Here is a 228150-nt window from a genome sequence, read left to right on the forward strand (position 1 = left end):
TGCGCATGTGGTGGGGCCGGAGGTTGTGGGCGGAAGCTGGCGGGAGCAATTGGGTGTCGTCCTGGCTGTGGGCCTGCGGCCCTGTTCGGGTGCACTGGTGGTGCTGGTGTTTGCATTATCGCAGGGCCTGCTGGTGGCGGGGATAAGTGCCGTGCTGCTGATGGGCATTGGCACGGCGATCACCGTTGCGTTTCTCGCGACCATCGCCGTCACGGCCAAGGGGTTGGCGCGGCGCGTGGGGGGCGCCGACAATCCCGTGACCCATGCCGTGGTGTGGTGGCTCGAGCTTTTGGGGGCTGTGGCCGTACTCTGTTTTGGCGTGCTGTTTTTGATCGCGAGCATCTAGATCACCGAAAATAGCGCGGCGCATCGCCGCCTTGCGGATGGTGGGGATGACGCTATGGTGCGGCCAGCCTAGAATCCCTCCAAACTGGCCGCTCCATGACCCTGTCCAAGCCTGCCGATCACCCACAAGTCAAATCGCCCAAGATCGGCGTGGTGCTGCTGAACCTGGGGACGCCCGATGGCACGGACTATTGGAATGTCCGGCGCTATCTGAAGGAATTCCTCAGCGATCCGCGCGTCATCGAGACGCCGAAGTGGCTGTGGTGGCCGATCCTCAACCTGGGCATCTTGACCTTTAGGCCGCAGAAAAGCGGGCATGGTTATGACCAGATCTGGAACCGCGAGAAGAACGAGAGCCCGCTGCGCACGATTACCCGTGATCAGGCCGAGGCGCTGGCGGCCCGTATGGCGGGGCATGACAATGTGATTGTCGAATGGGCCATGCGCTATGGCAATCCGTCGACGCAGAGTGTGCTGGAGCGGTTGCGCGCGGCGGGATGTCAGAAGATTTTGCTGGTGCCGCTCTATCCGCAGTATTCGGCGACGACGACGGCGACGGCCAATGACAAGGCTTTCGATGCGCTCAAGCTGATGCGCTGGCAGCCGGCGATCCGCACGGCACCGGCCTATTTCGATGATCCGAAATATGTCGAGGTGCTGGGCAATTCGATCCGCGATGGCGTGGCGGCGCTGGATTTCGAGCCCGATGTGGTGATCACCAGCTACCATGGCATGCCGGTGAGCTATCTCAAGAAGGGCGATCCCTATTATTGCCAGTGCCTCAAGACGACGCGGCTGGTGAAGGAATATCTGGGCTGGGACGAGGGCAAGCTCGTGGTCAGTTTCCAGAGCCGGTTCGGTCCGACCGAATGGCTGGGGCCGGCGACGGATACGACGCTGAGCGAGCTGCCGGGCAAGGGCCACAAGAAGGTGGCGATCCTGGCGCCGGCGTTTTCGGCCGATTGTATCGAGACGCTGGAAGAGATCGACATGCAGGGTCGCGAGACCTTCATGGCGGCCGGTGGCGAGAAATTCGCCTATATTCCCTGTCTCAATGCCAGTGCTGGCGGCATGGACATGATCGAGAACCTTGTCCGCCGCGAGCTCGGCGGCTGGCTGTAGTCACCAGCCAGGCCCGTCAAAATCGGGTGGCGTCACGTTGACCAGGCCGCGGCCGACGATTTCGTCGCGGCGGACCCAGCCGGTGTCGGGGATGTGGCACCATTGGGTGGCGTTGCGGCCCCAGAGGGGATAGCCGGCGTCCCCGAAACTGCCGAAGCGCCTGTCGCTGTCGACCTGGGTGCATTCGTCGATGGGGATTTCCGTGCCATCGGCGACGCGGCCCAGGATCTCGTAGCGATCATGCGGACCGGCATGGACGGCAATATTGCCGCCCGAGACGCGGGCCGTGATGGTCATGGCGGCGGCGGGCAGCGTGGCGATTGCCAGGATGGCGGCGGCAAGGGCGAGGTGGCGCATGGCGACTCCGGGGTTGGGAGTGTAATGCGCCGGCCCCGCGGCGGTTTCAAGGCTTCTGCGACGCCGCGTATTTGCTGTCCATCTCCCTCAGCTTGCGGTCGGCTGCGATACGCTTGGCGCCCTCCTCGGTGAGATTGGCATAGCGCTCCTCGAAGGCGAGGCCGGCGGCGCTCAGCCGGGCCACATAGATTGCCAGATCATTGTGGCTGATCGGCTCGTTGATGCCGAGCTGAAAGAAATGCGGCAGATCCTTGTGATGCCGGAAGAGCCTGTTCGCCAGGAGGAAGAGTCCGTTTAGCGCAAATAGGGTATGCGTCCCGACAGGGCCGGGCTTGTTGGCGCGCAAGGCATAGTTGAAGGCGGCCAGTTCGCGGCTGAAGCGATTGTAACGGGTGATAGCGCGGGGGCCCAGGTTGGGAAGGGTAGGCATGATCGCATCCTTTGCGTTCGGGGGAGCTGACCCGAGCCGCCGCAGGAGAGTGGCGCGACAGAGCGCCGCCCGGCTTTCGCCTTACGGTGACACGGGTAATGGGCGGCCTTTGGCTCGTCCAGTTTAGACTAAGGGAGCCAAAGGCCGCCCATCACGGTCTGGAGTTTCCTCACCGGGTCCGGAACTCGACCGAGACTATTGTTGCAAGTCCGGTCGCCGACTTTCTGCCCGGCCAAATGGGCGCCCCCATCTCCAGCCTTCCCATCCGACCCTGCGTCGGGGCCGCGTGAATGACGGGAATGGGCGAATTATGCGGCCGGCTGCAGGGGTGTAGGAAAACTATTTTGCGGAATTTTTCCAAGTGGCTGATGCGCAAGGAGAAAAACTGCGTGGGGCAGGATGCATCTGGTGGGACGTGCGGCGATGGGCCCCGACGGGGTTGGGTGACGGGCACGGCAGGCCGCCTGTGTCGGGGTGAGGTCCCCCCGGACGGATCCGGGGGGATTTTCGTCAGAGATTGACCTTGGCATTGTCGCCGAAATCGGGGGCATTGCCGGTGACGGCGGCGACGGCCATCTTGGCGAAGGCCACGGCGCGATTGGGGCTGTCCCAGAGTTCGCCATCCTCGGGCGTCAGGGTGATGACGCGTATGGCGGGGTCGTGCTCATCGTCCCACCAGGCCTTGTCGAAGTCGGTCCAGAGTTCATGGATCAGGGCGCGGTCATTGCTGATTTTTGCCGGGCCGGACATGACGGCATATTTGTGCCCGCCCGAGTTGACCCAGGCGGCGGAGACGAAGGGGAATTTCTCGATCTGGCCGTTCTTTTCGCCCTCGGCATCGACGAGGAAATGGATGGCATGGCGATCGCGATAGACGCGGGCCGACAGCGGCCGCGAGCGCTGGCGCTCACCCCGCCATTCGGCCATAGGCCTCATGGCCTTCTCCGCTTTCGCAGCGCCACTGGCGCTGCTCAACCGCTGGCGCGGCACGCTGCGAAGGTGGTGAACATGCAGATGTCGATATCCTTGGCCAGTTCCCAGATGCGGTCCTGAACTTCGGCGGGGGTTTTATCGGAGTGGTCTTGTTGCTTGGTCATTTTCTGCCATGGCTCCTGCTGGTGGGGCAGGGTGAATGGCTGAGGGGAGTGGAGGTTGCGGGGGATATTTTTGCGGGTGGGGTGATCTAAGGGCGAGGACGGGGGAGCGCGCAGCTACACCTTGCTCCGGCAACTAATCAGGTAATGCGGCATGACCTGCCTTAGGTAATCAGGCGTTGGGCTCCAACGAAAAACCACGCAATGAAACTAAAAAAAGCCCCGAATTTCTCATTCCAATGCGATGTTGACATCGCTCTGCGGAACTCGGCTATTCTAACGCCGTTGCTCCGTAGTTGCGAAACTATGTTGTCGCCATATCCAGGGACTTCCCAGTCATTGTCGGTGTCTAGTGCGAGCGCAATTTTCCCCGTAATCCACTGTCGACACTCATCGTTGGTCTTTAAGATCTGATTACTACTCTGACCTTTCTTCAAGTCGAAGTAATTCCAGTGTCGATCTGCGGAGGTTGTGCCGTTGTTATGTTCCGCATTATCTATATTTATCAGGATCGCATTGGATGCGTGACCTACGCCACATTGTAGCGCCGTTAAAATATCGATAGGGATTAAGTTCTCTATCTCTCGACAGGGTGGTGTCCCGGATTTTGCCAGTACCCATTCGCTGTCGTCACAGATTTTCTCAACCTTTTTAAGCGTTTCTGACTTCGGACCTGTCGGGCAGTCGCGATCAGAATCAACCAGCGTGACTACGATACGTTTTTCACTCAGCGCGTTCGTGAGAACCTTTGGGGTATCCGCACCTCCTCCGTGCAGGAGTTCCACAGAAACATGCCCTCTACCCACTCTTTCTGCAAAGTACTGAATTACAATTGAGTACAGCCATCCGTCGTTGTCGATGTTTTCCGTAATAAGCTTCGCTGGTTCCAGTATATCACTAGTAACAAGCATCTTAAACGGTACCGTGACTGCAGAGCCAGACACGGCTGGTTCAGCCGCCTGGTTGTTGGCAACCTCAATATATGCAGTAGAGAACTGGTGTGCCCGTCCGGTCTGAGTGAATTGTTGTGCCAGCCTCTCAAGAAAGGACCTGTCATGTGGGCTGATATCGAAGTCTAGCAACCTCGCGATTATCAAGCGGTCGATGATAACTAGGTGTCGCCCAAGTCGTCCCGCGCGCAAAAGTTCGCTCACACCCGTGAGAAAATGAGGTGTTTTGGCAAGCTCATCAAAGTCGTTGGTATAGCGCCAGCGTACTATCATGCAAGCATAGATGGCTGAAAAAATCCGTACGGCCAATCCACCAGAATGCCATCCGTATCGAAATTCACAGTTCTAACAAAGGTGTTCTCGCCGTCTGCGCTGTCAAATAGGACAACTTGCACGTCATCAGCGCTGATTTTTCCCGCGCCAATGAACTCTCCAAATCGATTCACCAGCGTTTCGCTGTGTGTCTCTACAAGATAGTGCATCTTTCCTTGCGTCTGCCCATTCTCCAGCGCCTCCCCCACAAGGGCGTCTGCCAGTAGTGCTTGGTGTGCGGGGTGCAAATGCAGCTCAGGCTGCTCAATGGCGAGAAGTGAAAGTCCGACGCGCTCCGGCCTTGGTACGGTCCTGGCTTTCGCCCACCAGATTTGCCCCAGGACTGGAAGGATTTGAGACACTCCATAACCAACGTCAACGATGTTAGTTTCCTTGCCATCGTTGACAAGATTGATACTCAGATGTCCTGATTGCTTCGACACGCGTACGCCGTAGCCAAACAGCGAACGAGTCCACTCTGAAAAATTTTCCATTTGATTTTTGGATAGCGAGTTCAAGAACATGGGAAAATTCTTGCCGTCCGGATCGATCTCCGAAACTGCCAAATCTTGATATCGATAGTAGCGTTCACTCCTCGCTCTGGCCGGGCCAATATATAATGTGCTGCCAAAAATGGACTTGATATTTTGAGCAACTGCCCTCGCTAACGTGGGAAACCACATAGCTAAAAGAGCATTTCGGATATCGTAATATTCTCGGCTACGTTGATTAACCCATTGCTCGAACGCGCGACCCAGTAGTTTGCCTTGATCGTTTGCTGTCTGAACGATCTTTTCATCTGTTGGTGCGCCGGCCATAATCAATCTAGCAGTAAGTTGATCAATAGATTTATTGCTGATTTTCCCCGTAATACTCGATCTTATAATTTTCTGCAGGTGAGAAAACAGAGGTGGTGTGAGGTTATAGGCCGGTGATCTCGTTTGCGAGGCAGGTCGGTCCCGTAGGTACCGAAAGTCGGGCACAAGCGACACACCGCCAGTACTGGTCAATCGGAAGCCGTCGCCCTTTGTTGGGAGCTGTTGCTCGTCAACGACAAGGCTCGAGAAGCCATTCTCGTTGAAATTGGCTTCAAAAGAAATATCTAGCTTAGGCATCAGGTATGAGATGCTTGATAATCGCACTCGATCTGAATGCTTTGCTATCGTTACGTGAACTACGACTTCGCCAACTGCCTGTTGTCGATCGGTAGGGTGGAAGAAATAGTCTTCGTAATATACAGGGTCTGCCTGAACGTGCGTGTCGTCTAGGCAAAAAGTGAACGACATTGTACCGTTTTCGGCATGTCTAGATAGTGATGTGTCGAAGGACCCGAAGTCGACAAGGTCGCCATACCAAAGAATTGGTGAGCTTGTCCGCGTCAGTAGTGACTGTCTGATCAGTGGAAAGCTGCGAAGATAGGTACTTTTTCCGCCACTGTTTCGGCCTACCAACAACGTTATCGGCTTCAGGGAAATTGGCTCTACAGTCTTAAGCCGACGGAGATTGGTCAGTCCAAATTTAATCATGGCGTCCGCCATCTGTTCGACGCTTGGGTTGTATCTCGTATATTTCAACGATGGACGATAAAAAAGGGTTGTTGTGCGGGGATAAAAACAGGTTCAGCTGGGCTCGTCTTTCAGGTTGCTCGGACAACGTGCATCCTATGGACAAGAGATCAGTTGCTCTGGCCGCTCCGCGCAGTAGCGTTAGCCATTATCCAAGAGGCTGGACGCACTCACCTGAGGTCTACTGACGAATCGTGAAGTGTAGAGTCCTCTGGTCGAACCCGAGGGGACGTGCGGTGGGTGGGAAAGTTAGGACACCTCGCCCTCGAGAGTATCGAGCTCCATTTCCCTGAGCCGCTTGACCTCATCACGTAGTCTCGCGGCCTTCTCGAATTCGAGGTTCGTCGCCGCCTCTCGCATCTGGGTTTCGATGTCCTTGATGACAGCGGCGAGGTTGGCGCCGACCTGGACCTGTTCCTTGCCGTCGCGGCCCTTGCCGATGGAAACCGTGACGTGGTCCTGCTCGTAGACCGAGTCCACGATGTCGTGGATGTTGGAGCGGACGGATTGCGGCGTGATGCCGTGTTCCTCGTTATAGGCCATCTGCTTTTCGCGGCGGCGGCTGGTTTCGGCGAGGGCGCGTTCCATGGAGCCGGTGGTCTTGTCGGCATAGAGGACCACCTTGCCGTCGACATTACGGGCGGCGCGGCCGATGGTCTGGATCAGTGAGGTCTCGGAACGCAGGAAGCCTTCCTTGTCGGCGTCGAGAATGGCGACGAGGCCGCATTCGGGAATGTCGAGGCCCTCGCGCAGGAGGTTGATGCCGACGAGGACGTCGAAGGCGCCGAGGCGGAGGTCGCGGATGATCTCGATGCGCTCGATGGTGTCGACATCGGAATGCATGTAGCGGACGCGAATGCCCTGTTCGTGCAGATATTCGGTGAGGTCCTCGGCCATTTTCTTGGTGAGGACGGTGAGCAGGGTCCGGTAGCCCTTCTTGTTGGTCTGGTGGATTTCGTCGACCACGTCATCGACCTGGGCTTTCGCCGGACGGATTTCGACCGGGGGATCGATCAGGCCGGTGGGGCGGATGACCTGTTCGGCGAAGACGCCGCCGGTCTGGTCCATTTCCCAGGAGCCGGGCGTGGCCGAGACATAGACCGATTGCGGGCGCATGGCGTTCCACTCCTCGAAGCGGAGGGGGCGATTGTCCATGCAGGAGGGCAGGCGGAAGCCATATTCGGCCAAGGTCGCCTTGCGGCGCAGGTCGCCGCGATACATGGCGCCGAGCTGGCCGATGGTGACATGGCTTTCGTCGACAAAGACCAGGGCATTGTCGGGGAGATATTCGAACAGGGTCGGTGGTGGCTCGCCCGGCTTGCGGCCGGAGAAGTAGCGCGAATAGTTCTCGATGCCTGCGCAGGAGCCGGTGGCTTCCATCATCTCCAGGTCAAAGAGGCTGCGCTGTTCGAGGCGCTGGGCTTCGAGGAAGCGGCCGGCGCCATTGAGCTCCTGCAGGCGCGCGGCGAGCTCGGCGCGGATCAGCTTGATGGCCTGGTTCATCGTGGTGCGCGGCGTCACGTGGTGGGAATTGGCGAAGACGCGGATGAAGGTGAGGTCGGCGGACTTCTTGCCCGTGAGGGGATCGAATTCGACGATGGACTCGATCTCGTTGCCGAAGAGGGTGACGCGCCAGGCGGCGGCTTCATAGTGGGCCGGGAAAATCTCGACTGTGTCACCGCGTACGCGGAAAGTGCCGCGGACGAAGCCGGTGTCGCCGCGCTTGTATTGCAGGGCGACGAGCTTGGCGAGCAGCTGGCGCTGGTCGATCTTTTCGCCCTTCTGCACGTCGATGGTCATGGCGGTATAGTCTTCCACCGAGCCGATGCCATAGATGCAGGAGACGGAGGCGACGATGATGACGTCGTCGCGTTCGAGGATCGCGCGCGTGGCCGAGTGGCGCATGCGGTCGATCTGCTCGTTGATGGTGGATTCCTTCTCGATATAGGTATCGGTGCGCGGGACATAGGCCTCGGGCTGGTAGTAGTCATAGTAGGAGACGAAATATTCCACCGCATTGTCGGGGAAGAAGGTCTTGAACTCGCCATAGAGCTGGGCGGCGAGGGTCTTGTTGGGGGCAAGGATCAGCGCCGGGCGATTGGTGGCGGCGATGACCTGGGCGGCGGTGAAGGTTTTGCCCGAGCCGGTAACGCCGAGCAGGACCTGGTCGGATTCCCCGTTGTTGACGCCTTCCACCAGCTCGGCAATGGCGGTGGGCTGGTCGCCGGCGGGCTTGTAGTCGGTCTGCATGCGGAAGGGTTTGGCCGGGCCGCGCTTTTCCAGCCGGTTCTGGCCCTTGTGCGGCACCCAGGGGGAAGAGCCTTCCACCTCCTTGCGGCCATGCAGGATGATCTGTTCGAGGGCTTTCACCGTGGCGGTGACGCCGACGGTGGTGGCGTTGGAGACGTCCTCGTTGTTGCGGGCCTTGTTCTTTTTCACCGAGGCATCGAGCGCCTCGCGGAGCTTGGCCTGGGCGTCGGGATCAGCCGCGGCGGCGCGGGCGATTTCGCGCGCCGAGGGCATGTGGCCGAAGCCGGCTTGCGGGGCTTCGCCCATGCCGGAGAAGTCGACGCGTTCCACCGAATTGGCCTTGGATTTCGGGGCCTTTTTCGACATGCCGGTGACGGTGTCGTTGCTGGACTTGGTGGTGCGGCGCTTTTCCAGCGGGGTCTTTTTGGCCTTTTCCTCGGCGGCTGCGGCGTCGGCGGCGGCTTTCTGGTCGGCACGGTCGAGGGCGCGCTTGTTGCGCATGCGCTCGGCATAGAGCGGCTTGCTGGCCTGGAGATCCTCGGCCTTCTCGATCTCGCCGAGGAAATCGTCGATGGAGAATTCGGCTTTGCCGGGGCGTGCGGACTTGTCGGCCATGAGATGTCCTGGGTGTCTGGGGGTGCGACTCAGATGGGGAACGAGGCGCGGGAATGCAATGTTCCGATGAGCTTAACGATTAACGAACGGAGAGGGAACAGGGCCTGCTGACAGGGCGTGGCAGGAGTGGAGCAGGCTGGCCAGAGGCGCGGGCGCGGCATAGTCTCGGGCGTTCAGGCGGGGGACGAGCGGTGCGGGTGGCGATTGCGGCGCTGACGGCGATGGTGGCCTTTGCCGCCAATTCGGTGCTGGCGCGGCTGGCGCTGGGCAGCGGCGAGATAAATGCCATGAGCTATACCGGCTGGCGCCTGCTGGCCGGGGCCGTGGTGCTCGCCGCCTTGCTGGGAATGCCGGGTCAGCGTGGGCCACGGGCGGCAAAAGGCGTGGGCGGAAGCTGGTGGGGCGCAGGCTGCCTGCTGGGCTATGCGCTGGCATTTTCGATTGCCTATGTGATGCTGGGTGCGGCGAGCGGGGCCATCATCCTGTTCGCGTCGGTACAGATCGGCATGCTGGCCTGGGCGGTGTTGCAGGGGGATCGACCGGGATGGCTGGAATGGTCGGGGATCGGCGTGGCATTTGCCGCATTCGTCGGCCTGGTGCTGCCGGGCGCCGTGGCGCCACCTGCGCTGGGCAGCGGGCTGATGCTGCTGGCGGGGCTATGCTGGGCGGGCTATTCGCTGCTGGGCAAGGGATCGCAGGCGCCGCTGCAGGACACGGCGGGCAATTTCATCCGCTGCCTGCCCGCAGCCGTGCTTCTGCTGATCCTGGGCCTGCCACAGGCGGTGACCGCCACGGGTGTGGGCTATGCCGTGGTGTCGGGTGGCCTCGCCTCGGGCCTGGGCTATGCGGTCTGGTATGCGGTGCTGCCCCGATTGCCGGGCAGCTCGCCTGCCTCCATCCAGCTCAGCGTGCCGGCGATCGCTGCGGCGGGTGGCGTGGTGTTTCTGGGAGAGCACATGTCGGGACGGCTGCTGACCTGTTCCGCCGGCATCATCTGTGGGCTGGCGCTTGCCCTTTATGCCAGCAACCGGCGCAAGGCGTGAAGACGCCAACGCGTCCAGGGCAGCAGATCAGGAGGGCAGGGCCGCGCTCGCGGCGTGATTTTTGCGCCAGGCACCAGGTGGCCGGCCGACCAGTTTCTTGAAGGCCCGGTTAAAGGCGGCTTCGGAGCCATAACCGACCTCCGCACCGGCCTGGGCAATGCTGACAGCCGAATTTTCCAGGCGCCGCGCGGCCAGCTGCATGCGCCAGCGGGCGACATATTGCATGGGGGTTTCCTGGGTATAGTGGGCGAAGCGGTTGGCAAAGACGGAGCGCGAAAGCCCGACCGCCCTGGCCAGACCCTCCAGCGTCCAGTTCTCGGCGGGCCGCCCGTGAATGAGTTGCAGGGCGTGGCTGACCTGGGGATCACGCAGGCCGGAGAGCCAGCCGCGCGACCCCGGTGGCAGCGTATCGACATGGTGCCGCAGCAAGTCGACGAACAGCAGTTCGGCGAGCTTTGCCAGCACGGTCTCTCCACCCGGTCGCGGGTTCTGTGACACGGAAAGAGCGTGGCGGATCAGTTGAGCCAGCCACGCCTGACTGGCGAGGCCACGGCCATGCATGACGCGCGGCAGGCTGTTGATGATCGGATTATACGGCAGGACATCGCAGCCCAGATAGCCGCAGATGAAGCGGCAGGTGCAGGCGCCCGAGCCGTCGTTGACAACGTAGGGAAGCTGCCGGTCGACCGGTTGGCGATAGACCGCCAGGTCGGGGCGCGCATGCATGCCCGGCGATGAACTCAGGGAATGAGCGTCATCCATGGGGAAGGCGACAATGTCGCCGGCCTCAAGACGGATCGGCTCGGCCGGCGCATCCGCCAGCTGGGCCCAGCACGAGCCTTCGATGAGCGTGTGGAAGAAGAAGACATATTGAGAGCCGGGCATGACGGCCGCCGCGACAGCGGAGGTCCTGGGCGCCTCGGCGACCCATGGTTCACGGAAACTGGTGTCGAAGAATACCGCGCCGGTCAGTCGCACCGCGGCGAGTACATCGGAGAGAACATCCATGGCCCCGGTCCCGCGTGAGAGATTGTACTTTCCAAGGGTTAGGCTACGCCCGCATGGCTTGCGGGACAAGTCCAACGCCGGTGGCGTGACAGACGTTCGAGCAATGATACGGGACGATCAAGCATGTTCGCGGACAATAGCAAGGCCTAGCATCCGCTGCCGGAAACAACGCCGGTGGAGGAATGCGTCATGAATACCGAAACAATCCATAGTTTTGCTGCTGGGCATCGCGGTGCAATACTCGATGGCAGCCATCCCGACTATGAGGAAGCCCGCAAACTCTATAACGGCATGATCGACAAGCGGCCGTTGATGATAGCGCGGTGCGAAGATGCCGGGGACGTCATCGAGGCGGTCAATTTCGGCCGGGAGAACAAGCTTTCCATCGCTGTCAGGGGCGGGGGGCACAATGGACCCGGTTTTGGCAGTGTCGACGATGGCCTGGTGATCGACTTGTCGATGATGCGGGGCGTGCGGGTCGATCCGGGTACAATGACGGTGCGCGTCGGGCCCGGATGCACGACCGGCGATGTCGACCACGCCACGCATGCCTTCGGTCAGGCGGTGCCATTCGGCATCATCTCGACCACGGGCGTCGCCGGACTGACGCTGAGCGGCGGGCATGGCTATCTGAGCCGGCAGTATGGACTGACCATCGACAGCCTGATCGAGGCCGATGTGGTGCTGGCCGATGGAAGTTTCGTCACGGCGAACGAGACAAAGAACGCTGACCTGCTGTGGGCCCTGCGGGGTGGTGGCGGCAATTTTGGCGTGGTGACCAGCTTCCTGTTCCGCACGCATCCGGCCAAGCATGTGTTTGGCGGACCGATTGTCTTCGATCTGTCCGAAGCGGCGACCGTCATGCGCTGGTATCGGCAATTCCAGGCGACAGCGCCGCGGGACTTCTGCATCTGGCTGGGCCTGCAAACCGTGCCATCCGGAGAGCCCTTTGCCCAGCAGCATTGGGGCAAGCGGATGTGCATCCTGCTGATTGCCCATAATGGAGAAAATGCCAAGGCCGCGGTCGATGCGATCCGCCAGCAATTGCCGACGCCTCTGTTCGACTGGGCCGGGCCAATGCCCTATCCGGCACTGCAGTCCATGTTCGACGCGCTCTATCCCAAGGGCCTGCAATGGTACTGGAAGGGAGACTTCGTGAAGTCACTGCCCGACGCCGCTATTGAAGAACATATCCGGCAGGCGCGGGCTGCGCCGACCGATGAATGCCTGATGCATCTTTATCCGATCGACGGGGCCGTGCACGACAAGGGCGCGGAGGATACTGCCTGGAACTGCCGGGATGCCAACTGGTCGATGGTGATCGCGGCAATCGCCACTGACCCGGGCAAGGCAGGAGCGCTCAAGCAATGGGCCAGGGGATATTGGCAGGGTGTCCATCCCTTTGATCTGGATGGAGGCTATCTCAACTTCATGATGGACGACGAAGGAGAGGGACGGTTGCGCGCGTCCTATGGCGAGAATTACCCCAAGCTGGCGTCGCTGAAGGCCAAGTTCGACCCGAACAACCTGTTCCGCGTCAACCAGAACGTCGCGCCGTCGCACTAGTCAGACCGGTGGGGAGGGGCACGACGCTGTCGTGCCCCCATTGCATCAGGCTGCCACGGCTGCTGTCGGGGCGGCCTTTGCGCCGGTCATGAAGGCCACGGCGTCGGACATCGTATAGTCCTTGGGGTCGATAACGCAGAGACGTTTGCCGAGGCGGTGGACGTGAATGCGGTCGGCGACTTCGAAGACATGCGGCATGTTGTGGCTGATCAGGACGATGGGTATCCCGCGGGCGCGAACGTCCTGGATGAGATCGAGGACGCGGCGGGATTCCTTGACGCCGAGGGCGGCGGTGGGTTCGTCGAGGATGATCACCTTCGAGCCAAAGGCGGCGGCGCGGGCCACGGCGACGCCCTGGCGCTGGCCGCCGGAGAGGGTTTCGACGGTCTGGTTGATGTTCTGGATGGTCATCAGGCCCAGGTCGGTGAGCTTCTCTCTCGCGATGCGTTCCATGGCGTGGCGGTCGAGCTGGCGGAAGACCTGGCCCATGATGCCGGGTTTGCGGAGTTCGCGACCCATGAACATGTTGTCGGCAATCGAGAGGGCCGGGGACATGGCAAGGGTCTGGTAGACGGTTTCGACGCCGGCGTTGCGGGCGGCGATCGGGGAGGCGAACTGCACCGGTTGGCCATCGAGGAAGATATCGCCGGCATCGGGCTTGAGGGCGCCGGATAGGGCCTTGATCAGCGAGGACTTGCCGGCGCCATTGTCACCGATGACGGCGAGAATTTCGCCTGGCATGAGATCGAAGTCGCAATTGTCGAGCGCGGTGACGCGGCCGTAGCGTTTCGAAAGATTGCGGGCTTTGAGAACGGGTTCCATCAGACAGACACCTTTCGGATCCACTGGTCGACAGCGACGGCGGCAATGATCAGCGCGCCGATGAGAAGATAGGTCCATTGCGCATCGGCGCCGAGCAGGCGCAGGCCGAGTGAGAAGACGCCAACGATGAGCGCACCGAACAACATGCCCAGGATGGAGCCGCGGCCGCCAAAGAGCGAGATGCCGCCGATCACCACAGCGGTGATGGATTCGATATTGGCGGACTGGCCGGAGGTGGGCGAGACCGAGCCGATGCGGCCGATGAGGACCCAGCCGGCGAAGGCGCAGATGAGGCCCGAGAGCGCATAGACGGAGATCAGAATGCGGCGGGTATCGACGCCGGAGAGTTTCGCGGCTTCCGGATCATCGCCCACGGCATAAACATGGCGGCCCCAGGCGGTGTGGCGCAGCACATAGGCAAGGAAGACCACGAGGAGGATGAAAAAGATCACGCCATAGGTGAAGACTGCGCCGGCGATGCTGAAGGACTGGCCGAAGAATTGCAGCAGCGGCGCGTTGGTCTCGATTTCCTGGGCGCGGATGGTTTCGTTGCCGGAATAGAGGAAGTTGGAGGCCAGCGCGATCTGCCAGATGCCGAGGGTGACGATGAAGGGCGGCAGCTTGATACGGGCGATGAGCCAGCCGTTGACGAAGCCGATCAGCGTGCCGGCGATGAGGCCGAAGCCGATGGCGACGGCGGGGGGCATGCCGTAGCGGAAGGTGAACTGACCCATGATGACCGAACTCAGCACCATGATGGCGCCGACCGAGAGATCAATGCCGGCGGTGAGGATGACGAGCGATTGCGCCGCGCCGACAATGCCGACGATGGCAACCTGCTGCAGGATCAGGGTGAGGGCGAAGGAGGAGAAGAATTTGGTGCCGAGCAGGGCGCCAAAGACCAGGATCGACACGAGCAGGACGATGAGCGGCACCAGCGCCGGATTGCTGTGCAGCGCATGTTGCAGACGCGATATCAGGGTCACCTGATGCTCGAAGCTGGCGACGCTTTCGCGCTCGGGCACGCTGGCCGGGTCGATGGTGCCGGTCTCGGTGTGGTTGGACATGGGGTTTCCTCCTCCTCATCCGCATACTCGGTGTCATCCCGGCTCAAGGCCGGGGTGACATCGAGTTTTAGGTAACGGCAGTGCGAAATGGGGGCGCCGATGGTCCCCATCTCTGCTCGTGGAATGCACTCAGCCCCAGCAGAGGCTTTCGCCTTCGGTGCTGTCGATGGAGTCGACGCCGTCGACGGGTTCGTCGGTGACGAGGGCTACGCCGGTGTCAAAGAAGTCCTTGCCTTCGGTGGGGGCGGGCTTTTCGCCGGTATCGGCCCAGGCCTTGATGGCCTCGACGCCAAGGGCCGCCATCTGCAGCGGATATTGCTGGGAGGTGGCGCCGATGACGCCATCCTTGACGTTGGCGACGCCGGGGCAGCCGCCGTCGACGGAGACGATCAGCACGTCATTCTCGCGGCCGAAGGATTTCAGCGCTTCATAGGCGCCGGCGGCGGCCGGCTCGTTGATGGTATGGACGACGTTGATGGACGGGTCCTTGGTCAGAAGGTTTTCCATGGCCTTGCGGCCGCCTTCCTCATTGCCGGCCGTGACGTCCTGGCCGACGATGCGCGGATCGCTTTCATCGCCCCATTTGGCCGGGTCGCCCAGGTCGATGCCAAAGCCCTGCAGGAAGCCCTGGTTGCGCAGCACGTCGACGGTGGGCTGGCTGACCGCGAGGTTGAGCATGGCGATCTTGGCATTGGCCGCCTCGGCGCCCAGCTTGCCGGCGGCCCATTTGCCGATCAGTTCGCCAGCGAGGAAGTTGTCGGTGGCAAAGGTCGCGTCGGCTGCGTCGGTCGGGGTGAGGGGGGTGTCCAGCGCGATGACCAGCAGGCCGGCATCGCGCGCCTTCTGCACGGACTGGACGATGGCCGAGGTGTCCGACGCGGTGAGCAGGATGCCCTTGGCGCCATCGGCAATGCAGGTCTCGATGGCGGCAACCTGGGTTTCATGGTCGCCGTCGACCTTGCCGGCATAGGACTTGAGCGTCACGCCCAGTTCCTTGGCCTTGGCCTCGGCGCCTTCGCGCATCTTGACGAAGAAGGGGTTGGTATCGGTCTTGGTGATGAGGCAGGCGGACACGGAATCCTGCGCGAAAGCCGGAGTCGACAGGACGGCAAGGCACAGCGCCGTGCCCATGAGCAGCTTGTTCATTTCTCTCTCCCTTGGCCGGCGTCGGATCGGGCTCCTCCCTGATCCACGCCGTTGGTCCCTTGATCGGACGATGCCATGTTGCGCCAGTTCAAAAGCGCACGTCAATATATAAATCTCATTTATTTATTTATTCGGGATGCGCTATCTTCCGTCTCACACGGGCTGCTCCTATGGTGCGCGCATGACTACGGCAATCATCCGAAAAATCAGCGCTGGCGTTAACCAGAGCGGCGTGCGCGACCACAACGAGCGATTGCTGTTGACCCTGTTGCAGCGCAATGGGCCGACCGCCGGAAGCGATCTCGCGCGGATGGCGAACCTGTCGCCGCAGACGGTGTCGATCATCCTGCGCGAGATGGAGGCCGAGGGCCTGTTGGCGCGGGGCACGCCGATCAAGGGCAAGGTGGGCAAGCCATCGGTGCCGATGGCGCTGGCCGAGGGCGGGGTGCTGAGCTTTGGCTGCAAGGTGGGGCGGCGCAGTGCGGTGCTGCTGCTGGCCGATTTCCGGGGCACGGTGCTGCACCAGATGCAGCTCAACTATACCTATCCACTGCCGGGGCCGCTGCTGGATTTCGTCACTCGGGGGGTGCGGGAAATCCTGGGGCTGTGCAGCGCGGCGGAGCGCAAGCGGATCTGCGGCATCGGCGTCGCCATGCCGTTCGAATTGTGGAAATGGACGGAAATGGTCGGGGCGCCGGCCGAGGAGTTTGTCCAGTGGAAGGACGTCGATCTGGCGGCGGAGCTGGCGGCGGTGACCGACCTGCCGGTGAGCACGGTCAATGATGCAACGGCTGGGTGCCAGGCGGAGCATATTTTCGGGCGCGGCAAGGAGTTCCGCGACTATGCCTATTTCTTCATTGGCGCCTTTATCGGCGGCGGGGTGGTGCTGAACCATTCGGTCTATCCGGGGCACCAGGGCAATGCGGGGGCGCTGGGCTCGCTGCGCAGCGTGGGGCCCCAGGGGGAAAGCCGGCAATTGCTCGATACGGCGTCGATCTATCTGCTCGAGGCGCGGCTAGCCGAATTCGGGCTCGATCCGAAACAGCTCTGGGTGCAGCCGCAGGACTGGAGCGCGCTGGCGCGGTTCGTCGATCCCTGGCTGGGGCAGACGGCGCAGGAGCTGGCCAAGGCGAGCCTGTCGGTCTGTGCGGTGATTGACTTCGAGGCGATCGTCATCGATGGGGCGTTTCCCGATGCGATCAAGCAGGCGCTGGTGGAGCGGACGCGGCGGTATCTGGCCAACCAGGACATGCGCGGGCTGATTTCGCCGCGCATCGAGGCCGGCGTGGTGGGCGGCAATGCGAGGGCGATCGGGGCGGCGGCGAGCCCGCTGTTTGACCGCTATTTCATGAATGGGAACCTGCGGCTGCAGGGCTAGGGCCGGTAGCGGATGCCTTCGACGAAGAGGCGGAAGGCGGCGGAGTGCTGGCGGCTGGGGTAATAGAGGTGGTAGCCGGCGAAGGTGGGCATCCAGTCGGCGAGGACCTGGATCAAGCTGCCAGCGGCGATGTGGGCCTCGGCGGCTTCCTCGGGGACGCAGGCGAGGCCGAGGCCTGCCACGGCGGCTTCGAGGCCGAGCAGGCTCGAGTTGAAGGCGAGCTGGCCTTCGACGCGGACGTTGAGGCGACGGCCGGATTTTTCGAATTCCCATGGATAGAAGCCGCCCGAGGTAATGAGGCGCAGATTGATGCAATTGTGGGCGGTGAGGTCGTCGGGGGTGGCGGGCGCGGGATTGGCTGCGAGATAGGCGGGGGCGGCGACGACGGCCATGCGCCAGTCGGGGGCGATGCGGGTGGCGATCATATCGCGGGCGACCTGTTCGCCGAGGCGCACGCCGGCGTCATAGCCGCGCTCGACGATGTCGATCAGGCCATTGTCGGCGTCGAGCTCGATGCGGATGTCGGGATATTGGCGGGCGAAGCGCGCGACGAAGGGCCAGATGACCGTGCGCAGGGCGTGTTCGCTGGAATTGATGCGAATGGCGCCGGCCGGGCGCGTGCGGAAGGCATTGAGCTCCTGCAAAGCATGCTCGATTTCGCGCAGGTGCGGACCGGCCATGTCGAGCAGGCGCTTTCCGGCTTCGGTCAAGGCGACGCTGCGCGTGGTGCGATCGAGCAGGCGAAGGCCGAGGCGCTGCTCCATGGCTTTCATGCGATGGCTGAGGGCGGACTGTGAGATTCCCATGGCCGCCGCAGCGCGGGTGAAACTGCGTTCACGGGCGACGGTGAGGAAGGCGGGAAGGTCGGCGACGATGGGCTCGATATTCATGAGAGATATTCGTAGGCGTTAGAGTAATTTCGTGTCTAGTCGATTAATCGACCTGTCCGCTAAGCTGGCTGCAACAACGGATGAGGACAGCGATGAAGACGCGTGTATTGGGCCGGAATGGCCTCGAGGTTTCGGCCATCGGACTGGGCTGCATGGGGATCAACTATCATCGCGGCACCGACATGGCGCTGAGCGAGGCGGTGGGCTTCCTGCGGCAGGCGCATGAGAAGGGCATAACCTTCTTTGACAGCGCAGAGGCCTATGGGCCGTTCGGCAATGAGGAAATCCTGGGCGAGGCGCTGGCGCCGATCCGCGACGAGGTGGTGATCGCCACCAAGTTCGGGTTCAAGGACGGCGTGCCGGCCAATGGGTTGGATAGCCGACCCGAGCGCATCCGGCAGGTGGCGGAGGCATCGCTGAGGCGGTTGCGGACAGACCATATCGACCTGTTCTACCAGCACCGGGTGGACCCCAATGTGCCGATGGAAGACGTTGCCGGGACGGTCAAGGAGCTGATCGCCGAGGGCAAGGTGCGCCATTTCGGCGTCTCGGAAGCCAGCGCCGCCTCGATCCGGCAGGCGCATGCGGTGCAACCCGTCACGGCGCTGCAGAGCGAATATTCGCTGTTCTGGCGGTCGGCCGAGGGTGACGTGCTGCCGGTGCTGGAAGAGCTGGGTATCGGTTTTGTGCCGTTCAGCCCGCTGGGGCGCGGGTTTCTTACGGGGACGATTTCGGAGAGCACGCGCTTTGCCGACAGCGATCACCGCAACAGCAATCCCTATCTGAGTGGCGATAATCGTCGGGCCAACATGCCGGTGGTGGATGCGGTGCGCAAGATTGCGGCAGAGAAGCAGGCCACGCCGGCGCAGGTGGCCCTGGCGTGGCTTCTGAACCGCAAGCCATGGATCGTGCCGATTCCGGGAACGACCAAGCTGGACCGCGTCGTCGAAAATATCGGCGCCGCAGCGCTGGACTTCTCGGACGATGACATGGCGACGGTGGATGCGGTGTTTGCTGAAATCACCGTGCATGGTGACCGCTATTCGGCGGCGACACAGGCACAGGTGGACCGAAAATAGCCTAATACCGGCGGCGCAGGATGAGGTCGAGCAGGGCTTCGGTTTCGGCCATGTTCCTGAGCGGAGAAGCCGGGCTGGCGCGCCGCCGCAGCTCGGTCAGGTCCACGAAATCGAGCCCGAGGTCGTAGCGCAATTTCTCGTCAAGCCGGGAAAGTTCGACCCAGGCCCGGGCTGTCTGGCGATGCCGGCGCCAGCGGACAATGAATCTGAACAGACGGCGCCGCAGGCGGGTCGTGAAGGGGTCGTGTAACAACAGGATATCGGTGGCAGTCATGATGATCTCCTTGAGATGACCGGAGCGGGTGCGCCGCCCCGGTCTGCATGGGATTGGACTGTGGATGGTCAGACCTTGCGGACCAGCACTTCGGCATAGGCCGAGGGGATGATCAGCGTGCCGTCGGTGGCGCGGTTGAAGCTCTTGATTAGCTCCAGCAGGTCCGCTTCGAGGGCGGTGCGACCGGCTTCGTCGAGCGCGAGGAAGGCCTTGTGCACCGGGCCGTAGAAGGATCGGAACACATCGACGAAATGGGCCGGCGAGCGGTAGCGGAAGATGAAGTTGCGCTCGGTGACGTCAATCGGGCGGCCGGGGAAGAGCTTGGCCAGATGGGCAACATCACCCCAAAGCGCCGGCGACTGCACGCCGGCCGGAGGCGCTATGTGCTTGCCCAGGGTCTTGAAGACCTGGCCGATGAAGCTGGCGGGTGTCCAATTGGCAAGGCCGATATGGCCGCCGGCGCGGGTGACGCGCAGCATTTCGGCAGCGGACTGATGATGATTGGGCGCGAACATGACGCCGAAGGTCGAGAGCACATAGTCAAAGCTGCCGTCGGCAAAGGGCAGGTCTTCGACATCGGCGACGGCGAAGGTGACCTCCAGGTTTTCTGCCGCGGCCCGAGCGCGGCCCTTGTCGAGCAGGCTTTCGACATAGTCGGTGGAAGTGACCTGGGCAAAGCGGCGCGCCGCGGCGAGCGTGGCATTGCCATTGCCGGCGGCCACATCGAGGACGGCAGCGCCGGGGCGCAGGTCCAAACTCTCGCAAAGCTGTTCGCCGACGATCTGCAGCGTGGTGCCGACCACGGCATAGTCGCCGGATGACCAGGCAGCATTCTGGCGCTGCTTGATGGCGGTATAATCGACTGGCTGTTCGGCCAGGGCGTGAACAGAAGACATGGATCAACTCCGTGATTGGATACGGAGCGGGTTTTTAATAGGGCGGCACGAGCGCCGCGTCATCCGTTCGGATGAGGGAGCGGCCAAGATGCGTTTTTGTTGCGTAGCCCTGCTGGCCTTCCTCTGAGAGGTGAGGACTAGAAAGGTGGTTGTAGCCTCTGCGGTGCGAGCGGGCTGGCAAAGGCGGCGATGAGTTTGACGATATCGGCCTGGCGGCGGGTGTCGGTCTTGCTGAAGATGTGGCTGAGATGGGTTTTTATCGTTGCTTCGGAGAGACCGAGATAGGTGGCGACGTCGGCGACCTTGTCGAAGCGGATGGTGGCCAGCGAGACGCGCAGTTCGGCGGGTGTCAGCTCGAAGGTGTGGGCCAGGCTTTCGGGCACGGAAAGCGGGTCGAAGCTAGCGGGCTGGATGAAGAGGGCGGCGACGGCTTGGCCGACATTGCCCGAGGCGTGCCCGGCGAGGGGCAGGGCGTAGACGACAAAGCGCGCGCCGGAGGTGGTTTCGAGGGTGACGGAATGCGGGGCCAGTTCGCCGGCCTTGGGCAGGAGGTCGCGCATGCCGGAGCGGTCGAGGCGGAGGAAGCCACGCTGGCCGCTCGACAGGCTGCTGCGGCCGAGCAGGTCGTCGGCCGCGTGATTGGCGTGGACCAGACGCCCTTCGGCATCGACGAGAATGACCGCGACGGCGAGGGCATCGATGGTGTCGCGGAAGGTGTCGGCGCGTTGATTGGCAGCGCCGACGGCGTTGCCGATCCGGATGGCGCGGCGGATATGGGGCGCCAGCAGGCCGATGCGCTGGCGCATCTGTTCGTCACCCAGGCCGTCACGCTCGTTGCGGAAGACGCCGAAAATGGTGGACCAGTCGCCGTGGCGCTCCAGCGTGGCCGAGCCGAAATCGACCATGCCGAGGGGGAAGGCCCATTCGCGGGCGAAGCGCGTCTCGGCGAAATCCTGCGGCGCGACATGCTGGCTGATGATGACGCCCTGCTCGACAGGCGAGAAGACGTGGATGGAATTGTTGGGATCGATGGTGGCCCAATGATCGAAATACTCTTTCGTCAACGCGGGATCGAGCCGGCCGTCGTCATACAGCAGTTGGCGGCGCTGGCCGGTGACATTTTTGGAGAAGATGGCTGCGGACGAGCCGCCGACAAACAGGCGGCAGGCATCGAGCACCGTTGGCCAGTTGTCCGGCGCAATGGCAGCGTCGTAAATGGTGGCTATCAAATCCAGCGCATCGCCCTGAGCGACGCCATCTGGCACCGTACCCTCGCGCATCGCGCGCCCCTCGATTTGGGTAGCCGGATCTCCCATCCGTGGGCCTAGAATGGCCGGAAATTAAGCATTTGTCGAATCAGGGCAAGATTTTGTGGAGCATCAACAGGATGGCTGCCGCGAACATTTTTGCCCAGCTGTCGAAATGACAGATGACCATTCGTCGTGAGGGCATGGGGCGATATTGGGGTCGCCGATTGGGAGACTGTGAATGAAGATCGCGGGTTGGATATTGAGCGGGTTGATCGGGCTGTTCCTGGCGGGGGCTTCGGCGTTTCCGAAGTTCGTGACCATGGATGCGGCTGTGGACTCGATGGAGGTGGTCGGCTGGCCGGTGAAATACCTGGTGCTGATCGGGGTGATCGAGGTGGTCTGCGTGGTGCTGTTCCTCATTCCGCGGACGGCGCTGCTCGGTGCGGTGCTGACCACGGGACTGTTGGGTGGATCGCTGGCGGCGAACCTGCGGGTGGATAATCCGCTGTTCAGCCATACCCTGTTCAGCATCTATCTGGGCGTGCTGGTCTGGGCGGCGCTTTGGCTGCGCGAGGAGAAGGTGCGGGCGGTGTTTCCGATCGTTCGGAAGACGGGCGCATGAGCGTCATCGGCTGCCAGTGCGGCAAGGTGCGGATCGAGATCACCGGTGCGCCGATCATCGTGGCGGAATGCCATTGCAATTCCTGCCGCGATGGGGCGGGGCGGATGGAGGGGCTTGAGGGCGCGCCGCGCGTGATCGGGAGCGGCGACGGGTCGCATTATGTGCTCTATCGCAAGGACCGGGTGCAGATCGTTGCGGGGGAAGAATGGCTGCGCAATTTCCGGCTGAGCCCGAAATCGCCGACACGGCGGGTGTTTGCCGCCTGCTGCAACACGCCGGTCTTTACCGAGTTCAAGGGCGGTCACTGGCTGAGCCTTTATGCCAACTTGTGGCAGGGGCATGACGTGCCGGCGCTCGATATCCGTACGCAGACCGGCGATGCGCCGGCGGGAAGCGTGCCCGAGGATGGTGTGCCGACAGGCGGCTGGGAGACGGTCAAGTTTTACGGCAGGCTGCTGGGCGCCTGGATTGCCATGGGGTTCAAACAGCCGCCGGTGGCGCCGGATATGGTCGAGGTTCAGCTCGAACGTCGCTGACGATCTGCGCGGGATGTCCGTCGAAGGTGATGATGCGGGTGGCCAGGCTTTCCGCGTCATGGGCCTGATGGGTGGTGAAGAGCACGGTGGCGCCGGTGCGGGCCATGTGGGCGGCAAGCAGCCGGTGCATGTCGGCGACCAAGGCGGGGTCAAGCGAGACGAAGGGTTCGTCGAGCAGCAGCAGATCGGCATTGGTGCAGAGGGCGCGGGCCAGAGCGACGCGGCGTTGCATGCCGCCGGAGAGGGTTCGGGGCCAGGCGTTGGCCTGGTCGGCGAGGCCGACGCCGGCGAGTGCAGTGTGGGCCGTTTCGGCCGGCAGGTCGGGCGCGGCGAGGCGGATGTTGTCGAGGGCGTTGAGCCAGGGCAGGAGGCGGGCGTCCTGGAAGACCATGCCGGGCGGTGGGGCGTTTTGGGCCGAGGTGTCGCCGATGCGGATGGTGCCGGCATAGTCGGTGTCGATGCCGGCGATGAGGCGGAGCAGGGTGGATTTGCCGACGCCAGAGGGGCCGAGCAGGGCGGTGACGCTGCCGGGTTCAAGGCTGAGTTGAAAGTGTGCGAATACGGGCGTGGTCGCGGCGGGGAAACGCTTCTCGGTGATGTCGATGGTCAGGCCGGGCGCCATTGCAGCAACTTTTTTTCGAGGGGGCGGAGCAGGCCATATTCGAGGGCGACGACGACGAGGATGAAGGCGGCGGCATAGGCGAGAATGCCTGTGATATCAAAGAACTGGAACAGGACGCTGACGCGGTAGCCGACGCCACCATCGCTGCCCAGGACTTCGAAAACGAGGACGATCTTCCAGATCAGCGACAGGCCGGTGCGGGCGGCGGCGAGCACAAAGGGCGTGAGCTGGGGCAGGAAGACGAGCTTGAGCCGGCGCCAGCGGGAGAGGCGGAGGGCGCGGGCGAGTTCGTCATAATCAGCAGAAAAGCTGCGGACGCCTTCGCGGATGGTGGTGATGACCAGCGGCACCTTGTTGACGATGACGGCGAGGACCAGCGCCAGGTCGGTCAGGCCGAGCCAGATATAGAGCACAATGGCGACGACGATGGCGGGGAGGTTGAGGCCGACAATCAGCCAGCCGGAAAAGAGTCGGTCGAGCCAGGACTGGCGGCCAAGGGCGATGCCGAGAGCGGTGCCGATCAGCATGGCGAGGATGAAGGCCAGGCCGGCGCGGAAAAGCGTCTTGCCGAGATCGGTGAGGAGGCGGCCTTGGGTGGCGAGTTGGAAGAATTCCTGCACCACGGCGATCGGCGTCGGAAAGAGGCGATGGGCCAGCAGCATGGCGAGGATCTGCCAGAGCAGCAGGAGAAGCGGCAGCGACAGATATTCGAGCGCTGCCGAGCTGCGCCGGGACGCGGTTATTTTCGGTATCCTTGCCAGAAGGTGCCGGGGGCCAATTCGGTCTGGGTGCCGACAAGGTCGCTGCCGCCATAGCGGGCGAGGAGGGCGAAGGTTTGCGCGGCGGACTGCATGTTGTCGGGATCGTAGCCGGTGACGATGCCGGCGCTGTAGTCGTCGCGCAGCTGGGCCCAGAGGTCGAGATCGTCGCCAGCGCCCATGATGTCGACGAGGTCGAACCAGGGGGTGTCCTCGGTGAGGAGGATGGTCTTGGCCTCGAAGGAGGCGTCGAGGAAGGCGGTCAGCGCTGCGGTCCTGGTTTCGGCGGTGGCGTCGGTGAAGGTCCAGCCGAGAAGGGGCGGCTGGGTGGTGACGCCGAGGTCTTTCAGCATGTCGGCGACGGAGAGAAGCTCGCTCATGCCGGCGACCTTGGCGCGGGCGTTCCACTGCCAGAAGTTGAGCGCCGCATCGACGCCATGGGCGGTCAGCAGTTCGTTGACCAAAGGTGGGGCGCCATAGTTGGCGTCGACGTCGTCGACCAGGGTCTTGCCGGTGACGCTGTTGTAGAAGGCCTGGAGAATGATCCAGCTCTTGTCGACGGGACCGCCACCGACGGCGATGGTCTTGCCGGCGAGGTCGGCGACCGAGGCGATGTCGCTGTCGGGTGCGACCATCAGGCCGCCGACGGCGAGGGAATGGGGCACCATGGTGACCATGTTGCCATCGCCGCGCTGCAGCGAGACCCAGACAAAATCGGAGAGGATGACATCGGCGGCGCCGGTCAGCAGGGCGATCTGGCCGGCGCGGCTATCGGCCAGCGGGCGGATGTCGAGGGTAATGCCGTGCTTCTTGTCGAGGCCGAGCATCTTGATGGTCTCGATCTCCCATTGCACGGTGCCGCTTTCCTGGACGCCGATGGTCAGGGTTTCCTGCGCCGAGGCCAGGGTGGTGGCGCCGGCCAGGAAAAGGCCGGCGACAAGGGTTGTGAGCGGGCGGGACATCAGGCGGCGGTGACGCGCCAGATGACGTCGCCGACGTCGTCGGCCATCAGCACTGCGTTGTCGGCAGCCAGGGCCACACCGACCGGGCGGCCGTAGGAGTATCTCTCATCGGGCGAGAGGAAACCGGTGAGGATGTCCCTGGGCAGGCCGGAGGGCTTGCCCGCTGCGAAGGGCACGAAGGTCAGCTTGTAGCCGCTGAGCTTGCTGCGGTTCCAGGAGCCGTGCTGGCCGATGGCCATGCCGGCGGGAAAGCCGGGCAGGGTGTTTTCGGGCAGGTAGCAAAGGCCGAGCGAGGCGGTGTGACCGCCCAAGGCATAGTCGGGGTGATCCTGGGTGGATGCGGGATGGGCCGGGTCCTGGGTGACGCGGTCATCGACCACGCCCCAATAGGAAAAGGGCCAACCGTAGAAGCCACCGTCGCGGACCGAGGTCAGGTAATCGGGCGGGGTTTCGTCGCCAAGGCCATCGCGCTCGTTGACGACGGTATAGAGCGTCTGGGTGGTGGGCTCGAAGGCCATGCCGACGGGATTGCGCAAGCCGCCGGCGAAGATGCGGGAGGTGCCGGTGGCAATGTCATATTCGTGGATGCAGGCGCGGTTTTTCTCGGCGGCCATGCCGGCATCGCCGATATTGCTCTGCGAGCCGACGGCGACATAGAGCCTGGATCCATCCTTGCTGGCGATAAGATTGCGCGTCCAGTGGCCGCCGGGGACGAGGTCCATCAGCTTCTTGCCGGGCGTGGTGATTTTCGTCGTGCCCAGCTCATAGGGATAGGCCAGCAGAGCATCGCTGGCGCCGACATAGAGCGTGCCATTGAGGTAGACGATGCCGAAGGGCTGGCGGACGTTTTCGATCAGGGCATGGCTGATTTCGGCTATGCCGTCGCCATCGGCATCGCGCAACAGGGTCACGCGGTTGGGGCTGGTGCCGGCGGCGCGGGCGCGCTTCATGGTAACGGCCATGGCATGGTCGAAAATGCCGACGGGCTTGCCGGATTCACCCATGGATTCAGCGACCAGCACATCGCCATTGGGCAGGACATGCATGTTGCGCGGGTGGACAAGGTTGCGGGCAAAGGCATTGACCTTGAGGCCGGGCGCCGCCTTGGGCGTGTTGCTGGCTTCCCAGCCCATGGCGGTGGGCATCTTGAGGGTGGGGATGGCGCCCTGTGCCTTGGGAGCCGGCATCTGTGGATTGGCACCGAAGACGGGCGGGCGCGGGCCGTCGTTGGAATGGCGGATGGCCACCGCAGCGCCACCGATGGCGGCCACGATGCTGGCAAAAATGGAATTGAAGCCGGTATTGGAGCTCATGGCGTCCCCCTAACGCGAGAAAATGCTTCGCCCCTGATGACACTCAACGGGGGCGAAGCACAGATACAATAATGACCGATGGGCCGAACCGAAGGTTCAGTGCACGCGGATCGATGACAGGCTGTGCACCAGATACTGGTTGAGCACGGGCTGCGAGACGCTGATGCGCTCGCAATAGGACTGGAAGAAGCGGTCGCGGCACACCGAGACATTGGTGCCCTCGAGGCGGACGGATGCGAAGGCATTGTCCATGCCATTAAGCGCCAGATCCTTGGTCACGTGGCCGGTGCTGAAGCAGTATTCGGCACCGGTATAATTGGTGCCGGTGTAGAAGCAGGCGGTGCCGCCGCGGTCATAGGTCGCCGGGATGTCGCCGAAATCGATCGGTCCCTTGACCGACCAGCCGCGGCCGGTGTCACCGTCGACCAGGCACCAATTGCGCTGGCACCGCAGCACCTTGATCGTCGAGTCAGCCGCGATGCTCCCCGTGACGGCATAGGCCCGGCTGGGGCCGTTGCGAAGGGTGAGCGTATCGGTGCTCCAGGCGTGGGTGCCAGATTCGGAGGCCGCAAAGGCGGTGGTCGAGGCGGCGGCGAAGAGCATGACGGCTGTCAGCAGGCGGGCGATGCAGTGCATGGCAGAATCCTGTGCGTGTGGCGAGGGAGACTAGCGCGCCCGGACTGAAGCGCCAATAGGTCAAAATCAAAGGGCGCGGCCGAAGCCACGCCCTTTGCGTTCATAGTTGTGCCGGATTTAACGAACCCGGACCGAAACGATGTAGTCGTCGAAGTCGCCAAGCGCCGAGGCGCTGGTGGTGTAGGTGCGGCAGTTGCGATAATTGGCTTCCGAGCAGACCTGGATGTTGAGACCATCAGGATTGTCGATGGACGAGATCATGTCGGACCAGTCGCCGAGGTTGCGCATGTTGTCGCCCTGCTGCAGGCAGAAGCTTGCGCCGCGATAACGCGTGCCGTCGAAGAAGCAGGCTTCGCCGTAAGTGGGCTGTACGACGGGCGGCTGGACTACGGGCGGCTGTACCGGAGGACGAGGCGGACGCGGGGGCTGCTGGCCGTTGCCGATACCGATGCTGATGTTGGGACCACCGGGGCCGGTGGGGAAGTTGAAGGAGAGGCCGGGCTGGGTCGGATTGACCGGGGCACCGCCGCCAGCGCTCAGATAGGATGCCGAGACCCAGCCATCCGGGCCGGGCTTGGCGATGTAGCACCAGGAACCCTGGCACTGCTGCACATCGACCTGGTTGCCGCGACGCACGGTATCGACCACGGCATAATTGGTGCCCGGGCCGGAGCGCACGTTGACGTTGCTGGTGACGGTGCCGGGGGCCGCATTGGCGGCTGGCAGGAAGACGACAAGCGCCGTTGCGGCAACGGCAACGCCGGTGGCAACATTCAGCAGCATCTTGCGGGTATGGCGATTCATATGAGCGGCTCCTCTCGTCTGACCGGTCCGGCCCCAGGATGGGGCGACGCTTCTCGGCGGCCAGCTGTTTTGCTCAAGAAACGGGAGCACGGAGAAAAGAGTTCCGGCGCCCCGGGTCAGTTGTGATGAGGCTGCTGCCCCGGTGTGACGCCGTTACATCACCTTTGCGGTGAACGGGTCAGGCCGGATCGATCTTGCGCTTGCTGCCGTCCTCGTTGAGGGCGACATAGACAAAGCGGCCTTCGGTGACCTTGACGCGATCGGCGAGGCGATTGCGGCGGGCCCAGGCTTCCATGCCCACGGTGATGGAGGTGTTGCCGACGCGCTCGACGGTTGTGTAAATGCAGAGCACGTCGCCCACCTTGACCGGGGCGATGAAGGTCATGGCTTCAACGGCCACGGTGACGGTGCGGCCCTTGACGCGTTCGACGGCGGCAATGGAGCCGGCGATGTCCATCTGGCTCAGCACCCAGCCGCCGAAGATGTCGCCGGCCGGATTGGTATCGGCGGGCATGGCCAGGGTGCGAATGGTCAGGGCGCCATGGGGTTCGGTCGCGTCGGTATTCATGATCAGGGTCCTTTCACGGGCCAGCGCCCAAACGCTTCTTCCCAGTGCTTGCGGCAGAGCGAGATATAGTCGGCTTTTTCCGGCTCGACAGTACTACCTTCGGTCTGTACCCGGCCATGCTGGTCACGGCGGACCACCATGGTGGCCTTGGCGCCGCATTCGCAGATGGTGCGGATTTCGCGCAGGGTATCGGCGATGCCCAGCAGTTCGGCAGAGCCGGTAAAGGGGCGGCCGAGGAAATCGGTGCGCAGGCCATAGCACATGACCGGAATGTTGAGACGATCGGCGACATGGGCGAGCTGCCACACATGCTCGCGCGTCAGGCACTGGACTTCATCGAGAAAGACGCAGTCGACCTTGGCCTCCTCGGTGTGGTCACGAATGCGGATGAAGAGATCGTCCGCATCTTCGTAGAGCTCGGCCGGCTCGGAAATGCCCAGGCGCGAGCTGATGACGCCGGGCTGGCCACCGGCATAGGCGGCGCAGGTATAAAGGAGCGGGCGCATGCCGCGTTCGCGGTAATTGTGCGCGGCCTGCAGCAGCAAGGTGGACTTGCCGGCATTCATCGCCGCGTAGTGAAAATAGAGCTTGGCCATGGTCTGGTTGTGCCGTAGCCGATGGCGGTGCGCGAGCGGAAAGTCGGGTGGCTCCACACAAAAAAAGACCGCCCCGAGGGCGGTCAGAAGAGCCGAGCGTTTCGGCGGGAGAACCGGGGTTGGCGACCGGGTTCTCCAAAGGGCCGGGCGCGACGTGGGGAACGTGGGGCGCGGCGGGGTCCGGTCAATGGGGACTGTCCGGAACAAAATCGACCCTAGTGGGGGCGGATGACAGTGGGGTGACGGTATTGTTCAGCGCGCGTTCAGGCGCATTATCCCATTGTGGATAAACGAGTGGTGCTGACCTGGAGACGAGACGTGATGCGCAAGATTGTAGGCCTATTGGCCACCCTCTCCCTGATGATCGGCAGCGCCGGCGCAGCTTCGGCATCGCCCAATGGCATCTGGGAGCTGGATAGCCGCGATACGCGGGTGCAGCTCGAACTCTGCGGTGACGGCACGCAGATCTGCGGGCAATTGGTGTGGTTGTCGGATGCCGACTACAACCAGCGCTACCAGAAGTATCTCAACGCGCCGATCGCCACTGGCCTGCGCCAGACCTCGGGCAATGAGTGGAAGGGGAAGATCACCTTCATGGGGGTCAATCTCAATGGCGGCGTGATCCAGCACAGCGAGGACCACATGACGCTATCGGGCTGCGCGCTGCTCGTGGTCTGCAAGAGCTACGAGATGTATCGCGTCAGCAACTGACGCTTCTGGACGCTTTAGTTGGTCGTACGCGGTATATGGGCGCGGCGTCGCGCCCATAGCGGGGGCAGGGCCTCGACGGCGAGGATTGCGACAAAGACCAGCGTCGCGCCGGCATAGCCGATGGGCGGCAGGCGATCGCCGAGCAGGAGTGCACCACCCAGGGCGGCGAACAGGGTCTCGGCCGAGAGGATGACGGCGGCATTGGCCGGCGGCACATATTGCTGGCCGATGGCCTGGAAGGTAAAGGCCACGCCGGTGGAAAGCACGGCGGCATAGGCGATTTCCATCCAGCCGCCGGAAATGCCCTCAAGGGTCGGCGTTTCGAGAATGAAGGCGAGGCCCAGCGCCACGGCGCCGGCAAAGAGGAAGCTGAAGGCCGAGACGAAAACCGGCAGGCCGGTGGTGCTGGCAATGCGGCCGAGCAGGATCACATGCAGCGCCCAGAAGACGGCGCCCACGGTGATGAGGCCGTCGCCGGTGTTGAAGCTGTCGAGCCCGCCGCCGTTGAGATAGTAGATGCCGATCAGGGCCAGCGGCACGCAGACATAGATGATCGGATGCGGACGACTGCGGAACAGGATGTAGCCGAGCAGAGGCACGAAGAAGACGTAGAGCCCGGTGAGGAAGCCGCCATTGGTGGCGGTGGTGGTGGCAAGGCCCGCCTGCTGCAGCCAGGAGCCCATGAAGAAGACCGAACTCATGACAAGGATCAGTGCCCAGTTGGCGCCAGTCAGTTGCAACGGACGGCGCTGACGCTCCCACAGGCCGAGCGGCAGGACGAGCAGGCCGCCGATGAGGTAGCGCACGCCGGCAAAGGTAAGCGGGCCCATGGAGTCCATGGCCGACTTCTGTGCTACGAAGGCAAAGCCCCAGAGCATGGTGCAGATGAGGAGCATCAGGGCGGCGACGGGGCGGGACATGTTCTTGGGACTCTTTTTGGGTGCGGGCGCACCGATAGGGCTTTGCATGTTCCCTTATGCGGTCACACCCACGGTGTCACCCCGGCCTTGAGCCGGGATGACATCGAGAGTGCGGGAGCGATTGTGCTTTGGCGAAGCTCCTAACGGAGTTCTCTATCCAGCGCTTCGATCAGCTGCTGGATTTCCCCAGGCGTTGTGTAGTGGACGAAGGAGAGGCGCAGCACGCCGTGGTCGGGGGCGATGCCGACGGCTTCGAGCAGGCGGTAGGCGTAGAAATGCCCGCCGCTGGCCATGATACCGTGGTTGGCAAGGCGGGCCGCGACAGCGGCGCCAGGTTCGCCGAGGCCAAGAGCGATTGTCGGGGCGCGGGTTTGCGGATCATCGGGGCCGATGATGCGGACGGAATTTTTCTGGCGCAGATAGTCGAGCAGGGGTTTTGCCAAAGCGATTTCCTGGGCGCGCATGGCGGCATGGGCGCGACGGAAAGGGTCGGCGCCCTGGATCTCCTCGCCGGCGAGGCTGGCGACGGTTTCGAGATAGTCGACGACGCCAGCCGTGGCGGCGATCTGGGCGTGGTCGGGGCCGGCCGGGGTCAGGCGGTAGCGCGGCTTGCCCTCGTTGAAGTAATGGCCCTGGTTGGGCAGCGACAGCGCCAGTTCGGGGCGTACGGCCATGACGCCCTGATGGGGGCCGTAGACCTTGTATGCCGAGAAGAAATAGATGTCGGCGCCAAGCGCTGCCAGATCGGGCAGGCCGTGCGGAGCGTAACTGACGCCGTCGATGGCGGTGACGGCACCGACAGATCTGGCGCGGGCGGCGATCTCGGCGACAGGATTGATCTCGCCGGAGATATTGGAGCAATGCGGGGCGGCGATCAGCCTGACCTTGCTGTCGAGCAGATTGTCGAGATCGCCGAGGGACAGCCGGCCGGTGTGGGGATCGACCTTCCACTCGCGGATTTCGGCGCCCATCCTGGACAGCCGGCGCCAGGCGCCGCCATTGGCTTCGTGGTCCTGATTGGTGACCACCACCACATCGCCAGGCTTGAGCCAGCCGGCGAAGGCATTGCCGAGCACATAGGTATTGGCGGAGGACGACGGGCCGAAATGGATCCAGTCGGCGGTGACGTTGAGCGCCGCGGCCATGCGCTCGAAGCTCTGATCCATGGCAAGGCCGGCATCGCGCGAGGCGGGATAGACGCCATAGGGCTGGACCTTGGTGGCGCGGAAGAAATGGTCGAGCCGGTCGAGCACATGACGCGATGTGTAGGAACCGCCGGCATTTTCGAAGAAAGCCTGACCCTTGAGCGAAGGTTCGGCGAAAGCGGGGAAGTGTTCGCGCAGGCGCGCGGGGTCGAGAGGCAGGGCGGTCATGGTCGATCCAAATCTGTGCCCGAGATTGGTAGGGGATCGGACCAAAAAAGCAAACCCCGGCCATCATGGCCGGGGCTGCTGCGACAGTCACTGGGGCGGAGACTGCCGCGCGTTTTGCTTCGACAAGGAGGTCAGGGTCGAAGCAAACTGGTGATCGATCAGCCGTTGGCCGGCGGTGCCTCCGGGGCATCGGCCGGAGCCGGGGTGCCTTCCGGGGCAGCTGGCGCTTCCGGGCCACCGGGGTGGCGCGGACCATGCTTGCCGAAGCCGGGGAAGCCGCCTTCGGGGCGCTGCGGCATCAGGCCAGCGGTCTGCTCTTCGGTCAGGCTGTCGAAGAAGGCCTTGGCCGCAGGCTGCACCGACTGCAGGGCCTCGAGACGGGCGGTCTGGAGGGCGATGGCATTGTCGAGGCGATCAGCCAGATTGAGCGCGGCCGGGGCCTCGCCTTCGGCGGGCGGGGTGGGGCGCAGGCCTTCGGTTGCCGTGGCGAAGTCGGCTGCGGCGGCGATGGCTGCGGTCTTGAAGGCGTCGAACAGGGGCTGCTGCTCGCTGGTCAGGTCGACCCGGTGGCTGAGGCGAACCAGAGCAATTTCGATGGCTTCGGCGCCACGTTCGACGCTGAAGAAGCCGCCTTCGCCGCGTGGGCCGCCAGGCGCGCCGGGACCCTGGTTGTGATGGCGGAAGTTGTTTTCCTGCTGGGAGTGCGGAGCCTTGGGCGCAGCCTCCTGCGCGAAGACGGGAACGAGGGCCGTTGTGCCCAGGGTTGCCGTGAGAAGTGCCACGATGGCGGTTTTGGAGATCGTCTTCATGGGTGGTTTTCCTTTGCATGGGAGCCGGATCAATCGGCGAAAACGACACTAGCTGCGTCGACCTGTTCCCGACCTTGCGAGAGCATGAAGAGTTGGTCAGGTTGGTAATGAAGGGGGAATTGCCATGATCGAGATCGTCAGCGATCCGTTTCCGAGCGATACGGCGCTCAGCGTGCTGTGGCTATCGGCCTGGGGCGAGCTGGGGCCGGACAGCTTTGCCGAGATCCTGGCGCGGAGCCTCGCCCATGTCGGCGCCTTCGAGGGGGAGCGGCTGGTGGGTTTCGTCAATGTGGCCTGGGATGGTGGCGTGCATGCCTTTGTGCTCGATACCTGCGTGCATGCCGATTTCCAGCGGCAGGGCATAGCCACGCGCCTGCTGTCCAGGGCGACGGAGCTGGCGCGCGACCGTGGGGCGCATTGGCTGCATGTGGATTTCGAGCTGCAGCTGACGACGCTCTATCGGGCGGCGGGGTTCGGGCCGACGGCGGCGGGGCTGAAGCGGCTGCGCTAGGCGTCAGCCGGCGATATATTCCTTGAGCGCGTCGGCCTCGTGCTCGACCTCCTCGATCTTGCGCTTGACCACGTCGCCGATGGAGATGATGCCGATGAGACGGCCGTCGTCTACGACGGGCATGTGGCGGATGCGCAGGCGGGTCATCTTTTCCATGACATCGGCTACGGGGGTCTGACGGGCGCAGGTGATGACGCGCTGGGTCATCACGTCACCGACGCGCAGGGCCATGGTGCCGACGATATCCTTGCCGAGGCGGCGGATGATGTCGCGTTCGGACAGAATGCCGGTGATGATGCCATTGTTGTCGGTGACGACGAGGGCGCCGATATTGTGGGCGTTGAGCGCGGCCACGGCGTCGGCCAGCGTGGCATTGGCGGCCAGTGTATGCACCGTGCCGCCCTTGGTCTGCAGGATGGTATCGACAAGCATGTTGAAGTCCTCCTGCAAGCGAGTGTGGACCCAAGTCACGCACACAGCAATAAAAAAGGGCCGACGCGCGGTCGGCCCAGAGGGTCAGTCAGGAGAAATGGAGGTCAGGTCTTGCGCTTGCCGGTCACGGCCCAATGGGTGTGGGCGCGGCGACGGGCTGGCGCCTCGACCGGCAGGTTGCCGCGCAGGGCAAAGCGGGTCACTTCAAACAGCACGGCGACAACGAGGATGGTCAGCGGCACCATGAAGACGGCGATCTGTGCGTCGGGCTGGCTGGCCAGATTGGCTGCAGTGGCCGGCGTCACGGTGACCGCCAGGGCAGAGGCTGCGCCGATGCTCACGAGGGCCGTGGAGGCGATGGCGAAGCGCTTGAAACTTTTCCGCTTTGGGGACGTAGATTTGTGCATGGGATCAACGTCGAACCTTGTCGTTGCGATCGGCGTTATTAGCCATGCGAATGCGGTTCGAGTTTGTGTCGATTTTGGTTTGTCACGTACCATTTGAAGGCAAGAATGTGGCCGCGTGATCGCGCGGGCCACCGGCAGGAGGCCAGCCATGCGCATGATCCTTGCAGTCATACTGATGGTGTTGGGCCTCTGTGCGCCGGCCCTGGCGCAGGAGGAAATGCCCTGGCAGGCGAGCGTCAGCGGGCAGATCGAGGCGTTTCGCAGTGGTGACGGGGAGACGGCGCTCAGCTTTGCCGGGCAGGCGTTTCGCAGCCAGTTCGACGGACAGCCCGAGGCTTTCATCGTCGCCATCGGGGCGATTGGCTATACGCCGATCGTCGAGTCGCGGTCGCATGGTTTTGGCTCGTTCAACCGGATCAGCGATACCATGGTGATGCAGGTCGTCAAATTTGTCGGGCGGGACCAGTCGCTATACGAAGCGATCTATCAACTGGCTGATGAGCCGGGCGAGGGCTGGCGGGTGCAGGGCGTGGTGCTGCGCAAGGAAGCCGGCATCGGCATTTAGGGCCGACGCCAGCGGGTGAGGGGATCATTCATAGGCATGTGCGCCAAAGTCGCGGGTCCGGTTCTGCGGGCGGCGCGAGAGCAGCGTCACGACCGCTTTGGTCAGCGGCATGAGCAGGCCGCCGGACAGGTTTTGCCTGGGTTCGGGAAGACTGGAGGCTTCGGGTTCGTTCCAGGCCTGATCATAGGCTTGCTTGAAGAGATAGCTGGCGGGGATCATTTCGTTCTCCTTTGCATTCATTGTGTTGAATCGATTCAATCTGATGCTCCAGATGTGGCTTGAACCGGTTCAAATCTGACTCTTGCGCAGACGGAAGTCAAGCAGAATTTGAACCGATACAAAAACCGTGCTAGAGCATGGATATGCAAACAGAAATCGGCCGGCAATGAGCAAGACTGTCTCGATCAAGCTCAAGGATGTGGCGCAGGCGGCGGGGGTTTCGCAGGGCACGGCGTCCAATGTGTTCAGCAAGCCGGACGTGGTGCGTGACGAGGTGCGCGAGCATGTGCTGGCGGTGGCCAAGAAGCTTGGCTATGCCGGGCCCAGCGTGACCGGGCGGCTGTTGCGGCAGGGCAGGGTCAATGCCGTGGGTGTCGCCGCGATCGAGCCGCTGAGCTATTTCTTCGAAGACCTGTGGGCCCGCCAGCTGATGGCGGAGATTTCCGATATCTGCGATGCGCGCGGGGCCGGGGTAGCGCTGGTGTCGGCGCGCAGCGACGAGCGGTTGGACTGGAATATCCAGTCGGCGCTGGTCGACGGTTTCATCCTGCTTTGCGTGGAAGGTGGCGAGCGCCTGGTCGAGATCACGCGGCAGCGGCAATTGCCCTATGTGGCGCTGGCCATCGGTGCCGACGACCAGTCGGTCCCGGCCATTGGCGTCAACAATTTCGTTGGGGCGAAAGTGGCGGCGGAGCATCTGCTGGGGCTCGGGCACAGGCGGTTCGGCATTCTGTCGACCATGCTGCGGGATGGGCAGTCGGGCCTGGCCGATCAGGCGCTGGTGCGGGCGGCGTGGTATTCCACCTCGCGTGACCGTGCGCTGGGCTATTGGGCAGCGCTGGAGGCCGCGAGCATTGCCATAGACAGCGTGCCGCTGTTCGGCACGCTGGAGAACGAGGCCACCACCCACGCGGCCATGGCGGAAATGTTTGCTGGCAAGACGGTGCCGACGGCGGTACTGGCCATGTCGGACAAGATCGCCATGTGGGCGGTGGACTGGCTGTTCCGTTCGGGCCGCAACGTGCCCGGCGATGTTTCAGTGGTCGGTTTTGACGGCGTGCCGGAGGCGGCGGTGGCGACGCCAAAGCTCACGACCATGGCGCAGCCGATGACCGAGATTGCGCGGCTGGCAGTGGAAGCGGCGCTCGACGGCACGCAGGTGAGCGGTCGCCGCGTGCTCGATACGCAGCTGATCGTCCGCGAAAGCACAGCTGCGCCCAAGACATAGCTTGCCAAGGCGCGGGAAATCCATATCAGTCAGCCTTGGAATTTGCGGGAGGTTGTTATGGGTTTTCTGTCGGAAGCACTGGAGCGCGTGGCGCCATCGGCGACGGTGGCGATTAGCCAGAAGGCACGCGTCATGGCGCAGGGAGGTCGCGACATCATCGCGCTTTCGGCCGGGGAGCCCGATTTCAACACCCCGCTCAATGTGCGTGAGGCCGCCATCAAGGCGATGGGCGAGGGCAAGACGCGCTATACCAATGTCGACGGCATTGCCGAACTCAAGGAAGCGGTGGCGGCAAAATTCCGGCGCGACAATGGGCTCGATGTCACGGCAGCGGATTGCTTTGTCTCCTCGGGCGGCAAGCAGATCATCTTCAATGCGCTGATGGCGACGCTCAATCCGGGCGACGAGGTCGTGGTACCGGTGCCCTATTGGGTGAGCTATCCGGAAGTCGTGCGGCTCTGCGGCGCGACGCCGGTGTTTGCCGTGGCCGATGATACGACCGGCTTCAAGCTGGCGCCCGAGGTGCTCGAAGCGGCGATCACACCCAACACGAAATGGCTGATCCTCAACACGCCAAGCAATCCGACCGGCGCGGCCTATTCGGCCGAGGAATTGCGCGGGCTGGCCGATGTGCTGCTGCGGCATCCGCATGTGCATATTCTCACTGACGATATCTATGAAGTGCTGGTCTATGACGGCGGTACTTTCGCGACGATCGCGCAGGTCGAGCCAAAGCTTATGCCGCGCACGCTGACGATGAATGGCGTTTCCAAGTCGCATGCGATGACCGGCTGGCGCATCGGCTATTGCACGGGACCGCGGGCTCTGCTGGCGGCGATGACCAAGCTGCAGGGGCAGTCGACCACCAATCCGAGTTCGATCTCGCAATGGGCGGCGGTTGAAGCCTTGAACGGGCCGCAGGACTTTCTCGCGGAATGGCGCGAGGTGTTTCAGCAACGACGCGACATGGTGGTCAAGGGGCTCAATGCAAATACCGGGCTCGACTGCCTGACGCCGGCGGGCGCCTTCTACGTCTTCCCGTCGTGCAAGCGACTGCTGGGCAAGACCAGCGCGGGTGGCGCAAAGCTGACCACGGACGAGGATTTCGTCATGGCGCTGCTGGAGGAAACCGGCGTGGCTCTGGTACATGGCGCGGCGTTTGGCCTGCCGGGGCATTTCCGGCTGAGCTATGCGGCGAGCAATGCGGAGCTGGAAGAGGCGGTGAAGCGGATCCAGGGTTTCTGCGCGGGGATTGTTTAGGCCGGATGCCACGCCCTCGTGGTTCGAGGCTCGGCAAGGGCCTCGCACCTCACCATGAGGGCTACTGAGAACGCGATCTAGCAACAGCCCTCATGGTGAGGTGGGCGCGTAGCGACCCTCGAACCACGAGGGCGTGCCCCAAAGCTTATTTCCCCATCCACGACATGAAGCCGGTGCTGTCCCCGCCGGCCTGGGCGAACATCTGGGTGAGCTTGCTGGTCGAGACATAGCTGTCGACGGCGGCCTGGTAGAAGCTGTCGCTCCAGCCGGCGGCCTGGCGTTCTTCGGCGCTCATCGAATTGAAGATCGACATGATGTTCTGGCTGAAGGCGGTCGGGTCGCTGGACTTGGCGGCGTTCTGGAAGCCGGCGACCAGGGCCGCGCCGCTCTTGCTGCGCATGGCGGACTGGGCGGCGCTGATTTCGGGCGCGGTGAACTTGCCCGTTGTGTCGAGCACGATGGAGGACAGGGTGCGGCTATCGAACTTGGACATGTCGATATAGCTGCCGACCGTGGTGGCCTTGTTGAAGGTGGGTGCCTTGCCGCCTGCGACCGCATCGGCATAGAGCGCATCAAGGGTCTTGCGGGCCGTGTTGGCGACCTCGCCAATGGGCAGGGGCTGGACCTGTTCGCCGGCCTCGACCACGGCGAGATAGAGCGCGACGGGATCGTCGTCCACCTCGGGCATGGTCTTGGGATCGGCCTGCAGCTGCTTTTGTGCCTCGGTGATGGCGGCACGGCCGGCGATCCAGTCATCGCCATCCTTTTCCTCGGCGCCGAGGCTATCGAGATATTCGGCGGCAGCCTTGTAGAGGCCGGTGAAATTGCCGGTGACCTTGGCAATGGCAGCGGGGCCGGCAAGGGCGGCTTCGAGGCGACGCTGCATTTCGAGGCCGGCGGCGTCCTGCTCGTCGGCGGCAAAGCTCTCGTCGGTCGCCATGGCATAGAGCTCGCGCGCATCGAGGCTGGAGAGGTCAAGCGCCAGCTTGCCGTCCTTGATGGGCGAGGTGCGGTCGGCTTCCTTGAGCAGGGCATCCAGCTTGGCGCGCGCTTCGGTCAGCACGGTGGCGAAATCCTTGGCGGCAAGAGCGGCCTTGGCCTCGTCGGAGAGCGTGACAGAGGTGGCCGATTGTTCTGCGGCAGCGGCGGCTGCGGTCGTGGTGGCCGGGTTGGCGGCGCTATTGGACGTGCTGGCCGCTATGGAGGCGGCGGTCTTGTAATAAGTGCTGGTCGAATAGGCGGTGCTAACGGCAACCATCGGTCATGCTCCTGCGGTCGGTCATCAAAATCGATGCAAATGCCGTGCCGTAGGGATAAGTCTTGGATTTCAGATAGTTGACTTCAGCGGCCTATTGCCGGGCGGCAGATCTTGCCGGTCCGAGGCGGCAAAAATGGCCGGAAACAAAAGGCCCCGCCCGAGGGGATGGGCGGGGCCAAGGGGTCATCGGCCGAAGCTTCTGACCTTGGAGGAGCGGGCTAGCGGTGGTTGCGCTTTCGAACCGGAAAACCGGTATCCACTTTCCTGAAGCCGCGCCGTTCGCGTCGCTAAACTGTCCATAGGACTATCGGACCGGTGAGAACGCGGCACAATCGCGCAATGGGAAAGGCTGCCATGCAGAATTGCGGAAAGGGGCAAAAAAAGAGGCCCCAACCGAAGTTGGGGCCCGATGATAGGGCCGAAGCCAAATCGAGTGTGGTTCCGCGCAAGGGAGGAGGATATGCGCCGAACCGGTGGACCCAGGCCGAGGGAGGAGGATACGGCCTAAATCCGGTGTCGCAAGAAGCGGGTCCGAGGGAGGAGGATACGGAGCGGCTTCACCAGCGACAAAGCCAATATAGGTTTTGATCGTTTGGTCAGCAATGCATAGGTCAACATGACTGCCATGCATTGGATGCAGCGACATTCTGTCAACCATACAAGGGCTTAGCGACCTTTGCGGAGGGAGAATGCGGGTGCTGACAATTGGTTGCAGGGTGGAAGCGAGACTGTGGGCGGCCTGGGCCATTCGGGCGCGGCCCGTGTGGCATCCTCGGCTTCAAACTCGCCACTAACGCGTTCTTCGGAGGGTTTGCGGAAAAGAAAAAGGCCTCGTCCGAAGACGAGGCCTGAAAAGTGAGGCAGAGAGCAAGGGAGGAGGATATGCGCTCTGCCAGTGAACCTTGATCGAGGGAGGAGGATACGATCTCGGTTCGGTGTCGCGATACGGGGTCCGAGGGAGGAGGATACGGAGCGCGTCTCAGCGACACGACCTATATGTACTCTACCCGCCTGATAGACAATGGGTGGATGTACATGTCAGCCATGCAAATTTGCAGGGCTGAAAAAAGAAGTGGCCTCGCTCGAGGGGAGAGCGAAGCCACAAGGGATTGCGGAAACGAGTCCCGCAAGGAGGGAACGCAGCAGGGCGCAAGGGAGGAGGAGAAGCACCCGCTGTGTAGGGAGGGATATAGGCTGTGAGCTTCTGCCCAACAATTGGGCGTTCAGCATGTTAGTTATGCAGTGCGTGCATGCATTTTAAGCCGAATATGTCTGGACATGTCGTGAGGCTGTCATGGGATTCGACGTGTCAGCGGCGGTCGATCCGGACGCTGTGCGGTCCGGCTCGGTACTATTGCGCTTTCGGGAAGCCGGCGAGGCGTTCGGCGCGGTCGGGGGTGAGGCGCGGCGTGGTCACGATGCCGTACACCAGTCCAATCACACTGCTGGCGGCGATGGCGCCACGCTCCGAATAGCGGCTGTCAACGGAATTGTCGCGATTGTCACTGATGACTAAGATATGGCCCTTGGGCACGGTCACCAGTGGGGTATCGTCGAAAAAGCCGTCGGGCAGGCTGTCGATGACGACATAGCTGGTGCCTTCGGGCGTGGTCTCGCGCAGGAAACGGCATTCCTTGCCCTCCGTCACCAGAGGCGGGCAACCCTCGGCGATCGGCGTGGCGAGGGGTGTGAGGTCCATTGGCACATTGTCGATGAAGACCTGCCCTGACCTGACCTGGACGGTCTCCTTGCCCAGGGCGACAACGCGGCTGAGCTGGGCGCTGCCATCAGCGAAGTAGACGACGAGGTCGCCGCGGCGCAGTGCACCGGTGGGTGGCAGGGCGAGAATGACGTCGCCCTGGCCCAGGGTCGGCATCATGGACGTGGAGGGGACGTTGAAGAGGGGGGCTGCCTGTGGCTGCAGGACAGACGCAACCAAGAAAAGGAAGACCACCGCCATTCGGCCATAGGCCTCGCGGCCTTCTGACCCAAGACCGCGCCGCCGGCGCGTTCTTGCCGCGAAGCGGCCGGTCAGAAGCTCCACTCTCTCGCCTTGGCGACGAGGAAGTCGCGGAACACGCCGACGCGCTTGGAGTTTTTCAGAGCCGGCGGATAGACGAAATAGGCTTCGTAGGCCGGCAGTTCGATCTCGGGCAGGACCTGGATCAGGTTCTTTTCGTCTTCGGTCACATAGTCGGGCAGCATGGCGATGCCGGTGCCGGCCCGGCAGGCCTGCAGCATGCCGTAGATGGAATTGACCTTGAGCGTGGCGCGTCGCGGGCTGGAATCGGTGCGGCCCATGCGCTCGAGATAGTTGATGTCGCCCAGATAGGAGGGGACGGGCTCGCCGAAGCTGACGACGCGATGCTCGTCGAGCTGTTCAGCGCTGGCGGGCATGCCGAATTCGTCGATATATTTGTTGGAGGCGTAGAAGTGGTTGTGCACCGTGAACAGCTTGCGCTGGATCATTTCCGACTGGTTGGGGCGGTGCAGGCGGATGGCCACGTCGGCTTCGCGCATGGCCAGGTCGAGTTCGGCGTCGTTGAGGCGGATTTCGAGTTGGATCAGCGGATAGAGCTTCAAGAACTCGTCGAGGCGCGAACTCAGCCAGGTGGAGCCGATACCGACGGTGGTGGTGACGATCAGCGGCCCGGTCGGAACGTCCTGGGACTCCGACATCTGGGTTTCCACCTGCTGGAGTTCCCAATGCATGCGGTGGGCGGTGCGGAACAGTTGCTCGCCCACCTCGGTCAGCACCAGGCCGCGCGCATGGCGGATGAAGAGTTTGAGGCCCAGGTCATCTTCGAGCGCCGAAATCTGCCGGCTGACGGCCGATTGGCTCATGCCCAGCTTTTCTGCTGCATGGGTGAAGCTGCCCGACTCGGCGGCGGTGTGGAAAATCCGGAGCTTGTCCCAGTCGAGCATTTGTTGACGCTTTCTAGTTGGGGCCTTGGGGTAGTTTACTCCGCCGCTTCGGCGAGTTCGTGTTCAGCCAGGTATCGTTCCGCTTCCAGGGCCGCCATGCAACCCATGCCTGCTGCCGTGATTGCCTGACGGTAAACGTCGTCGGTCACGTCACCGGCGGCAAAGACGCCGGGGATGTTGGTTTCGGTCGTTCCCGGTTTCACCTGGAGGTAGCCGCCGGGCTTCATGTCGAGCTTGCCCGCAAAGATCGAAGTCGAGGGGGCATGGCCGATGGCGATGAAGACGCCGTCGACAGGCTGCTCGTAGGTGCGGTTTGTGGCGATATCGCGAAGGGTCACGGTGTTGACCGAGGGCGGCATGGCCGAGCCGCCGATATCGGCGATCTCGTGGTTCCAGCGCACTTCGATCTTGGGGTTCTTGAACAGGCGCTCCTGCAGGATCCGCTCAGCACGGAATTCATTGCGGCGATGCACAAGGATGACCTTGGAGGCAAAGTTGGTGAGGAAGAGCGCTTCTTCCACGGCAGTATTGCCGCCGCCGACGACGAGCACTTCCTTGTTGCGATAGAAGAAGCCATCGCAGGTGGCGCAGGCGGAAACGCCAAAGCCCTGGAATTTCTGCTCCGAGGGCAGGCCAAGCCATTTGGCCTGGGCGCCGGTGGCGATGATCAGGCTGTCGGCGGTGTAGATCTCGCCGCTGTCGCCGGTCAGAACGAAGGGGCGCTTGTCGAAATCGACATGGGTGATCAGGTCGTTGACGATTTTCGTCCCGACATGCTCGGCCTGCGCCTGCATCTGCTCCATGAGCCAGGGGCCCTGGATGACGTCGGCAAAGCCGGGGTAGTTTTCGACATCGGTGGTGATGGTCAGCTGACCACCGGGCTGCAGGCCCTGGATCATCACGGGTTCCAGCATGGCGCGCGCCGCGTAAATGGCGGCGGTGTAGCCGGCAGGACCGGAACCGATGATGATGACTTTCGCGTGCATCGCAACGCTCTCCGACAAATGCGAGTACTCCCTCTGCCACTAGTTAAGGGGCGAAGGAGCGCTCTTTCAAGGCAAACTGTTCTTTTGTGGAGCACCTGCCTGTGGAACAGGCGGAAATGTCACACGAATTCGGGCAAATGCCCATGGAATAGGCGTCAGACGTACTTGATCTTGAGGATTTCGTAGCTGCGAGCGCCACCTGGGGCGGAAACTTCGAACGAATCGCCCTCTTCCTTGCCGATCATGGCGCGGGCGATGGGCGAGGAAATCGAGATGCGACCGCCCGACGCGTCGGCTTCCGGATCACCGACGACCTGGTAGGTCTTTTCTTCCTCGGTGTCCTCGTCGAGATAGGTGACGGTGGCGCCGAACTTGACGGTCGAGCCGCTCAGCTTGGTGACATCGATAATGTCGGCCAGAGCCAGGATGGTCTCGAGTTCCTTGATGCGGCCCTCGTTGAGGCTCTGCTGTTCCTTGGCGGCCGAATATTCGGCGTTTTCGGACAGATCCCCGTGAGCGCGCGCTTCGGCGATGGCGTCGATGATGCGACGGCGCTCGTTCGCAGTGCGGTGCTCAAATTCAGCGGTCAGGGCCTTGTGGCCACCGATCGTCATCGGGATCTTTTCCATTTAGTCGCCTCCAATCGGGCAGGGCATTCAATAGGCTAACCCTCAGCCAAAATCCGTTCGGCGTGCGCTTCACGATTAGTTTTGAGGGGAGATGACCCAAATTGCCCGGCTGTCGCCTTCCGGTCAAGCCGGTGTCGTGATCAAGATGGCCATGTCCACATGCGTATTCAAGTCAGGCTGCTCTTGCGTCGAAAGGTCCCAGTTCATGAAGTTCACTTTGCGCGCCACAGTATTGAGCGGCGTTGTTGCGCTAATGCTTGGTGTTCCCGCATATTCTCAGACAATCGAAACCAGTGCGGGTCGGCTCAGCGCCACCGTGGTCGCCGAAGGGCTGGAATTTCCCTGGGGACTGGCACTGCTGCCGGACGGGCGCATGCTGGTGACAGAACGGACCGGACAGTTGCGACTCATTGCCGATGGCACGGTGGGCGAGCCCATAGCGGGGGTGCCCGTGGTGCTTGACGAGGGGCAGGCGGGGCTGCTCGACATTGCTATCGCGCGGGATTTTGCAACCAGCGGCATGGTCTACATGACGTTCGTCGAGACCGCCGAGCAGGCGGGCAAGCCCGAGGGCGTCGGCACGGCCGTGGTGGCGGCGCGGCTGGTGCTCGACGGCGCAACCGGCCGGCTCGAAGACAGCAAGGTCATCCTGCGGATGAACAATTACACCTATACTTTCGTGCATTACGGATCGCGGGTGGTGGTCGGGCTGGACGGCAACCTGTTCGTGACGCTGGGTGATCGCGAAAACGGGATGCGGGCGCAGGATGGTTCCGATCTTGCCGGGGCGGTTGCGCGCATCGCGCCGGATGGCAGCATTCCCGGCGACAATCCCAATGTGGATGGCTGGGCACCCGAGCTCTGGAGCAAGGGGCACAGGAACCCGCAGGGTGCGACCTTGCGCGAGGATGGACAATTGTTTCTGGTGGATCACGGTGAGTGGGGTGGGGACGAGGTCAACATGCCGCTGGCCGGCCGCAATTACGGCTGGCCGCTGATCTCCTATGGCAAGAGCTATTCGGGCGGGAGCTTTCCGGCAACAGCGCAGGACGGGCTGGAGCAGCCCTTGCACTATTGGGATCCATCGATCGCGCCGTCGGGCCTCGATTTTTACGAGGGCGATTTGATTCCCGAATGGCAGGGCGATCTTCTGCTCGGCGCCTTGAGTGGCAACAAGCTGGTCCGTCTCGATATGAGCGGCGACACGGTCGTGGGGGAAGAGGCGCTGTTTTCGGGTCAGTTTGGGCGCATCAGGGATGTAAAGGTGAGCCCGAGGGGCGATATCTATCTGCTGACCGACGAAGAGAATGGAAAGCTGATCCGGGTGGCGCCGGAGGGTCGCTAAGGCATTGTCAGCGCGCGGTTGACATAAAACCGTAATGTGGGTGTGAGCATTGGCGAGCTGACACAGGAGCCCCACATGTCCAATTCCCAGCTGCAGGCCGAGCTCGATCGCATCCGTGCGGAAATTACCGACAGTTTCGACGAGGAACTGGAGCTGCAGTTCGAGGACGATCAGCTCGAAATGCTGGCGGGCGGCGAAGAGCGACCGGGTGGCCAGACCATGGACCGCCGGGTTTATTTCCGCGAGCTGTTCCGCCTGCAACACGAGCTGGTGCGGCTGCAGGACTGGATCGCGCATAGCAAGCTCAAGGTGGCGGTGATCTTCGAGGGCCGCGACTCGGCGGGCAAGGGCGGCGCCATCAAGCGCATCACCCAGCGGCTCAATCCGCGCGTCTGCCGCGTGGTGGCCCTGCCTGCGCCATCAGATCGCGAGAAGACGCAGTGGTATTTCCAGCGCTTCGTGCCCCATCTGCCGGCGGCGGGCGAAATGGTGCTGTTTGATCGCTCCTGGTACAATAGGGCCGGTGTCGAGCGGGTCATGGGTTTCTGCACGCCCGACGAGCTGGAGGAATTCTTCCGCTCGGCACCCGAGTTCGAAAAAATGCTGGTGCGCTCGGGCATCATCCTGATCAAATTCTGGTTCTCGATTACCAATGAGGAGCAGGAATTCCGCTTCAAGATGCGCATCGAGGATCCGCTCAAGCAGTGGAAGCTGTCGCCGATGGACCTGGAATCCCGCCGCCATTGGGAAGACTATACCAAGGCCAAGGAAGACATGCTGAACCGCACGCATATTCCGGAATCGCCCTGGTGGGTGGTGGATGCGGACGACAAGAAGCGGGCGCGGCTCAATGTGATCTCGCATCTGCTCGAAGCCATTCCCTATGAAGATGTGCCCAAGCATCAGATCGAACTGCCCGAGCGTATCCGTCACCCTGATTATGCCCGTGGCCCGATCCCGGTGGAAATGAAGGTCAAGCCGATCTACTGACGCCTTCGTAAAGGCTTGTCTCTTGGGCTTGCTGCGCCGACAATGGCTGCGCAGCAAGCCGGAGCATAAAGTTGGCCGATACCAGCCATATCGTGGGCGGGGGACCCAAGAAGGTCCTCTATACCCTGGCGACCATTGCCCGCATGGGGGTGGGCAAGGCCGGCAAGGCGCTGACGGCCAAGAATGCCTGCAAGGCCTGTGCCTATGGCATGGGCGGGCAGCGCGGCGGCATGACCAATGAGCTCGATGAGTTTCCCTCGGTCTGCAACAAGAGCGTGCAGGCGCAGTCGACCGATCTGCAACCGGCCATTCCGCTCGAGATTTTTGAGCATCCGCTGGGCGACCTTCAGGAGCTGACCGGCAAGGAGATAGAGCATCTCGGCCGGCTCGGCACGCCGCTGTTCAAGCGGGCGGGTGCGGATAAGTTCGAGCCGGTGGATTGGGAGTTTGCCATTGACCATGCGGTCGACAGGCTGAAGGCGACCGATCCCCGGCGCAGCTTTTTCTACTCGTCTGGGCGTTCGTCCAACGAGGCCGGCTTCATTTTCCAGCTGCTCGCTCGGGCCTTTGGCACGAACAATGTCAACAACTGCTCCTATTACTGCCACCAGGCGACGAGCGAAGGTCTCGCCACGACGATCGGCAAGGGTACGGCCAGCGTCGAGCTGGAAGACCTGACCGGGGCGGATCTGATCTTCGTGATCGGCGCCAACCCGTCGTCCAACCATCCGCGCTTCATCCATATGCTGAAGAACTGCCGCGAGCGGGGCGGGCAGGTGATCGTGATCAATCCGGCGAAAGAGCCAGGACTGGTGAAGTTCGCCGTGCCGAAGTCGCCGCGCTCCATGCTCAAGGGCGGCAGCGAGATAGCCTCGGATTATGTGCAGCTGCGTATCGGAAGCGATATTGCGCTGATGAAGGGCATTGCGAAAGCGGTGCTGGAGCTGGGGCTCGAAGACGGTGCCTTCATCGCGGCGCATGCTGCCGGATTCGAAGCGTTCCGGACCGATCTCGAAGCCTTGGGCTGGGACGAGATCGTCTCGGCCTGCGGCATTGCCCGTGCCGAGGTGGAGCAAATTGCGAGGCAGTATGGCCGGGCCGAGCATGCGGTCTTTGCCTGGGGCATGGGCATGACCCATCACATTCACGGCGTGGCCAATGTCGAGGCGATCGCCAATCTCGCCATGCTGCGCGGCATGGTGGGCAAGCGCTATGCGGGTCTCTTGCCGCTGCGCGGGCATTCCAATGTGCAGGGGATCGGCACGATCGGGGTCAAGCCGGTGCTGGCCAAGGATGTGCTGGCGAAGATGGAAGCGGCGTTCGGAGTGAAATTCCCCGAAGAGAAAGGCTTCGACACCATGGCCTGCCTCAAGGCGGCCGAGGCGGGCGACGTCGACAGCGCGGTCATCATGGGTGGCAACCTCTGGGGCGCGACGCCGGACCGGGCCTTTGCCAGCCGGGCCATGGCGGCGATCGGTTTCAAGCTCTTCCTCACCACCACGCTCAACATGGGCCATGTGCATGGGTTGGGTGACGGCGAGGTGCTGATCTTGCCGGTCACGGCGCGCGACGAGGAGTGGGAGCCAACGACGCAGGAATCCATGTTCAACTATGTGCGGCTCAGTGACGGCGGCATCTGCCGGCTGGAGAGCGTGCGGCCCGAGAGCTGGATCCTAGGCGAGATCGGGCAGGGGCTGATGCCCAATTCTCCGATTCAATTCAAGGCGTTCAGCGCGCATGCGAAAGTGCGCGATGCGATTGCCGCGGTGGTTCCGGGCATGGAACAGCTGGCCGATATCGACGTGGCCAAGCGCGAGTTCCACATCAAGAGCCGGGTCATGCACACGCCCGAATTCGGCACGCCGGACGGCAAGGCGCATTTTGTGGTGACGCCGCTGCCTCAGCTGCAGCGCGAACGCCTGACTTTGGCGACCATGCGCAGCGAGGGGCAGTTCAACACCATCATCTATGAGGAAAAAGACAGCTATCGCGGTGGCGCGGGACGGCATGCGGTGTTTCTCAACAGCGAGGACATGGCGGCCTTTGGGCTGAGCGAAGGACAGGCAGTGACCCTGGCGTCAGATGTCGGGCGCATGCCAGCGGTGGCGACGGCATTCGACCTGCCGCGTGGCAGTGCCATGGCCTATTACCCCGAAGCCAATGTGCTGGTGGGCACAGCGGTCGATCCGCGCAGCAAGACGCCGGCCTTCAAGTCGGTACCGGTCTGGATCGAGACGCTGCCCGGCTAAATGCTCGGAACCGGAATCTATTAAGGCGTTGGTTACCATGTCCGGGCATGCTGTGGCACGTCTGCAGCAGAGGCCAAGGCCATGACGAACAAGGAACATTCCGCAGTCGCGGCATCGCCGCGGGCCATGCGGGTGGTCATGGACGGGATCAGTGGCGAGCTCAACAGCTATGCCACCAGCAATCTGCAGATCGTCAAGCAGACCAAGCTCCTGGCCATCAATGCCATCATCGAGGCGGCGCGGGCAGGCGATGCCGGCAAGGGCTTTGCCGTGGTCGCCAATGAAGTGCAGCGGCTGGCCGACAGCGCTGCCGATATCGCCATGCGCTTCCAGGACGTGCTGGTGGGGCGGATTTCGCTCAGCCGGGTGATGAGCGAGACGCTGGTCGACGAAATGGAAGGCGTGCGGCTGATCGATCTGGCGCAGTCGCTGGTGCAGCTGATCGTGCGCAATCTCTACGAGCGAACGGCGGACGTGCGCTGGTGGGCGACCGATACGGCCTTCTGGGAAGCTCTGGCCGTCGCCGATGCAGAGCGGGTCGCCTTCGCGGCCGACCGGCTGGCGGTGATCAACAGGTTCTACAGCGTCTATTGTGATCTCGTGCTGACCGATGCCCGTGGGCGAGTGGTGGCCAGTGCCAACGGCGCGCATGCGCGTGCGCTGGCGGGCGCAGACCTTTCGCGCGAAGCCTGGTTCCGGGACGCCATCAAGACCGCGTCCGGCGACGATTATGCCGTGGGCGAAGTCATGGTGAGCCCGCATCATGGGGGGCAGGAGGTGCTGGTCTATAGTACCGCGGTGCGGGCCGGTGGACGGGCCGATGGCGCGGTTCTCGGGACACTTGGCGTCTACTTCGATTGGCAGAAGCAGGGTCGTTCGATCGTCGAGACCGAGGCGGCATTACCGCCCAAGATTGCCGAGCGCACGGAGGTTATGCTGCTCGATGCCAAGCGGCGGGTCATCGCCTCGACCCGGGCCGGCGGCATGTTCACCACCTTCGATCTGCAGCACCAGGAGCGGTCTCGCGGCAGCTATTATGATGGTCGCGGCAATATCGTCGCCTTCGCACAGACGCTGGGCTACCAGGAATATGACGGCCTGGGCTGGTGGGGCGTCGTGGTGCAGGGCACCGAACAGGACGAGGCCATTCGCCAGCGGCTTGGCCTCGTCGCCGGTTGAGCTTTCGGTCGGGATCAGGGTGCCGCGGCCTTGGGGCCGAGCAGCATGATGGCAGGTTTTTCGGTGAGCAGTCTTTTGGCGACGGCCTGGACCTGTTCGGCGGTCACCGCCTTGATCATCTCGGTGCGGCGGGGCAGGTAGTCGATGCCCAGGTCCCAGAGCTGCAGACCCACAAGGGTGCTGGCAATGGCGCTGGAGGAGCTGAATTCCTGCAGAGCTGCCGAGCCGATCATGTATTTCTTGACGGCAGCGAGCTCTTCTTCGGTCGGACCTTCCTCGACCAGCCGTGTGATGACGTCCTCGATCACCGAGAGGGTTTCGGGGGCGCGGTCGGCGCGGGTGGAGGTGGAGACCATCAGGTTGCTGCTGTGGCGCATATTGGCCAGCGAGGCGCTGACGCCATAGGTCAGGCCGCGCTTTTCGCGCACTTCCGCATTGAGGCGGGAGATGACGCTGCCGCCGCCGAGGATTTCGCTCATGACGCGGGCGGCGAAGAAATCGGGATCGTCGAGCCCGACGCCCGGATAGGCCATGAAGATATTGGTCTGGGGCAGGGGATATTCCACCGCCAGATCCTTGCCCAGCGCCGGCGCGATGTCCTCCACCGCGGTGAGGCTGGCTTCGGCAGGCAGATCGCCAAACACCTGATCCAGCACGGCCTCGGCGTCCTCGGCGGTGATGGCGCCGACGATGGCGACATGCAGGTTGCTGCGGGCAAACATGGCGTCATAGCTGGCGCGCAGGTCCTCGGCGGTGATGGATTTCAGCGTTTCCGGCGTGCCTTCGCTGGGGCGGGCGTAGGGATGGCTGCCGAAGAGGGTTTCGTTCCAGAGCTTCTGAGCGGCGGTGGCCGGGTTCTGCGCGTCGGCGGCCAGGCTCGAGAGCAGCTGGGCCCGCATGCGGTTGATCGGGTCCTGGTCGAAGCGCGGCTGCTGCACGGCCAGCGTCAGCAAGTCGAGCGCCGCTTCGCGTTCATCGGCCAGCAGGCGCATGGTGCCAGAAATGGTGTCCTTGTCGCTGCCAAAGCCCATTTCGGCCCCGGCCTCGTCTAGGGCGATCTGGTAGGCCTCGCTGTCGAGGTCGCCGGCGCCCTCGTCAAAAAGAGTCGTCATCAGGCTGGCGAGGCCTTCCTTGCCGGCCGGATCCTGGGCGGCGCCGCCGTCAAAGGCGAAGCGGATGGTGATGATGGGCACGGAATAGTCTTCGACCAGCCAGGCCTCCACCCCGCCGGGCGAGGTGATCTGCTGGAACTGCACCTCGGCATGGGCCGGCAGGATGGAGGCCAGCAGCAGGGCGGGAGCAGCGACAAGGGTGACGCTGCGGCGGAGCGCGGAAAAAAAGGTCATTACTGGGCTCCGTTTTCGCTGGGCAGCAGATAGCCGGTGACCGACACGTCGGGGTCGAGATACTTTTTGGCGACGGCCTGGATCTGTTCGGGGGTGACGGCACGGATGCGGTCAGGCCATTGTTCGACGTCTTCCACCGTGCCGTCATTGGCGAGGCGGCTGCCGTAGATATTGGCCATGTTGGACTGTTCGTCGCGGGCAAAGATCAGGCCGCGGACATAGCGCATCTTGGCGGCGTCCAGCTCTTCGGGCGTAACGCCGTCGTCGATCAGGCGCTGGACCTGGGCAGTGACAGCCGCCTCCACCTCGTCAAGCGTGTGCTCGCCCTGGGGGGCACCATAGACGGTGAAATTGCTGGGGTCGTAGGAGCCGCCGTCATAGCCGGCGCCGGCAGCAGAAGCGAGGCCCTGCTTGACGACGATCTCCTGGTAGAAGCGACTGCGCGAGCCTCCGCCGAGGATTTCCGAAAGCAGATCAAGTGCCTCGGCCTCGCCGTTTTCGGCGGTGCGATAGGTGGGGGTGAGCCAGCCGCGGGTAAAACTTGGGATGCCGACGCGCGGATCGCTCAGGGTCACGGTGCGGGCGGTGTCCTGGTGCGGCTCGGAGGGGCGGATGCGCGGCGGCAGGTCGGGGCCGCGCTCGACCTTGCCATAGGTCGCCTCGGCCATGCTGCGGACTTCGTCGGCATCGACATCGCCGGCCACGACCAGCACGGCATTATTGGGCGCGTAATAGCGGTGGTAGAAATCGAGCGCATCCGCGCGGCTGAGCTGTTCCATCTCGTGCAACCAGCCGATGACCGGCACGCGATAGGGATGGTTCTGGTAAAGCGTGGCGGCGCTTTCTTCGGCCAGCAGGGCCTGGGGGCTGCCTTCGATGCGCTGGTTGCGCTCCTCGAGAATGACGTCGCGCTCGGCGTCGATCACCTCTTCGGGCAGGACGAGGCCGCGCATGCGGTCGGCTTCGAAATCCATCATCGAGCTCAGCATGTCGGGTGGCACGGTCTGGAGATAGACCGTCACATCCTTGGTGGTGAAGGCATTGGTGTAGCCACCGACCTCGGCAATGGTGCGGTCCATCTCGCCGGCCGGGTGCTTTTCGGTGCCCTTGAACATCAGGTGTTCGAGGAAATGGGCAATGCCTGACTTGCCGGCGGGCTCGTCGGCGCTACCGATCTTGTACCAGAGCATATGGGTGACGATGGGCGCGCGGCGGTCGGGGATGACGACGACCTCGAGCCCGTTATCCAGCGTGAAATTGCTGATCTCCGCCTCTGCCGGCGGCTCGGCCGGCGCGCCTTGCGCAAAGGCGCTCAGGGTCATCAGGGCGCCCATGGTCAGGGTCAGCAGGGGTCTGATCGGCATTAAAGGCTCCGAAATTTCTAGGCAGGACAAGGCGATAGATTGCCTCGGTGAGGTTGGCGACAACCCTTTACGGGATAATGGGGCGTAATTCCGACCGCTGCTGCGACCCGTTGCCCCGATGGGCGGCTTGCCCTACATAGGCGGCCAATCCCTGAACTCCCCAAGAGGTTGCCAGAGCATGGCTCGCCAGTTCATCTATCACATGCACGGAATGTCCAAGTCCTATGCCGGCGGCAAGAAGGTGCTGGACAATATCCACCTCAGTTTCTACCCCGACGCCAAGATCGGCATCCTGGGCCCGAATGGCTCGGGTAAATCGACGCTGCTCAAGATCATGGCCGGCATCGATACCGAGTTCCAGGGCGAAGCCTGGGCAGCGGATGGCGCCAAGATCGGCTATCTCAGCCAGGAGCCCGAGCTTGATCCGGCGCTCAACGTGCTGGGCAATGTCATGACCGGCGTCAAGGAAAAGAAGGCCATCGTCGACCGCTACAACGAGTTGATGATGGAATATTCCGACGAGACGGCCGATGAGGCCTCAAAGCTGCAGGACGTCATCGACAGCCAGAACCTGTGGGATCTGGAATCGCAGGTGGAAGTGGCCATGGAGGCGCTCGGCTGCCCGCCGGGCGATGCCGATGTGACCCAGCTGTCGGGTGGCGAACGCCGCCGCGTGGCGCTGTGTGCGCTGCTGCTCAGCAAGCCTGACCTGCTGCTGCTCGACGAACCGACCAACCATCTCGACGCCGAAACCACGTCGTGGCTGGAGCGGCACCTGCGCGAATTCGAAGGCGCGGTGCTGATCATCACCCACGATCGCTACTTCCTCGACAATGTCACGGGCTGGATCCTTGAGCTCGATCGCGGCCGCGGCGTGCCCTATGAGGGCAATTACTCGGCCTATCTCGGCGCCAAGGCCAAGCGCTTTGCGCAGGAAAAGAGCGAAGACGCCGCCCGCGCCAAGGTGCTCGAGCGCGAAAAGGAATGGATGGGTCAGTCTCCTCAGGCGCGTCAGTCCAAGTCCAAGGCCCGCCTCAAGGCCTATGACGAGCTGGTCAAGATCAACGACGCCCGCACGCAGTCCCAGACGGCACAGATCATCATTCCGCCCGGCGAACGCCTCGGCCATAATGTGATCGACGTGGAAGGCCTCTCGAAGAGTTTTGGCGATCGCCTGCTGATCGACAACCTGACCTTCAAGCTGCCCCCGGGCGGCATCGTGGGCATCATCGGTCCGAACGGCGCCGGCAAGACCACGCTGTTCAAGATGCTTACCGGCCAGGAAAAGCCCGATGCGGGCACGGTGACCGTGGCCGAGAATGTGCACCTCGGCTATGTCGACCAGAGCCGCGACAGCCTCAACCCGAACAAGACCGTCTGGGAAGAAATCTCCGAGGGTGACGAAGTGCTGCTGCTCGGCAAGCGCGAGATGAATTCGCGCGCCTATACGTCGACCTTCAACTTCAAGGGCGGCGACCAGCAGCAGAAGGTGGGCAATCTCTCGGGCGGACAGCGCAATCGCGTGCACCTGGCCAAGATGCTCAAGAGCGGTTCGAATGTGTTGCTGCTCGACGAACCGACCAACGACCTCGACACCGAAACCCTTGCAGCACTTGAAGAAGCGCTGGAAGAATTCGCCGGCTGCGCCGTGATCATCAGCCATGATCGCATGTTCCTCGATCGCCTGGCGACGCACATGCTGGCCTTTGAAGGCGACAGCCATGTCGAGTGGTTCGAAGGCAATTTCGCCGACTATGAAGCCGACAAGATCCGCCGGCTGGGTGCAGATGCGGTCAACCCGAAGCGGGCGACATACAAGCCGCTGACGCGCTGATGAGTTCGAGGCGTCCCGGGAGCGGGGCGCCTCACTTGCATTGTGGCCCGGAAACCATTGAAATGGCGGGATGATGCAGTGTCGGCAAATGTGTGCGACACGTGGTTGGTAGAAGCATTGACGACCGGGCGCCTTGGCGCGCCCGTTGCTGTGGGGGCAAGATGAAGTGTGTTGCTGCGACCCTGATCTGGGGCGCGATGGTGATGGCAGTCTCGGCGGCGCCGGGGCAGTGCACCGTGACAGGGTATGGCACGTTCGAGTGTGACGTGGCGCTGGATGGGCAGGGGCTGACCTTCGGTCTGCCCGACGGCGGTCTGTTTGCCTTTGCGCTGACCGGCGAGGATGAAGGCGCGGCCTATCTTGCCGGGGCAGATACGGCGCCGGGAGCGCTGCCGGAAGAATTGCGCGGCCTTGTGGCGGTGGACGGCAAGCCGGGCTGCTGGGCGCGGGATGACGAATTTGAGTTCTGCGTGCTCGTCGAAGAATAGGGAGCGGGCCGGTTCGGGCCTGATCTGGATATGAATGACGAGGCCTTCTCGGTTTCGGTGGGCGGCGCGGTGCTGACTGGTGTCCGGCGCGGCGAGGGACTGCCGGTGGTGTTTCTCCATGCCGGGGTTTGCGACAAGCGCATGTGGCGGTCGCAGATCGAGATGGTGGCCGAAGAGGGTTGGCAGGGCATTGCCTATGACCGGCGTGGCTATGGCGAGGCCGAGAGCCCGGACGAAGAGTTCAATCACGTCGATGACCTCGAAGCCGTGCTCAAGGCGCTCGATATCCATGCGGCGGTGTTTGTCGGCTGTTCGATGGGCGGCGGCCTGGCAGTGGACTTCGCGCTGCGCCATCCCGGGCAGGTGATTGGCCTTGTGCTGATCGGGACCTCGGTAACCGGCGCGCCCTGGAGCGCAACCGATGTCGAGGAGCAGCTCGAAGAGGTCGAGGCAGATGCCTATGACCGGGGCGATCTCGACATGATCAACCGGGTGCAGGCGCATGCCTGGCTCGACGGGCCCCGCACGTCCGGCGGCCGGGTGACCGGCGCGGCGCGCGAGCTGTTCCTCGACATGAATGCCATTGCGCTCTCAAAGCCGCAGCTGACGCTGGAAGAAGAACGGCCGAGCGCCTGGCGGCGGGTTGGCGAGGTCGGTGCGCCGACGCTGCTGCTGGTGGGTGACGAGGATTTTTCCGCGCTGATCGACCGGCACGAGATCCTGTCGGAAGAAATGCCCAATGCCTTTGCCGCAGTGCTCGAAGGGGTGGCGCATATCCCCAGTATCGAGCGGCCGGAACTGGTGAACTCGATGATCCTCGAATTTCTCGATGCGATCGAGGGCGGGGATGATGAGGATGAGGATGAGGATGAGGGCGACGAGGACTAGATCGTCATCCTCAGACATTGATTCAACACATTAAAAGGCCGGTTCAACAGATTGGTCTGTTGAATCGGCCTCTTGTTTCAGCACGCTGAAGTTACAGCGTTTTTTATGCCGCGAGGATGCCGTCGAGGTGCTTGTCCAACTGCGCCGTGGGGGTGTTGGTCAAGTCCTTGTTGAGTTCGGCGACGACGGTTTTCTGTACGGCCGGGGAAATGGCCTTGCGCAGATCCCCCAAGGCGATGGGCGCCGCAGCGATCACCAGACGGTCAAAATCGCCCTTCTGCTGGTGTCGGCCGAGGGTCGCGGCGACTGATTTGACGAATTCGGCCTCGCGGTGCTCGACCGGATCGGTCTTGGGCGCCATGCCGCCGCCAAAGGCGCCGCCGCCGCTCTTGCTGCCCGGACGGTCGGTGACGATATCCTGCGCCTGCAAAGGCTCGATGGCCCAGTCGAGACCTTCGACCTGCTTCAGCCCCTTGCCCGGACCACTGTTCTCAAGCACGCGCGCTTGCGCGCCGTCAGCGATCAAAACCCAGGTGACGGTCTTCTTCATGATGAAACTCCTGCTGGTCGTGGTCATGTGAGGCGCGAAATATGCGCTGGAGATCAACGCGGGTGGCGGAAAAAGGTTGGCTCGATCCATCAGCTTTGGTCCTTGCAGCGATCACAAACTGTCATTGGCGGGCAGGGCGGCAGGCTGGTATCAAGGCGTACCGCCCGGCTCGGGGCGCGGAGAATCTCATGACACTGCCCGAATCTACCCCCGAGGTGATCGCCTCAAGCCAGCCGGGCCGACGCCCCATGTCCGACAGCAGCAAAGGTGTCGTTGCAGCGCTGTTGGCCTATGCTCTCTGGGGATTTCTGCCGCTGCTGTTCAAGCAGGTGGAAAGCGCGGGGTCCGTCCTGATCGTGGCCGAGCGGACGCTGTGGTCGCTCGTGTTGCTGGCATTAATCCTGTCCTTTACGGTCGGGTTCGGAGAGGTGCGGGCGCTGTTTGCGGATCGCAAACGGGCACTGATCACGCTATTTGCGGCCGTGCTGCTCGCGGGCAATTGGCTGCTCTACGTGTGGGCCGTGGAAACAGGCCAGGTGCTGGAAGCCAGCTTTGGCTATTTCATCAATCCGCTGATCAACGTGCTGCTGGGCATGGTGCTGCTGGGCGAGCGACAGAACCGGTTGCAGACAGTCTCGATCGCCATTGCGACGATTGCCATCGCCATCCAGGCGATTGGTCTGGGCGGGGTGCCCTATATCGCGCTGGGTCTTGCCTTCAGCTTTGGCCTTTACGGCTATATCCGCAAGACGGCAAAGATGAGCCCGGCCTCGGGCCTGTTCTCCGAGGCGATCATGCTGGCGCCCGCGGCAATCGCCTATGTCATCTACAATATCGCCACGGTCGGCGTCGGCGTGCACGCCGATCCGCAGATGATGGTGTGGCTGGTCCTGACGGGGCCTGCGACTGCAATCCCGCTGCTGCTGTTTGCCTTCGCCGTCAGACAATTGCGGCTGACGACGATCGGCATGTTCCAGTATATCGCGCCGTCGATCCAGTTCCTGCTCGCCATCACGCTGTTCGGCGAGCATCTCAACGGGCTGCGCCTGATCAGTTTTGCGCTGATCTGGCTGTCACTGATCGTGTTCAGCTATGACAGCTTTGCGCGCCGCAAGCGGGTGCCGGCCGCAGTCTAAAGCTGCGTCGCGCGGATAACCTCGGCCATCTTGTCGAAGGTGGCGGTAAAAGGCGTTGCCTCGCGCCAGACCAGCGACAGCAGGCGCTGCGCCCCGGGAGAGGCGAGGTCGTGGATGGCGATGCGCGGGTCAGTCGCCTCCTTGCGCAGGGCAATGCGCGGCAGCAGTGTCACGCCCTGCCCATTGGCAACAAATTCCACAATGGTCGACAGCGATGTGGCTGCGAAGGTGCGGGCACCGACATCGCCATCGATGCGACAGGCGGCAATGGTCTGATCGCGGAAGCAGTGGCCCTCGTCGAGGAGCAGAATGCGCTCGGGTGCGAGGCTTGAGAGCGCCACGGGTTCGCTGCCACCCTCCTGCCGGCTGGTGGCCAGCACGAAGGGATCGGCAAACAGGGGCCGGCTGGCGAGACGCGGCCCCTGCACCGGCGGGGCGGTGCCGATCAATGCAATATCGAGGCTGCCATCGACGAGGCCGGCCACCAGCGCGTCGGTGCGATTCTCGCTGATGGTAAAGTCGAGACCGGGCAGGTCCCTGGTCAGCGCCGGAAAGACCTGCGGCAGCAGATAGGGCGCAACCGTCGGGATAAGGCCGAAACGGATGGGGCGGTCGGGCGTACCCGCATGACCCTGGGTGAAGGCCGACAGCGCATCCGCGCTTTCGAGCACGAGGCGTGCGCGGGCAACAAATTCACTGCCGAAGGGCGTCAGTCGCACACCTGACTTCAGCCGGTCGAACAGCGCCGTCTTGCAGACATCCTCGACGGCCTGCACCTGCTGGCTCAGCGCTGGCTGGCTGACATTGCAGGTCCCGGCGGCGCGGCCGAAATGGCCGGCTTCGGCCACGGTCACGACATAGCGCATCTGTTTCAGGGAAAGGTGCATGATAGGCTCTGCTTATACATGAACGAAGCATTATCGATTGGCCTGATGGTTGTCACCTTCCTATAACCCCAGCAACAGCAAGCCATCAGGAGACCGTCATGTCCGATCCCAACGCAACCAGTGCGTCCGAAGCCAAGTGCCCCGTCGATCACGGCGGCGGCGCACCCAAGAAGCATGGCGGCAATGCCCAGTGGTGGCCCAAGGCACTCGATGTTTCGATGCTGCACCGCAATTCATCGCTCTCGGATCCGCTGGGTGCGGAATTCGATTACGCCGAAGCCTTCAAGTCGCTCGACCTGGCGGCCGTCAAGGCAGACCTGCGCGCGCTGATGACTGACAGCCAGGAGTGGTGGCCGGCTGACTTCGGTCATTATGGCGGCCTCTTCATCCGCATGGCCTGGCACAGCGCCGGCACCTATCGCATCACCGACGGTCGTGGTGGCGCGGGCCAGGGCCAGCAGCGCTTTGCGCCGCTCAACTCCTGGCCGGACAATGCCAGCCTCGACAAGGCGCGCCGCCTGATCTGGCCGGTCAAGCAGAAGTACGGCAACAAGATCTCCTGGGCCGACCTGATGATCCTGACCGGCAACGTTGCGCTGGAATCGATGGGCTTCAAGACCTTCGGTTTTGCTGGTGGTCGCGCCGACGTCTGGGAACCCGAAGAACTCTATTGGGGTCCGGAAGGCACCTGGCTGGGCGACGAGCGCTATTCGGGCGAGCGGCAGCTCAGCGAGCCGCTGGGCGCCGTGCAGATGGGCCTGATCTATGTCAATCCCGAAGGTCCGAACGGCAACCCGGATCCGCTGGCCTCGGCCCGCGACATTCGCGAAACCTTCAGCCGCATGGCAATGAATGACGAAGAAACCGTGGCGCTGATCGCGGGCGGCCACACCTTCGGCAAGACCCATGGTCGCGGCGACCCGTCGTTGATCGCCGCCGAGCCGGAAGGCGCTGACCTCGAAGATCAGGGCTTGGGCTGGAAGAGCAGCCATGGCACGGGCATTGGCCCCGACGCCATCACCTCGGGTCTTGAAGTCACATGGACCCAGACGCCGACGCGCTGGAGCTATTATTTCTTCTCGAACCTCTTCGATTTCGAGTGGGAGTTGAGCGAAAGCCCGGCTGGCGCCAAGCAGTGGGTGGCCAAGGGCGACCACTATGTCATTCCCGATCCCTTCGATGCGGAAAAGAAGCACCGCCCGACCATGCTGACCTCGGATCTGGCGCTGCGCTTTGATCCGATCTACGGCCCGATCTCGCGCCGCTTTTACGAGAACCCGGACCAGTTTGCCGATGCCTTCGCCCGCGCCTGGTTCAAGCTGACCCATCGCGACATGGGTCCAAAGGTGCGTTATCTCGGAGCCGAAGTGCCGCAGGAAGACCTGATCTGGCAGGACGTCATCCCGGCCGTCGACCACGCGCTGGTCAATGACGCCGACATCACCGCACTCAAGGCCAAGATCGTCGCGTCGGGCCTGCCGGTTTCCGACCTGGTGTCGACCGCCTGGGCGTCGGCAGCGAGCTATCGCGGTTCGGACAAGCGCGGCGGCGCCAATGGTGCCCGCATTCGCCTCGCGCCGCAAAAGGACTGGGAAGTCAACCAGCCGGCCCAGCTCGGCAACGTGCTGGCTCAGCTCGAAACCATCCGCGCGGACTTCGAAGCCTCCGGCAAGAAGATCTCGTTGGCCGACCTGATCGTGCTGGCGGGTGGCGTTGGTGTCGAACAGGCGGCCAAGGCTGCAGGACAGGATGTGTCCGTGCCCTTCACTCCGGGCCGCATGGATGCGTCGCTGGAGCAGACCGATGTGGTGTCCTTCGGAGCGCTGGAGCCGCGCGCCGATGGCTTCCGCAACTACTACAGCAAGCGCAGCTTCCTGCAGCAGGAAGAGGCCCTGATCGACAAGGCACAGCTGCTGCGCCTGACCGGTCCGGAAATGACCGTGCTGGTCGGTGGCTTGCGTGTGCTCGAGGCTGGCGTCAATGCGCATGGTGTCTTCACCGACAAGCCCGGCGCCCTGACCAATGACTTCTTCCTCAACCTGCTCGACATGGCCACGGTGTGGTCGCCAAAGGCCGGCGAGGAGGGCGTCTATGAAGGCCGCGACCGCACGAGCGGCGCGCTGCGCTGGACCGGCACCCGCGTCGACCTGATCTTTGGCAGCCACTCCCAGCTGCGCGCCCTGGCCGAAATCTACGGCCAGTCGGACAGCGGCGCCAAGTTCACCAGGGACTTCGTCGCCGCCTGGGTCAAGGTCATGGAGGCCGACCGCTTCGACCTGCGCTGATCGCGCGTGACGAACAAAAGTAAAGGGCCCCGGGAAACCGGGGCCCTTTCCATTTTAAGAAAACTGTCCGTTTCAGGGGCCAGCGCGGGCTTGGCATCAGCAACTGGCCCGGAACGCGGGCAGTTTCAGGTCGATACAAGTTTAATAAAATTTCCCGAGAGGCTTTCAGGGGCCTGTATCTGTGGGGGTCTAGGGTAACAGTCGAGATTTCCTCTGGCCCCAGGACGGACCATGTCTGAACTCGATCAAGGCGAACGCGCTTTTTCCAGCTTCCGGGTACTCAACGGCGAGCACAACCACAACGAGCGCGAGCAGCTGTTTCGCAATATGGCGCAGCTGTTCAGCTATGTGTCGGATCGCTGCGACGACGATCAGGTGGCCCAGTATGACGAAGTGCTGTGCCAGCTGGCCGAGCTGGTCGAGCTGGAAGCGCGGGTGCATGTGGCCCAGTTGCTGGCGCCGCTCGATCGGGCGCCGGGGTCGGTGGTGGTCAAGCTGGCCCATGACGACATCGAAGTGGCCAAGCCGCTGCTCGAGTTTTCCAATGTGCTGTCCGATGACGACCTGATCGACATTATCTCCAACCTCACCGAAGCGCATCGCGTGGCCATCGCCGGCCGCGCCAATGTGCCCGAGCGGGTGGGCGAGGCGATCGTCGAGCATGGCGAGACGGATTCGGTGGTGCGCCTGGTGCGCAATGCGGCAGCGGAACTGCATCAGTCGACGCTGCACAAGCTGGTCGAGCGTGCTTCGCGCGACAGCGAGATCGCCGCCGACCTGCGCAATCGCTCCGACATCGACTGGAAGTCGTTGCGCAGCGAGATCGAAGAGGCCTCCAGCAGCGTGCTGGAGAACCTCGACACCAGCCAGGGTATCGACCCGGTCGCCGCCGGCAAGGTCAATGCCGTGGTCTATAACCGCATGCGCAATCGCGCCGGCTTTTCGGCCAATGAGTGGAAGGTGGCCTATAACCAGGTCAAGGCGCTCAGCGATCGCAAGCAGCTCGACGAACGTGCGCTGGCCCGCTTTGCCCGCTTCGGCTATGGCCACCATGCCGCGGCGGCACTGACGGTGATCCTCAGCGTCTCGCCGGAAGTCTTCGTCAAGTGGCTGGCCAGCCAGGATTATGTGGCGATCACTGTGGCGCTCAAGGCTGCCGGGCTTTCGTCCGACCTGTTCGAAGCCATCGTCTCCACCTTGCCCTGGCGCGACCTGCCGTCAGACGCCGACAAGAAGATGGTGGTCAGCCGTTTCGACGCGCTGGAACGCGACGAAGCGCTCGGCATCTTCGAACTCTGGCGCGCCCATGCCTTCCGCAAGCGCGCCGTCAGCGAACCCCGCCAGAACGTGGCCTAAGGAACGACGTCCAGGTCGGTCTGACGAAACTCATTGGCGGTCGCCAGGATGGGGACTTTGTAATATTTCGCGCTGGCGTAATGCATGCAGTCAGCGAGGTTGAGGCCACGCCGGCCGGACCTAAAACGCGCGGCCGCGAAGCTGGCGAGGTGGACAACTTCTGAAGGATTGTCCACATCGCGGATGACGATATCGCGCGCTCGCATCAGTTGGACCAAGGACAATGCAGCTTCGTCCACCGGCACGTTCCATTTGTCCGGTCTCGACAATGCCAGGACCGATTCAAGCACGGCTAATGGTGATGTGAAGCTTCCGACCGTTGAACCCAAGATGTCGTCAACTCGCGACTGCTCCTGCTCTTTTGAGAACAGCGCTACGATCGCTGAAGCGTCAACGAACATCGGGCTCGTCCTCGAAGGATTCGCCCGACATCTCGTCAAAAACCGATTTTGGTAAGGGAATATGAGCCGTTGGGCTTGGCACAACTCCGTTCTGCTTCAGAATTCGGTCTATCAGTTCGTTGATCGGCTCTCGCGGCCGGCGCCGCTCCAGCGCCTCTTCCATTGCGATCACAACGGCTTCTAGCGGGCTTACGCCTTCCCGCTCTGCCAGTTGACGGGTCAGTTGATCTGCCTTGCTGTTGAGGTCCATCTACGCCTCCATCGCAACTAGAATACTCCAAGCACCGAGGTCGGTCCATCTGGCATGCGTTACCCCCTAGACCTGCCCACAAACTGAATATAAAGATATCTTTATATCTTGTGAGGGGCGGATGGCGCGTCTGGATGAAATGGTTGGGGTGCTGAAGGCGGCGGGGGAGGATACCCGGCTGCGGCTTCTGGCATTGCTGGCTGATGGCGACCATTCGGTCAAGGACCTGACCGAAATTCTCAAGCAAAGCCAGCCGCGCGTGTCGCGTCACCTCAAGCTTCTGGCTGATGTCGGGCTAATCGAGCGCAATGCCGAGGGCGCCTGGGCCTATTACGGGCTGGCACAGGAGGGCGATGCCTCTGAACTGGCGCAATGGCTGATTTCCCGTGTCGATCCGGCCGATATTGACCGCGCGCGTGATATCGAGCGGCAGCAGAAAGTCCGGTCGGCGCAGCAGTCTCTGGCGCGGGAATATTTCGCCAAGGTGGCCGGCAGCTGGGACCTGCTAAAGACGCTGCATGTGCCGGAAGAGGCGGTGGAAGCGGCAGTGGTCGCTGCGCTCGATGGGCGCAAGGTTGATACGCTGATCGACCTTGGCACCGGCACCGGCCGCATGCTCGAAGTGCTCGAGGACAGCTACAAGCGCGGTATCGGCATCGATTCGAGCCGCGAAATGCTGGCGGTAGCTCGGGCGCGCCTGGCCAGTGCCGGACTTGGTCATGCGCAGGTGCGGCTGGGCGATATCGGCGATGTCGAGCTATCGGCGGGGCCCGCCGATGTCATCGTGGTGCACCAGGTGCTGCACTATTTCGATGATCCGGGCCGCATGCTGGCGCAGGCGAGACGCCTGCTGAAGCCGGGTGGCGAGATGGTGATCGTCGATTTCGCCCCGCATGACCTCGAATTCCTGCGACAGGAGCACGCCCATCGGCGGCTCGGCCTGTCGCAAAGCCAGATGAGCGGCTGGGCCGCGGCGGCAGACCTTTCGGTCGACGACTGTCGCGAATTCCCCAGCCAGGACAATGAACGTGGCCTGACGGTTTGCCTGTGGCGCCTCAGCGACAAGACGAAGACGGACCAGACCCATGCTTGACGACAATCTCCGCGCCAGCCGCCAGACGGCAGACCAGCGCCCGGACCTGCAGATTTCCTTCGAATTCTTCCCGCCCAAGACCGACGTCATGGAGGAAAAATTCTGGGACAGCGTGCATAAGCTCGCCCCGCTCAAGCCGCGCTTCGTCTCGGTTACCTATGGTGCGGGCGGGTCGACGCGCGAGCGTACCTTGCGCATGGTCAGCCGCATCAAGGCGGAGACCGGTGTCGATGCGGCTGCGCATCTGACCTGTGTCGGGGCGACGCGCGACGAGGTCGATGCCGTGGTGCGCGATTTCCAGCAGGTGGGCGTCAACCGCATCGTCGCCCTGCGCGGTGATCCGCCGGAAGGGGTCGGGCAGCCGTTCACCCCGCATCCGCAGGGCTATCAGAATGCGGCTGACCTGGTGGCCGGGCTGCGCCGGATCGGGGATTTCGACATCTCCGTTGCTGCCTATCCGGAAAAGCATCCGCAGAGCCCGGACTGGGCCTTCGAGATCGACAATCTCAAGCGCAAGATCGATGCGGGGGCCAATCGCGCCATTACGCAGATGTTCTTCAGCAATGCGGACTATCTGCGCTACGTCGAGCGCGCCCGCGCGGCCGGCATAACGGCACCGATCGTGCCGGGCATCCAGCCGATCCACAGCTTCAAGCAGATTTCGAGCTTTGCCGCACGCTGCGGCACCTCGATCCCGGCCTGGCTGGCCGAGCGTTTCGAAGGGCTCGATGACGAGCCTGAAACCCACGCGCTTGTGGCTTCGGCGGTTGCGGCAGAGCAGGTGACCGAGTTGCTCGACGAGGGTGTTACCGAATTCCATATCTATACGCATAACCGCTCGCCACTGGCGCTGGCGCTGGCGCGGATCCTGGGACGGCGACCGGCGGCCTGAGCGGCCACATCTCCGTGACTTTAACCTTGCGTTCACCATGATCTGGTGCCATTTGCACGCCACCTGCGGGCACGCGCGCTGACTTGCGTCATTCAGCTTGAGTTCAGCTTGCGGGGTGCATTGCTGGTAGCGTGGCCCGGTTCCATAATACGGCCACGAAAACCGGCTCTTTCGCCCCGATACGGAGGGCGAAGCAATTCGGGACGTCAGCGCATGAAACTTGATCGCCGCATCACCAATGGGCTCGCCTGGGCCGGTGTTCTTCTCGTTGTCGGTATTCCGGCCGCGGATATGCTGTCGGCGCAGTTTTCCGGCGATAGTGCCGAACAGATTGCCGTGGTAGCGCCTGTTGCCCCCACGCCGGCACCATCGGCGCAGCGGCCTGAGCAGCAGGCCGCAGTTGTCGCTCCCAAGCCCGCCGCGGCCCAGAGTGCCAATGCGGTGGACAGTTTCGTGCAGTCTGGCAAGCCGCTGCCGAGCTATATCACCGGCGGTGGCGCTGCGGCGCCCGCTCCAACGCAGGCAGTTGTGCCCGCCAAGCCCACGGCATCACCGACCGTGAATACGCCGGCACCGACGCAGACCACGCCAACCCAGGCAGCAACCACGCAGCCGGTCCGCACGCCCATCGTCACCGATCCTGTGCAGGTGGCGTCCATTCCGCCCAAGGTCGCGCCGGTGCCCATGCCCCTGTCGATGCGGCCCGATCCGATCCGTGTTCCCGTCGCCAACAGCACGCCGCCGGCCGATATCATCCTGCCGCCGGGTCTGGGCAATGTTCCGCGTCCCCCGTCGGGCATGGTGGATTCGGCCGATCTCGAAGATTGGGAAAGCGGTCCGCTGTCCGAATTCCTGGCCCAGCGCGAGGGCAGGGGCAACAGCTCGGCAACGGTGACGTCGGATTACGATCCTAATGGCTTCTTCCTCGATCAAGGCCCGGCACCAGGCCGTGACCGGATTGTCGGTCGGGAAGTGCAGCCGTTCTTTTTCTATTCCGAATAGGCTCAATGCCGCCATGCATTGGCTGCCGGTGGACCTTGTTACCGGCAATGGTTAGTTTGCGCCTCCCTGAGCGGACACAGCGCTGTTCGATTCCCTGCGTTAGAGCGGAACCGGCCCCACATGCCCGATAGCGAAAAGCAGATGGATATGTGGGAAAGGCTGAGCGACTTCGTCGGCTCCTTCAGCCAGCGCACCGGTATCGCCGGATCGCTGGCCAATGCGCTCGATCCCGATACCTGGCTGCCGGGCGGCCGTGATGCGGCCTTTACGCTGGCGCTGATTGCGCTTGCCGCCAAGATGGCGGTGGCCGATGGGGTCGTGACCGCGTCGGAAGAGCGGGCCTTCAAGGCGACTGTCGAGATCGCTGCTGGTCACGAAGCGCAGGTGGCGCGGGTGTTCAACCTCGCCAAGCAGGATGTCGCCGGTTACGACGCCTATGCGCGCAAGGTCAGCCGCTTTTTCCAGGACAGTCCGGAAACGCTCGAGCATGTGCTCGATAGTCTGTTCTACATCGCCACGGCCGATGGCCTGGTGCATGAGGCCGAACTCGACTACCTCCGCTCGGTCAGCGACATCTTCGGCTTCGACGATGTGCGCTTCGAACAGATGGCAAGCCAGCATGTGCAGCTTGAGGCGGGCGTTGATCCCTATGCGATCCTGGGGCTGGCGCCCAATGCCGACGCTGCAGAAATCCGCCGTGTCTATCGCGCCCTAGTGGCCGAACACCATCCCGACCGGCTGATTGCCAAGGGCGTCCCGGAAGACCTGATCGATATCGCCACCGACCGCATGAAAGCGATCAACCTGGCCTATCAGGCGCTGACAAAGCCGGTGCAAAACCCCATGCTGGCGGCGCCCGATCCGGCCAGCGCTTGACGCGGGGTCATTGGACTCTCTACATCACGCCTGCCAGTTGACCGGGTGGCCGCTGGCAGTGGGGTAACCTGCTGCTGGAGGAAAGTCCGGGCTCCTTCGAAACACGGTGCCGGTTAACGGCCGGCGGGGGCGACCCCAGGGAAAGTGCCACAGAAAGCAAACCGCCTGCCTTCGGGTCGGTAAGGGTGAAAGGGTGCGGTAAGAGCGCACCGGGCGACCAGCAATGGAAGCTGCACGGTAAACCCCACCGGGAGCAAGACCAAATAGGGATGACGCGGGGCTTTACGTCCCAGCCAGTTTTGAGGCCAGATCATCCGGGTTGGTTGCACGAGCGTCCTGGTAACAGGCGCCATAGATGAATGGTCACCACGTCTGCCCGCAAGGCGCAGGCCCTACAGAACCCGGCTTATAGGTCAACTGGCGTTTTCCTATCGCCTACGACGCGTCCTTGAGGATTTGGGCCATTCGCGTGCGCCAGTCGTCGCCTTGCGATTTGAACTTTTCGACCACGTCGGGGTCGAGCCTTAGCGTAACGGGCTGTTTGGCATTGGCGAGTCGCGGTCGGCCCCTGCTACGACGAAGCTCTTCAGCAAATTCTGGCATGACTTCGTCGATGGGTCTGAACCGGGCCAGTTCCTCGGAGGTCCGCGGTCGCTCGATTTCGGGATCCGGACCGATAAGTTCGCCGCTCGCGTCATCAACCCACCAGCCGTCCTCGTCCTGATGAACACCGCCCAGAGCAATGAGCGTCTTCATCTCGCGGTCATATACTTCCCAGCGACGCTGCATCTCATCGGAAGCTGCAGCGCTGTTGCCGAGGTCGCGGGTGACAAATTCGGGCCATTTAGCCATCGAAGCGTCTCCTTTCGTTGTCGCTTGCCGGTCGCATGGAAATCAAAGACAGCGCTTCGCTCCCCAAGGGACGAAAGATCACAGCGACCACCAAAATGCCATTGAAGCGGCCGATCGCCAGACTGCGGCCTTTCTTGGCCGGTTCGATCGTGGCGGAGAAAAAGAACTCTTCATCGATGTCAGCCATATCCAGGCCGTGCTTGGCCAGATTGGTTTGACGCTTGATCTCGTCATACACGATCCGCATCGTGATTTACCGTATACGAAAATTATGGTTCGTCAATAAACGTGTACGAAAATATAGTCCGTCAGGCCGAAAACTGCATCACCACCCGTGTGCCGCCGCCGTCGTTGCGGTAGGCGACGGTCGCGCCAAGGCCATTGGCCATGGAGCGGACGATGCGGCTGCCGAGGCCCGTGCCCTGCGCCTTGCCCAGGCCGTCCCAGCCGATGCCGTCGTCCTCGACGGCAAGGTCGATGACCTGGTCTTCGGTGCGCGACATGAAGATGCGCACGTCGCCGCCATTGGCCGTGCCGGAATAGGCATATTTGATGGCGTTGGTGACGAGTTCTGTGACGATGACGCCGACCGTGGCGGCCTTTTCGGTGGGGATGAAGATGTCGTCGGCGGAGACCTTGATATGGGCCACGCTGCCGGTGGCGCGCATGGTGGTCTCGAGCTCGCTGGCCAGGCTGCGCAGGTAGTCGCCGAGCTGAACGGAGCGGACGTCGTCGGTGGTATAGAGATAGCGATGCACGCCGGCGATGGCCTGGATGCGGGCCTGAGTTTCGGCCAGGGCGCGCTTGGCGTCGTCATTGTCCACGGCATTGGCCTGGAGGCCAACGAGCGCTGCAACCATGGCAAGGCTGTTGGCGACGCGGTGGTTCACTTCGCCGAGCAGCACTTCGGCGCGCTCGCGGGCGGCGCGCATGTCGTGCTCGGCCTGGGCCTTGGCGCGGTTGAGGTGCAGCAGGTCCACGGCGTGGCTGACGGCCGTCGCCAGCAGTTCGAGAAAGTCGTCGTCGACGGTCTTGAGCACATAGTCGGATGCGCCGGCCTTGAGGGCGGCGACGGCGACGGCGGTTTCCACGGTTCCGGTGACATAGACCACGGCCGGCTTGTCCTCCAGCCCGGTCATCTGTTCGAGGACGTCGAGGCCGGTGCCGGTGGGCAGGTAGTGATCGAGCGCGACGACGTCGATGCCCCCGGCGATGATGCGCGCGAGGCCTTCCTCGCCGTTGGGGGCTATCTCAACCGCATAGCCGCGCCGTTCCAGGGCCTTCTGCACAAGACGTGCAAGGCCGGGATCGTCGTCGACATAGAGTACGCGCGGCCGGTTGGGCATCTATTCGGCTTCCGGAACCTGCATCACCGAGAAGAAGAGGCCCAGCTGGCGGATCGCATTGGCGAAGCCATCATAGTCCACCGGCTTGGTGATATAGACATTGGCACCCAGATCATAGCAGCGCTGGATCTCGCGCTGGTCATCGGTCGTGGTGAGCACGACGACGGGCGAACGCTTGGTGTGATCGTTGCCCTTGACCTTTTCGAGGATGTCGACGCCGGTCATGTCGGGCAGGTTGAGGTCGAGCAGCACCAAAAGCTGGCGGCCCTTGTTGACGGCGCCGGTGCCGTCCGGCCCCATCAGATATTCGAGCGCCGCCGTGCCATTGGTGAAGGGCACGATCTGGTTGGCGACGCCGGCGCGGCGGATGTTTTTCTCGATGAGACGGGCGTGGCCCTCGTCGTCCTCGATCATGATGATGGTAACTGGCTTGCCGTCATTGCTCATGCGGATTGGCTCCCGAGAAAGCTGCGCAGGTCGCGCGGCAGGGTGATGATGAATGTGGTGCCGACGCCCAGTTCGGAGCGTAGCGTAATATCGCCGCCAAGGCTTCTGACCATGGTGCGGACATGGGCCAGGCCAATGCCTTCGCCCGGCTGGGTCTGCGTGCCAGCCCGACGGAACAGTTCGAAGACGCGCTCGTGGTCATTGGGCGCAATACCCCGGCCATTGTCTTCCACCTCGATCTCGATCCGGTTGCCCGAGGCATATTCGGCACGGATGGCGATCTTGAGCGGGCGGCCGGGCTGCTGGTACTTGACCGCATTGTCGATCAGATTGCCCAGTACCTGCTCGATGGAGAGCTTGTCCGTGACGATACGCGGCACGGTGATGTCGATCCGCGTATCGCCGCCGTTCTCCGTGATCTGGTGCTGCACCGTCGTGATCGTGGTTTCGGCGATCTTGGTGAGGTCCAGCGCTTCCGGCTTGAGCTGGCGGCGGCCTTCGCGCGAGATCTTCAGGATAGCGTTGATCAGGCTGTCCATCTTGCGCGTGGCGGCGCGGATGAAGGTGATGGCCTCGGGCAGGTCTTCCGTGGCGGCCAGCTTTGCATCGGCAAATTTGGCATCGCCGTCGTCGGGGCGGTCGGCCATATAGGTCGAGAGTTCGCCGACGCTGGTTTCGAGTTCGCTGGTGAAACCCATGATATTGACCAGCGGCGCGCGCAGGTCATGCGTCACGATATAGGCGAAGCGCTGGATTTCCTCATTGGCGCGACCCAGTTCGGAGGTGCGCTCGCGCACGCGTTCCTCGAGGCCCGCATTGGCGGCTTCGACTTCGGCGCGGGCGCCGGAGAGTTCGCGATTATAGGTCACCACGGTCCAGGCGGCACCGCCAACGAAGGCAAAGATGACGAAGCCGCCAATGATGGTCACGAGGCGCAGGGCGATGAAGCTGTTGCGCTGGTTTTCGAGGCCTTCCAGCGTGCGGGTATCTGCCGCGTCGATCACGCTGGTGAACAGGGCGCGCGCCTGATCCATGTCCGCCTTGCCGCGGTCGGTGCGGATGATATCGATGGCGTCGACCACCCGGCCGGCGCGAACCAGGTCAATGGTCTGCGCCATTTCGACCAGCTTGTTGTCGATGATGCCCCGCAGGGTCGGGGCGATCGTATTGGCTTCCGGATAGGGCGCCAGAACCTCTTCAAGCCGATCGATATTGCCCGGGATTTCGGGCAGTGCGGCGCTGTAGGGATCGAGATAGCGTTCGTCCTGCGTCAGCAGGAAGCCACGCTGGCCGGTTTCGGCATCCTGCAGCGCATTGCGGGCATTGACCGTCACCGCGCGCGCAATGCGGGCGTTTGTGGTTTCGTTGAACCAGTAATTGTTGTTTTCGACCAGATAGATGGTCGTGCCGACAATGGTGGCCAGAGCCAGGAAGGCGACGATCAGCAGCAGGGACGTCGAACGCACAAAGACATTAGTCGAAATCGGCATTGACGGTTCCCGCCGAGAAGCACCGGCTGTTCATGGCCTAAAGGGGAGGGGGTAGCAATAAAGAAAAGCGGTTCTCCGGGCCTTTCGCGCCGAAACATAGGCGCATGGTCGTGCGCCGCCGATGGAAAATGTTGGCTAAAGGCGCATGGGAAACAGAATCTTAAGCGTCCTTGGTCAAAGTGCGACGATGTTAACAAACCGGCTTCAGGCCGGGAGTGGAGTAGCGGCATCTATGGGCAAGCGTTCCATGCCCGAAAACAGCCAGACCAGTGGCCCGCATGTGCCTGTCCTCCTGGACGAGGTGCTGGCGGCCCTGTCTCCGCTCGACGGCAAGCGCATTGTTGATGGCACGTTCGGGGCAGGCGGCTATTCGCGCGCCCTGCTCGAGGCTGGCGCTATTGTCATCGCCATCGATCGCGACCCGAGCGTTAAGCCCTTTGCCGATGCCCTGATGGCCGAATTCGAAGGTCGTCTGATCTTCGTGCCGGGCACGTTTTCCGAGCTGGATACACTGGCCGCCGAACATGGCCCGATTGATGGCGTGGTGCTCGATATCGGCGTGTCCTCCATGCAGCTCGACCAGGCCGAGCGCGGCTTCTCCTTTATGCGCGAGGGTCCGCTCGACATGCGGATGAGCGGGCAGGGCGAAAGCGCAGCCGATCTGGTGAACACACTCGATGCTGAGCCGCTGGCCAATCTGCTCTATGCCTTTGGTGAAGAGCGCAAGTCGCGGCGCATCGCCCAGTTCATCGTCGCGGCCCGCGAGACCAAGCCGATCGAAACGACGCTGGAACTGGCGAAAATCATCGAGAAGGCGATCGGCCGCAAGCCGGGCGACGCGCATCCGGCGACCCGGAGCTTCCAGGCGCTGCGCATTGCCGTCAATGGCGAGTTCGAGCAATTGGGCGAGGCGCTGTTTGCCGCCGAGCGCCTGCTGGACGAGGACGGTCGGCTGGTCGTCGTCACCTTCCATTCACTCGAAGATCGCATCGTCAAACGCTTCTTTGATCCTGACAAGGGTGGTCCAGCCCAGTCGCGCCACCTGCCGCAGGTGGCAACCGAAGCCAGGCGCTGGGTGCAGGTCGCCAAGGCGGTCAAGGCCGGCGAAGCCGAAGTCAGCGGCAATCCACGGGCCCGCTCGGCCGTGCTGCGGGCGGCCAGCCGCTCGGATGCAGCGGCGCGCCCGGTCAGTTTTGCCGGGCTCAGCGTTCCTCAGGTCAGGGGCGAGCAATGATCCGCAATCTCAATATCATCCTGATCTTCACCAGCGTGCTGATGCTGTCGGGCGTCTATGCGCTGAAATTCTCCATCGAGAACACGGCCAGCGAACGCACGGCGCTGATCTCCCAGATCAGCGATCAGGAAGGCCAGATTTCCCTGCTCAAGGCCGACGAGGCCGTGCTCAGCCAGCCCGGCTATATCGAACCCATCGTGCGCCGCCACGAGCTGGCGCTGGCCATCGCGCCGGTCAAGCAGGAGCAGTTCGGCTCCTTCGCCGAGCTGCCGATGCGCCCGGTGCGCCAGCAGGCGCCCAATTCGGCAGCCATGGACGAACTCTTTCTGGCGCTGGAATCCGGCATCGACCCGATCGACGCCATCCTCGAACTTGAGGGCATTGAATAATGGCCGTCATCGGCGACAATTTCGGGCCGACCATTGCGCTGGAAGGCGCCCGCAAGGCGCGTGGCAACCTGACCCAGGCCCGCATCCGCTGGATGATCCTCGCCATCGTGCTCGGTTTCGGCCTTGTCGGTGGTCGCCTCGTCCAGCTCGGCATGGTCGAGAATGACACCACGATCGAAGGCCAGGCGCGTGACGTCATCACCGCCACCCGTCCGCCGATCCTGGATCGCAACGGGCTGGAAATGGCCGTGGATATCCGCGTGCCGTCGTTGTTTGCTGAGCCCCGCCGCATCATCGATGTGGAAGAGGCGGTGCAGAAGCTGCGCACCGTGCTGCCCGATCTCGATGAAGACTGGCTGCGCAATCGCCTCACCGGCGACAAGGGCTTCGTGTGGGTACAGCGCGAGCTGTCCCCGGCCATCCAGGACAAGATCATGGGCCTGGGCATTCCGGGCATCGACTTCATCACCGAGTCCAAGCGCTTCTATCCCGGCATGACGGAAGCCAGCCATATCCTGGGGTCGACCAATATCGACAACCAGGGCATTGCCGGTATCGAGCGTCATATGGATGGCGAGAATGTCGCGCTGCTGCAGGAACTGGGCCTGGCGCGCGGCAATGCGCTGGCGCCGGTGGAACTGAGCGTCGACATGCGCGTGCAGCATGTGATGCACGAACAACTGGTCGATGCGATGACGCGCTATCAGGCGATTGCCGCCGCCGGCGTCATGGTCGATATCCATACCGGGGAAGTCATCGCGCTGGCCTCGCTGCCCGATTTCAATCCCAACGATCCCAAGAGCGCTCTCGTCAAGGACAGCTTCAACCGCATCACCTCGGGCATTTTCGAGCCAGGCTCGATCTTCAAGACGGTGACCATGGCCGGCGCGCTCGATAGCGGCGCCGTGCGCATCACCGATCAGTTTGACGCGCGTTTCGGCATTCGCTTCGGTCGCTTCACCATCGACGATTTCCACGGCAAGCATCGCATCCTCAGCTTGCCGGAGGTGTTCAAGTTCTCGTCCAACATCGGCACGATCCGCGTCATGCAGGCGATGGGCAAGGACAATTTCCGCACCTTCCTGTCGACCATGGGCTTTGACCAGCGCGTGCCCTTCGAACTGCCGGAAATGCGCGTGCCGACGGTCCCAAAGTCTTTCTCCGAAGTGGGCGCCGCGACCGCATCCTTTGGTCACGGTCTCTCCGTCTCGCCCCTGCACATGGTCACCGCCTATTCGGCCTTCGTGAATGGCGGCAATTACATCCCGCCCACGCTCTACAAGCGCAGCGTCGCCGAGTCCGAACCCCTCTATCGCCAGGTCATCCAGCCCGCGACGAGCGAGGCGATCCGCTACCTGATGCGCCTCAATGCCATCGGTTCTGGCGGTTCGGGCGGTCAGATGAACAAGCTGGCGCTGGGCTTCCGCGTCGGCGGTAAGACCGGCACGGCCGAAAAGGTTGTCGATGGGCGCTACTCGTCGAGCAAGGTGACGAACTTCTTCGGTTCGGCCTTCCCGCTCGACAATCCGCGCTATGCCATGGTGATCATGGTGGACGAACCCAAGGCCGAAAATGCGCAGACGGGCACCACGGCTGGCTGGAATGCCGGCCAGGTCACCGGCCGCATCGTGCAGCGCATCGCGCCGATGCTGGGGATCGCCCCCGATTTCTCGCCGCTTGTTGACGATAGCCTGGTTCCTGCGGCATTGCGTAACGGCCCGCCCGGCTCACAATTCAATTGATCCAGAAGGATTTTCCGACGTGTCCCTGAGTGTAACACAGCTGCTCGAAGGCTCCGGCGCACGGCCCAAGAAGGGTCTCGGCGCGGTTTTCGGCCTTAATTCCGACAGCCGCCGGATCGAGCCGGGCGATATCTTTTTCGCACTGCCGGGCCATAGTGTGCATGGCAATCAATTCGTACCCGACGCGGTCAAGCGTGGGGCGCTTGCGGTGATCACCGATGTGGCGCCGGTTGGTGATCCGGGCGTGCCGGTCATCATCGTGCAGGATGTGCGCGAGGCCTATGCCCGCGCGGCGTCGCGCGTCTTCGAGCCGCAGCCGGAAATCACGGTGGCCGTCACTGGCACCAACGGGAAGACGTCGGTCGCATCCTTCGTGCGTCAGATCTGGAACTATGCCGGCATTGCCGGGGCCAGCATCGGCACGCTGGGCGTGGATACGATGACCCGCCATATCGATGGCAGTCTCACCACGCCGGATTCGCGCACGCTGCATCAGTCGATGCGCGCGCTCAAGGCCCAGGGCATCGACCATGTGGCACTTGAAGCCTCGAGCCATGGGCTCGACCAGCGCCGGCTCGATGGCATTCACTTCGAGGCGGTGGCCTTCACCAATCTCAGCCGCGACCATCTCGACTATCACGCCGATATGGACGAATACCGCAATGCCAAGCTGCGCCTCTTCACCGACCTGCTGGTCGATGGCGGGGCGGCGGTGGTCAATGTCGATGATCCGGAACACGAGCAGTTCATGTATGCAGCGCTCGGTTCGGGCGCGACGCTGCTGACCGTTGGTCGCGAAGGCGCCTATATCGAAGTGCTGTCCGTGACGCCAGAAGGCTATGGCCAGCGCGTCGAAATCCGCCATGTCGGCGAAAAGGTCAGCTTCCATCTGCCACTGACCGGCGAATTTCAGGTGTCCAATGCCATCGTCGCGGCAGCGCTTGCGATGTCGAGCGGCGTCGACAAGGCCGATGCCTTCCCGGCGCTGTCCGATCTGGTCGGGGCCAAGGGCCGGCTGGAACTGGTCGCAGCGCACAATGGCGCAGCCATCTTCATCGACTATTCCCACAAGCCGGTGGCGCTGGAATCGGCGCTTGCCTCGCTTCGGCCATATGCCAAGGGAAAGCTGCGTCTGGTGTTCGGCGCCGGCGGCGATCGCGACAAGGGCAAGCGTCCGATGATGGGCGAAGTGGCCCATCGCATGGCCGACGACGTAATCGTCACCGACGACAATCCGCGTACCGAAGACCCGTCGACCATTCGCAAGGAAATCCTGGCCGAGGCCAAGGGCGCGCGCGAAATCGGCGACCGCAAGAAGGCGATCATCGAGGCCGTGCAGTCTCTTGAGGAAGGTGACGTCCTGCTCATTGCCGGCAAGGGCCATGAGGACTACCAGATCATCGGCACCACCAAGCACCATTTCTCCGACCATGAGGTCGTGGCGGAGGCAATCAAGGGCTAGACATTCCATGACCCAGGCCCTCCACACGATCGAAACCATCCTGGCCGCTACGGGCGGCAGGACTGCGCTGGACCCGGCGACGCCGATCGGCTCCGTCACCATCGACTCGCGCGAGATCGGGCCTGACGCTCTCTTCGTCGCCATCAAGGGCGATCGTTTTGACGGTCATGACTTTGTCGACACGGCGCTGAAAAATGGCGCGGTTGCGGCCCTGGTCAGCCGGGGCGAGGGGCCGGGGCGGATCGTCGTGGACGATGCCCTCGACGGCATGCGCGATATCGCGCGTGCAGCCCGTGAGCGGAGCCGGGCCATTGTCGTCGGCGTCACCGGGAGCGTGGGCAAGACCACGACCAAGGAGGCCATTCGCGTGGTCTTCGAGGCGGCTGGCCAGACCCATGCCTCGATCAAGAGTTTCAACAATCACTGGGGCGTGCCGCTGATGCTGGCGCGCTTGCCGGCGGAGGCGCAGTTCGGCGTCTTCGAAATGGGCATGAGCGGACCCGATGAAATCCGTCCGCTGTCGCAGCTCGTCCGGCCGCATATCGCCGTCATCACCACGATCGCCGCCGCGCATTTCGAGGCCTTCGGCTCGCTCGACGGCATCGCCCGCGCCAAGGCCGAGATCTTTGCGGGGCTTGAGCCGGGCGGAACGGCCGTGCTCAATGGCGATCATCCGCAACTCGACGTGTTGCTCGACGAGGCCAATGCCGCCGGCGTCGGCCGCGTTATCACCTATGGTGAGGCGCGTGGTGTCGACTGGCAGATCCTCTCCATCGAGACCGCCGGCGACAGCAGTTTCGCCACGATCGAGCATGACGGCGAACGCTATTCCCTGGTCGTCAATGTTCCTGGCCGCCACATGGTGGCCAATGCGACCGCTGCCCTGGCCGTTGCGCATCTGGCCGGCATCGAGCCGGCCGTGGCCCTGCTGGCGCTGGCCGGTTTCGGCGCCCAGGCGGGCAGGGGATTGCGCAGCCGGCTCGGGCCAGACGACAAGCCGCTGCTGCTGATCGATGAAAGCTACAATGCCAACACGGCCTCGATGACGGCCGCGCTCGAGACCTTTGCCGGTCAATCCACGCCTGGCGAAAAGGTCGTGATCCTCGGCGACATGCTGGAACTTGGCGAGAAGTCGTCAAGCATGCATGCGAGCCTCTTGCCGGCCGTCAATGCCTCGGGCGCGACGCGTATCTACCTCGTGGGCAAGGATATTGCGGCCCTGGCCGAAGCGCTTGGAAGCGGCCGTGTTGCGGCCCATACACAGACTGCTGGGGAGATGGTCGAGATTGTCCTCAACCACCTTGCCTATGGCGACGCAGTTATGGTCAAAGGGTCCAACGGCGTGGGCCTTGCGGGCGTTGTCGAGAAAATCCGCCAGAAATTCGGCACTTCCTGATCCCAGCCAACAAGGACACCTCGCTTCATGCTGTATTTCCTTGGCCAGTTGGGTGATGCGCTCACGGCCTTCAACGTCTTCCGCTACATCACCTTCCGCACGGCCGGCGCTGTCGTTACCGCGCTGTTCTTCGTGTTCCTGTTCGGGCCCGGCATGATTGCCCTGCTGCGCCTTAAGCAGGGTCGTGGCCAGCCGATCCGCGAAGACGGTCCTGCCGGGCACCTGCTGACCAAGAAGGGCACGCCGACCATGGGCGGGCTGATGATCCTGTCGGGCGCGGTGATCTCCACGCTGATCTGGGCCAACCTCAGCAATGGCTATGTGTGGGTGGTGCTGTTCGTCACCATCGGCTTTGGCGCCATCGGCTTTTACGATGACTATCTCAAGGTCAAGCGCATGAGCCACAAGGGTTTCGGCGGCCGCCAGCGCCTGCTGCTCGAAGCGCTGATCGGCTGTATCGCGGCCTTTTTCATCTCCCAGCTGGCCGCCGGTTCCTATGGCACGTCGATGCTCTTCCCCTTCGTCAAGGACCTGGCGCTTAACCTTGGGATTTTCTACATCCTGTTCGGCGGCTTCGTCGTCGTCGCAGCCGGCAATTCGGTGAACCTCACCGATGGTCTTGATGGTCTTGCCATTGTGCCGGTGATGGTGGCTGCTGCCTGCTTCGGCCTCATCGCCTATCTCGTCGGCAGCCAGAACTATGCCGACTACCTGCTGCTCAATGCCGTGCCCGGCACGGCCGAGCTTTCGGTGGTCTGCGGCGCGCTGATCGGCGCCGGCCTTGGCTTCCTGTGGTTCAACGCCCCGCCGGCACAGATTTTCATGGGTGATACCGGCTCGCTCGCCCTCGGTGGCGCGCTCGGCACCATTGCCGTCGCCACCAAGCATGAGCTGGTGCTGGCCATCATCGGCGGACTCTTCGTGCTCGAAGCCGTATCGGTGATCGTTCAGGTTGCCTCGTTCAAGCTCACCGGCAAGCGCGTGTTCCGCATGGCGCCGATCCACCACCATTTCGAGCATCTGGGCTGGACCGAAAGCCAGGTTGTGATCCGCTTCTGGATCATTTCCTTCGTGCTGGCGCTGATCGGCCTGAGCAGCCTGAAACTCCGTTAAACCGGCGGCTTGGCGAAGCCCTTCACCAGGATCGGACCGGTCGGACGACCGGTCGGCGAGCCTGGTGCCGGCTCCAGCGTGATTTCATAGAGCTGGCCGCTGGCCGGATCGGGGAGAGCCGGACCGGTCAGGCTGATGGTGCGCGGATCGCTGAACGTGCCCAGCGATACCGGGCCAGTGGCCGGATCGGGCAGGGTCCAGACTTCGAGGATGCTGCCCTCTGGCACGGCGAAATCTTCTAGCGGCACCAGCCGGATGCTGTCATCGGCAAAGGCCTCCACGATGGCGCCGGGTTGCGCGTCGCCCTCGTTGAGCAGCACGGCGATCATGATCGGTTCACGCGTCGCCGTGGTCATGCTGCCCGCGAGATAGCCAACACCAAGCGCCACCACGACGCTGGCTGCCATGGCGTACCACTGCCGGTGCGGGCGCGGCTTGCCGGGGAAGGGCACGACGGTGTCACCCGTCGCAGGCTTGCTCAGATTGTCCTCGATGGCGCTCCAGAGTGCCGGATTGACAGCCGCCGGGATCGCGGTGTCGTCGAGATGCTGCAGATGTGCCGTGAGACGATCAACGGCCGATCGAAGCGCCGGATCTACTGCCAAGGCTGCTTCGAAGTCGGCCCGTTCGGCATCTTCCATCAGGCCCAAAACATAGATGCCGACTTTTTCCAGCTGTTCGGGGCTCATGACAGGCACTCCTGCAGCGAGACCACGCTGCGGCGGATCCAGGCCTTGATGGTGCCGAGCGGCGCCTGCATGGTCGCGGCGGCTTCGCCATGGCTCAGGCCCGTGACGTAGCAGAGCAGCACGGCACGCCGGCGTGGTTCATCCAATTGTTCGAGACAGATGCGCAGGGCATCGCGTTCGGCCAGGGCATCGAAAGCCTGTTGCGCATCCATGGCGCGGTCGCCCATTTCGGTCAGTGTTTCGCTGGCGTGGTAGTCCATGCGGCTGCCGTCGCGCAGCATGTTGAGCGCCCGGTTTCGGGTCATGGTGGTCAGCCAGCCGCGGGCCGAGCCGCGGGTGGCGTCGAACTGGCCCGCCCGCTTCCAGACGGCAACGAAGACTTCCTGCACCGCCTCCTCCGCCAGCTCGCGGCGGCGCAGGATGCGCTGTGCGATGGCTACGAGGCGCCCCGATTCATGCTGGAACAGCCCCGCCAGGGCGGTGCGGTCGCCCTTGGCGATGCGCGGCAATAGTGTTTCGGCGTCGTGCGGGTCGGACATAAGGCGCAACATGGCTGCAAACTCTTCTGGTGTCGACTACCCGCCGCCACGACCATTTGGATGCAGAACAATTATTTTCATGTGCTGCATCCAGATGCATGTCCCCGTGGGTAATCCCCTCGTAACCAGCGCAAAAGCGCTCCATTCGAGGAGACGTCTCATGACTGCAACATCCCTTTTCGCCCTCCGTGCCGGCCTTGTCGCATCCACTCTCGTGCTCGGCGCCGCCGCAGCGCATGCCGCCCCCGCAATTGGCCTTGTCGACGGCACAACTCTCGTCATGTTCGATACCGAAACCCGCGCCGTCAGCGGCACGATGGAAGTGTCCGGCGTCGATGGTCTTGCCGGCATCGACGTTCGTCCGGCCGACAAAATGCTCTATGGCGTGTCCCTCAATGGCGAAGTGGTGACCATCGATACGACCAGCGGCGAAGCGACGGTCAAGTCGACGCTGTCGGAAAAGCTCGCCAGCTATGAGGGCGCCAGCATTGACTTCAACCCGATGGCCGACCGCCTGCGCATTGTGGGCACGGATGGCACCAATCATCGCGCCAATGTCGATGATGGCTCGGTGACGGTCGACGGTTCGCTGGCCTATGACGCGGCCGACATGCATGCCGGCGAAGAGCCCGCCATCGTCGCGGTGGCCTATACCAATTCCATCGGCAAGCCCGAAGCGACGGCCATGTATGATATCGACGCGACCATCGTCGCGCTGATCCAGCAGGCTCCGCCCAATGACGGCGTGCTCAAGGCCGTCGGCAAGCTGGGCGTCGAGGGCGGTTCATCCTATGCCTTTGACATTGCTGCGACGGAAGACCTGACCAATACGGCCTATCTGGTCGTGGACAATGCGCTTCACACGGTCGACCTCGAAACCGGCGCGGCAGAAGCCTGGGGCGCAATCGAGGGCGTCGAAGGCTCGATCACGGACATTGCCATCCTGCAATAGGACGGCCTTGGCCGACCTGTGATGAAGCGCGCGGATTCGCCGATCCGCGCGCTTTGTTTTTTCAGGGCAGGACGGCGAGTCCCTCGGCGCGGGCGGCGATGACGAGCTTGTCGTCGATCGTAGCGAGGGTGAGGTGTTTGCGGACCGCCAATTCGAGGTAGGTGGCGTCGTAGACGGTAAGGTTGTGGCGCATCGCCAAAGCAAGCGTGATGCCCCACGCTTTGTCCGAGGTTTCGCTATCGGTCTCGATACCAAGGCGGCTCAGGCCTTCCAGCAAACCCGACACTGTATGCATGGGTATCTTGCCACGCCGTCCCTTCATCAGGAGCACATTGGCCACTTCTACATTCCACAATTGAGGAACATAGGCGCCTCCTTCGGTGACCAGGCTCAGCACATCGAGAATGGCAGGTGTGTGCTCCTCCTCGATGCTCCAAGCAATGGCGACGGAGGCATCGAGGATCAAGATTTCCGCCCCTCGTTGATCAGGTCCATGATCGTCTCGCCAGGCTCGAGCTTGAGGTCGACACTGAGTGCGAGCAGATCGTCCATGGCTTTCCGGGCCTTGGCGACATCCCTTTTCGGCCTTGGGGTCACAGTTGCAATCACCTCACCATTGCGGGTGATGTCAACGGCACCGCCGTCGGCGCTTTCCAGCACGGGCAGCAACTGGTTGCCGCTATCGATTTCCCACTTGTCATCCATGGCAGACGCTCCCGGCGCCGTTTTCCACTGCGCCAGATATAACACTCATCCCCAGACTCGCAAAACGCAACGGGCTTGAGCATTCGGTAACCATCCATGGTTACAGTTCGATGCAATCTGTATCGAGTTGACCGGCTTTCCCATGATGTTCTCCCGTGCCGAAAAGACGCCTCTGGCGGAGTGGTGGTGGTCGATCGACCGGGAATTGCTCGGTGCGCTGATCCTGCTGATGACCTGCGGCATGGTGCTCAGCTTTGCCGCCAGTCCGCCGGTGGCCGAGCGCATCGGGCTTAACGAGTGGTTCTTCGTCATCCGTCACGCCCTGTTCTGCCTTGCTGCCTTGCCGGTGATGCTGATCACTTCGCTGCTCAGCCAGCGGCAGGCGCGGCTGGCGGCGCTTGCCACCTTTGCCGTCAGCGTGCTGCTGCTGTGGCTGACGCTGCGCTTCGGTACGGAAGTCAAGGGCGCCCGGCGCTGGATTTCCTTTGCCGGCCAGTCGATCCAGCCATCCGAATTCATCAAGCCGGCCTTTGCCGTGCTCGGCGCCTGGTTGTTCTCGGAATCCATGATCCACCGCAATGTGCCGGGCCGGATCCTTGCCACCCTGATGATGGGCGCCGTGGTTGGGGCGCTGCTGCTGCAGCCTGATATCGGGCAGACGGCGCTGATCCTGGGTACCTATGCGGCGCTGCTGTTCCTCTCGGGCATTTCCTGGTTCGTGATCTTCGGCCTTGCCGGGGCGGCCGTGGCGCTGCTGTTTGGCGCCTATATGTTTTTCCCGCACGTGTCGCGCCGCATCGATACCTTCCTCAACCCCGAGGGGGGCGGCAATACCTATCAGATCGACCGCGCCCTGCAGTCGCTGCAGGAAGGTGGCTGGTTCGGGCGCGGTCCCGGTGAATCCATTGCCAAGAAGCTCATCCCTGACGCCCATGCCGACTATGTGTTTTCGGCAGCAGCGGGCGAATATGGCATCATCTTCTGCATGGTGCTGGTGTCACTGATCGGCTTCATCGTGATCCGCGCCATGATGGGAGCACAAAGACAGTCGAGCCTCTTCGCACGTCTTGCCGCTTCCACTATTGCCATTCAATTCGCCATGCAGGCGGGGATCAATCTGGCCGTGAATCTCAATCTCATTCCGCCCAAGGGCATGACGCTGCCCTTCGTCTCTTATGGTGGCACGTCCATGATCGCCGTTGCCTTCGGCATGGGGCTGATGCTGGCCTTTACCCGCACCAAGCCGGAAGAGCGCATGGCCACGGGCATTCCGAGCTATCGCAGCGCCGTCGCACCACTGGCGCCTGCCGAATGAGGAAATTCGTCCTTATTGCAGGCGGTACGGGTGGACACCTCTTCCCGGCCATGGCCTTGGCGCAGGAGCTGGGCCGGCGCGGCCATGTGGTCGAGCTGATGACCGATCATCGCGTCGAAAGCTATGGCTCGGATTTTCCGGCCAGCGCCGTCCATATTGTACCTTCGGCGACGCCGTCGCTGCGCAATCCGGTCAAGTTCGTCGCCGGTGGCATCAAGATCCTGCGCGGCATTGCCGTGGCCACGGGCAAGCTGCGCGCCAGCAAGCCGCATTGCGTCGTCGGCTTTGGCGGCTATCCGACTTTTCCGCCGTTTCTGGCGGCCAATTTCCTTGGCATTCCGGGCATATTGCACGAGCAGAACGCCGTGATGGGGCGCGCCAACCGGGCGCTGGGGCGTTTCGCCGATCTTCTGGCCATGAGCTTCAGCCAGACCAGATTTGCCGATACGCTCAGCCTTGAGAAAGTCGTGACGGGCAATCCAGTGCGCGACCGCGTGCGCTCCGTCGCGACCACGCCCTATCCTGAACTAGCATCGGGCGGCCCGATCCGGCTGGTGATCTTTGGTGGCAGCCAGGGCGCCAAGGCGTTGTCCGATGTCGTTCCCGCCGCCATTGCCGGCCTGCCCGATACGCTGCGTCAGCGCCTGCTTATCGTGCAGCAATGCCGCGCCGATGATCTCGATCGCGTGGCCGAGGTCTATCGCCAGGCCAAGGTCAATGTCGAGCTGGCGGCCTTCTTCACGGACCTGCCCGAACGGATCGCCCGAAGCCATCTGGTGATCGGCCGTTCGGGTGCCTCGACCATTGCCGAACTTACCGTGCTCGGACGCCCGGCCATTCTCGTGCCACTGCCCGGCGCGCTCGATGCCGACCAGAAGAACAATGCGCTGGTGATGGAGCAGGCGGGCGCCGGCTGGCTGGCAGAACAAGCCACGCTGTCGCCGCAATCGCTGGGCAATCGCCTCACCAGTCTGCTATCAGACCCTCAAACCCTCATCAAAGCTGCCGCTGCCGCCCGTTCGCTGGGCCAGCCGCGTGCCGTCGAGAAGCTGGCGGATCTCGCCGAAATGCTCTCCGGCCGAAACACAGAAGTGGATACCCGTTCATGAAAATGCCGCGCAATATCGGACCCGTCCACTTCATCGGGATCGGCGGTATCGGCATGAGTGGCATTGCCGAAATCCTGCACAACCAGGGCTATACCGTGCAGGGCTCGGACGCTTCGCTCAATCCCAATGTGCAGCGCCTGCGTGACATGGGCATCAAGGTCGAGATCGGCCAGAGTGGCGACAATCTCGGTCAGGCCGAAGTGGTGGTCGTCTCCTCGGCCATCAAGAAGGACAATCCCGAGCTGGTGGCTGCTCGCGCCAGGGCCCTGCCCATCGTGCGTCGCGCCGAAATGCTGGCCGAAATCATGCGCTTCAAGACCGCCATCGCCATTGGCGGTACGCATGGCAAGACTACGACAACCACGCTGGTCGCGACCCTGCTCGATGCCGGCAATCTTGATCCGACGGTCATCAATGGCGGCATCATCAACGCCTATGGCACCAATGCGCGCCTCGGTGGCGGCGAATGGATGGTGGTCGAAGCCGACGAAAGCGACGGCACTTTCGTCAAGCTCCCGGCGGATGTGGCCGTGGTCACCAATATCGATCCCGAACACCTCGACCACTATGGCGATTTCGAAGGGGTGAAGAAAGCCTTCCACCAGTTCGTGGAGAACGTGCCCTTTTATGGCTTTGCCGTGATGTGCCTCGACCATCCGGAAGTCCAGGCTCTGGTTGGCGAGATCAAGGACCGTCGCGTCATCACCTACGGGCAGAACCCGCAGGCCGATGTGCGGCTGGTCGATCTCGAAAATGTCGATGGCGTATCCAAGTTTGCAGTCGAGATCCGCGACCGTATCCGGCAGACGCAGCTGCGCATCGACGGGCTCGAGCTGCCCATGCCCGGCATTCACAATGCGCTCAATGCCACGGCCGCGATTGCCGTCGCCGACCAGTTGCATGTGCCGGCCGAAGCCATTCGCAAGGGGCTAAAGGGCTTCACCGGGGTCAAGCGTCGCTTCACCAAAACGGGCGTCGTCGGCGGCATCACCGTCATCGACGACTATGGCCATCACCCGGTGGAAATTGCTGCCGTGCTGCGTGCCGCGCGCTCGTCCACCAGGCGCGATGTTATTGCCGTGGTGCAGCCGCATCGCTACAGCCGCCTCAATGACCTGTTCGACGATTTTTCCGCCTGTTTCAACGATGCCGATACGGTCATCGTCGCGCCGGTCTATGCCGCAGGCGAACAGCCCATTCCCGGCGTGACCCATGAAGAGCTGGTCAACCGCATCCGCGCTCGCGGCCATCGCGATGCCCGCGTCATCGATCGTCCCGAAGCCCTGGCGCCGCTGATCGCCAGCCGCGCGGAGGAGGGCGACTATGTCGTCTGTCTGGGCGCCGGCAATATCACGCAATGGGCGGCGGCTTTGCCGGGTGAACTCGGCGCCTTGCTGGGCAAGGATGTGGAGTAGGCCATGACCAAGCATGTTGCCGTGTTGATGGGTGGCTGGAACAACGAGCGCCCGGTATCGCTAATGACGGGTGCGGGCTGTTCGCAGGCCCTGCGCAATGCCGGTTACCAGGTCACCGAAATCGATGTCGGTCGCGATATCGTGGAAGTGCTGACCGCGCTCAAGCCCGACGTGGCCTTCAATGCCCTGCATGGCCTGTTCGGTGAGGGCGGCTATATCCAGGGCGTCCTGGAACTGCTGCAGATCCCCTATACGCATTCGGGCATGCTGGCTTCCGCCCTGGCCATGAACAAGCATCAGGCCAAGATCCTGTTCAAAGCCGCCGGCATTCCGGTGACCGATCACGTGATCGTGTCTCGCGCCGAGGCTGCCCGCGCCCATGTGATGGCGCCGCCCTATGTGATCAAGCCGGTGGCCGACGGGTCAAGCTTTGGCGTCTTCATCGTCAAGGCCGAGACCAGCCATCCGCCGCAGGAACTGCTGCGCGAGGACTGGACGAGCGGCGAAGACATGATGGTGGAGCGCTTCATTCCCGGTCGCGAACTGACCTGCGCAGTGATGGGCGACGTGGCGCTGGGCGTCACCGAGATCGTCACCAACCTGGCCTTTTTCAACTACGAGGCCAAATATAGCGAAGGCGGCGCCGTCCATGTCCTGCCGGCGCAGGTGAAACCGAAAATTTACGACAAAGTGCAAGAATTTAGCCTGGCTGCCCATGCAGCTCTCGGCTGTCGCGGACTGACGCGGTGCGATTTCCGCTACAATGATGCGGCAGGCGAGGATGGTGAGCTTGTACTCCTCGAGATCAATACCCAGCCGGGTATGACCGCGGTTTCCTTGGCGCCAGAGCAGGCTGCCCATGCCGGGCATTCCTATGAAGATCTATGCGCCTGGTTGGTGGAGGACGCGAGTTGCAACAGGTAAAGAGCGAGGCCTTTCTCGCTGGCGCCAGGATCGTCGATCCCCGCGCATTGCCTGTTCCTGTGCGCTCGCCACGGCGTAAATTCCTCGGCAATTTCGGCCGTATCTGGGTGCTGCACAGCCGCAATATCCTGCGCGGCGTTGCCATTGCCGCGGTGCTTGCCGCCGCCACCGTCGTCTATCAGTTGCGCGAACCGATCGCCTATGGCGGCCAGGTGCTGGGCGAGGTGGCGCAGGGCCGTTTTGCCGATGCCGGCTTTGCCATCGGCGAAATCTCCCTTACCGGCCAGACGCTGACCAGCGAGCAGGCCATTTTCGATGCGCTTGGCATCGAGCCGCATACCTCCACCGTATCCTTTGATGTCGAGGCCGCGCGTCAGCGCATTGCCGAACTGCCGGCGGTTGAGACGGTCAATGTGCGCAAGACCTATCCGGGCGATGTCATTGTCGACATCGTCGAAAAGCTGCCGGTGGCGCGCTGGCGCGTCGATGGCATTACCTTTGTCATCGATGGTGCGGGCGAGCAGATCGGCGAAGATCGCGGCGCCTATGGCGAGCTGCCGCTGGTGGTTGGCGATGGCGCCAATGACGATGCCATGGTGATGATCCGGGCGCTCGAGCAGCATGGCGCGCTCAAGGATGGGCTGCTGGCGATTTCGCGCATTGCCGATCGCCGCTGGGACCTGATCTACGATACCGGCCTGCGCGTGCAATTGCCCGAACTGGGTGTCGCCCGGGCGCTGCGCAATCTCGAAAGCTACCAGGCGCAATATCAGCTGCTTGATCGCGACCTCACGGTCATCGACCTGCGCGTTGCCAGCCTCGTGGCCGTGCGGCCGACCAAGACCGACGAGGAAATCGCCGCGGCCGAAGAGGCCAAGCGGCAGGCGATCATCGAGCGCGCCAAGTCGGGACAGCCCTATCCCATGCCGCCGCGCACCCTGCCGTCGCAGACCTTCTCCGAACAGCCACCCTCCGCAACTCCAGCCTTCCCGATTGCCCCGCAATGATGACCGATGCCATGACCTCCCGGCTCCGCCCCGTCCAACCTGGCAAGACCACGCTGGTGGCGGTGCTCGATATCGGTTCGACCAAGATCTGCTGCGTCATCGCGCGTCTCACGCCGCGCGCCGAGGGCAAGGCTTTGCGCGGCCGCACGCATCAGGCCGAGGTCATCGGCTTCGGCTATGGCCCGTCGGCTGGCGTCAAGAGCGGCGTCGTCACCGATATCGAAAAGGCCGAGCATGCCATTCGCTCGGTGGTCGGCATGGCCGAGCGCGCCGCGGGCCTCACGCTTGAATCCGTCATCGTCAATGTCACGGCCGGCCGGCTGGGCTCGGAAACCTTCTCGGCTGCCGTGTCGCTCGACGGCCAGGAAGTCGAAAAGTCCGACATCTACCGCGTGCTGCGCGCCGTCAACGAGCGCTCGGTGCGCCCGGAACGGTCCATTATCCACGCGCTACCGATCGGTTACGCGATCGACGGGCAGAAGGGCATTCGCGATCCCAAAGGCATGGTCGGCGACAAGCTCGGTGTCGATGTCGCCGTGGTCAGCTCGGAAACCCTGGCCATGCGCAATCTCGAACTGGTGCTGCATCGCTGCCACCTGCAGATCGAAGCGCTGATCGCCACGCCCTATGCCTCGGGCCTCGCGACCCTGGTCGATGACGAAGCCCAGCTCGGTGTCGCCTGCATCGACTTCGGTGGCGCGACGACGACAGTCTCGGTCTTCAACGACGGCCACCTGGTCTATGCTGATGCGATCGCCATTGGCGGTCATCACCTGACCCTCGACATAGCGCGTCAGCTCTCGGTCAGCGTGGCCGATGCCGAGCGGCTCAAGACCTTTTATGGCTCGGTGCTGCCGGGCCAGGCCGACGAGCGCGACCTGATCCCGATCAATCCGGTTGGCGCCCAGCATGACGAGGCGCCGGGGCAGGTGGCCCGTTCGGTGCTGACCCGCATCATGCGCCCGCGCATCGAGGAAATCCTCACCGCCATCCGCGACCGCATGCAGGCCACTGGTATGATGGATGTCTGCGGCCGCCGCTTCGTGCTCACCGGCGGCGCCAGCGAAATGACCGGCCTGCCGGAAGTTGCGCGCCGTACGCTGGCCCGCAACGTCCGCAACGGCCGCCCGATGGGCATTGCCGGCCTGCCCGAAATGGCCAAAGGCGCCGCCTTTGCCTCGGTCGCCGGCATGCTGATTTATCCCCAGGTCTGCGCCCAGGAATATCAGGAACCCCGCGGTTCCCGCCGCCTCACCGGCACCGACGGCTACTTCGCCCGCGTCGGCAACTGGCTGCGCCACAGCTTCTGAGGGCTGGCAACAGCTTAGGCGATCTTGGTGTTTTCCCTGTTCCGGCCTATGTTATGCGGGCAGGAGCAAGCCATGGCAAAACGGGCTTTCAAGCGGGAATTCGCGGAGCTGGCGGCAAAGATGCCGCCCGTGCCGGATTTGCGCGCGGCCAATGATGCCCGTGATATGTCTCCACAAGCGGCTCGACGCATCGTTGAGGCAAGGCTGCAAACCTGGTTGGCCGATAGCGCTTCGTGGGTAGAAGCCAGTCGCAATGCCCTCTCTGTTGCCACGACGAGCGGCCTCGATGAAGAGATTTGGCGCTCGTGTGAGGCCAGCCTCCAGACGGTGGTCGATACGCTGTCGGACCTGCTCAAGACGGTGTGGAATGACGGCAAGCCCGTTGTGACGAAGGCGATGATCGCAGCGCTTGATGACCGTCGCGATCAGGTGCTCGCCCTGATCCTCGACTTCGATCCGGACGCTTACGACACGGACCGTGTCGCGACGACACCGGACGAGATTGAGGCGTGGTTCAAGGATCTGCCGCTGAGTAAATGATCGAACTTGTCCGGCGAAAGCGCTTCATCAAGAAGTTTGCAGCGCTTGCCCCGGATGTGCGCGCTCGGGCCATCAAGTCGCTCCGGCAATTTGTCGAGGACCCACGACACCCGTCGCTGCATTTCGAGAAGCTCAGCACTGGCTACCATACCATCCGCGTAGACCTCAATTTCCGCATCTTGCTTCGCCATCTTGGCGAAGGGCGCTATGAACTGGCCGATGTGGATAGCCATACTGCGATCTACCGTCTTCACGGTCGCGTCCGATGACCCCTGTCCGCCCCGATAGGCCGCTTCGAGATCCGCCACGATCAGCTCGCACAAGGCATAAAGAGCCGCATGTGGGCACTAACAGCAAACTGCACCACAGCTTCCAGGATCGATTTGATCGCGCAGCCGTTGCCAGAGGATATCAATCCTGGAGACGGTTCAATGCTTCGGTCCCTTCTCATCGGTCTTGTTGCCGGGCAGCGCGGCATTGCGCCTCTTGCGGCGATCGCCATAGCCACGCAGCGGCGCGAAATTCCCGCTGACCTGCCGTTCCAGAAACTGCTGCTCAATCCCCTGGTGGCGATCGGGGCCAATGCGCTGGCGGCAGCGGAAATGGGTGGCGACAAGATGAAGTCGGCGCCAGACCGCACCGTGCCCATTGGCCTTCTGGTGCGTGCTGTTACGTCGGCCTATGCCGGCGCGGCGCTGGCTCCGAAAAACGAGCGCGCCCTCGGGGCGGCATTGGCGCTCGGTTCGGCGCTGCTGTCCTCCTATGTCGGTCTGCGCCTCCGCAAGGAGGGGATGCGCCGCTATGGCCAGACCAAAACCGGGCTTGTCGAGGACGCGCTCGTTGCCGGCGCGGGCCTCGCCATTGCCAATCCCCGGCTGGTCGGCAGCAAGAGCACGGCGCGGGGCCGATAGCCAATTCGGCATCCGCAACCGTCAGTCCCCGCGATAAGCTGCTTGCAGATCCGCCACGATCAGCTTGCCCATCTTCATCATGGCGTCGGTGGCGCGCCTGGCGCCGGCAGGGTCGGGGCCCATGACGGTTTCGTAGATCTGCTTTGGCACGACCTGCCAGGAGAGGCCGAACTTGTCCTCGCACCAGCCACACATGCTGGGTTTGCCGCCATTGTCGACGAAGCTGTTCCAGAAATAGTCGACCTCGTCCTGCCCGCTGCATTCCACCATGAAGCTGACAGCCCAGGTGAACGGGTTGCTGCTCGGCTCACTGCCACTGCCATTGAGCAGGAAAAATTTGTGGCCTGCCAGTTCAATGACTGCAGTAAAGCGCGGTCCGTTGGGATCGTGCCTTACCTCCTCGAGCAGTTTCGCCTCGGGAAAGGTGGTGGTGTAAAATTCCACGGCTTCGTCGATGCGGTTGTTGAACCACAGGCAGGGCATGATGGATGTCATCGGCTTTCTCCTCGTTTTGCAGCATCTGACAGGACGACGAACGGAGCGTGGCGTTTCCGACACAGCGGAAAATTATGGTTACCGAAAGCTGAAACGGTAACCGCAGGGCGTCGCATTTTGCGATCACGTTAACACCGGTGGGACAATTGTTAGGACGTGGTTAACGTTTGGCAGGGTAAACCTTAACCAAACACGCCACTATGAGGCCATTCATGACCATCAACCTCACTATCCCGGACATCCAGGAACTGAAGCCTCGCATTACCGTCTTCGGTACGGGTGGTGCTGGCGGTAACGCCGTCAACAACATGATCGAGTCCGGTCTCGATGGCGTCGACTTTGTCGTCGCCAATACCGATGCCCAGGCTCTGGCTCTCAGCAAGGCGCAGCGCATCATTCAGCTCGGCGTTGGTGTCACCGAGGGTCTCGGTGCCGGCTCGCATCCTGAAGTTGGTCGTGCGGCGGCCGAGGAAAGCTGGGACGAGATCAATGATCACCTCTCGGGCTCGCACATGGTCTTCATCACCGCCGGCATGGGCGGTGGCACGGGTACCGGCGCGGCGCCGGTCATTGCCCGTGCAGCCCGCGAGCAGGGCATTCTGACGGTTGGCGTCGTCACCAAGCCCTTCAACTTCGAAGGCAATCGTCGTGCGCGTCTGGCTGAGGACGGCATCGACGAGCTGCATCGCCATGTCGATACGCTGATCGTTATTCCGAACCAGAACCTGTTCCGCGTCGCCAATGAGAAGACCACCTTCGCCGATGCCTTTGGCATGGCCGATCAGGTGCTGTTCTCCGGCGTTGCCTGCATCACCGACCTGATGGTCAAGGAAGGCCTGATCAACCTCGACTTCGCCGACGTGCGCGCCGTGATGCGCGGCATGGGCAAGGCGATGATGGGTACGGGCGAAGCATCGGGCGAAGATCGTGCCCGCCATGCCGCCGAGGCTGCCATTGCCAATCCGCTGCTCGACGACGTGTCGATGCATGGTGCCCGTGGCCTGCTGATCTCGATCACCGGCGGCCCGGACCTCACGCTTTATGAAGTCGATGAAGCCGCTTCCCGCATCCGCGAAGAAGTCGATCCCGATTGCAATATCATCCTGGGTGCGACCTACGATCCGAGCCTCACCGGCACGCTGCGCGTGTCCGTCGTTGCCACCGGTACCGATGCGACCATGGTGCAGGCTCTCGAGCCGGCCAAGCCGCATGCCTCGCGCACCCCGCTTGAAGTGCGTCGTCATGTGCCGGTCGAGCCGACCCGCGTCCAGATGGAACGTGCCGCCATTGCCACGCCAGCGCCCCAGCCAGCGCCGGTTGCCCAGCAGCAGGCGATCGAGCATGACGTCGAAACGGCCATGGCTCAGGCGTTCAACTTCGAAACGCCGGCGCCGACCTACCAGCACCAGGAAGACGACGGCGTTTTCGTCGAGCCCTATATCCCGGCTGCCGAGAGCATCCAGGAAGCTGACGAGCCCGTCGCTGTCGATGATTCGCCGGTTCCCAGCGTTTACGTGCCGTCCCATGCCGCTCGCCCCGAGGGCCAGCGCCGCATGCCGCGCACCGAGGAACTGCCGGTTGTTGCGCGCCGGACACAGGAAGCACAGGAACGTCACGAGCCGGAGCCGCGCAATGCACGCGCCCTGTTCAAGAAACTGGCGTCCAACGTTGGCCTGAACCTGGGCCAGCAGGCACCGGTTGCCAAGGACGAGCCGTCCTATTCGGACGCCGATGACAATGCAGCGCGCAGCGCGATTGAAGCAGGCGGCGCAAGGGCTTCGCGGGTGTCGCCGCAGCTCGACGGTGCTCGTGGCAACCTCGACCAGCATGGGCGTCAGCCGGCCTCGGCACCGCAGAAGGAAAGCCTCGAGATCCCCGCTTTCCTGCGCAAACACGGTTAACACATCTGGTGTAAAGTTTGAGATGCGAACTCGGCGCGACTTTCGCGCCGGGTTTTTTTTAGCTAACAGATGCGCTGCGTCAGACCCTGGGGTCGGAGTATTTCGAGTATGAAGAAACTGTCCACGCGTCAGCGCACTCTTGCTGCCGCGATTAGCTTTGCCGGTTACGGTGTTCATAGCGGCCAGTCGGTTACCATGACACTCAGCCCCGGTGCCCCTGACAGTGGCCTGACGATCAATCGCATTCGTCCCGATGGCACGCCATCCGAAGCGGTTCCCGTGCATTTCTCGCGCGTGGCGCGCACGACCCTGTGCACCACGCTTGACCTGGGTGACAGCCTTTCCGTCGCGACCATCGAGCATGTCACCTCGGCCCTTACCGGCATGGGCGTCGACAATGCCCTGATCACACTCGACGGCACCGAATGCCCTATTCTTGATGGCAGCGCGCGGCCCTTTGCCGAGGCGATCCTGGCTGTTGGTCTCGAAATCCAGCCGGCGCAGCGCAAGTTCCTCAAGATCCTGCGCGCCGTCACGGTGCGCAACAATGACGCCTTCGCCGTGCTCGAGCCCTATAATGGTCGTTGCCTCGACCTCGAGATCGACTTCGACAGCAAGGTCATCGGCCGCCAGCGCATGATCTTCGACTGGACGCCGCGCCGCTATTACGAAGACGTGTCGCGCGCCCGCACCTTCGGCTTCCAGCGTGACGCCAAGGCGCTGCGCCAGGCCGGCTATGCGCTGGGCTCCAGCCTCGACAATTCCATTACCCTGCACGACGATCGCATCCTCAACCCTGGCGGTTTGCGCTTCGAGGACGAGTTCGTGCGCCACAAGCTGCTCGACGCGATTGGCGACCTGTCCCTGGGCGGCCTGCCGATCTGGGGGCGTTTCCGCTCCTACAAGGGTGGCCACGCGCTTAATGCGCATGTACTGGCCGGTCTCTTTTCGAGCGAAGCCAACTATGAGATAGTTCTGGCCGAAGACCTGCCGCTCGAGTTCGAGGCTTTCGAAGAACAGCCCGAAGGGCTGGCGGTCAATCACTATCTGCGCTCCGTGCGTTGACCTGACTGGTTAACGCACGCCACAGTTTTGATCCATTTGCTCACTACGCCGCCTTCAAGCGGTATCTATAAGGACGGGGCACTTCGTGACAGTTGACGCTATTGGTGGTTTCACCAGCCGGGCAGCCCGGTTCCTGACGGTTGCGGCTTTTGCTGCGGTCCTGGCTGGTTGCAGCCTGTTCGGATCGCCCAAGACCCGCGAAGAGCCGATCATCCCGGCAGCGACCCTCTACCAGAAGGCGCTGGACGACATGGATCGCCAGTATTACGCCACGGCGCTGAAGTCGCTGGAGCAGCTGGATCGCCAGCATCCGCGCGACCCGATGGTCGAAAAGTCCAAGCTGATGCAGGTCTATGCCAACTATCGCAGTGGCAAGCTGCAGGAAGCGATCCTGGCGGCCGACCGCTTCATGGCGCTCTATCCCGGCGGCAAGGATGCGGCCTATGTGCTCTATCTCAAGGGCAATGCCTATTTCGCCCAGATCAAGGACATCACCCGCGACCAGCAGCTTTCGGCTGATGCGATCGAGACCTACAATCTGGTTATCTCGAACTATCCGCAGTCCGAATATGCAGAGGACGCCAAGGAGAAGCTCCTGGTCGCCTATGATCAGCTGGCGGGCAAGGAAATGTCGGTTGGCCGCTACTATCTCGGCCAGGGCCAATACACAGCCGCTATCAACCGCTTCCGCGTGGTGGTGGAAACCTGGCAGACTTCGACTCACATCGAGGAAGCCCTGTTCCGCCTGACCGAATCCTATCTGGCGCTCGGTCTGACCAACGAGGCTTCGACTGCTGCTGCCGTGCTCGGCCACAACTACCCGTCGAGCAGCTGGTACAAGGAAGCCTATGCGCTGCTCGCCAAGCAGGGCCTAGCCCCAGCGGTCAACAGCGGCAGTTGGATGGCTGGCCTGCGGAACTAGGGTTTCGAAACAATTTGTTGCTAGTTTGTTCCGGGGCGCTACAATGCGCCCCGGTTTCGTTTGTGGCACTGAAACCTGTTGCCTCGTCCCATTCCCGCCTTCGCGCGAGGGGTTTGAGGGTGATAGGCTAGGGTCAGGCACCAGTCCGGGAAGAATACGCGCATGCTGAACGCGCTTTCGGTTCGCAATATCGTCCTCATCGATCAGCTCGATCTGGCGCTCGATGAAGGCATGACCGTACTCACCGGCGAGACCGGCGCGGGCAAGTCGATCCTGCTCGATGCGCTGACGCTGGCGCTGGGGGGCAGGGGTGATGCCTCTCTGGTGCGCAGCGGGCAGGACAGCGGTCAGGTTGTTGCCGTGCTGCAATTGCCGGCCGATCATCCGGCCCGCGCCGCGCTGCGCGACAATGCCATTGCCGACGACGAGGACGTTATCTTGCGCCGCGTGCAATTTGCCGATGGCAAGACGCGCGCCTTTATCAATGATCAACCGGTCTCGGCTGCCCTGCTGCAGCGTATCGGCAGCCAGATCGTCGAAATCCATGGGCAGCACGATGATCGTGCCCTGGTCGATGTCGCCACCCATCGCGCCGCGCTCGATGCCTTTGGCGAACTGGACAAGCTCGTCGCCAAGGTTCGCGACCTTTGGCAGGAGCTGTCCGACGCACAGGATGCCGTCGCTGCGCAAAAGGCGCTGGTGGCCGAAGCGCTGGCTGCGGAAGACTATGCTCGCCACACGGTCGAAGAGCTGGGCAAGCTCAAGCCGGTGGCTGGCGAGGAAGAGGAACTGGCCGAACGTCGTCAGCACCTGCAGCAGGCCGAGCGCTCGGCCAGCGATGTGGTCGAGATCGACGAGATGCTCAACGGCCCTGCCGCGACGGGCCCGGCCCTTGCCGGCCTGATGCGCCGGCTGATGCGAAAGATCGATGGCGGGCAGACCGTGTTCCAGCCGCTGGTCGATACGATCGACGCCTCCCTCACCACGCTGGACCGCACCGGCGACGCACTCGAAGAGCTCAAGCGCGAACTGGATTATGACCCGGCCGAACTCGAAGCGGTCGAGGAGCGCCTGTTCGCCCTGCGTGGTGCGGCTCGCAAACATCAGACAACCTGCGATGGCTTGTATGATGTGTTGGCAAAATACAGCGCCGATCTCGAAACACTGCAAAGTGGCGAGACAAAATTGCTCGCTTTGGAGGAGGCGCGGGCCAGGGCGCAGGAGATCTACAAGAAGTCGTCCAGCATGCTGAGCGCCGGACGCACCAAGGCTGCAGGTGCCCTGAGCAAGGCCGTCGGCGCCGAACTGCCGGACCTCAAACTGGGTTCGGCCAAGTTCATCGTCGATCACCAGGTCGATGAAAACCGCGTCGCGGCCTCGGGCTATGACCAGATCCAGTTCCATGTGCAGACCAATCCGGGCACCGCTGCCGGACCCCTGCTCAAAGTCGCAAGTGGCGGTGAGCTCAGCAGATTCCTGCTGGCGCTCAAGGTGGTGCTGGCCGATCGCGGCTCGGCTCCGGTGCTGATCTTCGACGAAATCGACACCGGCGTCGGTGGTGCCGTGGCCGATGCGATCGGGCGTCGCCTGTCGCGGCTGGCGGGCAAGGTGCAGGTCCTCGCCGTCACCCACGCCCCCCAGGTCGCCGCCCGCGCCCAGCGCCATCTTCTCATTGAAAAACAAGCGGTTAAAGAGGGCGCCTTCATGCGAACTCATGTCAAACCGCTCGATACCGGCGCGCGGCAGGAAGAAGTGGCCCGCATGCTGGCTGGCGCCAAGGTCACCGACGAAGCCCGCGCTGCGGCAAGCAAGTTGCTGAGCGAAGTGGGGTAGGGTAACCGCCTGCTACAAAACATAATTGGCGGAGATTCTTATGACCGACCTGTCCCAAAAGCCCGTCTCCGAGCTGACCGTCGAGGAGGCCGAGGCAGAGCTGGCGCGCCTCGCCGAAGCCATTGCCGCTGCCAATATCGACTACCATCAGAAGGACGCGCCGGCGCTGACCGACGCGGATTTCGACGCGCTGCGACAGCGCAATGACGCGATCGAGCTGGCCTTTCCCGATCTCGTCCGCACCGATAGCCCCGGCCTGTCGGTCGGTGCGCCGCCCGCCGAAGGCATCTCAATCAGCAAAAAAAGGAAATTGGTTAGCGAGATCGCTGACGACTGGCTGCTTGTTTACCCGAACAATTATAAATCCGACTTTGTTGCTCTTCTGGAGAAGTTGTCACAATCAAGTATCGACAAGATATACATGGATGCACACAGGGATTTGTCCGACCTGAAATCTGAAGAGAAGCGCCATAGATTGCGCGCTCTGCAAAGGACCGCTGTTCGTCGCAAAACATCTATTGCTGATGACATATTTCGAGTTTTGGAACAGGCGTCTCGCGCTTATTATGTTGAGGATAGCCCTATATTTACAGACTCTCAGTATGATTCACTACGGAATCTTCTAGAGTACATTCTAAAGAACGAAAAATCGCATGCCTATAAGCCATATCTTCGCAGATTGGACAAAGTAGGTGCAAAGCCGGACTCTAACTTCAAAAAGGTTAGGCATGGCGTCGCAATGCTTAGTCTTGGAAACGTCTATGTCGATGAAGAGGTACGAGATTTTGTTGCGCGCGCTCATGCATACTTCAAACAGGATCGCCTAGGCGAGGATCTCGCTTTTGTAGCTGAGCCTAAGATTGACGGTCTATCCGCCTCGCTTAGGTATGAGAACGGAGTATTTGTGAGAGGTGCCACCCGTGGTGATGGGGTCGAGGGAGAAGATGTAACTGAAAACCTTCGGACAATATCTGACATACCGCACCGACTTAAGACTAACGACTACCCAGACGTTATTGAAATAAGAGGCGAAGTGTACATGCCTCATGAAGAGTTCTTCCGACTCAGGGACTGGTCTCGGTCTGCAGGAAGGCAAGAATATGTGAATCCTCGCAATACCGCGGCTGGTTCGTTAAGGCAGAAAGATCCAAGCGTTACAGCATCGCGGAACTTGCGGTTCTTTGCATATGGATGGGGTGAAGCTAGTCATCCTCCCGCGGACACGCAGTTTGAGGCGGTTAATGCACTAGGGCGTTGGGGATTCACGATTAATTCCCTTATGATGCGCTGCCTAAATGCATCGGACATGCTGAGGCACTATCGCTTTATTGAAGGGCAACGATCGAGACTGGGGTACGACATTGACGGTGTTGTATACAAGATTGACCGTCTTGATCTCCAAGAGCGTTGGGGGTTCGTGGCGCGAGCGCCGCGCTGGGCCGTAGCGCACAAATTTCCCGCCGAACGAGCCATGACTGTGGTGCGTGACATCGAAATCCAAGTCGGTCGCACTGGCACATTGGCGCCAGTGGCACGGTTGGAACCTGTGACCGTTGGCGGTGTGGTGGTCGAGAATGTGACCCTCCACAACGAGGATTATATCGCGGGCAAGGACAGCAATGGCCTGCCGATCCGCGAGGGCAAGGATATCCGCATCGGCGATACGGTCATCATCCAGCGCGCGGGCGACGTTATTCCGCAGATTGTCGATGTGGTGCTGGACAAGCGTCCGGCTGACGCGATGCCCTATGAAATGCCGCATGTCTGCCCGGTCTGCGGCTCTCCGGCAACGCGCGAGATCAACGAGAAGACCGGCAAGGAAGATTCGCGCCGCCGCTGCACCGGTGAGATGATCTGCCCGGCCCAGGCCGTGGAGGGCCTGCGCCATTTCGTGTCGCGCGGGGCGCTGGATATCGAAGGCCTTGGCGCCGAGAATATCGACACCTTCTTCAATGCAGGCCTGATCAAGACGGCCGCCGATATCTTTACCCTCAAGGACCGCCGGCCCGAAGTGCAGAAGGCCTTGGCCGAGCGGCGCGAGGAACAGGCGAAGGTTCGCGAAGCAGCGTCGGGCAAGACGCGCAAGAATGTGCGGAGCGTCGAGGATCGCAACTACGAGGGGCTCGACAAGCTGTTTGCCGCCGTGGATGCGCGGCGCGAACCCGAACTGGACCGTTTCATCTTCGCCCTGGGCATCCGCCATATCGGCGAGACGACTGGTGCCGTGCTGGCCCGCACTTTTGGCTCGATGGAAAAGCTTGAGGAGGCTGGCAAGGAACTGGCGGCGGCCGAGGACCCGATGGCCGTTTTTCCATCGGTGGACGGTATCGGCTCCACCGTAGTCGAAGCCCTGGTCGATTTCTTCCGCAATGAGCGCAATGTCGCTGCTTTGGATCGCCTGCTGGAGCAGGTGCATCCGAAGGACTACGTGGTCGAAATCGCCGCCGACAGTCAGGTCGCTGGAAAGACAGTGGTTTTTACCGGCACGCTCGAAAAAATGTCACGATCGGAGGCCAAGGCTATGGCTGAAAGACTGGGTGCCAAGGTGGCGGGATCGGTATCGGCCAAGACCGATATCCTGATCGCCGGGCCGGGCGCCGGGTCCAAGCTCAAGTCTGCCGAGGCGCTGGGCGTCGAGGTGATCAGCGAAGACGAGTGGTTTGTCCGCGTCGGAAAGTAGGGCGCGACCGATATTTTTGGGAGTTTCAGCATGCGCCGATTGATGATTGCGACGGGGCTACTGACAGCTCTCTCCCTGCCGGCTGCGGCGGGGCAAATCGGCGACCAGCTGGCGCAGCGGCTCTATGACGGCACCCTCGATGAGATCGCCGAAGAGACGCACGAGCTATGCTATCAGTTCGACACCGAAGCTTGCTTTGCGCGCGGGCTGCATGAGTTGATCACGAGCTACGAGGGCCTGTCGCAGGCCATGTATCGGCATGGGGCGACCGATCCGTCAATGCCCGTCATGGGGATGCTGCTCGGCATGGGCGGGTTCGAGGATGAAGCCGCGCCGGCTAATCCAAACCCGGAGCCGCTGACCTATGAGAGCCTGCGCGATATCCTCGACGCCTTCGCGCGCGGGATGAGTGGCGCCAGCATCTACTTCCAGATGGCTGACATGGAGGGCGACTTCGTTATCCCGATCGACCCGTTCAAGGTGCGCGTCGACCTTGATGGCAATGGCACCGCAGGGGAAGCCGAGACGCTGGCGTTCTTCCTGACCAGCCTGCGCAATCGCGACGAGGCAATCCTTTTCGAACAGCCCGCGCCGAGCGGCAAGGTCAAGACCAAGCCGGACGCAGCCGTAGAGGATACCACCATCGGCTTCGACAATGCCGATGCCGTGTGGCTGGCGGGCTATTCCACCGTGGCCGCCGTGCCGGTGGAACTCATTCTGGCGCATGATTTTTCCGATTTCTTCAACGCCTATCTGCATCTGGTCTTCCCCAAGGCCGGCCTGCCGATGGAGGGTCATAACCCGCGTGGCGACTCTTTCCTGGGCGAGGGGAGCGACGCCTTCTTCGCAGACCTGATCGCGGGCATTCACACCATGAATTTCCCAGTGGAGGATCCAGACCGTCTGGCCGGCGTGCTGGAAAAGCTCAAGCTGATCACGTCCCTGTCGCGCCGGAACTGGGAGATGATCCTGGCCGAAACCGACGATGACCGCGAACTGGTGCCGTCGCCGACACAGACGTCGATGATTCCCGGCATGACAGTGACGCAGGATACGGTCGATGCCTGGCTGGCGACGCTGGATATTGTAGACCAGGTGCTTAATGGGGAGCTGCTGGTGCCGCATTGGCGTTTCGAGCAGGGCTTTGACCTCAAGGCCTGGTTTACCACGGCGACCCGCACAGATCTCGTCCTGCTGATTTCCGGCTCGGCCGCGCTGCCCTATATCAAGCCGGGCCCGATCGCCGATGTGCAGAGCTTTGCCGAGGCCAATGAGGCGTTCGGCGCCGAGTGGCTCAACTATGCTTTCTGGTTCAACTAAGCGTCCCCTTGGTGGAGAATTCAACATGCGCCTTGCTGCCCTTGCCGGCGTTTTCATGCTCGCCGCGACGAGCTTTGCCGCTGCCCAGCCCTATGAAACGCCAGAGGCGCTGCTGGAGGCCTTTTACGAGCCCTATTTCACCGGCGACTTCCCGGCGGACGAGAGCCAGTTCCGCTCGGAAAACCTGCAGGCGCTCTATGATGCCGATGCCGAGAGCACGCCGGAAGGCGAAATGGGCGCGCTGAGCTTTGATCCCTATGTCGATGGCCAAGACTATGAAATCACCGATCTCGAAATCGGTGAGCCGGTGCCCGAGGAGGATGTCGTGCTGGTGGAGGTGAGTTTCAGCAATTTCAACGAGCCGCGCAGCCTCACCTATGAGCTGGTCGAAGAGGATGGCTGGAAGATCAATGACGTGGTCTCGACCAATCCGGACAATGAATATCGTCTGAGCGAGATTTTCGACGACGGTTCCGAATAGGCCAGCCTTACCGCGAATTAAGCTTGCAGCCGCAAATCCGCCACGGGTCGATCACGATCGCGCCGTGGCGTTTTTCTAACCCTTGCGCATGATGATGCGAGGGCGCGATGAAGTCTCTGTTTGTTGGTTTTCTGGTCATGCTGGCTATGATGGGGCATGCCAGCGCCGAGGAATTCGGCGATCCCAAGGCTTTGGTCAGCGGCATCTACGACGACTACAATGTCGGTCGCACGGTGGCCGATCCGACCGTCTACTATTCGAAACGCCTCAAGGCGATCTATGACCAGGCGATCGAGAACCAGGTGTTTGCCAGCGACGCGGCGATGAACGGCTCCGAATATACGCTCAACGCCGTGTTCAACCCCTTCCTGCCCGATCTCAATGCCCTGCTGTTCGACGTCGCCATCGGCGAGCCAGCCGTTGTTGGAGAACGGGCCGTGGTCACCGTCAGCTATCACAACTTCGACCAGCCGCGGCTGCTCGCCATTGCCATGGTCAAGGAAGGTGACAGCTGGAAGGTGGATGATGTCAGTTCCATGGGCAACGAGGAACACTGGCTGCTGAGCTGGGCGCTGACCTATGATCCGCTTGGGTTTTAAGAGTCCCGAAAGGCAGCAGCAGCGGTTGCGGTGACATCGGAGTACCCCCACCTATCCTCCCCCTGATAGGGGGAGGGACCGCCCGGTGGTTGTGGAGAGAGCGTGCCCAAAACTCGATCCAGTCCCTCCCCCTTTTCAGGGGGAGGTTAGGAGGGGGTACCGCAAAGAGACCCTTCCGCTACAGCTTCTCGGTCGCCTCTTTCAGCCAATCCCTGACCTTGCCCTTTACCCGTGGGCCGATCTGCTTCCAGACTCGGTAATGATAGTCATCGAGCCAGGCGCGTTCGGCATCGGTCAGCAGAGACTTGCGGATCAGGCGCTTGTCGATGGGGGCCAGGGTCAGGGTCTCGAATTCGAGGAAGCCGGGGAAGTCGGCGCTTTCCACCACGGTGATCAGGTTCTCGATGCGGATGCCATATTCGCCGGTCTTGTAATAGCCGGGCTCATTGGAGATCACATTGCCCACTTCGAGCGGCAGTGTGTAGCGCGAGGAAATGCCCACCGGGCCCTCGTGCACGCCCAGATAAGCGCCGACGCCGTGGCCGGTACCGTGGTTATAGGTGATGCCATCCTGCCAGAGGAACTGGCGCGCCAATACGTCGATCTGCGCGCCGCTGGTGCCCTTGGGGAAGCGAGCCATGGAAATGGCGATCATGCCCTTGAGCACGCGGGTATAGCGGTCGCGCTGCTCGTCGCTCGGCTTGCCGGTCGAGAGCGTGCGGGTGATGTCGGTGGTGCCCGATAGATATTGCGCGCCGCTGTCGACGAGCATGATTTCGCCGGGGTTGAGCCTGCGGTCGGTCTTGTCGCTGACGCGGTAGTGCACGATGGCGCCATTGGGGCCGGCGCCAGAGATCGTATCGAAGCTGGCGTCGACGCAAGTCTCGTCCTCGCGGCGGAAGGCCTCCAGCGCGGTGACGATGGCAATTTCGGTCAGCTCGCCCTTGGGCGCCGTTTCATCGAACCATGACAGGAATTTGGCCAGGGCCACGCCGTCGAGGCCATGGGCTTCGTGCATCCCGGCGAGCTCAGCCTCGTTCTTGCGGGACTTGGGCAGGAGCACCGGGTCGCGCTTTTCGATCAGCGTGGCACCGGCGTCCTTCAGAGCCGTCGCAACGGCTTCGGGAGCAGAGGTCGGGTCGATGAGGACCGATTTTCCTGCGGCGCCGAGAGCCTTTAGCGCCTCCTCGAAGCGCGTGCTGCTGTCGACAGTGGCAATGCCGTCGAGCGCCCTGGTCAGCTCGTCGGTGATCTTGGCCGGGTCGAGATAAAGCGTGGGGGTGCCCACCTGCGGGACGATGGCAAAGCCGAGGACGAAGGGCGTGTTGGGGACATCGCGGCCGCGCATGTTGAACAGCCAGCAGATGGATTCGGGCAGGGTCAACACGGCCGCATCGGCAAGATCGCTCGCAAGCTGCTTGCGGACTTCTTCAATCTTGCTGGACGATTGCTGGCCGGCGCGGTTGTGGCCGAGAAATTCGATCGTCGAGACCGGTGCCGAAGGGCGGTCCGACCAGATCGCATCCACAAGGTTTGCATGCGGCACCAGCGTGGCATGGCCATGAAACAGCCTCGCCAGTTCGCGCACTTCGCCGGGTGTATGGAGCCAGGGATCATAGGCCAGTTTGCCGCCGGCGGGGACGAGCTTTATGGATTCGTCGTTGGGGCCGCCGCGGTCGGTCTGGATCACGGTCACAAGATCGGTGTCGGTCTGGGCCGGGGCCTGCAATGTGTAGCGGCTGTCGACGTAAAGGCCGGCCTGCTCGGGGCCGACCAGGGCCATGCCGGCCGAACCGGTGAAGCCGGTGATATAGGCGAGGCGTGCTTCGCTGGCCGGTACAGATTCGCCGCGATGGGCATCGGCACGCGGAATCAGAAAACCCTGGATGTCCGCCGCCGCCATCGCGTCCCGCAGGGCCTTGAGGCGGGGCGCGACATTGGTCTTGTCGGACTTTTCCTCAAAGCTCTGGAACACGGCAGGCGGAAAACTCTGGGCGGTCATGGCGAAATTCCTGTTGCCGGAGTGCACTCCGGTCATATCTGGGCTGTTCTGGTGGGCCCTTACAAATCGCGGCCCGCGCTCTAACTTAGTGGCAGATGACAGGAGAGCGAAGATGGCAGAACACAAGAATTTCCTGATCCGGGCCTTCGAAGCGGTGATTGCCGGGCGCGAGCGCGAGGCGCAGCGCTATGTGGCGCGCTTCGAGCGCGAACATGGCCCGATGAACGCCAGATTAACGAAGCGGTAAGGGGACTTGCGAGTCTTGCAGGGCTGGTGTGACAGAATACCATCTGCACGGCGTCTCAAACTGGGACTATCTAAACACTCGACGGCGGCAATAGACCAACGTCGAAGTGCATGGAGACTGAGATGACCGAAAGCAAGAACGATTTCCGCAAGGCCCTGGGTTCCGTCCTGGAAGCACGCGGTCGTGAATCGAGCCGCCAGGTCAGCTATCGCATGCAGCATCAGCTGATCGGCGCATTCACAAAGCGCCCGTAACGGCCGCTGCAGTTTACTGCTGACGATCTGACGATCCCCGGAGCCTGCTTCGGGGATTTTGCTTTTCTTGGAACCGGCCGAAGGCAAAATCGCGCCAGTGGCGCGATTTTAGGTGACAAGGCCATGAGGGCTGCGCCCGAATGGCCAAGGCCGCTCACACTGGACGCCCAAACGCGACACTCGATGCTAACAGTCTGCTAGCCAATTCCCGCCGAATGCTACAACGGATCGAGGCATGCGCTACGGCATGGTCAGGATCAGTGTGGTCCAGTCCTTGCGCTGCAGCTTCTGGCTGAGGATCATGCCCTGGCGGGCATAGGCGTTGATGACGCCGCGAGCCTGGTGCTGCAAAATGCCCGAGAGGATGACGGTAGCGCCCTTGTCCGCGATGCGGCCGATATCGGGGGCCAGCGCCATCAGCGGACCGGCCAGGATATTGGCGACGATCAGGTCATAGGGCGCATTCTGCTTGATGGCAGGGTGGGTTACGCCGGTGGCTTCGAGCGCGACGATATGCTTGCCGACGCCATTCTGGGCGGCATTGTCCACCGTGGTGGTCACCGAGATCGGGTCGATATCGCTGGCGATGACCGTGCGGTTGGTGCGCTTGGCGAGGGCAATGGCCAACACGCCGGTGCCGGTGCCGACGTCGATCATGTGGCGCGGCTTCTTGCGCTTGAGCGTGATGTTGATGGCTTCCAGGCACCCCGTGGTGGTCTCGTGGTGACCGGTGCCAAAGGCCTGGGCCGCATCGATTTTCATCGCCGTCAGCCCTCCGGGGACGGGGCCGTCCTCGTGGCTGCCATAGACATAGAAGCCGCCGGCAATCACCGGGGCCAGGCCTTCCAGCGACTTGGCGACCCAGTTGAAATCCGGATCGATCGGCGCGACCGAGAATTCGACCGCGCCGCCAAGGGTTTGGCGCGCCAGTTCAACAAATGAATCAACGTCGGGCGGGCTGTCGCAGGTGGCTTCGAAGATCCACTCGCCGGTCTCTTCATTCTCATGCGCCGAGGCAGTCAGCGCCAGGTCGTCGCGTTCCATCACCGCATCGACCAGGGCATAGGCCTGGTCCTTTGTGAGCGGAATGGATGAGAGCTGATCGACGGCCATGGCGAAACTTCCTGTGTTCGCCGCCTAGTTGCGCCATCGCACGCACAAAATCAATCTGACTTATCCCCGCTGTCGCCAGCGGGTGTAGATTCAGAGCCGTACAGCGGTGCCGGAGATCGAGACCATCAGCATGGAGCCATTTTGACCGACCACTTCATAGTCGAGATCGACACCCACCACGGCATCGGCGCCCATGCGTTCGGCTTCATAGGCCAGTTCGTCATAGGCCTGGCGGCGCGCGTCGCGCAGGGCGCCTTCATAGGCACCGGCGCGGCCACCGACGATGTCGCGAATGCCGGCGAAGAGATCCTTGAAGATATTGGCGCCGACGATCACCTCGCCGGTGACAATGCCGAGATAGTCCTTGATCGGGCGGCCTTCGAGCGTGGGCGTGGTCGAAATGATCATTGTCTTGGTCTCCTCACTGGATGACAGAAAGATAGGGCCAGGATGAGACGCGCAAAAGGCCGCGCGCAAAAAAGCATCGCGAAAATGTCGAAGTGGACGCAGATTGGCCGACATGGAGCATAGCGCGTTGCAAGGGAGGTCCAGATGCTCGCCATGACCAGCTATCCAGAAGTCTATGTCCAACTCACTGCGGCCAAGGTGGAGGAGCAGCATGCCGCCTATGCGGCACTCGCCAAGTCTGCCCAGGGCACGGCCGCCGAACAGGCGCTGACGGCTTTTGCGTCAGAGTATTTCGCCACGGCGCTGCTGGCGCTCGACCACCATTTCATGCACCGGATGCGCGGAATGGAGGGCAAGGACGGCAATGCGCTCAACGAAGTGCGCATGCTCAGCGACTCGATCATGGAACACGGCGGCGTGCTGCAAGAGAACAAGACGATGAAATATAGGTCTGACAAGGCGATAGCCGGAATTGCCATCGGGCAGAAGATCGTGCTGGATGCAGCCACTTTCGAGCGGCTGGCGAAGGCCTATCTCGAGGAGATCGGGAAGCGGTTTCCCTAGGCCTTCTTCACAAAGCTCTCCAACACCTTCTTGGGGCCGGCCTTTTCGAACTCGATGCTCAGCTTGTTGCCTTCGATCTGGGTGATGCTGCCGTAGCCGAACTTGAGGTGGAAGACGCGTTCGCCCATGGAGAAGGCCGAGCGGTCGTTGCCGAGGTCGACGGAGCGGGCGACGAGGTCGCCGTCGATGGTCAGGGGACCGCCGCCCTTGCGGGAGGACTGGTTGGCACGGGCGCGCTGCCAGCCGGGGGTCTCATAGACGCTTTCGAAGGGGTCGGCCCTGTTGAAGCGCGAGCTGGCGCCGCCGCCCCCACCATAGCCGTAACCGCCATAGGATGAGCCGGTATCGGTGACTTCAACGGCGTCGGGCGGCAGCTCATCGAGGAAGCGAGAGGGAATGGCGGACTGCCAGAGGCCGTGGATGCGGCGGTTCTGGGCGGCGGAGATGCGCACGCGCTTGCGACCGCGGGTGATGCCGACATAGGCGAGGCGTCGTTCCTCTTCGAGGCCGGCGCGACCGCTCTCATCCATGCTGCGCTGGCTAGGGAAGGTGCCTTCCTCCCAGCCGGGCAGGAAGACGGTGTTGAACTCAAGCCCCTTGGCGCCATGCAGGGTCATGATGGTGACGGCGTCGGAGGCTTCCGTGCTGTCGCGATCCATGACCAGCGATATGTGTTCGAGGAAGCCACCGAGGGTGTCGAATTCCTCCATGGAACGGCTGAGTTCCTTGAGGTTTTCCTTGCGGCCTTGCGATTCCACCGACTTGTCGGCGCTCAGCATGTCGGTATAGCCGCTCTCCTCGAGGATGCGCTCCACCAGCTCGAACGGTTTCATGGACTGGGCGTGAAAGGCCCAGTCGTCGAACTGCGACACAAGGCTCAGCAGCGTGCTGCGTTGCTTGGGCTTGAGCTCCTCGGTTTCCACCAGCATGCGGATGGCAGACAGCAGCGGGACATTGGCGGCCCGGGCGGCGTTGTGCAGCAGCTGGACCGTTGAGTCGCCGAGGCCGCGCTTTGGCACATTGATGATGCGGTCGAGGGCCAGATCGTCGGCCGGCTGGGCGACCAAGCGCAGATAGGCAATGGCGTCGCGGATTTCCTTGCGCTCATAGAACCTGGGGCCGCCGATGACCCGGTAGTTGAGCCCCAGGGTGATGAAGCGTTCTTCGAATTCACGCATCTGGAATGAGGCGCGGACGAGAATGGCCATGGAGTTCAGCGTTTCGCCAGCGCGCTGATACTGCTCGATTTCCTCGCCGACTGTGCGCGCTTCTTCCTCGCTGTCCCAGACCTGGGTGACCGCGACCGGCTCGCCGGTTTCCCCGACATCGGTCTGCAGCGTCTTGCCGAGGCGGCTCTCGTTGAAGGCGATGATGTTGGAGGCGGCCTTGAGGATATTGGAGGTCGAGCGGTAATTGCGCTCAAGCTTGATCACCTTGGCGCCCGGAAAATCCTTTTCGAAGCGCAGGATGTTGTCGACCTCGGCGCCGCGCCAGCCATAAATGGACTGGTCGTCGTCGCCGACGACGCAGATATTGGCTTCGCTGGCAGGCTTGCCCTGCGCGAGCAGACGCAGCCAGAGATATTGAGCGACGTTACTGTCCTGATATTCATCCACCAGCATGTATTTGAACTTGCGGTGATATTCCGCCAGAACGTCGGGGTTTTCCTTGAACAGCCGGATGCATTCGAGCAGCAGGTCGCCGAAATCGACGGCGTTGAGCGATTTCAGCCGGGCCTGATAGGCCGCATAGAGTTGGGCGCCGCGGCCATTGGCATAGGAGCCGCTATCGGCCGGCGAGACATCCTTGGGCAGCAGGCCCTTGTTCTTCCAGCCGTCCATCATCGAGGCAAAGAGCTTTGCCGGCCAGCGCTTCTCGTCAATGTTGTCGGCCTCGAGCAATTGCTTGATCAGGCGGATCTGATCGTCGGTATCGAGGATGGTGAAGGTGCTGGTGAGGCCGACCAGACCGGCATGCTGGCGCAAAATACGGGCGCCGATCGAGTGGAACGTCCCGGACCACGGCATTGCCTCGAGCCGGGGGACGAGCTTTTCAATACGCTCTTTCATTTCCCGTGCAGCCTTGTTGGTGAAGGTCACCGACAGGATCTGCGAAGGCCAGGCGCGATTGGTATTGATGATATGGGCAATGCGGGTGGTCAGCACGCGGGTCTTGCCGGTGCCGGCGCCAGCGAGGACGAGCAGGGGCCCGTCAACGCTCTCCACGGCGTCGCGCTGTTCTTGGTTCAAACCACTCAAATAGTCCGGCGCCTGGTTGCGCTTGAACTGGCTGGTAATCGCACCGGCCTGGGGGCGGTCGAACTGAGGGGCTTCACCGGGCATTGAGGGCCTTTTCATCGCAATGGCGCCAGTTTAACGCATATGCCGCGCCATTGCAGAATCTTATTTTGTTCTCATTGGCAATATAGGCAGCCATGGTGGCAATGTATAGGCGAAGAGCCTGTCATCTGTCCGTCATCTATCCGTCATCGGAGAGTCGCGGCGCCAGCCTATCGGAGGCCCCATTCATTCCAGGGGGACTTCAATGAATTCGCCAAAACTGCTGACGGCTCTGACCGCAGCCCTGCTGGCCACGACCGTTTCGGTCAATGCCGCCGAATATTTTAATCGCGTATCGAGCTTTCCGGTTGGCCAGAACAATGAAGAAGCTGAAGCCAGCTCGTCGGAAATCATTACGGCAACCGATGACGGCATGACGCTGATCTATTCGGACAGCCCGGCCGGCGGCGTCGGCTTCGTCGACATCTCCGACGTCAGCGCACCCAAGGCTGGCGGCTTCATCCAGCTTGAAGGCGAGCCGACTTCGGTCACCGTGATCGGCGAAAAGGCCTATGTGGCTGCCGATACGTCGGAAAGCTTCGCCGAGCCCTCCGGCAAGCTCTATGTCATCGATATCGCCAGCCAGGCAATCGACGGCGAATTCGAACTGGGCGGCCAGCCCGACTCGATCGCCCATAACAAGGACAACACGATCCTTGCAATCGCCATCGAAAACCAGCGCGACGAGGACGTCAACGACGGCGCGATCCCGCAAGCTCCTGCCGGTTTCCTGACCGTCATCACGCTGGACAATGGTGCCGTCACCGAAGCCGGCATCAAGAAGGTCGAGCTGACCGGCCAGTCGATCGCGCCAGACGACGCCGAAGCCGAATTCGTCGATTTCAACGACAATGACGAGATCGCGGTAACCCTCCAGGAAAACAACTACGTCGCCATCATCGACGCCAAGACGGCAACGGTCATCGGTGGTTTCGAGGCTGGCGAGACCGGCGTTTCCGGGGTCGACACCAAGAACGACGGCAAGATCGATTTCTCGGCCGACAAGGACGCCGTTCCGCGTGAGCCGGATGCCGTCAAGTGGCTCGACAACGAGCGCCTCGCCATCGCCAATGAAGGCGACTGGAACGGCGGCTCGCGCGGTTGGACCATCTTCAGCCGCGAGGGCGAAGTGCTGTTCGATTCGGGCAATGCGCTCGATGTCAATGCGGCCCAGCTTGGTCACTATCCCGACTATCGCAACAAGAAGGGCGTCGAGCCCGAGGGCATGGAAGTCGCAACATTTGGCGACACCCAGTATATCTTCATCGCCGAAGAGCGTTCCTCGCTGATCGCCGTCTACAAGGACAATGGCGCCGAGCCCGAGTTCGTCCAGACGCTGCCGTCGGGCATTTCGCCGGAAGGCGTGGTTGCCATTCCTTCGCGCAACCTGATCGCCACGGCCAATGAAGTTGACCTGCGCGAAGATGGCGGCGTGGGCAGCCACGTCATGGTCTATGAACTGACCGAAGCCGACGCACCGGCCTATCCGACCATCATGAGCGATCTCGATGCCGATGGTCACCCGATCGGTTGGTCGGCCATTTCGGGCGCCGTTGGCGATGCAGAAAAGCCCGCAACGCTCTATGCCGTATCGGACAATGCGCTCTATGCCGCGCCGGCCATCTATACGATCGACGCTTCGGCCGTGCCGGCCAAGATCACGGGCAAGACCATCATCACCCGCAATGGTGACGTTGCCCAGATGATGGATATGGAAGGCATCACGCTGGATGGCGAAGGCGGCTTCTGGCTGGCCAATGAAGGCGACAGCGACAGGCTGACCCCGCATGCGCTGATCCATGTGAATGCCGACGGCGAAATCGAAGAAGAGATCGGTTTCCCGGTCGAATTGCTGGCTGGCCAGAAGCGCTTCGGCGCGGAAGGCATTGCCAAGGTTGACGATGTGCTGTGGGTCGCGATGCAGCGCGAATGGGGTGATGACGAGAAGGGCTTCGTGAAGCTCCTCGCCTATAACCTCGAAACCGAAGAATGGGGCGCTGTCAGCTACCCGCTGGAAGCTGCACCTGAAGGCGGCTGGGTCGGTCTCAGCGAAATCACCGTGCACGGCGACTATGCCTATATCGTCGAGCGCGACAACCAGATCGCAGACAAGGCCGGCCTCAAGTCGATCTACCGCGTCGCCCTCAGCGAGATGGTGCCGGCTGCCGTCGACGGGGAACTGCCGGTCGTCAGCAAGGAACTGGTGCGTGACCTGATCCCCGACCTCAAGACGCAGAACAGCTATGTGGTCGACAAGGTCGAGAGCTTTGCCATCGACAGCGAAGGCAATGGCTTTGTCATCACCGACAATGACGGTGTCGACGACAGCTCGGGCGAGACCCATTTCTGGAGCATCGGCGCTCTCTGAGCCATGTTCTGACGCTTCTGGAACGGCCGGGCAGCTTGCCCGGCCGTTTGTTTTGGCCCTGATGAAGCGAGTTTGATCGAAAGGGCCAAATCTGGCCGTGTATTCAAGGCAATGGCGGGGTTGCGCCAAAACCGCTCTTGCCTACTATTCCCGAAGCTCAAAGGGGTGAACAACGGGCCGTGCTCAACCGCATCTACATTGTCGTCGGCCTGCTGGCGATCATCGTGCTGGGCGGTGCATTCATTGCGCCCCATTTCATCCGCTGGAGCGATTATCGCCTGCGGATGGAGGAACTGGCCACGGCCATGCTGGGTACGCCGGTGACGGTGCGCGGCGATATCCAGTTCACGCTATTGCCGCAGCCGCGGCTCCATTTCGACGACGTGCTGGTGGGGTCCACCGAAGCGCCGGCGGCAACGGTCGATAGTGTCGAAGCCGATTTTTCGCTGATGGATTTCCTGCGCGACAATTACAATATCACTCGGCTGGTGCTCAGCCAGCCGGTGATCGACTTCACTGTCGACGAAAGCGGGTTGTTCGGCAGCGGCGTGTCGCTGGAAACCGGCAACGGCGGGGTTGGGCTGAGCCAGGCGACGGTGGTCGGCGCCACGGTGCGGCTGATCGACGAACGCTCGGGCGAGCAGTTTTCGGCGGAGAATGTCAGCGGCGAATTCCGCCTGAGTGATTTCAGCGGACCAATCTCCTTTGTCGGCAGCGGCGACTATCGCGGCGCCAGTTACAGCGTGCGCCTGAATTCCAGCGCGGTGGATGGCAATGGCCGGGCGCGGCTCACCACTTTCCTGCAGCCGCAGTCGGCGGCTTTCACGCTCTCGACCGAGGGCATGCTCGAGCCAGGCATGGCGCCCAGGTTCAATGGCAAACTGGTCTATCGGCAGAAACCGCCGGCCAGCGACGTGGCCGGGGAGATCCGCGGCGATCTGGTGTTTGAAAGTGAAATGACGGCGTCCAGCGATCGCGTGGTGCTGTCGGGCTATACGCTGCGGCCGGACGAGAACCGGGCCGGTACGCGTCTGACGGGTGCGGCCAGCATTCAGCTCGGCGACGAGCGGAGTTTCGATGCGGTGATTTCGGGCGGCGTCTTCTCGCTGCCGCCGCGCGATGCGCAGGAAGAGACGGCGGGCCAACCCTATGAACTGGTGCGGTTGCTGTCGGAATTGCCGGCGCCGACATTGCCACCCATGCCGGGACGGATCGGCGTGGACCTGGCCGAGATGGGCCTGCGCGGCTTCTCGCTGCGCAATGTGCGGGTCGATGCCGTCAGTGATGGTGCGGGCTGGACGGTGGAACAGTTTGCCGGTCAGTTGCCGGGGGACACCTCCTTGCAGGCCAGCGGGCAGCTGGGGGTGGATGGTGTGCATCCGACCTTCAGGGGTGATCTGTCGCTAACCAGCACGCGGCTCGACGGCTTTGCTGCGCTATGGCGCAAGCCCGATGAGGACAATGTGCTGTTCAATGTCCCGGCGTCGCTGGCCGGCCGCGCCATCCTCGGCGGTGACGCGCTGGGGCTCAACAATGGCGTGCTGACGATCGAGGGGCAAAGCCACGCGGTGGAACTGCGCCTGGGTTTTGGCGAGGAGAAGCGCCTCGATCTGGTCGGGCATTTCGATGCGCTGAGTGCCGCTGACAGTGAGATCGTCAGTGCCTTGCTGCCCAATGCGACAAGTGATGCGGCTTTCGGCACCAGTTTCCCTGAGGGCAGTTTTTCGCTGACGGCCAAGTCTGCGCGAGTGTTGGGACTCGATGGCACGACGCTGGTGGCTGAAGGGCAGTGGCGCGCCGGGCAAATCAATCTGTCGCGGCTATCGGCGGCGGACTTGGGTGGTGTTGGCTTCGACACGACGCTCAATGCGTCCGGTACCCTGGCGGAGCCGGTGCTTTCCGGGTCGGGCCTGTTGCGCGTCGTGGGCGGTTCGGCGCCGGCGATGACGCGGATCTATGACCTGTTCGACATGCCGCATCCGTGGCGCGATTTTCTTGCGCGATCCGCGCCGGCCGACCTGATGATCGATGTCAGCGAGCCGGTCGAAGGGGCGCAGACGGTGACCATGGGCGGTGCCCTCGGTTTTGGCGAACTCAATCTGCGGGCCGAACTCGATGGCGGATTACGGGGCTTCTCGACGGCGCCGCTGCGTGTGACCGGGGGGCTGGAAAGTACCGATATTGCCGGGCTGACGCAGCAGATCGGCTTTGGCAATGCCGACCTGTTCGATAGCGAGGGTTCGATGCTGCTCAGCTTCGGGGTCGAGGGGGTGCCCAGCGAAGGTCTCACGAGCAGTCTCACCGCCAGCCTCGGCGAAGAAAATATAGGTTTTTCCGGCAGCTTGCTGGCGAAAGATGGCGGCGAGATTCAAGGCACGGGCACGCTTGATGCCCGATTGGCGGATGCCGGGGCACTGGCACGGGTCGTGGGTGTGCGCGGGCTCAGCCTGCCGCTGGCCAGCGGCAGCGCGCAGCTGCATTTTGAGGGCGATCGTCTGGCCCGGCTGACAGAAATTGCCGGAACCTCGGGCGAGACTGGCTTTTCAGGTGAACTGGCGCTTTCGCGCACCGGCACAACGACGGCGGTGAGCGGGACGATCGCGGTGGATATGGTTTCGGCGGAAGGGCTGGCGGTGACGCTGTTTGGTCCCGCAGCACTGGTGGCGGGTGATGGCGTCTGGCCGGAGGGTCCTCTGGCCACCGATAGCGAGACGCGGCAAACGCGGGGCACGGTGACGGTCAGCGCTGGCGGCATGGCGGTTGGCGGTGCCCAGCGCTTTGGTGCCACCAGTTTCGAGTTGAGCTGGGACGAGACGCGAATGCGTCTGGCGCGGTTCGAGGCCAATATGGATTCTGGCACTCTGGGGCTCGATATCGCGGTGTGCTGCTCGGGTCCCTTGAGCGACCGGACCGTCAGCGGGCGCATGACCCTGACCGGCATGCCGATCGACACGGTCATGCCGCCGGCTGTTGCGGAAGCGCTGGGCGGCGTGGCCGAGGGCGGATTGCGTTTCGAGGGCACGGGCGCAAGCCTTGCCGATGTGCTGGCGACGGCATCCGGTGAAGGCAATTTCACCCTGACCGACTTCACGGCAGACGGCCTGACGCCCGAGGTGTTCACGACCATTGCTGGGCTCGAAGACGTGCTCGACATGGAGCCGGACGACATGGGTACGATCATGGACATGGCGCTGGGGCAGGGGGCGTTTGCCGCGCCGTCGGCCACGGGCGCCTTCACCATTGCCGGCGGCGTGCTTCGGCTGGCCAATCTGATCGTAGAGGGAGAGGACGCGGGTCTCGCTGGCAGCCTCAACCTGACGCTGGGCAGTCTCGGGCTCGGCGGTAGCTTTGCCCTGACGCCACGGAACCTTGTTGACGACAGTGGTCTCGTCAGCCCCGAGACGGCGCGGATCATCGCGCGCGTGGCCGGAACGCTGGTGGCGCCGCAGGTGACTGTCGACCTTGAGGAAATGATTGCGGCCGTGATGGTGCGGGCCAATGAGATCGAGGTGGACCGGCTTGAACAGCTGCAGGCCGAGGATGCCGAGCGGCAGCGGGCGGCGGCCGAGGAGCGGAATCGGCTGATTGCGGAACAGCAGCGCCGCGCAGCAGAAGAAGCAGCGCGCCTTGCTGCGCAAGAAGAAGCGCAACGCATGCTCGACCTGGCAGCTGCCGCCGAGCAGGAACGGGTTCGGCTGGAGAATTTGCGTCAACAGCAATTGCAGACGCCGATTACCGTGCCCCCGGTTCAGATGCTCCCACCCATCGACGGGCCGATTGAACTTGGACTTCCGGCCAACCAATTCGATGGATCGACCGTGAACCGGCCCCTCTAGGCGTTCCTGTCCTGATACCAGCGCAATACGGCGAGCCGGGCGGCCGAGGAGAGATTGGCAGTCGAGCGGGTTTCGTCGATGTCGCGGATCAGCGCGGCCATGGGCTGGTTTTTCTCGGCGGCCATGGCTTCAAGGCCGGCCCAGAACTCGGGCTCCAGCGCGATGGATGTGCGATGGCCGGCGATGGACAGGGAACGCTTGTCCATCGGGACGTACTAAGGCTTTTTGCGGAAGGCGTCGAGGCTGACGACCTTTTCACCAGGCTGCTCTTCGCCAGCGGGGGCGGCAGCCGTGGTTTCGACCTCATCATCGGCATCAGCCTCGACAGCAGCGGCGCCAGGCGCGGTAGCCGGATCGAACTGCAGGCCGAACTGCACGGACGGGTCAAAGAAGCCCTTGATGGCAGCAAAGGGGATGACCAGCGTCTCGGGAATGCCGTCGAATGACAGACCGACCTCGAAACCAATCTCGGTGACCTTGAGGTCCCAATACTGGTTCTGGATGACGATGGTCATTTCCTTGTCGTACTGGCCGAGCAGCTTTTCGCTCAGGCGCACGCCGGGCGCGCGGGTCAGGAAGGAAATGAAGAAGTGATGCTCGCCGGGCAGGCCGGTGCGGGCGACCTCGGACAGCACCTTACGCACGACGCCGCGCAGAGCTTCCTGGGCGAGAATGTCGTATCGCATGTGATCTTCGGCCATTTTTACCTTCCAGCGTCGCCACGGCAATCCGCGGCAGCAGTTATTCGAATCCAGAATGGTCCATATCAGCCTCACGTTCCGTGAGAATTCAAGGATAAAGGCGCGATTGTCGGAAACAGGGAAAAGTGCAGGCTTCTGTTGCCAGGTGCCTGCGGACCCCGCCTGTCACCCGGCTAGGGGTGGAGGACTTAATTTCCCAATGCTAGCACTGCTTACGCAGCGAGAGCGACTGGAGCCTTATTGTTGTCATTTGCAACTATAAGTTTCGGACCGATAACGGTGGTACCTCACCGAGCAAAAGCACACCCTTTACGCCCTCGTCGATCCTGTTTCGCCCCCATTGGCTACTCTCAGAGAGGGTAGATGGTGGAGGCGCCGGGTACTGCCCCCGGGTCCGAAAGGTTTATTATGATGACAGTTTATCGCCATAGCTCTTGCGAGCAGCTCCTATATAGGCGCCCGTGAGCGCGGATGCAAATGGCGGCTGTGACAAAACGGTAAAGCTGCGCGTCAGTCCGCTGCCGGCAGATGCTCCAGAGTGAGGCCTCGGGTGGCCCGTTCGCCGAAGCCAGGCCAGATTGCGTCATGGGTGATGGCGAAATAGCTGGCGCTGTCAGACTGGCCCTTGAGATGGAGGTCGAGGAAGGCGGTGGCGAAATGCTGGGCCACATTGTTCATGCGCTCGTTGGACCAGACGAAATCGGCATAGTGCTCGAAGGTGCCGCTGTCGGCGAGGCCGTAGGTTTCGTGCGGCGCCGGGATGGGGGCGGCGGCATTGTGGCCGGCGCCGGCGAAGGTCAGCAGATGGCGGTCGGCATTGGTGGTTTCCTCGAACAGCACGCGGATGCCGTTCCGGTAGTCGGAAACCTCGTCCTGGTCACCGGCCATGAAGAGCACGGGCATGGTGATGCCGGCGAGACCATCGGCATCCCAGAAGTCGTTCTGGCGGCCCCAGGGGCCGATGGCGATGATGGCCTTAAGGCGGGGATCGGCAAGGTCGGCATAGGCCGGGCTGCCGGCGGTGACACCGGCCAGGGCCTGGGCGGGGGCAAAGCCTGATCCAGCAGCAGCCGGGGCAAGGCCGGCACCGGCGCTGACGAGGGCGCCATAGCCGCCCATGGAATAGCCGATGATGGCGCTGTTCTCGGCATCGACCAGTCCGGCCAGTTCGCCATCGAGCCTGCTCATGGTATCGAGGACGAAGAGCTGGTCGGGCGCGCGGTTGGCGAGGGTCGAGGCAAAGCCGAGCTGGTTGTCATAGGTGCTTTCGAAGTGATCGACGGCGGCCACGACGTAACCCTTGCTGGCAAGGTTCTCGCCGAAATGGCTGAGCAGGAATCGATTTCCGGGAAAGCCATGGGAGACGACGACGAGCGGGTAGGGGCCGGATTGCGCATCGGGCGCGGCGTCTCTGGTGGCGGTGCCGGTCAGGGACACGAGCGTTACGCCATCGCGCAGGACCACGTCTTCATAGGTAGTCCGGGCCGAAGGATCGGCTTTGGCGGGGTACCAGAGTTCGACGGTCAGCGGGCGATCCTGCGTCGCATCGCCGCCAGCGAGGATGTCGGGGCGGCCGGCGTCGACCAGGTTCAACGTGCGGACGCCGACGGCGAGGTCTCCGCGCTGCGCCAGTACGGGTGCGTCGGGGCGCAGCGAATCGATGCGATTGTCCTGCGCCAGCGTCGCGCCTGCCGATATCGCCCAAACCATTGCCACCGCCAGAAATCTCATATCCGCTCTCCTGTTGCGGAAAAAGATTGGCACATCCGCACGACAGTTTTGCAAGTGGACGGGTTCAGCCCCTCCAGACCATGCCCATGTAGACGCCGCCGGCTTCGAGTTCATCCAGCATCTGGGCGAGATGTTTTTGCCTGGTCTCGTCGCGCTTTACCTTGTTGATCCAGAGCAGGTAGTCATTGCGCTGATAGGGTGGGCGGGCGTCGTATTTTTCGCGCAAGCCGCGCTCCTCCAATGCCGCGCGGACAAAGTCAGGCATGTCTTCGCGCTTGCGCAGCGGGCGAAGGGCCGGGCTCATGGCAGGACGACTTGCGCTTCGATCTCGATCAGGAAGTCAGGATTGGCGAGGCCGGCAACCATCATCGCCGTAACGAGAGGCGGATTGGGGCGCTGGCCCCAGACCTTCATCCATTCGGCAAAGCCGGGATGGAGATCCACCCCTTGCTGGATGATCAGCGTGACCTTGACCAGATTGTCGAGCGAGCCGCCCGCCGCGTCGATCACCTTGAGCATATTGGCCAAGGCCTGTTCCGTCTGCCTTCCGATATCCCCCTTGCCGACAATCTCGCCGGCCATGTTGACAGCATTCTGGCCGCCGACAAGCAGGATACGGGCGCCGGCGGGGATGACGATGCCCTGCGAAAAGGCGGGATTGTGGTGCATGCCTTCGGGTTTGATGTAGTCGATGGTCATGTTGCTGCTCCTCGGTTGCTGGGGAGAGCTTAGCGCAAAGCTGCTGACATCCAATGGCAGGGCGTGGTGTGGTATTAGGTTACTCGCCGGTGATTGGGCTGTGGGCTGTGGTGCACCGAACATGCCCAAGTTGCAGAATCGGAGTAGTGATTAGCGCATGCAGCCCTATCTCAAACTTATCTCAGATATTCTCGAACACGGCGCCGACAAATCGGACCGCACCGGCACCGGTACGCGGAGCCTGTTTGGCTATCAGATGCGGTTCGATCTCAATGCCGGGTTTCCGCTGGTGACCACCAAGAAACTGCATCTGAAATCCATCATCTATGAGCTGCTGTGGTTCATTCGCGGCGAGACCAATGTGCATTGGCTGCAGGAGCACGGCGTTTCGATCTGGGACGAGTGGGCCGACGAGAATGGTGATCTTGGCCCGGTCTATGGCTCGCAGTGGCGCAGCTGGCCGGCGCCGGATGGGCGGCATATCGATCAGCTGAAAAATGTCATCGAGCAGATCAAGGCTAAGCCGGATAGCCGGCGCCATATCGTTTCGGCCTGGAATCCGGCTGAGGTCGACAATATGGCGCTGCCGCCGTGCCATGCGCTGTTCCAGTTCTATGTTGCCGACGGAAAGCTGAGCTGCCAGCTCTACCAGCGCTCGGCCGATACGTTCCTCGGCGTGCCCTTCAATATCGCTTCCTACGCGCTGCTGACGCATATGGTGGCGCAGGTCTGCGACCTGGGCGTCGGCGATTTCGTGCATACGCTGGGCGATGCGCATATCTACAACAACCACTTCGAGCAGGCGCGGCTGCAGCTTAGCCGTAAACCACGGGCGCTGCCCAAGCTGGTGATGAACCCCGAGCGCAAGCAGATCGAGGATTTCGTCTTCGAGGATTTTGCCTTCGAGGGTTATGATCCGCATCCGCGCATTGCGGCGCCGATCGCCGTATGAGCCGCTCGCTGGGCGAATTGAGCGATCTGGTCGCCCGGATTTCGGATATCTATGCCGAGCGCTTTGCCGTCACGCGGACGGACGACTGGTATCTGCTCAAACTGCAGGAAGAGTTTGGCGAGCTGGTCGCGGAGCATCTGAAAGGGTCGGGGCGCGGGCGGCTCAAGGGCGCCGATGCCGACGAAATCCGGCAGGCGCTGGAGGACGAGGCGGCGGATGTCCTGGCCATGTTCCTGCTGTTTGCCCGCAGCCAGGGGATCGACCTGGAGGCGGCGCTGACCCGCAAGTGGTTCAAATACCTTCCGCCTGATGTCTAGACGTGGCTAGATAGGTCTCAAGCTCTGCTGCAGAGTCCGCTGGGCGGACCAAGCATCTGCGTCATCAAGGCTTTCGGGAGGAATTGCATGCGGGGGAAACTTGTTGTGGGCGCGCTGGCGTTGAGCGCCATGCCGGCCCTTGCCAATGACACGTCGGCGGTGCTGACCACGGGCGGGCTCGAGTTCATCTCCAATCCGGATATCGTGATGGAGAGCGAAGAGCTGTTCATCTCGGCTGCGGAAATCCGGGTGGTCTATCAGTTCCGCAATACCAGCGACGTGGACCAGAATGTCCTCGTCGCCTTTCCCATGCCCGATATCGTGCCGGATTTCTTCTCGCCGGTGTCCTTTCCGACCGGGCCGGACGACAACCTCTTTGCCTTCCAGACCACGTTCAATGGCGAGCCGGTGGCGGCGGAGCTGCATGAATATGCCTATGCCTATGGCGTCGACCGCACCAAGCTGCTGAAGCAGCTCGGCATTCCGCTGGTGCCGATTTCCGGCCCGGCATCGGAAGCCACCGATGCGCTGAACGAGGAGACGCGCGCGGAGCTGATGCATCTGGGGATGATCACGCCAGACGAGTATGACGCGGGCGAGGGCTGGGAAAAGCACTATTATCCCGCCTGGACCTACAAGGCGACCTATACCTGGGAGGGTGATTTCCCGGCCGGGGAGGTGGTGACGGTCGAACATGCCTATACGCCGAGCGTTGGTGGAACCGTGGGGGTGAGTTTCCTCGATGGTCCGCATGAAGGCTATGATCCAGGCAAGGATTATGCGGAGCGCTATTGCACCGACGAGCCGTTCCTCGCCGCCGTCCGCAAGACGCTGACCAGTCCCGCCGAGCCCTGGTCGGCGCCGTTCACCGAGAGCTGGATTTCCTACATTCTCACCACGGGCGGCAATTGGAGCGGTGGTTCCATTGGCAAATTCCGTCTCGTCGTCGACAAAGGCAGCGCAGATAATCTGGTGTCCTTCTGCGGCGAGAATATCAAGAAGATCGGGCCGACCACATTCGAGATGGTGGCGGAGGATTTCTGGCCCCAACGCGAGCTGGACGTGCTGATCCTCAACCGCAACCCGGCAGACTGAAAGAGACGATGACCAGTGACCTGACGATACGATCCGCCACGGCCGAAGATGCCGGGCTGATCGTCCACTTCATTGCGGCCTTGGCCGAATACGAGAAGCTGAGCCACGAGGCCAAGGCGACCGAGGCCGACATTGTTCGCGATCTGTTTGGCGTTTCGCCGAAGGTCTTTTGCGAAATTGCCGAGTGGGAGGGCAGGCCGGTCGGCTTTGCGCTGTGGTTTTATACCTATTCGACCTTCCAGGGTCGGCATGGCATCTGGCTGGAGGATCTCTATGTCGATCCGGAAATTCGCGGCAAGGGGATCGGCAAGGCGCTGCTGGTCAATCTGGCGCAGCGCTGCCTGGCCGAAGAGCTGGGCCGGTTCGAGTGGTGGGTGCTCGACTGGAACGAGCCCAGCATAAAATTCTACAAGTCGCAGGGCGGGGTCATGCAGGACGAGTGGACCAAGGTGCGCGTCGATGGCGATGCGCTCAAGAAACTGGGGGCGTCATGAGCATTCGTATCGCGATGATTGCCGGTGTGGCCGAGAACGGCGTGATCGGCAGCGAGCAGACCATTCCCTGGCGCGTGCCGTCGGACATGGCCTATTTCAAGGCCACGACTATGGGCAAGCCCGTGGTGATGGGGCGCAAGCAATATGAGACGGTCGGGCGGCCGCTGCCGGGGCGCACCAATATCGTCATCACCCGCCAGGAGGGCTATCAGCCCGAGGGCGTGCTGGTTTTCCACACCATTGAGGCGGCTCTGGAAAAGGCGCGTGAAGTGGCCAGTCATGACGGGGCTGACGAAATAATGATCATCGGTGGGGGAGAGCTTTATGCCCAGCTTATGGCCAGGGCTGACCGGCTTTACATCAGCCATATCGATCTTTCGCCTGCGGGCGATGTGATGTTCCCGGCGGTAACGCCGGAAGACTGGGCGGTTGTCGATCTGCCCGAAGTACAACCCAATCCAAAGGATGAAGCGAGCTACCGCGTCAAAGTGTACGAGCGCCGTAAGGGCTCTGCGCATTGATCGCGTGAGACGCTTGCCTATATAAAGTCCCACGAACACATATATTGGGCGAAAGGAACGCAATGCCTTGGGAGAATAACGGAGGCGGGGGTGGCCGCGGAAATAATGGCGGCCCCTGGGGGCAGGCCCCCGGCGGCGGTGGGAGCGGCGGTGGTCCGCGCCGGCCAGGTGGCGGTAATACGCCCAACCTCGAGGATATTCTCAATCGTGGCCGCGATCAGTTCAAGGGCGGCGTTCCGGGTGGCCGCTGGGCCATCGTCGGCGGCCTTCTGGCGCTGGTCGCCTTCTGGGGCATCAATTCGGTCTATACGATCAACTCCAGTGAAGTGGGCGTGGAATCGCGTTTCGGCGCGCCCAAGCCCGAGCTCTCCGGTGAAGGCCTGCATTTCCTGATCTGGCCGATCGAGACGGTGGAGCGCGTGCCGCTCACCCTCAACCAGACGCAGATCGGCACGGCATCGACCGCCGCGGGCCAGACCCGCACCTCGGGTGGTGGCGATGGCATGATGCTGTCGGGTGACCAGAATATCGTTTCGGTGCAGTTCTCGGTGTTCTGGGCCATCAACGCGCCCATCGACTACCTGTTCAACGTGCGCGACCAGGAAGCCATGATCCGCTACGCAGCGGAAAGCGCGATGCGCGAAGTGGTCGGTCGCCGTCCGGCGCAGGAAGTCTATTCTGACGACCGTGCCGGCATTCAGTCCGAAGTGCTCGAGATCATCCGCGGCGTGCTGGACAGCTATGGCCTTGGCGTCAACGTCACCCAGGTGCTGATCGAAAACGCCGGTCCGCCGGCTGAAGTCATCGATGCCTTCAATGAAGTGCAGCGTGCCCGTCAGGATGAAACGCGTCTGCAGGAAGAAGCTCGGTCCTACGCCAATACCCTTTTGGGTGATGCGCGTGGTCGTGCGGCAGCCCTGCGTGAAGACGCAGCCGCCTATACCAACCGCGTGGTGCAGGAAGCAACCGGTGAGGCCGAGCGCTTCAACGCCATCTATGCCGAATATGTCAACGCTCCCGACGTGACGCGCAAGCGCCTGTTCCTTGAAACCATGGAAGAAGTGCTGGGCGGTTCGGAGAAGGTGCTGGTCGAAACCGGAGCCGGTGGCCAGGGGGTGATCCCCTATCTGCCGCTGCCTGAGCTGCGCTCGGGCTCCACGACCACGACGCCGGCGGGGAACTAAGCCATGAACAATCGTCTCATTATCATTGGCGTTGTCGTTCTCGCCGCTCTCTATGTGTTCTTCTCGTCGATCTACATCGTCAACGAGCGTGAACAGGCCATCGTCACACGCTTTGGCCAGATTACCGACGTGCGCACCGAGCCGGGCGTCTATTTCAAGATCCCGACAGACTTTGTCGATCGCGTGCAGCTGATCGAAGATCGCCTGCTGCGCTATGACATTGCCAATATGCGCGTGCAGGTTTCGGGCAACGCCTTTTACCAGGTCGATGCCTTCCTGACCTACCGCATCGGTGATGCCCGCCTGTTCCGTCAGCTCGCTACCGGCCAGTTGTCGGTTGCCGAAGACCGCATTGGCGCGAGCCTCGACTCGGCCCTGCGCCAGGTCTATGCGGCCCGCGAGTTCAATGCGGCTCTTTCGGACCAGCGCGCCCAGATGATGCAGGAAACGCGTGACCTGATCCGTCCGGATCTGGCCCAGATCGGTATCGACATCGTCGACGTCCGTATCCTGCGTACCGATCTCGACCAGGACGTTTCGGCCACGACTTTCGAACGCATGCGTGCCGAACGTCTTGCCGAGGCTGCACTTTTGCGGGCTCGTGGCCAAGAGCAGGCGCAGAGCCTGCGCGCTATCGCCGATCGTCAGGCGGTGGAAATCGTGGCAGCGGCAACACGTGACTCGGAAATCATCCGTGGTACGGGCGACGCCGAGCGCAACCGTCTGTTCGCTGCAGCCTACGGTCAGGACCAGGAATTCTTCGAGTTCTTCCGCTCGATGGAAGCCTATCGTTCGTCGCTGGCCAATACCGGCACGACCATGGTGCTGTCGCCGGAGAGCGAGTTCTTCCGCTACTTCGGCTCCAATGGCAGCATCCCGGCCGGCAATCCAAATCCCGCGCCGCCGATCCAGCCCGCCGCACCGCCGATCACCATGCCGGCGACCGACGAGCCGGCCCTTGATGGGCTTGGCATCGAGGACTCGGCTGCGCCGACGATGACGCTGGAAGATGGCTCGGAACTGGCTCCAACGGTTGGCACGGAAGTGCCGGCCCCGGCGGAGGCACCGGCTCCGGCCGAGGCACCGGCGCCGTAAGGCGCCGTGCAACGCACATGAAAAAGCCGGCGCTGAGCGCCGGCTTTTTTGTTTTCTAAGAAGCTTTTAGCGGACGATTTCTTCGTCGCTATAGCCCTGCAGGTAGAGCAGGGCGGTGAGGTCGCCGTGGTCGATGCGGATGCCGGCTTCGGCAGCGACGGCCGGCTTGGCATGGAGGGCGACGCCGAAGCCGGCGATGCGGATCATGTCGAGATCATTGGCGCCATCGCCGACTGCAAGTGTCTGGCTCAATGGAATATTGCGCTCGGCGGCAAGAGCGGTGAGGCGCTCACGCTTGGTGTCTTTATCGACGATAGGTTTGGTGACTGTGCCGGTGAGTGCGTCGCCGTCAAATTCGAGAACATTGGCAATGGCTTCGTGGAAGCCGATGCGCTTGGCGAAATAGTCGGCGAAGAAAGTGAAGCCACCCGAGACCAGCGAGGTATAGGCGCCATATTCCTTCATGGTCTGGACCAGGGCGCGGCCGCCAGGAGCGAGGGTGATGTTCTCGCGGCGGATTTCCTCAATAGTCTTGCGCTCCAGACCTTTAAGCAGGGCGACACGGGTGTCGAGGGCTTGGCCAAAATCGAGTTCGCCACGCATGGCGCGGTCGGTGATCTCGGCGACGCGGTCCTTGATGCCCAGCGCTGCAGCGAGTTCGTCGATGCATTCCTCGTTGATCATGGTGGAGTCCATGTCAGCGACAAGGATCTGCTTGCGGCGATTTTCTTTAGGTACGACAGCAGCATCGACCTTGCGGCTGCCGATGACCTGGCGGGCGATGTCGAGCGCGTCGGTTGACTTCGGCTCGATGATCTCGCAGGCAATGGCGTGGTTCAGCCAATTGAGTTCGCCGCCTGTCTGCTGGACGACAGCGGCCGCCAAGGCCGGGTCGAGTTCGGAATCGGTCGGATTGGCGATGAGGCAAAGGACTGACATGATTAGTTATTTTCCGAGGAGAACTGCGTGACAGGCCGAGGTCGTGCGGTGCTGATAGCGGGTCCGACTGCCAGCGGCAAGTCGGCGCTGGCGCTCGAGATGGCGCGGGAGCGCGGTGGCATCATCATCAATGCCGACTCGATGCAAATCTACGATACGCTGCAGGTGGTTACGGCGCGGCCGAGTGATGCGGAGATGGCTGAGGCCGAGCATCGACTCTATGGGACGGTGCCGGCGGGGCAAAGGTTCTCGACGGGGGAGTGGCTGCGGGCCGTCGAGGGTGTCATGCATGGTCCGGAACTGATTTTTGTTGGTGGGACAGGGCTTTACTTCGATGCGCTGTTGAATGGATTCGCCGATGTGCCGGAAATACCGGCAGAAATCGTCATACAAATCCAGGAAGAGATAAGACATCTTACAAGTGAAAAGCGCCTGGAACTGCTGGAAAAGGAGGACCCGGAAACTGCGGCGCGGCTGAAAATTGCGGACCCTCAGAGGGTTACGCGGGCGCTGGCGGTGAAGCGGTTTACGGGCCAAAGGCTCTCCAGCTTCCAGGGCAAGCATGCTGGACGACTTCTTACGGAGTTCTCGGTGGAGCGCGTGGTGCTGGACCCAGAGCGCGATGTGTTGCGCGATCGGATCACAAAACGCTTCGCCAAGATCTTTGAATCGGGAGCGGTGGAGGAGGTCGAGGCGCTGCTCGCGATGCGGCTCGGTCCGTCGCTGCCGGTGATGAAGGCGATCGGAGTGCGCGAGATCGGCGACTGGCTCGATGGCAGGATATCGCGCGAGGAGGCGATAAGCCTCGCGACGATCGCGACGCATCAATATGCCAAGCGACAGCGGACATGGTTCCGCAACCGCTTCGCCGACTGGCCGCGCACCGCTCCTAGATACTAGCGGGGCGGAGCAGGCCCAGCCGTTCGCGCAGGGCGAAGCGGGTGACGAGGACGACGGCGACGAAGGCCAGACCGACCGCGAGGCCAATCCAGATGCCGAGGCCGCGCCAGTTGACGACGAAGCCCAGGACCCAGGCGGTGGGCAGGCCAACCGCCCAGTAGCCGAGGATGGCCAGCAGCATTGGCACCTTGGTGTCGCTGAGGCCACGCAGGGCATGGGCGGCGACGACCTGGGCGCCATCGACGAGCTGGAAGACGCCGGCCACCATAAGGAAGGTGGCGGCGAGGGCCAGGGCGTTGGCGTTTTCGGGCCGGTGTGGATCGAGGAAGAGCGCGACGATGAAGGGCCCGGCCGTCAGGAAGAGAATGCAGGACAGCGCCATGAAGGCGGTGCCCAGGATGAAGGCGGTCCAGCCGGCCTTGCGGATGGCTTCATTGTCCCCGCGACCATAGGCGAGGCCGACGCGAACGGTGGCGGCAATGCCGAGGCCCAGCGGCACCATGAAGGCCATGGAGGCGCATTGCAGCGCGACCGCATGGGCGGCGACTTCGTCGGTGCCAAGGCGCCCCATCAGCAAGGCAGCAGCGGTGAACAAGCCGACTTCCGACAGAACGGTCAGGCCGATCGGCAGGCCGATGCGGAAAATCTCGCGGAAGCGCGGCCAGTCCGGCTTCCAGAAGCGGGCCAGGACATGGAAGCGCTTGAAGCGACGGTGACGCAGGACGTAGGTCACCATCATCAGGAACATGGCGATATTGGTGAGCAAGGTGGCAATGGCGGCGCCGCGCAGTTCAAGGCGCGGAAAGCCAAAGTGCCCGAAGATCAGCACATAGGCGAGAGCGGCGTTGAGGAGGACGCCGGCCACGGTGATCAGCAGGATGATGCGGGTGGCGTCAAAGGCCGAGAGCATGGAGCGGAAGGCGATGATGCCCATGGCCGGGAACAGCATCCAGGCGCTGATCTGGATGAATTGCGCGGCCATGTCTGTGGCGACGGGATCCTGGCCGAGCAAAGCAAAGATCGGCCTGATCTGGAGCACGATCGGCACCAGCAGGATGCCCAGCCCGATGGCGGCCCAGCAGCCCTGGCGGACGATGCGACGGACAGCCTTGATGTCGCGCGCGCCGCGCGCCTGGGCGACGAGCGGGGCGACGGCGCCAACCACGCCAATGCCACCCACGAGGAAGGGCATGACGAAGGTCGTTGCGAGGGTTCCAGCCGCCAGATAGGCCGGACCAAGCCAGCCGAGCAGGATGACGTCGGTGGTATGGAGGGCGTTCTGCGCCAGCTGGGCAATCACCAGTGGCCAGGCCAGGGCAAAAGTGGCGCGCAACTCAGCGGCCCAGCCAAGGGCATGGGTTTGAGTCTCGGCAGCGCCGGGCGCCGCCGTTATCTGATCGGTCATTTCTGTGTCCTACTCGCGCCCATTGCTCTAGATGAAAGCGGACATATCGGAAAGAGGGCAGGGCGATGGGTCAGACGGACGGATGGGGCCGGCGGGTATTGCTCGCCGCGGCAGGGCTGGTTGGTGCGGTAGGGGTCGCCAGTGCTGCGGCGTCGTCGCATGGGGACTCGCGCAACCTGGGCTCCATCGCCATGATCTGCCTCGCGCATGGGCCGGCGCTGCTGGCTCTGGCGCTTGCCGGGCGGGGGCGCCTGCTCCGTTTTGCGGGCTGGATATTGCTCGTCGGCACTGCACTGTTCGCGGGAGACCTGGCCGTGCGCGAGTGGCTTGGGCATGGGTTGTTTCCCGGCGCCGCACCGATTGGTGGAATAGGCTTGATCGGGGGTTGGGCGACCATAATTCTGGCCGGATTGACCGGACGAATGCGTTAGGTTGCATTTTCGTTAATTTGATACGGCTTCGGCCGGAACCAATCCCGCGACCGCGCATTTTTGATTTCGATAGTCCTGGAGGGTTTCCAATGCATAAGATTCTGATCATCGCCGCGACCTGTCTCTCGCTGGCCGCTTGCACCACCACGCAGCAGGGCGCCACTGTCGGCGCTGTTGGCGGCGGCCTCATCGGCGCTGCTGCTGGTGGTAGCGTGCTGAGCACGGCTGTTGGCGCAGGTGTCGGTGCCGTGGTCGGCGCTGCTGCCGGTGAAGTTGTTGGCCGTTCGAGCAGCGGTTCCAACATCTGTATCTACCAGCGCCCCGATGGCAGCCGCTACCGCGACACCTGCCCGCGCGGCTAAAAGAAGTTGCAGCATCGCCCCATGCTGCACGCGCCAACGAGCTTTCAGTGGTCGCGGTTTCGAACCGCAAAAGTGGAATCCACTTTCTGCTGAAAGCGCTCCGAAGGCGCCAGAGCACCCGGACAGGATTTCCTGGACGGGTGTTTCTCTTTGATTGTGCCTTGAACTTCCACGGAAGCGACGGCATATTCCGTTTTTACGAAACACACTGTCTTGCGTTATCTGACGACCGGCTCGCTGGGAAATTGGCTAAATCCTGATTGGTGAATCGTAAGCCGGGCACTGCATGAGGTGTCCGTTTTTCATGCTTGCCGCTGTTGCGGTACGTTCTACGAGGGACCTAATTCCATGGCTGCCATTACCGGTACCGTCAAATTCTTCAACACCACCAAGGGCTTCGGCTTCATTTCGCCGGAAAACGGTGAGAAGGACGCATTCGTGCACATTTCTGCCGTGCAGCGTTCGGGCCTGCAGGGCCTGTATGAAGGCGACAAGGTGACCTATGAGCTCGAAACCGGCCGCGACGGCAAGGTTTCCGCCACCAACATCACGCTGCTCAGCTAATAGCTGCAGCCGCTGTGCGCTTAAGGGCCCCATCGGGGCCCTTTTTTATTGCCCTGACGCGACAGCCTGAAAGGCGGTCAGCGGCTCACTCTGGTTCATGAGCTGGAGCAGGGTGGCGGCCAGATGGCTATCGGGGAATGGCTTGGCCAGCAAGACGCTGTCCTTGACACCTTCGCTGCTCCATTGGGGTGCCGCATGTCCGGTCATGTAGACAACGGCGATGCGCGGATGCCTGGAGCGGGCATGACGCGCCACCTGCCAGCCGTCGATGTCGCCACCCAGCCGGATGTCGGTGACGAGACAGGCGAATTTTTCCGGATCGCTGTCGATCTCTGCCATCGCCGCCTGCGCATTGAGCGCGGAGAAGACTTCAAACCCCGCACTGATCAAGGCGTCCTCGACGCCGATCACGAGTATGGCCTCGTCATCGACCAAGAGGACGACAGGCTTCTTGAGCATTTGGATGCGCCTCCAGCGCAACAGCGTCGCGGCGACGTCGTCGCGACTTTAATGTCTAGATATAATCGACGAATATTACAACAAGTTCAGTCGAACCAAATTGGCGACAGTATGTACGCGATTGCGCGTGCCAAACTTTGCTGCAACGTTGTCAGTATGCTGGTTCACAGTTCTTTCCGACATGCCGAGCATGGCGGCGATCTCGGTGGTGGTGTGGCCCAGCGCCGCCTTCTCCATGACCTGCATTTCGCGCGGCGTAAGATGGGCTTCGCCCTTTTGCGCCTTGCGGGTCGACTGCAGGGCCGTGAACATCAGATAGGCTGCCGTGTGAAGGCTCGCCAATTCGGTGTGGCGCAGGGTTGGCGCGCCACCGAACTTGACGACACCAGACAGGCCGGAGCGTTGCAGGATGGGAACGACCACCCCTTCGAGCAGGTCGAATTCTGCGGCGATCTCGAGACAGATCTTGTCGTCGCCGAAATGAGTCGCATCGAACCGGCTGACGGCCGACATCTGCGCCAATGCCCTGGTGAGGGCCACGCAGCGGCCGACCACATGACGATCGAGGACGGAAGGCCAGCGGGTCCGGCGATCCGGGTCGCTGTCAATCAGGTCCGATATGGTGGAGAGGCCAGGTCCATATTCGAAGGCCACAGCGGAAGTGAAGCCATAGTGATCGCAGATTGTCGCCAGCGCGTCTTCCGCTGCTCCGCGAGACGATGGCCGCTGCGCGCCATCGACAAGACCTCGGACGAGTTCAAGCATCACACCCCCTAGTGGCCTGTCCCGCGTCCATCAGGACGGCCATGATCGTTCGTACCCTGTCTTAGTTAGGGTTAAATTTGGGTAACTGACAATAGGATGACGCGGGCTTTGAACCGTTTGGATGCCGGGCCTCCAGCGTCGCGCTGCGGCAGTTTGCTCAATGCCCAGGACGCGGGGGCAAGCCTATGGTTATACACAGCCGAACGGGCGCAGATTCGACACGGACAGGCCGATCGGGCAGGCTGTCAGCCGAGAAAGACAGATGGAGGCGGGATCCATGCTGCTGGACTTTTTGAGGACCCTGGGCGGGCGTGCCGCGCCCGGGTCGGGCCTGCGCCAGTCGGGCGCCTTGCCCTATACGATCCTCAAGGGTCGCGTCGTTTTCCTGCTCGTGACATCGCGCAAGACGGGGCGCTGGATCTTTCCCAAGGGGTCGATCAGCGCCGGGCTGACGCCGTGGGACAGCGCGGCCAAGGAAGCGATGGAAGAGGCTGGGGTGACCGGCGAGGTCAGCAGCACGCCAATCGGCAGCTACCAGAACATGGACAAGGGCGTGCCGGTCGACGTCGACCTCTATCCGCTCAAGGTCGAGCATCAGATGGACAATTGGGACGAGATGGACCAGCGGCTACGCCATTGGGCACTGCTGAGCGAAACGCGGCGGCTGCTGGCCGATCGATCGCTGTCGCGCCTCGCCGATGCGCTGCACCGCCAGGTTGGCGGCGGGACTATCCAGTAGCCAGCTGCAGCAGCCAGTAAGCAAGGACGGCCAGGACTGCCGAGGCGGGCAGGGTGACGAGCCAGGCTGCGCCGATGCGTGCGAGCTTGAGGCGACGGACGAGGAAGCGGCGCTCATAGCGCCGTTCGCGTCGCAGGGCGATTTCTGGCCGGTCGTTGAGCCGCGAGGCATCAAGGAAATGGGTGTCTACCGGCACGGCGGCACCATGCATGTTCCTTATCGCCAGATATTCGCGCAGGAAGCCGACACCAAAGACAGCGCCGACCGCAACATGGGTGGTTGAGATCGGCAGGCCGAAGGCTGCGGCGGTCAAAACGGTGACGCCAGCGGAGAGGGCGACGCAGAAGGCGCGGATTTCATTGAGCTTGGTGATCTGCTCGCCGACGGTGTGAATGACGCGCGGACCGAATAGCAGGATGCCCAGGCCAATGCCGACGGCGCCCAGCAGCAGGGTCCAGTAGGGGAGGATGAGGCCGGCGGAGTCCGGGGTGGCATGAAGGGCGTGCAGAATGGCGGCCAGAGGACCAATGGTATTGGAGACGTCATTGGCGCCATGGGCGAAGGAGAGCAGCGCGGCGGCGACGATCAGCGGCGGGCGGAAGAGGGTGGCGACCTGCTTCTTGCGGTTGCCGAGACCGAGCGAGCGCAGTTCCACCCAGGGCTTGGAGACCAGCCAGCCAGCCGCGGCACTGCAGAGGCCGAGCAGCAACGTCTGGCCAAGGCTGGGCTGCCACCAGTGGCCGAGCGCCTTGTTGGCCAGATACATGGCAAAGACGCCGGCCATGGTGGCCACGAGCAGGGGCACCCAATGGCGGGCGGCAGCGAGCTTGTCGGCGCGGCGGGTGATGAGACGGCGGATGACGGCGTGGAGGGCTGCGGCGAAGATGGCGCCAAGCAGGGGCGAGAAGACCCAGCTGACGGCGATCATGCCGATGGTCGGCCAACGGACCGTGCCCAGGCCTGCGGCGGCGATGGCGGCGCCAACGATGGCGCCGATGATGGCATGGGTGGTGGAGACGGGCGTGCCGACAAAGGTCGAGGCATTGATCCACAAGGCGGCGGCGAGCAGGGCCGATATCATCACCATGGCCATGGTGGTGGGCGGCAGGCTGGAGCCCGAGATCAGCAGGTCGGTCGAGACGGTGCGCACCACGTCGCCGCCGGCGATCAGGGCGCCGGCCAGGTCGCAGGCGGCGGCGATGGCGAGGGCGGCACCCATCCTGATGGCCCGGGCGCCGACGGCGGGGCCCATGTTGTTGGCCACGTCATTGGCGCCGATATTGAGCGCCATATAGGCCGCGGCAGCCGCGGCCAGGATCACCAGCGGATGCACGGCGGTGCCGGCCATGACCTGGCTGGCATAGGCCGCGACGGCAAGCAGGAACAGCAGCGCGATGCCGAGGGGCAGAACTATCCGTTGCATTTTGCGCGCTGTGGGGCCCTGGAGAGGATGATGGTTCCTTGGACTATGCTTTGGAGGGCTTGTCGACAGAAATGGCGGGGCTTTGCACTCAACTCTTGGGCAGGTGTTCCGGTTGGCGGGCGGGCGCTATTGACAGGCTGACGGCAATGCACCTATCAATGCCGCCGTAATTCTTATGGAGAGGTCCCGTGCGGGCACTCATTCTCGTAGTAGGCAGGCGCATCGGCACCGTGGGGTAAAACCCCGCGCGATAGCTGGTGCGCCGAAAACAGGTCCCGAACGGGGCCTTTTTTATTGCCCGGTTTTTGCCGCTACGAGAACGGGCTTCTGGATTGGATCGAGGAAGGAAGAGACGATGGCCGAAAAGATGACAGGCGCCGAAATGGTGATCCAGGCGCTGACCGATCAGGGGGTCGAGCATATTTTCGGCTATCCGGGCGGCGCGGCCCTGCCGATCTATGACGCCATGTTCCAGCAGGATTTCGTGCAGCATATCCTGGTGCGGCACGAGCAGGGCGCGACGCATATGGCCGAGGGCTATGCGCGTTCGACGGGCAAATGCGGCGTGGTGCTGGTGACCTCGGGGCCGGGCGCGACCAATGCGGTGACGGGGCTGACCGATGCGCTGATGGATTCCATTCCGATGGTGTGCATCACGGCGCAGGTGCCGACGACGCTGATCGGTTCGGACGCCTTCCAGGAATGCGACACCGTGGGCATTACCCGCAGCTGCACCAAGTACAATTATCTGGTGAAACGCGTGGAAGACCTGCCGCGCATCATGCATGAGGCGTTTCTCATCGCGACGACCGGGCGGCCGGGGCCTGTTGTGGTCGATATCCCGAAAGACGTGCAGTTTGCGCTGGGCGACTATTACAAGCCCGATCTCGAGAGCCTGCGTCACCAGAGCTATCGTCCGCAGGTGGATGGCGATGCGGCGGCGATCGAGGCGGCGGTCGAAATGATGCTCAAGGCCGAGCGGCCGATCTTTTATACTGGCGGCGGCGTGATCAATGCCGGGCCCAAGGCGAGCGAGCATCTGCGCGAGCTGGCAGAGCTGACGGGTTTTCCGGTGACCTCGACGCTGATGGGCCTCGGTGCCTTCCCGGCGAGCAATCCGCAGTGGATGGGCATGCTGGGCATGCACGGCACCTACGAAGCCAATTGGGCCATGCATGACTGCGACGTCATGATCAATATCGGCGCGCGGTTCGACGACCGCATCACCGGGCGGATCGATGCGTTCTCGCCCAATAGCGCCAAGATCCATGTCGATATCGATCCGAGCTCGATCAACAAGGTCGTGCGGGTGGATATTCCAATCATCGGCGATTGCGAGCGGGTGCTGGCGGAAATGGTGCGCGTGTGGCGCAGCAAGACCAACCAGCCGCGCAGCGAAGCCATTGCCGGCTGGTGGAAGCAGATCGAGAAGTGGCGGGCGGTGGATTCGCTCGGCTACAAGAATTCCGACACCACCATCAAGCCGCAATATGCGATCGAGCGGCTGTACGAGATGAGCCGCAAGCAGGGCAAGGAGGTGTTCATCACCACCGAAGTCGGCCAGCACCAGATGTGGGCCGCCCAGCATTTCCATTTCGACAAGCCCAACCACTGGATGACTTCGGGTGGCCTCGGGACGATGGGCTATGGCCTGCCGGCTGCGGTGGGCGTGCAGGTGGCCCATCCCGATGCGCTGGTGATCGACATTGCCGGCGAAGCCTCGGTGCAGATGACCATGCAGGAGATTTCGACGGCGGTGCAATATCGCCTGCCGATCAAGGTCTTCATCCTCAACAACGAGCGCATGGGCATGGTGCGGCAGTGGCAGGACCTGCTGCATGGCTCGCGCTATGCACATAGCTATTCGGAGTCGCTGCCGGACTTCGTGAAGCTGGCGGAAGCCTATGGCGGCAAGGGGATCCGTTGCGAGAACCCGGCCGAGCTCGATGCGGCGATTGCCGAGATGTTCGATTATGACGGCCCGGTGCTGTTCGACGTGATTGTCGAGAAGGACGAGAACTGCCTGCCGATGATCCCGTCGGGCAAGCCGCATAACGAGATCATCCTGCCCGATACAGCCAATATCGGCGACATCATCGACGAGAAGGGACGGCAGCTCGTCTAGGGCGCTGCAGAGGAGAAAAGCAATGAACGCACATCTGCAGCCCACGGGCTCCGCCTATTTCATCACCAAGGAAACCCAGGAGATCGAGCGGCATACGCTGTCGGTGCTGGTGGACAATGAGCCGGGAATTCTGGCCCGGGTCGTGGGCCTGTTTTCGGCACGCGGCTATAATATCGAAAGCCTCACCGTCAGCGAGACGGAACACGGGCGGCGACTTAGTCGCATCACCGTTGTCGTGACGGCCACGCCAAAAGTGCTGGTGCAGATCAAGCTGCAGCTCGAGCGCCTGGTGCCGGTGCACAAGGTGCATGACCTAACGAGCGAAGGCGCTTCGCTGGAGCGCGAGCTGGCGCTGATCAAGGTGGCGGGTTCGGGCGATCATCGCGCCGAGACGCTGCGGCTGGCTGATGCCTTCCGGGCGCAGATCGTCGATGCGACGGTCGAAAGCTTTGTGTTCGAGGTGACCGGCAAGCCGGCCAAGATCGACAGCTTCATCGCGCTGATGCAGCCGCTGGGGCTGGTCGAGGTCGTGCGCACGGGTCTGGCCGCGATTTCGCGTGGTCCGCAGAGCATGTAGGCTGCTATAGGGCAGGGGCCGCTAAACACGAGTCCCCTGCCATGACCCTGCTTTCCGTCAATCTCAATGCCGTTGCCCAGTTGCGCAACCGTCGCAATCTGCCGTGGCCGAGTGTGGTCGGGCTGGCGCGGGTGGTGCTGGATGCGGGGGCGAGTGGGGTGACGGTGCACCCGCGGCCCGATGAGCGGCATATCCGGCGGACGGATGTGTTTGATCTGGCAGAGCTGCTGGCGAGCGAATATCCGCAGGCCGAGTTCAATATCGAAGGCTATCCGAGCGAGGATTTCTTTGACCTGATCGACCAGGTCAATCCGGCGCAGGTGACGCTGGTCCCCGATGATCCGGCACAGGCGACGTCGGACCATGGCTGGGATTTTCTCGGCAAGGGCAACTTCCTGACTGACGTGGTGGGGCGGCTGAAGAAGGACGGGCGGCGGATCTCGCTGTTCTGCGATCCAGATGCGGGTGTCGCGGGGGTGGCCGCGGCCAAGGCGACCGGTGCCGACCGGATCGAGCTTTACACCGGTCCTTATGGCGGCTGCTATGACGATGCGGAACGCGCAGTGCGCGAGTTGGCAGCGCTGGCGCATACAGCGCAGGCGGCGCATGCGGCGGGCATGGGGGTCAATGCGGGGCATGACCTGACGCTGGCCAATCTGCCCGCGTTCCAGTCCGCGGTGCTGCATGTCGACGAGGCGTCGATTGGCCATGGCATTACTGCCGACGCGCTGCTGATGGGTTTTGCCGAGGCGGTGCGGCAGTATCGTGCCGTTCTGGGCAGCTAGACCAGCTGCATTGGCATATCTGCATTGAACAGTTCGTCAGCGCCGCGCCTACAGTGACCCCGAGATAGGCCAGTTTTGCTGACTAATGAGCAAAATCTTCAGGCTACGCCGATACTTACACCAGTGTAACCTAGGGTCAGTCCTGACCCTGTGTCACACGCAGGTGCCCACTTGCGATGATCGAGCCTAGGCACATATATCGCCTCAGTTACGATTTGTTACCAAGGAGGGCACGTCGATGTCCAAACTCAAGATTGCCGTCATCATCTCTTCGACCCGCCCGACCCGCTTCGGCGAGATCCCTGCAAAGTGGATCCTCGAAAAGGCTAACGAACGTCCTGAAATCCAGGCCGAGATCGTCGACCTGCGCGACTTCGACCTGCCGTTCTTTGACGAAGCTGCGTCCAATGCCTGGATGCCTTCGCAGAATGCGGAAGCCGTTCGCTGGCAGAACAAGATCAGCGAATTCGACGGCTATATCTTCGTGACCGCCGAGTACAACCGCTCGATCACCGGCGCCCTCAAGAACGCTCTCGACCAGGCCTATGTGAACTGGAACAAGAAGGCCTTCACCGCCGTGGGTTACGGCACGCTGGGTGGCGCACGCGCTGTCGAGCACCTGCGCACGATCGGTATCGAGCTGCAGATGGCCCCGACCCGTTCGGCCGTTCACATTGCCGGCGCCGACTTTGCTGCCGTGCACCCCGGTTTTGGTGGCACCAAGTCCCTCAACGACCTTGAAGCCTCGATCGGCAATTCCACCAAGGACAGCCTCGACCAGCTGATCTGGTGGAGCCAGGCCACCAAGGCTGCCCGCGCCAATGAAGCTGTCGCCCAGGCAGCCGAATAAGCCTTACGAAGACCTCCAAAATCTTCGTTTACCGGCAGGGGCCACTCGGCAACGAGTGGCCCCTGTTGGTTTGGTGGTATTCAATATGGGCGCCACACACTCGATGTCATCCCGGCCTTGAGCCAGGATGACACCGCGTTGCGAAACCCAGGTGCAAAACAGGGACCCGCAATATTGGCTCGTTCATAAGGGCTTAGCCGTGGTTGGTTTGAACCATTGTACGCCTGTGGTGTTGTGTGTGACGATTGGCGGGTGTATAGCGGCGCGCCTTCGACCGAGAGAGCAACAGGTTCATGACGCAGACGAGTGCGACCGGCAACAAGAGTGCCGGTGTCGATGCGGGCCACACTTCCAACGATTCCCATTCCAAACACCTGCCTATGCTGCTGCTCGGCGCGTTGGGCGTGGTTTTTGGCGATATCGGCACGAGCCCGATCTATGCTTTCCGCGAAGCCATGCATATCCGCCCCGGTGCCTCGACCAGTGATAGCGAGATACTGGGCCTGCTGTCGCTGATCGTCTGGGCCCTGACGCTGACCGTCTCAGTCAAATATGTGTTCTTCGTCACCCGTGCCGACAATAATGGCGAGGGCGGCACGCTGTCGCTGATGGCCCTGGCGCGCAAGACTTTCGCCAATCCGCCGGTGTGGATCACCATCCTGGGCGTTATGGGCGCAGCCATGTTCTTTGGCGACGCGATCATTACGCCGGCCATGTCGGTGCTCTCGGCCGTGGAAGGCGTCAAGCTCGTGGCGCCAGGCATGGAGCGCTGGATCGTGCCGATCACACTGGTGATCATCGTCGGCATCTTTGCCGTGCAAAGGTTCGGCACGGCCAAGGTTTCCATCATTTTCGGGCCGGTGACGGGCCTGTGGTTCCTGGTGCTGGGCTTTTCGGGCCTGGTGCATATCATCCAGTATCCGGCTGTGCTGTTCGCGCTCAATCCGCTGCTCGGCCTCGAATTCCTGGTCACCCATCTGGGGCTGGCCTTTGTCGTGGTCGGCGCGATCTTTCTCGCCGTGACGGGCGCCGAGGCGCTTTACGTCGACCTTGGCCATTTCGGCCGCAAGCCGATCGTTCTGGTCTGGTTCGCGCTGGTGTTTCCCTGCCTGCTGCTCAACTATTTCGGGCAGGGCGCCTTCGTGCTGCAGGTGGGGCCGGAAAATGTCGAAAGCCCGTTCTTCGAAATGCAGCCCGACTGGGCGCTATTGCCCTTCGTGGGGCTGGCGACTCTTGCAACGATCATCGCCAGCCAGGCGGTGATTTCGGGCACCTATAGCCTTACCCAGCAGGCGATCGCGCTCAATATGCTGCCGCGCATGGTGGTGACACATACGTCGGAAACCCAGAGCGGGCAGATCTACATGCCGCAGATCAACACCATGCTGATGGTGGGCGTGCTGATCCTGGTGCTGATGTTCCGCAGCTCGAGCGCGCTGAGCCATGCCTATGGCATTGCCGTGAGCGGCGTGATGATCATGACGCTGACGCTGCTGGTGGTCGTCATGTGGCGCAACTGGAAGTGGCATCCGGCGGCGGTCATCGGGTTTGGCGTGGTGTTTGCGGCGATCGATGGCGGCTTTTTTGCCGCCAATGCGGCCAAGTTGTTCCAGGGTGGCTGGGTGCCGGCGGCGGTGGCGATCCTTGTGGCCGTGATCATGTGGAGCTGGATGGCCGGCCGCAAGCGGCTGGCGGAAAAGACCCGTCGCGACGAGGTGCCGCTGCAGTTCCTGGTCGATAATCTGGCCAAGAAGAAGCCGACGCTGGTGCCGGGCACGGCGGTGTTTCTGACCAGCGATATCGAAGGCGCGCCGACGGCGCTGCTGCATAGTCTCAAGCACTATAAGGTGCTGCACGAGCAGAATGTGATCCTGACGGTGCGCACATCGGTATCGCCCCGCGTGCCGGACGACGAGAAGGTGACGATCGACGCCTATAACGAGCTGTTCAGCCGCGTGGTGGTGACCTTCGGCTATATGGAAAGCCCCAATATTCCCAAGGCACTGGTGCTGGCGCGCAAGCTGGGCTGGAAGTTCGACATCATGTCGACGTCGTTCTTCCTGTCGCGGCGTTCGCTCAAGGCTGGGCCCAAGACCAGCGGGCCGCTGCGCTACTGGCAGGATCGGCTGTTCACCCGGCTGGCCAAGAATGCCAGCGACGCGACGGAATATTTCCATATTCCGACGGGGCGCGTGGTGGAGATTGGCACGCAGGTGGTGCTTTAGGTTATGTGCGGGTAGATCGGAGTACCCCCACCTAACCTCCCCCTGATAGGGGGAGGGACAGATCGAGTATTCGGTACAATCTTGCCAAGCCCACCGGCCGGATCCCTCCCTATCAGGGGGAGGTTAGGTGGGGGTATCCCCCTACTTCACCATGTCCGGGCAGACATACGGCACCGTAGCCGTCGTAAACCGCTGTTCCTGCACGTCGCTGCCCAGCTTGAGATTGAGCACCAGGTCGGTCTCGGTCAGTTCGGCGATGTCGGCATTGATGGTCATGCCGTCTTCGTCCCAGGAGATTTCGGTGTCAGAGACCTGCTGCCATTTGGAGAGGCGGTAGGTTTCCCAGCAGCTGTCGGTGACCAATGTGCCGTCGCCGAGGAAGATCTGCATCGGGCCGGGCAGGCTTTCGTCGGCGTCGGCGCGGACCCAGACCTTGTTGAGCAGGGGATTTGAGGTGTCGCCGGCCTCATCGCTGGCGTCTTCGGCCGGATCGGCCGTGTCCTGCGCAGTGGCGGGCAAAGCACAGATACCGACGCCCCAGACAGACATGAGGGCAAGAATTGCGGCTTTGGTATCCATGGTCGTTCTCCCTTGTGTGGCTGATCTGGTGATCACGCTTCGACCGCGCAAGAGTGGCCGACCAATCGCGGCAAATTTGCGTTGCCGCGAGGGTCGTTTAGCGGATTTAATTCAATGGCAAGTCAAGCCTCGCATCAGGCCCAGGCGCGCTTGCCCAGGGAACGATCATATTCGCGGACGCGCTTGGTCTGGTTGGGCCAGAGGTCGTAGTCTTCGGCACCCAGTTCGTGGCGGGCGTGCAGCGGCCAGTTGGGATTGTCCATGGCGCCGCGGGCCAGGGCGACGAAATCGGCCTCGCCATTGGCGATGATGGCTTCGGCACGTTGGACGTCACCCAGGAGGCCGACGGCCATGGCGGGGAGGCCACCCTCCCGGCGCACGGCAGTGGCGAAGGGGACTTGGTAGTCGGCGCCGACCTGCATCTGGGCGCCTTCGAAGCCGCCGCTGGAGGCATCGATGGCGTCGACGCCGAGGGCCTTCAGCGCTTTGGTCAGAACAATGCTGTCTTCGACCTGCCAGCCGTCAGGGTGCCAGTCGCTGACGGAGAGGCGGACCAGCAGGGGCTTGTGGGCCGGCCAGACGGCGCGGACGGCTTCGGACACTTCGAGCAGCAGTCGCATGCGGTTTTCGCGGCTGCCGCCGTAAGTGTCGGTGCGCTTGTTGGCGAGGGGCGAGAGGAACTGGTCGAGCAGATAGCCGTGAGCGGCGTGGATTTCGACGGTGTCGAAGCCGGCCCGGTCAGCGCGCCTGGCGGCGGCGACGAAGCTGTCGATGACGTGGCGGATGCCTGCTGCATCAAGGGCTTCGGGTGTGGTGAAGTTCTTGTTTTCGGCGTGGATTTCGGCGCTGGGGGCGACAGGCGTCCAGCTTTCGAAATGGAGGGCGGTCTTTTCCGCGTCGGTCTCGTCAAAGCCCTTGCGCCACGGCACGGGGGTCGAGGCCTTGCGGCCGGCATGGGCAAGCTGGATGCCGGCGGCCGTGCCCTGGCTGTGCAGGAAATCAACGATGCGGGCGAGGGGGGCGATCTGCTCGTCCTTCCAGAGGCCGAGGTCCGCATAGGTGATGCGGCCCTCGGGGACGACGCCGGTGGCTTCCACGATCACGAGGCCAAAGCCGCCGATGGCGAAGCGCCCGAGATGGGCAAAATGCCAGTCATTGGCAAAGCCGTCCTGTGCCGAATACTGGCACATGGGGGCGACGACGGTCCGGTTGCGGATCGTCAGGTCGCGCAGGGTGATGGGGGAAAACAGTTCGGACATGGGGAGGCACCTCGTTCTTGTGGCGCATAGATGGACCCGCAAGGCTTCATCGGCAAGTGCCGATGGAAGAAGTTTGCCCTGCTTGTGGTGCATGGACGCGATTGTTATCGGCTCCGGCCTTTCCTGCGGGGGAGGCGGGGGCTAAGAGTGGCCACGGGATGGAGACACAGCATGAAGATCACGCTCGACCTCGATGTGCTTGTCGCCGAGGGCAAGATCAGTCCGGCTGAAGCCGAGCGGCTGAAGGGCTTTGCCGCGGCCGATACCGGGCAGTTGGGCATCAATGTGCTGTTCGCGCTGGGCGCGGCTGCGGTGGCGGTCGGCGTCGGCATTCTGGTGCCAAGCATCGAGACGGCGATTGCGCTGGGCGGCGTGCTGTTCGTGGCGGGCTATCTGCTGCGCATGCTGCGGGTGGAGCGCTGGTCGGTGTTTGCGCAGATCATCATGGTGATTGGGGCGCTGGCGCTGGCGGGCGGGCTGTTCGCGCTGTTCGGCGAGCATCTGTGGGTGCGTGTGGCGCTGACACTGGGGTTGACGATTGCCGGGGTGGCGGCGCTGTCGGGACTGCTGGTGGCGCTGGCAGTATTGGCCTTTGCGGCCACGATCATGATCAGCACGGATCTGTGGGCGCCGATGCAATATCTGGCACTGGCGATCGGCTCGCTGTCGCTTTTGACGCTGGCGCTGTTCCCGATCTCGCTGCGCCTGCCGCCGCGCTACGAGCGGCTGGCAATCATTGCGATGCGGACGGCGATCCTTTTGGTCAATGGCGCCTTCTTCATCGGTTCGATGTTCGGGGATACGTTGCTGGGCTGGCCGGCGTGGCAGTTTTCCATTGCCTGGGCGCTGGCATTGCTGATCTTCGGGGGCTGGGCAGTGTTCGCCAATAGGCGCTGGGTGGTCAATACGGTGGCGGTATTCGGGGCGCTGCATTTCTTCACGCAATGGTTCATGGCGCTGGGGGCACAACCCGTTTCGATCCTCGGAGGTGGGCTGCTGCTGATCGGCTTTGGCGTGGCGCTGGCACGGTTCAATCGCTGGGTCGGCGGACGAAAGCGGGTGGATTCGCCGCTGGCGGCAAAATAGGGGCTTGTCTGCAACCGTACCCTGCGGTACGGCTGACGAAATTCGCCGAAACCGTTCGGCGCGTCAGTTGAGGACCGCCCCGTGCCCGTGACCATCAAGGTCAATGAAGAGACGTTTACGCCGCGCCAGCAGGCTGTGCTGACGGCTGCGCTGGACCTGCTGGTCGAGAATGGCGATGGGCTGACGATGACGGCGGTGGCGCGGCGCGCTTCGTGCTCCAAGGAAACGCTCTACAAGTGGTTCGGCGATCGCGACGGACTGCTGACCGCGACGGTGCAGTGGCAGGCGGCCAAGGTGCGCATGCCGGTGGTGGATCGCAGCCATCTCGATGCCAAGGCCCTGCGCGTCAGCATCGAACAGTTTGCCCGTGACCTGCTGACCGTGATCGTGGGGGATGTGTCGGTGACGCTCAACCGTACCGCGGTCACGCATGCGGCGCAGGAGAAGGACGACCTGGGCAAGATCGTGCTGGAAAACGGCCCGCTGGCCATTCGTCGCCGGCTCAAGCCAATTCTCGAGGCCGGTCGCGATGCGCGGCTGCTGCGCTTTGACAATAGCGAAGACGCCTATCGCACCTTCTTCGGGCTCGTCGTGCGCGACGTGCAGATCCGGCTGCTGTTGGGCGACAAGGCGCTGACCCAGAGCAATGTCGAAGCCAATATCGAGGCCGATGTGAAGGCCGCGACCGACCAGTTCTTTGCCCTCTACGGGGCGAAAGCATTCAACGCATAAAGCTGCATACCAAGGGAGATACCCATGCGCGTCTATTACGATCGGGATGCCGATCTGAACATCATCAAGTCCAAGAAGGTCGCCATCGTCGGCTACGGTTCGCAGGGTCATGCCCATGTGCTGAACCTGCGCGACTCGGGCGTGACCGATGTGGTCGTGGCGCTGCGTCCCGGTTCCCCGTCGGCCAAGAAGGCCGAGGGCGAAGGCCTCAAGGTCATGTCGGTTGCCGATGCTTCCAAGTGGGCAGACGTCATCATGATGCTGACCCCCGACGAGTTGCAGGCCGATATCTACAAGCAGCATATCGAGCCCAATATCCGTGACGGCGCGGCGCTGGCATTTGCCCATGGCCTCAACGTCCACTTCAACCTGATCGAGCCCAAGTCGACCGTCGACGTGATCATGATCGCGCCCAAAGGCCCGGGCCATACCGTGCGTGGCGAATATCAGAAGGGTGGCGGCGTGCCGTGCCTGATCGCCGTGCATCAGGACGCTTCGGGCAATGCCCATGACATCGCGCTGGCCTATGCCTCGGGCGTTGGCGGCGGCCGTTCGGGCGTCATCGAGACCAATTTCCGCGAGGAATGCGAAACCGACCTCTTCGGCGAGCAGGCCGTGCTCTGCGGCGGTCTCGTGGAACTGATCCGCGCCGGTTTCGAAACGCTGGTGGAAGCCGGCTATGCTCCGGAAATGGCCTATTTCGAGTGCCTGCACGAAGTGAAGCTGATCGTCGACCTGATCTACCAGGGCGGCATTGCCAACATGAACTACTCGATCTCCAACACGGCCGAGTGGGGCGAATATGTCACCGGTCCGCGCATCATCACCTCGGAAACCAAGGCCGAGATGAAGCGCGTGCTGCACGACATCCAGTCGGGCAAGTTCACCTCGCGACTGGATGCAGGAAATCAAGGCCGGCGGTTCGCGCTTCAAGGCGACCCGTCGCCTGCATGACGAGCACCAGATCGAGGAAGTCGGTTCCAAGCTGCGCGACATGATGCCCTGGATCAAGGCCGGCGCCCTGGTCGACAAGGCAAAGAACTAATCTGCCTTGCTCCTGGTCTGTTCGCTGCGCGCTGCCGCGTCGCTGTGATAAAGACCGGCGCGCTGGTCGACAAGGCGAAGAACCAAGGTTCAAGGACGGGGGCTTCGGCCCCCGTTTTCTTGTTCAACTGCGCGCAACTCCGCTACAGGTTTCGCTGAACTTTCCCCTCTTCGCGGATCCAGAACTGCTCAGCGCTCTTGCCGTCGGAGCTCAAGTAGTCATCAACGACATTGATGGCGGTCTTGAAAAACTCGTTTGACCGACGGGGATACGCGCGCGCGCGCGTCCGGCGCCAAAGACGCATTAACTGCTCATCTTCATAGCGACCGCTGGCCAGGGCGATGAATATATCGCGTAGTTCAATAAGTTCTGCCTTTGATCCGCTTTCCGGCAAATTGCCTATGCCGAGGAGGATAAGATACTCATGGGTCGCATCATAGTCGCGGGTGATATCGACGACACCTGCGGCCCATTCGAAAAACAAGGGCGGTGGATTTGGTTGGGACATTATCGTTGTTCCAATGTTGCAAACACCGAGGCTTTCGTCGTCTCGTTGGGTGTATCGTTCATCGGGTAGGCTGTTATCACGCGATACCCACGACTGTTGGGATTGGGGTCGTGCGTGATCCATACTTCGACCCAGTAGGTCGTTCTGATGACTGGCAGGATTTGTTGGTTCGGTTGGTACGCCTCATAGCCCGTGTTGTAGCCAAATCTGTAAAGTATGCTTTGTGGTCTGCGCTGGCCGTTGATTGCCGCTTGCACCAAGTCTGGACGACTTCGTAGCACGGCAGCAACAAGTATGTTGGCCTCGCCCAGCGAGTGGAATGATCCCTCTGCTGGATGATGTTCATGTGCGGGATTCATGTTCCAGGCAATCACGTATGCCTTCAAATAGCCTGGTGGCTTTCGGATTTCAGATCGGCCATGGCGTTTTGGGCTCCGTGCGATGGACTATTGTCCTGCCATTTGGTGGAGCGGGGATAAGTTGGTTGGTGGTTTGTCGCCAAGAGGCGGAGGCGCACCGATAATTGTGGGCGTGAAGCGTCGACGGAAGGGCGAGGGCGGCAGCAATCGGTGTGCCGTTTTCTTTTGACGCGATGCGGGAATTCGCTAGCAGACTGTTAGCGTTGAGTGCAGCATTCGGGCGCTATTGGTTGGGGATTCGCGGGAGGAGTGCGGCATGGGCGTGGAAGGCGATATTGCGCTGGTCAAGAAGCAGGAGCTCGAGCTCGTGCTGGAGGCGTTTGACGAGGCCACGGCGTTTTCGCTCGGCAGTGCCATCTATCAGCGGGCGATTGCGGAGGGGCTGGGGCTCGTCGTCGATATCAGGACGTGGGACCGGCAGGTGTTCTTTGCGGCGACCCCAGGTACGAGCGCCGACAATGCCGAATGGGTGCGGCGCAAGATCAATACTGTCCGACGTTTTCAGCGGGCCAGCTATCGCATGGTGCTGGAGCGTGGCGAGGTGGCGTTTTCGCCGCAATCGGGTTGTGACCCGGCCGACTATGTCATTGCCGGCGGCGGGTTTCCGTTGCGGGTCAAGGGGGCGGGCGTGATCGGGTGCCTCACCATTTCTGGCTTGCCGGGACGGAGCGATCATGGCGTGGTCGTCGACGCGCTGTGCGACCATCTTGGGCTCGATCGCGCTACCTATGCATTGCCCACGGACTAGGCCATGAAACTCAACTATCTGCTGCTCGATGTTTTCACCCGCGAGCGCCTCAAGGGCAATCAGCTGGCCGTGGTGTGCAAGGCCGATGGGCTGCTCGATGACGAAATGCAGGCCATCGCGCGGGAGTTCAACCTCAGCGAGACGGTGTTCATCCTCAAGCCGCAAGCCGAGCGGAACATTGCTTCGGTGCGCATTTTCACCCCGCATACCGAGCTGCCCTTTGCCGGCCATCCGACGGTGGGTGCGGCGGTGGTGCTGGGGCTGCAGAACAAGGTCAGCGCCGTCCGGCTCGAAGAAAAGATCGGGCTGATCACGGCACTGTTCGAGCGGCATGACAAGAAGTCGGGCGAGGCGCGTTTTGCACTGCCGCGGTTGCCGTCGCGGATTGCCTCGCTCACCGACAAGCTGGGCATGGCGCAGGCGCTGGGCATCGACGTGGACGAGATCGGCTGCGACGTCTACCAGCCGGCAGTGTTTTCGGCAGGCGTCACCTTCCATCTGGTGCCGGTGCGCAATGCCGCGGTCCTGCGGCGCATCCAGGTCAACCAGGCCATGTTCAAGGACGTTTTCAGCCATGACCACAACTCGGCCTATGTGTTTACGCTGACGCCGGACGAGACGGATAATGACATCGCCGCGCGCATGTTCGGCATGGATATTGGCGAGGATCCCGGCACGGGTTCGGCTGCGGCAGCGCTGATCGGACTGTTGGCAGAGCATGAGAACCTGGGCACGGGGCAGAAGGATTTCGTGCTGCGGCAGGGGCTCGAAATGGGTCGGCCGTGCCAGATCCGCATCCAGCTGCGCAAGGAGAACGACGTGCTTGTTCACGGCGGGATCGGCGGCGACGCCGTGATCGTTGGTGAGGGCGTTCTGGATCTCGACGACTAGGACCATTCGATATGCAACTGCTGCTGGCCTGCAAATGCCGGTTTCTGCGCTTGCGGTGCTCATGTACCCAAACGTACGCTCCGGTCCGGGTCTCGAAAACCACCATTTTCGGCTCAGCCTGAGTTGAATCTCGACCGGTCCTTGGCGCCCGCTTGGGCTTTCCGAACGGATTCTGCGGAAACTGGTCTTGCAGCCTTGTCGAGATTCGCGCATTGTCCATGCAACACACGGGACTAATCGCATGCAGCGCAAGCGCGCCATTGCCATCGCAATCTCCAAGACTCAGGACCGCAATCGCGTCCTGACGATTGCTGCTGGCCTGCTGCTGCTTCCAGCTGCCCTGCTCCTCCTTCTTATCAGCCCCTGATCACCGGCAGCTCAAACGAGCGGGTCGTCAGGGGATAGTGCCATAAGCCGAACAGAAAATGTCCGGCCTGCAGAGCCTTGAGCTTTGGGCCGATGGATAGGAAATAAGTGATGTCCGTGACCACTGATACCAATAAAGACCGCGTTTTCATCTTCGACACCACGCTGCGCGACGGCGAGCAGTCGCCTGGCGCGACGATGACGCTGGAAGAAAAGCTGCAGGTTGCGGAGACGCTCGACGAAATGGGTGTCGATGTCATCGAGGCCGGTTTCCCGATCGCCTCCAATGGCGACTTCGAAGCCGTGGTGGCCGTGGCCAAGCAGGTCAAACGGTCGACGGTCGCCGGCCTCGCCCGCGCCATTACCGCCGATATCGACCGCGCTGGTGAAGCCGTGCGCCATGCGCAGCGCGGCCGTATCCATACGTTTGTGTCGACGTCGCCGATCCATCTGGCGCATCAGATGAAAAAGACCGAGGACGAGGTCATCGAGATCATCGCTCGCACGGTGGCGCAGGCGCGCAACCTGATCGACGATGTGGAATGGTCGGCGATGGACGCGACCCGCACGCCGCTGGAATTCCTGAAGCGCTGCGTCGAGACCGCGATCAAGGCCGGGGCGACGACGATCAACCTGCCCGATACGGTGGGTTATGCCGTGCCGGACGAGCATGAAAAGATGTTCCGCGACGTGATCACGCAGGTGCCGGGCGCCGACAAGGCGATCTTTTCAGCGCATTGCCACAATGACCTGGGTCTGGCCGTGGCCAATTCGCTAGCCGCGGTGCGCGGTGGCGCGCGGCAGGTGGAATGCACGATCAACGGGTTGGGCGAGCGGGCTGGCAATGCGGCGCTGGAAGAGATCGTCATGGCGCTGCGCACGCGCGGCGATGCCATGCCCTATCATACCGAAATCGAGACGACCCATCTGGCTCGCGCCAGCCGGATCGTCTCCGCGGCTGCCAATTTCCCAGTGCAGTATAACAAGGCCATCGTGGGCAAGAATGCCTTTGCCCATGAAAGCGGCATTCATCAGGACGGCATGCTGAAGAATGCCGAGACCTATGAGATCATGACCCCGGCCAGCGTCGGCATCAAGGAAACGACGCTGGTGATGGGCAAGCATTCGGGCCGCGCCGCCTTCAAGGACAAGCTGCGCGAGTTGGGCTATGAACTGGGCGACAATGCTTTCCAGGAAGCCTTCCAGCGCTTCAAGGACCTGGCCGACCGCAAGAAGCATGTCTATGACGCCGATATCGTGGCGCTGGTGGATGACGAAGTCGGCTCGGTCGGCGATCGCATCAAGCTGGTGGACATGGAAGTCGTCAGCAAGACCGGCGGCGTGCACAAGGCGACGATGACGCTCAGCATCGACGGCGAAGAGACGTCGGTGACCTTCGAGGGAACTGGCTCGGTCGACGCGATCTTCAATGCGATCAAGCAGGGTGTCGGCCAGGAGCCGCATCTGGTGCTCTATGCGGTGGATGGCGTGACCGGTGGCACCGATGCGCAGGCTTCGGCACATGTGCGTCTCGAGATGAATGGCAAGATCGTTTCGGGCAATGCGGCGGAGCCCGATACGCTGGTGGCCTCGGCCCGCGCCTATCTCAATGCCTATAACCGGTTGCTGATCGATCGCGGTGCTGCGGCGCAGGGGGCGATGGCGGGATAGTTCAGCGTTATCGAACTGTCTTGAAGCCCGACTAGTTTCGCCTGACCCAAATCGCTCCTTCTGGAGCGATTTGTTTTTTGCGGGCCACGATTGAGCGGGTGGGTAACGGTAGGTCCCCATTTCGCCGAATGGCAGCTGCCCGCCTGTGGGTCTTGTGCGTGACGGCTGGCTGGGTCACCACTGCAAAGGCAGCCAAGGGGGGCCGAGCTGATTTTTCTGTCTGAAGTGCGTGGTCTCCTCACTGGTCTGGCGCTGTTCGCCGCGCTGGCGCTGTTTGCGGTGAGTGTCAATTTCGGGGTGCCCGGGCAGGAGCTGCTGGGGACACTGCGGTTTCACATCGGCTTTGCGGCCCTGGTGCTGCCGGTGCTGCTGGCGGTGTTTGGGGCACGGCTGCGGGCGACCGTGATGCTGGTGATCACGCTGGCGAGCCTGGGCCATAGCGTCGCCATCGTGCTGGGCCAGCAGGAGCGCCGCGCCGCCTTCGAGGGCAGGGAAGCGGTGGCGAGCCTCGACGTGCTGAGCTTCAACGTGCTGGGCGAGAACGCACGCGGACAGGATGCGGCGCGCTATATCGCTGAGAGCGGCGCCGATGTCGTGGTGCTGATGGAGGCGAGGGGTGTGCAGCCCTTCATGGGCGAGCTCGACGCGGTCTATCCCTATCGCGTCGGGTGCGAGACGGCGGCCTGCGATCTGGCGATCCTCTCGAAATTTCCCATCGCCGACAGCCATCGTTTTACCTTTGATGTCATTGCGCGGCAGCGGCTGACGCAAGTCAGTCTGACCCTCGCTGATGGCCGCATGCTGACCGTGGTTGGCGCGCATGTGACCAAGCCCTATTTCGATGACATCGCCGAGGCCGACCTCATGGAAGTGGCGAGCCTGCTGGAGGGGATCGAGGGGCCGCTGGTGCTGGCGGGCGACTTCAATGCGGCGGCATGGTCCTATCGCATGGCGTTTTTCGTGGCGGAAACGGGCCTGGTGCCGCCGCCGCATTATCCCGGGACGTGGCCGGTCGAGCTTGGCCCGCTCGCCGCGCCGATCGACAATATCTTCACCCGCGGCGACGCGATGGTCGATTATATCCTGGCGACGCCCGAGGCCTATGGCTCCAACCATCTTGGCCTGATGGCGAAGATCAACCTCTATTAGGCGTTCAGCCCGGCCAGCACTTCGCCCAGCGCCTGATCGAGCAGGGCGCGGTCATCTGCGGTGCCGGCGCTGACGCGGATGCAGCGGTTGAGGCCGGCGACGCCGGGCATGCGGATGAAGACGCCGCGCTGCGCCAGTCCGTCTACAATGGCGCGGGCATGGGCGCCGTCGTGGCCGCAATCGAGCGCGATGAAATTGGTGGCGGTGGGCAGGGGGAGCAGGCCATGGCGGCGGGCGATGGCGGCGGTGTCTTCGAGCGACTTGCGGACTTCGTCGATCGACCAGCGCAAATGCGCCTGATCGGCAAGCGCGGCGATGGCGCCGGCCTGGGCGACATTGGAAATGCCGAAGTGGTTGCGAATGCGGTTGAAGGCCGAAATGCTCTGCGCCTCGCCGATGACATAGCCGACACGGGCGCCGGCCATGCCATAGGCTTTCGAGAAGGTGCGCATGCGCAGGATATTGGAGCGGGTGATGTCGATCGGGGGCAGGGTGCCTTGGGGCGCGAATTCGCCATAGGCTTCATCGAGCACGATCATGGTGGTTTCGGGCACGGCGGCGATGAAGCGTTCCACCGCTGCCGCGTCCCACCAACTGCCCATAGGATTGTCGGGATTGGCGAGATAGACCATGGCCGCGCGGGTCTCGGTGGCGGCGCGGGCGAGGCCGTCAATATCCTCGCGATCCCCGATGTAGGGCATGGTGTGCATCAGCGTGCCATAGCCGGCGAGGTGGTAGTTGAAGGTGGGATAGCCGCCCAGCGAGGTGACGACCTTGCTGCCGGGGGCAGCATAGAGGCGGACGGCCATGCCCAGAATGGCATCGACGCCTTCGCCGGGCATGACATTGGCGAAGGGAATGCCGAGGTGGTCGGCTATGGCCTGGCGGAGGTCGTGGTTTTCGGGATCGCCATAGTGCCAGCTGTCGCGGGCGGCGCGGGCCATGGCGTCCACCACCGAGGGGGCGGGGCCGAAGGGGCTTTCATTGGCGCCGATGCGGGCGCGCAGCGGTATGCCGGAGCGCCGGGCGATAGCCTCGGGGCCGACGAAGGGCACGGTCTCAGGCAAATGGGCGGCGATGGGGGAGAGGTCTGGACGGGGCACGGGCGACTCGCTTGGTTGCCCGATAGTAGTTTGACTGGTGACGGGCTAGCCAGCCGTCGTCAACGCCAACTGGTACAGGCAATAAAGACCAAGCCAGGGCAGCACGGTCATGGCCAGATAGATCATTTCACGACGAAAGCACATGGTTCACTCCACTCGCCGCAAGCAACGGAAGGTTGCTCGCGGAAGTTTCAGCGTGGATTTGCCCGGATTTTGGGGGTAAAATGAAAAAATAATTTATTGCCATCAATATTTTAGCCGACCAAGCCGAGCATATTGCCTTTGTACGAATTGCCAGCGATGCTGGTATCGCCGTGGAAAGCATGCGGGCTGATGTTTTATCCTTGTCCGTACCATGGCGTATTCCAGACAAGCCATTTCGAAGGATCCGCCATGAAGCCTAGCTATGTGCTCGCCAAAGATCACCTGCAGCGCGCCGCTTCTATTCTCCAGGGATCGGACAGTCGAACGCGCCAGCTGCGCTATATCATCGAGCGCACCATCGTTTTGATCAACGAGGCGGAGGATGACGATGCGCCGGCCCAGGTGATCAACAATGTTCTGGAAATTTCCAGGTTTCGCGATCACCGGGCAGGCATGGACTAGGCGCGGTCGTCAGGCAGGCTGGGCGAAGCCGTTGGCGTCGTCGATCACCTTGCGCAGACGCTCCTGCAGGTCCGAGCGGGCCTGGATCCAGTCCTGGCTGCGGACGGGGACGCGAGCCGCGAGGGTGATGTTGCTGTCGCCCAGCGTATCGACCAGCACTTCGGGCTTGCCATTGGTCGGAATGTCGGAAGAGACGAGACCTTCGCTGAGGGCGGCGCGGACGCGGGCCAGGTCGGCATTGCGCGGCACGGTGAATTTCATTTCGACGATGCGCGACGGCTCGCGAGTGTAGTTGATTATGCGGGCGTTCGACAGTTTCGAATTGGGCGCGAAAAGGAAGACGCCTTCCTGCGTGCGCAGCAGGGTGGCAAAGAGCCCGACTTCGACCACGGTTCCGATGGTGCCTTCGGCGTCGATATAGTCGCCGACGTTGAAGGGGCGCAGGAAGAGCAGCATGATGCCGGCAGCAATGTTGGACAGCGTGCCCTGCAGGGCCAGGGCGACGGCAAGACCGGCGGCGCCGAGCACGGCAAGGATCGAGGCGGTTTCAACGCCGAATTGGCCGAGCACCACGATGATGGTGACAAAGAGGATGGCGTAGCGCACGACCTGGCCGACAAGCGGGCCCACGGTTACATCGCGCTTTAGGCGCTGCGACAGCAGGGACGCGACATAGCCCGAAACGATCTTGGCGATGATCCAGCCCGCGACGAGGACGACCAGGGCGACCAGTAACGACCAGACGTTGGCGATGATCCATGCGGTGGAAATGCCGAACAGGGCGGTGTCGTTCATGGGGAGGCTCCTGGGAATTGTAACCAAGGCAAAAAGCCAGTGGCGGCAAAAGGTTGCCTCGTGGTCTTCAACATCCGTCCGATCAGCGGGATTCATCCACAGGCATGAAGGGCCGATAAAACGCGGTTTTTCGGGCCTGCGACGGTTTGTCGGCAGCAATATGAAAGAAAAGTGTCACGAGGCGCTAGACAGGGCGAAAACCGCTGGCTATAGAGGCGCCACTTTGGAAGCCCAAGCAGATGGGCGAGTAGCTCAGCTGGTAGAGCAGATGACTCTTAATCATCGGGTCCACGGTTCGAACCCGTGCTCGCCCACCAAAGTCTCCCGATCGGGATGATAAAAGGCGACCTTCGGGTCGCCTTTGTCGTTTCCGGAAAACGCTCCCAATTGCGCGCAAAGAAAAGCCCCGCCGGAGCGGGGCTTTTGTATTTTATCGCTGCAAGGTTTTAGCTGCGACCGGCGGTGTGCTGGCCGCACCAGTCGTCGGTCTTGACCAGCGGCCAGACGGCGGCGGGCTTGTTCGACTCGGTGGAGGAGGGGACCGGAGGATGGGCGCGGCAGACGCCGGCCGATGCATCGGAATGGTCTTCGAAGAAGACGCAGGAATTGCAGGTCGAAGCAGTGGAAGCGGCCATCTCGCTCTATCCTTATGGTGATAATGGTATTCATGAAATCTTCTGATTTCAATCAGTTAGCTTTTCTAGTCTGGAATGAATCCAGACTGCAAGCGAATAGTTTGGAATGAATCTAAACTGTGGCTGTCAGCTTTTCCGCGGATCGGTCCGCGGCGGTGCGGTGCCGGTCAGTCTGTCGCCAAGCTGTCGGGAAGGGGGCGAAACCCCAACAAATCTAACACTTTTGTCGATAACGGGCCTGTGAGCGCTTTCCAGCCCGGGCATGGAGGCGTATAGCGCCTGCGACAATCTGTTCCCGCCTTTCCCCCAAGGACCCCTTCATGTTCGACCCGAGTTTCCTGAGTTCACTGCTGCAGGTCATCCTGATTGACCTTGTGCTAGCCGGCGACAATGCAGTGGTTATTGGCCTGGCCGCCGCGGGTCTGGCTTCGGATGTGCGCCGCAAGGCCATTCTGATCGGTATTCTTGCAGCGACCGTGCTGCGCATTTTCTTTGCGCTGATCACCACGCAATTGCTGGCGCTCGGGCCCGCGCTCTTCATCGCGGGCGGCATTCTGCTGCTCTATGTCTGCTGGAAGATGTATCGCGAACTGACCACCAGTCAGGAAGACGAACACGAGGCGCAGGAAGCGCTCGAAAACGCCGACAAGAATGCCGATGGTACCGTGGCCGGCAAGGCGCCCAGGAAGACGCTGCGCCAGGCCGTCATCCAGATCATCATTGCCGACGTCTCGATGTCCCTCGACAACGTGCTGGCCGTGGCGGGCGCCGCCGCTCACCACTTCGAGGCGCTGATTATCGGTCTGGGTCTGTCCGTGGTGATGATGGGTGTCGGTGCCACATTCATCGCCGGCCTGCTGCATCGCTTCCGCTGGATTGCCTGGGTTGGCCTGCTGATCATCCTGCTGGTGGCGATCCGTATGACGCTTGAAGGCCTGGGCGGGTTCGTTGCGCTTCCGGAAATTCCGCTGCTCTATACGCCGCATGAAGCCGGTGCTGCTGCGGCTGCTGCTGCAGCGCATTGATCCGGCTATAGAATTGGGTAACCAGAGGCCGCGAGCCTTTGGTAACCACTGGTCCCGATTTGCGGCATTTGCCGTGACGGAATAGGGATTTGCTCACTTTGAGCCTCTAGCTTCCCGTTCAACTCACGAGCGGGAAGCTTTTTCATGTCCGTTGTCGCCAATCGCATTGCCCCTGCCGACATTGCCCCGGCCTCTGCACGGGCCAAGGGCACCGTTGCGACGCGGCTGGAGACCCGTATCGTCTCGGGTGCGGAATGGGACCGCACGATCGCTGGCTTCGATGAGGTTTGCCAGGAGCAGATGCATATCTTTGCCGCGACGCGCTGGCCGTCGGTGACGCAGGAGCCGATGCTGTTCCTCGCCAATGGCGAGGTGGTGGGCGGGGCGCTGGTGATGGTGCAGGGCCTTCCGCTGGGACTGGGCAAGATTGCCGTGGCAAAGTGGGCGCCAATGCTGAAGGACGCCGGCCGAGCCGATGCCGAGGCCGTTCGCGCCGGCATGGTCGAGGCGATGATATCAGACTATGCCGACAGCCGAGGACAGATGCTGTCGGTGCTGCCGCGCGCCTCGATCACCGAGACCAATCATGAATATGACAGCCTCATCGCGCGGGGCTTCAAGCGCGGCTCGGTGCTGGGCTTTCCCAATCGCTATATCGTCAACCTGCGGCTGACCGATGAAGAGCAGCGCAAGAGCTTTAGCCAGACGTGGCGCCGCCAGCTCAACAAGTCGGAAAAGGTTGGGTTGACATTCGAGCATGTTCCCGCCGAGCAGGTCGGGGATTTCGAGGCGCTCTACAATGCGATGACCGATCGCAAGCAGTTTTCCGATCATTCGGCCTATGAGACCGTGCCGGCGCTGATGGCGATCGAGGTCGACAACCTGCGGCCGGAAGTCTTCTATGTGCGCCACGAGGGCGTGCTGGTGGCCGGGGCGCTGATCTTCAAGGCCGGCGACCGGGCGGTCTACCTCTATGGTGCGACGACTGATGCGGCGCTGCCGCTGCGTGCGGGCTATTTCCTGCATTGGCATGTGATCCGCTGGCTGCGCGATAACACGCCGGCGACCTGGTATGACCTCGGCGGTACCGATGGTTTCCAGGGGCTGCACCAGTTCAAGAAGGGCATGGTGGGGGATCGCGGCGTGATCCAGCCCGTGCCGCCGGTGGCCAATTATGCCAGCAAGCCGCTGGCCTATGTGATGGGGGCGGGCGCCTTCTGGGCGCGCGACAGCCTGCATGCGCTCAAGCGCAAGTTCGATGGCTGGCGCAATCCCAAAACCCTGCCGACGCAGAAGCGCGACGGCGAAGAGAGTGCCGAATGAGCCTGCATCGGCGGCTGGCCTCGCAATCGACCGTCATCTTCGGGGCACGGCTGGGCGGCGCGGGCCTGATCTTTCTGGTCCAGGCGCTGATTGCGCGGCTTTGGGGGCCGGAGCTGCTGGGCGAATATCTGGTCGTCATCGCGACTGTGAACCTGATCGCGGTGGTGATGCCGCTGGGATTTCATACGGTCGGGACATATTTTGCGGCCGAGTATCGGGCGCGGGGCGAGCGCAAGCAGTTCGTCGTTTTCCTGACGCGCAGCTATGGCCATGTCGTGGGTTCGCTGGTGCTGATCCTTTTGGCGGGGCCATGGGTGTTGGATCTGATCGGGCAGGGCGATAGCGTGCTCGCGCATCACTTCGTGCCGGTGGCACTGCTCGCCTTCAGCACGGCCATGGTCTATGTCAACGGCGCCCTGCTGGTGGGGCTGAAACGCCCCTTTGCCGGCTTTTTTGCCGACACGATGTTCCGGCCAATGATCGTGGTGGCGTCCTTCCTCGTCTGTCTCGGCTTTGCCGTGCCGGCGGATGGCTTTTCATTCATGCTGTGGCTGATCGCCTTTGGCTATCTGGGTATTTCGCTGGTGCATTTCGGCTTTGTCGTCACCTCCATAAAGCGCCTGCCGGACACACTGCCGCTGCGCCTGACCGAGGCGAAGCGCTGGTGGCGCTTTGCCCTGCCGTGGGTGCTGATCTCGCTGGCGACGGACTTCTTTTTCGATATCGACCTGCTGCTGCTCAGCCATTCGCTGACACGAGAGGAGCTGGCGATCTTTGGCGTCTGCACACGATTGTTCTCGCTGATCTCGTTTGGCGTCGCGGCGGTCTATGCCGTGACCATGCCGGACATGTTCGAGAGCGAGGCCAATGCCGATCGCGCGGCTTTCAAGCGCAAGGTGGGCGATGCCAATTTTGTCGCCAGCGCGATTTCGGTGGCGCTGTTCTTTGCCATGCTGCTGGCGGCACCGATCCTGATGATGATCTTCGGGCCGAGCTTTGCTGCCGGCGCCGGCCCGCTGGCGGTGCTCAGCTTGGCGCTGGTGATCCGTTCGATGATGGGCCCGGCCTCGCTGGTGCTGTCGATCCATGACCGGCCCTATGCCAGCCTGCCTTTCGTGGCGCTGGGTATCGGAACGCTGGTGATTGCCAATTTCATCCTGGTGCCGGCCTATGGGCTGATGGGGGCGGCGCTGGCCGCGATCATCTCCATCACCGTGTGGTCGGTGGGCCAATGGTGGGTCGCGCTGCGGACGGCGCATATGGATGTGTCGATCATGGCCTGGGTGCGCAGCCGTCGGGATGTAGTGGTCGCGGCGGAGTAGCGGTCCCTAGCCAAAAGGGCGGTCTGCGGTCAGTTGCTGAAGTCGTTGAATTCCCAGCGCGCGAAGAACAGCTTGACCATCCGCACGAGGCGATGCTTCAGCCCGCCCTTGGTGCCGCGATCGTAGCCTGGCTCCACCTTGTTGAGCGGGCGCTCGTAGAGCAGGTAGTCCTCGCCGAAGATGTGCTGTTTCAGCGTGGCAACATGGTCAAAACCCATGCGACCCACAATCGCCTCGGCGGCTTCATTCCCCGTCTTGGTATAGGTGGCGATCTTGTGGAAGCGTCCGTTTTCCCAGTGACTGATGAAGGCCCGCATGGAGGATAGCGCCAGGCTCGAGCGGCGGTTTTCGGGAAAGACATAGCTCCAATAGAGCCAGAGCGTGCCCAGTTCGGGGCCCGAAATCATGAAGCCGCCCGGCTTGCCGTCGCGCTGCATCACCATGACATGGTGGGGATCGGCGTCGATCAGGCCGGCGAGATAGGTTTTGGTCAGGCGCGCCTTTTCGTAGGCCTTGAAGGCGTCGCTGTAGAAGGGCGAGGTCTCGATGGCTTCCATGAGCTTGTCATGGATCAGGGCAATATCGGCATAGGTGCCGGGGCGCATCGGCGAGCGGGGCGCGGCCGACGGGGCCTGGTCGCTACTGGCGGAAATCTCGCTCATTGCCGGTTCTCCCGATCCGATGCGGGCACACTCTATCATTGTGGTCAAATCCGCCGAAGACTCTAGCCGCCGGGCAGTTAATGGCGAGTAGCGAAGCGATCACCGGGACTTAGAGCACGAACAGCGCCGTCAGGCCCTTGCCCGGATCAGGGTCGGTCATTAGAACGGATGCTGGGAGAGACAAGGGAGGATCAGTATGAGCGAGCCGCTCGTATTCCAGCCAGGTGCGGCTGCGATCGCACGCACCCACACGACCGCAGAGCAGTATGATGCGCTCTATCAGCAGTCGGTCAGTGACCCGGACGGCTTCTGGGCCGAGCAGGCCAGGCGCCTCGACTGGGTGCGGTTTCCGACGAAGATCAAGAACACGAGCTTTGCCTATCCGGACGTCTCGATCAAATGGTTCGAGGATGGCGTGCTCAATGTGGCGGCCAATTGCATTGACCGGCATCTGCTCGATCATGGCGACGATATCGCCATCATCTGGGAGCCGGATGACCCGAACGCACCGAGCGAGCATATCAGCTATCGCACGCTGCATGAAAAGGTCTGCCGCTGCGCCAATGTGCTGAAGTCGCTGGGCGTGCGGAAGGGCGATCGCGTCACCATCTACCTGCCGATGATCCCGCAGGCGGCCTATGCCATGCTGGCCTGTGCGCGGATCGGGGCGGTGCATTCGGTGGTGTTCGGCGGGTTTTCGCCCGACGCGCTGGCTGGCCGCATCAATGACTGCGATTCTGCCGTGGTGATCACGGCGGACGAGGGGCGTCGCGGTGGCAAGACCATTCCGCTCAAGGCCAATGTGGACAAGGCGCTGGACGATTGTCCGGGCGTCTCCAAGGTGCTGGTGGTGCACAATACCGGCGCCGATGTGCCGATGAAGGGCAGTCGCGACGTGTGGTGGCATGAGGCGGCTGCAGGCGTCGAGCCATTCAACGATCCCGAGCCGATGGGCGCGGAAGATCCGCTGTTCATCCTTTATACGTCGGGTTCGACGGGCAAGCCCAAGGGTGTGCTGCATACGACGGGTGGGTACCTGACCTATGCGGCGATGACGCAGGAACTGAGCTTTGACTACAAGCGCGGCGAGATCTTCTGGTGCACGGCCGACGTCGGCTGGGTGACGGGGCACAGCTATATCGTCTATGGGCCGCTGGCCAATGGCGCGACCACGGTGATGTTCGAGGGCATTCCGAGTTATCCGGACCCGAGCCGCTTCTGGCAGGTGGTGGAAAAGCACAAGGTGAACGTGTTCCACACGGCGCCGACCGCTATCCGCGCGCTGATGGGCGCGGGCAGCGACTATGCCGACAAATATGACATGCCGAGCCTGCGCCTGCTTGGCACGGTGGGCGAGCCGATCAATCCGGAAGCCTGGCTGTGGTATCACAAGCATGTCGGCAAGGAGCGCTGCGGCATTGTCGATGCCTGGTGGCAGACTGAAACAGGCGGGCACATGATCGCGCCATTCCCCGGGGCCATCCCGACCAAGCCGGGTTCGGCGACAAAACCCTTTTATGGCGTGCAGCCGGTGATGCTGTCACCGGAGGGAAAGCTTCAGGAGCAGGTCAAGGCTGAGGGCGTGCTGGCGATCAAGGACAGCTGGCCGGGGCAGGCGCGCACCATCTGGGGTGACCATGGCCGGTTCGTCTCGACCTATTTCGAGACCTACAAGGGCTATTACTTCACCGGCGACGGCGCCCGTCGCGACGAGGATGGCTATTACTGGATCACCGGCCGCGTCGACGACGTGCTGAATGTTTCGGGCCATCGCCTGGGGACGGCGGAAGTCGAAAGCGCATTGGTGGCGCATCCGAAAGTTTCGGAAGCGGCGGTGGTGGGCTATCCGCACAATCTCAAGGGCCAAGGCATTTACTGCTATGTGACCCTGATGGCGGGCGAGAGCGGCGATGACGGGCTCAAGAGCGAGTTGCGCAACTGGGTACGCAAGGAGATCGGGCCGATTGCCTCGCCGGACCTGATCCAATGGGCGCCGGGATTGCCCAAGACGCGGTCTGGCAAGATCATGCGCCGGATTTTGCGCAAGGTGGCGGAGAATGATTTCGGATCACTGGGGGATACGTCGACGCTGGCGGATCCGGCTGTGGTTACGGATCTGATCGAGAACCGGCAGAATCGTTAAGGGGATACCCCCTCCTAACCTCCCCCTGAAAAGGGGGAGGGACTGATCCAGTGCGTGGCTCTATCTTGCCAAATTCACCAGCCGTGTCCCTCCCCCTTTTCAGGGGGAGGCTAGGAGGGGGGACCCCCTCAAAATTTCTTCTTCGACATTGTTTCGGCGGCTTTAGCCGGTCATCGTCCCTTGGTGATTCCTTCCCTCCGGACGTGCCCGTGACCTTTCATCGCTCTCTTGCCATCCTGCCGCTGCTGCTGATGACCGGTTCTGCCCATGCGCAAAGCCTTGAGCAGATGGCGGGGCAGATGATTGTCGTGGGTTTCCAGGGCGATGACGCGGAAGATGCGTCGGTCGTGGCGCTGCGCGAGGAGCTGGCTGCCGGCAAGATCGGCGGGGTCATGTATCTCAAGACCAATGTGAAATCACTCGATGCGGTGCGCGAGATGAATGCGGCGTTCCGTTCGGCGTCGCCCGAACTCTTGCCCTTCATCACGCTGGACCAGGAGGGCGGGTCGGTGGAGCGGCTGACGGCGGATGTGGGCTTTGCCGAGATCCCCAGTGCCGCCAGCATTGCGTCCGCCAATACGCCGGAGCAGGCCGAGACGATCTATGGCAGCATGGCCAAATTGATTGCCGAATTGGGCTTTTCCGTCAATTTCGGGCCGGTGGCTGACGTCAATCTCAATCCGAACAACCAGGTGATCGCCAAGTTCGGCCGCGCCTATAGCGCCGATCCGGCGACTGTGGCCGCCTATGACGAGGCCTTCGTCAGGGCGCATCACGCGGCGGGGCTCCTCACCGCGCCCAAGCATTTTCCGGGGCATGGCTCGTCGACGGCCGACAGCCACGAGGGTTTTGTCGATATCACCCAGTCGTGGAAGCCCGAGGAACTCGTCCCCTACAAGACACTGATGGCGGATGGTCTCGTCGACATGATCATGGTTGGCCATCTCTATCATGCCGCCCATTCAGAATCAGATGCACAGAATCCGGCGTCGCTGTCGAAGCGCTGGATCAGCGGCATTCTGCGCGGCGACATGAAATACAATGGCGTCGTGATCAGCGACGACCTCGAAATGGGCGCCATTCGCGATCATTTCACGCTGGAGGAGACCGTCACCAAGGCGGTTCGCGCTGGTATGGATATATTGTTGTTCTCCAATACGGCGCAGTATCGCGCGGGGCTGGGGCAGGAGATCCTCGACATTCTTCTTGCCGAGGCGCAAGCAGATCCCGAATTCAAGGCTTTGATCGAGACAAGCTACCAGCGGATCGTGGCGCTCAAGGCGCGGATCGGCTGAGCATTTCCCCACCAAAAGTGACCGCAAACTTGGCGTATGCGCCAAGCGCAGATAAGGTGCGCGCCAGGAAGCAGGAGTCGTTGCTTAATGGCGGATGACCGCGAAGTCCGGCGCGTTCGGGCTATATTCATCTCGGACGTTCACCTGGGCATGAAGCCGATCAGGGTTGGGCAGCTGATCGAATTCCTGCGCGCGCATGATGCCGAGACCATCTATCTGGTCGGCGACATTCTCGATGGCTGGCGCCTGGCCAAAAGCTGGCACTGGCCCAGCGAGTACAACGTGCTGGTGCAGATCCTGCTCGACAAGGCCAATGCCGGCACGCGCGTGGTCTATCTGCCGGGCAATCACGACGAATTCCTGCGCGAGTATCTGGGCACCTATTTCGGTGAGGTCGAATTCGTCGATCGCACCGTGCATACCTCGGCAACCGGCAAGACCTATCTCGTCATCCACGGCGACCAGTTCGACGTGGTGGTGATGAATGCCAAGTGGCTCGCCCATGTCGGTGACTGGGCCTATAATGCGGCGTTGCGCATCAACCTGGCGCTGAACTGGGTGCGCCGGCGGCTGGGGTTGCAATATTGGTCGCTGTCGGCCTGGGCCAAGCAGAAGGTCAAGAATGCGGTTTCGGTCATCGGGCGCTTCGAGGAGGCGCTGGTGCATGAGGCCAAGGAATCGGGCGTCGATGGCGTGATCTGCGGTCACATCCATTTCGCCGATATCCACGACCGGCTGGGCATCCACTATATCAATACCGGCGACTGGGTCGAAAGCTGCACGGCGATCGTCGAAACGCCTGAGGGCGAATTCGAGCTGGTGAAGTGGACCGAAATGGTGGCCGGCGAGCCGCGCAAGTTCCGCCTGCGCCGCGCCAGCTAGGTTTTTCAGAGGTTTAGCGCGTCACCGCGCCGTCACCCGGCCTTCATGCCAGTGACGCGGATTCGGGTGACACTGTGTGGGAACTCGAACCCACGGTGTCGCCATGCTGACCGAAGCGTTCAAATCGACTTCCCCCCGCCGCATCCTGATCGTCACCGATGCGTGGCGCCCGCAGATCAATGGCGTGGTGCGCACGCTGGAGAGCGTCGGCAAGGTGCTGACCGCGGCGGGGCACGAGGTGCATTACCTTACGCCGGAAAAGTTCTGGACGCTGCCCGTGCCGACCTATCCGGAGATCCGGCTGTCACTGGCGACGGGCAGCGCGGTGGCCCGACACATTCGCGCTGTCGAGGCGGATCACATCCATATCGCCACTGAAGGCCCGCTGGGCCTGTTGGCGCGGCAATACTGCCTCGACCGGAACCTGGGCTTCACCACCAGCTTTCACACGCGCTTTGCCGAATATCTGGCGATGCGCATGCCCGTTCCGCAGGATTGGACCTATGGCTATCTGCGCTGGTTCCACAGTGCCGCCGCCCGCACCATGGTGCCGACGCCATCGCTGCGCGACGACCTCGTGGCGCGAGGCTTTGCCAATCTGGTGCTGTGGAGCCGCGGCGTCGATGGCCAGCGCTTCCGACCCGGCCCCAAGACACAGTTTGCCGAATTTGCCGGCCCACACCTGCTGCATGTGGGGCGGGTGGCCGCCGAGAAGAATATCGAGGCCTTCCTCAAGCTCGAGGTGGCCGGCACCAAGATCGTCGTTGGCGATGGGCCCGATTGCCAGCGGTTGATGCGCGACTATCCCGAGGCTGTTTTTCTCGGCTATCGCCATGGCGAAGAACTGGGCGAGTGCTATCGGAGCGCCGATGTGCTGGTGTTTCCGAGCCTCACCGATACATTCGGCAATGTCATCACAGAGGCGCTGGCCTCGGGCACGCCGGTCGCCGCCTATCCGGTGACCGGGCCGCTGGATGTGCTGAGCGACAGGCGGGCCGGGGCGCTGGATGAGGACCTCAACCAGGCGGTGAGCAGAGCGCTGACCCTGCGTCGCGAAGATGCGCGGGCGCATGGCGAAAAGTTCACCTGGGAGGCCAGCGCCGGGCAGTTCTTCAATGCGCTTGAGCCGCTGTTGGGGCGTGCACAGCCACTGTCGGCGACGGCGTGATGATGCGTTGCTGCCACCATTTGGCAACCACTGCCATACAACTGCAATAACGTTGCAAAATCCGCCTTGAATTGGCCGTCGATTCGATTCACGAAGGACACCGGGCCCTCCTTGGCCCGGAGTTGACCTTCCATGCCACCGGCCTTTGCGCGCTTGGATACGCCCGAGCTGCGCGCTTCCATCTATCAATTCACGGTCTATGTCCCAGGCGGCGTGGCCTCGGTTTTTCTCGGCATCTGGCTGAGCGAGCATGGCCTGCCGGCCGACCAGATCGGCATGATCAACGCGCTGCCGACGCTGTGCCTGCTGCTGCTCAATCTCGTCGTCGGGCGGATCGCCGACAAGGCCGATGACTGGCGCTCGGCGCTGATCGGGCTGTCGCTCCTGTCGGCACTGGCGCCGCTGCCGCTGTATTTCGTCTCCGAATTCTGGGGGATCCTGCTGGTCTGGGCGCTCTGTGCCACCAGCAATGGATTGATCGCGCCGGTGATCGATGCTGCCACGGTGCGCATGACGCGGCGCAATGGCACCGACTTCGGCGCCGTGCGGGCCTGGGCGACGATCGGGTATGTGTTTGCCGCGGCGGGGCTGGGGCTGTTTCTCAATGTGCTGGGGTCGGGCGCCTTCATCACGCTTTATGTGCTGACGGTCGTGGTGCGGGTGGCACTGGCCTTCCTGTTGCCGCGCTTCCGTTCGCCGTCGCCCAAGGTGACGCTGGCCAATGTGCCAGGGGTGGAAGCACCCCGAAGCCGGCTCAAGGATTCGCTGCAACTTTGGTTCGTGCTGCCCCTCATTGCCTTTGCGCTGGTCAATTCCAGCAATGCGCTGATCGGCAGTTTCGGTGCGTTGCTCTGGCATGAGAACGGCATTCCCAACTATTTCCTGGGCCCGCTACTGGGGATAGCGGCGACGGGCGAGGCGGCGCTGATGTTCGCCTGGCGACGCTTTGGCGGGCGGGTGACGGCGCGCAACATGATCCTTGCTGCGGCCATGGCGAGCCTTGTGCGCTTTACCATCATGGCCTTCAATCCGCCGGTGGAAGTGTTGTTCTTCACCCAGTTGCTGCATGCCTTCACGTTTGGCATGGGGTATTTCGGCGTAGTGCATTTCATCGCCAACTGGACAAACGAGGCCAATGCTGCCGAGGCGCAGGGCTTTGCCAATATGCTGAGCATGGGCGCGTCGATGACGGCGCTGATCTTTTTTGGCGTCCTGGTCGAGCATTTCGGCAGCCACGCGTTTTTCTATTCGACGGTGACGGCGCTGCTGGCGATCGGATGCGTGCTGTGGTCGCTGAAGCTGCGACCGCCCAAGGATGCGCAGTAGGGGGATGGCGCGATTGACCCAAACCTATGCGCTCAAGCCTCAAGGTCCTGCTACTGCAACAAGGAAGCAAGAATACCCCCTCCTATCCTCCCCCTGAAAAGGGGGAGGGACAAATCCTGCTTGGGGCACGATCTCTCCAATTACGCTGAGCGGTCCCTCCCCCTATCAGGGGAGGATAGGAGGGGTACCCGCAAAACTCTTCTTCGCCACGCCCCGCAAAACAAAACGGCCCCGAAATCCCGGGGCCGTTTTTCATTCTGATCTGGGTCTCAGCTCAACCGGCCGCTGGCGTGGGCCAGGGTGGTGTAGACCTTGCCGCGGTCGCTCAGCAGGTAGTCGCGGGTTTCGGCAGCAGGGTTAGCGCCGGCGGCGGCGCGCTTCAGGAGCTGTTCGAATTCGCTCATATAGGCCTGGGCGGTGCGGGCGAAGTCGGGTTCGCGCTGCAGCTTCTTGCGGACGTCGTCATAGGTGCCCTGGCCGCTGAGGGTGTAGATGCGGCGGGAGAACACATTGGACTCGCCGGCCTGGTAGCGAGCCCAGGCATCGGCCAGGGCGCGGTCGTCGATCGAGCGGGCGATCTCTTCGGTCAGACCGGAGAGACCAGCCTGTTGCTGGGGCTGGGCACCCTGCTGCTGGGCCGTGGCATTGCGCAGCACGTCGCGCAGCCAGCCGCCGCCATTGGCCTGGGGAGCTGCTTCGGCTTCGGGAACCGGTGCCGGCTCCTGCTGGCGGGCGGGTTCGGGCTGACGCGCGGGTTCTGGCTGGCGAACGGGAGCGGCCTGACGGACCGGCTCGGGCTGACGCACGGGCTCGGGCGCACGTTCCATGGTGCGGATCGGATCGACCAGGGTCTGGCGGGCGGGCTCGCGGTAGGTTTCGCGCACGGGCTCGGCCTGACGAGGCTGCTCAATGCGGCTCTCGATTCTTGGGGCAGGGCGGCTCGGCGGGCGGCGATCGTTGAGATCATTGGTGGCCGGCTGGCTGCGCACGATAGCGTTGAGCTCGCTGAGGGCTTCGATCTGCTCGGCGACGACGCGGCGCATGGCAGCGGCGCTGGCGCGAGTTTCCTCGGGCAGCTCGTTGACGCCGCGGGCCAGTTCGGCGCGGGTCGCTTCGAGTTCGCTGCCCACTTCGCGGGCCGTCTCGCGCATGGCGCGGGCGGTGTCGTTGAAGCGCTGGGTGGCTTCCTCGATGGCGCGCTGCATTTCGGCGGCCATGAGCTGCTGGGCCTGCTGCAGGGCTGCACCGGCGCGGCGGCTTTCGGCATCGGCGGCGGTGCGGAAGTCGCCCATCTTCTCGCCGACTTCGCCCGTGGCCTCGTCCATGGCACGGCGGAAGGTGCCGGCGTTGGAGGCGATGGCATTGCGCACCGACGAGGTGCTGTCGTTGATCGAGTCGGCCAGGGTGCTGGTGGTCGAGGTGAGCACGTCGGTGACGCTTCCGGCGGTGGACGCCAGGATGTCGCTGACGCGGTTGGCGTTTTCTTCCAGCGCCGAATTGACCTGGTTGGTCTGGTCGCCCAGGGCCAGGCGGACCGAGGAGGCGGTCTGGCTGAGGGCGGCAGCGGCGGCATCGGCAGCGCGCTGCACCGCATTGTCGACCTGGTCGGCATTGCCCTGGATGGCATTGGCGACGGTGGCCGTGGACGCCTCGATGGTTTCGACGATCGAGCCCGTAGTTGCCGTCAGGGCCTCGTCCATGGCGCGGCGGGCGCCGATCAGGCGGCGTTCGGTATCGTTGACCGTATCGGCGATCGACTGGGCGAACATGCGCATGCGGCCATCGATATCGTCGGCGCGGGTGGCAAAGCTCTGGGCCAGGGCATCCATGGCGCCGCGGCGATCTTCCAGCGTCTGCAGGGCATCGTCGCTGGTGATGGTGAGCGCGTTGGTGGCCTGGGACATGTTGGCGGCTTCGGAATCGAGCTTGCCGAGGACCGAGGAGAATTCGTCGACCATGCCGCGGATCGTGGTCTGCAGGGCCTGAACGTGCTGGCTGACCATGGTGCCGGCCTGTTCGGTCTGGCCGATGGCGTCGCGCACGGTGGTCGAGTAGGTCGCGGTCTGCTGGGCGACGCTGGTTTCGAGATTGGCCAGGTTGGCCGTCGAGGCGTCGAGCACGCGCTGCAGCAGCAGGTTGCTGTCGTTGAGCTTGCCAAGCGCCGAGGTGACGTCGGTGAGGATGCGCGAGGTGGAGACGGCCATGATGGCCTCGGCCTCGCGGGCATTGTCGCCCAGGGCATCGCGCAGCAGGTTGCCGTGGCTGTTGAGCGCGGACTGCAGCTGCTCGGACTTTTCGGTGACGAGACGCGAGAAGGTCGTGGTGTGCTGTTCGACCGACTGGTTGATGTCGGTGAGGCGGGTCTCGATATTGTCAACCGCGCCGACAGCCTTGACCGTCAGCAGGTGATCGACTTCGCCAGCGGCGACGCGGATCTGTTCCAGAGCCGTGCGGACCGCACCATCCATGCGGTTGGCCGTGGTGGTGATATCGGAGACGATGTTCTGGCTGGCCGCGGTGATGCGGGTGGCGATGGTTTCCTCGATGCGGTCGGCGCCGGCTTCGAGATCGGTCATCGACTGTGTGATCGAGGTGTTGATGGTGGCGTTGAGCGCAGCCAGGCGTTCGGCCGTGATGTCGGCACGGGCGGTGATGGCCTCGGGCAGGGTGCCCAGGCGGCTGTCGACCATGTCGGTAATGGCATTGCGCGCCGAATTGACGCCGGTCTCGATGAGTTCGGCAGCCTGGCGGGCGCTTTCGCTGACCGTGGAGGACACCGAGTCAATGCGGGCGGTGATGCCGGTTTCGGCATCGTTGAGGCGCGAGATGGCGCTGTCGAGGCCGGTGCCGAGGTTGGTGTTGAGCTCGACCACCTTCTCGGCGATCAGCGTCGACATGGAATTGACGCGGTTGCCCATGTTGTCGGTGGCTTCGCGCAATGCGCCATCGATCTTGGCACGGGCGTCCTCACCCTGCTGGGAAATGGTCTCGGCCAGTTCGCTGGTGCGCAGGCCGATGGTTTCGCCAATGGACGAAGTGTGCGTGGCCAGCGTGTCGCTGAGCGACTGGGTGCGCTGGTTGAGCGCATCGGAAAGCTGCTGGGTGCGGGTGTTGACCGCCTGGGCGAGCTGGGCCGTGCCACCATCGAGGGCGGTGCGGAATTCGCTGGTGCGGACTTCGAGTTCGCCGGTCAGAGTGCCGGCGCGCTCGTCGAGCTGGGAGACGAGGGCACCGATACGATCATCGAGGCCAGAGTTGAGCGAGCCGGTGCGGTCATCGAGCTGGGAGACCAGGTTGGTGGTCCGATCCTCGAGCTGAGCCGACAGGGTTCCGGTGCGGTCGTCGAGCTTGGTGACGAGGATGTCGGTGCGCTCTTCGAGCTGGCTGGAGAGCGAGCCGGTGCGGGTCTCGATTTCGAGCGACAGGGCGGCGGTCTTTTCCGACAGGGTGTCGGCGAGGCGCTGGGTGCGGCCGGAAATAGCCTGGTCGAAGGCCGAGGTCGAGCCGGACAGCGTGTCGCCCAGTTCCTGGCTGCGCAGGCGGATGGCTTCGCTCATGTCGCGGCTGTGGCTGCCCAGGGTTTCGTCCAGTTCGAGCGCACGGGTCTCGATGGCGCTGGACAATTCGCTGGTGCGGGTGGTGAGGGCGTCCTCGATGGCCTTGGTGCGCGCGCCGATGGTCTCGTCGATGACGCCGACATGGGTGTCGAGCGAATCCGAGATTTCGCGGCTGCGGTTGGTGAGGCTTTCATTGATCGCCTTGGTGCGCGCGCCGAGCACTTCGCCCAGTTCGCGGGTGCGTTCCGAGACCACGTCGTTGAAGCGTCCGGATTCCTCGTTGAGCGCCATTTCGAGCACATTGGCGCGGGCGGCAAAGCTCGTGCCCTGGGCTTCGAGGCGCTCGATCAGGCTGTCGCCCTTATCACCGATAACGCCATCAAGCGTATGCAGGCGGGTGTCGAGGATGGAGGCGATTTCGGTAAGGCGGGCGTCGAACTGGCCGAGCGAATCCTGGCCGGCCGAAGCCAGCGTGATGCGGGCACGTTCGGAAGTGTCGTCCAGCGCGCCATTGATCTCGATCATGGCCGACTGCAGGCGGCTATCCATGGCGTTGAGCTGGATGGAAACCGATTCATCGAGCTGGCGGGTAAGGGCGTTCAGCATGACTTCGGCTTCGTGCGAACGGGCCGAAATGTCCTCGATAATGCGCTGGCCGATCATGTCGAGGCCACCGGTGACTTCGTGGCCGCGGTTGCGCAACTGGTCGAGCAGGGAGGCGCCGCCTTCGGTCAGAAGATTAGACAGGCTCTGCGTGCGCTCGTCGAGCGCCGAGGTCAGGTCATCGGTGCGCTGTTCGAGGAGGCCCGTGATGGCCGAGGTGCGTTCCTCGAAGCTGCCGGTGAGGGCCGAGGTGCGCTGTTCGATGCCCTGGGTGCGCGAGTCGATGGCATTGGCGATCTGGATCGAATGCTGGTCGAGTGCGTCGGTGAGCGAGGAGATACGGTTTTCGACGCCAGCATTGAGCTCGGCAGCGCGTTCGTCGAGCGCGCTGGCCATGGTGGCAGTCTTGTCGTCGAAGGTGATCGACAGGCGGCTGGCGCTTTCATCGAGCGCGCCGAGGAAGTCATTGGTGCGGTTGTCGACGAGGGAGACGAAGCCGTCGGTGCGTTCGCCGAAGCTGTTGGTCAGCGTGTTGCCGGCGGTTTCGAGCGCGCGGGTCAGGTTGCCGCCGCTTTCGACAATGGTGCCGGCGATGCGCTGGCTGATCATGTCGAGATCAAAGACCAGGCCGGTGTGGCTTTCGGTGATGGCTTCGCGGACGCGCTCGGTATTGGTCAGGACGCTTTCGCGCTGGCTGGCCAGTTCGGCGATCAGCGCACGCATGCGCGATTCATTGTCCGAATAGGTGCGTTCGAGCGCGGTGACCTCGTTGTGGATCATCACTTCGAGTTCGCCGGCGCGGGAGAGGGCGCGTTCGAGGCCATCGCCCAGGGCATTGACTTCGCGGCGCACGGCCTGGCCAACCGAGGCGACCTTGTCGGCAGCGGTGACTTCGGGCTCGGCCAGGCGCATGGCGGCCTGGGTGATCGAAGAGGCTGCATTGCGCAGGTCCTGCGCGCGACGGAAGAGGGTGGCGACGGCAAAGAAGCCGACGACGGGCAGGAAAAGGATGGCGAGCAGGCCAACGAAATCGATGGTGCCGACGAACTGGCCGAAATTGGCCATCTGCGGGCCATAGCGCAGCCAGGCGACGGCGCTGGCGACGGCCAGCCAGACCAGCGACAGCACAAGGGCGATCCAGGTCGGGGTGGCCGAGGAACGGCTGTTGAGATTGTAGAGGATCTTGGCCGGGAAGCGGTCGTCATTGGCAACGGGACCGGCCTGCTGGGCGATCTTGTCGGCGGCGCGCAGGCGCTCGGAGCGGGCAGCGTCGCTGGTGCGGCGCTCTGGCGCCTTCTCAGGCGTGCTGTCGAGGTTGAACACCGAATCCTTCAGCGCGTCTTCGACGGCCGAAAAGGCCAGTGCGGCAGGATCGTTACTCGGGGTCGGGTTCTTCGCCATACTCTATACAACTCTCGCGTCGGCTTCGCAGCGCTCAGGCGGACATATAGACGTTGTCATGACTCCGCAGCCGTTTCCGGTCGCATCGTCAAATGGAAACAATTCGATGCAAAAGCCCCGCATCGTTCCCCAACCCCCGCCGCCGCGCGCTGGTTTAAAGCTCATTAATACATTCAATTTTACGCAATCCGAGCGCTATCTTACCCAAAGGTTAATTTTTTGGGGAAGACATGTCGCCACCTCAATCGGCCAACCAAGGCGAAGATGTGGCTTAATCGACTGTTCACCCAGTCAATCTAGGCTTGTTGCGTGGCATTGTCGGTTTATCCCCTGACGCGTCGCCACGCGAGTTGAGTGGAGTTGGTTCAATGGCGACGTCAGCAGCAGCGGCGCTCGATAGCGGCAGTCAGCGATCGCAGGCGCGATCCATGCGCCCGATCGATCTGGTTCACCTGGCCAAACAGTGCCTGGGCGACGAGAATCTGGAACTGGAAATCCTGCGAATGTTCGATGCGACGGTCCGCACCTATTTTGGTCGGCTGCAGCAGGCCCAGAGCTTTGATGATCTGGCGCTGAACCTGCACTCGATCAAGGGCGCTTCCAGCGGCGTCGGCGCCTGGGCGATCGCCGACCAGGCCAAGGCCTGCGAAGTGGAACTCCAGGCCGGCCGGCCCCTCACCCCAGAACGCATCGCCGACCTGGGCATCGCGGTGGAGGAAGTCCGCAGCTTCATCACGGGGCTGCTGGGTAAGGAAGCGGCGGTCTAGGCCGCCAGAACATCGATCCTGTCGAGTTCCTCGGCGAGGGCCCCGGCCTCCTGGTCGAGGTCATATGCCACCTGCATGTTCAGCCAAAAATGCGGCGTGGTGTCGAAAAACTTAGCCAGACGCAGCGCCGTGTCAGCCGTGACGGGATGAGTCTGTTTCACCAGTCGCTCAATACGGGTCCTCGGCACGTTCAGCCGCTTGGCCAGGGCGCCTGCCGACAGCCCGAGTGGCACAAGATATTCTTCCTGCAGGATTTCGCCGGGGTGGAAGACCGGCACCGTGATGGTCATTTCTCGCTCCATTTTCGTGCGATAGCGCTTGTTAAGCGTATGCTCCGTGGAAGCCGGCAGCCAACCATATACTGCCTATCAAAAAGGCTAGCATTGATCCCAGGATAAGTAGCACCCCTGCATACTGTGCGTTGTTGGACGTCACGCGGTGCTTGTCCTCGTTTTCGTCCAACCACTTATCAACGTAGCGTGTTGATAAGAAAGCGGCGACCCACGCCAACGCAGCGCATGATAAGCCGACGGACCACCAAAGCATTGACGACAGCACAGCGCCCGCGATGACATGTGGAATATTGGATATTTGTGTGAGTAGTGCCACGGCCGCTCCTCCATTTAGGAGGAAAGCTGCCTTTATCGCACCCCTAGCATTCTCAATTGCTTCTTGCCGGTAATCGACCAACAGCATCTGCTCCCCTAAACGTAAGGCAATTTTGTATACTGCTATTGGCTTCTAGCCAATTTGACCCTCTTCCTCCCATCACCTATATAGCGCGCAATCCTGCCGCGCTTTGCTGCGGCCCGAAGAGTCCAGCAACGCCCATGTCTTTATCCAGTGCCGCCGAGGCTTCGCCCCGGCTTTCTGCCGAGCCGTTCCGTACCCGCCGTACCTTTGCGATCATCTCGCATCCGGACGCTGGCAAGACGACGCTGACCGAACGCTTGCTGGCGGCTGCCGGCGCGATCCAGTCGGCCGGCGCCGTGCGCGGCAAATCGGGTACGCGGTCGACGCGGTCGGACTGGATGGAGATGGAGCAGCAGCGCGGCATTTCCATCACCTCCTCGGTAATGACCTTCGATTATGACGGGCTGACGCTGAACCTGCTCGATACGCCGGGCCACTCGGACTTTTCGGAAGATACCTATCGCACGCTGACGGCCGTGGACGCAGCCATCATGGTGATCGACGCCGCCAAGGGCATTGAGAGCCAGACGCTGAAACTGTTCGAAGTCTGCCGTCTGCGCGACATTCCGATCATCACCTTCATCAACAAGGTGGACCGCGAGGGCCTTTCCCCGCTGGACCTGATCGACGAAATCCAGGGCAAGCTGGCGCTGGACCTGACGCCTGTGCTGTGGCCGATCGGGCAGGGCGTCGATTTCCACGGCTATCTCGATCTCTTCGAAAAGCGCGTGGTGTCGCCGCAGGGCAAGCCGATTGCCGAATACGAGGCGATCGAGGACCTGCTCGACAACGAGACGCTGGTGGACGACGCGGTCTTTATGAGTGCGCTGGAGACGCTTGAGATGGCGACCTCCATGCTGCCGCCCTTCGATCTCGAAACTTTCCATGCCGGGCATCTGAGCCCGGTGCTGTTCGGCTCGGCGCTCAAGGGTATTGGCGTGGCCGAACTGCTGCGCACGCTGGGCGAGTGGGGCCCGGAGCCGCGGCCGCAGCCGGCCATTCCGGCGCCGATTTCCCCGGACGAGAAGAAGGTCACCGGCTTCGTCTTCAAGGTGCAGGCGAATATGGACGCCAATCACCGCGACCGTATCGCCTTCGTGCGCCTGTGCTCGGGGACGTTCAGCCGCGGCATGCGGCTCAAGAATGTGCGCTCGGGCAAGGATATGGCCGTGTCCAATCCGATGTTCTTTTTCGGCAATGATCGCGAACTGGCCGAGCAGGCCGTGGCGGGCGATATCGTCGGCATTCCCAACCACGGCACGCTGTCGGTCGGCGATACGCTGACCGAGGGCGCGACGATCAATGTGACGGGGATTCCGAACTTCGCTCCTGAGATCATCCGCCGTGTGCGCCTGACCGATCATATGAAGACCAAGCAGATGGCCAAGGCCCTGTCGGACCTTTCGGAAGAGGGCGTTACCCAGGTGTTCCGCCGCATGGTGGGCGCCGACTGGATCGTGGGCGTGGTGGGTCAGTTGCAGCTCGAAGTGCTGAGCGCGCGCGTCGCCAAGGAATATGGCGTGCCGATCACCTTCGAGAGCCTCAACTATGAGGTCGCGCGCTGGATCGAGAGCGAGGATCCCAAGGAGCTCGATCGGTTCATCACGGCGCAGAAGATGAACATGGCCGAGGATCGCAATGGCGCGCCGGTATTCCTGGCGCAGAACGCCTGGTGGGCCGATCGCGCCAAGCAGGACTTTCCCAAGATCGCCTTCCTGACGACGAAGGAACGGCATTGAGCGCGGAACGCATCGAGGAATTTCTCTCGGCCGTGAAGACAGCCTTCGCGGGCAATACGCTCGTGCGGTTGCGGCTGGCCGGTTATCACGGCCAGGAAGCCGATCTCAAGAATGTGGATGTGAAGAAGATCGTCGCCAAGGGCGCCGAAAAGTTCAGCTTCACCTTCCACTACAAGACGCGCGACATCATCAAGAATTTCATCCAGCCCGAAGCTCTGGCCTCCCTGCGCAACGGGCTCAGGGATGAATATCGTTCGGCGCAGTTGTCGACGACCGAATTCGACATGAGTTTCGAGCGCAATGGCGATAAGGTGCGGTTGAAGCGAACCGAAGTATCGGGTCGTGACGCGCCATCGACCGGGCATGATCGGGCCAAGAACCGTCCGCTGACCGAGACGCAAAAGCCCTGGCTGCATGCGCTGGGTATTACTGGCAAGGACGGTCAGGTGCGCAATGATGCGCAGGACAAGTTCCGGCAAATCAACAAGATGGTCGAGATCTTTTCGCCGTTGATTCAGGCGATCAAGGCGGAGAAGCCGCGCATTCTGGATATGGGTGCGGGCAAAGGCTATCTCGATTTCGCGCTCTATGACCACCTCGCGGCCACGCGGCCGCTGGAGGTGATCGGTGTCGAGCTGCGCGACGCTCTCGTTAGGGATGGCAATGCGACGGCGGCGGCTTCGGGCTTTGCCGATCTGCGCTTCGAGGCCGGTACAATCATCGATTATGACGCGGGCGGTGCCGATGCGGTGATTGCGCTGCATGCCTGCGACACGGCGACGGACGATGCGATCTATCAGGGCATCAAGGCTGGCGCGTCGCTGATTGCGGTTGCGCCATGCTGCCACAAGCAGGTGCGGCGGCAGATGGAGGCGGGCAAGCCGGCGGGTGAGCTGAAGGTCCTGCTGCGGCACGGGATTTTCCTTGAGCGGCAGGCGGAAATGGTCACCGATACGCTGCGGGCGCTGCTGCTGGAGCTCAATGGCTACAAAACGAAGGTGTTCGAGTTCGTTTCCGACGCGCATACGCCCAAGAATAACCTGATCGTCGCCGAAAAGGATGGTCGCATGGGGCGGGACCGCGAGGCCGTGCTCAAGCAGATCGCCGATGTGAAGGCGATGTTCGGGGTGGAGCGGCATTATCTGGAGGGGTTGCTGGGGCTTTAGCTCCGGAACATTCCCACACTCGATGTCACCCCGGCCTTGAGCCGGGGCCCATCCCGAGATCATTCCACCGCCGCAAGGTCGATCGTTCGAACCACCTTGCGGCTGTTGCGCCATCTCAAGATGGGTCCCGGCTCAAGGCCGGGATGACACCGTGGGTGTGGCGGTATGGGTGGTTACAAAAATCGCCTGAATCCCCTATATCCGTCTCACACAGCAAGCCCACCGAGACCCATGACCAAGATCACTTTCGTCCAGCAGGACGGCGAACGCATCGAGACTGAGGCACAGAATGGCGCGACCGTGATGGAAACCGCCATCATGAATGCCGTCCCCGGCATTATTGCCGAATGTGGCGGTGCCTGCACCTGCGCCACCTGCCATGTCTATGTTGATGACGCCTGGACCGAGGTGGTCGGCGGCCCATCCAACATGGAAGAGGACATGCTAGACTTTGCCTTCGACGTGACGGCCAAGAGCCGGCTGAGCTGCCAGATCAAGGTCAGGGACGCACTGGACGGCCTCGTCGTGCATGTGCCGAGCCGACAGGGCTAGGATCGCTTCAAAGCAAAATTTTCTCCTCACGGGCCGCCGAAAGATTCTTTTGGCGGCTTTATTGTGTGGGCACGGGGCCCATTCCAAGCGCTGCCTGCCAAGGGAAATATAAAAGCGATTGGATTTCAACGCCTTGTTTGGGTGGGCCGGAATAGATTATTTTGCCAGCGTTCACCAACAGGGTTCCGATGGGTTACCTCAACACATTTCCGTTGAGCTACAAGGTACAGGGTCTGCGCATCGTCATCATCGGCGGTGGTGAAGAAGCCCTCAACAAGGTCCGGTTGATCACTAAGACTACTGCATCAGTAGTGATTATCTCCCGGCACATCGAACCCATCTTCGGCAGTTTCCACGTCACGCTCGCGGAGCGCGCCTTTGCCGCTTCCGACCTCGACGGCGCTGCCCTGGTTTTCGTTGCCGAGGAGAGTGACGATGCCGAGCTGGCCAAGGCCGAGGCGCGTGCGCGCGGCATTCCGCTCAATGTCGTGGACGTGCCCGCCGAGTGCGATTTCTACACGCCATCCATCGTTGATCGTGCGCCACTGACCATTGCCATTTCGACCGAGGGCGATGCACCCGTGCTGGCGCGGCTGGTGCGGGCGCGGATTGAAGCCATGCTGTCGCCGGGTCTGGGCAAAATAGCGCGCCTGGCCGGGCAGTTACGTAAAACTACTGAGGCCTTGATTCACGATGGTGCTAGCCGCCGGCGCTTCTATGAGAAGCTGGTAACCTCGCCAGAGATCGAGGCGGCCGAACAGGCGGGGCAGGGGTTTGAGGCTGCTTCAGCGTTGCTGAGCCAACATGTGTCGGGCACGGCTGAAGGCGTGGTCTGGCTGATCGGCGCGGGGCCGGGCTCGGAAGACCTTCTTACACTCCGCGCGCAGCGGCTGCTGCAGGAGGCCGATGTCATCGTGCATGACCAGCTGGTTCCCACGGTCGTGGTCGACATGGGCCGGCGCGATGCCGAGCGGATCGACGTGGGCAAGGCCAAGGGCCATCACAGTTTTAGCCAGGCGCAGATCAATACGCTGATCGTGCGGCTGGCCAGCGAGGGCAAGCGGGTGGCGCGGCTCAAGTCGGGCGATCCGATGATCTTCGGGCGTGCCGGCGAGGAAGTCGCGGCGCTGCGCAAGGCGGGGATTGGCTATCAGATCGTGCCGGGCATCAGCGCGGCGCTGGCGGCCGCTGCCGATACGGCGACGCCGGTGACGCTGCGCAAGGTATCGAGCGGCTTCATCATGGCGACGGCGCATGGGGCCGATGAAGGCGAGCTCAGCCACTGGGCGCAGTTGGCCCAGTCTGGCCTGACGCTGGCGCTCTATATGGGCAAGTCCATTGCCTCCGATGTCGCGGCGCGGCTGATCGCGCATGGCGCGCGGGCAGACTTGCCGGTCGGCATCGTGGTCAATGCGGGCCGGGCCGACAAATCCACCTATTCGGGCACGCTGAGCGCTCTGGCCATGGGCCAGGTCGAATTCAGCGATGGGCCCGCAATCATCTTCGTAGGCGAAGCCGTTGAGGCCGGTGACTGGGCGAATGCCGCCCAGCTTGCCGGCATGAGCTTCAAGGTAGCGTAGCAGCATGGAAATTCTGACTGGCAATGAATTGATATCGGGGGGGACGGTCTACCTCGATGCGCAGAACAGGTGGGTCGAAGACCTGCAGACCGCCCGGGTCTTTTCCAAGGAAGAGACGGCCGAGCGCGACGCCGCCATAGCCGCCACCAAGGCGACGGGCCGGATCGTCAGCGTCGAGATCGAGGAGGTTACCGCCGAGGCCGGTGTGCTGACGCCCAAGCGGCTGCGCGAGCGTATTCGCGCGGCGGGCCCGACGGCGCCGCTGACCCTCAACGGCCAGATTTACGACCGCCAGCACCTCGGGGAGGACGGCCATGTATCGATATGACGAATTCGACGCGGCCTTCGTCGCAGGTCGCACGGCGCAGTTTTCCGACCAGGTGAAGCGTCGCCTGTCGGGCGAGCTCAGCGAAGACCAGTTCCGCCCGCTGCGGCTGATGAACGGGCTCTACCTGCAGCTGCACGCCTATATGCTGCGCATTGCCGTGCCCTATGGCACGCTGTCATCGAAGCAGATGCGCATGTTTGCCCATATCGCGCGGACCTATGACCGCGGCTATGGCCATTTCACCACGCGGCAGAATATCCAGTTCAACTGGCCGCGGCTCAAGGATATTCCGGCGATCCTCGAAGAGCTGGCATCGGTGGAAATGCACGCCATCCAGACCTCGGGCAACTGCATCCGCAATGTCACGGCCGATCATTTTGCCGGCGCCGCCGCCGACGAGATCATCGACCCGCGCCCGATCGCCGAGATCCTGCGGCAATGGTCGAGCCTGCACCCCGAATTTTCCTACCTGCCGCGCAAGTTCAAGATCGCCGTGACCGGTGCGCCGAACGATCGTGCTGCCATCCGCTTCCACGATATCGGCTTGCAGGCGGCGACCAATGCGGCGGGCGATATTGGCTGGGAAGTCTGGGTCGGCGGTGGTCTGGGCCGTACGCCGATGATCGGCAAGCTGATCAACAGCTTCGTGCCCAATGCGCATCTGCTGGCCTATCTCGAAAGCATCATGCGCGTTTACAACCGCTATGGTCGTCGGGACAACAAGTACAAGGCCCGCATCAAGATCCTGGTGCATGAGGAGGGCCTCGAGACCATCAAGGGCCAGGTCGAGGCCGAGTTTGCCGAAGTGCGCGGTGGCGTGCTGACGCTGCCGGAAGCCGAGGTCGATCGCATCACGGCCTATTTCGCGCCGCCGGTATTCAAGGCGCAGGGCGCGGCAAAGGTGGATGTGGCCTACGAGTCCATCATCGATCCGGCCTATGGCCGCTGGCTCGACAACAATATCAATTCCCATCGCGAGCCGGGCTATGCCTCGGTGACGATTTCGCTGAAGCCCGTCGGCGGTGCGCCGGGCGATGCGACCGACAAGCAGATGGACGATATTGCCGACATAGCCGAGCGCTATGGCCATGACGAGCTGCGGGTGACGCATGAGCAAAACCTGGTGCTGCCCCATGTCGCCATTGCCGATCTGCGGGCCGTCTATGACGGGCTGGTGGCGACGGGTGTGGCTGAGGGCAACAATGGGCTGATCACCGACATGATCTGCTGCCCGGGGCTCGATTTCTGCGCCTTGGCCAATGCCCGCTCGATCCCGATCGCGCAGGAAATCTCCAAGAAGTTCGCCGAGCCGGTGCGGCAGGCGGAAATCGGCGATCTCAAGATCAAGATTTCCGGCTGCATCAATGCCTGCGGGCATCACCATGTCGGCCATATCGGCATTCTTGGCGTCGAGAAGAAGGGCGGCGAGCTCTATCAGATCACGCTGGGTGGGGACGCCACCGAGAGTGCATCGGTGGGCAAGATCATCGGACCCGGCTTTGAAGCCAAGAATGTGCCCGGCGCCATTGAGACGCTGGTTGATACCTATATCGCCCGCCGCGAAAGCAAGGACGAGACCTTCATCCAAGCCTATCGGCGTCTGGGGGAAGCGCCGTTCAAGGAGGCCCTCTATGGCAATGCCTAAACTGGCGCCCGTCCCCGCAGCCCACGAAAAGCTGCGTGCGCTGGGCATTCTCGCGCTGAATGGCATGTTCGACGAAATGGATGCCGTCGGCGTGCTGCGCTACGCAGTCAGCGACGTGCTGCCGGGTGATCTGGCGATCGTCTCGTCCTTCGGCGCGGACTCGGCCGTGCTGCTGCATATCGTGGCGCAGGTCGACCCCAGCATGCCGGTCTATTTCCTCGAAACGGGCAAGCATTTTGCCGAGACGCTGGCCTATGTCGAGACGCTGAGGAAGCATCTCGGCCTGATCAATGTCCATGCCATCCACCCCAATCCGGATGACGTGAAGCGCTTCGATCCCAATGGCAATTTGTGGGAAACGGACCCGGACAGCTGCTGCCATATCCGCAAGACCGAGCCGCTGGAGCCGATCACCGAGCAGTATGGTGGCTGGGTCACGGGGCGGAAGCGCTTCCAGACCAAGGAACGCGGCGTGCTGCCGCATTTCGAGCTGACGAGCGATGATCGCATCAAGGTCAATCCCCTTGCCTATTTCAACGACGCCGATGTCAACGCCTACAAGGTCGAGCACGGCTTGCCCGAGCATCCGCTGTTCGCTAAGGGCTACAAGTCGATTGGCTGCGCGCCCTGCACCTCGGTGGTTGCCGAGGGCGAGGATCCGCGCGCCGGACGGTGGCGCGGCCTCAACAAGAAGGAATGCGGCATCCATTACGATTTCAGTGGAGCGATCGCCTCGCCTATGCAAGCTGCAAACAGACACAAGCTCTGGAAGGATGGCGGTTTCATCGCCGACCCATTCCACGAATGGACCGAAGAGAGCACGGTGGAGACGGCTGCATACAAACATGTGCCGTTGCCGGTGTTCCTCGAGCATCGCGACGAATTTCTCGCAAGCCAGCATCCGCTGGGCCTGCTGGTCGTGCCGGGCGACAATATCGAACAGGTCGAGGGCGATCTGGCGCGCTTTGCTTCGGTTGCCATCAAGTTCCCGGCCTTTTCGGACGGGCGCGGCTATTCGACGGCTCGCCTTTTGGGTGAGCGCTATAAATATGCCGGTGAAATCAGGGCGGTAGGCGATGTCCTGCAGGATCAGATTCCGCTGATGCGGCGCTGCGGCTTCAATGCATTCGTGGTGACGCATGAGCCGACCCGCGAGGCGCTGATCGAAAATCGCCTGCCGGAAGTGGCGCTGTTTTACCAGCCGGTCGGGGTCACCGAAGTGCCCGTCGGCACGCGCCCCTTCCTTCGCCGCGTCCACTGATGTAAGTGGACCGGACTAGTCAGGATTTCTGATCCATCCAGCTTGATCTGTGTCATGTCCGTTTCGGCGAGGATGGCGCAGGGAGACGTAATGGCCTTGGCGGCCCAAAGCAGAGTTTGAAATGAGCACTGAGATCACCACCGATGTTGTCGTTATTGGCGCCGGCCCCTGCGGGCTGTTTGCCGCCTTCGAACTCGGGCTGCTCGATCTCAAATGCCATTTCATCGACATTCTGGATCGCCCCGGCGGCCAGTGCGCCGAACTCTATCCGGAAAAGCCGATCTATGACATTCCGGGCTTCCCCATCGTCACCGGCCAGCAATTGACCGACAACCTGATGGCGCAGATTGCGCCGTTTGCGCCCGAGTTCCACTTCAACCGCATGGTCAATACCATCGAGAAGCAGGAAGACGGCTCGTTCCGCCTGGAAACCGATGCCGACGAGATTTTCCACACCAAGGTGGTGGTGATCGCGGCCGGCGGTGGCTCGTTCCAGCCCAAGCGCCCGCCGGTGGATGCCATCGAGCAGTTCGAGAACAAGTCGGTCTTTTATGCCGTGCGCAAGATGGACGACTTCCGCGATCAGGACGTGGTCATCGTCGGCGGTGGCGACTCGGCGCTCGACTGGACGCTCAACCTGCAGCCCATCGTGCGCACGCTGACGCTGGTGCACCGCCGCGATGCCTTCAAGGCAGCGCCGGCTTCGGTCAACAAGATGAAGGAGCTGGTCGGCGATGGGAAGATCAACTTCCAGCTCGGCCAGATTGCCAAGCTCGACGGCGAGAATGGCCAGATCAACCATGTGCACCTGACCACCGATGCCGGCGATCTCTCCATCCCGGCCACGCGCCTGCTGCCCTTTTTTGGTCTCACCATGAAGCTGGGTCCGGTGGCCGACTGGGGCCTCGAGCTCAATGACAATACGATCAAGGTCGACACGGAAAAGTTCGAGACCTCGGTGCCCGGCATTTTCGCCATTGGCGACATCAACTGGTATCCGGGCAAGCTCAAGCTGATCCTCTCCGGCTTCCACGAAGCCGCGCTGATGGCCCAGGCCGCCAAGGCGATTGTCTCCCCTGGAGAGCGGGTGGTGTTCCAGTACACGACCAGCTCCACCAAGCTGCAGAAGAAGCTGGGCGTCGCCTAAGCCTTATTGACTGGGGCTCTTCCCTTGCGGGAAGGGCCCGTGGCGCGGTAGGACAGCCGCGTTGTTGAGGAATACTGCCCATGATGATCCACGTCACCGACCAGACCGGCCAGGAGCACGCTCTCGAGGGCCTTGAGGGCTGGCGCGTGATGGAAGTGATCCGCGACTGGGGCCTCGACATCAAGGCCGAATGCGGTGGCGCGATGAGCTGTGCCACCTGCCATGTCTATGTCGATCCGGCCTGGACCGACGCCGTCGGCGCGCCGAGCGACGAGGAAGAGGACATGCTCGACAGCGTCGGCGACGTGAAGTCCAATTCGCGCCTTTCCTGCCAGATTCTCTGCAGCGACGCGCTGGATGGGCTCAAGCTCACCCTTGCAGCAAGTGCGTCCAAGGACGCCTAGCTCGCCTTTCCCGCATCTGCGGTGACATTGACCAGTTCGGGGATGAAATCCCGGACCGTGGGCTGGTTGAGCACGGCAAAGGGCAGGGGGCGGGTGACGCGCATGGCGGCGATGCCGACGCGGACCGTCATCAAACCATTGACCACGCCTTCGCCCAGCCGGGCTGACAGCTTTGCAGCAAGGCCCTGGCCGACCAGTTGCTCGACAATGCCATCGGTCAGCACCAGGCCGCCGGTGACGGCGAGATGGGCGAGCACTGCGCCAGTGAGCCGGAAGAAGCCGAAGAGGCCCGGGCGAGCGCCGTAGAGCGCGGCAATGGCTCCGGCGAGGCGGATGCTCTCGTAAATGACGAAGGCGACATCCACCAGCGCACGGGGCGAAACGGCGGTGACCAGTGCTACGCGGCGGGCCGAGGCGGCGGTCAGGATCTTGGCGCGGGCGTCAAGTGAGGCCATCAGGCTGCGTTCGGAGAGGGCGATGATTTCATTGCCGTCGAAGAGATGGGGCAGGTTTTCTGCCATCTGCTGGCGCGCGCGGGCCAGGTCGGGCCGGCTGGCATAGATGCCGGCGAGACTATCAGCGACCTTCCGTGCCCCATGCGCATCATTGCCGGCATGGGCCAGTTCGGCGTCGCGACGCAGCGCGTCAAGCACGCGCAGGCGGCGCAGGGCGAAGGCTTCGCGTGTGGCGATGGCGATCATGGCCAGGATAAAAAGCGCGAGGACGCCAAGGCCGAGATAGCCGAGCCATGCATTGGTGGCGAAAAGATCGCGGATCAGCCGGTCGGCCGCAAGGCCCAAGCCTGCAGAGACGAGAATGCCGCCCGTGGTCCAGGCGAGCCGGCCAATCCAGCCGAGGCGGCGGGGTGGTGACACGACGAGGCTCTCGTCCATGGCAGCCTCGAAGCGGGCCTCCTCGATCTCGACCTTGGCCGGCGCGAAGGCGCGGGGGACACGGAAGGTTTCCTCGGCTTCGCTCATCGTAGCGGTCGGGCGGGCGATGGGGCGTTTCATGCGAGCCAGTCTCCGATCAGATAGTCGAGAGCGCGGTCGAAGCGGATATGGGGCAGGACGACATCGCCATTGGCATTGCGGTCGAGCTTTTGCGGCGGGGTGAAGCGCAGGAAATTGAGCGCGACGGGATTGCCGTCTTCGAACAGGGAATCTGGCCGCTCCGGCAAGTCACCGGGAAACAGAGCGATTTCGGTCTTGCCGTCATAGGTGACCTTGTCCAGCACTTCGCCGGCGATGGGCGTGCCTATCAGGGTCGGCAGGCTCTCGCCGCCCTCACTGATACTGCCCTCGCGGGTGGCGCGGATGCCGGCTATGGCCATGGAGCGGGCTTCGGCGCCGGCGAAGCGGGCGCGCTTGCCGGCATTGGCGACAAGGCGGTTGAGAATGGCCTCCAGCCGGTCATGGCTGGTATGATGCACATGATCGGCCTTGGTGGCGGCAAAGAGGATCCGGTCGATCTTGCGCACGAAGGGACGGAGCAGGGGATTGGTCTCGCCCTGACGGAAGCAGGCGAGCACGGCGGTGAGGGCCGTTTCGAGATCGGCCACGGCGGCCGGTCCGGCATTGAGCGCGCGCAGCGTATCGACCAGCACGATCTGGCGGTCAAGGCGGGCGAAGTGCTCGCGGAAGAAGGGGCGGACCACCTGGTCCTTGTAAGCCTCATAGCGCCCTTCCAGCATGGCATAGAGGCTGGTGTTGCGCACGGCCTGCCGCTGATCAGGCAGGGGCGCGAAGGTCAGGGCTGGCGAGCCTTCGAGATCACCGGGCAGCAGGAAGCGTCCCGGCGGAAGCGTCGACATGGCGCCGTGCTCGCGGCTTCGGCGCAGATAGTCGGTGAAGGCCGTGGCCAGCCGCTCGGCATCGAGGTCATTGGCGTCCTTGAGCGGATCCACGGTTTCGAGGAGCTTGAGGAAGGGCGCGGCATCCTGGTGCGAACCGGGCCGGTCGGCACGGTCCAGTGCCTCGGCGCTCCATTCGGCAAAACTCAGGCCCAGCAGGGGCAGGTCGAGCAGCCATTCGCCGGGATAGTCGACGATGTCGAGGTTGAGCGTCGACGGTCCGGTCATGCCGGAATACCAGTGTTTGGACTGGTATTTCAGCACGACGCGGAGTTGCGAGATGCGCCGCGTGCTTTCCGGCCAGGTCGGGGTCTTGCCGGTGAGCGCCGCCAGATGCTGTTCATAGGCAAAGCGGGGAATGGTGGCATCGGGATATTCGGCGAGCTTTGCGCCGATAAATCGCCCTTCGGCGAGGGGCGCAAAGCCGGGCATGCGGCCGCCGGTGAGAAGGTTATGCACGAGGGCGGTGATGAAAATGGTCTTGCCGGCACGGCTGAGGCCGGTGACGCCGAGCCGCAGGGTGGGCGTAAAGGCGCCCGTGGCAGCGTCGGCCAGATTGCTGAGGGCTATGCCCAGTTCGTCGACAATGGTCGTGGGAGGATTGGGCACGCGTCACTCTCTTGCTTTGCCTCGCAAGATAGGGATTTGCGGGGAGGGTTCAATGGCCAAGCGGGTTGATCGAAACTCGGTGGTCCCACACCCACGGTGTCATCCCGGCCGTGAGCCGGGACCCATCCCGAGATCTATGTCTTGCCGCAAGGTGGTTCGTTCGAGCGACCTGGCGGCTGCGGCGCCCTCTCGGGATGGGCCCCGGCTCAAGGCCGGGGTGACACCGCGTTTGGGGAGGCATTGTGCAAACCCTGAGAGGGGAGCCCCTAGTCTTCCCTCGTGCCGATCTTGGCCGTGTCATAGGGCGTGGTCTGGTAGATTTCGTTGATCCAGTTCTGGAACAGCAGGTGCGCATGGCTGCGCCAGCGGTTTTCCGGCGTGGCGCTGGTGTCGCCATTGGGGAAGAGGTTGGCGGGCGGGGCGGTGTCGAGGCCGGCGTTGACGTCGCGCTCGTATTCATCGGCCAGCGAGCGGTTGTCATATTCGAGGTGATTGAGGAAATGCACCGCGCGGTGCTTTTCGTCGCCCAGCATGGAGACGCCGATCTCGGCATTGTCGATCAGCACTTCGAGGTCGGCACCGAGCGTCGTGCGGTCGATGTCATTGTAGCGCGACACCGGGATCATCGGGCTGTCGGAGAAGCCGCGGAGGAAGGGCGAGCGCGGGTTGACCACATTGTGGCGGAAGACGCCGAAGGCCTTTTCGCCCATGCGATAGCGCTGCGCGCCGTGGAAATGGTGCAACGCTGCCTGGGCGCCCCAGCAGATGAACATGGTGTGGTGAACGTTGGTCTGCGTCCAGTTCATGATTTCCACCATCTCATTCCAATAGCGCACCTCTTCGAAGGGGATATTGGCGATCGGCGCACCGGTGACGATGAAGCCGTCGAACTTTTGTTCGCGGACGTCCTCCCAGGTCTTGTAGAAGGTGTTGAGGTATTCTTCGGACGTGTTCTTGGACTGGTGCTCGGTGACGCGCACCAGCGTCAGTTCGACCTGCAGCGGCGTCGAGCCGATCAGGCGGGTGAACTGGGTTTCGGTGCGCTCCTTGTTGGGCATCAGGTTCAGCAGGCCGATGGAGAGCGGGCGGATGTCCTGCCGCGCGGCGCGCGTTGAATCCATCACATAGACGCCCTCGTCTTCGAGGGTCTTGCGGGCGGGCAGGTTGTCTGGAATTCGGATAGGCATATCAGCCTCTTGAGAGGTTTTGATTGAGAAGTGATTCAGGCTGCGCGTCCCTCGTGAGGGCGCGCTAGCGCATTCGCTTCTCGATCGCGGCGGCCATGAGATCGATGAACTCGTCGCCGTCGCGGACGGTCGCCAGGTCCGAGGCTTCCACCACATAGCCGAAATTGTCGGCCAGTTGCTGGTAGCGGGGCAGGCGGTCATGCAGCAGGGCCTCAAAGCCCCAGGCGCCGAAGCCGGCCGGGTCGACATCCTTGTCGTCCAGCGTGCCGTGGATCAATTTGTACTCGGCCCATTTCTCGACGAGGAAGGGTGGACGGTAATACATGGGTTTGGGCGACTTCCGGAAGCGCTTGACCAGCTCCACGGCGTCCTTTTCCGTGCCGCGGATATAGAGCAGCATGGTGGAGGCGGCGAGCGTCTTGATCACCGGATCGTCCGGGTCGGTCGGGTCGATGACCTCGATCAGCGAACCGCCGGTGTCGGCGATGAAATCGTCATAGCCATAGAGCGCCTTGGCGCGCTCGATGAAATGGGGCACGTCCTTGAGTGCGGCGATCTCGGCGATGCGGTGCTGCTCCTGACGGCGCTGATATTCGACGAGCGGCAGGCCGCCCTTGTCGGGATTGCCCGGCGTGCCGAGATAGGTCGAGAGCGGATCGAGATTGTCGAAGGTGATGTTGGACGAGATGTAGATCGAGTCCGAGCGCAGCAGTTCCGCGAGGAACGGCAGCTTCATCGCTTCGCGCTTGAAATTGTCGACGATCGCTTCGCCCATGTAGCGCGTGCCGATGCGATAATCGGCCGAATAGTGAAACCACTTGCTGGCGCGCAGCATGTTAGAGAGGCGCGTCTTGCCGACGCCGGCCATGCCGAAGACGGTCACAGCGCGGCGCGGCGCTTTCACGAACTCATCGGCACTCGAAAACAGCATGGAAGGCCCCGGTCTTGCGGCTTCTGCATTACCGGAAGCGCCTGCTGATCACAAGCGCCCGGCAGAATCTGCCGCAGGCCCGGACTCAATTGCCGATCTCTCGCCACATTTGCCCGTGTGGCAGGGGAATAACTAAACAAATTCAACGGTTAGCCGACTTGGCATTGCGTTTGCATTGATCTGGGCGAACGCGTCCAGGACGCAAGTGAGTTTTACGGAGTATCAGATGGGCATTTATGGTGCGCTTTCCAGTGCGGTGACCGGTCTTCGGGCCCAGTCGCATGCGCTGGAGAATATCTCGGGTAACATCGCCAATTCCCAGACCACGGGTTACAAGCGCATCGAGACCGATTTTCTCGATCTCATCCCCGATGCTCCTGTCCGCCGTCAGGTGCCCGGCGCCGTGCTGGCGCAGTCGCGTGGCACCAATGGTGAAGCGGGCGATATCAAGACGGTTTCCAACGAGACCTATATCGCGCTGAACTCGAACGGCTTCTTCGTGGTCGAGCCCAAGGTCGGCCAGTCGGACGGCAATTCGGTTTTCGCCGGCACCAATTTCTATACCCGCCGCGGCGACTTCGAAATTGACAAGGACGGCTACCTGGTCAATGGCGCGGGCTATTACCTCAAGGGCCTGCCGATTGATCCGGGCACGGGCAATATTTCGGGTTCGGTGCCTGAAGTCATCAAGCTGTCGAACGCCTTCCTGCCGGCGCAGCAGACCAATCGCATCAACTACCAGGCCAACCTGCCGCAGCTTCCCAAGCCGAGCAATTACAAGGCGACAGTGCCCAATAGCGAACTGTTCCGCGCGGCTGACTATGATCCGGCCGCGACCTTCACCCCGGCGCAGTCCGTGTCGAATGCCGCATGGCCGACCGATGTCGATGATCTTGCCGGCGATACGCTGACCGTCACCATGGGCGGTGCGCCCTTCACCTATCATTTCGTTGATGGCGGCACGATCCCGACGGACAATGCCACCAACCGCTACATCAATATCGCTGTTGCGCCCAATGACTCGATTGGCGGCGTGCTGACCAATATCCAGAGCCACATGAATGGCCGTACCAATGGTTCGGGCTCGACGGTTGCGCTGGACGGCACGGGTCGCCTGGTTGTGACCATGCCCGCAAATTCGGGTGTCGCGCTGGCGGTTTCGGGAACGGACGGGGCGACGGCGACGCCGACAGCCGTGGCCTTCACCGACTCCGCGCCGGTCAGCTCGGTACCCTATGGTTCGCCGATCGAGACGATCTCGGCCAACCAGAACACCCAGTTCCTGTCCAACTCGATCTCGGGCGGCGCCATCACGGTCTATGCCGAGAACGGCGCTCCGGCGAACGTGCAGATGCGCTGGGCCAAGGTTTCCAGCACCGCCACCGGTGGCGCCGACGTCTGGCACCTCTACTACATGTCCAACAGCAATGCCGCCAACGGCGATCCGATGTGGACGCGCGTTCCGGAGAACTTCCAGTTTGCTCCGAACGGCTCGCTGGCTTCGCCCACCAATGGCGCGACGACGCTGTCGAACCTGACCGTCAATGGCGTGTCGATCGGCGACGTCGAATTCCGCTATGACACCAATGGCCTCAGCCAGTTCGCTGACGTCAACGGCACGGCCAATGTGTCGACGCTCAACCAGAATGGTTATGGCGCCGGTGAATTCGTTTCGGTTGCCATCAATGACAATGGCCGCGTCGTCGCCACCTATTCGAACGGCGAGCGCATCGACATGGCCCAGGTGGTGACGGCGGAATTCAACGCCATCAACCAGCTCAAGCGTCTCGATGGCGGCGTGTTCACCTCGACCTCGGAGTCGGGCGAGGCCATCCTCGACCTGTCCGGCTCGGGCATCCTGGGTGGATCGCTGGAAGCTTCCAATACCGATATCTCTGATGAGTTCACCAAGCTCATCGTCACCCAGCAGGCCTATGCCGCGGGCACCCGCATCGTCTCGACAGCCGACGAGATGCTGCAGGAAGCCCTCAACATGATCCGCTGAGGTCTTAGCCAAGTCAGTAGGCTCGGCGCCGCGGGCGCCGGGCAGAGTGAGAAAGGGCGTATCAAATGGGTTTGACAGCTTCGCTGAATAACGCGGTGAGCGGCTTGCGCATCAACCAGGATGGCCTGTCCATCCTGTCGCGCAACGTCGCCAATGCCGGTACGCCCGGCTACCACAAACAGTCGCTCAACGTCGTCGACTACAATTCCCAGACCGGCAGCTATGCCCGCACCATGGGCGCCAACCGCGCCTTCAATGCGAGCCTGCAGGCCTATTACAATCGTCAGGTCTCGGACACCGCCAGCTCGTCGGTGCAGGCGAGCTTCCTCGACCGGCTACAGGGCTTCATGGGCAAACCCGGCTCGGCCGGCTCGCTCGATACGCTCTACGGCAATCTCAAGACGTCGATGCAGACGCTGGCGACGAGCCCTGACGACTATACCGCCCGCGCCGGTGCCCTGGGCTCGGCGCAGACCATGGCGGAAACGCTCAATCGCCTGTCGTCCAATATCCAGACCATGCGTCAGGAAACCGAGAGCCAGATGGCCTCGAGCGTCAACGAGCTCAATGGCATGGTGACTTCGCTCAGCGAGGTCAATGCGCGCATGCTCGATCTCGGCATGACCGACAGTGCCCGCGCGGCCTTGCAGGACCAGCGCGACCGCCTGGTTGCCGGCATCGGCGAAAAGATCGACATCCAGGCTGACTATCGCGCCAATGGCACGGTGGCGCTGATGACCCGTTCGGGCGTCGGCATTCTCGACAATGGCGCCTCGATGTTCAGCTTCGAAAGTGCGGGCACGCTTGATGCGACGTCCACTTTCGATGCCGATCCGAGCAAGACGCGCGTCGGCAAGCTGATGATGACCACGCCGTCCGGCCTGACGCTGGACCTGATCCAGCAGGGTGTGCTGCAGGGCGGTGAACTGGCCGGGCTGGTGACGCTGCGCGACAAGACGCTGGTCGAGGCGCAGGAACAGCTCGACGAGATTGCTTCGGGCCTGGCGCTGGCCTTTTCAACCGTGCAGACCGCGGGCACGCCGATCACCGGTGGCTATGAGGCCAATGCCGGTGGCATGTCGCCGGGCAATTCCATGGAACTCAAGGTCAAGGTCAACGGGGTCGAGCAGACCATCAAGCTGGTCAACACGACCCAGACCGACCTCGACTATCGCGATGCCAGCGGCGCGCGCGTGCTGGGCATCAACTTCAACAACGGTGCTACCGATGCTGACCGGGCGGCCAATGCCTCGGCGCAGTTGCAGACCCTGTTTGCGACCTCGACCAATACCGAGCCGGCGCTCAATGTCTCGGTCAATGCCTCGGGCGGCGTGCTGCAGTTCACCGGCAATGGCACGACCGATGTTTCGGGCCTCACCAAGCTGGCCTCGGCCACAGGCGTGCAGGGCGAACTGGCCGTTCCGCTGTTCGTCGACAACGGCAGCCAGATCTATACCAACAATCTCGACGGCACCCCGCCGCAGAAGCTCGGCTTTGCGGCGCGTATCAGCATCAATGGTGCGGTGGTCGCCGACAACCGGCTGCTGGTGCAGTCGCAGCCGGGTCAGACGCTGGGCGATTCATCGCGCGCCGACTATCTGATCAAGCAGCTCGACAGCCTGCAGTTCGTGTCCGGCGATGGCCCCGTGGGGGCCAGCGACAAGTTTCCGCTGACGGGGAACCTCGGCAATATCATCTCGCAGGTGATCAATTTCCAGGGCAGCACGGTCAATACCGCGCTGACCAAGCTCAGCGACCGACAGTTGACCCTTGATACGCTGACCGACCAGATGAGCAGCGAATACGGCGTCAATGTCGACGAGGAGATGGCACGGCTGCTGGAACTTCAGAATGCCTATGCCGCCAATGCCCGTGTCGTGTCGATCGTCAAGGAATTGATCGACACCCTGTTTGCCTCGACTTGAGGGGAGTGAACTGAAATGATCGTCAACAAGTCCATGTACCCCCTGCAGACCAGCTTCGGTGTCATCTCGAAGATGCAGGACAAGTTCGCGCAGCTGCAGATGCAGCTTGGCACGGGCGAGAAGGCCTCAAAACTCTCCGAGATGGGCCGCGATCTGCCTCTGTCGCTGTCGGTGCGCCAGCGCCTCAACACGATCGATGGCTATTCGAGCAATATCGACACGGTCAACCTGCGCCTGACCTTCCTCGACAATTCGCTGACCCGCTTCGACAAGATCGAGGGCGAGGCGCGCAATGCCTCGGTCCCCGGCCAGTATGGCACCGGCGGCATCAACATGGCGACTTCGCCCGGCCTGTCGCATGCCCGGTTCGACGAAATCGTCACCATGCTCAACGAGGATGTGGCGGGGCGCTATCTCTTTGGCGGCAAGATCACCGACAAGGCGCCGCTGCCCACCACCGACGTGCTGCTCAAGGGCGCCAATGGCAAGGGTGGCTATGAAAGCGCGGTTGACGTGCGCCGTGGCGCCGATGGCGTCAACGATGCCTATACCGCAGCGACCGGCGAAGCACCCGGCCGCCTGACCCTCAACGGCGCCGCCGATACGGTGACCCTGGGCGAAGACGGCACGACGGCCCATCCGTTCGGCTTCAAGCTTTCCACCTATTCCACCACGGCCGCCAATACCGCCGTCGTCTTCACGCCGTCACCGACGACAGATGCCACCAAGTCAGTCGCCATCCAGTTCACCGCCCAGCCCGAGAGCGGCAATAGCATCAGCATCGGCCTGACCATGCCTGACGGCACGGAGACCCAGGTCAAGCTGACGGCGACGACGGAGAGCCCGGCGCCCAACGGCTCCTTCACCATCGGCGCGACGCCGGAAGAGACCGCCACCAATTTCCAGGCGGCGCTCGGCGCCTCGCTCGAACGCACCGCCAAGACCGACCTCAAGGCCGCTTCGGTCTTTGCTGCCGCCAATGACTTCTTCCACGAAAGCGGCGTGCCGCGCATTGCCGAGGCCGGCGCCAAGCCGCAGGCCCTGGTCGATGCGTCGGACACCTATGTGCAGTGGTATTCGGGTTCGGTGACCGCCACGGGCGAAAATCCGCGCCAGTCGATCTCCACCGCCATCGATGATGCCTCGCGCGTCAACTATGGCATGCAGGCCAATGAAAGCGGCTTCCTGCGTCTGGTTCGCTCGCAGGCTGCCATGGCCGTCTCTTCCTACAAGTCGGAAGAGCAGGTCCGGGCCGACCTCGACGGCGTGCGTGTCGCTGCCATGGCGCAGCCGGAAGGCGCGGCACGCGACAGCGCCCTTGCCGCCTATGAGACGCAGGTTCAGGACGCCTATCGGCTCTCCACCGGCTTTTTCGACGGCATGGCCACGCGCCAGCAGGCCGAACTGTCGGAGGCGCACAATTCGGAAGCTGGCTCGATCGAAATCATCACCATGGATGTCGGCATTGCCCGCAAGTCGCTGGAAAATGCAACCGAGCGCCACACGTCCTACCAGTCGCAACTGCTCGATTTGCTGAGCGACGTGGAAACCATCGACAAGGAGCAGGTCGCCATGGAGATCCTGGCGCTGCAGACGCGTCTCACGGCCAGCTATCAGACGACATCCATGGTCAGCCAGCTAAGCCTCGTGAACTTCATCTAGCTCGTCCGAGCCTCACGAAAACAAAATCCCCGCGCAAGCGGGGATTTTTGTTTTGGGGCAGGGGCCATTCGGCTCCAGCCGTCATGGCATTCTCACATAATTCGGCGCCACTGCCGGATTGCCTTCGGCAGCCCAAAAACGACAAAGGCCCCTTCTGGGGCCCGTTGCGTGCAGTGCTGCAGGCCTGTTCTCAGGCCGCGCTACGAAGACCAATCGCCAGCTGGCGGTTGATGTTGATCAGCGTGTCGAGCCGCGTCGGAGCGTTGGGCTCGTCAAGGATCTCGCGCGTCTCGTTGAGGATATAGATGCCGAGATTGGCGATGTTCTGGCGGAGGTTCGCCGGCATCGGGTTCTCTTCGCGGGTCGCGGAGGTCACGAAGATGGTCCAGAGTTTACGGTTGAACGTCAGGGTCTCGCGGAGGACGTCGAAATCGACCGGCCAGGTGTCGCGAACGGCCTGAAGCGATGCTGCCGATTTCATCAGGAGAGCCGCTTCACGCTCCCGCGGGGTTTCAACCGTCTTGGTGGTCCGCTGGTATGCTGCTGCGCCGTGTTGATGCATGTTCAAACAGGTCCTGCTCGTGCTGGATCAGCTCTTTGGCTGCCTTCAAAGCCTTATAGAGATCGCCTGTTAAGATGTAGTTATTGATCCGGTCAGCAATTGATAAAGTGCTGGGGGCAGCCGCGACGAAGTCATTGACAAGGCTGAAATATTCTTCCCGCAGCGTCGAGATGTCGTTGTCGATGTACATCAGTTGCACCGCCAGGTAGACGCGCTTGCCGGGCGTGTCCGCTTTCTCGGGCGTGAGGATGTCCTTTTCACGCAAAACGGGGGCCGTGCCTTCGATGAAAAGGCGCGAGCGCTGGTCCGAATTGGTGATGATGCACTGGCCCACCAGAAGCTTTTCGCCGGGCTTGAGTTCGACCTTCAGCGCCAATCGCATCTCCTCGAATCTATGAGTTATTCAGAATAGCGCCTTTTGTGGCGCTTTGTCGTCGGGGTGGGGACAAAGAAAAAGGCGGGCCCGAGAGCCCGCCTTGCTATTCTTGTAGAACCGGTCCGATTAACGGAGCAGCTGCAGCACGTTCTGGTCGGCCGTGTTGGCCATCGACAGGGTCGAGGAGGCCAGCGACTGACGGGTCTGGAGAGCCATCATGTTGGCAGCTTCCTGGTTCATGTCGGCCAGGGTGAGGTTGCCAGCACCGGTTTCCAGCGTGTTGATCATCTTCTGCGTGAAGTCCTGGCGGTTCTGAACAGCCGACAGGTTCGAGCCGAAGGCGGACGACTGGTCACGGACCGAACCCAGAGCGGATTTGATCTGGGAGATAAAGCCGTCGATGCCAGCGTCGCTGTCCAGGTCAGCAGCGTTCAGCGAGGTCTCAACACCGAGGTTAGCGGAGTTGATGGTCTTGCCTTCCTTGGCCTGAACGTCGATCGAGGACGTGCCGGTTTCGTTGAAGGTGATCGACAGGTTGTCGCCACGCAGCAGGTTGATACCGTTGAACGAAGCGTCATCCGACAGCTTGTCCAGCTGGTCACGCAGCTCGTTGTACTGAGCGGCGAGGTCGGCGCGGACGGTGTTGCCATCGATCGAGCCGGCGGTAACAGACGTCGCACCTGCAACGTTGAGGTCACCGGTCGACAGGTTTTCGATACGCAGCTTGCCGTTATCGTTCGAGGCGCGAACTGCACCTTCGAGCGTGCCACCGTCTGCAGCAGCCGTGTTGATGGCTTCAACAGCTTCGTCCAGGTTCATGCCGGCAACGTCGATAGCGATCGGCGTACCGCCAGTGATGGCCTGGCCGGTTGCACCACCAACAAACGACACGGTCGAACCGGCCGCAAATTCATTGTCGGTGTTGAGGGTAACGGCAAAGGATTCAGTCTGGAACGACTTGTCCTGGCGAGCCTGACGCAGGGTCGACTGCATGGACTCGAGGTTCTTGGTGATTGCAGTCAGACCATTGTCAGCGGCTTCGATCGTCTTGATGCCGTTGTTCATCGAGTCCATCAACTGGTTCAGATCGCCGGCGCGGCTGTTAAGCGAGCTGGCGGTGAAGAAGTTGGTCGGGTTGTCGAGTGCCGAGTTGACCTTGTTACCGGTCGACAGGCGGTTCGACGTATTGGACATCAGGTTCGCGGTGTTTTGCAGCGAGCTGAGGTTCGAGCGGACCGACTTGGAGAGATTGATATCTACCATTTTCAAGTTCCCTTTCTAGGATACCCGTGTGTGACGCCTCTTTCTGAGACTGGCCGCAGATTGCTCGATGCCTTATAAAAGTTCTTAAATCCGATCTCGCAGTTTGTTCGAAAATTCGACTAATATTGCGATGCTAAAATACGGTCGTGTAACAAGAAAAAGCGCAAATAAAAACGCCCGCAACCTGGGCTGCGGGCGTCAGTACATTGGGCTCATGGTGCAATCACACCTGAAGATCTTTAAGTCGCATTTGCATCGACTCCGGAATATCGCTGGCGCCAATCCGGGCGTAGAGTTCGCCCAGGGATTGTGGAGTAGGGGTGAGCGCGCCGGACAGGACGGCGGCGGCGAATGTCGTGCCACTGCTGGGCGGCTCGTATTCGGCCTTGGCCTGTTCCTTGACCTCGGGCTGGGTCTGCGGCTGAGGCTGAGGGGGGCGCTGATACTGGATCTGGGCGGCTGCAGCTTCGACCGGCTTCGGCGGGGCGACGGGAGCAGCTTCCACCGGGCGGTTTTGCGGCCGCACGGATTCATTCAGACTTGTTGACCCGATCGGGTTCGGCATCATTGATGTCAACATGGCGGTCGTGTCCTTCTGTACACGCTTTGACCAAGGACACTACAGTAATACTCGTTGTCTGGAGCTTTCTTCTTTGAGTCGCAGTTAATTCAAAATAATTACAAGTTTTTACAAAGCTCTATTAACCGCCAGACCGCGGGCGGAAGCCGCCGGATCGCTGACCATGGCCCCGGAACGCCCATAGGCCTTGGCCTTGTTCTGCTGGCCCACCGTCTTGGCGACATCTGTAAGTAGATCTTCGGTCACCATGCGGGCCGTGGCCAGAACGCGGAGGTTCTCGGCCATCTGCGTTGCCAGGCGGTCGTGGCCTCGGCGAAGGCGTTCAATGGCCGCTGGTGCCTGGGTTTTGAGCCGCTCGCCCTGGCGCTGGACCGAGCGGGCAAAGCCTACGTAGTCTTGCGCAAGTCTTGTCTTGTCCGGCGTCAGAATACTTGCCTGACGAAGATGACCGGCGCGCAATAGTGTTGTTTCTTCGTTCATCACGTTGACGAGGGCTGCGAGGGCGACTTCGGCCATCTGGCACAGCTCGTCGGCGGGCAGGTTGTCGAGGGCGGCGAGGCGAGCGGCTGCGGTCATTTGAAGGCTCCCGGCATTTTGTTCTGGTTGTTGGCTGCCTCCTGCATGGCCAGCAGGTCGGGCAGCAATTGTTCGGCAATGCCGAGGCCGCCGTTTTGGGCCATGTTGGCGGCGATCTGTTCGGATTGCATGGAGCGCCAGGTCTCTTCGCCGAAGCCGCCGCCCATGACGCTCTCATCGGTCTTGATCGAGGAGAAGAGTTCCTTGGTCAGCGTGTTGAGAAAGACGCCTTCCAGTTCTTCGGCCTGCGAGCGCACCTTTTCGTACTGGGCGGTGGTCAGGGTCGATCCGGGCTTTCGCATGGGTGTCTGGATATCCATCACAGCACCTCGATCTCGGCCTGGAGGGCGCCGGTGGCCTTGATCGCCTGGAGGATGGAGATCAGGTCACGCGGCGAGATGCCTAGGGCGTTGAGGCCATCGACCAGTTCCTGAAGAGTCACCGTCTCCTTGACCACGGCGAGGGCGGTCTCTGAGAGATTGGCATTGAGTGTGGTGTTTGCCTCTGCGGCGGTCACGCCATTGCTGAGCGGCGCCGGTTGCACGATGGTCGGATCCTCGGCAATGGTGACCGTCAGGTTGGACTGGGCGACGGCAACGCTCGAGACGCGCACATCCTTGCCCATGACGATGATGCCGGAGTTTTCGTCGATGACGATCTTGGCCGGCTGGTCGGTTTCGATCATCAACTGTTCGATGTCGGTCAGCAGGTCGACGATATTGCCATTAAAGCCCGGGGGCAGGGTGACGCGCACAGTTGCCGGGTCTTCCGGCGTCGCGGTCGGGGCGCCGATGAAGTCGTTGACGGCCAGAGCGATGCGGCGCGAGGTGGTGAGGTCGGGATTGCGCAGGGCAAGGCGCAGCGAGGTCTGTGCGCCCAGATGGAATTCGATCTCGCGCTCGATCAGCGCGCCCGAGGAAATGCGGCCGGTGGTCGGCACGCCCGAGATGATGCTGGCTGCGTCGCCCTCGGCCTTGAAGCCGTTGATATTCACTGGGCCCTGGGCAATGGCATAGACTTCGCCATCGGCGCCGAGCAAGGGAGTGACCAGCAGCGTGCCGCCCTGGAGACTATCGCTGTCGCCCATGGCGGCCACCGAAACGTCGATGCGCGAACCCTGTACGCCGAAGGGCGGCAAGTTGGCGGTGACCATGACGGCGGCAACATTTGCCGTGCGGACATTCTCGCCGGCGGTGTTGACGCCAAGGCGTTCCAGCATCGACTGCAGCGACTGGCGGGTGAAAGGAGAATTGTTGAGACTATCGCCCGTGCCATTGAGACCGACCACCAAGCCATAGCCCACCAGCTGGTTCTCGCGGATACCTTCGAAGTCGACGATGTCCTTGATGCGCGCGGCAGCGGCATTGGCTTCCGCAATCGGCAGCAGCGCCATGGTCATGGCGAAACTGGCGGCAATCAGCTTGCGCAGCGTTGATCTGATCATCAGGCATCCCCGTCGTCTGGTCCCGCCATCCCCATGGCGCGACAATCGTGAAGGGTACTGCGAAAACCGTGCCAGTTCGGTCTTTTGGAATTAGTGCGCTGATTTCAAAGGAGAATTTCTAACCGGCGGTGAAGGTGGCAATCCGACTGGATCGCTGCTAAGCAATTCTTGCCGGGCATGTTAATGCCTTGTTAAGGGCTGGCGGCAGATTTTGCCGCATACGCCTTGCAAATGATTTGAGTCTCAGCTTGCGCATCGACACCACAAATCGCACTTCTGGCACCGGCCGCAGTTCTGCTGCGGGTCGCTCCGGCTCGGGCGCAGATTTCGTGCCGGCCGGTGGCGCAGCTCCGTCCAGGGTTGCGACGGCCATGCCGATGCAGGCGATGACCGGCATTGACTCCATCCTGGCGCTGCAGGCGGTCGACGAGCCGCTCACTGCCAAGAAGAAGGCGGTCAAGCGCGGCGTGAGCCTGCTCGACATGTTGGAAGACATGCGCGCCGATCTGCTGATCGGACAGGTCAGCGTTAGCCGGCTTGATGGCATGGCGACGATGCTTTCCCAGTTGCGGGAAACGTCGGTTCCCGGTCTCGACAGCTTGCTCGATGACATCGAACTGCGCGTTCGAGTTGAACTGGCCAAGTTCGGGCGTTTTCCGGCCATCTGACTGTCGGTCATCAAATTGTTGTCAAACATCAGCTATGCGCCTGACGCGTTGGGGCTTTTCCACATTAAGCAGGCTGCATCTGTTTGCTTGCGGGGGGATGGCTAGACGCTTATATAGGCGCCCTTAGGGGCGCATGGGAGATGAGTCTGCTGATGTCTTCGGTTGCAGAAGTGATTGAATACCGGCCCAGTGACGACGAGCCGTTCATGAATCCGCGGCAGCGGGAATATTTCCGGGGCAAGCTCAACGCGTGGAAGGATGACATCCTCCGTGAGAGCCGCGAGACCCTCGAGAACCTTCAGGAAGAAAGCCAGAACCATCCGGACATGGCCGATCGCGCCAGCTCGGAAAGCGATCGGTCGCTGGAACTGCGCACGCGGGATCGTCAGCGCAAGCTGATTTCCAAGATCGACGCAGCCCTGAAGCGGATCGATGACGGGACCTACGGCTATTGCGAGGAGACCGGCGATCCGATCGGCCTGGCGCGACTCGATGCCCGCCCGATCGCCACGCTGAGCCTCGAGGCGCAGGAAATGCACGAGCGCCGCGAAAAGGTATACCGGGACGAATAGTCCCGCAGAATTCAAAAGGCCCGCAGCGATGCGGGCCTTTTTGTTTGGGGAGGGATGATGTGAACAAAGCTGCGCGCAATGAGCGTCGCAAGATCACCGCGACTTATACCAATGCTGTCGCCTCAGCGACTATTGCGGTTGGTATTCAGGCTCCTCTAGCCGCAATGTTTTACGGGGCGCATCTTCCACGGTGGGCGGCCTGAACTTTGTGTCGGGGTTCGTGGTTTGCATTGTGGCGAGCCTGGGCTTACATTGGCTGGCAAGGCGGTTTTAGAAAGGGGTCGAAGAATGATGGACCTGAACTTTCTTGTGGCCTTGGCAATCATTCCTGTCGGGTCACTTATCGTAGGTATCGCGGCCTATTTGATGGCCCGTGGCGACGAAGCGCAGGCGAAGGCCGAGCGGCTTCGGCAGAACCATTCCTGATCTTGAGTGAACAGAATTCCAAGGGCCCGCAGCGATGCGGGCTTTTTTGTTTTGTCTGAAGGCTCAGCGGGATAACCTGCGTTAATATTCCGGTAACCCCACACTTCTTGTCTTGCTTCCGTCAAACTCGGCCATCCATATGGTGGCCGGGCATAAAAGGGAGGGCGATATGAAGCTGGTGGTCGCGATGCTGCGCCGGGTGGGTCTGGCGCTGGTTCTTGCTGCGGGCGTGACAAGCGCCATGGCGCAGGATCACAAGATCACCCTGCTGGAAAATACCGACCTTCCTGGCGCCGATTATTCCATCCTCAAAGATAGTGACCTCGACGCCTGCACGGCCGCCTGTGTCGAAGACAATATCTGCCGCGCCTTCACCTTCAATCCTCAGGCCAACTGGTGTTTCCTCAAGGGTGCGGCCGGAGAGGAGGCGCAGTTCGATGGCGCAACATCCGGCCGCGTGAGCCGCGCGCCGTCCGCCGCTGTGATCGACGCCACGCGTCAGGCCGAGCTGCCTTTCCCGGCGCAAGACATCATCGATTCCGCCAAGCGCTTCGTTACCGATCTGCCGCTGACCGATGCGCCGCCGCCCAAGGTGACCTATGCGGGTCTGGTCGAATCGGCCGACGAGGCCATGGCCGAGGACAATGTCGTCTCCGCCATGGTCGCCTGGCGCCAGGCGCTGGCCATCAATCCCAATGATCGTGCCGTCTGGCAGGCGCTGGCCCAGGCTGCGCTCAGCCGCGCCGAAGTGGTGCAGGGGCAGTCCGAAGGCGACAATAGCTATGATCTCGCCCTGACCGCACAATCGTCGGCGATGAATGCCTTCCTGCGCTCCACCGAGCGCGCTGACCGTGCCGATGCTTTGGCGGCGCTGGCCAATGCGCTGGAATTCCGCGAGATGTGGCGCGAGTCGATCGCGACCTACCGGCTCAGCCTTGATCTGGCGCCCAATGACTATGTCGAAGACCATCTGGCAGAGGTCGTCGCCCAGCATGGCTTCCGCATCACCGAACATGTGGTGGACGCCGATGCGGCTTCGCCGCGCATCTGCGCTGTCTTCTCCGATCCGCTGCCGCTGGGCAGCAATGATATTTCCGCCTTCGTGGTGGTGGCCGATACGCCGCAGGCCTCGGTCGAGGCTGAGCAGCAGCAGATTTGCGTGGAAGGCCTGGCCCACGGCAGCCGCTATGACATCCGCTTCCGCGCCGGCCTCAAGTCCGCCGATGGCGAAAGCCTTTCCAAGGATGTGGTGCTCGACGTCTATGTGCCTGATCGCGCGCCCTTCGTCGGCTTTGCCAACAATGCCTATGTCATGCCAGCCGGTCTCGGCGGCGGGCTGCCGATCACTTCAGTCAATGCCGAAACCGCCGATGTCATGATCTATCGCATTGGTGACCGGTCGATTGCGACCGCCGTGCGCGATGGCATTTTCCAGGGCAATCTTTCCCAGTATGGCGCCGAAGACATTGCCGACCGCGTCGGCGAAGAGGTGTGGACCGGCGAAGTGGATCTGGCCCGTGGCGATGCCAATGCGCTGACCACGACCGCCGTCCCGGTGGCTGACGCCATCGGCCAGTTGCAGCCGGGTGCCTATGTCATCACCGCCCGCATTTCCGAGAGCGACGATGAATATTGGTCTGATCTCGCCACCCAATGGTTCATCGTCACCGATCTGGGCCTGACCACCATTGAGGGCGACGATGGCGTGCATGTCTTCGTGCGCAGCCTGACCGATGCGCAGCCGATTGCCGATACGACCGTGCGCCTCGTTGCCAAGAACAATGAAATCCTCGGCGAAGCCGTGACCGATGCCGATGGCCGTGCCGTGTTTGCGCCGGGTCTGGCGCGCGGTACCGGGGGCAGGGCGCCGCAATTGCTGGTCGCTGAGACCGATGATGGCGACTATGCCTTTCTCGATCTATCCCGTCCCGCCTTTGATCTGACCGATCGCGGCGTCGAGGGTCGCCCGTCGCCGGGACCGCTCGATGTGTTTGCCACCACCGAACGCGGTGTCTATCGCCCGGGCGAGACGGTCTATCTCACCGCCATGCTGCGCGACGAGCGCGCCAATGCGGTCAAGGGGCTGAAACTCACCCTTGAAGTCGAACGCCCGGATGGCGTGGTCGCCACCCGACAGGTGCTGGATGACGAAGGCGCCGGCGGCTATTTCGCCGCCCTGCCCATGGTCAGCGAGGCCATGCGCGGCTCCTGGACGGCGCGGCTTTATGCCGATCCCAAGGCCGAGGCCCTGTCGAGCACGAGTTTCCTCGTGGAAGATTTCGAGCCCGAGCGCCTGGCCTTCGAGGTCAGTGCCGCCGAAGGTCCGATCGAGACCGGTGTCGCGACCGAAGTCGATGTCGCGGCGAAATATCTCTATGGCGCCACAGCGCCGGGCCTTGCCGTGGAGGCCGATGCCATCGTCCGTCCCTCGTCCAGCCTTGCCGATTTCCCCGGCTACAGCTTCGGCCGGCTGGATGACTCCGTCGAAACCACCCGCGAGCCTTTGGGCGTCGTCGGCACGACCGATGACGCGGGCAATGCCGTGGCCGAAGTCGTGGTGCCCGAGCCCTATGTGACGACCAGGCCGCTCGAGGCGCAGCTGCTGCTGCGTCTCGTCGACAGCAACGGCCGCAGCATCGAGCGCAGCATCAGCCGTCCGGTCCTGGCCAGCACCGACCGCCTCGGCATCAAGCCGGTGTTTGCCGATGCCATGGGCCTCAGCGAAGGCAGCGAGGCGCAGTTCGATATCGTCGCCGTCTCGCCCGAGGGCGAAGCCGTGGCCAAGTCCGGCATCGACTGGACCATTTCCCGCGTCGAGACCAATTACCAGTGGTATCGCAGCGGCTCGACCTGGCAGTGGGAAGGCATCACCACCACCCGCGAAGTGGCGACCGGTACGGCGGAAACGCCCGAGGGTGGTCCAGTCCAGATCGGCGCCAATGTTGATTGGGGCCTGTATCGCGTCGAGGTGTCGAGCGGCGACACCTCATCGAGCTATGAATTCTATGCCGGCTATTATTATGCCGATGCCGGATCGGACACGCCCGATACATTGCAGGTTGCGCTGGACAAGCCGGCCTACAAGGTCGGTGACACCGCCAATCTCAAGCTCGATCCGCAGTTTGCTGGCACGGCGCTGGTCATGGTGATCGACAATCGCGTCATCGCCATGCAGGCGGTGGACGTGCCCGAAGGCGGCACCACCGTGCCGCTGGAGGTGACCGAGGAATGGGGCCCCGGCGCCTATGTGACGGCGGTGCTCTATCGACCATCCGATGCCGGCGAAAAGCGCATGCCGTCGCGGGCACTTGGCCTGGCCTTTGCCGATGTCGATCCGGGCGATCGCCAGCTCGATGTGAACATGGATCTGCCCAAGGAGACGCTGCCGCGCCAGAGCTTTACCACCACGGTCAAGCTGGGCAATGTCGCTGCCGGCGAAAAGGCCTATGTGGCCGTCGCCGCGGTTGACCTTGGCATTCTCAATCTCACCAATTTCAAGGTGCCGGATCCGGACAGCTGGTATTTTGGCCAGCGTCAGCTCGGCATGGATATCCGCGATCTTTATGGCTCGCTGATCGATCCGACCCAGGGCATGGCCGGCGCCATGCGCTCGGGCGGCGATGGCGGAAGCTCGCGCACCGGCACGCCACCGGCGACCTCGGTGCTGGTCGCGCTCCATTCCGGCATTGTCGAAGTGGATGCGGACGGTGAGGCCACGGTCACCTTCGACATGCCCGATTTCTCCGGCACGGTCCGCGTCATGACCATGGCCTGGACGGAGTCTGCCGTGGGCCATGCCTCGGCCGACGTGATCGTGCGCGATCCGGTCGTGGTCACGCTCAGCCCGCCGCGCTTCCTGCGTGTGGGTGACGAGTCGCGGCTGCTGGTCGAGATCAACAATGTCGCCGGCGCTGCCGGCAGCTATGGCATCACGCTCAATACCGGCGAGGGCATTGCGACGCCCGAGGAGAGCGGCGATGTCGAGCTGGGCGAGGGCGATCGAACCACGCTCAATCTGGCGCTCAATGGCATGCAGATCGGCGACTGGCCGGTGGTGCTGACCATCCGGGCACCCGATGGCACCGAACAGAAGAAGGAACTGCTGCTCGGCGTCCGGCCGATCAGCGCGCCCGTCACCACGGCGCGCCTGCTGCCGATCAAGGCCGGCGAAAGCGTCACCGTTGGCGGTGAGTTCTTCGAGAGCTACATAGCCAATACCGGCCAGATGACCCTGGCCATTGGTCCGCTGGCGCGGCTCGACGTGCCGGGGCTGCTGCTCTCGCTCGATCGCTACCCTTATGGTTGTGCCGAGCAGACCTCCAGCCGTGCCCTGCCGCTGCTCTATCTCAACGACGTGGCCAAGATGATTGGCCTCGGCGGGGACGAAGAGCTCAACGACACGGTGACCAAGGCCATTGCCACGACCTTGTCCAAGCAGACTTCGGGTGGCGGTTTCGGTCTCTGGGGACCGTTCGATGGCGGCGATCTGTGGCTCGACGGCTTCGTCACCGACTTCCTGCTGCGCGCCAAGGCAGCCGGCTACACGGTGCCCGAACAGGCCATGACCATGGCGCTCGACAACCTCTCCAACCAGTTGTCCTATGCGTCGGACTTCGACAATGGCGGGGAAGACGTGGCCTATGCGCTCTATGACCTGGCCCGTGCCGGCCGCGTCTCGATGGGCGACCTGCGCTACTATCACGAGGCGCGCCTCTCGGCCTTCGGCTCGCCGCTGGCCCAGGCCCAGCTTGGTGCAGCCCTCTCGCTCTATGGCGATCCGGGTCGGGCCAAGTCGGCCTTCGAAGCGGCCGTTGCCGGTCTATCCGAGCCCGAAAAACGCAATCGTAGCGACTATGGTACGAAGCTGCGCGATACGGCGGGTGTGCTGGCGCTGGCGGCCGAGTTCAAGCCAGACGGCGTAAACCTGACTGCCTTGACCACCCAACTGGCCAAGCTGCGCGATCGCAAGACCTATACGTCGACGCAGGAAGACAGCTGGACGCTGCTGGCTGCGGCGGCGCTCGGCCAGGCGTCGACCGATGGTTCGATCACGCTCAATGGCGAGGCCCTGTCGGGTCAGGTCTATCAGAGCTACGAGCAGACGGACTTTGCCCCTGTCGAGATCGCCAATACCGGCGCAAGCGATACCGAGGCCAAGGTGACGGTCTCGGGCTATCCATCCGTGGCGCCGGACGAGACCAGCAATGGCTTCACCCTGATCCGAGAGTTTTTCAAGCCTGACGGCACGCCGGTCGATATCGAGATCGATCCGATTGCGCAGAACGATCGCTTCGTCGTGGTCCTGACGGTGCGCCCGGGGCAGATGGGCTCGGGTCAATATGTGGTGGCCGATCCGCTGCCGGCGGGCTTCGAGATCGAAAATCCCGATCTGTCGGCCGGCGGTGGCGTGGCGGACTTCAGCTGGCTGCAGCTCGATAGCGCCAACCATGTGGAATCGCGCACCGATCAATATGTCGCGGCCTTCCGCTACTATTCGGACGAGGGCAGCTTCCAGACCGCCTATCTGGTTCGCGCCGTAACGCCTGGCACATTCGTGCTGCCGGGTACTACGGTTGAGGACATGTACCGGCCGGAATACCGGGCCAATACGGCGGCGGGCACGATCGTGGTTTCTTCGACTGGACCATGAGTGCAGCGCAGAACGGCCCGCAAATTCGGTGTCACCCCGGCCTTGAGCCGGGGCCCATCCTGAGATCGCAGGATGGATCCCGGCTCAAGGCCGGGATGACATCGTGGGTGGGGCACCATGCGGGCTGAGCCGACCGAAAGCATGGACAAGGGCGGGCGATGGACACGCTGGCTGACCATCACCGGCTTCAGCCTGTTCGTTCTGACCTGCGCCGGCGCCATCCAGCTCAATTCCATGCTGATCGGCATGGCGCAGAGCCTGCCGCCGACGCCCGATGTGGCGACGCTGCCGGTCTCGGTGGCCGTGTCCGACCGCAACGGGCAATTGCTGCGGCCGTTCACGACCAGAGATGGACGCTGGCGGCTACCGGTCGAGCAGAGCGCGGTCGATCCGCGTTTCATCGACATGCTCATCGCCTATGAGGATCGCAATTTCGCAACGCATGACGGCATCGCCTGGTCGTCGATGGCGCGTGCGGCAGGCCAGTTCGTCGGAGCAGGGGGACGGGTCGTTTCGGGTGGATCCACCCTCACGATGCAGGTGGCCCGGCTCATCGAAGGCGAGCCGACGCGGAACCTCTGGGGCAAGGTTCGGCAGATGGTCCATGCGGACCGGCTGGACCATGAGTTCAGCAAGGACCAGATCCTCGACCTCTACCTGACTCTCGCCCCCTATGGCGGCAATATCGAAGGGGTTCGTGCGGCAAGCCTTGCCTATTTCGGCAAGGAGCCTGCGCGATTGACCACGGCCGAGGCGGCGCTGCTTGTGGCCCTGCCGCAGAGTCCCGAGGCGCGGCGACCCGATCGTGATCCGCAGGCGGCCCAGCGCAGCCGCGACATGGTGCTCGACCGCCTCGTCGCCCTGGGCGCGCTGCCCGAGGAAGAGGCCGCTGCTGCCAAGCATGAGCCGGTGCCGCAGGCGCGTCGCGCCTTTCCGATGCTGGCCCCGCATATGGCGCAGCAGGCGGTCAAGGCGCAGCCCGAGGCGCGGAGCGTCGAGCTCACGATCGACCGGCGGTTGCAGGAGGCGCTGGAGCGCCTTGCCACCGGTCGGGCGCGCATACTCGATCCAAAAGTTTCCGTCGCCATCGTCGCCGCCGATATCCATACCGGCGAAGTGCTGGCCTCCATCGGTTCGGCCGGGCTTTTTGCCACCCAGAGCGCCGGCTTTGTCGACATGACCTCGGCGATCCGTTCTCCGGGGTCCACGCTCAAGCCGCTGATCTATGGCCTTGCCTTCGAACAGGGGCTCGCCCATCCGCAGAGCCTGATCGAGGATCGGCCGACCGCCTTCGGTGCCTATGTGCCGGTCAATTTCGACGGCTTCAATCGCGGCACGGTCACCATTCACGACGCGCTGACGGAGTCGCTCAACATTCCCGCCGTGGTCGTGCTCGATGCCGTGGGGCCGGCCAAGCTGGTGTCGCGCATCCGACGCGCCCATGCCGACCCGCGGCTGCCGGTGAATACGGCGCCAAGTCTGGCGGTCGGTCTGGGGGGCGTCGGGATCACTCTGCGCGATCTGGTGTCGGTCTATGCCGCCATCGGCAATGGCGGGGTGCCGGTCAATCTGCATGACGGGATCAGACCGCAAGAAGTCGTCCAGCATGCTGCGCCGGTGCTGGATCCGGTGGCGGCCTGGTATGTTTCCGACATTCTCGCCGACGTCCCGCCGCCCCTGAACGGTTCGCCCGGTCGTGTGGCCTACAAGACCGGCACGTCCTATGGCTATCGCGACGCCTGGGCCATTGGATTTGACGGCAATACCGTCATCGGCGTCTGGGTGGGGCGGCCCGATGGCGCCCCGGTTCCGGGCCTTGCCGGTATTACTGGCGCCGCGCCCATTCTGTTCGAAGCCTTTGACCGCCTCGGCAATCGCAAGGCGCCACTGCCGCGTGCGCCAAGCGGCGTGGTCTTTGCGTCCAACGCCGAATTGCCCAGTCCGCTCAAGCGTTTCCGCCATCCTGACGAAGATCTCGTCGCCCGCGATGCCGCGCCGGAAATCGCCTTTCCGGGTGATGGCGTCGATGTTGACCTGGGGCTCGGCACCGGCTCGTTGTCGCCGCTGATGGTCAAAGTCCGCAACGGTGTGCCGCCCTTCACCTATTTCGCCAATGGCGCACCGATCGGTCGTCCCGAATTTGCCCGTCAGAGCAGCTGGAATCCTGACGGGCCGGGCTATGTGACGCTGTCGGTGGTCGATGCGGCAGGGCGGGGCGATACGGTCACGGTGTTTCTCAATTAGGTCGCGTTTTCGAACCGCAAAACCGGTTCCCACTTTTGCTGAAAACGCTTTGGCTAGAAGCCGAAGACCGTGGTGATGCTGGACTGGCCGTTGCCATACTGGGCGCATTGGCCCTGGCTGTTCTTGCCGAACTGGAACAGGCCGCAGTTGTTGCCATTGCCATATTGCTGGACCTGACCCTGGTGGCCATTGCCCTCCTGGACGATCAGGCCATTGTTGCCATAGCCGTTCTGGTTGAAGCCGGCGGCATTGTTGTTGCCGTTCTGGCTGACATTGGCGCCTTTGGACGACAGGCCCTTGACCAGCGAATAGATCTGGAGACCCGCGCCTAGCGCCTGCTGATGCTCGGCCTTGCTCGGCAAATAGCTGAAGCTGAACTGGCCGCCGGCCATGGCAGGGGCAGACAGGGTTGCGGTGGCGATCAGGGCTGCGGTGATAGTCTTGGCGAATTTCATGGCGGGTCTCCCTTGGGGAATTGATTCAAAGCTGGCGGACAAGGTCCTGGCTGCAATCGTATTTCTTGCCGTTTGCCGTGAGTTCGAAGGTCACGGTGCTGCGGGCGCCGGCAGTGACGGTGACGCTGGCGAGCGTGGTCTGTTCATTGGCCCTGGCGACGAATTCGCCGCTCTGGCTGATGTTGGATGAGCCGCCATTGCTGGCGCTCTGGATGGTCAGGCGATATTCGCCGCTGACCGCCTTGGGGCTCAGGATCGTTGCCTGCAGCTGCTGCATGCCGCCCTGGCTGGTCCGGACAATGCCGCATTCGACACCGCTGCTCGCGGTGCCCGAATTGGCCATGCCGGCGGTGGCGGCGATTGCGGCGAGGATGAGGCCCAGTGCGACGGTGCCGGTGCGGGTCGAGATGCTCATGGGAGGCTCCTCTTGGGTTCGGCTTCAGGGGCAGGCCTGGACGAAGGCAGTGACATTGCCCGAGCCGCCCTGGATGACATTGGCGCTGCAGCCATTGCCGGTATGGACGCCGGCGGTGATGTTGCCATTGCCGTCCTGGGTAATGATGGCGTTGTGGTTGTTGCCGAACTGACCGACGCCGGCGGCATTGTTCCAGCCGTTCTGGTTGGTCTGGGCATTGTTCCACTTGCCCTGCTGGCCGACGGCACCGACGTTATTGCCGCCATTCTGCTTGCCGGTGGCGCTGTTCCACTTGCCGGTCTGGTGCACGCCGAACTTGTTGTACCAGCCGTTCTGCTGGCCGCCGGCCTGGTTGCCCCAGCCATACTGGTTGACGAAGACATCGTTGGACAGAACCGGGGCTGCCATGGCGCTGATGGCGAGAGCGGCGACGGCGGTGATGATGAGCGGGCGGATCATTTGTGTCTCTCCTGTCTCGGCGGCGCCTCCCTCTGGAACGCTTCTTGCCGATGACACGAGAATTAGCCCCCCGATTTGGAACGGCGCCTGAAATGGCGGTTCAGTTTGCGTTCATCGAGAGAGTAATGGTCCGGGTGATGCCGATGGCCTCCAGAAAATCGGCATCGTGGCTCACCACCAGCAGGGCGCCATCGTAGCTGCGCAGACCCGTCTCGACCTGTTCCACGGCGTGGATGTCGAGGTGATTGGTCGGCTCGTCGAGGATGAGCAGTTGCGGCGGGTGATTGCCGCCGATGGTGCAGGCAAGGCCGGCGCGCAGCATTTCGCCGCCGCTCAAGGTGCCCGCCAATTGCAGGGCCGCATCGGCGCGGAACATGAAGCGGGCAGCGCCGCGCGACCGGTGTTCTCGTCGGCATCGGGATTGAGTGCGCGGAAATTGTCGCGGATGGAGAGGGTTGGATCGAGCAGGCTAACGCTCTGGTCGAGCATGGCGTGGGGCACGAGGATTTTCGCCGCACCATGGGTCGGGGCAAGCTCGCCGATCAGCAGGCGGAGCAGGGTGGTCTTGCCCGAGCCGTTGGGTCCGGTGATGGCGACGCGTTCGGGGCCGGTGATCTGCAGCGAGAGGTTGGGGATGATGGGATTGGCCTCGTCGGGGCCACCGGTTAGGCCATCGGCCTGCAGCACGGTGCGGCCTGCGGGGAGACTGGTCGGCGTTAGCGTGACCGACAGGGGCGTCAGAATTTCGATCTTTGCCCGGGCCTCGCTGGCGACCTCCGCGGCGTCGCTGCGCAGGCGGTTGGCGAGGCGGGTGTTGCCGGCGCTGGTGTTTTCGGCGTTTTCCTTCATGCCGCCGAGCATGATCTTGGGAATGTCACCCCTCTGCGCCTTGCGCTTGCCGGCGCCGTCCTTGCGCGCCTTCTTTTCGGCGACAGCCTGGATCTTGCGGTCGATTTCGGCGACCTTGCGGGTCGCGGTGGTCAGGTCGTGTTCGGCCGAGGCGAGTTCGAGGGCCTTGCGCTCGGCATAGACATCCCAATTGCCGCCATAGGTTTTGGCGCCCAGCGTGGTCAGCTCGACGATGGCGTCCATTTCGCGCAGCAGGGCGCGGTCGTGGCTGACGACGATTGCCGCACCGCGCCAGGAATGCAGCAGATCGACCACGGCCTGGCGGCCGTCGGCGTCGAGATTGTTGGTCGGCTCGTCGAGGAGGATGATGTCGGGTTCGGCGAGGATCAGCCGGGCGAGGGCGAGCCGGGTGCGCTGGCCGCCGCTGAGGGCGGTGAGGGGTCGGCTGGTCTCGTAAACCGGCAGGCCGACCTGTTTCAGCGCGGTCTCAATGCGGCCGGGCAGGGTCCAGTCGGCCTCGCCGGCGTCGTCGAGTGAGCCGGTGCCCTGTTCGAGCCGGTCAAGGCGGGCAAGCTGTTCGGTGATGCCGAGATGGTCGGCAATCGTGTCATGCGCCTGCACCTGCACGGACTGCTCCAGCCTGCCGATGGAACCGGTGATGGTAACCGATCCGTAGGCAGGGGGCACAAGCCCGGCGATGATGTTGAGCAGGGTGGATTTTCCCGTGCCGTTGCGACCGATCAGGCCCGTTCGGCTGGGGCCGAAGGACAGGTCGAGGTCGGTGAAAAGCGGGTGGTTATCGGGCGTCGAATGGGAAAGCTGGTGCAGCGTGATGGAGGCAGGCATGGGGGGATTCCGGATGAGCGATGCGGGTGATGGCGTCGATCACGTTGGAATCCATTGAGTACCGTCCGGTCTGTGCTGCGGATGCGCCTGAAAATAGGCGCATCCGCCGATGTGTCAACCCGGCTAGGCCAAGTAGCGGTTTTTGAGATGGCTCTTGAAGAAGTCGGCGTTGAGGGGTTCGCCGGTGGCGCGGGTAATCAGATCCGGCGTCGACCAGCGCGAGGCCTGGCTCCAGATATTGTCGGCACGCCACTGGTTGATGCCGGTGAAGTCGCCCTTGCGGATATCGTCGCGCAGGCCCGGCTGCGCCTTTTCCAGGGCAGCCCATTGCTGGGCGGCGATCATGGCGCCGAGGGTATAGCTGGGGAAATAGCCGAAGGCGCCGCCGGGCCAGTGGACGTCCTGCATCGGGCCGTCCTTGGGGTCGTTGATGGTGGAAATGCCCAGATATTCGGTCATCCTGGCGTCCCAGGCCTCGGGGATCTGGCTGGCTTCGAGCTTGCCATTGACCAGATCCTGTTCGAGCTCGTAGCGCAGGATGACATGGAGCGGATAGGTGACCTCGTCAGCATCGACGCGGATATAGCCGCGTTGCACGAAGTTCACTTCGTTGAGGATGTCATGGATGTCCCAGCCGGGAATGGCGTCTTCGCCGAGATGCTGATGCACCAGCGGCAGGGCGAATTCCCAGAATTCAGGGCTGCGCGAGAGCTGCATCTCGACGAAAAGGCTCTGGCTTTCGTGAATGCCCATGCCGCGCGCCTTGCCCAGCGGCCAGTGCGACCAGTCCTTGGGCAGGCCCTGTTCGTAGAGCGCGTGGCCGGTTTCATGCAGCACGCCCATGAGAGACGACAGGAATTCATCGGTGCGATAACGCGTCGTCATGCGCACATCGGTGGGCACGCCGCCGCAGAAGGGGTGATGCGAGACCGCCAGCGAGCCATGGGTGAAATCGAAGCCGACGGCGCGCATGGCGGCAAGGCCCAGCTCGCGCTGCTTTTCGATCGGATAGGGGCCGTTGAGCGTCTTGCGCGGGCGTTTGGCCAAGCGGCGGTCCTGGGCGTCTAGTGCCTCGGGGACGAAGCCCTTGAGGAAACTCTTGAGATCATCGAAGACCACGTCGAGTTCGGCCGTGCGATTGCCGGGATCGTATTGATCCATCAGCGCGTCATAGGGCGCGAGCTTGAGCGCATCGGCGCGGAGCTGGGCCTCCTCGCGGACGAGTGACACGACGCCTTCGAGGGCGGGCAGGAAGCTGTCCCAGTCGCCCTTGGCGCGCAGGTCGCGCCAGAGCTGTTCGGAGCGCATGGTGGCGGCGGTGCGGCGCTGCACGAATTCGGTCGGCAGGCAGGTGGCGTTGATATACTGGCGCTTGAACTCGGCCAGGGCGAGTTGCTGGTCCTCGCTCTCGGGCTGCGCCGCCTCGAGCCAATCGGCGATTTCGGGGGCGGTGGCCTGCTCGTGATACATGCCGGCGAGGTTGGACATGGCCTCGGCCCGCTTGTCGCCACCGCCAACTGCCATATGGGTCGCCTCGTCGGCACCCAGGATGGACAACGCATGTTCCAGCGCTTCAAGTTTGCGGCCAAGGGCGTCGAGTTTTTCGAATGACATGCAGGAGCTCCGGAATAGGTGGGAGATGTGTTCCACAGCGGGGCGGCGGGAGCAAGGTGCGGCGCCGGCGCAAAAGGGAAGAGGCGCAGCCGGGGGACTGCGCCTCTGGAAGGCCGTTTCTTTCTGGAGCCGGCCGGGCGAAAGCCTTCTGGCTTGCCGGGCCTCGCCACACCATTGGGGGAATGTGTGGCGAGGAAACTGGTGGGTGGACGTCGCTCTAGAACGGCAGGATCGCGTCCATGGCCTGCTGGCCGTAGCGGGGCTGCTGGACGTCGGTGATCTGGCCGCGGCCGCCGTAGGAGATGCGTGCTTCGGCGATCTTGGAGGAGAGGACCGTGTTGTTGGCCTGGATGTCGGAGGGGCGCACGATGCCGGCGACGATCATGTCGCGGACCTCGAAATTGACGCGTACTTCCTGGCGGCCCTCGATGACCAGGTTGCCATTGGGCAGGACCTGGGTGACGACGGCGCCGATCGAGGTTTCGAGGCTTTCCGAGCGGTTGACCGAGCCATTGCCGCTGTTGCTGGTCGAGGACGAGATTTCGAGGGCGGTTTCCGGGTCGATGGCGCCCTGGCTCACGCCTTCCACGACCGAGCCGAAAATGCCGCCCAGGCCACCGGCATTGGAGGCGCTGCGGCCCGACTGGGTGGTGTTGGCAATCTTGGCGCTGTCGTTGATGGTCACCAGAATGGTGACGATGTCGCCGATGCGGTGGGCGCGCTCATCCTTGAAGAAGCCGCGCGCGGAGGTCCGATACAAGGAATTGGGCTGGTAGGTGTCCGCGATGGCTGCCGGCATGGGCATGTTGATGGGCTGGTAGCCCGCCGTGGTGGTGGGATCGGTGATGGCAGTCAGCGGCGGGGCCGTGCCGATACTGGCCAGCTTGTCCGTGGTGGCGCAGCCGGTCATGGCGGCGGCGAGGGTCAGGAGGGTTGCGAGCTTGACGAGGTTCATTGTGTTCTCCTGAACGTTCAGAGGCCGGCCAGGGCGAGTGGGTCGTTGCCGACTTCCACTGCGCCGGGGGCGATTGCGGTGGCGCTGATGACGCGCTTGGACATAAGGTTGAGCACCTGGACCGGTGCGCCCTGGGCGGCACTGGTCACGGCCTGGCCTTTGACGCTGAGTGTCATCAGGCCCTTGCGGAAATAGATGGTGACGGCATCGTTTTTGGCGATGGTGGCCGGGACGGAAACATCGCTGGGGCGCAGCATCATGCCCTGGCGGCTCTGGCGGGTCAGCGTCTTGCCGATCACGTCCTCGAAGCGGACGGTGCCTTGGTTCTCGACATATTTGAGCGGCACGGGGCGCATCTCGATATTGTCGGCGGCGAGCAGGGCGCCGGCGGGCAGGGTGGTGGTGATATGGGGGGCCTCGACCATCAGCTCGATCGTGCCCGAGACATCGACCGGCTCCGCCTTGCCGGCGATCGAGAAGCGGGCGGTGAAGGCGCCATTGCCGGGCAGGTAGCGCAGCGAGATGACGCTGACCGGATTGGCCACGTCCTCGGCATTGACCGGAGTGAAGGCAGGGGTGAAGAGCGTATCGAGGCTCATGTCGCCGGTGACGATGCCGCGGGCGGTGAGATCCTGGGTGATCAGGTCGTTGAGGGCGGCCTCATCGACCACGGCTGCCGTGCGGGTGACGCGGATGGCGGTGACGCCGGCAGCGTCGAACTGGGCGAGGCCGATGCGGGTCATGGCGGCGGTGACATCGGCCAGGGGAACCTGGCCGCTGGTGCCGGGCTGGGGCGAGCGGAAGAGGGCTGTCTCGGCCTGGGTGCCGGCGTCTTCGAACATGTCGCCGACGGTGACGAGCGGCGCGGATACCATGATGTCGCTGCGCAGCACAGGGGCGGCAAAGGCGGTGTTGGCCAGGAGCAGCGTCGAGAGGGTTGCGAGGGCGGAACGAAGTTTCATCTATCGGGCTCCTATCAGCGCAGCTGGCTCGTGGCCTGCATCATCTCGTCGGCGCCCGAGATGACGCGAGCGTTCATCTCGTAGGCGCGCTGGGCGGCGATGAGGTCGGCGATTTCGGTGACGGAATTGACGTTGGAAAGTTCGAGGTAGCCCTGCAGCAGGTTGCCGATGCCATCGGCAGTGGGAACGCCGACCTGGGCAGGACCCGAGGCGGCAGTTTCGAGGAAGAGGTTGTCGCCCAGCGATTCCAGGCCCGACTTGTTGACGAAACGCGCCATCTGCAGCTGGCCTAGGACGGTCGAGGCCGCATCGCCATCGAGGGTGGCGCTGACCGTGCCATCGGGGCCGATGGAGACTTCGGACGCCGTGCCGGGAATGGTGATGCCCGGGTCGATCTGGTAGCCGGTCGAGGTGACGATCTCGCCTTCTGCCGAGCGCTCGAAAGAGCCGTCGCGGGTATAGGCGGTGCGGCCGTCGGGCATCTGCACCATGAAGAAGCCTTCGCCGCGGATGGCCACGTCGAGCTCGCGCTCGGTCATGTTGACGCCGCCCTGGCTCATCACGCGCGGGGTGGAGACGGTGCGCACACCGGCGCCGATCTCGAGGCCGGCGGGAACCATGGTGCCCTGGTCGGAGGTCGAGGCGCCGGCGCGGGTCACCTGCTGGTAGAGCAGGTCTTCAAATTCCGCACGCTGGCGCTTGAAGCCGGTGGTGCGCATGTTGGCGATATTGTTGGAAATGACTTCGACGTTGCGTTCCTGCGCGCTCATGCCGGTCGATGCGATGTAGAGGGCTTTCATGGCATGTACTCCGGATTACACGTTGGCCTGGCCGAGCGTCTGGATGGCGCTGCGGCGCAGCTCATCCTGCTTCTGGGCGAGGTTGGCAGCGGACTCGTAGGCACGGGTCACGCGGATCATTTCGGCCATCTCGGCGACACCCGAGACGTTGGACTTTTCGATGAATCCCTGCATGGTGCGGCTGTTGACCGCGACCTGAGGCTCGCCACCGGCCCAGAGGTTGCTGCCCTCGCGGGTCAGGGTCTCGGGATTGGCGAATTCGACCACGCGCAGGCGACCCTTCTGGCCGGCGCTGGAGCTGATCGAGCCATCGGTGCCGATCAGGATGCCGGTTTCGTCGGGGCCGAACTGGATCGGGCCGCCGTCGCCGAGCACGGGATTGCCGGATGCGTCGACCAGGGTGCCGGTGGCGCTGAGCTGGAAATTGCCGGCCTTGGTCCAGCGTTCGCCGGCGGGGGTCTCCACGGCAAAGAAGCCGTCGCCATTGAGGGCGACGTCGAGGTCGCTGCCGGTCTGCACCATGGCGCCGCCGGAAAGATCGTGGATGGTCGCCCAGTCCTGCACATAGGAAAGCGGCTGGTCCATGCGGGGGAAGTCCTGGTCGCGGGCGACCGGCATGACATATTCTTCAAACAGGATCTGCTCGCTCTTGAAGCCGGATGTGTTGATGTTGGCCATGTTGTTGGCCAGCACGTCCATCTGCCTCTGGAGTCCCATCTGACGGCTGAGGCCGATCAGTTGTGCATTTTCGATCATTGCTGATCCCCGGAAAGTTAACATCCCCGAGACCCTTGCGTCCCCACGCCCTGGCCTCGCCCTTAACATTGCGAAAACCATGCCAATTCGGATTTTTGAATAAAATCATATGGATAGCATTTTACGAGGGTTAGGCCTGCCGGGTTATAGTTTCCGCATCCGGCAAAACCTGCCCGGCAAAAATTGCCGGTTGAAGTGGTTTTGTAACCATTCGTTAACCATCAGCGCCTTAGCTGGTGTGACAGCCGGAATCGTCCGGAAAAGCCCGAATTTGGCAGGTTTGCATGGCCGCGGAAGCAGAAGTCGAAGAGGGCGCGCCCGTCAAGAAGGGCATTCCCAAGCTCTTCATCATCATCGGTGCCGCCGCCATTGTCGTGCTGCTGGGCGGGGCGGGGCTGTTCTTTTTCCTGTCGTCGGGTTCGTCGTCCTCGGCCGATGCTGCCGGTGAACATGGCGCTGCGGCGGCCGATGGCCATGGTGCGCCCGGCGCTGCTGCCCATACTTTCATCTTCAATCTGCCGCCGATGGTGGTCAATCTCAGCGGTGAAAACTCCCAGGGCGCTTTCATGAAGCTGACCGTGGCGCTCGAAGTGGCGAGCCAGGAAGTGATGACGGAAATCCAGCCGAGCATGGCCAAGGTGGTCGATGCCTTCCAGGTCTATCTGCGCGAGCTGCGCCGCTCCGATCTCGAAGGCTCGGCGGGGGTCTATCGCCTCAAGGAAGAGCTGCTGCGCCGCGTCAATGTCGCCATCTATCCCCAGAAGGTGGAATCCATCCTCTTCAAGGAAATCCTGGTGCAGTGATGGCCGGACCCACGGATCAAGACAAGCTTTCGGAAGACTGGGGACTCGATGATCTGGGCGGGCCTGGCGACGGGCTGAGTGAAGATCAGCGCGCTGCCGCGGCTGCGGCCGAATGGGCTGCCATGATCGAAAGCGCCGCCGAGACCGAGGGTGGTCCGGATCGCGTGCTCAACCAAGACGAGATCGACAGCCTGCTCGGCTTTGACGCCAGCATCGGCAGCAATGTCGAGCTGACCGGCGTGCAGGCGCTGATCAATTCGGCGCTGGTGAGCTACGAGCGCCTGCCGATGCTCGAAATCGTCTTCGACCGCCTGGTGCGGCTGGCGACGACCTCGCTGCGCAATTTCACTAGTGACAATGTCGAAGTCACCATGGATTCGATTTCCTCGGTGCGCTTCGGCGACTATCTCAACTCCATTCCCCTGCCGGCCATTCTTTCGGTGATCAAGGCCGAGGAGTGGGAGAACTATGGCCTGCTTACCGTCGACTCGAGCCTCATCTACTCGATGATTGACGTGCTGCTGGGCGGCCGTCGCGTCGGTGGCACGATCCGCGTCGAGGGTCGGCCCTATACGACGATCGAAATGGCGCTGGCCCGCAAGATGATCGAGATCATCCTCGAAGACACCCATCGTGCCTTCGAGCCGGTGACCGATGTCAATTTCCGGCTCGAGCGCATGGAAACCAATCCGCGCTTCGCCGCGATTTCGCGCCCGGGCAATGCCGCCATCCTGATCGAGCTGCGCATCGAGATGGACGATCGCGGCGGCAAGATCGAAATCCTTCTGCCCTACGCCACGATCGAGCCGATCCGCGAACAGCTGCTGCAGATGTTCATGGGTGAAAAATTCGGCCGCGACCCGATCTGGGAAGGCCATCTCGCCACCGAAATCTATGCCGCCAATGTCGAGATCGAGGCCGTGTTGCACGAGCAGGACCTGCCGCTGTCGCAGGTGCTGGGCATGAAGACGGGCGATCTCATCATGTTCGAGCGCGCGCCGACCGATCCGGTGCGGCTGCGCTGCGGCGATGTCGAGCTCACCGAGGCCATCATGGGCCATATCGGCAATCATGTATCGGTGCGCGTCGCGCGCCCGCTGAACCCGCCCAAGGTGACCATGGCGGTCTTTGAAGCGATCGACGAAAAAATGGAGGGACGCTGATGTTCGGTTTGCCGTTGGGCTTTTTGGTAGAGGGCGCCGTTGCCGTTCTTCTCGCGCTCACAATCGGTTACTGCGTGGTGCTGAATGGACGCCTGAAGCGGCTGCATGCCGACAAGGACGTGCTGCGGCAGATGGTGGCGGACCTGGTCGGCGCGACCAACCTCGCCAACCAGGCGATCCGCGAGCTCAAGCAGACGGCCGTAGAAGCCGATCTGGCGCTCAATTCCCGCCTCGAGGAAGCCGAGCGCTTCGGCATCGAGCTGGCCAATCACGTCAATGCCGGCACTGTCTTGATGGAGCGTATCGTCAAGATCACCAGCGTTGCCCGCCACAGTCAGGCCATCGAGCCCGTCGAGGCGCCCAACAAGATGCAGTCGGCGCTTGAGGCCCTGTCGAGCCGCGTCCGTACCCGTGGAGTTGCCGCGTGAACAGGATCCGCCTTCTGCCCGTCGTCGTGATGGCGGTAGCTGCGCTGCTGGTGCTCAAGACCATGGGTCTTGTCACCAATGGCGGCTATCTGCTGACGGGCGTGACCATGGCCCGCGCTGCGGGCGGTGGTTCTGAAGGCGGTGAAGGCGGCGCGGCGGTGGGTGGCGATGGCACGGCTACGCCCGCCGATGCGCCGACGCTTGAAGATTCGAGCCCGACGCTCGATGATGGCGCGCCAACGCTTGGCGCTGCGGCCGAGGCGGCCGGGAGTGGTCATGGTGCGGCCCCCGCTGCAGCCGGAGGCGGCGATCATGGTGCGGCTCCGGCCGAGGCTGGCGGCGATCACGCCGCGGCGGTTGGTGCCTCGACACCGGGCCTGCATTGCGTCGAGCCCAATGCAACGATCACCGACAGCGGCGAAGTCATCATGAACGACGGCGGCGCCAGCGCCGGCGGCGGGCATGGCGAGGCGCCGTCCACTGGCCAGCCCGAAACCGCAGCCGAAGCCCCGACCACCGAGGCCGAAGGCGTCCAGGTGCCCGAGGGCAGCTTTGCCGCCACGGTCATCGATTGCCTGCCCTCGGGCGATGCCATTCCGATGGAGCTGGGCCCCGATGGTCAGGCCGTGGCGATCGGCACCGCCTCGGACACCGCCTCCGGCACTGACCAACAGCTGCTGGAGCGCCTGACCACGCGTCGCAACGAGCTGCAGCAGTATGAGGAAGACCTGACCCTGCGCGCCTCCATCGTCGATGCCGCCGAAAAGCGCATCGAGGAGCGCACGGCAACGCTGCAGGCCCTCGAAACCCAGATCTCCACCCTGGTCGATCAGCGCCAGCAGATGGAAACCGGCCAGTTCGCCAGCATCGTTGCCATGTATGAGACCATGCGCCCCAAGGATGCGGCCAATATCTTCAACAATCTGGACATGGCGGTGCTGCTGCAGGTGTCCAAGACGATGAACCCGCGCAAGATGGCTCCGATCCTTGCGGCGATGGATCCGACCCGCGCCCAGGAGCTGACGGTGGCGATGGCAGACCTCTCGGAGCAGCCTGTCGACCAGATGACTCCAGACGATCTGGCCGCAGCACTTCCCCAAATCGTTGGTCAATAAGACTTTCCCTTTCAGCGTAAGGCGACGTTAAGTACAGGGCGCTAGGGTCACGATGTTGAGTATCGTGTAACCCTTGCGTGCGTCATTTCGGAGCCGAAAGCTCCGCTGCGTGCGCAATAGTGTGCGTCGGGCGGGCAGAAGCCGGTGAAGACCGCGTTGAAGGCAAGTGTAAGGCAGGTCCGCTGGGCCGCCCTGATCGGCATGGCGGTGCTGGTCATGGCGATGCTTGCGCCTGCCCATGCCCAGGAACGCGGCCAGCTCTTTGCCACTCAAGAGCAGGGCTTTGCCCGCCTGATCCTCAGCTTCCCCAGCCGCGACAGCCTCCCAGAATACCGCCTGCGCATCGAAAACGGGGTCATCTCGATGACGTTCGAGGAGCCGATCTCGGTCGTGCTGCCCGATGTCAGCGTTACCATGCCGGATTACCTGTCGGTGGCCCGTGTCGATCCCGACGGGCGGGGCTTGCGCATCGGTCTCCGCGCGGCCTTCAACTACAATACGACCGAAGCGGGCGAAAAGCTCTTCATCGACCTGATGCCCGCCGACTGGCAGGGCCTGCCGCCGGCCCTGCCGCAGGAAATCATCGACGAGCTGGCCGAACGGGCGCGACTGGCGGCCATCGAGGCCGAGCGGGCGCGCAAGGCCAGTCAGGTCGAAGAGCTCGATCCCCGCGCCACGGTGCGCGTCGGTCGCAATCCGACCTTCCTGCGCCTGCAGTTCGACTGGACCGTGCCGACCACGGCCGAATATGTGCAGGAAGAGCAGACCTCGCACCTCGCCTTTGAATGGCCGGTCGAGATCGACCTGCGCGAGCTCAGCCTCGATCTGCCACCCGAAGTGGCATCGGTTGAATCGCTGGCCACCCCGGACGGGGCGCTGGTGACCCTGCAGATGGCCGAAGGCATCACGCCGCGCTTCTACCAGAATTCACCCACGCAATATGTGCTCGATATCGATGTTGCGGGGCAGGGCCTGCCCAGCATCACGCCGGCAAGCCTCGCCGATGGCGTGGCTTCCGAGGCGCAGGCCGAAACTGCCGCTGCCGCCGAGGCACCGCGCGTCGACATGCTGTTCCCCGAGACCGCCGGCGAGAACGTCACGCCATTCGTCAGCGTGCTCGGTTCGACCGTGCGCGTCGTCTTCCCCTTCGAGCAGGATACGCCGGCCGCCGTGTTCCGCCGTGGCGACACGGTCTGGCTGGTGTTCGATACGGTTTCGGGCATCGAGGCGCCGAGCCAGTCGGCGGAGCTCAGTGCGCTCGCCAAGGAATTTACCGTTGTGCCCTCCAGCGATACGCAGGTGGTGCGGGTCGAGTTGTCGCAGGATCGCCTCGCGACGCTGGGTTCGGAAGGCATGGCCTGGGTGCTGTCGCTGGGCGACATCATGCTCACCCCCACCGAGCCGATCAATCTCAGCCGCCGTCGTGACCTTGAAGGCGCCTTCGAAGTGGTGGCCGATGTTGCCCGGCCGGGCCGTATCCATGACTTCAGCGATCCGCTGATCGGCGACCAGCTCAAGGTGGTCACGGCCTATCCGCCGGCGCGCGGCGTGACGCGTACGCTGGACTATGTCGAGTTTTCCGCGCTGCGCAGCGTGCATGGGCTGGTAATCAAGCCCAAGACGCCGGAATTGGAAGTGTCCGTCGACAATACGCTGGCTGTGCTGTCGACGCCGGGCGGGTTGACGGTTTCGGCCAGCGACATGCCGCGCACCCTCGGTGCTGCCGTGGCGGAAAGCCTGCGGGGCAGCTTTGTCGATATCGAAGCGCTGGAAGAGCGCGACTATGGTGCGCTCACCGGCCACGTCGAAGAGCTTTCGGCCAAGGCTGCGAGTGCCGAAGGCCGCGCGCGCGACACGGCCCGGCTGGACCTGGCGCAATATTATGTCGCCAACCGTTTTGCCCATGAGGCTCTGGGCGTGCTTTCCGTCATGGAGGCCGACCTCAAGTCGGAAGATCTGACGCGCAAAATGCGTTTGACGCGGGCCATTGCCGATACGCTGGCATCCCGTCCCAGGGATGCGCTGGCCATCCTCAATGGCGATGCAATGGGGCAGGAGGTCGATGCGCTGGTGTGGCGAACGATCGCCCGCGCCGATGCCTATGATTTTCCCGGTGCGCGCACCGATGCGCTGGGCGCCAATACCATCGTCGAATCCTATCCGGTCTGGGTGCGCAACAGGTTCTATTTCGCCGCGGCGCGCGCTGCGGTTGAAACCAATGATCCGGCCATGGCCGAGCGTTTCCTTGATCTGATCGATTTCGCCAGCCTCAGCCCGGAGGATGCGAGCCTATTCCATCTGCTGAACGGGCGCACCGACGAGGCGCGCGGCCGCACGCAGGAGGCGATTGACACCTATGGGCAGGTGATTGCCGCCGATATCCGTCCGACCCGCGCCGAGGCGATCTACCGGACGCTCAAGATGCTCGACGAGCGGGGTACGCTTGATCTGGCCAAGGCGGCCGAGACGCTATCGGCCGAAGCGCTGCTGTGGCGCGGCAATCCGCTCGAGGCAGACATGCAAGCCATGCTGGCTGATTTCTACTTCCGCGATGGCAGCTATCGGCTGGGTTTTGAAACCGTGCGCCAGGCCGTGGGCAGCTATCCCGAAAGCCCGCCGATCAATGCGCTGCGCGACGAGGCGCAGGCCAAGTTCAGCGAACTCTTCCTCGATGGCGCAGCGGATTCGCTGGGTCCCGTCGAAGCGCTCAGCATCTACTACGATTTCCGCCAGCTCACCCCACCGGGCGCGCGCGGCGACGAGATGATCCGCAACCTGGCGCGGCGCCTGGTGCGCGTTGACCTGCTCGACCAGGCCGCGGACCTTTTGGAATACCAGCTCGACAACCGTCTGCGCGGCGTGGCCAAGACGCAGATCGCGGCTGACCTGGCCGTCATCTACCTCGCCGACCGCCGGCCGCAGGATGCCATTCGCGTGCTCAACGCAACGCGCCTGCCGGAGATTCCGGAATCGCTGGCGCGGCAACGCCGGATTCTCGAAGCCCGGGCGATGATCGATGGCGGTCGCGACCAGCTGGCGCTCGACCTGCTGCGCGATGTGACCGGCGAGGATGCGGCCCTGCTGCGCATCGACGCCCATTGGAAGGCGCGGCGCTACTCCGAGGCGAGCGGCGATATCGAGGCGCTTTATGCCAGCTCGCCGACGCCACTGCAGCCGCCGGTGCGCATGGGCCTGATCAAGGCTGCGGTCGGCTATGTGCTGGCCGGCGACCAGTTCGGCCTGTCGCGCCTGCGCGCCAAGTTCGGCGACGGCATGGTGACTAGCCCGGAATGGCCGATGTTCGACCTGGTGACCGGGCAGATCTCGGTCGACAGTCTCGAATTCAAGGCTGTCGCCGCGCAGGTCTCAGGCGTGGATGGCATCAATGCCTTCCTCGCCTCCTATCGCGATACCTATTCGGGCGAAGGCGCGCTGGCGCCGCTCAACGCCACCCAGCCGAGCGCGGGGATGGCTTCGAACTGATATCTGCCGGGGGCTGACCCGCGTCGTCAGCCGCTGACGAAACTTCTCACCAGCGAGCCGGCCACCAGATACCAGCCATCGACAAGCACGAAGAAGATCAGCTTGAAGGGCAGCGAGATGACCACCGGGGGCAGCATCATCATGCCCATGCTCATCAGCACCGAGGCCACGACCATGTCGATGACCACGAAGGGCAGGAACAGCAGGAAGCCGATTTCGAAGGCGCGGCGGAGTTCCGAGATCATGAAGGCCGGAATCAGCAGCTGCAGCGGAATGGCTTCGGGCTCGTCGGGGACCGGGGCGTCGGTCAGGTCGTAGAAAAGGCTCAGATCCTGTTCGCGGACATTGGCGCGCATGAATTCATGCAGCGGCGCGGACCCCAGCTCGAAGGCTTCGGTAATCTCGATCTCGCCGGCAAGGAGCGGAGCGATGCCCTGGTCGTAGCTCTGCTGCAGCGTCGGCTGCATGACGAAGAGGGTAAGGAAGAGCGCGAGCGATACCATCACCGAGTTGGGCGGCGCGGTCTGCAGGCCAATGGCGGTGCGGAGCAGGGAGAGCACCACGACGATGCGCGTGAAGCTCGTCACCATGACCAGCATGGAGGGCGCCAGCGAGAGCAGGGTGATGAGCCCGATGATCTGGATGGCGCGTTCGGTGATGGTGGTGTCGTCGCCGAAGTCGATCGACACATCCTGGCCAAAGGCCAGGCTCGGCGTCAGCGCCAGAAGGAGCAGCGCCGCAATGCCGGCAAGGGGTGCGAGCCGCCGCAGGCGCGACGGCGCAGCCTTACTTGCGGTTAGCCTCGTTGTCATTGTCGACAAAGTCGGAGCTTTCTACGTCACGCCGTGCCCTGTCCTCTTTAGCTGAGTCGGCGACGGAGACGACGGGAGCCGTGGAGTTTTCGGGGGAAATCGAAGCATCTGCGTCCTTTACCGGGCGCAGCAGGCCGGTGTGACGCAGCGAGAGGTGCTGCTTCTTGCCGGTGTTCTGGCCCAGCTGCTGGAGCTGTTCGATGGCGGTCGCCGGCGGCGCCTTGGGCTGTGCAGACGGCTGTGGTGCGATCGGCGCCATGGGCGGCTTGCGGCTCGGAACCGTCGGGATGGGGCGGCGGCTGGGCTGGGCGGCGGGCGCTGCCTCGACCTCGATGCCGCCTTCGATCAGCAGGTCCTGCGCGCCACCGACCAGGATCAGGTGCTCGACATTGTCGCGGCGGATGATCAGCAGCTGCCGCTTGGGATCGAGCGCCAGGGAGTCGATGACGGCGAGGCGCCGGTTGCGGCCGCGCGTGACATTACCGGTGGCGTTGAACAGCAGCTTGAGGAGCCAGAGCACCAGCAATATGGCGGCGATGACGGCCACGAGGGCGAAAACCGCGGTGAGCACGGTATTGTTCGAACCGCCAAAAAGGCTGGTGAGGAAGTTCATTTCTGCTCCAAACAGTCGTCAGCCCGAATCCGGGCGGCACATACTGCCTACCACATCCGCAGAAATGTGCAGAATGCGAGGCAGGCATGGCCCTAAACCGCATCGGTTAACGGTTGATTAACCATAGGGCGGCAAGATTTGCCTATCGCGGTCATTTCCGAGACTCGCGGGAGGCGTCGCCCAATGGGCCTTATCAATATGCCGGTGTTTTCGGCACTCACAGACAAGATGCGCTGGCATCAGGCCCGTCAAGGCCTGCTGGCCGAGAACGTGGCCAATGCCGAGACCCCCGGGTTCAAGGGGCGGGATCTGGCGCAATATGACTATGGCGACCGCAAGACGGCAATGTCCTCGGCGACGGTGACGACCACGGCGACGCAGCCGATGCATTTTTCGGTCGGCAGTGCGGAAGGCAGCGCCTTTGGCGCGCAGCGCATGGCCAATTTCGAAATCACGCCGGAAGGCAATGGGGTGACGCTCGAAGACGAGATGATGAAGGTCACCACCAATATGATGGACTACCAGGCGGCGACCGGCCTCTACCAGAAATCCATCAGCATTATCAAAACCGCCCTCGGGCGTCAGGCATAGGCGGTAGGCGCAGATGGACTTTAACTCGTCGATGAAGATTGCCGCCACGGGCCTGCATGCCCAGACGGCGCGCATGCGGGTGCTGGCGGAAAACCTCGCCAATGCCGACTCGGCCGGCAAGGCGCCGGGCGAAGAGCCCTATCGCCGCCGCATCCCGACCTTTCAGACGGTCTTTGACGCCGAAGTGGGCGGCAAGATCGTCGAAGTGGGCAAGCTCGCCTATGACATGAGCGACTTTTCCACGCGCTACGAACCGGGCCATCCGGCCGCCGACGAGCGGGGCTATGTGCAATATCCCAACGTCAATTCCCTCGTTGAATCGATGGACATGCGCGAGGCGCAGCGCACCTACGAGGCCAATCTCAACGTCGTCACCGTGACGCGGCAGATGCTCGGGCGCACGCTCGACATTTTGCGCGGTTAAGGAGCCATAAATGGCCATCTCCACTCCCTTCAATGCCGCGACCGCTGCCTATGGCAATGCCAGCCGGCTGATCAACCAGGCCGCCAAGCCCAGTACCGACCTGATGGCGCTGGCCAACCAGGGCAATGGCAACAGCTTTGCCGACATGCTGGCCAGCCAGGTGCAGGGCGTGGTCGAGCAGGGCGCCGCGACCAACCAGATGTCGCTCGACATGGTCAATGGCAAGGCCAATGTGGTCGACATGGTCACCGCGCTCAGCGAGACCGAAATCGCCATCCAGAGCATGGTCACCGTCCGCGACCGGGTGATCTCGGCCTATGAAGAAATCATGCGCATGCCGATTTGATCGGCACATGCATCGCTCATCGGGCGCGTTAGGATTATCTTAACCCCGCGCGATTCGTGCGCAGGAAGGCCAAGATGACCGGCGCCGAAGTTCTCGACATTTCCAGTGACGGCATCTGGGTGCTGATCATCGTCTCGGCGCCGATGATGATTGTCGGCCTCGTGGTCGGCGTGATCATCGCGCTGTTCCAGGCGCTGACGCAGATCCAGGAACAGACCCTGGTCTTCGTGCCCAAGATCATCGCCATCTTCGTCACCATGCTGCTGACCCTGCCATTCGTCGGCGCCACCATGGGCGGCTATATGAACCGCGTGGTCGACATGATCATCGTGGGCGGCTGAGCGTGACCGTCGGGCTCGACTGGCTGCCCAGCACCGCCTTCATCTATCTGCTGCTGTTTGCGCGGATCGGTTCGATCCTGATGCTGATGCCGGCGCTGGGCGAGGACATGATCCCGGTCCGCATGCGCCTCAGCTTTGCCCTGGCCTTCACGCTGGTGGTCTATCCGCTGCTGGCCGACAGCATGCCGGCCATGCCGGACAATTTCATGGTGATCCTGACGCTGCTGCTGCACGAGATCGCCATCGGGCTGATCCTGGGCGCCATCGTGCGCATCACCGTCATGGCGACGCAGGTGGCCGGCGCCATCATCGCCTTCCAGACAGGCCTGTCGGCCGCCATGGCCGCCGATCCGACGCAGGTGGGCGTGCAGGGCGCGGTGTTCGGCAGCTTCCTGAGCTTTCTGGGCATGGTGCTGATCTTTGCCACGGACCTGCATCACGTGGCGCTCGCGGCGACCTATGACAGCTACATGGTGTTTCCGCTCGATGCGCCGCTGATGTTCGACGATGCCGCGCAGCTCGCGATCCGCACCGTCGCCTCGGCCTTTACCATTGGCGTACAGATGTCGGCGCCCTTCATCGTCTTCGGGCTGGTGTTCAACCTGGGCGCGGGAATCCTGGCCAAGCTGATGCCGGCGCTGCAGGTCTATTTCGTGCTGATGCCGGCCAATATCGCGCTCGGGCTCATCCTCTTTGCCCTGGTGCTGACCTCGATGATGGGCTGGTATCTGACCGCTTTTGAAAATCACCTCGCGATGTGGAGGGGCTAATGTCTGACGAAGCCCCCGAGAACGACTCAAAAACAGAAGACCCTTCCCAAAAGAAGCTGCAGGACGCGCGCGAGAAGGGCGACGTGGCAAAGAGCCAGGAGGTCGTCACCTGGTTCATGCTGCTGGGGTCTGCCGCGATCTTTGCCGGCATGGGGCCGGGGGCGGCGGCAAGTCTGGCCGAAGCGCTCAAGGTGCTGATGATGAATGCCGACCGCTTCGATCTCAGCGGCGCCGGCTTTTCCGCCTTCGTCACCAGCCTCACCTATACGCTGCTGGGCATTGTGCTGATCCCGCTGATCATCCTCTCGGTCTGCGCGATCCTTGCCAATCTGATCCAGCACCAGCCGCTGTTTTCCGGCGAGCCGGTGAAACCAAAATTCTCCAAGGTTTCCCCGCTGGCCGGGTTCAAGCGCCTGTTCTCGGGCGAGTCGCTGGTCAATTTCGGCAAGGGGCTGCTCAAGATCTCGGTGGTCGGCGCCGTGGTGATCATGGTGGTGTGGCCCGAGCGCGACCGGCTCGACACGATGATGACGGCCGATCCGCTGATTATCCTGGCCGATTTCCAGGAGCTCGGCGTCAAGATCTTCATGGCCGTGCTGATCGTGGTCACCGCGATTGCCGGTGCCGACTATTTCTACGTCCGCCAGAAGTGGTGGAAGAAGCAGATGATGACGCTGCAGGAGACGCGCGACGAATACAAGCAGATGGAAGGCGACCCGCACGTCAAGGGCAAGCTGCGCCAGCTGCGCCACGAGAAGTCGCGCAAGCGCATGATGGCCGCCGTGCCCGATGCCACCGTGGTCATCACCAACCCGACCCACTTTGCCGTGGCGCTCAAATACGACAAGGGCATGAAGGCCCCGCAATGCGTGGCCAAGGGCGCTGATGCCGTGGCCTTCCGCATTCGCGAGCTGGCCAAGGAAAATGACGTGCCGATCGTCGAAAACCCGCCCCTGGCGCGTGCGCTCTTCGCCACGGTCGAGGTCGACGACGTCATCCCCGGCGAGCATTTCCAGGCGGTGGCCGAAGTCATCGGCTTCGTGATGCGGCTCAAGCGCGGGGCGGGGTGGAAGGCGGGGTAGGGAGAATACCCCCACCTATCCTTCCCCTGTCAGGGGGAGGTTAGGAGGGGTATCCTCTTACCTGCAACCCAAAAGCCGCACCGTGCGCCGTGGCGATGTGAATAAGCGTCAGACGTCTCCCGTAGAGTCAGCCCATTTGCTAGACCAGTGTAGAGGGCCTGATTCGGGCCGAATCATCGGTTATGGAGCATCCTGAACCCATGGCAGCACGGCCGCTCGGCGAGGACACATATCCCGATCCCCTGATGGCAACGGGGCGCGGCAGCAGCGGGCTGTGGCGCGTGGTGCTGCTGGGACTGGTGCTGATTGCCATTGCGGTCGGCTTTACGCTGTTCAGCAACGAGATCCCAACCGACCTGGTGCTGACATTTGTCGGCATCCTGGCGGTGATCGGCGTCTTCTGCCTGTTTGGCCTTGCCGCTGGCCTGTTCCGCTTCGCCAATGGCGAGGAGCGCCGCACGGTCTCCAACGCCGTGGTCGACAGCCTGCCGTTTGGCGCCGTGGTGGCCGATCGCGACGGCAAGATCTCCTATGTGAATTCCCATTACGGCAGCTTCACCGGCGCGGTGACCAATGGCGTGCCGGTGGGCGTGCCGCGCCTGTTTGCCGGGCAATCCGATGCCAGCGAAGCCATCTATCGCCTGTCGCGGGCCGGTAAGGATGGTCGCGCAGCCGTGGAAGATATCCGCATCGTCGGGGGCTTGGGCGGCTCGATCAGCGACACGACCAAGGCCTTCTGGTACCGCGTTTCGGTGCGGCCGCTGCCCAATTCGGACGAGACGCACAAGCCGCTGGTGATCTGGTCGGTGGAAGACATTACCCGCGACAAGGACAGCAACGAGAGCGCCTTCCGCGACCTGCAGCGGGCTATCGATTATCTCGACCATTCGCCGGCCGGTTTTTTCTCCGCCGATGCGCATGGCGCAATCCAGTATCTCAATTCCACGCTGACCGACTGGCTGGGCTATGACCTGGCCGAGTTCAATGCCGGCCATCTGCGCCTCAGCGATCTGGTGCGCGGCGATGGGGCGACGCTGTTGATGCGCGGCCGCGGCGATGGCGAAATCCGTACCGAAATCATCGATATCGACCTGGTGCGCCGCAATGGCACGAGCTTTCCGGTGCGTCTGCTGCATCGCGCGGCGCGGCTGGCCGATGGCGAGCTGGGCGAGACGCGTACCCTCGTGCTCGACAAGTCCAATGCACCGGACAATGAAGAAGAGCTGCGGGCCGCCGAAGTGCGCTTTTCGCGCTTTTTCAACGACACGCCTTTCGCCATTGCCACGCTCGACCGGGAAGGGCGGATCATCCGCACCAATGCCCCGTTCGGGCGGATATTCAAATGGTCGGGCGAGGAAAAGAGCCTCGAGCAGCAGCCGCTGAGCGAGCTGATCGGCGAGCAGAGCCGCGAAAAGTTCGCCCGCGCCGTCAGCGATGCGCTGGCGCTGCGCTCGGAAGTCGAGCCGGTCGATGCCCTGCTCAGCGTCGAGGGCGATCACGCCGTGCGGCTTTATCTTTCCTCCTCGGAAATCAGCGCCGGCTCGCCCGAGCAGGTCAATGTCTATGCGCTCGACATGACCGACCAGCGCAAGCTCGAGGCCCAGTTCGCCCAGAGCCAGAAGATGCAGGCCGTGGGCCAGCTGGCCGGTGGCGTGGCGCATGATTTCAACAACCTGCTCACCGCCATCATCGGCTTCTCGGACCTCTTGCTGCTCAAGCACAAGCCAGGCGACCCTTCGTTCAGCGAGCTGATGCAGATCAAGCAGAATGCCAATCGTGCCGCGGGGCTGACCCGCCAGCTGCTGGCGTTTTCTCGTCGCCAGACTCTTAGGCCCCAGGTGCTGGAGCTGCCGCTGATCGTCGACGACCTGACCGTGTTGCTCAAGCGCATGATCGGCGAGAAGAACCATCTGTCGGTCGATCATGGCCGCAATATCTGGCCGGTGCGCGCCGACGTGGTGCAGCTCGAACAGGTGATCATCAACCTCGTGGTCAATGCGCGCGATGCGATGCCCGACGGCGGCTCGATCACGCTGCGCACCTCCAATGTCGAGAAGTCCGAAGCCGAGCGCATGAGCTTCGAGGGCATGATCCCGGCTGACTATGTTCTCATCGATGTGCAGGACACCGGCACGGGCATGAGCCAGGAGATCATCGAAAAGATCTTCGAGCCCTTCTTTACCACCAAGGAGCTGGGCAAGGGCACAGGCCTGGGCCTCTCGACAGTCTATGGCATCGTCAAGCAGACCGAGGGCTATATCTATCCGGTCTCGGTGGTCGGCGTCGGTACGACCTTCAAGATCTTCCTGCCGCGCCATGTGCCGGCGGCCAGCGAAGTCGCGGCCAAGGTTGCCGCAGCGGCCGCCCCGGTGCGCGATCTCACCGGTCACGAGCGCATCCTTCTGGTCGATGACGAGGAGAGCGTGCGCGCCTTCTCGGCCCAGGCGCTGCGCGCCACAGGCTACGAAGTGTTCGAGGCTGATGGCGGCGAAGAGGCGCTGGAAGTGCTGGAAGACGAAGACTTCAAGATCGACCTGATGATTTCCGACGTCGCCATGCCGGAAATGGACGGGCCGACGCTGCTCAAGCATGTGCGCGAGACCATGCCGGACCTCAAGGTGATCTTCGTCTCCGGCTATGCCGAGGAAAGCGTGCGCCGTGATATCGAGGACGACCAGAGCGTCGAATTCCTGCCCAAGCCTTATTCGCTCGACCAGATCAATACCAAGGTCAAGGAAGTGCTGCAGATGCTGGGCAAGGGTGACCTCAATTGAGCGACCGCAATTGAACGAGATGGGGCGCTACGAGGGTTCTACCGAGTTCAACGTGCTCGACGAAGCCCTGCAGCCCTGTTCGAGCAATCCGCTGACCGGCTTCTTTCGCACCGGCTATTGTGCGGCGGGGCCGGACAGCGCGGCGGTGCATCTGGTGTGTATCCAGGCGAGTGACGAGTTCCTCGCCTATTCGAAGTCGGTCGGCAACGATCTGACGACCCCCATGCCGCAGTTCGCTTTTCCCGGCCTTGTGGCGGGCGACCGCTGGTGCCTCATCGCCCAGCGCTGGGCGCAAGCGCATGAAGCGGGCAAGGCGCCGCGGGTGTTCCTGCGCGCGACCAACCGCGAAGTGCTGGGCCGCATTCCGCTCGGGATTTTAAGAGCTTACGCGCTGGATCTGAATTAGGGATTCATTCTGCTACTGCGACCAACATCGCTCCACATACTCGGTGTCACCCCGGCCTTGAGCCGGGGCCTATCTTGAGATGGAGCCACAGCCGCCAGCTCGTAGTGACCGGTATAGCGACCTGGCGGCAATACAGAAATCGCGGGATGGGTCCCGGCTCAAGGCCGGGATGACACCGTGGGTGGGTGATATCTGTGAAAGCCGATAGTTTCTCGGGCGGCTAAGCCACCCCACCCGGAACCGGCGTGCCCCTGGCCAGCAGGCCTTGTTCCGCCAGCCGGTGCCACAGGGCCTGCGGAATTTTGATGTCCCACCAGTCAAGGATCCCATCCAGCTCCTGCGGTGACCGTGGCCCCGGCAGGACATTGCAGACCGCTGGATGGGTCAGCGGGAATTGCAGCGCTGCGGCGGGCAGGGGGACATCGAACTCGTCGCAGACCGCCTGGATGGCGCGGACCTTGGCCACCACCTCGGCGGGCGCCTTGCCATAGTTGAAGGTGTCGCGACCGACAAGAATGCCCGAATTGAAGGGGCCGCCGACGACGACCGAGGCGCCGCGGGCGACACAGGTGCTCATAAAGGGCTCAAGCGATGTCTGCTCCAGCAGGGTGTAGCGGCCGGCCAGCAGGAAGACGTCCCAGTCGCCCAGTGCAAAGGCGTCCATCAGCACCTGCCACTCGTTGACGCCCAGGCCGATGGCCTTGACCGCGCCGCTGTCCTTCAACTCGCGCAGTGCCCGGTAGCCGCCATTGGCGAGCTGTGCCCAGAAGGGCTTGTTGCCCTCGACGCCGTGGGTGGAGGTACCGATGTCGTGGACATAGATGATGTCGATCTCGCCGAGGCCGAGCCGCTGCTGGCTGTCCTCATAGGAGCGCATCACGCCGTCATAGGAATAGTCATAGACCTGTTCGAAGGGCAGGGGATCGATCCAGTTGCCCTTGTCCTGTCTGGCAGGATCAACCGGGCGCAGCAGGCGGCCGACCTTGCTGGAGAGGATCACGCCATCGCGGCGCTCGCGCAGCACGTCGCCGACCAGATGCTCGGAACGGCCAAGGCCATATTGGGGCGAGGTGTCGATATAGTTAAGGCCCCTATCGAGGGCATGTCGGATGGTGGCGCGGCCCTGTTCGGCGGGCACGGCGTTGAAAATGCCGGCCAGCGAGGCAGCGCCCAGGCCCAGCGTCGTCACCTCGAGTTCGGTGCAGCCGATGCGGCGTTTTTCGAAGGCACGAGCCGTCATGTTATCCCTCCCAAGATGGAGGGATAACTGACATGTTAGCGGGTTGCGCTCAATAGAGATTGCCGATCACGACGGGCTTGTCGGCCTCGCCCTGCACCGGATTGCGCAATGCGGCGCCGAACTGGGCTTCCTCGATCTCGAAGACGTCGCCGTCCTGCGTCTTGATGCCATCGGCAAAGCTCAGCGTCGCCGTGCCGAACATATGCACATGGACGTCGCCGGGCTGGCGGAACAGGTCGTATTTGAAGTGGTGATATTCGAGGTTGGCGATGGTGTGGGACATGTTGTCCTCGCCGGAGAGGAATGGCTTCTCCCACAGCACCTTGCCATCGCGCCAGATGCGCGACTTGCCCTCGATATGGGCCGGCAGGTCGCCAAGGCGAAGCTCTGGACCAAAGGCGCAGGCGCGCAGCTTGGAATGGGCGAGGTAGAGATAGTTGACGCGTTCGGTGACGTGGTCGGAAAATTCATTGGCGAGGGTAAAGCCGAGGCGGCGCGGCTGGCCCTCGTGGTCAATGAGATAAATGCCGGCCATTTCCGGCTCTTCACCGGCATCGAGCGCAAAGCTGGGCGAGGGGATGGACTGGCCGGGATTGATGACCGTGTAGCCATTGCCCTTGTAAAACCATTCCGGCTGCACGCCCGTCTGACCCTCGGCCGGCTTGCCGCCTTCGAGGCCCATGCGGAACATTTTCATCGTGTCGGTGAGGCCGACTTCGCTCTGGCCGCTGTTGGCGGTGTGCATGGCGTCGCGCGTCGCAGCCGAGCCCAGATGGGTGAGGCCGGTGCCGGTGACGTAGAGATGGGCCGGATCGGGATGATCGATCGGCGCCAGCAGGCGCCCGTCGGCGAGAATGGCGTCGCGATCCACGGTTTCGCCGAGGCCCAGTTCGGCGACCAGCGCGCCGAGGCCCTTGCCGCTGTCCAGGGCGACCATGGCCAGGGCATAGGTGCTGGCGGCGCCGTTGACGACACGGGTCACCCCATTGTCGACGGCGCCGACCGCGCGCTCACCCTTATCGTCGATAAACTGGATCAGATTCATGGGCACTCCTCAACTGCGCTCCGCGCGCCTTGGCTGGCATAAAGCAAAACTGGCCAGCGGCTGGCAAGTCAAAAATCATACTTATTGCCTTGACCGCGAGTCACGCATGCCATGCGTCAATGCTAAACAGTCTGCTGACATATTCGGGTCGAATGCTGTGATGAATCACATGCGCTGCGACTGAATGTTCTCATTTTGTCCCTTGACAGAATGGGAACAATTTGAGAACAAATAGCGCACATTCAATGCATGACCACCAGAGGCGACAGCGCGTTGCGCAGCACTCCCGAGCGTGGAATAAGGAGATAGAAATGGCAA

217 protein-coding genes, 1 tRNA gene, 2 other RNA genes and 3 pseudogenes (2 of these 223 cut by a window edge) are annotated in these 228150 nt (G+C 62.6%); 124 read left to right on the top strand and 99 right to left on the bottom strand.

The window, feature by feature from the left end; all coding sequences use genetic code 11:
• Window positions 1–346, top strand: the final stretch of a protein-coding gene (locus P0Y65_03625; GenBank protein WEK05358.1) for a DUF1007 family protein. 1313 nt of this gene lie to the left of the window's left edge; 346 of the gene's 1659 nt are visible here — the last part of the coding sequence; its start codon lies off the left edge, out of view; its stop codon occupies window positions 344–346.
• A gap of 95 nt (window positions 347–441) precedes the next feature.
• Window positions 442–1467: a ferrochelatase gene (gene hemH, locus P0Y65_03630; protein WEK05359.1), complete on the top strand. Its 1026-nt coding sequence runs from the start codon at window positions 442–444 to the stop codon at window positions 1465–1467.
• Here hemH and P0Y65_03635 read toward each other — a convergent pair whose 3' ends face one another.
• The 7 genes and pseudogenes from P0Y65_03635 to uvrB form a co-directional block, all read right to left on the bottom strand.
• The gene (locus tag P0Y65_03635) at window positions 1468–1824 is read right to left on the bottom strand and encodes a hypothetical protein (protein WEK05360.1); all 357 of its coding nucleotides are present in this window, start codon (window positions 1822–1824) and stop codon (window positions 1468–1470) included.
• A 46-nt stretch (window positions 1825–1870) separates the two neighbouring features.
• On the bottom strand, window positions 1871–2254 hold the full coding sequence (locus P0Y65_03640) for a hypothetical protein (GenBank protein ID WEK05361.1): 384 nt from the start codon (window positions 2252–2254) through the stop codon (window positions 1871–1873).
• Between the two features lie 510 nt (window positions 2255–2764).
• Complete coding sequence (locus tag P0Y65_03645; protein ID WEK05362.1) at window positions 2765–3190, bottom strand: pyridoxamine 5'-phosphate oxidase family protein; 426 nt, start codon at window positions 3188–3190, stop codon at window positions 2765–2767.
• A 35-nt stretch (window positions 3191–3225) separates the two neighbouring features.
• Window positions 3226–3351, bottom strand: coding sequence for a hypothetical protein (locus P0Y65_03650; protein WEK05363.1), 126 nt, complete (start codon window positions 3349–3351; stop codon window positions 3226–3228).
• Between the two features lie 161 nt (window positions 3352–3512).
• Window positions 3513–4571 (bottom strand): hypothetical protein, encoded by a 1059-nt coding sequence (locus tag P0Y65_03655; GenBank protein ID WEK05364.1) that lies wholly within the window; start codon window positions 4569–4571, stop codon window positions 3513–3515.
• Window positions 4568–6148 carry an AAA family ATPase gene (locus tag P0Y65_03660; protein WEK05365.1) on the bottom strand — a complete coding sequence of 527 codons (1581 nt, stop codon included), beginning with the start codon at window positions 6146–6148 and terminating at the stop codon, window positions 4568–4570. The genes P0Y65_03655 and P0Y65_03660 overlap by 4 nt, the downstream gene beginning before the upstream one ends.
• Before the next feature lie 279 nt (window positions 6149–6427).
• Window positions 6428–8926: pseudogene (gene uvrB, locus P0Y65_03665) on the bottom strand (excinuclease ABC subunit UvrB).
• A gap of 305 nt (window positions 8927–9231) precedes the next feature.
• Between uvrB and P0Y65_03670 the strand changes: the two are divergent.
• Window positions 9232–10083 (top strand): DMT family transporter, encoded by an 852-nt coding sequence (locus P0Y65_03670; GenBank protein ID WEK05366.1) that lies wholly within the window; start codon window positions 9232–9234, stop codon window positions 10081–10083.
• Between the two features lie 27 nt (window positions 10084–10110).
• Here the strand turns inward: P0Y65_03670 and P0Y65_03675 are convergent, their stop codons facing one another.
• Entirely contained in the window at window positions 10111–11091 is a 981-nt protein-coding gene (locus tag P0Y65_03675) for an AraC family transcriptional regulator (protein WEK05367.1), read from the bottom strand.
• 189 nt (window positions 11092–11280) lie between these two features.
• Here P0Y65_03675 and P0Y65_03680 point away from each other — a divergent pair, with 189 nt between their 5' ends.
• Window positions 11281–12657 (top strand): FAD-binding oxidoreductase, encoded by a 1377-nt coding sequence (locus P0Y65_03680; protein WEK05368.1) that lies wholly within the window; start codon window positions 11281–11283, stop codon window positions 12655–12657.
• A 45-nt stretch (window positions 12658–12702) separates the two neighbouring features.
• Here the strand turns inward: P0Y65_03680 and P0Y65_03685 are convergent, their stop codons facing one another.
• The 3 genes from P0Y65_03685 to P0Y65_03695 form a co-directional block, all read right to left on the bottom strand.
• On the bottom strand, window positions 12703–13479 hold the full coding sequence (locus tag P0Y65_03685) for an ATP-binding cassette domain-containing protein (protein WEK05369.1): 777 nt from the start codon (window positions 13477–13479) through the stop codon (window positions 12703–12705).
• The gene (locus P0Y65_03690) at window positions 13479–14546 is read right to left on the bottom strand and encodes an ABC transporter permease (GenBank protein ID WEK05370.1); all 1068 of its coding nucleotides are present in this window, start codon (window positions 14544–14546) and stop codon (window positions 13479–13481) included. The genes P0Y65_03685 and P0Y65_03690 overlap by 1 nt, the downstream gene beginning before the upstream one ends.
• A gap of 129 nt (window positions 14547–14675) precedes the next feature.
• Window positions 14676–15677, bottom strand: coding sequence for a sugar ABC transporter substrate-binding protein (locus P0Y65_03695; protein ID WEK06723.1), 1002 nt, complete (start codon window positions 15675–15677; stop codon window positions 14676–14678).
• 196 nt (window positions 15678–15873) lie between these two features.
• On the opposite strand from P0Y65_03695, the gene P0Y65_03700 reads away from it, so the two are divergent.
• Window positions 15874–17070 (top strand): ROK family transcriptional regulator, encoded by a 1197-nt coding sequence (locus P0Y65_03700; protein WEK05371.1) that lies wholly within the window; start codon window positions 15874–15876, stop codon window positions 17068–17070.
• On the opposite strand, the gene P0Y65_03705 is transcribed toward P0Y65_03700, so the two are convergent.
• Window positions 17067–17960, bottom strand: a complete 894-nt coding sequence (locus P0Y65_03705; protein WEK05372.1) for a LysR family transcriptional regulator — start codon at window positions 17958–17960, stop codon at window positions 17067–17069. The two genes, P0Y65_03700 and P0Y65_03705, sit on opposite strands and share 4 nt — an antisense overlap.
• Before the next feature lie 92 nt (window positions 17961–18052).
• Here P0Y65_03705 and P0Y65_03710 point away from each other — a divergent pair, with 92 nt between their 5' ends.
• On the top strand, window positions 18053–19039 hold the full coding sequence (locus P0Y65_03710) for an aldo/keto reductase (GenBank protein ID WEK05373.1): 987 nt from the start codon (window positions 18053–18055) through the stop codon (window positions 19037–19039).
• Window position 19040: 1 nt separating this feature from the next.
• Here the strand turns inward: P0Y65_03710 and P0Y65_03715 are convergent, their stop codons facing one another.
• The 3 genes from P0Y65_03715 to P0Y65_03725 all read right to left on the bottom strand — a co-directional run bounded on the left by P0Y65_03715 (window position 19041) and on the right by P0Y65_03725 (window position 21489).
• Window positions 19041–19313, bottom strand: coding sequence for a hypothetical protein (locus tag P0Y65_03715; GenBank protein WEK05374.1), 273 nt, complete (start codon window positions 19311–19313; stop codon window positions 19041–19043).
• Window positions 19314–19381: 68 nt separating this feature from the next.
• The gene (locus P0Y65_03720) at window positions 19382–20209 is read right to left on the bottom strand and encodes a class I SAM-dependent methyltransferase (GenBank protein WEK05375.1); all 828 of its coding nucleotides are present in this window, start codon (window positions 20207–20209) and stop codon (window positions 19382–19384) included.
• A gap of 137 nt (window positions 20210–20346) precedes the next feature.
• Window positions 20347–21489 (bottom strand): LuxR family transcriptional regulator, encoded by a 1143-nt coding sequence (locus P0Y65_03725; GenBank protein ID WEK05376.1) that lies wholly within the window; start codon window positions 21487–21489, stop codon window positions 20347–20349.
• Window positions 21490–21697: 208 nt separating this feature from the next.
• On the opposite strand from P0Y65_03725, the gene P0Y65_03730 reads away from it, so the two are divergent.
• Window positions 21698–22081 carry a DoxX family protein gene (locus P0Y65_03730; protein ID WEK05377.1) on the top strand — a complete coding sequence of 128 codons (384 nt, stop codon included), beginning with the start codon at window positions 21698–21700 and terminating at the stop codon, window positions 22079–22081.
• Window positions 22078–22617, top strand: a complete 540-nt coding sequence (locus tag P0Y65_03735; protein WEK05378.1) for a DUF6151 family protein — start codon at window positions 22078–22080, stop codon at window positions 22615–22617. The genes P0Y65_03730 and P0Y65_03735 overlap by 4 nt, the downstream gene beginning before the upstream one ends.
• On the opposite strand, the gene P0Y65_03740 is transcribed toward P0Y65_03735, so the two are convergent.
• The 8 genes from P0Y65_03740 to P0Y65_03775 form a co-directional block, all read right to left on the bottom strand.
• Window positions 22562–23239 (bottom strand): ATP-binding cassette domain-containing protein, encoded by a 678-nt coding sequence (locus P0Y65_03740; GenBank protein ID WEK05379.1) that lies wholly within the window; start codon window positions 23237–23239, stop codon window positions 22562–22564. The two genes, P0Y65_03735 and P0Y65_03740, sit on opposite strands and share 56 nt — an antisense overlap.
• Window positions 23224–23901 (bottom strand): ABC transporter permease subunit, encoded by a 678-nt coding sequence (locus P0Y65_03745; GenBank protein ID WEK05380.1) that lies wholly within the window; start codon window positions 23899–23901, stop codon window positions 23224–23226. Before P0Y65_03745 ends, P0Y65_03740 begins: the two co-directional genes overlap by 16 nt.
• 77 nt (window positions 23902–23978) lie before the next feature.
• The gene (locus P0Y65_03750; protein WEK05381.1) at window positions 23979–24959 is read right to left on the bottom strand and encodes an ABC transporter substrate-binding protein; all 981 of its coding nucleotides are present in this window, start codon (window positions 24957–24959) and stop codon (window positions 23979–23981) included.
• Window positions 24959–26272: a sorbosone dehydrogenase family protein gene (locus P0Y65_03755; protein WEK05382.1), complete on the bottom strand. Its 1314-nt coding sequence runs from the start codon at window positions 26270–26272 to the stop codon at window positions 24959–24961. Before P0Y65_03755 ends, P0Y65_03750 begins: the two co-directional genes overlap by 1 nt.
• A gap of 96 nt (window positions 26273–26368) precedes the next feature.
• Window positions 26369–26908: an SH3 domain-containing protein gene (locus P0Y65_03760; GenBank protein ID WEK05383.1), complete on the bottom strand. Its 540-nt coding sequence runs from the start codon at window positions 26906–26908 to the stop codon at window positions 26369–26371.
• Between the two features lie 117 nt (window positions 26909–27025).
• Window positions 27026–27712 (bottom strand): SH3 domain-containing protein, encoded by a 687-nt coding sequence (locus tag P0Y65_03765; GenBank protein WEK05384.1) that lies wholly within the window; start codon window positions 27710–27712, stop codon window positions 27026–27028.
• 178 nt (window positions 27713–27890) lie between these two features.
• Entirely contained in the window at window positions 27891–28280 is a 390-nt protein-coding gene (locus P0Y65_03770) for an acyl-CoA thioesterase (protein WEK05385.1), read from the bottom strand.
• A 2-nt stretch (window positions 28281–28282) separates the two neighbouring features.
• Window positions 28283–28876 carry a thymidine kinase gene (locus P0Y65_03775; GenBank protein WEK05386.1) on the bottom strand — a complete coding sequence of 198 codons (594 nt, stop codon included), beginning with the start codon at window positions 28874–28876 and terminating at the stop codon, window positions 28283–28285.
• A 321-nt stretch (window positions 28877–29197) separates the two neighbouring features.
• Between P0Y65_03775 and P0Y65_03780 the strand changes: the two genes are divergently transcribed.
• Window positions 29198–29587 (top strand): DUF2147 domain-containing protein, encoded by a 390-nt coding sequence (locus P0Y65_03780; GenBank protein WEK05387.1) that lies wholly within the window; start codon window positions 29198–29200, stop codon window positions 29585–29587.
• A gap of 14 nt (window positions 29588–29601) precedes the next feature.
• On the opposite strand, the gene P0Y65_03785 is transcribed toward P0Y65_03780, so the two are convergent.
• The 3 genes from P0Y65_03785 to P0Y65_03795 all read right to left on the bottom strand — a co-directional run bounded on the left by P0Y65_03785 (window position 29602) and on the right by P0Y65_03795 (window position 32689).
• A complete protein-coding gene (locus tag P0Y65_03785; protein WEK05388.1) occupies window positions 29602–30507 on the bottom strand; it encodes a DMT family transporter in 906 nt (301 codons plus the stop codon).
• A 140-nt stretch (window positions 30508–30647) separates the two neighbouring features.
• Window positions 30648–31880, bottom strand: coding sequence for an aminotransferase class V-fold PLP-dependent enzyme (locus P0Y65_03790; GenBank protein WEK05389.1), 1233 nt, complete (start codon window positions 31878–31880; stop codon window positions 30648–30650).
• A gap of 158 nt (window positions 31881–32038) precedes the next feature.
• A complete protein-coding gene (locus P0Y65_03795) occupies window positions 32039–32689 on the bottom strand; it encodes a Spy/CpxP family protein refolding chaperone (protein WEK05390.1) in 651 nt (216 codons plus the stop codon).
• A 124-nt stretch (window positions 32690–32813) separates the two neighbouring features.
• On the opposite strand from P0Y65_03795, the gene P0Y65_03800 reads away from it, so the two are divergent.
• Window positions 32814–33200 carry a GNAT family N-acetyltransferase gene (locus P0Y65_03800; protein WEK05391.1) on the top strand — a complete coding sequence of 129 codons (387 nt, stop codon included), beginning with the start codon at window positions 32814–32816 and terminating at the stop codon, window positions 33198–33200.
• A 3-nt stretch (window positions 33201–33203) separates the two neighbouring features.
• Here the strand turns inward: P0Y65_03800 and P0Y65_03805 are convergent, their stop codons facing one another.
• Window positions 33204–33632 carry a CBS domain-containing protein gene (locus P0Y65_03805; GenBank protein WEK05392.1) on the bottom strand — a complete coding sequence of 143 codons (429 nt, stop codon included), beginning with the start codon at window positions 33630–33632 and terminating at the stop codon, window positions 33204–33206.
• A 104-nt stretch (window positions 33633–33736) separates the two neighbouring features.
• Entirely contained in the window at window positions 33737–34039 is a 303-nt protein-coding gene (locus P0Y65_03810; GenBank protein ID WEK05393.1) for a hypothetical protein, read from the bottom strand.
• Between the two features lie 148 nt (window positions 34040–34187).
• On the opposite strand from P0Y65_03810, the gene P0Y65_03815 reads away from it, so the two are divergent.
• Window positions 34188–34604, top strand: a complete 417-nt coding sequence (locus P0Y65_03815; protein ID WEK05394.1) for a DUF4864 domain-containing protein — start codon at window positions 34188–34190, stop codon at window positions 34602–34604.
• 24 nt (window positions 34605–34628) lie between these two features.
• Here the strand turns inward: P0Y65_03815 and P0Y65_03820 are convergent, their stop codons facing one another.
• The gene (locus P0Y65_03820) at window positions 34629–34823 is read right to left on the bottom strand and encodes a hypothetical protein (GenBank protein ID WEK05395.1); all 195 of its coding nucleotides are present in this window, start codon (window positions 34821–34823) and stop codon (window positions 34629–34631) included.
• Between the two features lie 166 nt (window positions 34824–34989).
• Between P0Y65_03820 and P0Y65_03825 the strand changes: the two genes are divergently transcribed.
• Window positions 34990–36051: a LacI family DNA-binding transcriptional regulator gene (locus P0Y65_03825; GenBank protein WEK05396.1), complete on the top strand. Its 1062-nt coding sequence runs from the start codon at window positions 34990–34992 to the stop codon at window positions 36049–36051.
• Between the two features lie 57 nt (window positions 36052–36108).
• Window positions 36109–37311 carry a pyridoxal phosphate-dependent aminotransferase gene (locus tag P0Y65_03830; GenBank protein WEK05397.1) on the top strand — a complete coding sequence of 401 codons (1203 nt, stop codon included), beginning with the start codon at window positions 36109–36111 and terminating at the stop codon, window positions 37309–37311.
• 145 nt (window positions 37312–37456) lie between these two features.
• On the opposite strand, the gene P0Y65_03835 is transcribed toward P0Y65_03830, so the two are convergent.
• From P0Y65_03835 to greA, 5 genes are all read right to left on the bottom strand, one after another.
• Window positions 37457–38569, bottom strand: coding sequence for a hypothetical protein (locus tag P0Y65_03835; protein ID WEK05398.1), 1113 nt, complete (start codon window positions 38567–38569; stop codon window positions 37457–37459).
• Window positions 38570–39920: 1351 nt separating this feature from the next.
• On the bottom strand, window positions 39921–40613 hold the full coding sequence (gene lepB / locus P0Y65_03840) for a signal peptidase I (GenBank protein WEK05399.1): 693 nt from the start codon (window positions 40611–40613) through the stop codon (window positions 39921–39923).
• Window positions 40601–41494, bottom strand: coding sequence for a LysR family transcriptional regulator (locus tag P0Y65_03845; protein WEK05400.1), 894 nt, complete (start codon window positions 41492–41494; stop codon window positions 40601–40603). The genes lepB and P0Y65_03845 overlap by 13 nt, the downstream gene beginning before the upstream one ends.
• A gap of 35 nt (window positions 41495–41529) precedes the next feature.
• Window positions 41530–42480, bottom strand: a complete 951-nt coding sequence (gene trxB / locus P0Y65_03850; GenBank protein ID WEK05401.1) for a thioredoxin-disulfide reductase — start codon at window positions 42478–42480, stop codon at window positions 41530–41532.
• A 155-nt stretch (window positions 42481–42635) separates the two neighbouring features.
• A complete protein-coding gene (gene greA, locus P0Y65_03855; protein WEK05402.1) occupies window positions 42636–43109 on the bottom strand; it encodes a transcription elongation factor GreA in 474 nt (157 codons plus the stop codon).
• Between the two features lie 205 nt (window positions 43110–43314).
• Here greA and P0Y65_03860 point away from each other — a divergent pair, with 205 nt between their 5' ends.
• The 4 genes from P0Y65_03860 (at window position 43315) to P0Y65_03875 (ending at window position 48872) form a co-directional block, all read left to right on the top strand.
• Window positions 43315–44454, top strand: coding sequence for a PQQ-dependent sugar dehydrogenase (locus P0Y65_03860; GenBank protein WEK05403.1), 1140 nt, complete (start codon window positions 43315–43317; stop codon window positions 44452–44454).
• A 75-nt stretch (window positions 44455–44529) separates the two neighbouring features.
• On the top strand, window positions 44530–45444 hold the full coding sequence (ppk2, locus tag P0Y65_03865) for a polyphosphate kinase 2 (protein WEK05404.1): 915 nt from the start codon (window positions 44530–44532) through the stop codon (window positions 45442–45444).
• Between the two features lie 71 nt (window positions 45445–45515).
• Window positions 45516–47693 carry an FdhF/YdeP family oxidoreductase gene (locus P0Y65_03870; protein ID WEK05405.1) on the top strand — a complete coding sequence of 726 codons (2178 nt, stop codon included), beginning with the start codon at window positions 45516–45518 and terminating at the stop codon, window positions 47691–47693.
• A gap of 81 nt (window positions 47694–47774) precedes the next feature.
• Window positions 47775–48872, top strand: coding sequence for a methyl-accepting chemotaxis protein (locus P0Y65_03875; GenBank protein ID WEK05406.1), 1098 nt, complete (start codon window positions 47775–47777; stop codon window positions 48870–48872).
• A gap of 14 nt (window positions 48873–48886) precedes the next feature.
• Here the strand turns inward: P0Y65_03875 and P0Y65_03880 are convergent, their stop codons facing one another.
• Together P0Y65_03880 and P0Y65_03885 are read right to left on the bottom strand one after the other, a co-directional pair.
• Window positions 48887–50218 (bottom strand): pitrilysin family protein, encoded by a 1332-nt coding sequence (locus tag P0Y65_03880; GenBank protein ID WEK05407.1) that lies wholly within the window; start codon window positions 50216–50218, stop codon window positions 48887–48889.
• Window positions 50218–51540: a pitrilysin family protein gene (locus P0Y65_03885; protein WEK06724.1), complete on the bottom strand. Its 1323-nt coding sequence runs from the start codon at window positions 51538–51540 to the stop codon at window positions 50218–50220. Before P0Y65_03885 ends, P0Y65_03880 begins: the two co-directional genes overlap by 1 nt.
• A gap of 220 nt (window positions 51541–51760) precedes the next feature.
• On the opposite strand from P0Y65_03885, the gene ettA reads away from it, so the two are divergent.
• From ettA to P0Y65_03900, 3 genes are all read left to right on the top strand, one after another.
• Window positions 51761–53416, top strand: a complete 1656-nt coding sequence (gene ettA, locus P0Y65_03890; protein ID WEK05408.1) for an energy-dependent translational throttle protein EttA — start codon at window positions 51761–51763, stop codon at window positions 53414–53416.
• A 161-nt stretch (window positions 53417–53577) separates the two neighbouring features.
• Window positions 53578–53904 (top strand): hypothetical protein, encoded by a 327-nt coding sequence (locus P0Y65_03895; GenBank protein WEK05409.1) that lies wholly within the window; start codon window positions 53578–53580, stop codon window positions 53902–53904.
• A 30-nt stretch (window positions 53905–53934) separates the two neighbouring features.
• On the top strand, window positions 53935–54792 hold the full coding sequence (locus P0Y65_03900; GenBank protein ID WEK05410.1) for an alpha/beta hydrolase: 858 nt from the start codon (window positions 53935–53937) through the stop codon (window positions 54790–54792).
• Window positions 54793–54895: 103 nt separating this feature from the next.
• On the opposite strand, the gene P0Y65_03905 is transcribed toward P0Y65_03900, so the two are convergent.
• Window positions 54896–55342, bottom strand: a complete 447-nt coding sequence (locus tag P0Y65_03905) for a host attachment protein (GenBank protein ID WEK05411.1) — start codon at window positions 55340–55342, stop codon at window positions 54896–54898.
• Between the two features lie 188 nt (window positions 55343–55530).
• Here P0Y65_03905 and rarD point away from each other — a divergent pair, with 188 nt between their 5' ends.
• A complete protein-coding gene (rarD, locus tag P0Y65_03910) occupies window positions 55531–56478 on the top strand; it encodes an EamA family transporter RarD (protein WEK05412.1) in 948 nt (315 codons plus the stop codon).
• Here rarD and P0Y65_03915 read toward each other — a convergent pair.
• Complete coding sequence (locus P0Y65_03915; GenBank protein ID WEK05413.1) at window positions 56475–57365, bottom strand: LysR substrate-binding domain-containing protein; 891 nt, start codon at window positions 57363–57365, stop codon at window positions 56475–56477. The two genes, rarD and P0Y65_03915, sit on opposite strands and share 4 nt — an antisense overlap.
• A 98-nt stretch (window positions 57366–57463) precedes the next feature.
• On the opposite strand from P0Y65_03915, the gene katG reads away from it, so the two are divergent.
• Entirely contained in the window at window positions 57464–59650 is a 2187-nt protein-coding gene (katG, locus tag P0Y65_03920; protein WEK05414.1) for a catalase/peroxidase HPI, read from the top strand.
• A gap of 231 nt (window positions 59651–59881) precedes the next feature.
• Entirely contained in the window at window positions 59882–61006 is a 1125-nt protein-coding gene (locus P0Y65_03925; protein ID WEK05415.1) for a DUF2336 domain-containing protein, read from the top strand.
• Here P0Y65_03925 and P0Y65_03930 read toward each other — a convergent pair.
• Complete coding sequence (locus P0Y65_03930; protein WEK05416.1) at window positions 61003–61407, bottom strand: type II toxin-antitoxin system VapC family toxin; 405 nt, start codon at window positions 61405–61407, stop codon at window positions 61003–61005. The genes P0Y65_03925 and P0Y65_03930 overlap by 4 nt on opposite strands.
• Window positions 61397–61657: a type II toxin-antitoxin system VapB family antitoxin gene (locus tag P0Y65_03935; protein WEK05417.1), complete on the bottom strand. Its 261-nt coding sequence runs from the start codon at window positions 61655–61657 to the stop codon at window positions 61397–61399. The genes P0Y65_03930 and P0Y65_03935 overlap by 11 nt, the downstream gene beginning before the upstream one ends.
• A gap of 121 nt (window positions 61658–61778) precedes the next feature.
• On the opposite strand from P0Y65_03935, the gene P0Y65_03940 reads away from it, so the two are divergent.
• The 5 genes from P0Y65_03940 (at window position 61779) to rnpB (ending at window position 65945) form a co-directional block, all read left to right on the top strand.
• A complete protein-coding gene (locus P0Y65_03940) occupies window positions 61779–62750 on the top strand; it encodes a metalloregulator ArsR/SmtB family transcription factor (protein WEK05418.1) in 972 nt (323 codons plus the stop codon).
• Window positions 62743–63642 carry a methylenetetrahydrofolate reductase [NAD(P)H] gene (gene metF, locus P0Y65_03945; GenBank protein WEK05419.1) on the top strand — a complete coding sequence of 300 codons (900 nt, stop codon included), beginning with the start codon at window positions 62743–62745 and terminating at the stop codon, window positions 63640–63642. Before P0Y65_03940 ends, metF begins: the two co-directional genes overlap by 8 nt.
• A gap of 213 nt (window positions 63643–63855) precedes the next feature.
• Window positions 63856–64644 (top strand): hypothetical protein, encoded by a 789-nt coding sequence (locus tag P0Y65_03950; protein WEK05420.1) that lies wholly within the window; start codon window positions 63856–63858, stop codon window positions 64642–64644.
• Between the two features lie 120 nt (window positions 64645–64764).
• The gene (locus tag P0Y65_03955; GenBank protein ID WEK05421.1) at window positions 64765–65520 is read left to right on the top strand and encodes a DnaJ family molecular chaperone; all 756 of its coding nucleotides are present in this window, start codon (window positions 64765–64767) and stop codon (window positions 65518–65520) included.
• 33 nt (window positions 65521–65553) lie between these two features.
• Window positions 65554–65945, top strand: an RNA gene (gene rnpB / locus P0Y65_03960) — RNase P RNA component class A.
• A gap of 10 nt (window positions 65946–65955) precedes the next feature.
• On the opposite strand, the gene P0Y65_03965 is transcribed toward rnpB, so the two are convergent.
• The 5 genes from P0Y65_03965 to P0Y65_03985 all read right to left on the bottom strand — a co-directional run bounded on the left by P0Y65_03965 (window position 65956) and on the right by P0Y65_03985 (window position 69655).
• A complete protein-coding gene (locus P0Y65_03965; protein WEK05422.1) occupies window positions 65956–66372 on the bottom strand; it encodes a BrnA antitoxin family protein in 417 nt (138 codons plus the stop codon).
• On the bottom strand, window positions 66365–66619 hold the full coding sequence (locus P0Y65_03970) for a BrnT family toxin (GenBank protein ID WEK05423.1): 255 nt from the start codon (window positions 66617–66619) through the stop codon (window positions 66365–66367). The genes P0Y65_03965 and P0Y65_03970 overlap by 8 nt, the downstream gene beginning before the upstream one ends.
• Before the next feature lie 61 nt (window positions 66620–66680).
• Complete coding sequence (locus P0Y65_03975; protein WEK05424.1) at window positions 66681–67718, bottom strand: histidine kinase dimerization/phosphoacceptor domain -containing protein; 1038 nt, start codon at window positions 67716–67718, stop codon at window positions 66681–66683.
• Complete coding sequence (locus P0Y65_03980; protein ID WEK05425.1) at window positions 67719–68165, bottom strand: response regulator; 447 nt, start codon at window positions 68163–68165, stop codon at window positions 67719–67721.
• On the bottom strand, window positions 68162–69655 hold the full coding sequence (locus tag P0Y65_03985) for a CHASE3 domain-containing protein (protein WEK05426.1): 1494 nt from the start codon (window positions 69653–69655) through the stop codon (window positions 68162–68164). Before P0Y65_03985 ends, P0Y65_03980 begins: the two co-directional genes overlap by 4 nt.
• Before the next feature lie 232 nt (window positions 69656–69887).
• On the opposite strand from P0Y65_03985, the gene rsmH reads away from it, so the two are divergent.
• Genes rsmH through mraY form a run of 6 tightly spaced genes read left to right on the top strand, consistent with a single transcriptional unit; the run spans window position 69888 to window position 76991 of the window.
• The gene (gene rsmH, locus P0Y65_03990) at window positions 69888–70889 is read left to right on the top strand and encodes a 16S rRNA (cytosine(1402)-N(4))-methyltransferase RsmH (GenBank protein WEK05427.1); all 1002 of its coding nucleotides are present in this window, start codon (window positions 69888–69890) and stop codon (window positions 70887–70889) included.
• On the top strand, window positions 70886–71278 hold the full coding sequence (locus tag P0Y65_03995) for a hypothetical protein (protein ID WEK05428.1): 393 nt from the start codon (window positions 70886–70888) through the stop codon (window positions 71276–71278). The genes rsmH and P0Y65_03995 overlap by 4 nt, the downstream gene beginning before the upstream one ends.
• Window positions 71278–73020 carry a penicillin-binding protein 2 gene (locus P0Y65_04000; protein WEK05429.1) on the top strand — a complete coding sequence of 581 codons (1743 nt, stop codon included), beginning with the start codon at window positions 71278–71280 and terminating at the stop codon, window positions 73018–73020. Before P0Y65_03995 ends, P0Y65_04000 begins: the two co-directional genes overlap by 1 nt.
• A 19-nt stretch (window positions 73021–73039) precedes the next feature.
• Window positions 73040–74482 carry a UDP-N-acetylmuramoyl-L-alanyl-D-glutamate--2,6-diaminopimelate ligase gene (locus tag P0Y65_04005; GenBank protein WEK05430.1) on the top strand — a complete coding sequence of 481 codons (1443 nt, stop codon included), beginning with the start codon at window positions 73040–73042 and terminating at the stop codon, window positions 74480–74482.
• Window positions 74483–74489: 7 nt separating this feature from the next.
• Window positions 74490–75878, top strand: a complete 1389-nt coding sequence (locus P0Y65_04010; GenBank protein ID WEK05431.1) for a UDP-N-acetylmuramoyl-tripeptide--D-alanyl-D-alanine ligase — start codon at window positions 74490–74492, stop codon at window positions 75876–75878.
• Between the two features lie 27 nt (window positions 75879–75905).
• Window positions 75906–76991 carry a phospho-N-acetylmuramoyl-pentapeptide-transferase gene (mraY, locus tag P0Y65_04015; protein ID WEK05432.1) on the top strand — a complete coding sequence of 362 codons (1086 nt, stop codon included), beginning with the start codon at window positions 75906–75908 and terminating at the stop codon, window positions 76989–76991.
• Here mraY and P0Y65_04020 read toward each other — a convergent pair.
• Window positions 76988–77680 carry an anti-sigma factor gene (locus tag P0Y65_04020; protein WEK05433.1) on the bottom strand — a complete coding sequence of 231 codons (693 nt, stop codon included), beginning with the start codon at window positions 77678–77680 and terminating at the stop codon, window positions 76988–76990. The two genes, mraY and P0Y65_04020, sit on opposite strands and share 4 nt — an antisense overlap.
• On the bottom strand, window positions 77677–78231 hold the full coding sequence (locus P0Y65_04025; protein ID WEK05434.1) for a sigma-70 family RNA polymerase sigma factor: 555 nt from the start codon (window positions 78229–78231) through the stop codon (window positions 77677–77679). The genes P0Y65_04020 and P0Y65_04025 overlap by 4 nt, the downstream gene beginning before the upstream one ends.
• Before the next feature lie 148 nt (window positions 78232–78379).
• Here P0Y65_04025 and P0Y65_04030 point away from each other — a divergent pair, with 148 nt between their 5' ends.
• Window positions 78380–79171, top strand: coding sequence for a DUF4394 domain-containing protein (locus P0Y65_04030; GenBank protein WEK05435.1), 792 nt, complete (start codon window positions 78380–78382; stop codon window positions 79169–79171).
• 61 nt (window positions 79172–79232) lie between these two features.
• Here the strand turns inward: P0Y65_04030 and P0Y65_04035 are convergent, their stop codons facing one another.
• The gene (locus tag P0Y65_04035) at window positions 79233–79637 is read right to left on the bottom strand and encodes a type II toxin-antitoxin system VapC family toxin (GenBank protein ID WEK05436.1); all 405 of its coding nucleotides are present in this window, start codon (window positions 79635–79637) and stop codon (window positions 79233–79235) included.
• Window positions 79634–79876 carry a hypothetical protein gene (locus P0Y65_04040; GenBank protein WEK05437.1) on the bottom strand — a complete coding sequence of 81 codons (243 nt, stop codon included), beginning with the start codon at window positions 79874–79876 and terminating at the stop codon, window positions 79634–79636. Before P0Y65_04040 ends, P0Y65_04035 begins: the two co-directional genes overlap by 4 nt.
• Before the next feature lie 145 nt (window positions 79877–80021).
• Between P0Y65_04040 and P0Y65_04045 the strand changes: the two genes are divergently transcribed.
• The 9 genes from P0Y65_04045 (at window position 80022) to P0Y65_04085 (ending at window position 88407) form a co-directional block, all read left to right on the top strand.
• Window positions 80022–81191 carry a putative peptidoglycan glycosyltransferase FtsW gene (locus P0Y65_04045; protein WEK06725.1) on the top strand — a complete coding sequence of 390 codons (1170 nt, stop codon included), beginning with the start codon at window positions 80022–80024 and terminating at the stop codon, window positions 81189–81191.
• Window positions 81188–82300 carry an undecaprenyldiphospho-muramoylpentapeptide beta-N-acetylglucosaminyltransferase gene (gene murG / locus P0Y65_04050; GenBank protein ID WEK05438.1) on the top strand — a complete coding sequence of 371 codons (1113 nt, stop codon included), beginning with the start codon at window positions 81188–81190 and terminating at the stop codon, window positions 82298–82300. The genes P0Y65_04045 and murG overlap by 4 nt, the downstream gene beginning before the upstream one ends.
• The gene (gene murC, locus P0Y65_04055; GenBank protein WEK05439.1) at window positions 82297–83715 is read left to right on the top strand and encodes a UDP-N-acetylmuramate--L-alanine ligase; all 1419 of its coding nucleotides are present in this window, start codon (window positions 82297–82299) and stop codon (window positions 83713–83715) included. The genes murG and murC overlap by 4 nt, the downstream gene beginning before the upstream one ends.
• A 3-nt stretch (window positions 83716–83718) precedes the next feature.
• A complete protein-coding gene (locus P0Y65_04060; GenBank protein WEK05440.1) occupies window positions 83719–84639 on the top strand; it encodes a D-alanine--D-alanine ligase in 921 nt (306 codons plus the stop codon).
• Entirely contained in the window at window positions 84627–85646 is a 1020-nt protein-coding gene (locus tag P0Y65_04065; GenBank protein WEK05441.1) for an FtsQ-type POTRA domain-containing protein, read from the top strand. Before P0Y65_04060 ends, P0Y65_04065 begins: the two co-directional genes overlap by 13 nt.
• An 11-nt stretch (window positions 85647–85657) precedes the next feature.
• Window positions 85658–86956: a cell division protein FtsA gene (gene ftsA, locus P0Y65_04070; GenBank protein WEK05442.1), complete on the top strand. Its 1299-nt coding sequence runs from the start codon at window positions 85658–85660 to the stop codon at window positions 86954–86956.
• Window positions 86957–87028: 72 nt separating this feature from the next.
• Complete coding sequence (locus P0Y65_04075) at window positions 87029–87496, top strand: hypothetical protein (GenBank protein ID WEK05443.1); 468 nt, start codon at window positions 87029–87031, stop codon at window positions 87494–87496.
• A complete protein-coding gene (locus P0Y65_04080) occupies window positions 87493–87765 on the top strand; it encodes a hypothetical protein (GenBank protein WEK05444.1) in 273 nt (90 codons plus the stop codon). Before P0Y65_04075 ends, P0Y65_04080 begins: the two co-directional genes overlap by 4 nt.
• Before the next feature lie 162 nt (window positions 87766–87927).
• Entirely contained in the window at window positions 87928–88407 is a 480-nt protein-coding gene (locus P0Y65_04085; protein ID WEK05445.1) for a DUF4126 domain-containing protein, read from the top strand.
• 21 nt (window positions 88408–88428) lie between these two features.
• Here P0Y65_04085 and P0Y65_04090 read toward each other — a convergent pair whose 3' ends face one another.
• Window positions 88429–88902: a VOC family protein gene (locus P0Y65_04090; GenBank protein ID WEK05446.1), complete on the bottom strand. Its 474-nt coding sequence runs from the start codon at window positions 88900–88902 to the stop codon at window positions 88429–88431.
• A 212-nt stretch (window positions 88903–89114) separates the two neighbouring features.
• Between P0Y65_04090 and ftsZ the strand changes: the two genes are divergently transcribed.
• The 8 genes from ftsZ to P0Y65_04130 all read left to right on the top strand — a co-directional run bounded on the left by ftsZ (window position 89115) and on the right by P0Y65_04130 (window position 99703).
• Window positions 89115–90803 (top strand): cell division protein FtsZ, encoded by a 1689-nt coding sequence (gene ftsZ, locus P0Y65_04095; GenBank protein WEK05447.1) that lies wholly within the window; start codon window positions 89115–89117, stop codon window positions 90801–90803.
• Between the two features lie 108 nt (window positions 90804–90911).
• Window positions 90912–91868: a UDP-3-O-acyl-N-acetylglucosamine deacetylase gene (gene lpxC / locus P0Y65_04100; GenBank protein ID WEK05448.1), complete on the top strand. Its 957-nt coding sequence runs from the start codon at window positions 90912–90914 to the stop codon at window positions 91866–91868.
• An 85-nt stretch (window positions 91869–91953) separates the two neighbouring features.
• Window positions 91954–92790, top strand: a complete 837-nt coding sequence (locus P0Y65_04105) for an outer membrane protein assembly factor BamD (protein WEK05449.1) — start codon at window positions 91954–91956, stop codon at window positions 92788–92790.
• A gap of 162 nt (window positions 92791–92952) precedes the next feature.
• On the top strand, window positions 92953–94623 hold the full coding sequence (recN, locus tag P0Y65_04110; protein WEK05450.1) for a DNA repair protein RecN: 1671 nt from the start codon (window positions 92953–92955) through the stop codon (window positions 94621–94623).
• A 49-nt stretch (window positions 94624–94672) separates the two neighbouring features.
• Window positions 94673–97303, top strand: coding sequence for an NAD-dependent DNA ligase LigA (gene ligA / locus P0Y65_04115; GenBank protein WEK06726.1), 2631 nt, complete (start codon window positions 94673–94675; stop codon window positions 97301–97303).
• A gap of 30 nt (window positions 97304–97333) precedes the next feature.
• On the top strand, window positions 97334–98623 hold the full coding sequence (locus P0Y65_04120) for a hypothetical protein (protein WEK05451.1): 1290 nt from the start codon (window positions 97334–97336) through the stop codon (window positions 98621–98623).
• A gap of 25 nt (window positions 98624–98648) precedes the next feature.
• Entirely contained in the window at window positions 98649–99104 is a 456-nt protein-coding gene (locus P0Y65_04125; protein ID WEK05452.1) for a DUF3828 domain-containing protein, read from the top strand.
• 107 nt (window positions 99105–99211) lie between these two features.
• Window positions 99212–99703 carry a hypothetical protein gene (locus tag P0Y65_04130; GenBank protein ID WEK05453.1) on the top strand — a complete coding sequence of 164 codons (492 nt, stop codon included), beginning with the start codon at window positions 99212–99214 and terminating at the stop codon, window positions 99701–99703.
• A 178-nt stretch (window positions 99704–99881) separates the two neighbouring features.
• Here P0Y65_04130 and P0Y65_04135 read toward each other — a convergent pair whose 3' ends face one another.
• Window positions 99882–101705, bottom strand: coding sequence for an aminopeptidase P family protein (locus P0Y65_04135; GenBank protein ID WEK05454.1), 1824 nt, complete (start codon window positions 101703–101705; stop codon window positions 99882–99884).
• A 112-nt stretch (window positions 101706–101817) separates the two neighbouring features.
• Here P0Y65_04135 and P0Y65_04140 point away from each other — a divergent pair, with 112 nt between their 5' ends.
• The gene (locus P0Y65_04140; GenBank protein WEK05455.1) at window positions 101818–101952 is read left to right on the top strand and encodes a hypothetical protein; all 135 of its coding nucleotides are present in this window, start codon (window positions 101818–101820) and stop codon (window positions 101950–101952) included.
• 122 nt (window positions 101953–102074) lie between these two features.
• Window positions 102075–102206, top strand: coding sequence for a hypothetical protein (locus tag P0Y65_04145; protein ID WEK05456.1), 132 nt, complete (start codon window positions 102075–102077; stop codon window positions 102204–102206).
• A gap of 240 nt (window positions 102207–102446) precedes the next feature.
• Here P0Y65_04145 and P0Y65_04150 read toward each other — a convergent pair whose 3' ends face one another.
• Entirely contained in the window at window positions 102447–103319 is an 873-nt protein-coding gene (locus tag P0Y65_04150) for a 50S ribosomal protein L11 methyltransferase (protein ID WEK05457.1), read from the bottom strand.
• Window positions 103320–103409: 90 nt separating this feature from the next.
• Window positions 103410–103727: a heavy metal-binding domain-containing protein gene (locus P0Y65_04155; protein ID WEK05458.1), complete on the bottom strand. Its 318-nt coding sequence runs from the start codon at window positions 103725–103727 to the stop codon at window positions 103410–103412.
• 144 nt (window positions 103728–103871) lie between these two features.
• Here P0Y65_04155 and P0Y65_04160 point away from each other — a divergent pair, with 144 nt between their 5' ends.
• Window positions 103872–104291 carry a hypothetical protein gene (locus P0Y65_04160; GenBank protein ID WEK05459.1) on the top strand — a complete coding sequence of 140 codons (420 nt, stop codon included), beginning with the start codon at window positions 103872–103874 and terminating at the stop codon, window positions 104289–104291.
• On the opposite strand, the gene P0Y65_04165 is transcribed toward P0Y65_04160, so the two are convergent.
• Window positions 104288–106633 carry a UvrD-helicase domain-containing protein gene (locus P0Y65_04165; GenBank protein ID WEK05460.1) on the bottom strand — a complete coding sequence of 782 codons (2346 nt, stop codon included), beginning with the start codon at window positions 106631–106633 and terminating at the stop codon, window positions 104288–104290. The two genes, P0Y65_04160 and P0Y65_04165, sit on opposite strands and share 4 nt — an antisense overlap.
• 202 nt (window positions 106634–106835) lie before the next feature.
• Between P0Y65_04165 and P0Y65_04170 the strand changes: the two genes are divergently transcribed.
• Window positions 106836–108998, top strand: a complete 2163-nt coding sequence (locus P0Y65_04170) for an esterase-like activity of phytase family protein (protein ID WEK05461.1) — start codon at window positions 106836–106838, stop codon at window positions 108996–108998.
• A 179-nt stretch (window positions 108999–109177) separates the two neighbouring features.
• Complete coding sequence (locus P0Y65_04175) at window positions 109178–112834, top strand: AsmA family protein (GenBank protein WEK05462.1); 3657 nt, start codon at window positions 109178–109180, stop codon at window positions 112832–112834.
• Here P0Y65_04175 and P0Y65_04180 read toward each other — a convergent pair.
• The 6 genes from P0Y65_04180 to P0Y65_04205 form a co-directional block, all read right to left on the bottom strand.
• The gene (locus P0Y65_04180; GenBank protein ID WEK05463.1) at window positions 112831–113040 is read right to left on the bottom strand and encodes a ribbon-helix-helix domain-containing protein; all 210 of its coding nucleotides are present in this window, start codon (window positions 113038–113040) and stop codon (window positions 112831–112833) included. The two genes, P0Y65_04175 and P0Y65_04180, sit on opposite strands and share 4 nt — an antisense overlap.
• Window positions 113041–113049: 9 nt before the next feature.
• Window positions 113050–113535: an SspB family protein gene (locus tag P0Y65_04185; GenBank protein WEK05464.1), complete on the bottom strand. Its 486-nt coding sequence runs from the start codon at window positions 113533–113535 to the stop codon at window positions 113050–113052.
• Window positions 113536–113659: 124 nt separating this feature from the next.
• Window positions 113660–114016, bottom strand: a transfer-messenger RNA (tmRNA) gene (ssrA, locus tag P0Y65_04190).
• A gap of 29 nt (window positions 114017–114045) precedes the next feature.
• Complete coding sequence (locus P0Y65_04195) at window positions 114046–115266, bottom strand: dienelactone hydrolase (GenBank protein WEK05465.1); 1221 nt, start codon at window positions 115264–115266, stop codon at window positions 114046–114048.
• Between the two features lie 64 nt (window positions 115267–115330).
• Window positions 115331–115570 (bottom strand): YdeI/OmpD-associated family protein, encoded by a 240-nt coding sequence (locus P0Y65_04200; protein ID WEK05466.1) that lies wholly within the window; start codon window positions 115568–115570, stop codon window positions 115331–115333.
• Entirely contained in the window at window positions 115567–115965 is a 399-nt protein-coding gene (locus tag P0Y65_04205) for a RidA family protein (GenBank protein WEK05467.1), read from the bottom strand. Before P0Y65_04205 ends, P0Y65_04200 begins: the two co-directional genes overlap by 4 nt.
• A 157-nt stretch (window positions 115966–116122) precedes the next feature.
• On the opposite strand from P0Y65_04205, the gene P0Y65_04210 reads away from it, so the two are divergent.
• The 7 genes from P0Y65_04210 to P0Y65_04240 all read left to right on the top strand — a co-directional run bounded on the left by P0Y65_04210 (window position 116123) and on the right by P0Y65_04240 (window position 121623).
• Complete coding sequence (locus tag P0Y65_04210) at window positions 116123–116917, top strand: thymidylate synthase (protein WEK05468.1); 795 nt, start codon at window positions 116123–116125, stop codon at window positions 116915–116917.
• Window positions 116914–117234, top strand: a complete 321-nt coding sequence (locus P0Y65_04215; GenBank protein WEK05469.1) for a MazG nucleotide pyrophosphohydrolase domain-containing protein — start codon at window positions 116914–116916, stop codon at window positions 117232–117234. Before P0Y65_04210 ends, P0Y65_04215 begins: the two co-directional genes overlap by 4 nt.
• Window positions 117235–117321: 87 nt before the next feature.
• Window positions 117322–118329 (top strand): DUF4424 domain-containing protein, encoded by a 1008-nt coding sequence (locus P0Y65_04220; protein WEK05470.1) that lies wholly within the window; start codon window positions 117322–117324, stop codon window positions 118327–118329.
• 8 nt (window positions 118330–118337) lie between these two features.
• Complete coding sequence (locus P0Y65_04225) at window positions 118338–118823, top strand: GNAT family N-acetyltransferase (protein ID WEK05471.1); 486 nt, start codon at window positions 118338–118340, stop codon at window positions 118821–118823.
• Window positions 118820–119344 carry a dihydrofolate reductase gene (locus tag P0Y65_04230; GenBank protein WEK05472.1) on the top strand — a complete coding sequence of 175 codons (525 nt, stop codon included), beginning with the start codon at window positions 118820–118822 and terminating at the stop codon, window positions 119342–119344. The genes P0Y65_04225 and P0Y65_04230 overlap by 4 nt, the downstream gene beginning before the upstream one ends.
• A 62-nt stretch (window positions 119345–119406) precedes the next feature.
• Window positions 119407–120528: an FtsH protease activity modulator HflK gene (gene hflK / locus P0Y65_04235; protein WEK05473.1), complete on the top strand. Its 1122-nt coding sequence runs from the start codon at window positions 119407–119409 to the stop codon at window positions 120526–120528.
• Between the two features lie 3 nt (window positions 120529–120531).
• Complete coding sequence (locus tag P0Y65_04240) at window positions 120532–121623, top strand: protease modulator HflC (protein ID WEK05474.1); 1092 nt, start codon at window positions 120532–120534, stop codon at window positions 121621–121623.
• Window positions 121624–121689: 66 nt separating this feature from the next.
• Here the strand turns inward: P0Y65_04240 and serB are convergent, their stop codons facing one another.
• Window positions 121690–122562, bottom strand: coding sequence for a phosphoserine phosphatase SerB (gene serB, locus P0Y65_04245; protein WEK05475.1), 873 nt, complete (start codon window positions 122560–122562; stop codon window positions 121690–121692).
• Window positions 122563–122589: 27 nt separating this feature from the next.
• Between serB and miaA the strand changes: the two genes are divergently transcribed.
• A complete protein-coding gene (gene miaA / locus P0Y65_04250; GenBank protein ID WEK05476.1) occupies window positions 122590–123462 on the top strand; it encodes a tRNA (adenosine(37)-N6)-dimethylallyltransferase MiaA in 873 nt (290 codons plus the stop codon).
• Here the strand turns inward: miaA and P0Y65_04255 are convergent.
• On the bottom strand, window positions 123452–124867 hold the full coding sequence (locus P0Y65_04255) for an MATE family efflux transporter (protein ID WEK05477.1): 1416 nt from the start codon (window positions 124865–124867) through the stop codon (window positions 123452–123454). The two genes, miaA and P0Y65_04255, sit on opposite strands and share 11 nt — an antisense overlap.
• 65 nt (window positions 124868–124932) lie before the next feature.
• Here P0Y65_04255 and P0Y65_04260 point away from each other — a divergent pair, with 65 nt between their 5' ends.
• The 3 genes from P0Y65_04260 (at window position 124933) to P0Y65_04270 (ending at window position 126224) form a co-directional block, all read left to right on the top strand.
• The gene (locus tag P0Y65_04260) at window positions 124933–125298 is read left to right on the top strand and encodes a DUF423 domain-containing protein (GenBank protein WEK05478.1); all 366 of its coding nucleotides are present in this window, start codon (window positions 124933–124935) and stop codon (window positions 125296–125298) included.
• 89 nt (window positions 125299–125387) lie between these two features.
• On the top strand, window positions 125388–125660 hold the full coding sequence (locus P0Y65_04265) for a hypothetical protein (protein WEK05479.1): 273 nt from the start codon (window positions 125388–125390) through the stop codon (window positions 125658–125660).
• Between the two features lie 348 nt (window positions 125661–126008).
• A complete protein-coding gene (locus P0Y65_04270; protein WEK05480.1) occupies window positions 126009–126224 on the top strand; it encodes a cold-shock protein in 216 nt (71 codons plus the stop codon).
• A gap of 45 nt (window positions 126225–126269) precedes the next feature.
• Here the strand turns inward: P0Y65_04270 and P0Y65_04275 are convergent, their stop codons facing one another.
• Both P0Y65_04275 and P0Y65_04280 read right to left on the bottom strand, forming a co-directional pair.
• Window positions 126270–126683: a response regulator gene (locus tag P0Y65_04275; GenBank protein WEK05481.1), complete on the bottom strand. Its 414-nt coding sequence runs from the start codon at window positions 126681–126683 to the stop codon at window positions 126270–126272.
• Between the two features lie 75 nt (window positions 126684–126758).
• A complete protein-coding gene (locus tag P0Y65_04280; protein ID WEK05482.1) occupies window positions 126759–127448 on the bottom strand; it encodes a helix-turn-helix transcriptional regulator in 690 nt (229 codons plus the stop codon).
• A 277-nt stretch (window positions 127449–127725) separates the two neighbouring features.
• Between P0Y65_04280 and P0Y65_04285 the strand changes: the two genes are divergently transcribed.
• Entirely contained in the window at window positions 127726–128187 is a 462-nt protein-coding gene (locus P0Y65_04285) for an NUDIX hydrolase (GenBank protein WEK05483.1), read from the top strand.
• Here P0Y65_04285 and P0Y65_04290 read toward each other — a convergent pair.
• Window positions 128177–129610 (bottom strand): inorganic phosphate transporter, encoded by a 1434-nt coding sequence (locus P0Y65_04290; GenBank protein ID WEK05484.1) that lies wholly within the window; start codon window positions 129608–129610, stop codon window positions 128177–128179. The two genes, P0Y65_04285 and P0Y65_04290, sit on opposite strands and share 11 nt — an antisense overlap.
• Before the next feature lie 355 nt (window positions 129611–129965).
• Here P0Y65_04290 and P0Y65_04295 point away from each other — a divergent pair, with 355 nt between their 5' ends.
• The 5 genes from P0Y65_04295 to P0Y65_04315 all read left to right on the top strand — a co-directional run bounded on the left by P0Y65_04295 (window position 129966) and on the right by P0Y65_04315 (window position 136172).
• Window positions 129966–131735 (top strand): acetolactate synthase 3 large subunit, encoded by a 1770-nt coding sequence (locus P0Y65_04295; GenBank protein ID WEK05485.1) that lies wholly within the window; start codon window positions 129966–129968, stop codon window positions 131733–131735.
• A gap of 22 nt (window positions 131736–131757) precedes the next feature.
• The gene (gene ilvN, locus P0Y65_04300) at window positions 131758–132312 is read left to right on the top strand and encodes an acetolactate synthase small subunit (protein WEK05486.1); all 555 of its coding nucleotides are present in this window, start codon (window positions 131758–131760) and stop codon (window positions 132310–132312) included.
• A 41-nt stretch (window positions 132313–132353) separates the two neighbouring features.
• Window positions 132354–133097, top strand: a complete 744-nt coding sequence (locus P0Y65_04305) for a pyridoxine 5'-phosphate synthase (protein ID WEK05487.1) — start codon at window positions 132354–132356, stop codon at window positions 133095–133097.
• Between the two features lie 238 nt (window positions 133098–133335).
• Window positions 133336–133947 carry an NAD(P)H-dependent oxidoreductase gene (locus P0Y65_04310; GenBank protein WEK05488.1) on the top strand — a complete coding sequence of 204 codons (612 nt, stop codon included), beginning with the start codon at window positions 133336–133338 and terminating at the stop codon, window positions 133945–133947.
• 380 nt (window positions 133948–134327) lie between these two features.
• A complete protein-coding gene (locus P0Y65_04315) occupies window positions 134328–136172 on the top strand; it encodes a potassium transporter Kup (GenBank protein WEK06727.1) in 1845 nt (614 codons plus the stop codon).
• A gap of 141 nt (window positions 136173–136313) precedes the next feature.
• On the opposite strand, the gene P0Y65_04320 is transcribed toward P0Y65_04315, so the two are convergent.
• Both P0Y65_04320 and P0Y65_04325 read right to left on the bottom strand, forming a co-directional pair.
• Window positions 136314–136751: a hypothetical protein gene (locus P0Y65_04320; GenBank protein WEK05489.1), complete on the bottom strand. Its 438-nt coding sequence runs from the start codon at window positions 136749–136751 to the stop codon at window positions 136314–136316.
• A gap of 134 nt (window positions 136752–136885) precedes the next feature.
• Window positions 136886–138010, bottom strand: coding sequence for an NADH:flavin oxidoreductase/NADH oxidase (locus P0Y65_04325; protein WEK05490.1), 1125 nt, complete (start codon window positions 138008–138010; stop codon window positions 136886–136888).
• 171 nt (window positions 138011–138181) lie between these two features.
• Between P0Y65_04325 and P0Y65_04330 the strand changes: the two genes are divergently transcribed.
• The 3 genes and pseudogenes from P0Y65_04330 to ilvC all read left to right on the top strand — a co-directional run bounded on the left by P0Y65_04330 (window position 138182) and on the right by ilvC (window position 140873).
• On the top strand, window positions 138182–139096 hold the full coding sequence (locus tag P0Y65_04330) for a hypothetical protein (GenBank protein ID WEK05491.1): 915 nt from the start codon (window positions 138182–138184) through the stop codon (window positions 139094–139096).
• An 81-nt stretch (window positions 139097–139177) separates the two neighbouring features.
• Window positions 139178–139828 carry a TetR/AcrR family transcriptional regulator gene (locus tag P0Y65_04335; GenBank protein ID WEK05492.1) on the top strand — a complete coding sequence of 217 codons (651 nt, stop codon included), beginning with the start codon at window positions 139178–139180 and terminating at the stop codon, window positions 139826–139828.
• Window positions 139829–139852: 24 nt separating this feature from the next.
• A pseudogene (ilvC, locus tag P0Y65_04340) lies at window positions 139853–140873 on the top strand (ketol-acid reductoisomerase).
• A gap of 142 nt (window positions 140874–141015) precedes the next feature.
• Here ilvC and P0Y65_04345 read toward each other — a convergent pair.
• Both P0Y65_04345 and P0Y65_04350 read right to left on the bottom strand, forming a co-directional pair.
• Window positions 141016–141381 (bottom strand): hypothetical protein, encoded by a 366-nt coding sequence (locus tag P0Y65_04345; GenBank protein WEK05493.1) that lies wholly within the window; start codon window positions 141379–141381, stop codon window positions 141016–141018.
• On the bottom strand, window positions 141381–141755 hold the full coding sequence (locus tag P0Y65_04350) for a hypothetical protein (protein ID WEK05494.1): 375 nt from the start codon (window positions 141753–141755) through the stop codon (window positions 141381–141383). Before P0Y65_04350 ends, P0Y65_04345 begins: the two co-directional genes overlap by 1 nt.
• A 301-nt stretch (window positions 141756–142056) precedes the next feature.
• Here P0Y65_04350 and P0Y65_04355 point away from each other — a divergent pair, with 301 nt between their 5' ends.
• The 5 genes from P0Y65_04355 (at window position 142057) to P0Y65_04375 (ending at window position 146625) form a co-directional block, all read left to right on the top strand.
• Complete coding sequence (locus P0Y65_04355; protein WEK05495.1) at window positions 142057–142548, top strand: heme-degrading domain-containing protein; 492 nt, start codon at window positions 142057–142059, stop codon at window positions 142546–142548.
• Window positions 142549–142551: 3 nt separating this feature from the next.
• Window positions 142552–143439 (top strand): PhzF family phenazine biosynthesis protein, encoded by an 888-nt coding sequence (locus tag P0Y65_04360; GenBank protein ID WEK05496.1) that lies wholly within the window; start codon window positions 142552–142554, stop codon window positions 143437–143439.
• A 241-nt stretch (window positions 143440–143680) separates the two neighbouring features.
• Window positions 143681–143806 carry a hypothetical protein gene (locus tag P0Y65_04365; protein ID WEK05497.1) on the top strand — a complete coding sequence of 42 codons (126 nt, stop codon included), beginning with the start codon at window positions 143681–143683 and terminating at the stop codon, window positions 143804–143806.
• A 110-nt stretch (window positions 143807–143916) separates the two neighbouring features.
• Window positions 143917–145476, top strand: a complete 1560-nt coding sequence (locus tag P0Y65_04370; GenBank protein WEK05498.1) for a 2-isopropylmalate synthase — start codon at window positions 143917–143919, stop codon at window positions 145474–145476.
• A gap of 225 nt (window positions 145477–145701) precedes the next feature.
• The gene (locus P0Y65_04375; protein ID WEK05499.1) at window positions 145702–146625 is read left to right on the top strand and encodes an endonuclease/exonuclease/phosphatase family protein; all 924 of its coding nucleotides are present in this window, start codon (window positions 145702–145704) and stop codon (window positions 146623–146625) included.
• Here P0Y65_04375 and P0Y65_04380 read toward each other — a convergent pair.
• Window positions 146622–147728 carry a pyridoxal phosphate-dependent aminotransferase gene (locus tag P0Y65_04380; protein ID WEK05500.1) on the bottom strand — a complete coding sequence of 369 codons (1107 nt, stop codon included), beginning with the start codon at window positions 147726–147728 and terminating at the stop codon, window positions 146622–146624. The two genes, P0Y65_04375 and P0Y65_04380, sit on opposite strands and share 4 nt — an antisense overlap.
• Before the next feature lie 393 nt (window positions 147729–148121).
• On the opposite strand from P0Y65_04380, the gene P0Y65_04385 reads away from it, so the two are divergent.
• Window positions 148122–148334, top strand: a complete 213-nt coding sequence (locus P0Y65_04385) for a hypothetical protein (GenBank protein ID WEK05501.1) — start codon at window positions 148122–148124, stop codon at window positions 148332–148334.
• 9 nt (window positions 148335–148343) lie between these two features.
• Here P0Y65_04385 and P0Y65_04390 read toward each other — a convergent pair whose 3' ends face one another.
• Window positions 148344–149129: a mechanosensitive ion channel gene (locus tag P0Y65_04390; protein WEK05502.1), complete on the bottom strand. Its 786-nt coding sequence runs from the start codon at window positions 149127–149129 to the stop codon at window positions 148344–148346.
• 241 nt (window positions 149130–149370) lie between these two features.
• Here P0Y65_04390 and P0Y65_04395 point away from each other — a divergent pair.
• A tRNA-Lys gene (locus tag P0Y65_04395) sits at window positions 149371–149446 on the top strand.
• Between the two features lie 129 nt (window positions 149447–149575).
• On the opposite strand, the gene P0Y65_04400 is transcribed toward P0Y65_04395, so the two are convergent.
• A complete protein-coding gene (locus P0Y65_04400) occupies window positions 149576–149764 on the bottom strand; it encodes a hypothetical protein (GenBank protein WEK05503.1) in 189 nt (62 codons plus the stop codon).
• Window positions 149765–150084: 320 nt separating this feature from the next.
• Between P0Y65_04400 and P0Y65_04405 the strand changes: the two genes are divergently transcribed.
• The 3 genes from P0Y65_04405 (at window position 150085) to P0Y65_04415 (ending at window position 153434) form a co-directional block, all read left to right on the top strand.
• On the top strand, window positions 150085–150789 hold the full coding sequence (locus P0Y65_04405) for a TerC family protein (protein ID WEK05504.1): 705 nt from the start codon (window positions 150085–150087) through the stop codon (window positions 150787–150789).
• A gap of 144 nt (window positions 150790–150933) precedes the next feature.
• Complete coding sequence (locus P0Y65_04410; GenBank protein WEK05505.1) at window positions 150934–152112, top strand: GNAT family N-acetyltransferase; 1179 nt, start codon at window positions 150934–150936, stop codon at window positions 152110–152112.
• Window positions 152109–153434: a polysaccharide biosynthesis C-terminal domain-containing protein gene (locus P0Y65_04415; GenBank protein WEK05506.1), complete on the top strand. Its 1326-nt coding sequence runs from the start codon at window positions 152109–152111 to the stop codon at window positions 153432–153434. The genes P0Y65_04410 and P0Y65_04415 overlap by 4 nt, the downstream gene beginning before the upstream one ends.
• 29 nt (window positions 153435–153463) lie before the next feature.
• On the opposite strand, the gene P0Y65_04420 is transcribed toward P0Y65_04415, so the two are convergent.
• The gene (locus P0Y65_04420) at window positions 153464–154096 is read right to left on the bottom strand and encodes a GNAT family protein (GenBank protein WEK05507.1); all 633 of its coding nucleotides are present in this window, start codon (window positions 154094–154096) and stop codon (window positions 153464–153466) included.
• Window positions 154097–154292: 196 nt separating this feature from the next.
• Here P0Y65_04420 and acs point away from each other — a divergent pair, with 196 nt between their 5' ends.
• The 5 genes from acs (at window position 154293) to P0Y65_04445 (ending at window position 160910) form a co-directional block, all read left to right on the top strand.
• Window positions 154293–156239 carry an acetate--CoA ligase gene (acs, locus tag P0Y65_04425; GenBank protein ID WEK05508.1) on the top strand — a complete coding sequence of 649 codons (1947 nt, stop codon included), beginning with the start codon at window positions 154293–154295 and terminating at the stop codon, window positions 156237–156239.
• 209 nt (window positions 156240–156448) lie between these two features.
• Window positions 156449–157534, top strand: a complete 1086-nt coding sequence (locus P0Y65_04430; protein WEK05509.1) for a glycoside hydrolase family 3 N-terminal domain-containing protein — start codon at window positions 156449–156451, stop codon at window positions 157532–157534.
• Window positions 157535–157621: 87 nt separating this feature from the next.
• Window positions 157622–158416: a UDP-2,3-diacylglucosamine diphosphatase gene (locus tag P0Y65_04435; protein ID WEK05510.1), complete on the top strand. Its 795-nt coding sequence runs from the start codon at window positions 157622–157624 to the stop codon at window positions 158414–158416.
• A gap of 103 nt (window positions 158417–158519) precedes the next feature.
• Window positions 158520–159584, top strand: a complete 1065-nt coding sequence (locus tag P0Y65_04440) for a glycosyltransferase family 1 protein (protein WEK05511.1) — start codon at window positions 158520–158522, stop codon at window positions 159582–159584.
• A gap of 132 nt (window positions 159585–159716) precedes the next feature.
• The gene (locus tag P0Y65_04445) at window positions 159717–160910 is read left to right on the top strand and encodes an MFS transporter (GenBank protein WEK05512.1); all 1194 of its coding nucleotides are present in this window, start codon (window positions 159717–159719) and stop codon (window positions 160908–160910) included.
• 269 nt (window positions 160911–161179) lie between these two features.
• Here the strand turns inward: P0Y65_04445 and P0Y65_04450 are convergent, their stop codons facing one another.
• On the bottom strand, window positions 161180–166471 hold the full coding sequence (locus P0Y65_04450; GenBank protein ID WEK05513.1) for a hypothetical protein: 5292 nt from the start codon (window positions 166469–166471) through the stop codon (window positions 161180–161182).
• Window positions 166472–166839: 368 nt separating this feature from the next.
• Between P0Y65_04450 and P0Y65_04455 the strand changes: the two genes are divergently transcribed.
• The gene (locus tag P0Y65_04455) at window positions 166840–167238 is read left to right on the top strand and encodes an Hpt domain-containing protein (GenBank protein ID WEK05514.1); all 399 of its coding nucleotides are present in this window, start codon (window positions 166840–166842) and stop codon (window positions 167236–167238) included.
• On the opposite strand, the gene P0Y65_04460 is transcribed toward P0Y65_04455, so the two are convergent.
• Window positions 167235–167528: a HigA family addiction module antitoxin gene (locus tag P0Y65_04460; GenBank protein WEK05515.1), complete on the bottom strand. Its 294-nt coding sequence runs from the start codon at window positions 167526–167528 to the stop codon at window positions 167235–167237. The two genes, P0Y65_04455 and P0Y65_04460, sit on opposite strands and share 4 nt — an antisense overlap.
• 540 nt (window positions 167529–168068) lie before the next feature.
• Between P0Y65_04460 and P0Y65_04465 the strand changes: the two genes are divergently transcribed.
• From P0Y65_04465 to P0Y65_04505, 9 genes are all read left to right on the top strand, one after another.
• Entirely contained in the window at window positions 168069–169670 is a 1602-nt protein-coding gene (locus P0Y65_04465; protein ID WEK05516.1) for a peptide chain release factor 3, read from the top strand.
• Window positions 169667–170836: an SAM-dependent methyltransferase gene (locus P0Y65_04470; protein ID WEK05517.1), complete on the top strand. Its 1170-nt coding sequence runs from the start codon at window positions 169667–169669 to the stop codon at window positions 170834–170836. The genes P0Y65_04465 and P0Y65_04470 overlap by 4 nt, the downstream gene beginning before the upstream one ends.
• A 231-nt stretch (window positions 170837–171067) precedes the next feature.
• Window positions 171068–171388 (top strand): 2Fe-2S iron-sulfur cluster-binding protein, encoded by a 321-nt coding sequence (locus tag P0Y65_04475; GenBank protein WEK05518.1) that lies wholly within the window; start codon window positions 171068–171070, stop codon window positions 171386–171388.
• Window positions 171389–171576: 188 nt separating this feature from the next.
• Window positions 171577–172968, top strand: coding sequence for a siroheme synthase CysG (gene cysG, locus P0Y65_04480; GenBank protein ID WEK05519.1), 1392 nt, complete (start codon window positions 171577–171579; stop codon window positions 172966–172968).
• A 4-nt stretch (window positions 172969–172972) separates the two neighbouring features.
• On the top strand, window positions 172973–173296 hold the full coding sequence (locus P0Y65_04485) for a DUF2849 domain-containing protein (GenBank protein WEK05520.1): 324 nt from the start codon (window positions 172973–172975) through the stop codon (window positions 173294–173296).
• Entirely contained in the window at window positions 173283–174941 is a 1659-nt protein-coding gene (locus P0Y65_04490; protein WEK05521.1) for a nitrite/sulfite reductase, read from the top strand. Before P0Y65_04485 ends, P0Y65_04490 begins: the two co-directional genes overlap by 14 nt.
• Complete coding sequence (locus P0Y65_04495; protein ID WEK05522.1) at window positions 174928–176202, top strand: phosphoadenylyl-sulfate reductase; 1275 nt, start codon at window positions 174928–174930, stop codon at window positions 176200–176202. The genes P0Y65_04490 and P0Y65_04495 overlap by 14 nt, the downstream gene beginning before the upstream one ends.
• Window positions 176203–176323: 121 nt before the next feature.
• Window positions 176324–177349 (top strand): NAD(P)/FAD-dependent oxidoreductase, encoded by a 1026-nt coding sequence (locus P0Y65_04500; GenBank protein WEK05523.1) that lies wholly within the window; start codon window positions 176324–176326, stop codon window positions 177347–177349.
• 80 nt (window positions 177350–177429) lie between these two features.
• Window positions 177430–177753, top strand: coding sequence for a 2Fe-2S iron-sulfur cluster-binding protein (locus P0Y65_04505; protein WEK05524.1), 324 nt, complete (start codon window positions 177430–177432; stop codon window positions 177751–177753).
• Here the strand turns inward: P0Y65_04505 and P0Y65_04510 are convergent.
• From P0Y65_04510 to P0Y65_04525, 4 genes are all read right to left on the bottom strand, one after another.
• Window positions 177750–178766 carry a TIGR01620 family protein gene (locus P0Y65_04510; GenBank protein WEK05525.1) on the bottom strand — a complete coding sequence of 339 codons (1017 nt, stop codon included), beginning with the start codon at window positions 178764–178766 and terminating at the stop codon, window positions 177750–177752. The two genes, P0Y65_04505 and P0Y65_04510, sit on opposite strands and share 4 nt — an antisense overlap.
• Window positions 178763–180214 carry a YcjX family protein gene (locus tag P0Y65_04515; protein WEK05526.1) on the bottom strand — a complete coding sequence of 484 codons (1452 nt, stop codon included), beginning with the start codon at window positions 180212–180214 and terminating at the stop codon, window positions 178763–178765. Before P0Y65_04515 ends, P0Y65_04510 begins: the two co-directional genes overlap by 4 nt.
• Before the next feature lie 266 nt (window positions 180215–180480).
• Complete coding sequence (metA, locus tag P0Y65_04520) at window positions 180481–181401, bottom strand: homoserine O-succinyltransferase (protein WEK05527.1); 921 nt, start codon at window positions 181399–181401, stop codon at window positions 180481–180483.
• Window positions 181402–181465: 64 nt separating this feature from the next.
• Window positions 181466–182332, bottom strand: coding sequence for an ATPase (locus P0Y65_04525; protein ID WEK05528.1), 867 nt, complete (start codon window positions 182330–182332; stop codon window positions 181466–181468).
• Window positions 182333–182558: 226 nt separating this feature from the next.
• Here P0Y65_04525 and P0Y65_04530 point away from each other — a divergent pair, with 226 nt between their 5' ends.
• The 3 genes from P0Y65_04530 (at window position 182559) to P0Y65_04540 (ending at window position 187924) form a co-directional block, all read left to right on the top strand.
• A complete protein-coding gene (locus tag P0Y65_04530) occupies window positions 182559–184337 on the top strand; it encodes a flagellar hook-basal body complex protein (GenBank protein ID WEK05529.1) in 1779 nt (592 codons plus the stop codon).
• Window positions 184338–184402: 65 nt separating this feature from the next.
• The gene (flgK, locus tag P0Y65_04535) at window positions 184403–186262 is read left to right on the top strand and encodes a flagellar hook-associated protein FlgK (protein WEK05530.1); all 1860 of its coding nucleotides are present in this window, start codon (window positions 184403–184405) and stop codon (window positions 186260–186262) included.
• Between the two features lie 15 nt (window positions 186263–186277).
• The gene (locus P0Y65_04540; GenBank protein ID WEK05531.1) at window positions 186278–187924 is read left to right on the top strand and encodes a hypothetical protein; all 1647 of its coding nucleotides are present in this window, start codon (window positions 186278–186280) and stop codon (window positions 187922–187924) included.
• Between the two features lie 190 nt (window positions 187925–188114).
• On the opposite strand, the gene flaF is transcribed toward P0Y65_04540, so the two are convergent.
• The 7 genes from flaF to P0Y65_04575 all read right to left on the bottom strand — a co-directional run bounded on the left by flaF (window position 188115) and on the right by P0Y65_04575 (window position 192680).
• The gene (flaF, locus tag P0Y65_04545) at window positions 188115–188486 is read right to left on the bottom strand and encodes a flagellar biosynthesis regulator FlaF (protein ID WEK05532.1); all 372 of its coding nucleotides are present in this window, start codon (window positions 188484–188486) and stop codon (window positions 188115–188117) included.
• Window positions 188437–188862, bottom strand: coding sequence for a flagellar biosynthesis repressor FlbT (gene flbT, locus P0Y65_04550; GenBank protein WEK05533.1), 426 nt, complete (start codon window positions 188860–188862; stop codon window positions 188437–188439). Before flbT ends, flaF begins: the two co-directional genes overlap by 50 nt.
• A gap of 126 nt (window positions 188863–188988) precedes the next feature.
• On the bottom strand, window positions 188989–190125 hold the full coding sequence (locus P0Y65_04555) for a flagellin (GenBank protein ID WEK05534.1): 1137 nt from the start codon (window positions 190123–190125) through the stop codon (window positions 188989–188991).
• 223 nt (window positions 190126–190348) lie between these two features.
• Window positions 190349–190651, bottom strand: a complete 303-nt coding sequence (locus tag P0Y65_04560; protein WEK05535.1) for a hypothetical protein — start codon at window positions 190649–190651, stop codon at window positions 190349–190351.
• A gap of 162 nt (window positions 190652–190813) precedes the next feature.
• A complete protein-coding gene (locus tag P0Y65_04565; GenBank protein WEK05536.1) occupies window positions 190814–191281 on the bottom strand; it encodes a flagellar protein FlgN in 468 nt (155 codons plus the stop codon).
• Window positions 191278–191601 (bottom strand): rod-binding protein, encoded by a 324-nt coding sequence (locus P0Y65_04570; GenBank protein WEK05537.1) that lies wholly within the window; start codon window positions 191599–191601, stop codon window positions 191278–191280. Before P0Y65_04570 ends, P0Y65_04565 begins: the two co-directional genes overlap by 4 nt.
• Complete coding sequence (locus P0Y65_04575) at window positions 191601–192680, bottom strand: flagellar basal body P-ring protein FlgI (GenBank protein WEK06728.1); 1080 nt, start codon at window positions 192678–192680, stop codon at window positions 191601–191603. Before P0Y65_04575 ends, P0Y65_04570 begins: the two co-directional genes overlap by 1 nt.
• 293 nt (window positions 192681–192973) lie before the next feature.
• Here P0Y65_04575 and P0Y65_04580 point away from each other — a divergent pair, with 293 nt between their 5' ends.
• The 5 genes from P0Y65_04580 (at window position 192974) to pbpC (ending at window position 202285) form a co-directional block, all read left to right on the top strand.
• Window positions 192974–193393 carry a flagellar assembly protein FliX gene (locus P0Y65_04580; GenBank protein ID WEK05538.1) on the top strand — a complete coding sequence of 140 codons (420 nt, stop codon included), beginning with the start codon at window positions 192974–192976 and terminating at the stop codon, window positions 193391–193393.
• A gap of 152 nt (window positions 193394–193545) precedes the next feature.
• Complete coding sequence (gene dksA / locus P0Y65_04585; protein WEK05539.1) at window positions 193546–193965, top strand: RNA polymerase-binding protein DksA; 420 nt, start codon at window positions 193546–193548, stop codon at window positions 193963–193965.
• Between the two features lie 288 nt (window positions 193966–194253).
• On the top strand, window positions 194254–194391 hold the full coding sequence (locus P0Y65_04590) for a hypothetical protein (GenBank protein ID WEK05540.1): 138 nt from the start codon (window positions 194254–194256) through the stop codon (window positions 194389–194391).
• A gap of 169 nt (window positions 194392–194560) precedes the next feature.
• Window positions 194561–200041, top strand: coding sequence for an alpha-2-macroglobulin family protein (locus P0Y65_04595; GenBank protein WEK05541.1), 5481 nt, complete (start codon window positions 194561–194563; stop codon window positions 200039–200041).
• A gap of 117 nt (window positions 200042–200158) precedes the next feature.
• Window positions 200159–202285, top strand: a complete 2127-nt coding sequence (gene pbpC / locus P0Y65_04600; protein ID WEK05542.1) for a penicillin-binding protein 1C — start codon at window positions 200159–200161, stop codon at window positions 202283–202285.
• Window positions 202286–202338: 53 nt separating this feature from the next.
• Here the strand turns inward: pbpC and P0Y65_04605 are convergent, their stop codons facing one another.
• The 9 genes and pseudogenes from P0Y65_04605 to flgF all read right to left on the bottom strand — a co-directional run bounded on the left by P0Y65_04605 (window position 202339) and on the right by flgF (window position 210393).
• Window positions 202339–202740 (bottom strand): curlin, encoded by a 402-nt coding sequence (locus tag P0Y65_04605; protein ID WEK05543.1) that lies wholly within the window; start codon window positions 202738–202740, stop codon window positions 202339–202341.
• Between the two features lie 25 nt (window positions 202741–202765).
• On the bottom strand, window positions 202766–203155 hold the full coding sequence (gene csgH, locus P0Y65_04610) for a curli-like amyloid fiber formation chaperone CsgH (GenBank protein ID WEK05544.1): 390 nt from the start codon (window positions 203153–203155) through the stop codon (window positions 202766–202768).
• A 24-nt stretch (window positions 203156–203179) separates the two neighbouring features.
• Entirely contained in the window at window positions 203180–203614 is a 435-nt protein-coding gene (locus P0Y65_04615; protein ID WEK05545.1) for a curlin, read from the bottom strand.
• A 100-nt stretch (window positions 203615–203714) separates the two neighbouring features.
• A pseudogene (locus P0Y65_04620) lies at window positions 203715–205309 on the bottom strand (ABC-F family ATP-binding cassette domain-containing protein).
• A 123-nt stretch (window positions 205310–205432) separates the two neighbouring features.
• A complete protein-coding gene (locus P0Y65_04625; protein WEK05546.1) occupies window positions 205433–206923 on the bottom strand; it encodes a carboxypeptidase M32 in 1491 nt (496 codons plus the stop codon).
• Between the two features lie 217 nt (window positions 206924–207140).
• A complete protein-coding gene (flgH, locus tag P0Y65_04630) occupies window positions 207141–207878 on the bottom strand; it encodes a flagellar basal body L-ring protein FlgH (protein WEK05547.1) in 738 nt (245 codons plus the stop codon).
• Window positions 207879–207895: 17 nt separating this feature from the next.
• Window positions 207896–208840, bottom strand: coding sequence for a flagellar basal body P-ring formation chaperone FlgA (gene flgA, locus P0Y65_04635; protein WEK05548.1), 945 nt, complete (start codon window positions 208838–208840; stop codon window positions 207896–207898).
• A 14-nt stretch (window positions 208841–208854) separates the two neighbouring features.
• Window positions 208855–209640, bottom strand: a complete 786-nt coding sequence (flgG, locus tag P0Y65_04640; protein WEK05549.1) for a flagellar basal-body rod protein FlgG — start codon at window positions 209638–209640, stop codon at window positions 208855–208857.
• 15 nt (window positions 209641–209655) lie between these two features.
• Window positions 209656–210393: a flagellar basal-body rod protein FlgF gene (gene flgF / locus P0Y65_04645; protein ID WEK06729.1), complete on the bottom strand. Its 738-nt coding sequence runs from the start codon at window positions 210391–210393 to the stop codon at window positions 209656–209658.
• A gap of 287 nt (window positions 210394–210680) precedes the next feature.
• Here flgF and P0Y65_04650 point away from each other — a divergent pair, with 287 nt between their 5' ends.
• The 5 genes from P0Y65_04650 (at window position 210681) to P0Y65_04670 (ending at window position 217388) form a co-directional block, all read left to right on the top strand.
• Window positions 210681–211199, top strand: coding sequence for a flagellar basal body-associated FliL family protein (locus tag P0Y65_04650; GenBank protein ID WEK05550.1), 519 nt, complete (start codon window positions 210681–210683; stop codon window positions 211197–211199).
• Window positions 211199–212362, top strand: coding sequence for a flagellar motor switch protein FliM (gene fliM / locus P0Y65_04655; GenBank protein WEK05551.1), 1164 nt, complete (start codon window positions 211199–211201; stop codon window positions 212360–212362). Before P0Y65_04650 ends, fliM begins: the two co-directional genes overlap by 1 nt.
• Window positions 212362–212790, top strand: coding sequence for a DUF6468 domain-containing protein (locus P0Y65_04660; protein WEK05552.1), 429 nt, complete (start codon window positions 212362–212364; stop codon window positions 212788–212790). The genes fliM and P0Y65_04660 overlap by 1 nt, the downstream gene beginning before the upstream one ends.
• On the top strand, window positions 212787–213905 hold the full coding sequence (locus tag P0Y65_04665; GenBank protein WEK05553.1) for a hypothetical protein: 1119 nt from the start codon (window positions 212787–212789) through the stop codon (window positions 213903–213905). The genes P0Y65_04660 and P0Y65_04665 overlap by 4 nt, the downstream gene beginning before the upstream one ends.
• A gap of 144 nt (window positions 213906–214049) precedes the next feature.
• On the top strand, window positions 214050–217388 hold the full coding sequence (locus P0Y65_04670) for a hypothetical protein (GenBank protein ID WEK05554.1): 3339 nt from the start codon (window positions 214050–214052) through the stop codon (window positions 217386–217388).
• 26 nt (window positions 217389–217414) lie between these two features.
• On the opposite strand, the gene fliP is transcribed toward P0Y65_04670, so the two are convergent.
• Together fliP and P0Y65_04680 are read right to left on the bottom strand one after the other, a co-directional pair.
• Window positions 217415–218200: a flagellar type III secretion system pore protein FliP gene (gene fliP / locus P0Y65_04675; protein ID WEK05555.1), complete on the bottom strand. Its 786-nt coding sequence runs from the start codon at window positions 218198–218200 to the stop codon at window positions 217415–217417.
• A complete protein-coding gene (locus P0Y65_04680; protein ID WEK05556.1) occupies window positions 218175–218813 on the bottom strand; it encodes a flagellar biosynthetic protein FliO in 639 nt (212 codons plus the stop codon). Before P0Y65_04680 ends, fliP begins: the two co-directional genes overlap by 26 nt.
• Before the next feature lie 183 nt (window positions 218814–218996).
• Here P0Y65_04680 and flgB point away from each other — a divergent pair, with 183 nt between their 5' ends.
• The 8 genes from flgB to P0Y65_04720 all read left to right on the top strand — a co-directional run bounded on the left by flgB (window position 218997) and on the right by P0Y65_04720 (window position 225547).
• The gene (flgB, locus tag P0Y65_04685) at window positions 218997–219404 is read left to right on the top strand and encodes a flagellar basal body rod protein FlgB (GenBank protein WEK05557.1); all 408 of its coding nucleotides are present in this window, start codon (window positions 218997–218999) and stop codon (window positions 219402–219404) included.
• Between the two features lie 13 nt (window positions 219405–219417).
• Window positions 219418–219828: a flagellar basal body rod protein FlgC gene (flgC, locus tag P0Y65_04690; protein ID WEK05558.1), complete on the top strand. Its 411-nt coding sequence runs from the start codon at window positions 219418–219420 to the stop codon at window positions 219826–219828.
• A gap of 10 nt (window positions 219829–219838) precedes the next feature.
• On the top strand, window positions 219839–220174 hold the full coding sequence (locus P0Y65_04695) for a flagellar hook-basal body complex protein FliE (protein WEK05559.1): 336 nt from the start codon (window positions 219839–219841) through the stop codon (window positions 220172–220174).
• Between the two features lie 74 nt (window positions 220175–220248).
• A complete protein-coding gene (gene fliQ / locus P0Y65_04700; GenBank protein ID WEK05560.1) occupies window positions 220249–220515 on the top strand; it encodes a flagellar biosynthesis protein FliQ in 267 nt (88 codons plus the stop codon).
• A gap of 2 nt (window positions 220516–220517) precedes the next feature.
• Window positions 220518–221285: a flagellar biosynthetic protein FliR gene (gene fliR / locus P0Y65_04705; GenBank protein WEK05561.1), complete on the top strand. Its 768-nt coding sequence runs from the start codon at window positions 220518–220520 to the stop codon at window positions 221283–221285.
• Complete coding sequence (gene flhB / locus P0Y65_04710; GenBank protein WEK05562.1) at window positions 221285–222367, top strand: flagellar biosynthesis protein FlhB; 1083 nt, start codon at window positions 221285–221287, stop codon at window positions 222365–222367. The genes fliR and flhB overlap by 1 nt, the downstream gene beginning before the upstream one ends.
• 200 nt (window positions 222368–222567) lie before the next feature.
• Window positions 222568–225141 (top strand): response regulator, encoded by a 2574-nt coding sequence (locus P0Y65_04715; GenBank protein ID WEK05563.1) that lies wholly within the window; start codon window positions 222568–222570, stop codon window positions 225139–225141.
• Window positions 225142–225160: 19 nt separating this feature from the next.
• Complete coding sequence (locus tag P0Y65_04720) at window positions 225161–225547, top strand: DUF2237 domain-containing protein (protein ID WEK06730.1); 387 nt, start codon at window positions 225161–225163, stop codon at window positions 225545–225547.
• Window positions 225548–225767: 220 nt separating this feature from the next.
• Here the strand turns inward: P0Y65_04720 and P0Y65_04725 are convergent, their stop codons facing one another.
• Both P0Y65_04725 and gguC read right to left on the bottom strand, forming a co-directional pair.
• Window positions 225768–226787 carry an aldo/keto reductase gene (locus P0Y65_04725; GenBank protein ID WEK05564.1) on the bottom strand — a complete coding sequence of 340 codons (1020 nt, stop codon included), beginning with the start codon at window positions 226785–226787 and terminating at the stop codon, window positions 225768–225770.
• A gap of 49 nt (window positions 226788–226836) precedes the next feature.
• The gene (gene gguC / locus P0Y65_04730; protein WEK05565.1) at window positions 226837–227832 is read right to left on the bottom strand and encodes a GguC family protein; all 996 of its coding nucleotides are present in this window, start codon (window positions 227830–227832) and stop codon (window positions 226837–226839) included.
• Window positions 227833–228143: 311 nt separating this feature from the next.
• On the opposite strand from gguC, the gene recA reads away from it, so the two are divergent.
• Window positions 228144–228150 carry the 5' portion of a recombinase RecA gene (gene recA, locus P0Y65_04735; GenBank protein ID WEK05566.1) on the top strand. 1070 nt of this gene lie beyond the right edge of the window, so only the first 7 of its 1077 coding nucleotides appear in the window; its start codon is at window positions 228144–228146; its stop codon lies off the right edge, out of view.

Source organism: Candidatus Devosia phytovorans (assembly GCA_029202405.1).
Classification (GTDB): domain Bacteria; phylum Pseudomonadota; class Alphaproteobacteria; order Rhizobiales; family Devosiaceae; genus Devosia; species Devosia phytovorans.

Coding starts and splice junctions, on each gene's coding strand:
- hemH (WEK05359.1), top strand. CDS start 442: ATGACCCTGTCCAAGCCTGCCGATCACCCACAAGTCAAATCGCCCAAG.
- P0Y65_03635 (WEK05360.1), bottom strand. CDS start 1,824: ATGCGCCACCTCGCCCTTGCCGCCGCCATCCTGGCAATCGCCACGCTG.
- P0Y65_03640 (WEK05361.1), bottom strand. CDS start 2,254: ATGCCTACCCTTCCCAACCTGGGCCCCCGCGCTATCACCCGTTACAAT.
- P0Y65_03645 (WEK05362.1), bottom strand. CDS start 3,190: ATGAGGCCTATGGCCGAATGGCGGGGTGAGCGCCAGCGCTCGCGGCCG.
- P0Y65_03650 (WEK05363.1), bottom strand. CDS start 3,351: ATGACCAAGCAACAAGACCACTCCGATAAAACCCCCGCCGAAGTTCAG.
- P0Y65_03655 (WEK05364.1), bottom strand. CDS start 4,571: ATGATAGTACGCTGGCGCTATACCAACGACTTTGATGAGCTTGCCAAA.
- P0Y65_03660 (WEK05365.1), bottom strand. CDS start 6,148: ATGGCGGACGCCATGATTAAATTTGGACTGACCAATCTCCGTCGGCTT.
- P0Y65_03675 (WEK05367.1), bottom strand. CDS start 11,091: ATGGATGTTCTCTCCGATGTACTCGCCGCGGTGCGACTGACCGGCGCG.
- P0Y65_03680 (WEK05368.1), top strand. CDS start 11,281: ATGAATACCGAAACAATCCATAGTTTTGCTGCTGGGCATCGCGGTGCA.
- P0Y65_03685 (WEK05369.1), bottom strand. CDS start 13,479: ATGGAACCCGTTCTCAAAGCCCGCAATCTTTCGAAACGCTACGGCCGC.
- P0Y65_03690 (WEK05370.1), bottom strand. CDS start 14,546: ATGTCCAACCACACCGAGACCGGCACCATCGACCCGGCCAGCGTGCCC.
- P0Y65_03695 (WEK06723.1), bottom strand. CDS start 15,677: ATGGGCACGGCGCTGTGCCTTGCCGTCCTGTCGACTCCGGCTTTCGCG.
- P0Y65_03700 (WEK05371.1), top strand. CDS start 15,874: ATGACTACGGCAATCATCCGAAAAATCAGCGCTGGCGTTAACCAGAGC.
- P0Y65_03705 (WEK05372.1), bottom strand. CDS start 17,960: ATGAATATCGAGCCCATCGTCGCCGACCTTCCCGCCTTCCTCACCGTC.
- P0Y65_03710 (WEK05373.1), top strand. CDS start 18,053: ATGAAGACGCGTGTATTGGGCCGGAATGGCCTCGAGGTTTCGGCCATC.
- P0Y65_03715 (WEK05374.1), bottom strand. CDS start 19,313: ATGACTGCCACCGATATCCTGTTGTTACACGACCCCTTCACGACCCGC.
- P0Y65_03720 (WEK05375.1), bottom strand. CDS start 20,209: ATGTCTTCTGTTCACGCCCTGGCCGAACAGCCAGTCGATTATACCGCC.
- P0Y65_03725 (WEK05376.1), bottom strand. CDS start 21,489: ATGCGCGAGGGTACGGTGCCAGATGGCGTCGCTCAGGGCGATGCGCTG.
- P0Y65_03730 (WEK05377.1), top strand. CDS start 21,698: ATGAAGATCGCGGGTTGGATATTGAGCGGGTTGATCGGGCTGTTCCTG.
- P0Y65_03735 (WEK05378.1), top strand. CDS start 22,078: ATGAGCGTCATCGGCTGCCAGTGCGGCAAGGTGCGGATCGAGATCACC.
- P0Y65_03740 (WEK05379.1), bottom strand. CDS start 23,239: ATGGCGCCCGGCCTGACCATCGACATCACCGAGAAGCGTTTCCCCGCC.
- P0Y65_03745 (WEK05380.1), bottom strand. CDS start 23,901: ATGCTGCTGGCCCATCGCCTCTTTCCGACGCCGATCGCCGTGGTGCAG.
- P0Y65_03750 (WEK05381.1), bottom strand. CDS start 24,959: ATGTCCCGCCCGCTCACAACCCTTGTCGCCGGCCTTTTCCTGGCCGGC.
- P0Y65_03755 (WEK05382.1), bottom strand. CDS start 26,272: ATGAGCTCCAATACCGGCTTCAATTCCATTTTTGCCAGCATCGTGGCC.
- P0Y65_03760 (WEK05383.1), bottom strand. CDS start 26,908: ATGCACTGCATCGCCCGCCTGCTGACAGCCGTCATGCTCTTCGCCGCC.
- P0Y65_03765 (WEK05384.1), bottom strand. CDS start 27,712: ATGAATCGCCATACCCGCAAGATGCTGCTGAATGTTGCCACCGGCGTT.
- P0Y65_03770 (WEK05385.1), bottom strand. CDS start 28,280: ATGAATACCGACGCGACCGAACCCCATGGCGCCCTGACCATTCGCACC.
- P0Y65_03775 (WEK05386.1), bottom strand. CDS start 28,876: ATGGCCAAGCTCTATTTTCACTACGCGGCGATGAATGCCGGCAAGTCC.
- P0Y65_03780 (WEK05387.1), top strand. CDS start 29,198: ATGCGCAAGATTGTAGGCCTATTGGCCACCCTCTCCCTGATGATCGGC.
- P0Y65_03785 (WEK05388.1), bottom strand. CDS start 30,507: ATGTCCCGCCCCGTCGCCGCCCTGATGCTCCTCATCTGCACCATGCTC.
- P0Y65_03790 (WEK05389.1), bottom strand. CDS start 31,880: ATGACCGCCCTGCCTCTCGACCCCGCGCGCCTGCGCGAACACTTCCCC.
- P0Y65_03795 (WEK05390.1), bottom strand. CDS start 32,689: ATGAAGACGATCTCCAAAACCGCCATCGTGGCACTTCTCACGGCAACC.
- P0Y65_03800 (WEK05391.1), top strand. CDS start 32,814: ATGATCGAGATCGTCAGCGATCCGTTTCCGAGCGATACGGCGCTCAGC.
- P0Y65_03805 (WEK05392.1), bottom strand. CDS start 33,632: ATGCTTGTCGATACCATCCTGCAGACCAAGGGCGGCACGGTGCATACA.
- P0Y65_03810 (WEK05393.1), bottom strand. CDS start 34,039: ATGCACAAATCTACGTCCCCAAAGCGGAAAAGTTTCAAGCGCTTCGCC.
- P0Y65_03815 (WEK05394.1), top strand. CDS start 34,188: ATGCGCATGATCCTTGCAGTCATACTGATGGTGTTGGGCCTCTGTGCG.
- P0Y65_03820 (WEK05395.1), bottom strand. CDS start 34,823: ATGATCCCCGCCAGCTATCTCTTCAAGCAAGCCTATGATCAGGCCTGG.
- P0Y65_03825 (WEK05396.1), top strand. CDS start 34,990: ATGAGCAAGACTGTCTCGATCAAGCTCAAGGATGTGGCGCAGGCGGCG.
- P0Y65_03830 (WEK05397.1), top strand. CDS start 36,109: ATGGGTTTTCTGTCGGAAGCACTGGAGCGCGTGGCGCCATCGGCGACG.
- P0Y65_03835 (WEK05398.1), bottom strand. CDS start 38,569: ATGGTTGCCGTTAGCACCGCCTATTCGACCAGCACTTATTACAAGACC.
- P0Y65_03845 (WEK05400.1), bottom strand. CDS start 41,494: ATGCTCGACTGGGACAAGCTCCGGATTTTCCACACCGCCGCCGAGTCG.
- trxB (WEK05401.1), bottom strand. CDS start 42,480: ATGCACGCGAAAGTCATCATCATCGGTTCCGGTCCTGCCGGCTACACC.
- greA (WEK05402.1), bottom strand. CDS start 43,109: ATGGAAAAGATCCCGATGACGATCGGTGGCCACAAGGCCCTGACCGCT.
- P0Y65_03860 (WEK05403.1), top strand. CDS start 43,315: ATGAAGTTCACTTTGCGCGCCACAGTATTGAGCGGCGTTGTTGCGCTA.
- ppk2 (WEK05404.1), top strand. CDS start 44,530: ATGTCCAATTCCCAGCTGCAGGCCGAGCTCGATCGCATCCGTGCGGAA.
- P0Y65_03875 (WEK05406.1), top strand. CDS start 47,775: ATGACGAACAAGGAACATTCCGCAGTCGCGGCATCGCCGCGGGCCATG.
- P0Y65_03880 (WEK05407.1), bottom strand. CDS start 50,218: ATGACCTTTTTTTCCGCGCTCCGCCGCAGCGTCACCCTTGTCGCTGCT.
- P0Y65_03885 (WEK06724.1), bottom strand. CDS start 51,540: ATGACCCTGAGCGCCTTTGCGCAAGGCGCGCCGGCCGAGCCGCCGGCA.
- ettA (WEK05408.1), top strand. CDS start 51,761: ATGGCTCGCCAGTTCATCTATCACATGCACGGAATGTCCAAGTCCTAT.
- P0Y65_03895 (WEK05409.1), top strand. CDS start 53,578: ATGAAGTGTGTTGCTGCGACCCTGATCTGGGGCGCGATGGTGATGGCA.
- P0Y65_03900 (WEK05410.1), top strand. CDS start 53,935: ATGAATGACGAGGCCTTCTCGGTTTCGGTGGGCGGCGCGGTGCTGACT.
- P0Y65_03905 (WEK05411.1), bottom strand. CDS start 55,342: ATGAAGAAGACCGTCACCTGGGTTTTGATCGCTGACGGCGCGCAAGCG.
- rarD (WEK05412.1), top strand. CDS start 55,531: ATGACACTGCCCGAATCTACCCCCGAGGTGATCGCCTCAAGCCAGCCG.
- P0Y65_03915 (WEK05413.1), bottom strand. CDS start 57,365: ATGCACCTTTCCCTGAAACAGATGCGCTATGTCGTGACCGTGGCCGAA.
- katG (WEK05414.1), top strand. CDS start 57,464: ATGTCCGATCCCAACGCAACCAGTGCGTCCGAAGCCAAGTGCCCCGTC.
- P0Y65_03925 (WEK05415.1), top strand. CDS start 59,882: ATGTCTGAACTCGATCAAGGCGAACGCGCTTTTTCCAGCTTCCGGGTA.
- P0Y65_03930 (WEK05416.1), bottom strand. CDS start 61,407: ATGTTCGTTGACGCTTCAGCGATCGTAGCGCTGTTCTCAAAAGAGCAG.
- P0Y65_03935 (WEK05417.1), bottom strand. CDS start 61,657: ATGGACCTCAACAGCAAGGCAGATCAACTGACCCGTCAACTGGCAGAG.
- P0Y65_03940 (WEK05418.1), top strand. CDS start 61,779: ATGGCGCGTCTGGATGAAATGGTTGGGGTGCTGAAGGCGGCGGGGGAG.
- metF (WEK05419.1), top strand. CDS start 62,743: ATGCTTGACGACAATCTCCGCGCCAGCCGCCAGACGGCAGACCAGCGC.
- P0Y65_03950 (WEK05420.1), top strand. CDS start 63,856: ATGAAACTTGATCGCCGCATCACCAATGGGCTCGCCTGGGCCGGTGTT.
- P0Y65_03955 (WEK05421.1), top strand. CDS start 64,765: ATGCCCGATAGCGAAAAGCAGATGGATATGTGGGAAAGGCTGAGCGAC.
- P0Y65_03965 (WEK05422.1), bottom strand. CDS start 66,372: ATGGCTAAATGGCCCGAATTTGTCACCCGCGACCTCGGCAACAGCGCT.
- P0Y65_03970 (WEK05423.1), bottom strand. CDS start 66,619: ATGCGGATCGTGTATGACGAGATCAAGCGTCAAACCAATCTGGCCAAG.
- P0Y65_03975 (WEK05424.1), bottom strand. CDS start 67,718: ATGCCCAACCGGCCGCGCGTACTCTATGTCGACGACGATCCCGGCCTT.
- P0Y65_03980 (WEK05425.1), bottom strand. CDS start 68,165: ATGAGCAATGACGGCAAGCCAGTTACCATCATCATGATCGAGGACGAC.
- P0Y65_03985 (WEK05426.1), bottom strand. CDS start 69,655: ATGCCGATTTCGACTAATGTCTTTGTGCGTTCGACGTCCCTGCTGCTG.
- rsmH (WEK05427.1), top strand. CDS start 69,888: ATGGGCAAGCGTTCCATGCCCGAAAACAGCCAGACCAGTGGCCCGCAT.
- P0Y65_03995 (WEK05428.1), top strand. CDS start 70,886: ATGATCCGCAATCTCAATATCATCCTGATCTTCACCAGCGTGCTGATG.
- P0Y65_04000 (WEK05429.1), top strand. CDS start 71,278: ATGGCCGTCATCGGCGACAATTTCGGGCCGACCATTGCGCTGGAAGGC.
- P0Y65_04010 (WEK05431.1), top strand. CDS start 74,490: ATGACCCAGGCCCTCCACACGATCGAAACCATCCTGGCCGCTACGGGC.
- mraY (WEK05432.1), top strand. CDS start 75,906: ATGCTGTATTTCCTTGGCCAGTTGGGTGATGCGCTCACGGCCTTCAAC.
- P0Y65_04020 (WEK05433.1), bottom strand. CDS start 77,680: ATGAGCCCCGAACAGCTGGAAAAAGTCGGCATCTATGTTTTGGGCCTG.
- P0Y65_04025 (WEK05434.1), bottom strand. CDS start 78,231: ATGTTGCGCCTTATGTCCGACCCGCACGACGCCGAAACACTATTGCCG.
- P0Y65_04030 (WEK05435.1), top strand. CDS start 78,380: ATGACTGCAACATCCCTTTTCGCCCTCCGTGCCGGCCTTGTCGCATCC.
- P0Y65_04040 (WEK05437.1), bottom strand. CDS start 79,876: ATGGATGACAAGTGGGAAATCGATAGCGGCAACCAGTTGCTGCCCGTG.
- P0Y65_04045 (WEK06725.1), top strand. CDS start 80,022: ATGTTCTCCCGTGCCGAAAAGACGCCTCTGGCGGAGTGGTGGTGGTCG.
- murG (WEK05438.1), top strand. CDS start 81,188: ATGAGGAAATTCGTCCTTATTGCAGGCGGTACGGGTGGACACCTCTTC.
- murC (WEK05439.1), top strand. CDS start 82,297: ATGAAAATGCCGCGCAATATCGGACCCGTCCACTTCATCGGGATCGGC.
- P0Y65_04060 (WEK05440.1), top strand. CDS start 83,719: ATGACCAAGCATGTTGCCGTGTTGATGGGTGGCTGGAACAACGAGCGC.
- ftsA (WEK05442.1), top strand. CDS start 85,658: ATGACCTCCCGGCTCCGCCCCGTCCAACCTGGCAAGACCACGCTGGTG.
- P0Y65_04075 (WEK05443.1), top strand. CDS start 87,029: ATGGCAAAACGGGCTTTCAAGCGGGAATTCGCGGAGCTGGCGGCAAAG.
- P0Y65_04080 (WEK05444.1), top strand. CDS start 87,493: ATGATCGAACTTGTCCGGCGAAAGCGCTTCATCAAGAAGTTTGCAGCG.
- P0Y65_04085 (WEK05445.1), top strand. CDS start 87,928: ATGCTTCGGTCCCTTCTCATCGGTCTTGTTGCCGGGCAGCGCGGCATT.
- P0Y65_04090 (WEK05446.1), bottom strand. CDS start 88,902: ATGACATCCATCATGCCCTGCCTGTGGTTCAACAACCGCATCGACGAA.
- ftsZ (WEK05447.1), top strand. CDS start 89,115: ATGACCATCAACCTCACTATCCCGGACATCCAGGAACTGAAGCCTCGC.
- lpxC (WEK05448.1), top strand. CDS start 90,912: ATGAAGAAACTGTCCACGCGTCAGCGCACTCTTGCTGCCGCGATTAGC.
- recN (WEK05450.1), top strand. CDS start 92,953: ATGCTGAACGCGCTTTCGGTTCGCAATATCGTCCTCATCGATCAGCTC.
- P0Y65_04120 (WEK05451.1), top strand. CDS start 97,334: ATGCGCCGATTGATGATTGCGACGGGGCTACTGACAGCTCTCTCCCTG.
- P0Y65_04125 (WEK05452.1), top strand. CDS start 98,649: ATGCGCCTTGCTGCCCTTGCCGGCGTTTTCATGCTCGCCGCGACGAGC.
- P0Y65_04130 (WEK05453.1), top strand. CDS start 99,212: ATGAAGTCTCTGTTTGTTGGTTTTCTGGTCATGCTGGCTATGATGGGG.
- P0Y65_04135 (WEK05454.1), bottom strand. CDS start 101,705: ATGACCGCCCAGAGTTTTCCGCCTGCCGTGTTCCAGAGCTTTGAGGAA.
- P0Y65_04140 (WEK05455.1), top strand. CDS start 101,818: ATGGCAGAACACAAGAATTTCCTGATCCGGGCCTTCGAAGCGGTGATT.
- P0Y65_04145 (WEK05456.1), top strand. CDS start 102,075: ATGACCGAAAGCAAGAACGATTTCCGCAAGGCCCTGGGTTCCGTCCTG.
- P0Y65_04150 (WEK05457.1), bottom strand. CDS start 103,319: ATGGCCGTCGATCAGCTCTCATCCATTCCGCTCACAAAGGACCAGGCC.
- P0Y65_04155 (WEK05458.1), bottom strand. CDS start 103,727: ATGATCATTTCGACCACGCCCACGCTCGAAGGCCGCCCGATCAAGGAC.
- P0Y65_04160 (WEK05459.1), top strand. CDS start 103,872: ATGCTCGCCATGACCAGCTATCCAGAAGTCTATGTCCAACTCACTGCG.
- P0Y65_04165 (WEK05460.1), bottom strand. CDS start 106,633: ATGCCCGGTGAAGCCCCTCAGTTCGACCGCCCCCAGGCCGGTGCGATT.
- P0Y65_04170 (WEK05461.1), top strand. CDS start 106,836: ATGAATTCGCCAAAACTGCTGACGGCTCTGACCGCAGCCCTGCTGGCC.
- P0Y65_04180 (WEK05463.1), bottom strand. CDS start 113,040: ATGGACAAGCGTTCCCTGTCCATCGCCGGCCATCGCACATCCATCGCG.
- P0Y65_04185 (WEK05464.1), bottom strand. CDS start 113,535: ATGGCCGAAGATCACATGCGATACGACATTCTCGCCCAGGAAGCTCTG.
- P0Y65_04195 (WEK05465.1), bottom strand. CDS start 115,266: ATGAGATTTCTGGCGGTGGCAATGGTTTGGGCGATATCGGCAGGCGCG.
- P0Y65_04200 (WEK05466.1), bottom strand. CDS start 115,570: ATGAGCCCGGCCCTTCGCCCGCTGCGCAAGCGCGAAGACATGCCTGAC.
- P0Y65_04205 (WEK05467.1), bottom strand. CDS start 115,965: ATGACCATCGACTACATCAAACCCGAAGGCATGCACCACAATCCCGCC.
- P0Y65_04210 (WEK05468.1), top strand. CDS start 116,123: ATGCAGCCCTATCTCAAACTTATCTCAGATATTCTCGAACACGGCGCC.
- P0Y65_04215 (WEK05469.1), top strand. CDS start 116,914: ATGAGCCGCTCGCTGGGCGAATTGAGCGATCTGGTCGCCCGGATTTCG.
- P0Y65_04220 (WEK05470.1), top strand. CDS start 117,322: ATGCGGGGGAAACTTGTTGTGGGCGCGCTGGCGTTGAGCGCCATGCCG.
- P0Y65_04225 (WEK05471.1), top strand. CDS start 118,338: ATGACCAGTGACCTGACGATACGATCCGCCACGGCCGAAGATGCCGGG.
- P0Y65_04230 (WEK05472.1), top strand. CDS start 118,820: ATGAGCATTCGTATCGCGATGATTGCCGGTGTGGCCGAGAACGGCGTG.
- hflK (WEK05473.1), top strand. CDS start 119,407: ATGCCTTGGGAGAATAACGGAGGCGGGGGTGGCCGCGGAAATAATGGC.
- P0Y65_04240 (WEK05474.1), top strand. CDS start 120,532: ATGAACAATCGTCTCATTATCATTGGCGTTGTCGTTCTCGCCGCTCTC.
- serB (WEK05475.1), bottom strand. CDS start 122,562: ATGTCAGTCCTTTGCCTCATCGCCAATCCGACCGATTCCGAACTCGAC.
- P0Y65_04255 (WEK05477.1), bottom strand. CDS start 124,867: ATGACCGATCAGATAACGGCGGCGCCCGGCGCTGCCGAGACTCAAACC.
- P0Y65_04260 (WEK05478.1), top strand. CDS start 124,933: ATGGGTCAGACGGACGGATGGGGCCGGCGGGTATTGCTCGCCGCGGCA.
- P0Y65_04265 (WEK05479.1), top strand. CDS start 125,388: ATGCATAAGATTCTGATCATCGCCGCGACCTGTCTCTCGCTGGCCGCT.
- P0Y65_04270 (WEK05480.1), top strand. CDS start 126,009: ATGGCTGCCATTACCGGTACCGTCAAATTCTTCAACACCACCAAGGGC.
- P0Y65_04275 (WEK05481.1), bottom strand. CDS start 126,683: ATGCTCAAGAAGCCTGTCGTCCTCTTGGTCGATGACGAGGCCATACTC.
- P0Y65_04280 (WEK05482.1), bottom strand. CDS start 127,448: ATGCTTGAACTCGTCCGAGGTCTTGTCGATGGCGCGCAGCGGCCATCG.
- P0Y65_04285 (WEK05483.1), top strand. CDS start 127,726: ATGCTGCTGGACTTTTTGAGGACCCTGGGCGGGCGTGCCGCGCCCGGG.
- P0Y65_04290 (WEK05484.1), bottom strand. CDS start 129,610: ATGCAACGGATAGTTCTGCCCCTCGGCATCGCGCTGCTGTTCCTGCTT.
- P0Y65_04295 (WEK05485.1), top strand. CDS start 129,966: ATGGCCGAAAAGATGACAGGCGCCGAAATGGTGATCCAGGCGCTGACC.
- ilvN (WEK05486.1), top strand. CDS start 131,758: ATGAACGCACATCTGCAGCCCACGGGCTCCGCCTATTTCATCACCAAG.
- P0Y65_04305 (WEK05487.1), top strand. CDS start 132,354: ATGACCCTGCTTTCCGTCAATCTCAATGCCGTTGCCCAGTTGCGCAAC.
- P0Y65_04310 (WEK05488.1), top strand. CDS start 133,336: ATGTCCAAACTCAAGATTGCCGTCATCATCTCTTCGACCCGCCCGACC.
- P0Y65_04315 (WEK06727.1), top strand. CDS start 134,328: ATGCTGCTGCTCGGCGCGTTGGGCGTGGTTTTTGGCGATATCGGCACG.
- P0Y65_04320 (WEK05489.1), bottom strand. CDS start 136,751: ATGGATACCAAAGCCGCAATTCTTGCCCTCATGTCTGTCTGGGGCGTC.
- P0Y65_04325 (WEK05490.1), bottom strand. CDS start 138,010: ATGTCCGAACTGTTTTCCCCCATCACCCTGCGCGACCTGACGATCCGC.
- P0Y65_04330 (WEK05491.1), top strand. CDS start 138,182: ATGAAGATCACGCTCGACCTCGATGTGCTTGTCGCCGAGGGCAAGATC.
- P0Y65_04345 (WEK05493.1), bottom strand. CDS start 141,381: ATGTCCCAACCAAATCCACCGCCCTTGTTTTTCGAATGGGCCGCAGGT.
- P0Y65_04355 (WEK05495.1), top strand. CDS start 142,057: ATGGGCGTGGAAGGCGATATTGCGCTGGTCAAGAAGCAGGAGCTCGAG.
- P0Y65_04360 (WEK05496.1), top strand. CDS start 142,552: ATGAAACTCAACTATCTGCTGCTCGATGTTTTCACCCGCGAGCGCCTC.
- P0Y65_04365 (WEK05497.1), top strand. CDS start 143,681: ATGCAGCGCAAGCGCGCCATTGCCATCGCAATCTCCAAGACTCAGGAC.
- P0Y65_04370 (WEK05498.1), top strand. CDS start 143,917: ATGTCCGTGACCACTGATACCAATAAAGACCGCGTTTTCATCTTCGAC.
- P0Y65_04385 (WEK05501.1), top strand. CDS start 148,122: ATGAAGCCTAGCTATGTGCTCGCCAAAGATCACCTGCAGCGCGCCGCT.
- P0Y65_04390 (WEK05502.1), bottom strand. CDS start 149,129: ATGAACGACACCGCCCTGTTCGGCATTTCCACCGCATGGATCATCGCC.
- P0Y65_04400 (WEK05503.1), bottom strand. CDS start 149,764: ATGGCCGCTTCCACTGCTTCGACCTGCAATTCCTGCGTCTTCTTCGAA.
- P0Y65_04405 (WEK05504.1), top strand. CDS start 150,085: ATGTTCGACCCGAGTTTCCTGAGTTCACTGCTGCAGGTCATCCTGATT.
- P0Y65_04410 (WEK05505.1), top strand. CDS start 150,934: ATGTCCGTTGTCGCCAATCGCATTGCCCCTGCCGACATTGCCCCGGCC.
- P0Y65_04415 (WEK05506.1), top strand. CDS start 152,109: ATGAGCCTGCATCGGCGGCTGGCCTCGCAATCGACCGTCATCTTCGGG.
- P0Y65_04420 (WEK05507.1), bottom strand. CDS start 154,096: ATGAGCGAGATTTCCGCCAGTAGCGACCAGGCCCCGTCGGCCGCGCCC.
- acs (WEK05508.1), top strand. CDS start 154,293: ATGAGCGAGCCGCTCGTATTCCAGCCAGGTGCGGCTGCGATCGCACGC.
- P0Y65_04435 (WEK05510.1), top strand. CDS start 157,622: ATGGCGGATGACCGCGAAGTCCGGCGCGTTCGGGCTATATTCATCTCG.
- P0Y65_04440 (WEK05511.1), top strand. CDS start 158,520: ATGCTGACCGAAGCGTTCAAATCGACTTCCCCCCGCCGCATCCTGATC.
- P0Y65_04445 (WEK05512.1), top strand. CDS start 159,717: ATGCCACCGGCCTTTGCGCGCTTGGATACGCCCGAGCTGCGCGCTTCC.
- P0Y65_04450 (WEK05513.1), bottom strand. CDS start 166,471: ATGGCGAAGAACCCGACCCCGAGTAACGATCCTGCCGCACTGGCCTTT.
- P0Y65_04455 (WEK05514.1), top strand. CDS start 166,840: ATGGCGACGTCAGCAGCAGCGGCGCTCGATAGCGGCAGTCAGCGATCG.
- P0Y65_04460 (WEK05515.1), bottom strand. CDS start 167,528: ATGACCATCACGGTGCCGGTCTTCCACCCCGGCGAAATCCTGCAGGAA.
- P0Y65_04465 (WEK05516.1), top strand. CDS start 168,069: ATGTCTTTATCCAGTGCCGCCGAGGCTTCGCCCCGGCTTTCTGCCGAG.
- P0Y65_04475 (WEK05518.1), top strand. CDS start 171,068: ATGACCAAGATCACTTTCGTCCAGCAGGACGGCGAACGCATCGAGACT.
- cysG (WEK05519.1), top strand. CDS start 171,577: ATGGGTTACCTCAACACATTTCCGTTGAGCTACAAGGTACAGGGTCTG.
- P0Y65_04485 (WEK05520.1), top strand. CDS start 172,973: ATGGAAATTCTGACTGGCAATGAATTGATATCGGGGGGGACGGTCTAC.
- P0Y65_04490 (WEK05521.1), top strand. CDS start 173,283: ATGTATCGATATGACGAATTCGACGCGGCCTTCGTCGCAGGTCGCACG.
- P0Y65_04495 (WEK05522.1), top strand. CDS start 174,928: ATGGCAATGCCTAAACTGGCGCCCGTCCCCGCAGCCCACGAAAAGCTG.
- P0Y65_04500 (WEK05523.1), top strand. CDS start 176,324: ATGAGCACTGAGATCACCACCGATGTTGTCGTTATTGGCGCCGGCCCC.
- P0Y65_04505 (WEK05524.1), top strand. CDS start 177,430: ATGATGATCCACGTCACCGACCAGACCGGCCAGGAGCACGCTCTCGAG.
- P0Y65_04510 (WEK05525.1), bottom strand. CDS start 178,766: ATGAAACGCCCCATCGCCCGCCCGACCGCTACGATGAGCGAAGCCGAG.
- metA (WEK05527.1), bottom strand. CDS start 181,401: ATGCCTATCCGAATTCCAGACAACCTGCCCGCCCGCAAGACCCTCGAA.
- P0Y65_04525 (WEK05528.1), bottom strand. CDS start 182,332: ATGCTGTTTTCGAGTGCCGATGAGTTCGTGAAAGCGCCGCGCCGCGCT.
- P0Y65_04530 (WEK05529.1), top strand. CDS start 182,559: ATGGGCATTTATGGTGCGCTTTCCAGTGCGGTGACCGGTCTTCGGGCC.
- flgK (WEK05530.1), top strand. CDS start 184,403: ATGGGTTTGACAGCTTCGCTGAATAACGCGGTGAGCGGCTTGCGCATC.
- P0Y65_04540 (WEK05531.1), top strand. CDS start 186,278: ATGATCGTCAACAAGTCCATGTACCCCCTGCAGACCAGCTTCGGTGTC.
- flaF (WEK05532.1), bottom strand. CDS start 188,486: ATGCATCAACACGGCGCAGCAGCATACCAGCGGACCACCAAGACGGTT.
- P0Y65_04555 (WEK05534.1), bottom strand. CDS start 190,125: ATGGTAGATATCAATCTCTCCAAGTCGGTCCGCTCGAACCTCAGCTCG.
- P0Y65_04565 (WEK05536.1), bottom strand. CDS start 191,281: ATGACCGCAGCCGCTCGCCTCGCCGCCCTCGACAACCTGCCCGCCGAC.
- P0Y65_04570 (WEK05537.1), bottom strand. CDS start 191,601: ATGGATATCCAGACACCCATGCGAAAGCCCGGATCGACCCTGACCACC.
- P0Y65_04575 (WEK06728.1), bottom strand. CDS start 192,680: ATGACCATGGCGCTGCTGCCGATTGCGGAAGCCAATGCCGCTGCCGCG.
- dksA (WEK05539.1), top strand. CDS start 193,546: ATGTCTTCGGTTGCAGAAGTGATTGAATACCGGCCCAGTGACGACGAG.
- P0Y65_04590 (WEK05540.1), top strand. CDS start 194,254: ATGATGGACCTGAACTTTCTTGTGGCCTTGGCAATCATTCCTGTCGGG.
- P0Y65_04595 (WEK05541.1), top strand. CDS start 194,561: ATGAAGCTGGTGGTCGCGATGCTGCGCCGGGTGGGTCTGGCGCTGGTT.
- pbpC (WEK05542.1), top strand. CDS start 200,159: ATGCGGGCTGAGCCGACCGAAAGCATGGACAAGGGCGGGCGATGGACA.
- P0Y65_04605 (WEK05543.1), bottom strand. CDS start 202,740: ATGAAATTCGCCAAGACTATCACCGCAGCCCTGATCGCCACCGCAACC.
- csgH (WEK05544.1), bottom strand. CDS start 203,155: ATGAGCATCTCGACCCGCACCGGCACCGTCGCACTGGGCCTCATCCTC.
- P0Y65_04615 (WEK05545.1), bottom strand. CDS start 203,614: ATGATCCGCCCGCTCATCATCACCGCCGTCGCCGCTCTCGCCATCAGC.
- P0Y65_04625 (WEK05546.1), bottom strand. CDS start 206,923: ATGTCATTCGAAAAACTCGACGCCCTTGGCCGCAAACTTGAAGCGCTG.
- flgH (WEK05547.1), bottom strand. CDS start 207,878: ATGAACCTCGTCAAGCTCGCAACCCTCCTGACCCTCGCCGCCGCCATG.
- flgA (WEK05548.1), bottom strand. CDS start 208,840: ATGAAACTTCGTTCCGCCCTCGCAACCCTCTCGACGCTGCTCCTGGCC.
- flgG (WEK05549.1), bottom strand. CDS start 209,640: ATGAAAGCCCTCTACATCGCATCGACCGGCATGAGCGCGCAGGAACGC.
- P0Y65_04650 (WEK05550.1), top strand. CDS start 210,681: ATGGCCGCGGAAGCAGAAGTCGAAGAGGGCGCGCCCGTCAAGAAGGGC.
- fliM (WEK05551.1), top strand. CDS start 211,199: ATGGCCGGACCCACGGATCAAGACAAGCTTTCGGAAGACTGGGGACTC.
- P0Y65_04660 (WEK05552.1), top strand. CDS start 212,362: ATGTTCGGTTTGCCGTTGGGCTTTTTGGTAGAGGGCGCCGTTGCCGTT.
- fliP (WEK05555.1), bottom strand. CDS start 218,200: ATGACAACGAGGCTAACCGCAAGTAAGGCTGCGCCGTCGCGCCTGCGG.
- P0Y65_04680 (WEK05556.1), bottom strand. CDS start 218,813: ATGAACTTCCTCACCAGCCTTTTTGGCGGTTCGAACAATACCGTGCTC.
- flgB (WEK05557.1), top strand. CDS start 218,997: ATGGGCCTTATCAATATGCCGGTGTTTTCGGCACTCACAGACAAGATG.
- flgC (WEK05558.1), top strand. CDS start 219,418: ATGGACTTTAACTCGTCGATGAAGATTGCCGCCACGGGCCTGCATGCC.
- P0Y65_04695 (WEK05559.1), top strand. CDS start 219,839: ATGGCCATCTCCACTCCCTTCAATGCCGCGACCGCTGCCTATGGCAAT.
- fliQ (WEK05560.1), top strand. CDS start 220,249: ATGACCGGCGCCGAAGTTCTCGACATTTCCAGTGACGGCATCTGGGTG.
- flhB (WEK05562.1), top strand. CDS start 221,285: ATGTCTGACGAAGCCCCCGAGAACGACTCAAAAACAGAAGACCCTTCC.
- P0Y65_04715 (WEK05563.1), top strand. CDS start 222,568: ATGGCAGCACGGCCGCTCGGCGAGGACACATATCCCGATCCCCTGATG.
- P0Y65_04720 (WEK06730.1), top strand. CDS start 225,161: ATGGGGCGCTACGAGGGTTCTACCGAGTTCAACGTGCTCGACGAAGCC.
- P0Y65_04725 (WEK05564.1), bottom strand. CDS start 226,787: ATGACGGCTCGTGCCTTCGAAAAACGCCGCATCGGCTGCACCGAACTC.
- gguC (WEK05565.1), bottom strand. CDS start 227,832: ATGAATCTGATCCAGTTTATCGACGATAAGGGTGAGCGCGCGGTCGGC.